Origin of the sequence: Bradyrhizobium sp. TM233 (assembly GCF_036247965.1) — a bacterium.
GTDB lineage: Bacteria > Pseudomonadota > Alphaproteobacteria > Rhizobiales > Xanthobacteraceae > Bradyrhizobium > Bradyrhizobium ottawaense.
In genome coordinates this window covers 54,407-282,422 of the sequence record NZ_BTIG01000008.1, presented here as the reverse complement: position 1 = coordinate 282,422, position 228,016 = coordinate 54,407, and the positions used below count along the sequence as shown (strand labels likewise).

213 protein-coding genes, 5 tRNA genes and 1 pseudogene (2 of these 219 cut by a window edge) are annotated in these 228,016 nt (G+C 64.4%); 78 read left to right on the top strand and 141 right to left on the bottom strand.

The genetic code is table 11. The annotated features are described in order from the left end of the window. From AABA86_RS19415 to AABA86_RS19400, 4 genes are all read left to right on the top strand, one after another. Window positions 1-434 carry the 3' portion of a sugar ABC transporter substrate-binding protein gene (locus tag AABA86_RS19415; RefSeq protein WP_018320172.1) on the top strand. Its footprint begins 589 nt before the window's first position, so 434 of the gene's 1,023 nt are visible here — the last part of the coding sequence; its start codon lies off the left edge, out of view; its stop codon occupies window positions 432-434. Window positions 435-440: 6 nt separating this feature from the next. After that, complete coding sequence (locus tag AABA86_RS19410; RefSeq protein WP_338307955.1) at window positions 441-1,943, top strand: sugar ABC transporter ATP-binding protein; 1,503 nt, start codon at window positions 441-443, stop codon at window positions 1,941-1,943. Between the two features lie 11 nt (window positions 1,944-1,954). Continuing rightward, on the top strand, window positions 1,955-2,980 hold the full coding sequence (locus tag AABA86_RS19405) for an ABC transporter permease (protein WP_212250873.1): 1,026 nt from the start codon (window positions 1,955-1,957) through the stop codon (window positions 2,978-2,980). A gap of 234 nt (window positions 2,981-3,214) precedes the next feature. Then, window positions 3,215-4,291 (top strand): serine hydrolase domain-containing protein, encoded by a 1,077-nt coding sequence (locus AABA86_RS19400; protein WP_338307954.1) that lies wholly within the window; start codon window positions 3,215-3,217, stop codon window positions 4,289-4,291. A 137-nt stretch (window positions 4,292-4,428) separates the two neighbouring features. Here AABA86_RS19400 and AABA86_RS19395 read toward each other — a convergent pair whose 3' ends face one another. The 5 genes from AABA86_RS19395 to AABA86_RS19375 are packed head-to-tail and all read right to left on the bottom strand — an operon-like array spanning window position 4,429 to window position 9,833. Then, the gene (locus AABA86_RS19395) at window positions 4,429-5,472 is read right to left on the bottom strand and encodes an ABC transporter ATP-binding protein (RefSeq protein ID WP_338307952.1); all 1,044 of its coding nucleotides are present in this window, start codon (window positions 5,470-5,472) and stop codon (window positions 4,429-4,431) included. Then, entirely contained in the window at window positions 5,465-6,445 is a 981-nt protein-coding gene (locus AABA86_RS19390) for an ABC transporter ATP-binding protein (protein ID WP_338307951.1), read from the bottom strand. The genes AABA86_RS19395 and AABA86_RS19390 overlap by 8 nt, the downstream gene beginning before the upstream one ends. Further along, entirely contained in the window at window positions 6,442-7,263 is an 822-nt protein-coding gene (locus tag AABA86_RS19385; RefSeq protein WP_338307950.1) for an ABC transporter permease, read from the bottom strand. Before AABA86_RS19385 ends, AABA86_RS19390 begins: the two co-directional genes overlap by 4 nt. After that, on the bottom strand, window positions 7,260-8,183 hold the full coding sequence (locus AABA86_RS19380; RefSeq protein ID WP_338308187.1) for an ABC transporter permease: 924 nt from the start codon (window positions 8,181-8,183) through the stop codon (window positions 7,260-7,262). Before AABA86_RS19380 ends, AABA86_RS19385 begins: the two co-directional genes overlap by 4 nt. Window positions 8,184-8,243: 60 nt before the next feature. After that, window positions 8,244-9,833 carry an ABC transporter substrate-binding protein gene (locus AABA86_RS19375; protein ID WP_212250868.1) on the bottom strand — a complete coding sequence of 530 codons (1,590 nt, stop codon included), beginning with the start codon at window positions 9,831-9,833 and terminating at the stop codon, window positions 8,244-8,246. Between the two features lie 553 nt (window positions 9,834-10,386). Here AABA86_RS19375 and AABA86_RS19370 point away from each other — a divergent pair. Beyond that, window positions 10,387-10,998 (top strand): hypothetical protein, encoded by a 612-nt coding sequence (locus AABA86_RS19370; protein ID WP_338307948.1) that lies wholly within the window; start codon window positions 10,387-10,389, stop codon window positions 10,996-10,998. Window positions 10,999-11,221: 223 nt separating this feature from the next. Here AABA86_RS19370 and mtnK read toward each other — a convergent pair whose 3' ends face one another. Then, on the bottom strand, window positions 11,222-12,511 hold the full coding sequence (gene mtnK, locus AABA86_RS19365) for an S-methyl-5-thioribose kinase (RefSeq protein ID WP_338307946.1): 1,290 nt from the start codon (window positions 12,509-12,511) through the stop codon (window positions 11,222-11,224). Window positions 12,512-12,787: 276 nt separating this feature from the next. On the opposite strand from mtnK, the gene AABA86_RS19360 reads away from it, so the two are divergent. Further along, window positions 12,788-13,237 carry a YidB family protein gene (locus tag AABA86_RS19360; protein ID WP_338307945.1) on the top strand — a complete coding sequence of 150 codons (450 nt, stop codon included), beginning with the start codon at window positions 12,788-12,790 and terminating at the stop codon, window positions 13,235-13,237. Window positions 13,238-13,270: 33 nt separating this feature from the next. Then, window positions 13,271-13,534, top strand: a complete 264-nt coding sequence (locus AABA86_RS19355; RefSeq protein ID WP_338307944.1) for a GlsB/YeaQ/YmgE family stress response membrane protein — start codon at window positions 13,271-13,273, stop codon at window positions 13,532-13,534. A 90-nt stretch (window positions 13,535-13,624) separates the two neighbouring features. On the opposite strand, the gene AABA86_RS19350 is transcribed toward AABA86_RS19355, so the two are convergent. The 23 genes from AABA86_RS19350 to AABA86_RS19240 all read right to left on the bottom strand — a co-directional run bounded on the left by AABA86_RS19350 (window position 13,625) and on the right by AABA86_RS19240 (window position 36,466). Next, the gene (locus tag AABA86_RS19350) at window positions 13,625-13,972 is read right to left on the bottom strand and encodes a hypothetical protein (protein WP_212250858.1); all 348 of its coding nucleotides are present in this window, start codon (window positions 13,970-13,972) and stop codon (window positions 13,625-13,627) included. A gap of 35 nt (window positions 13,973-14,007) precedes the next feature. Beyond that, window positions 14,008-14,283: a DUF1467 family protein gene (locus AABA86_RS19345; RefSeq protein ID WP_028141469.1), complete on the bottom strand. Its 276-nt coding sequence runs from the start codon at window positions 14,281-14,283 to the stop codon at window positions 14,008-14,010. A gap of 9 nt (window positions 14,284-14,292) precedes the next feature. Then, window positions 14,293-14,697 carry a methylmalonyl-CoA epimerase gene (gene mce, locus AABA86_RS19340; RefSeq protein ID WP_212089931.1) on the bottom strand — a complete coding sequence of 135 codons (405 nt, stop codon included), beginning with the start codon at window positions 14,695-14,697 and terminating at the stop codon, window positions 14,293-14,295. 88 nt (window positions 14,698-14,785) lie between these two features. Further along, window positions 14,786-16,456 (bottom strand): ribonuclease J, encoded by a 1,671-nt coding sequence (locus AABA86_RS19335; protein ID WP_338307941.1) that lies wholly within the window; start codon window positions 16,454-16,456, stop codon window positions 14,786-14,788. Further along, window positions 16,456-17,262, bottom strand: coding sequence for a biotin--[acetyl-CoA-carboxylase] ligase (locus AABA86_RS19330; protein WP_338307939.1), 807 nt, complete (start codon window positions 17,260-17,262; stop codon window positions 16,456-16,458). The genes AABA86_RS19335 and AABA86_RS19330 overlap by 1 nt, the downstream gene beginning before the upstream one ends. A gap of 1 nt (window position 17,263) precedes the next feature. Beyond that, window positions 17,264-18,700, bottom strand: coding sequence for an NADH-quinone oxidoreductase subunit NuoN (nuoN, locus tag AABA86_RS19325; RefSeq protein ID WP_212250852.1), 1,437 nt, complete (start codon window positions 18,698-18,700; stop codon window positions 17,264-17,266). Between the two features lie 22 nt (window positions 18,701-18,722). Continuing rightward, window positions 18,723-20,231: an NADH-quinone oxidoreductase subunit M gene (locus AABA86_RS19320; RefSeq protein WP_212250850.1), complete on the bottom strand. Its 1,509-nt coding sequence runs from the start codon at window positions 20,229-20,231 to the stop codon at window positions 18,723-18,725. After that, complete coding sequence (gene nuoL, locus AABA86_RS19315; protein ID WP_338307937.1) at window positions 20,232-22,310, bottom strand: NADH-quinone oxidoreductase subunit L; 2,079 nt, start codon at window positions 22,308-22,310, stop codon at window positions 20,232-20,234. Window positions 22,311-22,318: 8 nt separating this feature from the next. Next, a complete protein-coding gene (gene nuoK, locus AABA86_RS19310; RefSeq protein WP_008547737.1) occupies window positions 22,319-22,627 on the bottom strand; it encodes an NADH-quinone oxidoreductase subunit NuoK in 309 nt (102 codons plus the stop codon). Beyond that, window positions 22,624-23,262, bottom strand: coding sequence for an NADH-quinone oxidoreductase subunit J (locus AABA86_RS19305; RefSeq protein WP_338307936.1), 639 nt, complete (start codon window positions 23,260-23,262; stop codon window positions 22,624-22,626). The genes nuoK and AABA86_RS19305 overlap by 4 nt, the downstream gene beginning before the upstream one ends. Before the next feature lie 9 nt (window positions 23,263-23,271). Continuing rightward, window positions 23,272-23,766 carry an NADH-quinone oxidoreductase subunit NuoI gene (gene nuoI / locus AABA86_RS19300; RefSeq protein ID WP_191093171.1) on the bottom strand — a complete coding sequence of 165 codons (495 nt, stop codon included), beginning with the start codon at window positions 23,764-23,766 and terminating at the stop codon, window positions 23,272-23,274. An 8-nt stretch (window positions 23,767-23,774) separates the two neighbouring features. After that, a complete protein-coding gene (nuoH, locus tag AABA86_RS19295) occupies window positions 23,775-24,842 on the bottom strand; it encodes an NADH-quinone oxidoreductase subunit NuoH (protein ID WP_038948735.1) in 1,068 nt (355 codons plus the stop codon). A gap of 10 nt (window positions 24,843-24,852) precedes the next feature. Beyond that, on the bottom strand, window positions 24,853-26,928 hold the full coding sequence (nuoG, locus tag AABA86_RS19290) for an NADH-quinone oxidoreductase subunit NuoG (RefSeq protein ID WP_338307935.1): 2,076 nt from the start codon (window positions 26,926-26,928) through the stop codon (window positions 24,853-24,855). A gap of 5 nt (window positions 26,929-26,933) precedes the next feature. Then, window positions 26,934-28,259 (bottom strand): NADH-quinone oxidoreductase subunit NuoF, encoded by a 1,326-nt coding sequence (nuoF, locus tag AABA86_RS19285; RefSeq protein WP_063194770.1) that lies wholly within the window; start codon window positions 28,257-28,259, stop codon window positions 26,934-26,936. Between the two features lie 15 nt (window positions 28,260-28,274). After that, window positions 28,275-28,481 (bottom strand): hypothetical protein, encoded by a 207-nt coding sequence (locus AABA86_RS19280; protein WP_338307933.1) that lies wholly within the window; start codon window positions 28,479-28,481, stop codon window positions 28,275-28,277. After that, window positions 28,481-29,092 (bottom strand): NADH-quinone oxidoreductase subunit NuoE, encoded by a 612-nt coding sequence (gene nuoE, locus AABA86_RS19275; protein ID WP_018320144.1) that lies wholly within the window; start codon window positions 29,090-29,092, stop codon window positions 28,481-28,483. Before nuoE ends, AABA86_RS19280 begins: the two co-directional genes overlap by 1 nt. A 12-nt stretch (window positions 29,093-29,104) precedes the next feature. Continuing rightward, a complete protein-coding gene (locus tag AABA86_RS19270) occupies window positions 29,105-30,070 on the bottom strand; it encodes an FkbM family methyltransferase (RefSeq protein ID WP_212250836.1) in 966 nt (321 codons plus the stop codon). After that, on the bottom strand, window positions 30,070-31,266 hold the full coding sequence (locus AABA86_RS19265; protein WP_212250834.1) for an NADH-quinone oxidoreductase subunit D: 1,197 nt from the start codon (window positions 31,264-31,266) through the stop codon (window positions 30,070-30,072). Before AABA86_RS19265 ends, AABA86_RS19270 begins: the two co-directional genes overlap by 1 nt. 2 nt (window positions 31,267-31,268) lie before the next feature. Beyond that, complete coding sequence (locus tag AABA86_RS19260; RefSeq protein WP_028141456.1) at window positions 31,269-31,883, bottom strand: NADH-quinone oxidoreductase subunit C; 615 nt, start codon at window positions 31,881-31,883, stop codon at window positions 31,269-31,271. Window positions 31,884-31,894: 11 nt separating this feature from the next. Further along, on the bottom strand, window positions 31,895-32,482 hold the full coding sequence (locus tag AABA86_RS19255; RefSeq protein WP_212250832.1) for a NuoB/complex I 20 kDa subunit family protein: 588 nt from the start codon (window positions 32,480-32,482) through the stop codon (window positions 31,895-31,897). Next, window positions 32,473-32,838, bottom strand: coding sequence for an NADH-quinone oxidoreductase subunit A (locus AABA86_RS19250; protein WP_018320139.1), 366 nt, complete (start codon window positions 32,836-32,838; stop codon window positions 32,473-32,475). Before AABA86_RS19250 ends, AABA86_RS19255 begins: the two co-directional genes overlap by 10 nt. Window positions 32,839-33,520: 682 nt before the next feature. Continuing rightward, window positions 33,521-35,770: a TonB-dependent siderophore receptor gene (locus AABA86_RS19245; protein ID WP_338307932.1), complete on the bottom strand. Its 2,250-nt coding sequence runs from the start codon at window positions 35,768-35,770 to the stop codon at window positions 33,521-33,523. Between the two features lie 183 nt (window positions 35,771-35,953). Then, window positions 35,954-36,466 (bottom strand): MarR family winged helix-turn-helix transcriptional regulator, encoded by a 513-nt coding sequence (locus AABA86_RS19240; RefSeq protein WP_212250828.1) that lies wholly within the window; start codon window positions 36,464-36,466, stop codon window positions 35,954-35,956. Window positions 36,467-36,649: 183 nt separating this feature from the next. On the opposite strand from AABA86_RS19240, the gene AABA86_RS19235 reads away from it, so the two are divergent. The 6 genes from AABA86_RS19235 to pepT all read left to right on the top strand — a co-directional run bounded on the left by AABA86_RS19235 (window position 36,650) and on the right by pepT (window position 41,668). Further along, window positions 36,650-37,840, top strand: a complete 1,191-nt coding sequence (locus AABA86_RS19235; RefSeq protein WP_212250826.1) for an aromatic ring-hydroxylating dioxygenase subunit alpha — start codon at window positions 36,650-36,652, stop codon at window positions 37,838-37,840. 60 nt (window positions 37,841-37,900) lie between these two features. After that, on the top strand, window positions 37,901-39,196 hold the full coding sequence (locus tag AABA86_RS19230; protein WP_212250824.1) for a spinster family MFS transporter: 1,296 nt from the start codon (window positions 37,901-37,903) through the stop codon (window positions 39,194-39,196). A 142-nt stretch (window positions 39,197-39,338) separates the two neighbouring features. Further along, window positions 39,339-39,542 (top strand): hypothetical protein, encoded by a 204-nt coding sequence (locus AABA86_RS19225; protein ID WP_212250822.1) that lies wholly within the window; start codon window positions 39,339-39,341, stop codon window positions 39,540-39,542. 160 nt (window positions 39,543-39,702) lie between these two features. Continuing rightward, a tRNA-Asp gene (locus tag AABA86_RS19220) sits at window positions 39,703-39,779 on the top strand. Between the two features lie 206 nt (window positions 39,780-39,985). Then, the gene (locus AABA86_RS19215) at window positions 39,986-40,315 is read left to right on the top strand and encodes an HU family DNA-binding protein (protein WP_212250820.1); all 330 of its coding nucleotides are present in this window, start codon (window positions 39,986-39,988) and stop codon (window positions 40,313-40,315) included. Between the two features lie 102 nt (window positions 40,316-40,417). Then, window positions 40,418-41,668: a peptidase T gene (gene pepT / locus AABA86_RS19210; protein ID WP_212250818.1), complete on the top strand. Its 1,251-nt coding sequence runs from the start codon at window positions 40,418-40,420 to the stop codon at window positions 41,666-41,668. Window positions 41,669-41,725: 57 nt separating this feature from the next. Here the strand turns inward: pepT and AABA86_RS19205 are convergent, their stop codons facing one another. After that, entirely contained in the window at window positions 41,726-42,613 is an 888-nt protein-coding gene (locus tag AABA86_RS19205; RefSeq protein WP_338307930.1) for a hypothetical protein, read from the bottom strand. Window positions 42,614-42,964: 351 nt separating this feature from the next. Between AABA86_RS19205 and AABA86_RS19200 the strand changes: the two genes are divergently transcribed. The 6 genes from AABA86_RS19200 to AABA86_RS19175 all read left to right on the top strand — a co-directional run bounded on the left by AABA86_RS19200 (window position 42,965) and on the right by AABA86_RS19175 (window position 50,160). Beyond that, window positions 42,965-43,198, top strand: a complete 234-nt coding sequence (locus AABA86_RS19200) for a hypothetical protein (RefSeq protein WP_338307928.1) — start codon at window positions 42,965-42,967, stop codon at window positions 43,196-43,198. Between the two features lie 123 nt (window positions 43,199-43,321). After that, on the top strand, window positions 43,322-43,684 hold the full coding sequence (locus AABA86_RS19195) for a hypothetical protein (RefSeq protein WP_212250813.1): 363 nt from the start codon (window positions 43,322-43,324) through the stop codon (window positions 43,682-43,684). Window positions 43,685-43,738: 54 nt separating this feature from the next. Next, window positions 43,739-45,013 (top strand): divalent metal ion exporter subunit IhpA, encoded by a 1,275-nt coding sequence (gene ihpA, locus AABA86_RS19190; protein ID WP_338307927.1) that lies wholly within the window; start codon window positions 43,739-43,741, stop codon window positions 45,011-45,013. Continuing rightward, entirely contained in the window at window positions 45,010-45,984 is a 975-nt protein-coding gene (gene ihpB / locus AABA86_RS19185; protein WP_212250809.1) for a divalent metal ion exporter adaptor subunit IhpB, read from the top strand. Before ihpA ends, ihpB begins: the two co-directional genes overlap by 4 nt. Beyond that, window positions 45,977-49,195, top strand: coding sequence for an efflux RND transporter permease subunit (locus AABA86_RS19180; protein WP_338307925.1), 3,219 nt, complete (start codon window positions 45,977-45,979; stop codon window positions 49,193-49,195). Before ihpB ends, AABA86_RS19180 begins: the two co-directional genes overlap by 8 nt. Before the next feature lie 2 nt (window positions 49,196-49,197). After that, window positions 49,198-50,160: a cation diffusion facilitator family transporter gene (locus AABA86_RS19175; RefSeq protein WP_338307924.1), complete on the top strand. Its 963-nt coding sequence runs from the start codon at window positions 49,198-49,200 to the stop codon at window positions 50,158-50,160. A gap of 6 nt (window positions 50,161-50,166) precedes the next feature. Here the strand turns inward: AABA86_RS19175 and AABA86_RS19170 are convergent, their stop codons facing one another. The 9 genes from AABA86_RS19170 to AABA86_RS19130 all read right to left on the bottom strand — a co-directional run bounded on the left by AABA86_RS19170 (window position 50,167) and on the right by AABA86_RS19130 (window position 60,897). Continuing rightward, window positions 50,167-51,831, bottom strand: coding sequence for a hypothetical protein (locus tag AABA86_RS19170; RefSeq protein ID WP_338307923.1), 1,665 nt, complete (start codon window positions 51,829-51,831; stop codon window positions 50,167-50,169). A gap of 18 nt (window positions 51,832-51,849) precedes the next feature. Beyond that, window positions 51,850-52,710 carry a class I SAM-dependent methyltransferase gene (locus AABA86_RS19165; protein WP_338307922.1) on the bottom strand — a complete coding sequence of 287 codons (861 nt, stop codon included), beginning with the start codon at window positions 52,708-52,710 and terminating at the stop codon, window positions 51,850-51,852. A gap of 446 nt (window positions 52,711-53,156) precedes the next feature. Further along, a tRNA-Val gene (locus AABA86_RS19160) sits at window positions 53,157-53,233 on the bottom strand. A 63-nt stretch (window positions 53,234-53,296) separates the two neighbouring features. Next, entirely contained in the window at window positions 53,297-53,701 is a 405-nt protein-coding gene (locus AABA86_RS19155) for a GFA family protein (RefSeq protein ID WP_212250801.1), read from the bottom strand. A gap of 74 nt (window positions 53,702-53,775) precedes the next feature. Continuing rightward, window positions 53,776-56,199: an endopeptidase La gene (gene lon / locus AABA86_RS19150; RefSeq protein WP_212250800.1), complete on the bottom strand. Its 2,424-nt coding sequence runs from the start codon at window positions 56,197-56,199 to the stop codon at window positions 53,776-53,778. Window positions 56,200-56,523: 324 nt separating this feature from the next. Beyond that, the gene (clpX, locus tag AABA86_RS19145; protein ID WP_212250799.1) at window positions 56,524-57,795 is read right to left on the bottom strand and encodes an ATP-dependent Clp protease ATP-binding subunit ClpX; all 1,272 of its coding nucleotides are present in this window, start codon (window positions 57,793-57,795) and stop codon (window positions 56,524-56,526) included. 470 nt (window positions 57,796-58,265) lie between these two features. Continuing rightward, the gene (locus AABA86_RS19140) at window positions 58,266-58,898 is read right to left on the bottom strand and encodes an ATP-dependent Clp protease proteolytic subunit (RefSeq protein ID WP_097662542.1); all 633 of its coding nucleotides are present in this window, start codon (window positions 58,896-58,898) and stop codon (window positions 58,266-58,268) included. 379 nt (window positions 58,899-59,277) lie between these two features. After that, window positions 59,278-60,639 carry a trigger factor gene (tig, locus tag AABA86_RS19135; protein WP_338307920.1) on the bottom strand — a complete coding sequence of 454 codons (1,362 nt, stop codon included), beginning with the start codon at window positions 60,637-60,639 and terminating at the stop codon, window positions 59,278-59,280. A 173-nt stretch (window positions 60,640-60,812) separates the two neighbouring features. Then, window positions 60,813-60,897, bottom strand: a tRNA-Leu gene (locus AABA86_RS19130). Between the two features lie 154 nt (window positions 60,898-61,051). Between AABA86_RS19130 and AABA86_RS19125 the strand changes: the two genes are divergently transcribed. Then, window positions 61,052-62,380 (top strand): multicopper oxidase family protein, encoded by a 1,329-nt coding sequence (locus tag AABA86_RS19125; protein ID WP_338307919.1) that lies wholly within the window; start codon window positions 61,052-61,054, stop codon window positions 62,378-62,380. 87 nt (window positions 62,381-62,467) lie between these two features. Here AABA86_RS19125 and AABA86_RS19120 read toward each other — a convergent pair whose 3' ends face one another. Further along, window positions 62,468-63,385, bottom strand: a complete 918-nt coding sequence (locus AABA86_RS19120) for a hypothetical protein (RefSeq protein ID WP_338307918.1) — start codon at window positions 63,383-63,385, stop codon at window positions 62,468-62,470. A gap of 216 nt (window positions 63,386-63,601) precedes the next feature. Further along, window positions 63,602-65,101, bottom strand: coding sequence for an NAD(P)H-hydrate dehydratase (locus AABA86_RS19115; protein WP_338307917.1), 1,500 nt, complete (start codon window positions 65,099-65,101; stop codon window positions 63,602-63,604). A gap of 381 nt (window positions 65,102-65,482) precedes the next feature. Here AABA86_RS19115 and AABA86_RS19110 point away from each other — a divergent pair, with 381 nt between their 5' ends. Both AABA86_RS19110 and glnA read left to right on the top strand, forming a co-directional pair. Further along, entirely contained in the window at window positions 65,483-65,821 is a 339-nt protein-coding gene (locus tag AABA86_RS19110; protein WP_007603495.1) for a P-II family nitrogen regulator, read from the top strand. Between the two features lie 151 nt (window positions 65,822-65,972). Continuing rightward, window positions 65,973-67,382: a type I glutamate--ammonia ligase gene (gene glnA, locus AABA86_RS19105; RefSeq protein WP_018320110.1), complete on the top strand. Its 1,410-nt coding sequence runs from the start codon at window positions 65,973-65,975 to the stop codon at window positions 67,380-67,382. A gap of 84 nt (window positions 67,383-67,466) precedes the next feature. Here the strand turns inward: glnA and AABA86_RS19100 are convergent, their stop codons facing one another. The 4 genes from AABA86_RS19100 to AABA86_RS19085 all read right to left on the bottom strand — a co-directional run bounded on the left by AABA86_RS19100 (window position 67,467) and on the right by AABA86_RS19085 (window position 71,302). After that, window positions 67,467-68,603: a type II asparaginase gene (locus AABA86_RS19100; protein WP_212250793.1), complete on the bottom strand. Its 1,137-nt coding sequence runs from the start codon at window positions 68,601-68,603 to the stop codon at window positions 67,467-67,469. 75 nt (window positions 68,604-68,678) lie between these two features. Beyond that, a complete protein-coding gene (locus tag AABA86_RS19095) occupies window positions 68,679-69,446 on the bottom strand; it encodes a slipin family protein (RefSeq protein WP_212250791.1) in 768 nt (255 codons plus the stop codon). Then, on the bottom strand, window positions 69,443-70,861 hold the full coding sequence (locus AABA86_RS19090; RefSeq protein ID WP_212250789.1) for an NfeD family protein: 1,419 nt from the start codon (window positions 70,859-70,861) through the stop codon (window positions 69,443-69,445). The genes AABA86_RS19095 and AABA86_RS19090 overlap by 4 nt, the downstream gene beginning before the upstream one ends. Window positions 70,862-71,044: 183 nt before the next feature. Next, a complete protein-coding gene (locus tag AABA86_RS19085) occupies window positions 71,045-71,302 on the bottom strand; it encodes a tautomerase family protein (protein WP_212250787.1) in 258 nt (85 codons plus the stop codon). A gap of 153 nt (window positions 71,303-71,455) precedes the next feature. Between AABA86_RS19085 and AABA86_RS19080 the strand changes: the two genes are divergently transcribed. Further along, window positions 71,456-72,433: a GlxA family transcriptional regulator gene (locus AABA86_RS19080; RefSeq protein WP_212250785.1), complete on the top strand. Its 978-nt coding sequence runs from the start codon at window positions 71,456-71,458 to the stop codon at window positions 72,431-72,433. Window positions 72,434-72,637: 204 nt separating this feature from the next. Here AABA86_RS19080 and AABA86_RS19075 read toward each other — a convergent pair. The 7 genes and pseudogenes from AABA86_RS19075 to AABA86_RS19045 all read right to left on the bottom strand — a co-directional run bounded on the left by AABA86_RS19075 (window position 72,638) and on the right by AABA86_RS19045 (window position 79,247). Further along, window positions 72,638-73,028 (bottom strand): annotated as a pseudogene (locus AABA86_RS19075) (transposase). 72 nt (window positions 73,029-73,100) lie between these two features. Then, on the bottom strand, window positions 73,101-73,712 hold the full coding sequence (locus AABA86_RS19070) for a hypothetical protein (protein WP_338307914.1): 612 nt from the start codon (window positions 73,710-73,712) through the stop codon (window positions 73,101-73,103). 137 nt (window positions 73,713-73,849) lie between these two features. Next, window positions 73,850-75,454, bottom strand: coding sequence for a TRAP transporter large permease (locus AABA86_RS19065; RefSeq protein WP_212250779.1), 1,605 nt, complete (start codon window positions 75,452-75,454; stop codon window positions 73,850-73,852). After that, window positions 75,451-75,990 (bottom strand): TRAP transporter small permease subunit, encoded by a 540-nt coding sequence (locus AABA86_RS19060; RefSeq protein ID WP_338307911.1) that lies wholly within the window; start codon window positions 75,988-75,990, stop codon window positions 75,451-75,453. The genes AABA86_RS19065 and AABA86_RS19060 overlap by 4 nt, the downstream gene beginning before the upstream one ends. A 324-nt stretch (window positions 75,991-76,314) precedes the next feature. Beyond that, window positions 76,315-76,551, bottom strand: coding sequence for a hypothetical protein (locus tag AABA86_RS19055; RefSeq protein ID WP_338307909.1), 237 nt, complete (start codon window positions 76,549-76,551; stop codon window positions 76,315-76,317). 1,120 nt (window positions 76,552-77,671) lie between these two features. Beyond that, the gene (locus AABA86_RS19050) at window positions 77,672-78,445 is read right to left on the bottom strand and encodes a gamma-glutamyl-gamma-aminobutyrate hydrolase family protein (RefSeq protein WP_212244798.1); all 774 of its coding nucleotides are present in this window, start codon (window positions 78,443-78,445) and stop codon (window positions 77,672-77,674) included. A 91-nt stretch (window positions 78,446-78,536) separates the two neighbouring features. Next, the gene (locus tag AABA86_RS19045) at window positions 78,537-79,247 is read right to left on the bottom strand and encodes a hypothetical protein (RefSeq protein WP_338307907.1); all 711 of its coding nucleotides are present in this window, start codon (window positions 79,245-79,247) and stop codon (window positions 78,537-78,539) included. A 135-nt stretch (window positions 79,248-79,382) separates the two neighbouring features. Between AABA86_RS19045 and AABA86_RS19040 the strand changes: the two genes are divergently transcribed. Further along, window positions 79,383-80,522, top strand: coding sequence for an AI-2E family transporter (locus AABA86_RS19040; RefSeq protein ID WP_212244802.1), 1,140 nt, complete (start codon window positions 79,383-79,385; stop codon window positions 80,520-80,522). 3 nt (window positions 80,523-80,525) lie between these two features. Here the strand turns inward: AABA86_RS19040 and AABA86_RS19035 are convergent, their stop codons facing one another. From AABA86_RS19035 to AABA86_RS19010, 6 genes are all read right to left on the bottom strand, one after another. Then, window positions 80,526-80,822, bottom strand: coding sequence for an antibiotic biosynthesis monooxygenase family protein (locus tag AABA86_RS19035; protein WP_338307905.1), 297 nt, complete (start codon window positions 80,820-80,822; stop codon window positions 80,526-80,528). 101 nt (window positions 80,823-80,923) lie between these two features. Continuing rightward, window positions 80,924-81,163, bottom strand: coding sequence for a hypothetical protein (locus AABA86_RS19030; protein WP_338307904.1), 240 nt, complete (start codon window positions 81,161-81,163; stop codon window positions 80,924-80,926). 60 nt (window positions 81,164-81,223) lie between these two features. Then, window positions 81,224-82,444, bottom strand: a complete 1,221-nt coding sequence (locus AABA86_RS19025) for a GGDEF domain-containing protein (RefSeq protein WP_338307902.1) — start codon at window positions 82,442-82,444, stop codon at window positions 81,224-81,226. Window positions 82,445-82,673: 229 nt separating this feature from the next. Next, a complete protein-coding gene (gene rpsI / locus AABA86_RS19020) occupies window positions 82,674-83,153 on the bottom strand; it encodes a 30S ribosomal protein S9 (protein WP_018320095.1) in 480 nt (159 codons plus the stop codon). A 1-nt stretch (window position 83,154) separates the two neighbouring features. Next, window positions 83,155-83,619: a 50S ribosomal protein L13 gene (gene rplM, locus AABA86_RS19015; RefSeq protein ID WP_212244808.1), complete on the bottom strand. Its 465-nt coding sequence runs from the start codon at window positions 83,617-83,619 to the stop codon at window positions 83,155-83,157. A gap of 158 nt (window positions 83,620-83,777) precedes the next feature. Beyond that, the gene (locus AABA86_RS19010; protein WP_212244810.1) at window positions 83,778-84,206 is read right to left on the bottom strand and encodes a PaaI family thioesterase; all 429 of its coding nucleotides are present in this window, start codon (window positions 84,204-84,206) and stop codon (window positions 83,778-83,780) included. Window positions 84,207-84,291: 85 nt separating this feature from the next. Between AABA86_RS19010 and AABA86_RS19005 the strand changes: the two genes are divergently transcribed. The 4 genes from AABA86_RS19005 (at window position 84,292) to AABA86_RS18990 (ending at window position 87,747) form a co-directional block, all read left to right on the top strand. Next, window positions 84,292-85,116 carry an enoyl-CoA hydratase gene (locus AABA86_RS19005; protein ID WP_338307901.1) on the top strand — a complete coding sequence of 275 codons (825 nt, stop codon included), beginning with the start codon at window positions 84,292-84,294 and terminating at the stop codon, window positions 85,114-85,116. 75 nt (window positions 85,117-85,191) lie between these two features. Next, window positions 85,192-85,776 (top strand): CoA-binding protein, encoded by a 585-nt coding sequence (locus AABA86_RS19000; protein ID WP_338307899.1) that lies wholly within the window; start codon window positions 85,192-85,194, stop codon window positions 85,774-85,776. Window positions 85,777-85,925: 149 nt separating this feature from the next. Beyond that, window positions 85,926-87,206 carry an O-acetylhomoserine aminocarboxypropyltransferase gene (locus tag AABA86_RS18995; RefSeq protein ID WP_212244815.1) on the top strand — a complete coding sequence of 427 codons (1,281 nt, stop codon included), beginning with the start codon at window positions 85,926-85,928 and terminating at the stop codon, window positions 87,204-87,206. 196 nt (window positions 87,207-87,402) lie between these two features. Then, window positions 87,403-87,747 (top strand): hypothetical protein, encoded by a 345-nt coding sequence (locus AABA86_RS18990; protein WP_338307898.1) that lies wholly within the window; start codon window positions 87,403-87,405, stop codon window positions 87,745-87,747. Between the two features lie 5 nt (window positions 87,748-87,752). Here the strand turns inward: AABA86_RS18990 and AABA86_RS18985 are convergent, their stop codons facing one another. Next, on the bottom strand, window positions 87,753-88,835 hold the full coding sequence (locus tag AABA86_RS18985) for a COX15/CtaA family protein (RefSeq protein ID WP_338307897.1): 1,083 nt from the start codon (window positions 88,833-88,835) through the stop codon (window positions 87,753-87,755). A gap of 93 nt (window positions 88,836-88,928) precedes the next feature. Between AABA86_RS18985 and AABA86_RS18980 the strand changes: the two genes are divergently transcribed. Beyond that, window positions 88,929-89,150, top strand: coding sequence for a DUF2842 domain-containing protein (locus AABA86_RS18980; RefSeq protein ID WP_018320088.1), 222 nt, complete (start codon window positions 88,929-88,931; stop codon window positions 89,148-89,150). Here the strand turns inward: AABA86_RS18980 and AABA86_RS18975 are convergent. Further along, window positions 89,134-90,177, bottom strand: coding sequence for a polysaccharide deacetylase family protein (locus AABA86_RS18975; RefSeq protein ID WP_338307896.1), 1,044 nt, complete (start codon window positions 90,175-90,177; stop codon window positions 89,134-89,136). The genes AABA86_RS18980 and AABA86_RS18975 overlap by 17 nt on opposite strands. Before the next feature lie 130 nt (window positions 90,178-90,307). Here AABA86_RS18975 and AABA86_RS18970 point away from each other — a divergent pair, with 130 nt between their 5' ends. Next, window positions 90,308-91,489, top strand: a complete 1,182-nt coding sequence (locus AABA86_RS18970) for a GNAT family N-acetyltransferase (protein WP_338307894.1) — start codon at window positions 90,308-90,310, stop codon at window positions 91,487-91,489. Between the two features lie 148 nt (window positions 91,490-91,637). On the opposite strand, the gene AABA86_RS18965 is transcribed toward AABA86_RS18970, so the two are convergent. Beyond that, window positions 91,638-93,980, bottom strand: a complete 2,343-nt coding sequence (locus AABA86_RS18965; RefSeq protein ID WP_338307893.1) for a GumC family protein — start codon at window positions 93,978-93,980, stop codon at window positions 91,638-91,640. Window positions 93,981-94,185: 205 nt separating this feature from the next. Here AABA86_RS18965 and AABA86_RS18960 point away from each other — a divergent pair, with 205 nt between their 5' ends. The 3 genes from AABA86_RS18960 to AABA86_RS18950 all read left to right on the top strand — a co-directional run bounded on the left by AABA86_RS18960 (window position 94,186) and on the right by AABA86_RS18950 (window position 98,424). Then, window positions 94,186-95,319 (top strand): glycosyltransferase family 4 protein, encoded by a 1,134-nt coding sequence (locus AABA86_RS18960; protein WP_338307891.1) that lies wholly within the window; start codon window positions 94,186-94,188, stop codon window positions 95,317-95,319. Window positions 95,320-95,438: 119 nt separating this feature from the next. Then, complete coding sequence (locus AABA86_RS18955) at window positions 95,439-96,986, top strand: undecaprenyl-phosphate glucose phosphotransferase (RefSeq protein ID WP_212244827.1); 1,548 nt, start codon at window positions 95,439-95,441, stop codon at window positions 96,984-96,986. A 181-nt stretch (window positions 96,987-97,167) separates the two neighbouring features. After that, on the top strand, window positions 97,168-98,424 hold the full coding sequence (locus tag AABA86_RS18950; protein ID WP_212244829.1) for an O-antigen ligase family protein: 1,257 nt from the start codon (window positions 97,168-97,170) through the stop codon (window positions 98,422-98,424). Here the strand turns inward: AABA86_RS18950 and AABA86_RS18945 are convergent. Continuing rightward, the gene (locus tag AABA86_RS18945) at window positions 98,393-98,869 is read right to left on the bottom strand and encodes a MarR family transcriptional regulator (RefSeq protein ID WP_049801985.1); all 477 of its coding nucleotides are present in this window, start codon (window positions 98,867-98,869) and stop codon (window positions 98,393-98,395) included. The genes AABA86_RS18950 and AABA86_RS18945 overlap by 32 nt on opposite strands. A 147-nt stretch (window positions 98,870-99,016) precedes the next feature. Between AABA86_RS18945 and AABA86_RS18940 the strand changes: the two genes are divergently transcribed. Then, a complete protein-coding gene (locus tag AABA86_RS18940; RefSeq protein WP_338307889.1) occupies window positions 99,017-100,213 on the top strand; it encodes an FAD-dependent monooxygenase in 1,197 nt (398 codons plus the stop codon). A 110-nt stretch (window positions 100,214-100,323) separates the two neighbouring features. Here the strand turns inward: AABA86_RS18940 and AABA86_RS18935 are convergent, their stop codons facing one another. Genes AABA86_RS18935 through AABA86_RS18925 form a run of 3 tightly spaced genes read right to left on the bottom strand, consistent with a single transcriptional unit; the run spans window position 100,324 to window position 103,104 of the window. Then, window positions 100,324-101,502, bottom strand: coding sequence for a saccharopine dehydrogenase family protein (locus AABA86_RS18935; RefSeq protein WP_338307888.1), 1,179 nt, complete (start codon window positions 101,500-101,502; stop codon window positions 100,324-100,326). 9 nt (window positions 101,503-101,511) lie between these two features. Next, window positions 101,512-102,294, bottom strand: a complete 783-nt coding sequence (locus AABA86_RS18930; RefSeq protein WP_338307887.1) for a DUF169 domain-containing protein — start codon at window positions 102,292-102,294, stop codon at window positions 101,512-101,514. Between the two features lie 60 nt (window positions 102,295-102,354). Then, window positions 102,355-103,104: a YdcF family protein gene (locus tag AABA86_RS18925; protein WP_338307886.1), complete on the bottom strand. Its 750-nt coding sequence runs from the start codon at window positions 103,102-103,104 to the stop codon at window positions 102,355-102,357. A 185-nt stretch (window positions 103,105-103,289) separates the two neighbouring features. On the opposite strand from AABA86_RS18925, the gene AABA86_RS18920 reads away from it, so the two are divergent. From AABA86_RS18920 to AABA86_RS18910, 3 genes are all read left to right on the top strand, one after another. Then, entirely contained in the window at window positions 103,290-104,231 is a 942-nt protein-coding gene (locus tag AABA86_RS18920) for an acetamidase/formamidase family protein (protein ID WP_338307885.1), read from the top strand. Window positions 104,232-104,431: 200 nt separating this feature from the next. Then, a complete protein-coding gene (locus AABA86_RS18915) occupies window positions 104,432-104,629 on the top strand; it encodes a hypothetical protein (RefSeq protein WP_007603456.1) in 198 nt (65 codons plus the stop codon). Between the two features lie 71 nt (window positions 104,630-104,700). After that, window positions 104,701-105,243, top strand: a complete 543-nt coding sequence (locus AABA86_RS18910) for a GcrA family cell cycle regulator (RefSeq protein WP_338307884.1) — start codon at window positions 104,701-104,703, stop codon at window positions 105,241-105,243. A 320-nt stretch (window positions 105,244-105,563) separates the two neighbouring features. Here AABA86_RS18910 and AABA86_RS18905 read toward each other — a convergent pair whose 3' ends face one another. Beyond that, window positions 105,564-107,120 (bottom strand): porin, encoded by a 1,557-nt coding sequence (locus AABA86_RS18905; protein WP_212244843.1) that lies wholly within the window; start codon window positions 107,118-107,120, stop codon window positions 105,564-105,566. A gap of 403 nt (window positions 107,121-107,523) precedes the next feature. Between AABA86_RS18905 and AABA86_RS18900 the strand changes: the two genes are divergently transcribed. Further along, complete coding sequence (locus tag AABA86_RS18900; protein WP_212244845.1) at window positions 107,524-108,030, top strand: MarR family winged helix-turn-helix transcriptional regulator; 507 nt, start codon at window positions 107,524-107,526, stop codon at window positions 108,028-108,030. 110 nt (window positions 108,031-108,140) lie between these two features. Here the strand turns inward: AABA86_RS18900 and AABA86_RS18895 are convergent, their stop codons facing one another. Both AABA86_RS18895 and AABA86_RS18890 read right to left on the bottom strand, forming a co-directional pair. Beyond that, the gene (locus AABA86_RS18895) at window positions 108,141-109,256 is read right to left on the bottom strand and encodes an alpha/beta hydrolase family protein (RefSeq protein ID WP_212244847.1); all 1,116 of its coding nucleotides are present in this window, start codon (window positions 109,254-109,256) and stop codon (window positions 108,141-108,143) included. A 250-nt stretch (window positions 109,257-109,506) separates the two neighbouring features. After that, window positions 109,507-110,478, bottom strand: coding sequence for an SDR family NAD(P)-dependent oxidoreductase (locus AABA86_RS18890; protein ID WP_338308186.1), 972 nt, complete (start codon window positions 110,476-110,478; stop codon window positions 109,507-109,509). A gap of 417 nt (window positions 110,479-110,895) precedes the next feature. On the opposite strand from AABA86_RS18890, the gene AABA86_RS18885 reads away from it, so the two are divergent. Next, window positions 110,896-111,135 carry a hypothetical protein gene (locus AABA86_RS18885; protein WP_007611067.1) on the top strand — a complete coding sequence of 80 codons (240 nt, stop codon included), beginning with the start codon at window positions 110,896-110,898 and terminating at the stop codon, window positions 111,133-111,135. A gap of 135 nt (window positions 111,136-111,270) precedes the next feature. Here AABA86_RS18885 and AABA86_RS18880 read toward each other — a convergent pair whose 3' ends face one another. Beyond that, a complete protein-coding gene (locus tag AABA86_RS18880) occupies window positions 111,271-112,245 on the bottom strand; it encodes an alpha/beta hydrolase fold domain-containing protein (protein ID WP_338307880.1) in 975 nt (324 codons plus the stop codon). Window positions 112,246-112,365: 120 nt separating this feature from the next. Between AABA86_RS18880 and AABA86_RS18875 the strand changes: the two genes are divergently transcribed. Further along, the gene (locus AABA86_RS18875) at window positions 112,366-112,989 is read left to right on the top strand and encodes a TetR/AcrR family transcriptional regulator (protein ID WP_338307878.1); all 624 of its coding nucleotides are present in this window, start codon (window positions 112,366-112,368) and stop codon (window positions 112,987-112,989) included. Between the two features lie 852 nt (window positions 112,990-113,841). Here the strand turns inward: AABA86_RS18875 and AABA86_RS18870 are convergent. From AABA86_RS18870 to AABA86_RS18840, 7 genes are all read right to left on the bottom strand, one after another. Next, a tRNA-Pro gene (locus AABA86_RS18870) sits at window positions 113,842-113,919 on the bottom strand. A 111-nt stretch (window positions 113,920-114,030) separates the two neighbouring features. Further along, window positions 114,031-114,615 (bottom strand): MerR family transcriptional regulator, encoded by a 585-nt coding sequence (locus AABA86_RS18865; RefSeq protein WP_212244855.1) that lies wholly within the window; start codon window positions 114,613-114,615, stop codon window positions 114,031-114,033. A 26-nt stretch (window positions 114,616-114,641) separates the two neighbouring features. Beyond that, complete coding sequence (locus tag AABA86_RS18860) at window positions 114,642-114,983, bottom strand: integration host factor subunit alpha (RefSeq protein ID WP_212244857.1); 342 nt, start codon at window positions 114,981-114,983, stop codon at window positions 114,642-114,644. A 134-nt stretch (window positions 114,984-115,117) separates the two neighbouring features. Beyond that, window positions 115,118-116,098 (bottom strand): beta-ketoacyl-ACP synthase III, encoded by a 981-nt coding sequence (locus AABA86_RS18855; protein WP_212244859.1) that lies wholly within the window; start codon window positions 116,096-116,098, stop codon window positions 115,118-115,120. Beyond that, on the bottom strand, window positions 116,095-117,156 hold the full coding sequence (gene plsX / locus AABA86_RS18850) for a phosphate acyltransferase PlsX (protein WP_212244861.1): 1,062 nt from the start codon (window positions 117,154-117,156) through the stop codon (window positions 116,095-116,097). Before plsX ends, AABA86_RS18855 begins: the two co-directional genes overlap by 4 nt. 297 nt (window positions 117,157-117,453) lie before the next feature. Next, window positions 117,454-118,029, bottom strand: coding sequence for a YceD family protein (locus AABA86_RS18845; protein WP_338307877.1), 576 nt, complete (start codon window positions 118,027-118,029; stop codon window positions 117,454-117,456). After that, the gene (locus tag AABA86_RS18840; RefSeq protein ID WP_212244865.1) at window positions 118,026-118,589 is read right to left on the bottom strand and encodes a ubiquinol-cytochrome C chaperone family protein; all 564 of its coding nucleotides are present in this window, start codon (window positions 118,587-118,589) and stop codon (window positions 118,026-118,028) included. The genes AABA86_RS18845 and AABA86_RS18840 overlap by 4 nt, the downstream gene beginning before the upstream one ends. A 98-nt stretch (window positions 118,590-118,687) precedes the next feature. Here AABA86_RS18840 and AABA86_RS18835 point away from each other — a divergent pair, with 98 nt between their 5' ends. Both AABA86_RS18835 and AABA86_RS18830 read left to right on the top strand, forming a co-directional pair. Then, complete coding sequence (locus tag AABA86_RS18835; RefSeq protein WP_018320052.1) at window positions 118,688-119,173, top strand: outer membrane protein assembly factor BamE; 486 nt, start codon at window positions 118,688-118,690, stop codon at window positions 119,171-119,173. A 218-nt stretch (window positions 119,174-119,391) separates the two neighbouring features. Continuing rightward, entirely contained in the window at window positions 119,392-120,390 is a 999-nt protein-coding gene (locus AABA86_RS18830) for a Bug family tripartite tricarboxylate transporter substrate binding protein (protein WP_338307875.1), read from the top strand. 216 nt (window positions 120,391-120,606) lie between these two features. Here AABA86_RS18830 and AABA86_RS18825 read toward each other — a convergent pair whose 3' ends face one another. The 16 genes from AABA86_RS18825 to AABA86_RS18750 form a co-directional block, all read right to left on the bottom strand. Next, the gene (locus tag AABA86_RS18825) at window positions 120,607-121,863 is read right to left on the bottom strand and encodes an FIST N-terminal domain-containing protein (protein ID WP_338307873.1); all 1,257 of its coding nucleotides are present in this window, start codon (window positions 121,861-121,863) and stop codon (window positions 120,607-120,609) included. Window positions 121,864-122,037: 174 nt separating this feature from the next. Then, entirely contained in the window at window positions 122,038-123,093 is a 1,056-nt protein-coding gene (locus AABA86_RS18820; protein ID WP_338307871.1) for an alpha/beta fold hydrolase, read from the bottom strand. A 23-nt stretch (window positions 123,094-123,116) separates the two neighbouring features. Further along, window positions 123,117-124,766 carry a flavin-containing monooxygenase gene (locus tag AABA86_RS18815; RefSeq protein ID WP_338307870.1) on the bottom strand — a complete coding sequence of 550 codons (1,650 nt, stop codon included), beginning with the start codon at window positions 124,764-124,766 and terminating at the stop codon, window positions 123,117-123,119. Window positions 124,767-124,902: 136 nt separating this feature from the next. Further along, entirely contained in the window at window positions 124,903-125,790 is an 888-nt protein-coding gene (locus tag AABA86_RS18810; protein ID WP_338307869.1) for a helix-turn-helix domain-containing protein, read from the bottom strand. Window positions 125,791-126,280: 490 nt separating this feature from the next. Then, a complete protein-coding gene (locus tag AABA86_RS18805) occupies window positions 126,281-128,395 on the bottom strand; it encodes a sodium-translocating pyrophosphatase (RefSeq protein ID WP_212244873.1) in 2,115 nt (704 codons plus the stop codon). Between the two features lie 234 nt (window positions 128,396-128,629). Continuing rightward, a complete protein-coding gene (gene thiL, locus AABA86_RS18800; RefSeq protein WP_338307868.1) occupies window positions 128,630-129,628 on the bottom strand; it encodes a thiamine-phosphate kinase in 999 nt (332 codons plus the stop codon). A gap of 203 nt (window positions 129,629-129,831) precedes the next feature. After that, window positions 129,832-130,329: a transcription antitermination factor NusB gene (nusB, locus tag AABA86_RS18795; RefSeq protein WP_212244877.1), complete on the bottom strand. Its 498-nt coding sequence runs from the start codon at window positions 130,327-130,329 to the stop codon at window positions 129,832-129,834. A 4-nt stretch (window positions 130,330-130,333) separates the two neighbouring features. Continuing rightward, window positions 130,334-130,825: a 6,7-dimethyl-8-ribityllumazine synthase gene (gene ribH / locus AABA86_RS18790; RefSeq protein ID WP_338307867.1), complete on the bottom strand. Its 492-nt coding sequence runs from the start codon at window positions 130,823-130,825 to the stop codon at window positions 130,334-130,336. Between the two features lie 62 nt (window positions 130,826-130,887). Then, window positions 130,888-131,499 (bottom strand): riboflavin synthase, encoded by a 612-nt coding sequence (locus AABA86_RS18785; RefSeq protein WP_212244879.1) that lies wholly within the window; start codon window positions 131,497-131,499, stop codon window positions 130,888-130,890. After that, window positions 131,499-132,647: a bifunctional diaminohydroxyphosphoribosylaminopyrimidine deaminase/5-amino-6-(5-phosphoribosylamino)uracil reductase RibD gene (gene ribD / locus AABA86_RS18780; RefSeq protein WP_338307866.1), complete on the bottom strand. Its 1,149-nt coding sequence runs from the start codon at window positions 132,645-132,647 to the stop codon at window positions 131,499-131,501. Before ribD ends, AABA86_RS18785 begins: the two co-directional genes overlap by 1 nt. Next, window positions 132,644-133,126: a transcriptional regulator NrdR gene (gene nrdR / locus AABA86_RS18775; RefSeq protein WP_011087793.1), complete on the bottom strand. Its 483-nt coding sequence runs from the start codon at window positions 133,124-133,126 to the stop codon at window positions 132,644-132,646. Before nrdR ends, ribD begins: the two co-directional genes overlap by 4 nt. A gap of 15 nt (window positions 133,127-133,141) precedes the next feature. Then, window positions 133,142-134,452, bottom strand: coding sequence for a serine hydroxymethyltransferase (glyA, locus tag AABA86_RS18770; protein ID WP_097663235.1), 1,311 nt, complete (start codon window positions 134,450-134,452; stop codon window positions 133,142-133,144). Between the two features lie 259 nt (window positions 134,453-134,711). Then, window positions 134,712-134,933: a hypothetical protein gene (locus tag AABA86_RS18765; protein ID WP_028144414.1), complete on the bottom strand. Its 222-nt coding sequence runs from the start codon at window positions 134,931-134,933 to the stop codon at window positions 134,712-134,714. Window positions 134,934-134,970: 37 nt separating this feature from the next. Further along, window positions 134,971-135,207 carry a hypothetical protein gene (locus AABA86_RS18760; RefSeq protein ID WP_212244890.1) on the bottom strand — a complete coding sequence of 79 codons (237 nt, stop codon included), beginning with the start codon at window positions 135,205-135,207 and terminating at the stop codon, window positions 134,971-134,973. A gap of 198 nt (window positions 135,208-135,405) precedes the next feature. Further along, complete coding sequence (ldtR, locus tag AABA86_RS18755; protein WP_018320040.1) at window positions 135,406-135,924, bottom strand: transcriptional regulator LdtR; 519 nt, start codon at window positions 135,922-135,924, stop codon at window positions 135,406-135,408. Between the two features lie 516 nt (window positions 135,925-136,440). Then, window positions 136,441-136,941, bottom strand: coding sequence for a DUF6163 family protein (locus tag AABA86_RS18750; protein WP_212244892.1), 501 nt, complete (start codon window positions 136,939-136,941; stop codon window positions 136,441-136,443). A 123-nt stretch (window positions 136,942-137,064) separates the two neighbouring features. On the opposite strand from AABA86_RS18750, the gene hemB reads away from it, so the two are divergent. The 3 genes from hemB to AABA86_RS18735 all read left to right on the top strand — a co-directional run bounded on the left by hemB (window position 137,065) and on the right by AABA86_RS18735 (window position 139,893). Beyond that, the gene (hemB, locus tag AABA86_RS18745; protein WP_212244894.1) at window positions 137,065-138,126 is read left to right on the top strand and encodes a porphobilinogen synthase; all 1,062 of its coding nucleotides are present in this window, start codon (window positions 137,065-137,067) and stop codon (window positions 138,124-138,126) included. A 325-nt stretch (window positions 138,127-138,451) separates the two neighbouring features. Continuing rightward, entirely contained in the window at window positions 138,452-138,994 is a 543-nt protein-coding gene (locus AABA86_RS18740) for an RDD family protein (RefSeq protein WP_338307862.1), read from the top strand. A gap of 122 nt (window positions 138,995-139,116) precedes the next feature. Continuing rightward, window positions 139,117-139,893: an arginyltransferase gene (locus AABA86_RS18735; protein WP_063194860.1), complete on the top strand. Its 777-nt coding sequence runs from the start codon at window positions 139,117-139,119 to the stop codon at window positions 139,891-139,893. Window positions 139,894-139,929: 36 nt separating this feature from the next. Here the strand turns inward: AABA86_RS18735 and AABA86_RS18730 are convergent, their stop codons facing one another. From AABA86_RS18730 to AABA86_RS18710, 5 genes are all read right to left on the bottom strand, one after another. Continuing rightward, the gene (locus AABA86_RS18730; protein ID WP_338307860.1) at window positions 139,930-141,519 is read right to left on the bottom strand and encodes a Dyp-type peroxidase; all 1,590 of its coding nucleotides are present in this window, start codon (window positions 141,517-141,519) and stop codon (window positions 139,930-139,932) included. Further along, the gene (locus AABA86_RS18725) at window positions 141,408-143,207 is read right to left on the bottom strand and encodes a hypothetical protein (RefSeq protein WP_338307858.1); all 1,800 of its coding nucleotides are present in this window, start codon (window positions 143,205-143,207) and stop codon (window positions 141,408-141,410) included. Before AABA86_RS18725 ends, AABA86_RS18730 begins: the two co-directional genes overlap by 112 nt. A gap of 31 nt (window positions 143,208-143,238) precedes the next feature. Continuing rightward, entirely contained in the window at window positions 143,239-144,534 is a 1,296-nt protein-coding gene (locus AABA86_RS18720; protein WP_338307857.1) for a hypothetical protein, read from the bottom strand. Next, the gene (locus AABA86_RS18715) at window positions 144,519-147,542 is read right to left on the bottom strand and encodes an adenylate/guanylate cyclase domain-containing protein (RefSeq protein WP_338307856.1); all 3,024 of its coding nucleotides are present in this window, start codon (window positions 147,540-147,542) and stop codon (window positions 144,519-144,521) included. The genes AABA86_RS18720 and AABA86_RS18715 overlap by 16 nt, the downstream gene beginning before the upstream one ends. A gap of 666 nt (window positions 147,543-148,208) precedes the next feature. Then, on the bottom strand, window positions 148,209-149,561 hold the full coding sequence (locus tag AABA86_RS18710) for an Nramp family divalent metal transporter (RefSeq protein WP_212244906.1): 1,353 nt from the start codon (window positions 149,559-149,561) through the stop codon (window positions 148,209-148,211). A 166-nt stretch (window positions 149,562-149,727) separates the two neighbouring features. On the opposite strand from AABA86_RS18710, the gene AABA86_RS18705 reads away from it, so the two are divergent. From AABA86_RS18705 to AABA86_RS18690, 4 genes are all read left to right on the top strand, one after another. Continuing rightward, entirely contained in the window at window positions 149,728-150,972 is a 1,245-nt protein-coding gene (locus AABA86_RS18705; protein ID WP_338307853.1) for an MFS transporter, read from the top strand. Window positions 150,973-151,244: 272 nt separating this feature from the next. Further along, a complete protein-coding gene (locus AABA86_RS18700) occupies window positions 151,245-152,444 on the top strand; it encodes an ABC-three component system protein (RefSeq protein ID WP_338307852.1) in 1,200 nt (399 codons plus the stop codon). Next, window positions 152,441-152,929, top strand: a complete 489-nt coding sequence (locus AABA86_RS18695) for a three component ABC system middle component (RefSeq protein WP_338307851.1) — start codon at window positions 152,441-152,443, stop codon at window positions 152,927-152,929. Before AABA86_RS18700 ends, AABA86_RS18695 begins: the two co-directional genes overlap by 4 nt. Then, window positions 152,926-154,872, top strand: a complete 1,947-nt coding sequence (locus AABA86_RS18690) for a DUF3732 domain-containing protein (protein WP_338307849.1) — start codon at window positions 152,926-152,928, stop codon at window positions 154,870-154,872. Before AABA86_RS18695 ends, AABA86_RS18690 begins: the two co-directional genes overlap by 4 nt. An 85-nt stretch (window positions 154,873-154,957) precedes the next feature. On the opposite strand, the gene AABA86_RS18685 is transcribed toward AABA86_RS18690, so the two are convergent. Next, window positions 154,958-156,217, bottom strand: coding sequence for an adenylate/guanylate cyclase domain-containing protein (locus AABA86_RS18685; protein ID WP_338307848.1), 1,260 nt, complete (start codon window positions 156,215-156,217; stop codon window positions 154,958-154,960). 164 nt (window positions 156,218-156,381) lie between these two features. Between AABA86_RS18685 and AABA86_RS18680 the strand changes: the two genes are divergently transcribed. Then, window positions 156,382-157,539 carry an MFS transporter gene (locus AABA86_RS18680; RefSeq protein ID WP_338308184.1) on the top strand — a complete coding sequence of 386 codons (1,158 nt, stop codon included), beginning with the start codon at window positions 156,382-156,384 and terminating at the stop codon, window positions 157,537-157,539. Between the two features lie 31 nt (window positions 157,540-157,570). Continuing rightward, window positions 157,571-157,762 carry a hypothetical protein gene (locus AABA86_RS18675; RefSeq protein WP_212244913.1) on the top strand — a complete coding sequence of 64 codons (192 nt, stop codon included), beginning with the start codon at window positions 157,571-157,573 and terminating at the stop codon, window positions 157,760-157,762. A 6-nt stretch (window positions 157,763-157,768) separates the two neighbouring features. On the opposite strand, the gene AABA86_RS18670 is transcribed toward AABA86_RS18675, so the two are convergent. Then, on the bottom strand, window positions 157,769-158,599 hold the full coding sequence (locus AABA86_RS18670; RefSeq protein WP_338307846.1) for an N-acyl homoserine lactonase family protein: 831 nt from the start codon (window positions 158,597-158,599) through the stop codon (window positions 157,769-157,771). 82 nt (window positions 158,600-158,681) lie between these two features. Beyond that, window positions 158,682-159,644, bottom strand: coding sequence for a CDF family Co(II)/Ni(II) efflux transporter DmeF (dmeF, locus tag AABA86_RS18665; RefSeq protein WP_338307845.1), 963 nt, complete (start codon window positions 159,642-159,644; stop codon window positions 158,682-158,684). Between the two features lie 197 nt (window positions 159,645-159,841). Between dmeF and AABA86_RS18660 the strand changes: the two genes are divergently transcribed. Together AABA86_RS18660 and chrA are read left to right on the top strand one after the other, a co-directional pair. Then, complete coding sequence (locus AABA86_RS18660; protein WP_212244925.1) at window positions 159,842-160,660, top strand: chromate resistance protein ChrB domain-containing protein; 819 nt, start codon at window positions 159,842-159,844, stop codon at window positions 160,658-160,660. Next, the gene (gene chrA, locus AABA86_RS18655) at window positions 160,660-162,045 is read left to right on the top strand and encodes a chromate efflux transporter (RefSeq protein WP_338307843.1); all 1,386 of its coding nucleotides are present in this window, start codon (window positions 160,660-160,662) and stop codon (window positions 162,043-162,045) included. Before AABA86_RS18660 ends, chrA begins: the two co-directional genes overlap by 1 nt. 90 nt (window positions 162,046-162,135) lie before the next feature. On the opposite strand, the gene AABA86_RS18650 is transcribed toward chrA, so the two are convergent. Further along, window positions 162,136-162,336, bottom strand: a complete 201-nt coding sequence (locus AABA86_RS18650; RefSeq protein ID WP_338307840.1) for a hypothetical protein — start codon at window positions 162,334-162,336, stop codon at window positions 162,136-162,138. Between the two features lie 428 nt (window positions 162,337-162,764). Here AABA86_RS18650 and AABA86_RS18645 point away from each other — a divergent pair, with 428 nt between their 5' ends. The 3 genes from AABA86_RS18645 to AABA86_RS18635 all read left to right on the top strand — a co-directional run bounded on the left by AABA86_RS18645 (window position 162,765) and on the right by AABA86_RS18635 (window position 163,886). After that, a complete protein-coding gene (locus AABA86_RS18645; protein WP_028144260.1) occupies window positions 162,765-162,980 on the top strand; it encodes a dodecin family protein in 216 nt (71 codons plus the stop codon). A gap of 165 nt (window positions 162,981-163,145) precedes the next feature. Then, entirely contained in the window at window positions 163,146-163,457 is a 312-nt protein-coding gene (locus tag AABA86_RS18640; protein WP_338307839.1) for a hypothetical protein, read from the top strand. 210 nt (window positions 163,458-163,667) lie between these two features. Further along, window positions 163,668-163,886 (top strand): hypothetical protein, encoded by a 219-nt coding sequence (locus AABA86_RS18635; protein WP_338307837.1) that lies wholly within the window; start codon window positions 163,668-163,670, stop codon window positions 163,884-163,886. A 205-nt stretch (window positions 163,887-164,091) separates the two neighbouring features. Here the strand turns inward: AABA86_RS18635 and AABA86_RS18630 are convergent, their stop codons facing one another. Beyond that, on the bottom strand, window positions 164,092-165,645 hold the full coding sequence (locus AABA86_RS18630; protein WP_338307836.1) for a winged helix-turn-helix domain-containing protein: 1,554 nt from the start codon (window positions 165,643-165,645) through the stop codon (window positions 164,092-164,094). A 171-nt stretch (window positions 165,646-165,816) separates the two neighbouring features. Here AABA86_RS18630 and AABA86_RS18625 point away from each other — a divergent pair, with 171 nt between their 5' ends. From AABA86_RS18625 to AABA86_RS34640, 4 genes are all read left to right on the top strand, one after another. Next, window positions 165,817-166,536: a hypothetical protein gene (locus tag AABA86_RS18625; protein ID WP_338307835.1), complete on the top strand. Its 720-nt coding sequence runs from the start codon at window positions 165,817-165,819 to the stop codon at window positions 166,534-166,536. A 70-nt stretch (window positions 166,537-166,606) separates the two neighbouring features. Beyond that, window positions 166,607-166,957, top strand: coding sequence for a hypothetical protein (locus AABA86_RS18620; RefSeq protein ID WP_338307834.1), 351 nt, complete (start codon window positions 166,607-166,609; stop codon window positions 166,955-166,957). 238 nt (window positions 166,958-167,195) lie between these two features. Further along, entirely contained in the window at window positions 167,196-167,480 is a 285-nt protein-coding gene (locus tag AABA86_RS18615; protein ID WP_338307832.1) for a methyltransferase family protein, read from the top strand. Then, window positions 167,477-167,719 carry a DUF1127 domain-containing protein gene (locus AABA86_RS34640; RefSeq protein WP_445083470.1) on the top strand — a complete coding sequence of 81 codons (243 nt, stop codon included), beginning with the start codon at window positions 167,477-167,479 and terminating at the stop codon, window positions 167,717-167,719. The genes AABA86_RS18615 and AABA86_RS34640 overlap by 4 nt, the downstream gene beginning before the upstream one ends. A 671-nt stretch (window positions 167,720-168,390) precedes the next feature. Here AABA86_RS34640 and AABA86_RS18610 read toward each other — a convergent pair. Beyond that, entirely contained in the window at window positions 168,391-168,927 is a 537-nt protein-coding gene (locus AABA86_RS18610) for a hypothetical protein (protein WP_338307831.1), read from the bottom strand. 234 nt (window positions 168,928-169,161) lie between these two features. Here AABA86_RS18610 and AABA86_RS18605 point away from each other — a divergent pair, with 234 nt between their 5' ends. Beyond that, entirely contained in the window at window positions 169,162-169,824 is a 663-nt protein-coding gene (locus AABA86_RS18605; protein ID WP_338307830.1) for a hypothetical protein, read from the top strand. 999 nt (window positions 169,825-170,823) lie between these two features. Here AABA86_RS18605 and AABA86_RS18600 read toward each other — a convergent pair. The 12 genes from AABA86_RS18600 to rpoZ all read right to left on the bottom strand — a co-directional run bounded on the left by AABA86_RS18600 (window position 170,824) and on the right by rpoZ (window position 183,650). Beyond that, the gene (locus tag AABA86_RS18600; protein WP_338307829.1) at window positions 170,824-172,368 is read right to left on the bottom strand and encodes a GMC family oxidoreductase; all 1,545 of its coding nucleotides are present in this window, start codon (window positions 172,366-172,368) and stop codon (window positions 170,824-170,826) included. Window positions 172,369-172,762: 394 nt separating this feature from the next. After that, a complete protein-coding gene (gene parC, locus AABA86_RS18595; protein ID WP_212244960.1) occupies window positions 172,763-175,021 on the bottom strand; it encodes a DNA topoisomerase IV subunit A in 2,259 nt (752 codons plus the stop codon). A gap of 60 nt (window positions 175,022-175,081) precedes the next feature. Continuing rightward, window positions 175,082-175,357, bottom strand: a complete 276-nt coding sequence (locus AABA86_RS18590; RefSeq protein ID WP_212244961.1) for a hypothetical protein — start codon at window positions 175,355-175,357, stop codon at window positions 175,082-175,084. 103 nt (window positions 175,358-175,460) lie between these two features. Further along, window positions 175,461-176,213, bottom strand: a complete 753-nt coding sequence (gene recO / locus AABA86_RS18585) for a DNA repair protein RecO (RefSeq protein ID WP_212244963.1) — start codon at window positions 176,211-176,213, stop codon at window positions 175,461-175,463. A 147-nt stretch (window positions 176,214-176,360) separates the two neighbouring features. Further along, entirely contained in the window at window positions 176,361-176,741 is a 381-nt protein-coding gene (locus AABA86_RS18580) for a hypothetical protein (protein ID WP_338307828.1), read from the bottom strand. A 21-nt stretch (window positions 176,742-176,762) separates the two neighbouring features. Beyond that, entirely contained in the window at window positions 176,763-177,689 is a 927-nt protein-coding gene (gene era, locus AABA86_RS18575) for a GTPase Era (RefSeq protein WP_212244967.1), read from the bottom strand. After that, window positions 177,679-178,545 (bottom strand): ribonuclease III, encoded by an 867-nt coding sequence (rnc, locus tag AABA86_RS18570; protein ID WP_338307827.1) that lies wholly within the window; start codon window positions 178,543-178,545, stop codon window positions 177,679-177,681. The genes era and rnc overlap by 11 nt, the downstream gene beginning before the upstream one ends. Continuing rightward, on the bottom strand, window positions 178,542-179,306 hold the full coding sequence (lepB, locus tag AABA86_RS18565) for a signal peptidase I (protein ID WP_028144380.1): 765 nt from the start codon (window positions 179,304-179,306) through the stop codon (window positions 178,542-178,544). Before lepB ends, rnc begins: the two co-directional genes overlap by 4 nt. Window positions 179,307-179,552: 246 nt before the next feature. After that, window positions 179,553-179,972 carry a holo-ACP synthase gene (gene acpS, locus AABA86_RS18560; protein WP_338307826.1) on the bottom strand — a complete coding sequence of 140 codons (420 nt, stop codon included), beginning with the start codon at window positions 179,970-179,972 and terminating at the stop codon, window positions 179,553-179,555. Continuing rightward, window positions 179,969-180,721 carry a pyridoxine 5'-phosphate synthase gene (locus tag AABA86_RS18555; protein WP_338307825.1) on the bottom strand — a complete coding sequence of 251 codons (753 nt, stop codon included), beginning with the start codon at window positions 180,719-180,721 and terminating at the stop codon, window positions 179,969-179,971. The genes acpS and AABA86_RS18555 overlap by 4 nt, the downstream gene beginning before the upstream one ends. Window positions 180,722-180,766: 45 nt before the next feature. Continuing rightward, a complete protein-coding gene (locus AABA86_RS18550; RefSeq protein ID WP_212244980.1) occupies window positions 180,767-183,052 on the bottom strand; it encodes a RelA/SpoT family protein in 2,286 nt (761 codons plus the stop codon). 205 nt (window positions 183,053-183,257) lie between these two features. Then, window positions 183,258-183,650 (bottom strand): DNA-directed RNA polymerase subunit omega, encoded by a 393-nt coding sequence (gene rpoZ / locus AABA86_RS18545; RefSeq protein WP_008133017.1) that lies wholly within the window; start codon window positions 183,648-183,650, stop codon window positions 183,258-183,260. Window positions 183,651-183,979: 329 nt separating this feature from the next. On the opposite strand from rpoZ, the gene AABA86_RS18540 reads away from it, so the two are divergent. Both AABA86_RS18540 and AABA86_RS18535 read left to right on the top strand, forming a co-directional pair. Further along, window positions 183,980-184,624 (top strand): LabA-like NYN domain-containing protein, encoded by a 645-nt coding sequence (locus AABA86_RS18540; protein WP_018320007.1) that lies wholly within the window; start codon window positions 183,980-183,982, stop codon window positions 184,622-184,624. Then, window positions 184,605-185,279 (top strand): uracil-DNA glycosylase, encoded by a 675-nt coding sequence (locus AABA86_RS18535; RefSeq protein WP_212244982.1) that lies wholly within the window; start codon window positions 184,605-184,607, stop codon window positions 185,277-185,279. Before AABA86_RS18540 ends, AABA86_RS18535 begins: the two co-directional genes overlap by 20 nt. A gap of 9 nt (window positions 185,280-185,288) precedes the next feature. Here AABA86_RS18535 and AABA86_RS18530 read toward each other — a convergent pair whose 3' ends face one another. The 4 genes from AABA86_RS18530 to dapA are packed head-to-tail and all read right to left on the bottom strand — an operon-like array spanning window position 185,289 to window position 187,766. Further along, on the bottom strand, window positions 185,289-185,870 hold the full coding sequence (locus tag AABA86_RS18530) for a peroxiredoxin (protein WP_212244984.1): 582 nt from the start codon (window positions 185,868-185,870) through the stop codon (window positions 185,289-185,291). Between the two features lie 4 nt (window positions 185,871-185,874). Continuing rightward, window positions 185,875-186,348 carry an SsrA-binding protein SmpB gene (smpB, locus tag AABA86_RS18525; protein ID WP_018320004.1) on the bottom strand — a complete coding sequence of 158 codons (474 nt, stop codon included), beginning with the start codon at window positions 186,346-186,348 and terminating at the stop codon, window positions 185,875-185,877. Between the two features lie 59 nt (window positions 186,349-186,407). Beyond that, window positions 186,408-186,821: a large conductance mechanosensitive channel protein MscL gene (gene mscL, locus AABA86_RS18520; RefSeq protein ID WP_445083472.1), complete on the bottom strand. Its 414-nt coding sequence runs from the start codon at window positions 186,819-186,821 to the stop codon at window positions 186,408-186,410. A 54-nt stretch (window positions 186,822-186,875) separates the two neighbouring features. Beyond that, window positions 186,876-187,766 (bottom strand): 4-hydroxy-tetrahydrodipicolinate synthase, encoded by an 891-nt coding sequence (gene dapA / locus AABA86_RS18515; protein WP_018320002.1) that lies wholly within the window; start codon window positions 187,764-187,766, stop codon window positions 186,876-186,878. A gap of 280 nt (window positions 187,767-188,046) precedes the next feature. On the opposite strand from dapA, the gene AABA86_RS18510 reads away from it, so the two are divergent. After that, window positions 188,047-190,467: a lytic transglycosylase domain-containing protein gene (locus AABA86_RS18510; protein WP_338308183.1), complete on the top strand. Its 2,421-nt coding sequence runs from the start codon at window positions 188,047-188,049 to the stop codon at window positions 190,465-190,467. A 610-nt stretch (window positions 190,468-191,077) separates the two neighbouring features. On the opposite strand, the gene AABA86_RS18505 is transcribed toward AABA86_RS18510, so the two are convergent. Continuing rightward, window positions 191,078-192,649 (bottom strand): porin, encoded by a 1,572-nt coding sequence (locus AABA86_RS18505; protein ID WP_212244988.1) that lies wholly within the window; start codon window positions 192,647-192,649, stop codon window positions 191,078-191,080. A gap of 823 nt (window positions 192,650-193,472) precedes the next feature. Here AABA86_RS18505 and AABA86_RS18500 point away from each other — a divergent pair. Beyond that, a tRNA-Ser gene (locus AABA86_RS18500) sits at window positions 193,473-193,565 on the top strand. Between the two features lie 453 nt (window positions 193,566-194,018). Here AABA86_RS18500 and AABA86_RS18495 read toward each other — a convergent pair. The 9 genes from AABA86_RS18495 to AABA86_RS18455 form a co-directional block, all read right to left on the bottom strand. Then, window positions 194,019-194,285 carry a hypothetical protein gene (locus tag AABA86_RS18495; protein ID WP_018321086.1) on the bottom strand — a complete coding sequence of 89 codons (267 nt, stop codon included), beginning with the start codon at window positions 194,283-194,285 and terminating at the stop codon, window positions 194,019-194,021. Between the two features lie 1,016 nt (window positions 194,286-195,301). Then, complete coding sequence (locus tag AABA86_RS18490) at window positions 195,302-195,697, bottom strand: hypothetical protein (RefSeq protein WP_338307823.1); 396 nt, start codon at window positions 195,695-195,697, stop codon at window positions 195,302-195,304. Between the two features lie 108 nt (window positions 195,698-195,805). Next, window positions 195,806-197,284, bottom strand: coding sequence for an Asp-tRNA(Asn)/Glu-tRNA(Gln) amidotransferase subunit GatB (gene gatB, locus AABA86_RS18485; protein ID WP_338307822.1), 1,479 nt, complete (start codon window positions 197,282-197,284; stop codon window positions 195,806-195,808). Continuing rightward, the gene (locus AABA86_RS18480; RefSeq protein ID WP_338307821.1) at window positions 197,281-197,583 is read right to left on the bottom strand and encodes a hypothetical protein; all 303 of its coding nucleotides are present in this window, start codon (window positions 197,581-197,583) and stop codon (window positions 197,281-197,283) included. Before AABA86_RS18480 ends, gatB begins: the two co-directional genes overlap by 4 nt. Continuing rightward, on the bottom strand, window positions 197,574-199,049 hold the full coding sequence (gene gatA / locus AABA86_RS18475; protein ID WP_338307820.1) for an Asp-tRNA(Asn)/Glu-tRNA(Gln) amidotransferase subunit GatA: 1,476 nt from the start codon (window positions 199,047-199,049) through the stop codon (window positions 197,574-197,576). The genes AABA86_RS18480 and gatA overlap by 10 nt, the downstream gene beginning before the upstream one ends. Beyond that, a complete protein-coding gene (locus AABA86_RS18470; RefSeq protein WP_212245013.1) occupies window positions 199,046-199,258 on the bottom strand; it encodes a hypothetical protein in 213 nt (70 codons plus the stop codon). Before AABA86_RS18470 ends, gatA begins: the two co-directional genes overlap by 4 nt. An 83-nt stretch (window positions 199,259-199,341) precedes the next feature. Further along, window positions 199,342-199,629, bottom strand: a complete 288-nt coding sequence (gatC, locus tag AABA86_RS18465; RefSeq protein WP_128265297.1) for an Asp-tRNA(Asn)/Glu-tRNA(Gln) amidotransferase subunit GatC — start codon at window positions 199,627-199,629, stop codon at window positions 199,342-199,344. Window positions 199,630-199,705: 76 nt separating this feature from the next. Then, window positions 199,706-200,782 (bottom strand): NAD(P)H-dependent flavin oxidoreductase, encoded by a 1,077-nt coding sequence (locus AABA86_RS18460; RefSeq protein WP_338307819.1) that lies wholly within the window; start codon window positions 200,780-200,782, stop codon window positions 199,706-199,708. A 17-nt stretch (window positions 200,783-200,799) separates the two neighbouring features. Beyond that, window positions 200,800-201,777 (bottom strand): NAD(P)H-dependent flavin oxidoreductase, encoded by a 978-nt coding sequence (locus tag AABA86_RS18455; protein ID WP_212245024.1) that lies wholly within the window; start codon window positions 201,775-201,777, stop codon window positions 200,800-200,802. A gap of 95 nt (window positions 201,778-201,872) precedes the next feature. Here AABA86_RS18455 and AABA86_RS18450 point away from each other — a divergent pair, with 95 nt between their 5' ends. Next, a complete protein-coding gene (locus tag AABA86_RS18450; RefSeq protein ID WP_338307816.1) occupies window positions 201,873-202,763 on the top strand; it encodes a LysR family transcriptional regulator in 891 nt (296 codons plus the stop codon). A 30-nt stretch (window positions 202,764-202,793) separates the two neighbouring features. Here the strand turns inward: AABA86_RS18450 and AABA86_RS18445 are convergent, their stop codons facing one another. Together AABA86_RS18445 and AABA86_RS18440 are read right to left on the bottom strand one after the other, a co-directional pair. Further along, entirely contained in the window at window positions 202,794-205,016 is a 2,223-nt protein-coding gene (locus AABA86_RS18445; RefSeq protein WP_338307815.1) for a DNA/RNA non-specific endonuclease, read from the bottom strand. Between the two features lie 306 nt (window positions 205,017-205,322). Further along, the gene (locus tag AABA86_RS18440) at window positions 205,323-205,535 is read right to left on the bottom strand and encodes a hypothetical protein (RefSeq protein ID WP_338307814.1); all 213 of its coding nucleotides are present in this window, start codon (window positions 205,533-205,535) and stop codon (window positions 205,323-205,325) included. Window positions 205,536-205,581: 46 nt separating this feature from the next. On the opposite strand from AABA86_RS18440, the gene ruvX reads away from it, so the two are divergent. Beyond that, on the top strand, window positions 205,582-206,067 hold the full coding sequence (gene ruvX / locus AABA86_RS18435; RefSeq protein WP_338307813.1) for a Holliday junction resolvase RuvX: 486 nt from the start codon (window positions 205,582-205,584) through the stop codon (window positions 206,065-206,067). A gap of 3 nt (window positions 206,068-206,070) precedes the next feature. After that, window positions 206,071-206,994 (top strand): AEC family transporter, encoded by a 924-nt coding sequence (locus tag AABA86_RS18430; protein ID WP_338307811.1) that lies wholly within the window; start codon window positions 206,071-206,073, stop codon window positions 206,992-206,994. Here AABA86_RS18430 and AABA86_RS18425 read toward each other — a convergent pair. The 3 genes from AABA86_RS18425 to AABA86_RS18415 form a co-directional block, all read right to left on the bottom strand. After that, window positions 206,991-207,755 (bottom strand): CPBP family intramembrane glutamic endopeptidase, encoded by a 765-nt coding sequence (locus tag AABA86_RS18425; RefSeq protein WP_212245034.1) that lies wholly within the window; start codon window positions 207,753-207,755, stop codon window positions 206,991-206,993. The genes AABA86_RS18430 and AABA86_RS18425 overlap by 4 nt on opposite strands. Window positions 207,756-207,817: 62 nt before the next feature. Next, window positions 207,818-209,461, bottom strand: coding sequence for an isovaleryl-CoA dehydrogenase (locus AABA86_RS18420; RefSeq protein WP_338307809.1), 1,644 nt, complete (start codon window positions 209,459-209,461; stop codon window positions 207,818-207,820). Between the two features lie 21 nt (window positions 209,462-209,482). Continuing rightward, on the bottom strand, window positions 209,483-210,241 hold the full coding sequence (locus AABA86_RS18415; protein WP_212245038.1) for a M15 family metallopeptidase: 759 nt from the start codon (window positions 210,239-210,241) through the stop codon (window positions 209,483-209,485). A gap of 180 nt (window positions 210,242-210,421) precedes the next feature. Here AABA86_RS18415 and AABA86_RS18410 point away from each other — a divergent pair, with 180 nt between their 5' ends. From AABA86_RS18410 to AABA86_RS18395, 4 genes are all read left to right on the top strand, one after another. Then, window positions 210,422-211,369 carry an aspartate carbamoyltransferase catalytic subunit gene (locus AABA86_RS18410; protein WP_018321103.1) on the top strand — a complete coding sequence of 316 codons (948 nt, stop codon included), beginning with the start codon at window positions 210,422-210,424 and terminating at the stop codon, window positions 211,367-211,369. Window positions 211,370-211,374: 5 nt separating this feature from the next. Continuing rightward, complete coding sequence (locus tag AABA86_RS18405) at window positions 211,375-212,676, top strand: dihydroorotase (RefSeq protein WP_212245290.1); 1,302 nt, start codon at window positions 211,375-211,377, stop codon at window positions 212,674-212,676. Between the two features lie 29 nt (window positions 212,677-212,705). Then, complete coding sequence (gene plsY, locus AABA86_RS18400; RefSeq protein ID WP_028143933.1) at window positions 212,706-213,302, top strand: glycerol-3-phosphate 1-O-acyltransferase PlsY; 597 nt, start codon at window positions 212,706-212,708, stop codon at window positions 213,300-213,302. Window positions 213,303-213,474: 172 nt separating this feature from the next. Continuing rightward, a complete protein-coding gene (locus AABA86_RS18395) occupies window positions 213,475-214,665 on the top strand; it encodes a patatin-like phospholipase family protein (RefSeq protein ID WP_338307808.1) in 1,191 nt (396 codons plus the stop codon). A gap of 8 nt (window positions 214,666-214,673) precedes the next feature. On the opposite strand, the gene AABA86_RS18390 is transcribed toward AABA86_RS18395, so the two are convergent. The 3 genes from AABA86_RS18390 to AABA86_RS18380 form a co-directional block, all read right to left on the bottom strand. Further along, window positions 214,674-215,276 (bottom strand): cupin domain-containing protein, encoded by a 603-nt coding sequence (locus tag AABA86_RS18390; protein WP_338307807.1) that lies wholly within the window; start codon window positions 215,274-215,276, stop codon window positions 214,674-214,676. Between the two features lie 43 nt (window positions 215,277-215,319). Next, window positions 215,320-216,177, bottom strand: coding sequence for a helix-turn-helix domain-containing protein (locus AABA86_RS18385; RefSeq protein WP_338307805.1), 858 nt, complete (start codon window positions 216,175-216,177; stop codon window positions 215,320-215,322). A gap of 75 nt (window positions 216,178-216,252) precedes the next feature. Continuing rightward, entirely contained in the window at window positions 216,253-217,494 is a 1,242-nt protein-coding gene (locus AABA86_RS18380) for an amidase (RefSeq protein WP_338307803.1), read from the bottom strand. A 91-nt stretch (window positions 217,495-217,585) separates the two neighbouring features. Between AABA86_RS18380 and dprA the strand changes: the two genes are divergently transcribed. Continuing rightward, a complete protein-coding gene (gene dprA, locus AABA86_RS18375; protein WP_338307802.1) occupies window positions 217,586-218,728 on the top strand; it encodes a DNA-processing protein DprA in 1,143 nt (380 codons plus the stop codon). Here the strand turns inward: dprA and AABA86_RS18370 are convergent. Beyond that, entirely contained in the window at window positions 218,725-219,171 is a 447-nt protein-coding gene (locus tag AABA86_RS18370) for a winged helix-turn-helix transcriptional regulator (protein ID WP_338307800.1), read from the bottom strand. The two genes, dprA and AABA86_RS18370, sit on opposite strands and share 4 nt — an antisense overlap. An 83-nt stretch (window positions 219,172-219,254) precedes the next feature. On the opposite strand from AABA86_RS18370, the gene AABA86_RS18365 reads away from it, so the two are divergent. Beyond that, window positions 219,255-219,863 carry an FMN-dependent NADH-azoreductase gene (locus AABA86_RS18365; protein WP_212245056.1) on the top strand — a complete coding sequence of 203 codons (609 nt, stop codon included), beginning with the start codon at window positions 219,255-219,257 and terminating at the stop codon, window positions 219,861-219,863. 71 nt (window positions 219,864-219,934) lie between these two features. On the opposite strand, the gene AABA86_RS18360 is transcribed toward AABA86_RS18365, so the two are convergent. Both AABA86_RS18360 and AABA86_RS18355 read right to left on the bottom strand, forming a co-directional pair. Further along, window positions 219,935-220,117, bottom strand: a complete 183-nt coding sequence (locus AABA86_RS18360) for a hypothetical protein (protein WP_338307798.1) — start codon at window positions 220,115-220,117, stop codon at window positions 219,935-219,937. 175 nt (window positions 220,118-220,292) lie between these two features. Continuing rightward, window positions 220,293-221,066 (bottom strand): SDR family oxidoreductase, encoded by a 774-nt coding sequence (locus AABA86_RS18355; protein ID WP_212245066.1) that lies wholly within the window; start codon window positions 221,064-221,066, stop codon window positions 220,293-220,295. 122 nt (window positions 221,067-221,188) lie between these two features. On the opposite strand from AABA86_RS18355, the gene AABA86_RS18350 reads away from it, so the two are divergent. Together AABA86_RS18350 and AABA86_RS18345 are read left to right on the top strand one after the other, a co-directional pair. Next, the gene (locus AABA86_RS18350; protein WP_338307795.1) at window positions 221,189-221,653 is read left to right on the top strand and encodes a winged helix-turn-helix transcriptional regulator; all 465 of its coding nucleotides are present in this window, start codon (window positions 221,189-221,191) and stop codon (window positions 221,651-221,653) included. 166 nt (window positions 221,654-221,819) lie between these two features. After that, entirely contained in the window at window positions 221,820-222,413 is a 594-nt protein-coding gene (locus AABA86_RS18345; protein ID WP_212245070.1) for a flavodoxin family protein, read from the top strand. 133 nt (window positions 222,414-222,546) lie between these two features. Here AABA86_RS18345 and AABA86_RS18340 read toward each other — a convergent pair whose 3' ends face one another. Next, window positions 222,547-222,702, bottom strand: a complete 156-nt coding sequence (locus AABA86_RS18340) for a hypothetical protein (protein ID WP_246550001.1) — start codon at window positions 222,700-222,702, stop codon at window positions 222,547-222,549. A gap of 312 nt (window positions 222,703-223,014) precedes the next feature. On the opposite strand from AABA86_RS18340, the gene topA reads away from it, so the two are divergent. After that, entirely contained in the window at window positions 223,015-225,759 is a 2,745-nt protein-coding gene (gene topA / locus AABA86_RS18335) for a type I DNA topoisomerase (protein ID WP_338307793.1), read from the top strand. Window positions 225,760-225,778: 19 nt separating this feature from the next. Further along, window positions 225,779-228,016, top strand: the 5' portion of a protein-coding gene (rnr, locus tag AABA86_RS18330; RefSeq protein WP_338307791.1) for a ribonuclease R. 132 nt of this gene lie beyond the right edge of the window; only the first 2,238 of its 2,370 coding nucleotides appear in the window; its start codon is at window positions 225,779-225,781; the stop codon falls past the right edge of the window.

Sequence of the window (228,016 nt, the reverse complement as noted above, 5' to 3'; positions counted from 1 at the left end):
CAGTGAAGCAATTCCCCGGCATCGAGGTGCTCGACACCCAGCCCGCCGACTGGGACGTCTCCAAGACCGCGCGCCTCTGGGAAACATATCTGACCAAGTACCCGCAGATCGATGCGGCGTTCTTCCACAATGACGACATGGCGCTCGCGGCGGCCAACATCATGAAGGCGCGAGGCCGCACCAACATCCTGATCGGCGGCGTCGATGCCATGCCGCCGGCAATCCAGGCGGTGAGCGAAGGCCGCATGTTCGCGACCGTCCGCAATCCCTCCTGCCGCATCCATGGCGGCGCCATCATCGCGGGCGTCTCCGCCGTGGTCGGCGGCGAGAAGAGCGGCCAGGGCATTCCCAAGAACGTCGTCACCGACGGCCCGGTGGTGACCAAGGCCAATGCCGCCGGGATGCAGTGGATGCAGGATCACTTCCTGATCTGAACTTTCATGCCCGAGGTGCGTTCGCCCATCCTTGAACTGCAGGGCATCACGAAGAGCTTCGGCGGCGTCGAAGCGCTTCGTGGTGTCGACTTCGCGCTTCATCCCGGCGAGATCCATGGTCTGGTCGGCGAGAACGGCGCGGGAAAAAGCACGCTGATGAAGATCATCGCCGGCGTGCACACCGAGTTCTCCGGCCGCTTCCTGATCGACGGGGCGGAGACGCATTTCCGCTCGGCGCGCGATGCGCATGCAGCCGGCATCGCCATGGTGCATCAGGAGCTCAGCGTCGCGCCTGATCTCACGGTCGCCGAGAACGTGTTCCTGGGCAATCAGCCGACCAACGCCCTTGGCTTCGTGCAATGGCGGCGCATGGCGCGCGAGGCCGGCGAGCAGCTTGCCCGCTTCGGCATCGACGTCGATCCGATGTCGCGGCTCGGCGACCTGCCCATCGGACTGCAGCAGCTGATCGAGATCGCCCGCGTGCTGTTCTCCGGCGCCCGCATCGTCATCCTGGACGAGCCGACCTCCGCCCTCTCCCCGCCGGAGGTCGAGCGCCTGTTCGCAACGCTCCGCCGATTGCGCGAAGAAGGCACCAGCATCGTCTTCATCTCGCATTTCATCGAGGACATCCTGCTTGTGTCCGACACGGTGACCGTGTTCCGCAACGGGCGGAAAGTTGCCGAGACGGCAGCCTCGGCCACCACCAAGGGCGCGCTGATCGAGGCCATGATCGGCCGCGGCGGCGAAGCGCTCGAGCACAGCTACACCGACGACCTGATGCTGCCGCAGCCGAGCGACAGCTCGGTGGTCCTGAAGGTCGATCAGCTTTCGCTCGCGCGCAGCCTGAAGGACATCTCCTTCGAAGCCAGGGCCGGCGAGGTGCTCGGTATCTACGGCTTCATGGGCTGCGGCCAGCAGGAGCTGTCGCGCATCCTGTTCGGCAAGCTGAGGCCTGATGGCGGCACGCTTCTCGTCGAAGGCACGCCCAAGACCTTTGCCAGCACGGCGGCGGCGCGGCGCGCCGGCGTGGCGCTGGTGCCCGAGAGCCGGCGCGACATGCTGTTTCATCAGGAGCCGGTCTACAAGAACATCTCGATCAGCATTCTCGACCGCATCTCGGCGCTGCTGCTCAAGCCGGCACAGGAGCGCGACATCGCGCAGCGCCAGGTCGAGCAGTTGCAGATCCGGCCGCCGGTGGTCGGCCTCGACCTCGGCATGCTCTCCGGCGGCAACCAGCAGAAGGTGGCGCTGGCAAAATGGCTGACCTACCCGCCCAAGCTGCTGGTGCTGTGCGAGCCGACCCGCGGCATGGATGTCGGCGCCAAGAACGACGTCATCAACATCGTCCGCGACCTCCGCGCCAAGGGCCTTGCGATCATCGTGCTGTCGACCGAGCCCGAAACGGTGCTGTCGCTGGCCGATCGCATCCTCGTGCTCAAGCGCGGAGCACTGGTGCGGGAATTCAAGAACGAGCCGGTCAGCAAGGACCGCCTGCTGGAAGCGGCGTGACGGAGAAGCACATGAGCAGCGAAACGGCTTTGGCGGCGGGGCAGCGGGCGCGAGGCGTTGCGCCCTTCCTGCGCTCGCAGATGCGCAACATCGCCCCGTTCCTGACCCTGATCTTCCTGTCCGGCTTCTTCGCCTTCGCAAGCCCCTCCTTCGCGACGCTCGACAATCTCGGCAACATCCTCACGCAGGTGTCGGTCACGGGCATCATCGCGGTCGGCCTCACCTTCGTGATCCTCTGCGCCGAGATCGACCTCTCGATCGCCAGCATCGCCAACGTCACCGGCATCGCGGTCGCCTACTTCACGCTGCAGGAATCCTACGTCAACATCGCCAACATTCCGCTGCCCGGCGCGGTCGCGATCATCCTGTCGATCCTGCTCTGCGCCCTGCTCGGCCTCGTCAACGCGCTGGGGCTGACCGTGATCGGCATCCCCTCCTTCATCATGACGCTGGCGATGATGCAGATCGCCGCCGGCATCTCCGCGCTGCTGGTGCGCGGCCAGATCGCCTACAAGGTGCCCAGCCTGATCACCACGCTCGGCTCGGGCTCGATCGGCGGCATCCCCTGGCTCGTCATCATCGCCGCGCTGATGCTGCTCGGCGGCCATCTGGTGCTGACCTACACGCGCTTCGGCCGCTACGTCTACATGGTCGGGGGCAACCGCGAGGCGGCCGAATATGCCGGCCTCAACGTCAAGCTCATCCTGGGTGCGGTGATGGTGATCTCGGCGGTCTGCTCCGGCATCGGCGGCATGCTGGGCGTAGCCCATTTCGGCAGCGCACAGCAGAACGAGTTCGACACCTACCTGCTCGACTCCATCGCCGCCGTCGTCGTCGGCGGCACCAGCCTGTTCGGCGGCCGCGGCGGCATCGGCAACACCATCGTCGGGCTTTTCGTTCTCGGTGTTCTCAACAACGGCCTCGACCACGTCAACATCGACAGCTTCCTGAAGATCCTGATCCGCGGCCTGATCCTCTTGGCGGCGCTGGTCATCAACGTCTACGCGCAGCGCTTGAGGGAGAAGACGGCGGAGTAGACGGAGCTCGAAGTAAAAACTGCGAAAACAACCCCATGCACAGTAGAAACTGTGAGGAAGTTCAGCCGCTTACCAAACTGCAATTGCGTGAATGCCACCGCGCTGACGTTTGACACGTCGGGCAAAGCAGGAGCACAACTCCGTCATGGCACCGATCGCGTGCCCCGTGGAGCGAGCACCCGAATGGCTGTCATCGATCGTCGCGCTGCCCTAGCGGGTGCAGGAGCGCTTCTCTTGACGACAGGCCCGCTTGCCTCAGCGCCCTTCGCGTGGGGACCGATCCCCCCGTCCGATGCGGGCTTTGCGTCCGACCTCGATGAGCGGCTCGACAAGGCGATTGCGGACAAGCGCGCCTGGGGCCTGCATGGTGTCGTCGTCACGCGCATGGGCAAGCTCGTGCTCGAACGCTATTTCGCCGGCGAGGACGAAGTCTGGGGCACCCCTCTCGGCCGCGTTACATTCGGCCCCGACACGCTGCACGACCTGCGCTCGGTGACGAAGAGCATTCTCGGCCTGCTCTATGGGATCGCGCTCGATCAGGGCAAGGTGCCCGCGCCCGAGCAGAAGCTGATCGCGCAATTCCCCGAATGCGCCGACGCCGCGACCGATCCCCGTCTCCAGCGCCTGACCGTCGCGCACGCGCTCACCATGACGCTAGGGTTCGACTGGAACGAGGACATTCCCTACCAGGACCCGAACAACAGCGAAATTCAGATGGAGAAGTCGCCCGATCGCCTGCGCTACATCTTCAGCCGTCCCTTCATCTCCGATCCCGGCGCGCGCTGGATCTACGGCGCGGCGGGCACCGAACTGATCGGACAACTCCTGGTGAAAGGCACCGGCCAGTCGCTGCCGGATTTTGCACGCACGAACCTGTTCGATCCCCTCGGAATCGGTCCGACCGAATGGACCAAGGGATTCAACGGGCAGCCCGCGCCCGCATCCGGCCTGCGTATGACGCCGCGCGATCTCGCGCGCATCGGGCAATTGATCCTCAACCGCGGGCAATGGGACGGGCGTCAGATCGTCTCGACGGACTGGCTGGCGAAATCGTTCCAGCCCTACGTCCCCTGCGACGAGCAGCGCCGCTACGGCTATTTCTGGTACAGCGGCGATCTGCAGTACGGCCAGCCGCCGAACCGCCCGATCACGCATTGGGTCGGCGGCTTTGGCTATGGCGGCCAGCGGCTGTTCGCGATGCCCGACCTCGGCATCGTGGTCGCCATCACCTGCGGAAATTACGCCGACGAACGGCAATGGATGCCGCCGATCCGCGTGATCCGCGACGTCGTGTTGGCCGGGCTGAAGTGAAATGTCGTGCGAGGACCCGTCATCCTGAGGTGCGGAGCAGGCGATGCGAAAGCATCGCATGCGAGCCTCGAAGGATGAACGGCCGAGGTGGGCAGCCGGGCGGTCGCCCTTCGAGGGCCGCTGAAGGAGCGGCCACCTCAGGGTGACGGTGATAGGGCAAGGCTCGCTGCGCCGATCTCATCGGCCCGCCAGCAGCGCACTGCGTGCCCATCGGCGCGCATCTCCAGCACAGGCCCCGGCTCTTGCCGGCACACCGCCTCCGCATAACGGCATCTTGGGCTGAAGGCGCATCCGTTCGGCGGATTGAGCGGGTTGGGAAGGTCGCCGCCGGTGGTCGCCAGCGGGGCGTGGCGCAAGGGATCCGGGATGGCGGCGATCAGGGCCTGCGTATAGGGGTGCGCCGGCCGTTCGAAGATCTCGCGCCAGTGGCCGTTCTCGACGATGCGGCCGAGATACATCACGGCGACGCGGTCGCTCATGTGCTCGACGACGCCGAGATCGTGGCTGATCATGATGTAGGACAGGCCGAGCGTGTCCTTCAGTTCCAGCAGCAGGTTGATGATCTGGGCGCGGATCGAGACGTCGAGCGCCGAGACCGGCTCGTCGCAGATGACGATTTTGGGGTTGAGGATCAGGGCGCGGGCAATGCCGATGCGCTGGCGCTGGCCACCGGAGAATTCATGCGGGTAGCGACCCGCCTGCTCCGGCCGGAGGCCGACATGCCGCAGCATGGTCGCGACGCGGTCCTCGATCTCGCTTTTCGCGGTGACACCGTGCACCCGCAGGGGATCCTCTAACGTGCGACGCACGGTCTGGCGCGGATTGAGCGAGGCGTAAGGGTCCTGAAACACCATCTGCACGGTGCGGGCCAACGCCTTCCGATCGCCGGATTGCCTGCTCCTCACGACCTGCCCGTCCAGCACGATGCGGCCGCGCGTCGGCGTCAGCAGGCCAAGGATCGACAATGCGACCGTCGACTTGCCGGAGCCGGACTCGCCGACGAGGCCGAGGCATTCGCCGCGCTTCAGCGTGAGATCGACGCCATCGACGGCCCGGAGCATCCGCTTGCCGCGGCCCAGCAGGCCGCCACCGAGCGGAAAGTGAACCGCGAGATCCCTAACGCTGAGGATCAGGTCATCGTCCGGCCTCCGCTCACCCAGCATGTCTTGCGGCTCATGCATGGTGATGGCACCTGACCAGACCGCCGGCTTTCAGCCAGTCCGTCTGCGGCACGACTGTCCGGCAGATCTCGCTCGCTTGCACGCAACGCGGGTTGAACCGGCAGCCATCCGGGAAATTCGTGATGGCCGGGACGACGCCTGCGATCTCCTTGAGCCTGGTGCGGCCGAGTGCAGCGCGGCTGCCGAGCCTCGGCAGCGAGGCGACCAGGCCTTGCGTATAGGGATGCGACGGCGCGCGGAAGATGTCGGCTGAGCCGCGCTCCTCGACGATGCGGCCGGCATACATCACGGCGACGCGGCGGCAGACGTTTGCGACCAGGCCGAGATCGTGGCTGATCATCAGGATGGCCGTTCCACGCTCGGCGCACAAATTCCGCATCAGCTCGATGATCTCGGCCTGCACGGTGACGTCGAGCGCCGTGGTCGGCTCGTCGGCGATCAGGAGATCCGGACCGCAGGCGAGCGCAATCGCGATCATCACGCGCTGTCGCATGCCGCCGGAGAGCTGGTGCGGGTAATCGTGGACACGTCGCTCGGGCGCGGGGACGCGGACGCTCGCCAGAGCCTCGACCGCCAGCCGGCTCGCCTCCCGCCAGCTCTTGCCCTTGTGCAGCACGAACATCTCGGCGATCTGCCGGCCCACGGGCGAGACCGGGTTCAGCGCCGTCATCGGCTCCTGGAAGATCATGGCGATCCGATTGCCGCGCAGCTCCCGCTGTTTGGCCGCCGAAAGGTGCTGGATCTCCTGTCCCTCGAACCGGATGACGCCGCCGCCGATCGAGAGCGGCGGTCGCAACAGCCCGATCAAGGCGAGCGCCGTGATGCTCTTGCCGCAACCGGATTCGCCGACGAGGCCGAACGTCTCGCCGCGGTCGATGCGGAACGAAACGCCCTCGGCCGCCGCGACGCGCCTCGATCCGTCGTCGAGATCTATGCGCAAATCCTCGACTGCGATCAGCGGCGCGCCGGTCATGTCCGCCGGCTCCGCGATTGGGGATCGAGAATGTCGCGCAGGCCATCGCCGAGCAGGTTGAGGCCAAGCACCGTCAGGAAGATGGCAAGGCCCGGAAACACCGAGAGCCATGGCGCCGTCGTGATCTGCTCGCGGGCCTCCGACAGCATGCTGCCCCAGCTGGGAAACGGTGGACGGACGCCGAGGCCGAGGAACGACAATGCGGCTTCGGACAACACCGCGCTGCCCATGCCCAGCGTGCCGATGACGATGATGGGGCCCAGCATGTTCGGCAGCAGCTGCGTGGTCATGATACGCAAATCGCCGTAGCCGAGCACGGTCGCAGCCTGCACATAACCCTGGCTCCTCAGCGACAGCGCCGAGGCTCGCGCGATCCGGCACGTGAAGGACCAGTTGGTCAGCCCGAGCGCGATCAGCAGGCTGGTCAGGCCGGGGCCGAGCACCGCCATGATCGCCAGCGCGAAGATCAGCGAGGGGATCGCGAGCATGAGATTGGTCAGGGCGTTGACGACATCGTCCCACCAGCCGCCAAAATAGCCGGCGCTCAGCCCCAAGGCCACGCCGATGACGCTGTTGATGAGCTGCGAGATGATGCCGACCGTCAGCGAGACCCGCGCGCCGTACACGACGCGGGAATAGATGTCGCGGCCCTGGTCGTCGGTCCCGAACCACCAGGTCCAGCTCGGGGGCTCCTCCGCGTTCATGAGGTTGGCGTCGAGCACGGGGTCGGTGTGCGCCAGCCAGGGCGCGAGCAAGCCGACCAGGATCGCCAGCGCGAACAGCGCTCCGCCGATGACGAGATTGGCGCGGAGCTTCATGCGTAGCGGATCCTGGGATCGATCACGCCGTAGAGCACATCGATCAGCAGATTGATCGCGAGAAAGGCCAGCACCACCACGAGAATGGAGCCCTGGACCGCCGGAATGTCGCGCTGCAGGACACTGTCGACCAGCAATGAGCCGATGCCCGGCCACGAGAACAGCTTCTCGACCACGACCGCCTGCCCCATCAGCGCGCCGAATTGCAGGCCGACGGTGGTGAGAATGATGACGAGCGCGTTGCGCATGACATGCCACTTCACCAACCGCGTCTCGCTCATGCCCTTGGAGCGCGCGGTGCGGACGAAATCGGCGGTCATGATCTCGAGGACCGCGGCGCGCGTCGTCCGGGCAAACAGCGCCATCGGCGAGACGCCGAGGGTCACGGCCGGCAGCAATAGATATTTCAGTCCGCCGTCACCATAGCCGAAACTCGGCAGCCAGCCGAGCTTCAACGCGAACAGGTACATCAGAACAAGTCCGAGCCAGAATTTGGCGATGGAAAGGCCCGATACCGCGACGACCATGGCAAGCGTATCGACGATTCCGCCCGGTCGCAGCGCTGCGATGAAGCCAAGCGGCACACCGATCACGACCGAGAACGCCATGGCTGCGAAGATCAGTTGCAGCGTCGGCCAAGCCCGCTTGGCGATCATGGTCGTGACGGGCTCGCGGGTCCGGAACGAGGTGCCGAAATCACCGGTCGCGAGCTTGGCAATGTAGGCACCGAAACGCACGTAAATGGGATCGTCGAGGCCGAGCTGCTTCTTCATGCGCAGCTCGACCTGCGGATCGCTGTCGTCGCTCATGGAGGAGACGATGCTGCCGGGAACGACGCTGAACAGCACAAAGACCAGCAGCACGACGGCAAGCACGGTCGGAATGGTCTGCAGCAGGCGACGGAACAGGAAGGAGAGCATCGGCACTTTTCCTCTCTCCCTCCATCGTTCGCTACGACGGAGGGAGCGCGAGAGCGCATGTCACTTCGCGGGCGAGGTCTCGTCGACCCAGAGGTCTTCGACGTTCTGATGGGTCAGCTCCGTCGCGTTCAGCTGAATCCCCTTGAGCCACGGCTGCACCGCCATGACCGCCTTGTTGTAGTTGAAGAACCAGACCGGAGCCTCCTCGTAGAGCAGCGCATTGGCCTTTTGCAGAAGCTGGGTGCGCTTTGCAGCGTCGTCGGCCTGCCCGGCCTCGTCGACGATCCTGTCGAACTCGGCGTTCTTGTAGGTCATGTAGTTGCAGGCCGGCTGCGGCGTCGACGAGTGGAAGCATTTGAGGGCCGCCAGCGGATCCGGGCCGCTCGCCTGGGAATAGATGAAGGCCTGGTAGTCGCCGCTGCGAACCACCTCCGCCAGCACCGCGGTCTCGACCTGCTTGACCTTCGCCTTGATGCCGACCTTGTCCAGCATCGGGATCACCGCCGAGACGATCGGCAGGCCCCAGCTTTCATTCTGGCTGGTGGTCCATTCGAATTCGAAGCCGTTGGGATAGCCAGCGTCGTTGAGCAGCTGCTTGGCCTTGGCGGGATCGTAAGCGTACGGCTTCATCGCCTTATCGTAGGCGGGCGAGGTCAGCGGCAGCCAGCTGGTGGCGCGATAGGCCTTGCCCTTGACCAGCTTGTTGATGATCAGGTCGGTGTCGATCGCGTAGTTGATCGCCTGCCTGACGCGCTTGTCGGCAAACGGCTTGAATGAGGGATTCATCCCCATGTAGCGCGTGAAGACCTCGGCGACCTCGACGATGGTGCCCTTGAGATTGGCGTCGGATTGGTAGGCCACATATTGCGCGGGCCCGAGCACGGAGGTGTCGACCTCCTTGTTGCGGAAGGCGACGTCGCGCGCAGCGGCCTCGGCCATGATCGACACGACGATCTTGTCGGCATAGGGCTTGCCGGGCTTGTAGAACCGGTCCCACCGCTCCAGAACGATGCGCGATCCCGGCACATGCTCGACGAACTTGAAGGGCCCGAGACCGATCGGCTTCTGGATGAAGCTCTCCTTGGCGCCCTCGTCGGCGGGATAGATCGAGGTCAGCGCGGTGAAGAAGTAGAAGCCGGGATCGACGTTCTCGGTCAGCTTCATCTCAACGGTGAAGTCGTCGATCTTCTTCAGCCCGGAGATCTCCTTGGCCTGACCCTTCTCGACCGCGGCAGCGCCCTCGATCACGCGGACAAACCGCGCGCCTGGATAGGCCTTGGTGCCGTCCATGATGCGGGTGTAGGACCAGATGACGTCGTCGGCCGTCATCTTGCGGCCATTGTGGAAATAGGCGTCGTCGCGCAGCTTGAAGGTGTGAACGAGGCCCCCGCCCGAGACAACATCCTCCTTGGCAAGCTCCAGGACCGGTTTGCCCTCAGCGGAATTCCAGATGTAGAGCGAGCGATGCAGGGCCTTGGCGTAGATCTCGTCCTGGGCGCGCTGCGTGGTGTGAATGTCCAGGCTGGTGAAACTCGAGCCATAGGGCGCCGTCATGCGGATGGTTCCGCCCTTGCGCGGCGTCTGGGCCTCAGCTGATCCGGCGAGCGCCAGTCCCAAGCCCGCGACGATCGCCATCATCCTGAACATCATGTGTCCCCCACCAACGCAGGTATTCCGATCAGAGATTTGATCATTCGTAGCCCGTCGAACGCAAGCTTCGTTTTTGGTGGAGGCCGATGCCAGTTCCGAAAGGTGGCTCTTCGACGACGCCCTCGGGGCCGGTTGCATCCGCGTAGCAATGCAAGCTGCCGATTGACGCGGTGCGTCATCGAGTAACGGGAACAGTGAACATTTTTCGTGATCGACGCGACCAAGCTCAGGATCGTTATCTGAGCCTCAAGGATCGCGGAAAACAAGGATCGCGGAAAAAATGACCCGCCGAACGCTAGGTATCCTACTCGCCGGCAGTCTCGTCGCCGCGACAGCGGCGATGGCGATCCCCGTCACGCTGGACCCTGCCCGCGACGGCGCGACGAAAAACATTCAAATCAATTGGTCCCACACCAAGCGGTCAAACGGGTTTGTCGACGATACATGGTGGGCACTCAGGAGCCGTTGCGCCCCGGACTATCTTGGCGAGCGCCTGCTCTGCGGCACTATCGGGCTTCTGACACATGCCACGAGCCGGACATTCGAGGCCAAAATGTCCGACGACATGGGCCTGCCGCTGGTCGACCGTTGGGCCCTGATGACCGCGAAGAATTCGCCCTTCATGAGGTCGGCTCACGTCGAGACGCCGCTCGGTCTTGCGGCCGTGCTCGGCTTCTATCGCGCTGCACTCGAAAATCGCGGCTGGACCGAGAACGACGGTGCGGTCGTCGAGCCAGACAGGGCCGTTGTCGCCTTCACGACGTCAGATGGTCCGGCGCTGCTCCGGCTCGTCCGTCAGGACAACACAACGATCGCCGACCTTGCGCTGCGCAAGCCGTTGGCCGCCACGGCCAAAATCCGGCCGTCACCGGGACAAGTGATGTTCTTGCTCGGCAACGAGACGGATGAAGCGGCCGACATCACCGTCAATGAGCGAACCATCAGACTGGCGGCTCACGCCGGAGAGAACCTGATGGATTCCGATGCCGTCGCGGACAAATTGCCTGATAGCCAGAAAATTGATCTGCCGCCGGGCAAGTACAAGGTCACCCTCAAGCTCAAAGGCACCGCGGCGCAGAAGCGGGAGTTCGAGGTCGCGGCCAACGAGACCTGGGGTCTGCTGGTTGGACCGGACGGTGCCCCGCTTCCGATGCGGCTGTATTGAGGGCGCGCTGGCGTCTTGGACCGTCATCCTGAGGTGCGAAGCATGCGATGCGAACGCAGCGCGTGCTGAGCCTCGAAGGATGAACGGCCGCGATGCAGCCGGGCTGTCGCCCTTCGAGGCCCTCGCTACGCTCCGGCACCTCAGGGTGACGATGAAACAGCTGCGCCCGTTGCCCGGCATTGTCATTGTGAGCGCGGAGCGCGCTCCTCGCCACAAAGCCCTGTCAGTCCGTTAGCTCCGGCTGCCAGTCCCGCAGTTTTCGCGCAGCACCCGTAACGTCGGCGATCGTCCGAAACGTCCCCGCCTCCACCATCATCGCCCGTGCGAGCCGCACCGCGCGGGCCTCGCTGATGGCGCGCTTCTTCGCGTCCTCGATCAGCTCGAAATCGATGTTGTGGGCGAGACCGAAGATGCGGCGGATGGTTTTTGCGGCAGCGAAGCCGACGGTGTCGGCGAACAGGCGCTGCATGTAGGCCTGCCGCTCGCCCTCCAGGCGCGCCGCGCCCCGCTCGCCGGCGAAGAGTGAGACCGGATAGGCGTCGCCAGTGCCCTCCACCCGCCAGAGGTCGAGGAACTTTCGGGCGAACTCGTTCCAGACCGTTTCGACCGTGGCCAGCACCCAGGCCTCGAATGCGGCCCGCTCGCCCGGTGCACGCTCGTGCCCGGCGGAGGCGAAATAGGCCATCAAGAGGTTGGCGAGCACGGCGCCGACGTCGAACCCCATCGGACCATAGAACGCAAATTCCGGATCGATCACCCGCGTCTGGCGGTCCGTCACCATGATCGAGCCGGTGTGGAGGTCGCCATGGAGCAGCGCCTCGGGGCTTGCCATGAACTTCAGCTTCAGCCGGGAGATCGCAACATGCAGCTCCATGTCATCACGCAGGCTTGCAGCGAGCGCATCGAGATACGGCGCTGTCCAGCGGTTCTGTTCGGCGATGCGGTAGGGATCGGTGAAGATCAGATCCTCGGTGATCTTGCAGAGCGCATGGTTGCCGGCGAACGCGGCGATGCCCTCCTTCTTCTCGGCCGCGGACAGCGCGAGGTCGGAGGTGAAGAACAGCGTCCGCGCCATGAAGGTGGTGATGTCACCGACGAAGCCTGGATATTGCGTTCCCGCAACCAGCCCCTTGCGCATGATGATGTGGGGTTCGAGCAGCTCCATCACCGTCAGCGCCAGGGCCTCGTTGTGATGCAGCAAAGCCGGCACGAGGCCGGGCGCGAGCTGGGCCTGCCGGGACAGAGCCAGATATTCGTAATGGGCCCGCGACAGCGGCAGCGGCCAGCTTTCGCCGACGAGGCGCACATAAGGCAGCGCCTGCTTGACGGCGACGCCGCCGCTTGCGCCCTTCATGATGAAGACGAGATTGAGGTTGCCGTCGCCGACCTCGGTGATCTCCCAGGAGGCCGGCTCGCCGCCCAGGAGTGCGGCGATATCAGGAAGGCCTGCCAGATAATCCCGCAGCGCCGCTTCATGCAGAATTCGATAGTCCCCTGCCCGGTCCCCGGTCATGACGATCCCACCCATGCTTGGCCTGGCCTGATCGCAACTCCCGCTTCTGGGAAGCTTGAGCGATCCCGGCCATTCTTTTGATCGGATCGTAATCGCAATCAAGGCGGTCCGCCACCTGTGCGTCGCCGGCGCACGCCAGGAGCCGTTGCACGCAAAGTTCTCCGTGTCGGGCGACCAGGCCGGGCCGCGCGGTCGAGAGTCCGCGATTTGCCGATTTTTGGAACACAAGCGGGCTGAGACAGTTTTGCGTTTCTGAGATTTTGAAGGAGTTAGCCAATGAGCCGCGGGATGCCCTCCATGACTGCCCTTCTGGCGATGCTGGCGATGGCTGGCTATCAGAATCGCGACAAGTTGGCTGAGCTGCTGAAAGGTGCGACCGGCGGCTCGTCCCCGGGCGGCCAGCAGCCGCCTGGAGGAGTGCTCGGCAATCTGGGCGGCATGCTCGGCGCCGGCGGGATCGGGGGTCTGCTCAATGGAGGCATTGGCGAGCTCCTGGAGCGGTTCAACCAGAACGGCCAGGGTGAGGTCGCCGATTCATGGGTCAAGCCTGGACCCAACAAGGAAATTTCGTCGCCTGAGCTGAGGAATGCCATCGGCTCCGACGTGCTGGAGAAGCTCGAACAGCAGACGGGACTCTCGCAAGACGAGATCCTCACAAGGCTATCCCGGGAATTGCCCTCGGCGGTCGACAAGTACACGCCGGACGGACACCTGCCTGCCGCATAATCGCCGCCGCTTAACCTGGAAAGAGGTGTGGAAATGAGTGTTCTCTGGACAATCATGATCGGCTTCGTCGCCGGCGTGATCGCGAAGTTCATCATGCCTGGCGACAACGAGCCGTCCGGCTTCATCCTGACGACCATCCTCGGGATCATCGGCGCCTTCGTTGCGACTTACCTCGGGCAGGCGCTCGGCTGGTATCGTGCCGAAGAAGGCGCGGGACTGATCGGTGCGGTCGTGGGCGCGATCATCGTGCTGTTCGTCTACGGGCTCATCGCCGGCCGACAACGCCAAGCGATCTAGACCCCGCGCGGGAGCGGCTGATCGGGCGTGCGCGAACTCGCGCCGCATCGAGCAGGCGGCGGCGCGCTCATGCCTGCCAGCGCCGGATCGTTACTCCCGCTCCAAAAAGCTGGAGCCGATCTCGGCCTTTCTTTTGATCGGATCGTAATCACAATAGACGCTGTCCGCCACCAGCGTGTAGCTGGCGCTGACCGTGTATTTGTCCAGCTTGGCCGAGTTCAGGCCGATCACCGAGGTGCTCTTGCCCCCGTTCCATTTGAACGGCGTCGAGCTCTTGGCCTGCTCGCAGGCCATCACGGCTTCGTTGAAGACATAGCCCTCGACGAACGCCTTCAGGGTGCGCACCTGCGCAGCCATCCGCCATTCGAAATAGCCGATGGCACCGATGCCGGCGACGATCAGCACCAGAAGTGCAATGACGATCCTCTGAAAAGCCATTCCTTCCCCCCAAACAATATCGTCGGCAAAAACGTCTAGAACGGCATTCCCATCAATTTCGACAGGCGCTCGATCGAGAGGTAGCCGGCGTGATAGGCCGCGAGGCCGAGGCCGTAGATGATCGCCGAGATGATGGTGGTCCAGATCAGCTTGCGTCCCATCCGCGTCAGGATCGGCGCGCCGGGGTCGGTGCCGGGCGCACCGACGCCATCCTCGTGCTGGCTGCGCACGCCGAACGGCAGCGTCAGGAACAGCGCGACCCACCAGATGACGAAGTAGATTGCGATCGCGGTTGAGATCTGGATGGCCATGGTTCGGCCCTATGCCTGCTCGATCTCGACCAGCGCACCGGAGAAATCCTTCGGATGCAGGAACAGCACCGGCTTGCCATGGGCGCCGATCTTGGGCACGCCGTCGCCGAGCACCCGCGCGCCCTCCTTCACCAGCGTGTCGCGCGAGGCGATGATGTCGACGACCTCGTAGCAGACATGGTGGATGCCGCCGTCGGGGTTGCGCTCGACGAATTTTGCGATCGGCGAGGCCTCGCCGAGCGGCTCGATGAACTCGATCTTGGTGTTGGGCAGCGTCGCGAACACGGTGATGACGCCGTGCTCGGGCAGCGGTACGGCTTCCGAAATCTCAGCGCCGAACGCGGCGCCATAGATCCTGGCGGCCTTGACGGCGTCCTTGGTCGCGATCGCGACATGGTTGAGCCGGCCCAGCATGTGTCTTCTCCCCTAAGGCATGATCCGGACCCGAAGGGCCGCGTTAGCGCAAAGTGTGACGCGGTCTTCCGAAAAGATCATGCCCAAATTACACTGTCAGTACGTGTACCAGACAGGGGGGCTTTTTGCCCCAATGTTCGTTGATCACGGCCCGGACGGCGCGTCGCACCGACTCGCCCAATGCGTCGGGGTCGCGGCGGCGCACCTTCGGCAGGCCCTCGATGGTGGAGACCACGGCATCGAAGACGATGTCGTCAAAGGGCTCGCCTGCTCTGTTCTTCTCGGGAATGCCGACGAGATCGACCTCGGGATCGTCGGCCAGCTCGCCCTGCTCAGTCATGGCGATGGCGACGAAGGCACAGCCGGAAAACGCCATACGTCGCCGCTCGACCACGGCGCGGGACTTGGAGTCCTCCACGATCGTGCCGTCCTTGTAGAGGCGGCCGGAGGGCACTTCGCCGATGATGCCGGGATCGCCCGGGCCGAGCTTGATCAGGTCGCCGTTGCGGACGACCAGGACGCGGGGCACGCCGGCGGCGCGCGCCAGCTTGGCGTGCTCGTTCAGGTGCAGCGCCTCGCCGTGGACGGGGATCAGGAGTTGCGGCTTCACCCAGGCGATCATGTCGCGCAATTCGTCGCGGCGGGGATGGCCGGAGACGTGGACCAGATGATCGCGATCGGTGATGATCTCGACGCCCTGGAGCACCAGATTGTTGATGATCGAGCCGACCGCCTTCTCGTTGCCCGGGATGGTGCGCGAGGAGAAGATGACGCTGTCGCCGCGGTTGAGCGTGATCTCGGGATGGTCGTCATTGGCGATGCGCGCCAGCGCCGCGCGTGGCTCGCCCTGGCTGCCGGTGCACAGCGCCAGCACCTTGTCCTGCGGCAGATGGCCGTAGACCTCGGGCGAACGGAAATTCTGAACGCCGTCGAGATAGCCGCATTCGCGCGCGACCTGCACCACGCGCTCCATGGCGCGGCCGACCACGACGACCTCGCGGTCGGCAGCTTTCGCCGCCGCCGCGACGGCCTTGATGCGCGCGACGTTGGAGGCGAAGGTCGTCACCGCGACGCGGCCCTTGGCGGCCTTCACCAGATCGATGATGGTCCGGGCGACCTCGGCCTCGGACGGCGAGCGGCCGTCGCGCACCGCATTGGTGGAATCGCCGATCAGGGCGAGCACGCCCTCCTCGCCGAGTTCGCGCAGGCGCTTCTCGTCGGTCGGAGCTCCCAGGGTCGGGGTCGGGTCGATCTTCCAGTCGCCGGTGTGCAGCACCGTGCCGGCCGGGGTGTGGATCGCCAGCGCATGCGCTTCAGGAATGGAGTGCGCGACGGGGATGAACTCGACGTTGAACGGGCCGACATCGACGCGGCCGCCGGACGGCACCACCGTCACGGGGATCTTCGGCGCGTTGCGCTCGGCGGCGCATTTGGCCTCGAACAGCGCCGCGCTGAACTGCGTGGCATAGATCGGGCATTTCAGCTTCGGCCAGAGATCGATGATGGCGCCGAAATGATCCTCATGAGCGTGGGTCAGCACCAGGCCCATCAGGTTCTTGCGTTCCTTCTCCAGAAAGCTGATGTCGGGCATGATCAGGTCGATGCCCGGCAGGTGCTCCTCGTCGCCGAAGGAGACGCCGAGGTCGACCGCCATCCAGGCGCGCTGCTGGCGGCTGCCGAGGCCGTAGATCGACAGGTTCATGCCGATCTCGCCGACGCCGCCCAGCGGCGCAAATACCAGTTCTTCGGGCTTCGCCATCACGCAGCTCCTACGGACGCGGCCGAACCGAAGAACACCTCGCCCGCGGCCACCGGCACGCGGCGGCCCTCCGCGGTGCGGACGATCAGGCAGCCGGTGTCGTCGATCGTGTCAAAAATGCCTTCCAGCGTCATCGCTCCCGTGTGGATTGCGACCCGCTCGCCGAGCCCCGCGGCGCGCTCCAGCCACAGCTTGCGGATCTCGGCAAAGCCGCTTCCATTGTCCCAGATGCCGCGGAACTCGACCCAGGCGTCGGAGAGCGCCGAGAACAGCTCCTCCGCACTGATCTGCACCCCGAGCGCGGCCAGCGACACCGCGGGCGTCGGCGTGCCCTCGGGCGCTGCCACGACATTGGTGCCGATGCCGACGACGACGGCGAGGCGGTCGCCGATGGCTTCGGCTTCGAGCCCAATGCCGACGAGCTTCTTGCCACCGGCCAAAACGTCATTCGGCCATTTCAGGGCGTAGCGCGGACGATCAGGGCCGAGGCGGAGTGCGGCCTCCAGGCTGACCTTCTCCAGCGCGGTCTCCTCGGCCAGTCCCGCGGCAAAACCAAGGGTGGCGGCGACGGCGGGAGCAACGTCCATGACCTCGAGGATGCTGGCGGCGAGATTGCCGCGCGGCGCGATCCAGGCGCGCTGACGACGGCCGCGGCCCGCAGTCTGCTCCGACGTGACGAACCACATCGGACCGCCTTCGCCGCGCCTCGCGTGCTCGATCGCCTCGGTATTGGTCGAGCCGGTCCGTTCGAACGCCGCGAGCCTGTAGCCCGCGGATGATGCGCGAGGACCGAGCGCGAAACCCATCCTAGAACAGCGACTTTGCCGCGGCGGAGGCGACGCTCACCACGGGACCCGCGAACAACGCGAACAGGATGTTGAACAGGCCAAAGACCGCCAGCACCGTCTTCACCTCGACGCGTACCGGATCGACCTGGCCGGCCGGCTCGTCGAAATACATCGTCTTGACGATAGCGAGATAGTAGTAGGCGCCGACCACGCTGGTCAGCACGCCGACGACGGCGAGCGTGAACAAATTTGCCTTGATGGCGGCGACGAAGACGTACCATTTGGCGAAGAAGCCGGCGAGCGGCGGAATGCCCGCGAGCGAGAACAGCAGCATCGCGAACATGAAGGCGAGCAGCGGATTGGTCCGCGACAGGCCGGCGAAATCGCTGATCTGCTCGACCGCCTGGCCGTTGCGGCGCATGGCGAGGATGATCGAGAACGAGCCCAGCGTCATCGCGACATAGATCACGATGTACATCAGGACGCCCTGCGCGCCCTCGACCGTGCCGGAGGCAAGGCCGACCAGCGCGAAGCCCATGTGGCCGATCGAGGAATAGGCCATCAGGCGCTTGATGTTGCTCTGGCCGATCGCGGCGAAGGAGCCCAGCGCCATCGAGGCGATCGCCACGAACACCAGGATCTGCTGCCACTGCGAGACGATGCCCGGGAACGCGGTGAGCGTGACGCGGGTGAACACGGCAAGCGCAGCGACCTTCGGCGCCGAAGCGAAGAAGGCGGTGACCGGGGTCGGCGCGCCCTCGTAGACATCAGGCGTCCACATGTGGAACGGCACGGCCGAGACCTTGAAGCAGAGGCCGACGAGCAGGAAGACGAGGCCGAACACCAGGCCGACATTCGAGACCGTCGCGGCCGCGGCGATGCCGGTGAAGCTGACCGTGCCGGTGAAGCCGTAGATCAGCGAGGCGCCGTAGAGCAGCATGCCCGAGGACAGCGCGCCAAGCACGAAGTACTTCAGGCCGGCTTCGGTCGACTTGGCGTTGTCGCGGTTCGAGGCCGCCACGACGTAGAGTGCCAGCGACATCAATTCGAGGCCGAGATAGAGCGAGATCAGGTCGCCGGCCGAGATCAGCACCATCATGCCCAGCGTCGAGAGCAGCACCAGGATGGCGTATTCGAAGATGCGGCGCGACGGGTCGGACAGGAACTCGGTCGACAGCACCAGCGTCACTGCCGAGCCGATCAGGGCCAGGATCTTCATGAAGCGGGCGAAATCGTCGACGATGAAGCTGCCGCCGAAGGTCACCTGCTTGCCCGCAGGCAGCATGTATTCGAGCACGCCGACCACGACCAGGAGCACGACCGCCAGCGAGGTGACGGCACCGGTCGTCCCCTGCCCGCGATAGGCGCCCAGCATCAGCAGAGCCATGGCGCCGACCGCGAGCACGATCTCGGGCAGCACCGGCGCCAGTTGATAACCTGCAGTCTCAAAGCTCATGGCGATATCCTGACCTGCCCGATCACTGGAGCAGTGCGGCGGCCTTCACGGCCGTCACAGCGGTGTTGTAGTTGTTGACGAGTTGCTGGACCGAGGCGGCCGACATGTCGAGCACCGGCTTCGGATAGACGCCGAACAGGATCGTCAGCGCGATCATCGGGAACAGCGTCAGGCACTCCCGGAAGGTGAGATCCTTCATGCTCGCAAGCGACGGCTTGACCAGCGCCCCGAACACGACCTTGCGGTAGAGCCACAGCGCGTAGCACGCCGACAAGATCACGCCGAAGGTGGCGAAGAACGCGGTCGGGATCGAGACCTTGAAGGTGCCGAGCAGCGTCATGAACTCGCCGACGAAGCCTGATGTGCCGGGCAGACCGACATTGGCCATGGTGAAGATCATGAAGGTCAGCGCGTAGAGCGGCATCCGGTTGACGAGGCCGCCATAGGCCGCGATCTCGCGGGTGTGCAGGCGGTCGTAGACGACGCCGACGCAGAGGAACAGCGCGCCGGAGACGATGCCGTGCGAGATCATCTGGAACACGCCGCCGGCGACGCCCTGCATGGTGCCGGCGAAGATGCCCATGGTGACGAAGCCCATATGCGCAACTGAAGAGTACGCGATCAGCTTCTTCATGTCCTCCTGCATCAAGGCCACCAGCGAGGTGTAGATGATGGCGATGGCCGAGAGCGTGAAGATCAGCGGCGCGAAGTCGTGCGAGGCCAGCGGGAACATCGGCAGCGAGAAGCGCAGGAAGCCGTAGCCGCCCATCTTCAGCAGGATCGCGGCGAGGACCACGGAGCCGGCCGTCGGCGCCTCGACATGCGCGTCGGGAAGCCAGGTGTGCACCGGCCACATCGGCATCTTCACCGCGAACGAGGCGAAGAAGGCCAGCCAGGCCCAGGTCTGCAGCGACCGCGGCACGGCCGTGTGCATCAGGGTCGGAATGTCGGTGGTGCCGCCATTCCAGTACAGCGCCATGATGGCGAGCAGCATCAGGACCGAGCCGAGCAGCGTGTAAAGGAAGAACTTGAACGATGCGTAGACCCGGCGCGGACCGCCCCAGACGCCGATGATCAGGAACATCGGGATCAGGCCGCCTTCGAAGAACAGGTAGAACAGCACGAGATCGAGCGCCGAGAAGGTGCCGATCATCAGCGTTTCCAGGATCAGGAACGCCATCATGTATTCGCGGACGCGGTTGGTGATCGCCTTCCAGCTCGCGATGATGCAGAACGGCATCACGGCGGTGGTGAGGATCACCAGCGGCAGCGAAATGCCGTCGACGCCCATGTGGTAGGTGATGCCGGTGGCGAGCCAGTTCGCCTTCTCGACGAACTGGAAGTCGGGATTCGACGGGTCGAACCGCATGACCAGGATCACCGACACCGCGAAGGTGATCAGCGTGGTCCAGAGCGCGATCCAGCGCGAATTGCGCTTGGCCGCCTCGTCATCGCCGCGGCTGAGATAGACGATCAGCGCGCCGACCACCGGCAGGAACGTCGTGACCGATAGGATGGGCCAGGTTGTCATTTACTGGCCTCCAAAGCCGAACATGAACCAGGTGATCAGGCCGGCGGCGCCGATCAGCATGGCGAATGCGTAGTGATAGAGATAGCCGGTCTGGATCTTCACGACGTTGCGGGTGACGTCCAGGACACGGGCCGAGACGCCGTCGGGACCGAGGCCGTCGATGATGAAGCCGTCGCCCTTCTTCCAGAGCTGATAGCCGATCCACTTCGCCGGACGGACGAAGATGATGTCGTAGAGCTCGTCGAAGTACCATTTGTTGAGCAGGAACTGGTACAGCATCGGCTGCGTCTTCGCGAGCTCGACCGGCAGATAGGGCCGTCGGATGTAGAACAAATACGACACCAGGAAGCCCAGCACCATCATCACCGTCGGCAGGAAGGCGATGGTCTCGGGGATGTGGTGCATCTCCTCGATGATGTGCGGATTCATCTTCACGGATTCGCGGAAGAACTCCTCGATGCCGTGACCGGCGAACAGCTCCTTGAACGGGAAGCCGGCGACGATGGAGCCGACGGCGAGCACGCCGATCGGGATCAGCATCCAGATCGGAGCCTCGTGCGCGGCCTCGTAGTGATGCTCGTCATGCGGCTCGCCGTGGAAGGTCTTGAAGATCAGGCGCCAGGAGTAGAACGAGGTCAGGCCGGCGGCGACGATCGTCATCAGGAAGCCGTACACCGCGAACGGATTGTGCGAGGCGTACGCGGACTCGATGATCGCGTCCTTGGAGAAATAGCCGGCGGTGAGCGGGAATCCGGTCAGCGCGAGCGTGCCGACCACCATCACCGCATAGGTGTAGGGGATCTTCTTCCAGAGCCCGCCCATGTTGCGGATGTCCTGCTCGTGGTGCATCGCGTAGATCACCGAGCCGGAGCCCAAGAACAGCAGCGCCTTGAAGAAGGCGTGCGTGAACAGATGGAACATTCCGACCGAATAGGCCCCTGCCCCCATCGCCACGAACATATAGCCGAGCTGCGAACAGGTCGAATAGGCGACGATGCGCTTGATGTCGTTCTGGACGAGGCCGATGGTCGCGGCGAAGAACGCGGTGGTCGCGCCAAAGAACATCACGACGGCCTGCGCATTCGGGGCGAGCTCGAACAGCGGCGACAGGCGCGCCACCATGAAGACGCCCGCGGTGACCATGGTCGCGGCGTGGATCAGCGCCGACACCGGGGTCGGGCCTTCCATCGCGTCCGGCAACCAGGTGTGCAGCAGGAACTGCGCCGACTTGCCCATCGCGCCCATGAACAGGAGGAGACAGGTCAGGGTCAGCGCATCGGCATGCCAGCCGAGGAAGTTGATGGTCTTGCCGGTGAGGCCGGGCGCGGCATGGAAGATGGTCTCGAAATCGGTCGAGCTGGTCAGCATGAAGATCGCGAAGATGCCGAGCGCGAAACCAAAGTCGCCGACGCGGTTGACGACGAAGGCCTTGATGGCGGCCGCGTTCGCCGACGGCTTCTGGTACCAGAAGCCGATCAGCAGATAGCTCGCCAGACCCACGCCTTCCCAACCGAAGAACAGCTGCACGAGGTTGTCCGCCGTCACCAGCATCAGCATGGCGAAGGTGAACAGCGAGAGATAGCCGAAGAAGCGCGGCCGGTACGGATCCTCGTCCATGTAGCCGATGGAATAGAGGTGCACGAGCGAGGACACGGTCGTCACCACCACCAGCATCACGGCAGTGAGCGTGTCGACGCGAAGCGTCCACCAGACCTGGAGGTCGCCGGAAAAGATGAAAGGCAGCAGCTGGATGCGGGCGTCATGGTGCATGAAGCCGACGTCGACCAGCGTCATCCAGGACAATGCCGCCGATACGAACAGCAGACCCGTCGTGATCAGCTCGGCGCCGCGCGAGCCCGCCGCCGGCGGCTCGACCGGGCCGTGGCCGTGGTCGTCATGGGCGTGATCGTCGTGGCCATGGTCGTCATGGGCGGCCGCGGCATGGGCATCGCCATGACCGTGATCGCCGTGATGCTCGACCTCGTCACCCGAGGGGTTGCGGGCATGCGCGCCGGCCAGGGCGATGAGCCCGGCCAGAATGGCGCCCAGCAGAGGCAGGAATACGATTGCCTGAACCATGACTGAGCTCAGCCCTTCATCAGATTGACGTCCTCAACCGCGATCGAGCCGCGGTTGCGGAAATAGACCACCAGGATGGCGAGACCGATCGCGGCTTCAGCGGCAGCGACGGTGAGCACCAGAAGCGCGAAGACCTGGCCGACGATGTCGCCGAGGAAGGTCGAGAACGCGACGAGGTTGATGTTGACCGAGAGCAGGATCAGCTCGATCGACATCAGGATGACGATGATGTTCTTGCGGTTCAGGAAGATGCCGAGGATGCCGAGCGTGAACAGGATCGCGCCGACCGCCAGATAGTGTCCGAGCCCGATCGTCATTTCACCCACTCCGCCGCATCGGCATCCGAGAGCCCCTGCCCCGGCGCCACCTTGCGCATCGCCATCGCCATGTCGGGCGTGCGCGCGTTCTGAACGTTGATGTCCTGCCGCTTCACGCTCGCCTTGTGCCGCAGCGTCAGCACGATGGCGCCGATCATGGCGACCAGCAGCACCATGCCCGAGAGCTGGAAGTAGTGGATGTACTTCGTATAGAGCACCAGACCCAGCGCCTCGGTGTTCGAGACGTTGGTCGGGATCGCCGCCGTGATCGTCTTGGCGACACCGGGGTTGATGACCCAGAAGCCGACGGTGAGCAGCAACTCGAACAGGAAGATGCCGCCGATCACGAGGCCGACCGGCAGGTACTCGATGAAGCCCTCGCGCAGCTCGGTGAAGTCCACATCGAGCATCATGATCACGAACAGGAACAGCACCGCGACCGCGCCGACATAGACGACGATCAGGATCATCGCCAGGAACTCGGCACCCATCAGCACGAACAGGCCGGAGGCGTTGACGAAGGCCAGGATCAGGTACAGCACGGAGTGCACGGGATTGCGCGAGACAATCACCATCACGGCCGAGGCGACGCAGACGCCGGCGAAGAGATAGAAGAACAGCGCGGGAAGGATCATGCCCTCACCTCACCGGTACGGCGCGTCGAGCTCGATCGCTTTCGCGATCTCGCGTTCCCAGCGGTCGCCGTTGGCGAGCAGCTTGGCCTTGTCATAGAACAGTTCCTCGCGGGTCTCGGTCGCGAACTCGAAGTTCGGACCTTCGACGATGGCGTCGACCGGACAGGCCTCCTGGCAGAGGCCGCAATAGATGCACTTCACCATGTCGATGTCGTAGCGCACGGTGCGGCGGGTGCCGTCGTTGCGACGCGGGCCGGCCTCGATGGTGATGGCCTGCGCCGGGCAAACCGCCTCGCAGAGCTTGCAGGCGATGCAGCGCTCTTCGCCGTTCGGATAGCGGCGCAGCGCATGCTCGCCGCGGAAGCGCGGCGAGATCGGGCCCTTCTCGAACGGATAGTTCAGGGTCGGCTTCGGCTGGAAGAAATAGCGCATGGCGAGGAAGAACGCCGAGACGAATTCCGACAGCAGAAGCGAGCGTGCAGTGGCGTTGACGTTGATACCCATGACGGCCCTCACTTCGGCGCGATGCCGGCGAAATGCAGCACGCCGGCCACTACGACCACCATCGCCAGCGACAGCGGCAGGAACACCTTCCAGCCGAGGCGCATCAGTTGGTCGTAGCGGTAGCGCGGCACGATCGCCTTTGCCATCGCGAACAGGAAGAACATGAAGAAGACTTTGAGCGAGAACCAGATGATCCCCGGCACCCAGTTGAAGGGCGGCAGGTCGACCGGCGGCAGCCAGCCTCCGAGGAACAGGATCGTCGCCATCGCGCACATCGTGACGATCGCAACATACTCGCCGAGCATGAACAGCAGATACGGGGTCGAGCCGTACTCGACCATGAAGCCGGCGACGAGCTCGGATTCGGCTTCCACGAGGTCGAACGGCGGGCGGTTGGTTTCCGCCAGCGCCGAAACGTAGAAGATCACGAACATCGGGAACAGCGGCCAGACGTACCAGTTCAGGATCGTCAGCTGCGGCAATCCGATCAGGCTGGCGAGCCCGCGGACATGTTGGGCCTCGACCACGGCCGACAGGTTCAGCGTGCCGGCGCAGAGCAGCACCGTGATGATGACGAAGCCGATCGAGACTTCATAAGACACCATCTGCGCCGCCGAGCGCAGCGCGGCCAGGAACGGGTACTTCGAGTTCGACGACCAGCCGGCCATGATGATGCCGTAGATCGACAGCGACGAGATCGCGAAGATGAAGAGGATGCCGACATTGATGTCGGAGATCACCCAGCCGAGATTGGTCGGGATCACCGCCCAGGCCGCGAGCGCGAGCACGCAGGACACCAGCGGCGCCAGCAGGAAGACGCCCTTGTTGGCGCCGGCCGGGATGATCGGCTCCTTCAGCACGAACTTCAGAAGGTCGGCGAAAGACTGCAGCAGGCCCCAGGGACCGACCACGTTCGGGCCGCGCCGGATCTGCACCGCCGCCCAGATCTTGCGGTCGGCGAGCAGGATGTAGGCGATCGCGACCAGGAGGACGACGAGCACCAAGACGCTCTCCGCGACCATGATGATCAGCGGCCAGAGGAAACCGGTCCAGAATGCGCTTTCGAAGAATTCCATCAGATCACGCTCACTCCGCTGCGGTCAGCATGTGCCCGGAGGCGAGGCGCGAGCATTCCGCCATCACGGCGGACGCACGCGCGATTGGGTTGGTCAAATAGAAGTCCTCGACCAGCGGCTTGAACGGTGCCTTCTCGGGCGAACCGCCCTTCCCCGCGAGCTTCTTGATCTGGTCGGCCGAGCCGGCCTCGATCTGGTCGAGACGGATCAAATGCGGCACGGACTTGAAGATCGCCTGGCGCAGCGCCGAAAGCGAGTCATAGCCGAGCTTCTTGCCGAGCGCTTCCGACAGCGCGCGGACGATCGCCCAGTCCTCGCGGGCTTCGCCCGGCGGGAACGCGGCGCGGCCCGTCATCTGCACGCGGCCCTCGGTGTTGACGTAGATCGCCGACTTCTCGGTGTAGGCGGCCGCCGGCAGGATGACGTCGGCGCGGTGCGCGCCGCGGTCGCCATGGGTGCCGATATAGACGACGAAGGTACCGTCAGGCGCGTTGATCTCGTCGGCGCCGAGCAGGAACAGCAAATCGAGCGTGCCGAACGTCGTCATCTGCGCGGCGTTCAGGCCGCCGCCGGTTGCGGAGAAGCCGATATCGAGCGCACCGACGCGCGAGGCGCTCTCGTGCAGCACGCCAAAGCCGTTCCAGCCGTCCTTGACCGCACCGACGTCGAGCGCGAGCTTGGCGGCGCTGGCGAGAATGGCGGCGCCGTCGTGACGCGAAGCCGCGCCCGCGCCGACCAGGATGATCGGATTCTTGGCGTTCTTCAGCACGTCCATGAAGGAGTGCTTGCCGGCCGCGAGCTCACCGAGCGTCTCGGTGCCCGCGCCGAGGTGATCGTAGTCGTAGGTCAGATCGACCTTGGCCCCGATCACGCCGACCTTGAAGCCGCCGGCGCGCCAGCGCTTGCGGATGCGGGCGTTGAACACCGCCGCCTCTTTCCGCGGGTTGGCGCCGATGATGAGCAGCGCATCCGCCTGCTCCACACCCACCAGGGTCGGGTTGAAGATGTAGGAGCTGCGGCCGAGCGCGGGGTCGAAGGCGTCGCCACCCTGCACCGCCATATTGGTCGAGCCGAACTTGGCGAGCAGATCCTTCAGCGCGAACATCTCCTCGACGCCGGCGAGATCGCCCGCGATCGCGCCAATGCGCTTGCCGTCGGTGCGCGCCGCCTTGGCGGCGATCGCGGCAAAGGCTTCGGTCCAGCTCGCCGCGCGCAGCTTGCCGGCTTCACGGATATAGGGCCGGTCCAGGCGCTGGGTGCGCAGGCCGTCGACGACGTGGCGGGTCTTGTCGGAGATCCACTCCTCGTTCACGGCCTCGTTGATGCGCGGCAGCACGCGCATCACCTCACGGCCGCGGGTGTCGACGCGGATCGCCGAGCCGACGCCGTCCATGACGTCGATCGACTGCGTCTTGCCGAGCTCCCAAGGGCGCGCCGCGAAGGCGTAGGGCTTCGAGGTCAGCGCGCCGACCGGGCAGATGTCGACGAGATTGCCCTGCAATTCCGAGGTCAGCGCGTGCTGGAGGTAGGTCGTGATCTCCATGTCCTCGCCGCGCCCGGTGGCGCCCATCTCGGGCGCGCCGGCAACTTCCGCCGAGAAGCGGACGCAGCGCGTGCACTGGATGCAACGGTTCATCGAGGTCTTGACCAGCGCGCCGAGATATTTGTCCTCGACCGCGCGCTTGTTCTCGGCGAAGCGGCTGGTGTCGACACCATAGCCCATCGCCTGGTCCTGCAGGTCGCACTCGCCGCCCTGGTCGCAGATCGGGCAGTCCAGCGGGTGATTGATGAGAAGGAACTCCATCACGCCTTCGCGTGCCTTCTTCACCATCGGCGAACGCGTGGAGATTTCCGGCGGCTCGCCCTTCGGGCCCGGGCGGCAGTCGCGCACGCCCCAGGCGCAGCTCGCGACCGGCTTGGGGCCGCCCTTCACTTCGACGAGGCACATCCGGCAATTGCCGGCGATCGACAGCCGCTCGTGATAGCAGAAGCGCGGAATCTCGGCGCCGGCCGCCTCGCACGCCTGAAGCAGCGTGTACTCGGCGGGGACATCGATCTCTTTGCCGTCGATGATGAGCTTGGTCATGTCTCTTACTCCGCCGCGACCATGTTCACGGGATCGCGGACGCCGATATCGTCGATGTCGGACTTGTGCGAATATTCGTCGATGCGCGCTTCGATTTCATGACGGAAATGCGCGATCAGGCCCTGGATCGGCCATGCCGCCGCGTCGCCGAGCGCGCAGATGGTGTGGCCTTCGACCTGTTTCGTCACTTCGAGCAGCATGTCGATCTCGCGCTTATGCGCGCGGCCCTCGGCCATGCGGGTCAGCACGCGCCACATCCAGCCCGTGCCCTCGCGGCACGGCGTGCACTGGCCGCAGCTCTCGTGCTTGTAGAAATAGGAGATGCGGGCGATGGCGCGGATCAGATCGGTCGACTTGTCCATCACGATCACGGCCGCGGTGCCGAGGCCCGAGCGCAGCTTGCTCAGGCTGTCGAAATCCATCGGCGTGTCGATGATCTGCTCGGCCGGCACCATGCGCACCGACGAGCCGCCGGGGATCACGGCCTTGAGGTTGTCCCAGCCGCCGCGGATGCCGCCGCAATGCTTCTCGATCAGCTCACGGAACGGAATGCCCATGGCCTCTTCGACGTTGCAGGGCCGCTCGACATGGCCGGAGATGCAGAACAGTTTCGTGCCGACATTGTTCGGACGGCCGATGCCGGCGAACCACGCGGCGCCGCGGCGCAGGATGTCGGGCGCAACGGCGATGGACTCGACGTTGTTGACGGTGGTCGGGCAGCCGAACAGGCCGACATTGGCCGGGAACGGCGGCTTCAGGCGCGGCTGGCCCTTCTTGCCTTCGAGGCTTTCGAGCAGCGCGGTCTCTTCGCCGCAGATGTAAGCGCCGGCGCCGTGCGCGACGTAGATGTCGAACGGCCAGCCGTTGACGTTGTCCTTGCCGACCAGCTTGGCCTCATAGGCCTGGTCGATCGCGGCCTGGAGATGCTCGCGCTCGCGGATGAATTCACCGCGGACATAGATGTAGCAGGCATGCGCGTTCATCGCGCAGCTCGCGATCAGGCAGCCCTCGATCAGGAGATGCGGATCGTGCCGCATGATCTCGCGATCCTTGCAGGTGCCGGGCTCGGACTCGTCGGCGTTGACGACGAGATAGCTCGGCCGGCCGTCGGTCGATTCCTTCGGCATGAACGACCATTTCAGGCCGGTCGGGAAGCCGGCGCCGCCGCGGCCGCGCAGGCCCGACGCCTTCATCTCGTTGATGATCCAGTCGCGGCCCTTGTCGATGATGTTCTTGGTGCCATCCCAGGCGCCGCGGCGCCGCGCACCCTCGAGCCCCCAATCGTGGAGGCCGTAGAGGTTCTTGAAGATGCGGTCCTTGTCCTCGAGCATATCAGTGCTTTCCGATCAACGAATGGTCTGCTTGTAGGCAAGTCCGGCGGCGCAGACGGCGAAGGTCAGCGCCCAGAGCAAACTGGATTCCAGCGACGCGTTCAGGCTGAAACGCTGCAGCAGGAAAATGAAAGCGGCCGCCACGGCGGCGTGCAACGCGATGAAGCCCCACTTCTTCATGGCACCACTCTCCTGCACCGAAGGCTGCGAGAGACCACGCATCAGGTGCTCTCCTTCAGCGTGGTCGGCCCCGTGATCGGCGCCGAGAACTGGCGGCCGTTCTGCGGACCGGGCTTGGGCGGATTGCCCGAAGCGAAACCGTCGAGCACCTTGCCGAAGCTTTCCTTGGTCAGGTCCTCATAAGTGTCCTTGCCGATCAGCACCATCGGCGCGTTCACGCAGGCACCGAGGCACTCGACCTCTTCCCAGCTGAAATTGCCGTCCTTGGACAGGTGGAAGGGCTCGTGATGGATGCGGTGCTCGCAGACGTGGATCAGATCCTCGGCGCCGCGCAGCCGGCACGGCGTGGTGCCGCAGACCTGGACGTGGGCCTTCTTGCCGACGGGGGCGAGCTGGAACATCGTGTAGAAGGTCGCAACTTCCAGCACGCGGATATAGGGCATGTCGAGCATGTCGGCGATGACGCGGATCGCGGCTTCGGAGACCCAGCCGTCGTGCTGCTCCTGCGCGCGCCAGAGGATGGCGATGACGGCGGAGGCCTGGCGGCCGGCCGGATATTTCGCGATCTGCTGCTTGGCGAACGCGAGGTTCTCCTCCGTGAACGCAAAGCTCGCGGGCTGGACTTCCTTCGGTGCTAATCGGCGAACGGACATCTCTTCAATCTCTCACTGCATGCGGCGCGCTGTTTTCGCATTCAGGGCTTCGATCCTGTCCTGCCAAAATGCGCTTGCGGTGCCGAAAACGTTGTAGCCGACGTGGGTCGAGACCTTGATGCGGTCGAGGATCGACAGCTCGGTCACGGTCTCCATCCGGTTGCTGCGCGGATCGAACACGATCAGCTTCAGCGGGGTCTGCTCGAGGATGAAGCGCGACACCGCATGAGAGCGGTCGCTGCCGTGCTCCTCGCACATGATGACGCTGTCGGCCTGGAGCAGACGCGCGCCGCCCTTGATCGCCTCGATCTCGACGCCCTCGACGTCGAGCTTGATCAGGTACTTGCCGGCGCTTGCGACCTTGCCGTCCTCGATCAGATTGTCGAGAGCGATGACCGGCACCTCCTCACCGCCCGCGGAGGGATCGCCGGCGATGCTGAAGGCCTCGTGCTTGGTGCCTGACAGACGCGCGGTGCCGCGGCTGGCGCCGATCGCGCATTTCATGGTCTCGAAGCGATTGCCGTTGACGCGGGCATTGTTGGCGAGCTTCGGATAGTTCTGCCCCGACGGCTCGATCGCGATCGCCTTGTGCGAGCCGAACGGCCTGCTCGACACCAGCACCGACCAATAGCCGTAATTGGCGCCGCAATCGAGCAGCGTGTAGTCGACGTCGACGGAATCGGCGAACAGCAGCTCGAGTTCGTCCTCGTAATTGTACGAGCGGTTGAGCAGCTTGCTCCAATAGCCGTCGCCGTAAGGGAATTCGAACACGGCGTCGGGATTGAGCCTGATCGCGATGTTGCGCTCGGGCAGCGTCTTCCGCAGCAAATTCGCGCAGGCGATGTAGCCCATGTGCGAGAAGTGCGACGAGATCTTCGATCCCGTCACCAGCGCCAAGGCAGCCGTCCGCTCCCACAGGTTGGCCCCTTCAAGGGCCCCCGAAGCGCGGTCAAACTGGATTGGCGCCTGCTGCCCCATTACCGATCGACCTCTCCGAACACGATGTCGAGCGAGCCGAGGATCGCCGAGACGTCGGCGAGCAGATGGCCGCGGCAGATGTGATCCATCGCCTGCAGATGCGCAAAGCCCGGCGCGCGGATCTTGCACTTATAGGGCTTGTTGGTGCCGTCGGAGATCAGATAGACGCCGAACTCGCCCTTCGGCGCCTCGACCGCGGCATAGACTTCGCCGGCCGGCACGTGGACGCCTTCGGTGTAGAGCTTGAAGTGGTGGATCAGCGCTTCCATCGAGCGCTTCATCTCGCCACGGCGCGGCGGCGCGACCTTGTTGTCCTCGACGACGACCGGGCCCTTGCCTTCAGGGGTGTTCAGCTTCTGAATGCACTGCTTCATGATGCGGATGGACTGCCGCATCTCTTCCATGCGGATCAGATAGCGGTCGTAGCAGTCGCCGTTCTTGCCGATCGGAATGTCGAAATCCATCTCGGCGTAGCATTCATAGGGCTGCGACTTGCGCAGGTCCCAGGCCGCGCCCGAGCCGCGCACCATCACGCCGGAGAAGCCCCACTCCCAGGCTTCCTTCAGCGGCACCACGCCGATATCGACGTTGCGCTGCTTGAAGATGCGGTTGGCGGTGAGAAGACGGTCGAGGTCGTCCACGACCTTCAGGAACGGATCGCACCAGGCCTCGATGTCGTCGACCAGCTTCTGCGGCAGGTCCTGGTGCACGCCGCCGACGCGGAAGAAGGCCGCGTGCATACGGCTGCCCGAGGCGCGCTCGTAGAACACCATCAGCTTTTCACGCTCTTCGAAGCCCCACAGCGGCGGGGTCAGCGCGCCGACGTCCATCGCCTGCGTGGTGACGTTGAGCAGATGCGACAGGATCCGGCCGATCTCGCAATAGAGCACGCGGATGAGCTGGCCGCGGCGCGGCACCTCGATGCCGAGTAGCTTTTCAGCCGCCATGCAGAAGGCGTGCTCCTGGTTCATCGGCGCGACGTAGTCGAGCCGATCGAAATACGGGATCGCCTGGAGATAGGTCTTCTGCTCGATCAGTTTTTCGGTGCCGCGATGCAAGAGACCAATGTGGGGGTCGACGCGCGCTACCACCTCACCATCCAATTCGAGCACGAGGCGCAGCACGCCGTGCGCGGCCGGATGCTGCGGACCGAAATTGATGGTGAAATTGCGAAGCTGTTCGGGTTGCTCGTTCATGATCAGACCTTCGGTCCCGCTTTTTCGTCTCCCGGAAGGACCGGATAATCGGCTCCCTCCCACGGAGACAAAAAGTCGAACTTGCGGAATTCCTGGTTGAGCCGGACGGGCTCGTACACCACCCGCTTCTCCTGGTCGTCGTAACGAACCTCGACGAAACCGGTGGTCGGAAAGTCCTTGCGCAGCGGGTGGCCCTCGAAACCGTAATCGGTGAGGATGCGGCGCATGTCGGGATGGCCGACGAAGAACACGCCGTAGAGGTCGTAGGCCTCGCGCTCGAACCAGTCGGCGCCGGGGAACACCTCGATCAGCGACGGCACCTGCGTGGTCTCGTCGGCCTGGGCCTTGAGCCGGATCCGCGCGTTCAGGGTCGGGGACAGGAAGTGATAGATCACGTCGAAGCGCTTCTCGCGCGACGGGTAGTCCGCGGCCGTGATGTCGGTGAAGTTGATGAAGCGGCAGTTCGGGTCGTCGCGGAGGTACTTGACCACCTCGACGATCTTGCTGGCCTCGACATCAACCGTCAGCTGGTTGAAGGCCACCGAATGACCGATGGCGGCGCCCGGAAGCGCGCTAACGATCGTCTGCCCCAGGGCGTCGAGCTTGGCGTCGTCCATGACGTAAAACCTTAGCGTTCGATGGTGCCGGTGCGCCGGATCTTCTTCTGCAGCAGCAGCACGCCGTAAAGCAGCGCTTCCGCCGTGGGCGGGCAGCCCGGCACATAGATGTCGATCGGCACGATGCGGTCGCAGCCGCGCACGACCGAGTAGGAATAGTGATAATAGCCGCCGCCATTGGCGCAGGAGCCCATCGAGATGACGTAGCGCGGCTCGGGCATCTGGTCGTAGACCTTGCGCAAAGCCGGCGCCATCTTGTTGGTCAAGGTGCCTGCAACGATCATCACGTCGGACTGGCGCGGCGAGGCACGCGGCGCGAAGCCGAAGCGCTCGACGTCGTAGCGCGGCATCGACACCTGCATCATCTCGACCGCACAGCAGGCGAGACCGAAGGTCATCCACATCAGGGAGCCGGTACGGGCCCAGGTGATGAGGTCGTCGGTCGCGGCCACGAAGAAGCCCTTGTCGGACAGCTCGGAGTTGACCTCGAGGAAGAACGGATCATTGGCTCCGACCGGCTTGCCGGTCGACGGATCCAGGATGCCCTTGGGGGCCGGCGCGATAGCCGGACCTGTGGACGACACGGGGTTCAATCCCATTCGAGTGCTCCCTTCTTCCATTCATAGGCGAACCCGACCGTCAGCACGGCGAGGAACACCACCATGGACCAGAAGCCGGTCGCGCCAAGCTTGCCGAACGCCACCGCCCAGGGAAACAGAAACGCCACCTCGAGATCGAAGATGATGAAGAGGATGGCGACCAGATAAAAGCGGACGTCGAACTTCATGCGCGCGTCGTCGAAGGCGTTGAAACCGCACTCATACGCCGACAGCTTCTCCGGGTCCGGCTGCTGGAACGCCACGACGAAGGGCGCGATCAGCAGCACGAGGCCAATGAGGCCCGCTACCCCTATAAAGACGACGAGTGGAAGATAGTTCTGCAGAATGCCGCTCATTGGCGAGCCCTTTTTCCCGCAGCCTCGGGACAGCCACGGATTCGTCCGATTTGGAATTATTCTGAGCCTTAGCGCAGTGCACCAATGGGCGCAAGACACGCTCTTTTTAGGCCCTTTGCCGCCCCCAGAACGGTGAAAATCCCGGAATCACCCCGCGCTGGTATGGAGCAGATCGCAAGGCCCAGCAAGGGCGGCCACCGTTTTGCAAGGCCGTGGTTCTGAGATTGCCGGCGTACGGGCCAGAGCAGCTCTTTGCCGCGCATTGCCCGAGAAAAGCCGCCGGTTTTCTGGTGCGGCAGCGCACCCAAACCGAGGCGCGGCCGCCGTCAGCCGCCCCAGACTGTCACCCCGGCGACATATAGCCGACCGTTCCCCGGAACAGCGCGGCCGGAAGGCCGGTGATCGTCGCCGCCCGCGAGGCAGGACAGGTGCAGCAAAGATACCTATCCACAGGCGCAAGTGATCAGACGAGCCATGCATCGCGGCGGGACCGGGCCTGCCTGCTGCGAAGACAGCACCGACTTGCGATATATTGCAGCCCGACCGGTCGCGAGCGCGGCGAGCGGCGACGTGGAGGGCCGTCGCGCGCGCCGCGCTCCGATGAGTTTCGGGCTGGGGGGCATAGCCCGGGTGCTCATCTATCTCGTGGTGGAGGACCGGCGTCAGCCGCCCTCACCTGTCCTCACCATTTGTAGGAAACGCTAGCGGTGACGCGCCGGCGGTCGCCGTAGAAGCAGGACGTCGGGAACGAACAGCTCGCGACATAGATCTTGTCGGTCAGGTTGATCACGTTCAGCGCCGTCCGCCAGTTCTGCCATTCGTAATGGAGTGCGAGATCGCCGAGCACGACTGCGGGAACCTCGAGGGTGTTGGCCGGGTCAGCCCAGGATGAGCCGACGTAGCGCACGCCGCCGCCAAAACCGAAGCCTTCGAGCGGCCCGTCCTTGAAGGTGTAGTCCGCCCAGCCCGAGACCAGCAGCTGGGGCGTGTTGGTCGGCGTCTTGCCGACCAGCGACGGATCGAGGTCCCGGCTGTTGAAGAGATGATAGGCGGTGAAGGCGCCGATCAGTTTGAGTTCCCTGGTGGCATTGGCCACCGCTTCGAGCTCGATGCCGCGCGAGGTCACCTCGCCGGTCTGGTTCAGCAAAATCGGCGTCCCCGCTGTCGTCGCGACGTTCTGGCGCTTCAGGTCGAAAACCGAGGCCGTGAAATAGCCGTCGAATCCCTTCGGTGCGACCTTCACGCCGATCTCGGTCTGCTGCCCGGTCTCCGGCAGGAAGAGCTGGTTGCTGGCGTTGAGACCGATGACCGGATTGTAGCTCGTGGCATAGGAGACATAGGGCGCGATGCCGTTGTCGAAATTGTAGATCAGCCCGGCCCGCCCGCTGAACTTGCTGTCGTCGCGGCTGGCGACGCTGGCCCCGGTGTCGCGCGCTTCCTGCGTCGTCTCGACCCAATCGTTGCGGCCGCTCAGCACCAGCGTGAAGTTGCCGAGCTTCATCTGATCCTGGAGGTAGGTACCCGCCTGCTTCTGCGTGATCAGGAAGTTGCGGAACGGAGCGCCCGTCAGCGGAATGCTGAGGCCATAGACGGGATTGAAGACATTGACCGAAGGGACGGTGCCGAAGTTGAAGTTCTGGTAGTCGTCGATCTGGTAGCCCTTGAGATCGACGCCGAACAGCATCGTGTGCCTGACGGGACCGGTGTTGAAGCGATATTCCAGCTGGTTGTCGAGATTGGCCTGGTTGGCGGTGTTCTTCGCATACCAATTATAACGGCCCATCGTCGCCGTGTTGATGTTGTCCCAGCCGTTCCCGATGAAGCCGCGATAGGTCAGATCGATATGCGCGAACCGCGCATTCTGCCGGAACGTGAGGTCATCGGTGAGATTGCGCTCGAACTGGTAACCGAGCATCTCCTGCTCGCGCGTGAACTTGTCGACATTGGGATCGCCGACGAAGAAGCTGGTCGGGATCTTGCCGAACGGCGCGTTCGTCACCGTGCCCTGGTAGGGCAGGAAGTTGATGCCCCTCGTGTCCGTCTTCGAGGCCGATGCGAGAACCGTGAAGCTCGTGTCGGCATCCGGCTTCCACGTGAAGGACGGCGCGATGAAGTAGTTGTTGTCAGGCGTGAAGTCGACCTGCGTGCCGCCGTTCCTGATCTCGCCGACGACGCGATAGAACAGCTTGCCGTCCTGCGGCTGGGTCGCGATCGGCCCGCCGACATCGAAGCCGACATAAGCGTTGCCGAAATTGTTGACGCCGGTCTCGATGTAGCGGATCGGCTCGGCTGGCGGCATCTTGCTGATGACGTTGACGATGCCGCTCGGGCTCGATCCGCCGTAGAGCACCGCGGACGGACCGCGCAGCACCTCGACGCGCTCCATGTTGGACGGCGGCAGCCGCCAGCTCGCATAGGAGGTGTAGAACAGCTGCATGCCGTCGAGGAACAGTCCGATGTCGTCGGACTTGAAGCCGCGGATCAGCCACCAGTCGTTGCGCGTGTCGGCACCGAAGGTGCCGGCGCGCACTCCGGCGGTGTAGCGCAGCACTTCGTCGAGCTTGTTCGGCTTCTGGTCGCGGATCTGCTCGGCGCCGATCACGGACACCGATTGCGGCGTCTGCATGATCGGCGTGTTGGTCTTGGTGCCGGACGAACTGCGGCCCGCGACGTAGCCGTTCACCGGGCCGCGCGGCGTCTCGACGAAGCCGACATCGCGCTGCTGCGGCGGCCTGTTCCTGTTGGCGGTCTGCTCCGACGACCGCGGCGCACGGCGCTGAGGAGTCGTGGCGGCGCGGCGGCGCGTTTCCGGCGCGGTGACGGTCACCGACGGCAGGTTCGTTGCGCCACTCTGCGCGGACGATTGTGCAAGCGATGCCTGCGGCACCAAGACCAAAGCGGAAGCGGTCGCCAATACGGCCGACCGCAGCATTCCCAGACTGTTCAACGCGCCACCCCGAAGCTGCATGTTCGATGCGTCATGCCGCCTGTCCCCGGACGGCATGCGCTCAACGGCGACGCTTATGTGAGGGCGCGAAAATTCCCTAATTGAAAACTTCTTAGAAGGACTCTTAGAAGCGATCCAACATGTCGCGATCGAGAGAGCGCGGCGAGATCAGCGTGAGTTCTTCTCGCTCTCGAGCATCTCGGCTGCGATCGCCGTGAGCCGATCGACTTGACCCAGCAGCGTGTGGAACTCGGCTTCGCTCAGATCTTCCAGCAGGCGCCGGTTGCGCTCCTGCGCGCCGTCGACGATCGCATCATGCGCTGCAAGGCCCGCCGCCGTCAGAGAGATCAGCACTTCGCGGCTATCTTTCGGATTTGCCGATTTTGCGATCAGCTTGCGCGAGAGCAGATTGGCCAGCGCGCGGCTGATTTGTCCCTTGTCCTGACCGACGGCTTCGGCAAGCCGCGCCACGCTCATCGGCGGCCGGCGGCCGAGCGAGGCGACAAGACCGAACTCGACCGAGGACAATCCGGTGAGGCGCTTGTAGCGCAGGATCGCACCGCGCTTGAGCAGATTGGCAAGCACCATCAGTCGCGACGACAGCATCACGGTGATCGGGGCCGACGGTTCGCTCTCGTCTGCGGGCGACGTCGCCCCGCCCCTGCTCTCGATCTGGCTCATGATCCACCTCTGCCAAGAAAGTCCGAGCCTGCCAAGCCCGAGCCTGCCAAGCCCCGCCGGCCGCCTCATCCAATGCGACCAAGAGGCATTTGGAAGATCGTTGACATTGTCATCGAATTATCTTTCACTGGATCCAAGGCATCGAAAAGGCCCGGCCATCACGGCCAAAGCGGGAGGACCGGCATGACCATCACCCAGCGGGATCGTGATCTCGGCACGGCCTATGCGATGAAGCCGGCGCACACGCGCACCGAGCTCACCTCGGTCGTGCGCGGCACGCCGATGGGCGAGCTGCTGCGGCGCTACTGGCACCCGGTCGGGCTCATCAGTGACGCCACCGACACACCGAAGAAAGTGCGCGCACTGGGCGAGGATCTGGTGCTGTTCCGCGACAAGCATGGCCGCGCCGGCCTCTTGCACGCCCGCTGCTGCCACCGCGGCACCACGCTCTACTATGGCAAGGTCGAGGATGACGGCATCCGCTGCTGCTATCACGGCTGGAAGTTCGACACCGAGGGCCACTGCCTGGAGCAGCCCTGCGAGCTCGACGGCGGCCAGTTCAAGGACAAGGTGCGCCAGCCCTGGTATCCGGTCGAGGAACGCTACGGACTGATCTTCGCCTATATGGGCCCGGCCGAGAAACGCCCGGTGCTGCCGGCTTACGAATGCCTGGAGACAATGGACGACGGCGAGCTGGTCGAAGCCGATGATTCCTCGATCGGCGGCGGTGGCCCCGCCATCATCCCCTGCAACTGGCTGCAGCATTTCGAGAACGTGGTCGATCCCTATCACGTGCCGGTGCTGCACGGCTCGTTCTCGGGCCCGCAATTCACCAACATGATGGCGTCGATCCCGGAGGTGACGTTCGAGAAATCGCCGCGCGGCGTCCTCGTCCGCTCCGAGCGCAAGCAGGACGACGGCAAGGTGTTCTATCGCGTCAGCGAGGCCGCGCTGCCGACGCTGCGCGTCGTGCCGAACCCGCGCGTCGCGCAGTTCGCCCGCGTCGAGTCGATCGGCTGGGTGCTTCCGATCGACGATGGCTCCTTCCGGATCTATGTCGCCGGCCGCGTCAAGGCTCCCGGCGACATCAGCCGCATGCGCTCGAAATTCAACGGCAAGTTCTGGTGGGACATGACCGAGCAAGAGCACCAGCAATTCCCCGGCGATTACGAGGCCCAGGTCGGCCAGGGCGAGGTCACCGTTCATTCCGAGGAGCATTTCGGCCAGAGCGACCGCGGCATCCTGTTGATCCGGCGCATGCTGAGCGACCAGCTCGATGCGCTCGCCGCCGGCCGCGATCCGATCGGCGTCTCGTTCGATGCCGGCGCGCCTCCGGTCGCATTCGAAGCGGGGAATTACATCCGCGAAGGCTGATCTACCAGCTCCACGAAGGGCTGGACCGACAACGATAACAAAGACAAATTGGGGGAAGCGATGGTCGATGTGACGTCACAGATGTCGGTGCAAACGGCTGCCGCGGCCAAGCCCCCGGCGCGGCGCTATTACGTGCTGGGGCTGCTCACCATCATCTACGCGCTGAACTTCCTCGACCGCACGATCTTCAACGTGCTGATCGAGCCGATCAAAAAGGAGTTCGCCCTCAGCGACACCATGATGGGCCTGCTCGCGGGCTTCGGCTTCGCACTGTTCTATTCCCTGCTCGGCATTCCCATCGCGCGCATCGCCGACCGGCTCAACCGCCGCAACATCGTCGCTGTCGCCTTTGCGTTCTGGAGCGCGATGACTGCGCTGTGCGGCGCGGCCACCAGCGTAACCTCGCTGGCGCTGGCGCGCATCGGCGTCGGCGTCGGCGAATCCGCGGGCTCGCCGGCCTCGCAATCGATCGTCGCCGACCTCTTCGCCAAGAACGAGCGTCCACGCGCCCTCGGCATCTACGCTATCGGCACCTATCTCGGCGTCTTCCTCGGCTATTTCATCGGCGGCTACGTCAACCAGCACTATGGCTGGCGGATGGCCTTCTACGTCGCCGGCCTGCCCGGCATCCTGCTCGCACTGGTGCTGTGGCTGACGATCTCCGAGCCGAAGCGCGGCGCGATGCAGGAGAGTTTCGTGCCCGAGCCGCTCGGGCCGACGCTGCGCTTCCTCGTCTCGCAGCGAAGCTTCATCATCGTCCTGATCGGCTTCTGCCTCACCACCTACACCAACTACGCGACCGCGGCCTGGATTCCGCCGTTCCTCGCCCGCGTGCACCATCTGTCGAGCGCCGAGATCGGCACCTATGCTGGCACCTTCAAAGGCCTTGCCGGCATGGCCGGCACCCTGCTCGGCGGCTTCGTCGTGGCGCAAGTGAGCCGCCGCGACGACCGCTGGAAGCTGTGGGCGCCCGCGATCACCTCGGCCCTCGCTGGCCCCGTGTTCGCGCTCTGCATGCTGACGCAGGATTTCGCGATGATGGTTGCCATGCTGGCGCTGACCTCGTTCCTGGTCGGCTTCCATCTGGGGCCGATCTTCGCGATCGCGCAGACGGTGGCCAAGCCCAGCATGCGGGCGCTGGCCTCCGCGCTGATCGCGCTCACCGCGACCTGCTTCGGCCAGGGCGTCGGCCCGCTCGCGGTCGGCGTGGTCAACGACGCGCTGAAGGGCAGTTATGGCACTGAAGCCGTGCGCTATTCCCTGCTCTCGGCGGCGGTCACGACCACGCTCGGCGCCCTGCTCTTCATCTGGGCGGCGCGCTCGATCCGGGCCGATATCGACCGGGCGGCGGCCTGAGACCTTTTCCGGCCGTAAGCCCGGCGAAACCCAGCGGGCGTATTAATGAAACCATTTTGCGGAACCCGCGAAACCATCCGGAAACAGATGGTCCTTAAGACATGAGCCCATAGACGGCGGCAAAGCCCGTCGGGAGGCTCAGATGAACCACTCCATTCACTCTGCTGATCGTGCGACCCACCTGAAGATCGTGGTGGTGGCGCTGGTGGCCGGCATCGTGGTCGCCGGCTTCGGCATCGCGGCCCGCACCAATGCCGATTACAGCCAGACCGCCCAGTCCACCCACGTGATCAAGGCCGGCAAGCCGGTGGTGGTGACGAGCGCGGGCACGTCCGAGATTCGCTGATACGTCCTCTTCCGGGCTGACCGATGGCCGCCTCCGGGCGGCCTTTTTCGTTTTCCAGAGCAATGCTTAGCCGAGATACACCGTGCCAGCGCAACGTCCTTGACTTCACTCAGCCCCGCCTTTAAGTCCCCCCTCGTTCCGCGCGCGTTCAGCGAACCACGCGGGAGTAGCTCAGTTGGTTAGAGCGCCGGCCTGTCACGCCGGAGGTCGCGGGTTCGAGCCCCGTCTCTCGCGCCATTTTGGCAATCCCTTCATAGTCTTAGCTTGAACTCCTTCAGGGCCGTCGCAGCTGCGGCGAGCCGTGGACGACGTTCGTCCGGCCGGACCCGCGGCGGTGTCAGCCGCGCCCGAATCGTCTAGGTCTCAAAGGACTTAGAGGGATCCCCACGCATTCTCGGCTTTTCCAGGGAGGCCCTGTCATTGGACAACCGAGGAGGCCAGTCATGGCTAAGAAGGATTCGGCCAAGAAGGATTCGGCGAAGAAGGCAGCCGCTCCCGCCACCATCACGCTCAAGCAGCTCGCCGCCGATATCGCCGAGAGCCAGGATCTGTCGAAAAAGCGCGCCGAGGCGGTCCTGACCGACATGGTCGATTTGATCGCCAAGCACCTCAAGAAGGGCGACCGGGTCCGCATCGTCGGGCTCGGCATCCTCCAGGTCCGCAAGCGCGCCGCCCGCACCGGCCGCAATCCCGCCACCGGCGAGCCGATCCACATCAAGGCCAGCAAGAAGGTCACCTTCCGTCCGGTCAAGGAACTGAAAGAGGCGATCTGAGGCTACTCTTCGTTAAGCCTGATCCCACCTCCTTCCTGCCGCAACGCGGCCCGCTTTTCTGGTATACCGGCTGCTTCCCTGACCCCGGCGGTTTGACCAGAAATGTCCTCCCTCACCTTTTCGCATACCGTGACCGAGCGCTTCCTGCGCTACGTCACCATCGACACCCAGTCTGATCCGGACTCCCCTCACTCGCCCTCGACCGAGAAGCAGAAGGATCTCGGCCGCGTGCTCGCCGCCGAGCTGAAGGCCATGGGCGTCGCGGACGCGCATCTCGACGATTACGGCTACGTCTACGGAACGATCCCGGCCAACACCGACAAGAAGGTGCCGGTGATCTGCTTCTGCTCCCACATGGACACCTCGCCCGACGTCACCGGCAAGGACGTCAAGCCGCAAGTTCTGAAGAACTATCGCGGCGGTGACATCACCCTGCCGGGCGACACCAGCCAGGTGATCCGCTTCGCCGAGCACCCCGCGCTGAAGAACCAGATCGGCAACGACATCATCACCACCGACGGCACGACGCTGCTGGGTGCCGACAACAAGGCGGGCGTCGCCGAGATCATGGATGCCGCGCACTTCTTCATCAACAATCCCGATGTGAAGCACGGCACCATCAAGATCCTGTTCACGCCGGACGAAGAGATCGGCCGCGGCGTCGACAATGTCGACCTGAAGAAGCTCGGTGCCGATTTCGGCTACACCATGGACGGCGAAAGCGCCGGCTGCGTCGAGGACGAGACCTTCTCGGCCGACGGCGCCACCATCACCATCAACGGCGTCAGCGCCCATCCCGGCTACGCCAAGGGCAAGATGGAGCATGCGATCAAGATCGCGGCCGCCATCGTCGAGCGGCTGCCGAAGGAAGGCTGCTCGCCGGAGACGACCTCGGGCAAGCAGGGCTTTCTGCATCCAATCGGCATCGAGGGTGCGCTGGAACAGGCGACGCTCTCCTTCATCGTCCGCGACTTCACCGAGGAAGGGCTGAAGGAGAAGGAGGTCCTGCTCGAGACCATCGTCAAGGACGTGATGAAGGACTATCCGCGCTCGACCTACACGTTCGAGGTGCGGGAGCAGTACCGCAACATGAAGCAGGTGATCGACCGTCACCCGCACATCCTCGAATACGCCATCGAGGCGATCCGCCGCGCCGGCCTGCGGCCGATGCGCACCGCGATCCGCGGCGGCACCGACGGCTCCCGCCTGTCCTTCATGGGCCTGCCCTGCCCCAACATCTTTGCCGGCGAGCACGCGTTTCATTCGCGGCTCGAATGGGTCAGCCGGCAGGACATGGAAAAAGCCGTCCAGACTATCGTGCATCTGGCGATGATCTGGGAAGAGAAGGCCTGAAGCTTCGTGCAGGCGTCCGTTATGGCCGGGCTTGCGCCCGGCCATTTGTTTTGGAGCCTACGGCACCGGCATTGCGCGCGGATTGCGGTGGAAGCGATTTGAGCTCGCCATCCAGTTCGGCAACGGCTCTCCGTCACGATGCCGTCCGCCAGCGACAGCCGCAGCCCAAGCCACCGCGGCGCCGATCAGGGTCGCGGCTGCGACCGAGAAGGCCACGATGATCGCGTTGCGCCGCGCGCGATTGATGGCCGTCTTCGAGTCCGCGATCAGCACATCGACGCGCCGTTCGGCGTCAGGGGCCGCCAGTCCCGTTACTGCGGCAACCTGCTGCACGAGGTAGGTCCGGTCATCGGCGCTGACGCCGCTGTGGCTGGATGACGTCATGAGGACACGCCCCGCTTCGGCGCGGGCTTCCCTCAGATCCGTGTTTGGCGCGCGCCGTGGCGCGCGGAACAGCTTGTCGAGCTCATAGCTCAGCAGAGGCTCAGCCGCGGAGGTATTGCTCGCCGAACTGCGCATCGGCGAACGGTCGATCGCAGCAGCGCCAAGAAGCGCCAGCAGAGCTGCGCCAGCCAGCACGGCCAATGCCCAGGCGGTCAGGCCATGCAGCCCGTCGCGCCGCTCGCCATCGTCCTCGATCGTTGCAAGCGCAGGCGCCGGGCGGGTTGTCCGCCCAGCGATGTAGCCGCCGAAGCCGAAGCTGATGATCGCCTGGATGATCAGATAGAGCCCGGAGAGCAGCGCCAGCGCCGCCGAGGCATCGCGCCAGGTCGGCGAGGCCGAACTGACACCCAGACCGACCGCAACACCGAAGCCGACCAGAATGAACGACATTGCGCCGGCGGCGAGAGCACCCGCGAGCACCGAGCTCCACTGGATGGTCCGGCGGTCGTCGACAGCCGTCGCACCGCCCTCCATCATGTTGTCGCGTACGAGGGTTTCCATTGCCGTTCTCTCAGCGCAGGCCGAAGAACGACAGGATCGCCATGACCACGACGATCAAGCCGATGAGATAAATCAGTCCGTCCATAGTCCCGTCCTCCTCAGTTTCTCCTGCTCGCTAAATCGCGAGGTATGAGGAACGTTCCTAATTCGGCATCAATCGCGGAACGAACCGGCAAGACGGGCGTTGCCTGTTCGAGTCCCAAGGATGAAGATTGCGAGCACGAAGGCCTCAGCCGGTTAGCCCCGGGCTGGGGCCTTCCTTTTGCGCTTCCTGTCCCATGTTAGCGACGCCGGCTCTGCGATCCCAAAGGATGCGGACCGGGGTGGAAAGTCCGGACCGGGGAGAGCCGCGTGGATCGCAGAACGGCGTGCCTTCATCAGGCAGATGCATTTCGGGAAAAGGCGATCGCCGATCCCGAGCAGCACGACAGATGGATCGATGAAGCCATCAAATGGCTGGAGCAGGCGATGGAAGCCGGCCGGTGCGCAATCGCATCAGCCGACGCCGGCAACACCGGCGATGTTCCAGAGGTGGCATGCGAAGCGGCAGCCGACGCTCAACTGGGCCTGATCACGCGCCAATGAGGAGCGCGCTGGCGTCTGCGGCCAGCACTGCGGCAATTCTTCAAGGGACGTAACAATGTTGCGGGTCGACACTGTTCCCACCCCCATGCTAGGCCGGGCACAGACCGCAACCAGAGTGACGTCGTGCCCGCGAACCGCCAGCCCTCAGGAACTTGCCGCCGGCGCAACTGGCGCGGGCTGCTGTCTGTGCTGATCGCGGTCGTCTATCTGCTCGCGGGCGCGTTGCATGGCTCGCACGACATCGACGTCACCACGCCCGGCGGCGGCTCGGAGATCGCCGCTGTCCTTGACGGTCCCGCTGGCCACAGCGACCACAAGGCCATCGGCGGACATCATTGCCATGGCTGCTTCTCGCTGACGGTGACACAGCCGGCGCCGGCGGCCGTTTCGGTCGCGCTTGCATCCGCATCCAGCCCGCAGCCTGCACCCCGGCTCGCCGGCATCATCCCCGATACCGACTCCCCGCCTCCCAAACACATTGCCTGAACGGATTGGTCGGGCGTCCGCGCCCATTAGGTTCATCCTTCACGGGTCGGTTTCATGTTTCGCAGGGGAATGGCCGCGCGCCTGGCGTGCGCGGCAGCGTGTCTGATTGCAGGATTGGCGGTTGCGCCGTCTCACGCCCAGACTTTGACGATGCGGAGCGCGCTGTCGCGCGCGCTGGCCGCGAGCCCGCGCCTGACGGCGGCGGAGCGCGACGTCGGCATCGCCACGGGCCAGCGCATCCAGGCGGGCGCCCTGCTCAATCCGGAACTGTCGTACGAGCAGGACGATTCATTCGGCTCCGGCAAGTACCGCGGGACGCGATCGGCCGAGACCACGCTCCAGATCAGCCAGGCCTTCGAGCTGTTCGGCAAGCGCGACGCGCGGATCGCGGCCGGCGCGGCTGGCATCGAGGTCGCCGCGATCCAACACAAGGCGGTCAGGCTGGAGGTGCTGTCGGAAACCGCGATCGCCTTCCTCGGCGTGCTCGGCGCGCAGCGGCGCATCCAGATCCTCGACGAGCAGATTGCGGCGATCGACCGCTTGACGCCGCTGCTGCGCCGCCGCGTCGAGGCCGGCGCCTCCTCGCCGGCCGAGACCGGCCGCGCCGAGGTCGCCTCCGCCCTGGTGAAGGCCGACCGCGAGCGCTTCAAGGCGACGCTGGCCAGCGCCCGGCGCGAGCTTGCGGTGCTGATGGGCGATCCCGCGGCGAAATTCGGCGAGGTTTCCGGCCGCCTCGACACCATGGGCAAGCCGCCGACGTTCCAGTCGGTGGTGGCCGCCATCGACGCCAATCCGCAACTGGTGCGCTGGACCGCGGTCTTTGCCCAGCGCAATGCCGAGCTGCTGCTGGCGCGGCTCAAGCCGTATCCGGACGTGCGGATCGCGGCCGGCTGGCGCCACTTCAACGAGACCAATGACGATGCGGTGCGGCTCTCCCTTTCGGTGCCGATCCCCGTGTTCGACCAGAACCAGGGCAACATCCTCTCGGCGCAGGAAAGCCTCGCCAAGACCAAGGCCGAGCGCGAGGCCAACCGCAACACGTTGATCGTGATTGCCGGCCGCGCCTATGACTCGGTCCAGGGCTCGCTGCGCGAGCTCGCGGTGCTGCGCGAGACCGCCATCCCCAAGGCCGTCGAGGCGTCCGAGGCGATCTCGCAAGGCTACGGCCAGGGCCGCTTCACCCTGCTCGAGGTGCTCGACGCCCAGGCCAGCGTCACGCAAGCGCGGCTGCGCGAGCAGGAGGCGCTTCAGAATTTCCACGCGGGCGTTGCGACCATCGAAGGTCTCGTCGGCAATCCCTTCACGCTGGCGCGGGAGAGCGCACGATGAAGACGTCCTCCACCATTCTCGTCGCCATCGTTGCCGCCGCGCTCGGCGCCTACGGCTATTCCCTGCTCGCTCCGGCCACGCCCGCGCATACCGAGCACACCGAGCATTCCGAGAAGAAGCCGAACGACCATGTCGAGCAGGACGAGCACGGTGCCGACCGCATCCGCATCTCCGACGTCAAGCTGGCAGCCGCGGGCGTGACGCTGGCAGAAGCCGCGAGCGCCACCCTGACCGACACGCTCGCCTTCAACGGCATCCTGCGCGCCAACCAGGAAGCCGTGGTGCAGGTGACGCCGCGCTTTCCGGGCCTCGCCAAATCGATCCAGAAGCGCATCGGCGACAAGGTCGGCAAGGACGACCTGCTCGCCGCGATCGAGAGCAACCAGAGCCTCACCGTCTACGAGCTGAAGGCGCCCCTTGCCGGCACCGTCATCGAGCGGCAGATCTCGCTCGGCGAATACGCCTCCGAGCAGAAGCCGGCCTTCGTCGTCGCCGACCTCTCGACCATCTGGGTCGACCTGTCGATCTACCGGCAGGATCTCCGGCGCGTCCACCTCAACGACGAGGTGCTGATCGATCCCGACGATGGCCGCGGCGAGATCAAGGGCACGATCTCCTACATGGCGCCGATCGGCTCCAGCGAGACCCAGACCGCATTGGCACGCGTGGTGCTGCAAAATCCGGACGGCCGTCTGCGCCCCGGCCTGTTCGTCACGGCACGGCTGATCCTCGCCGCACGCAACGTCGCGGTCGCCGTGCGCAGGAGCGCGATCCAGACGCTGGAGAACCGGACCATCGTGTTCGTGCGCGAGGACGGCGACAAGATCGAGGCGCGGCCCGTAGAGCTCGGCGATTCCGATCCGCGCCATGTCGAGATCAAGGCGGGTCTTTCGGCCGGCGAGCACTACGTTGCCGAGAACAGCTTCGTCGTGAAGGCGGAGATGGGCAAGGGCGAGGCCGAACATGATTGAGCGCCTGATCGCCGTCTCGCTGCATCAGCGCTGGCTGGTCCTGCTGTTCGCGCTCGGCGCCGTCGCCTTCGGGGCCTGGAATTTCCAGCGCCTTCCGATCGACGCGGTGCCTGACATCACCAACGTCCAGGTCCAGATCAACACCCGCGCGCCCGGCTATTCGCCGCTCGAGACCGAGCAGCGCATCACCTTCCCCGTCGAGACCGCGATGGGCGGCCTGCCCAAGCTCGACTATACCCGCTCGCTGTCGCGCTACGGCCTCAGCCAGGTGACGGTCGTCTTCAAGGACGGCACCGACATCTTTTTCGCCCGCCAGCTCGTCGGCGAGCGCATTCAGCAGGTGAAGGACCAGCTCCCAGCTGGCGTCGAGGTCGCGATGGGTCCGGTCTCGACCGGGCTCGGCGAGATCTTCATGTACACCGTCGAAGCCAAGACGAACGCCAAGACGCAAGGCGGCCACGGCTATTCGCTGACCGATTTGCGCACCGTGCAGGACTGGATCATCAAGCCGCAGCTTCGCAACGTGCCTGGTGTGATCGAGGTCAACACCATCGGCGGCTTCGAGCGGCAATTCCACGTGCTGCCGGACCCCGGCAAGCTGATGGCCTACCGGCTCGGCTTTCGCGACGTCATGACGGCGCTCGCCGCCAACAACGCCAATGTCGGCGCCGGCTATATCGAGCGCAACGGCGAGCAATACCTTGTTCGCTCGCCGGGCCAGGTCGGCAATATCGGCGAAATCCAGGACGTCGTCATCGGCTCGCGCGGCGGCAATCCCGTCAGGATCAGGGACGTCGCCACCGTCACGGAAGGCCGCGATTTGCGCACGGGCGCCGCGACGCGCGATGGTGAGGAGACCGTGCTCGGCACCGCCATGCTGCTGATCGGCGAGAACAGCCGCACTGTGGCGCGCCGGGTCGCGGCCCGGCTCGAGGAGATTGCCAAATCGCTGCCCGATGGCGTCGTGACGCGAACTGTCTACGACCGCACCGATCTGGTCGAAGCCACCATCCGCACGGTCAGGAACAACCTCCTCGAAGGCGCCGCCCTGGTGGTGGCCGTGCTGTTCCTGATCCTCGGCAACATCCGCGCCGCCCTCGTTGTGGCCTGCGTCATTCCGCTGTCCATGGCGATGACGATCACCGGCATGGTCGAGACGAAAGTCAGCGCGAACCTGATGAGCCTGGGCGCGATCGACTTTGGCATCATCGTCGACGGCGCCGTGATCATCGTCGAGAATTGCCTGCGCATGCTGGCCGCGGCCCAGCGCGAGAAAGGCGGCCTGCTCACGACCTCCGAGCGGCTGCGCGCGATTCTGCGCGGGTCGGGCGAGGTGATCAAGCCGAGCCTGTTCGGAACGCTGATCATCGCGGTGGTCTATCTGCCCGTGCTGACGCTGACGGGGGTCGAGGGCAAGATGTTCACGCCGATGGCGCTGACCGTGCTGATGGCGCTGGGCGCAGCCGTGCTGTTCTCGATCACCTTCGTGCCGGCGGCCGTCGCCATCTTCGTCACCGGCAAGGTGTCCGAGCACGAAAACCTGTTCATGCGGATGGCCAAGCGCGCCTATCTCCCGCTGCTCCACTTTGCCATCGACAACCGCGGCGCGGTTGCCATCATGGCCGCATTCATCGTGGTCGCAAGCGGCATCGCCGCTTCGCGGATGGGCGGCGAATTCATTCCGAGCCTGGACGAAGGCGACGTCGCGCTGGCCTCGATCCGGATTCCCGGCACCAGTCTGACGCAATCGCTGGACCTGCAGAAGGCGTTGGAGAAGCGCATCACGCAGATTCCGGAGGTGAAGGAGTTCTTCACCCGCATCGGAACCGCCGAGATCGCCACCGACCCAATGTCGCCGGCGCAGACGGATGGCTACATCATGCTGAAGCCGCGCGCCGAATGGCCCGATCCGGGCAAATCGAAATCGGAGGTGATCGAAGCCATCGACAAGGCCGCCGACGACATTCCCGGCAGCGCCTATGAAATCTCCCAGCCGATCCAATTCCGCGTCAACGAGCTGATCTCGGGGGTGCGTAGCGACGTCGGCGTCAAGATCTTCGGCGATGACCTCGACATCCTGCAAGGCGCGGCAAGGCAGGTGGAGGCCGCGATCCGCGGCATCCGCGGCGCCAGCGACGTCAAGATCGAGCAGGTCGCAGGGCTTCCGATCCTCACCGTCCGCCTCGATCGCCAGGCGCTCGCCCGCTACGGCCTCAGCGTCAGTGAGGTGCAAGGCATCGTCGAGATCGCCGTCGGCGGCAAGTCGGCCGGCAAGCTGTTCGAGGGCGATCGCCGCTTCGAGATCGTGGTTCGGCTGCCGGAGCATCTGCGCGGCAATCTCGAGGCGATCCGCGCGATCCCGATCCCGCTGCCGCCCGGTGAGGACGCAGCAACCGGCACGGCCGTCCGCTCCGCGCTATCCGCCTCCCCGCTCACCCAGATGCGCTATGTGCCGCTGTCGTCGGTTGCAACCGTGGACGCCACGCCCGGCCCGAACCAGATCAGCCGCGAGAACGGCAAGCGGCGCATCGTCGTCACCGCCAATGTCCGCGCGCGCGACCTCGGCTCCTTCGTCACTGATGCCGAGGCGGCCGTCGCCGAGAAGGTCAAGCTGCCACCCGGCTACTGGATCGGCTGGGGCGGACAGTTCGAGCAGTTGGTCTCCGCCACCAAGCGGCTGATGATCGTGGTCCCGGTGGCGCTGCTGCTGGTGTTCCTGCTGCTGTTCATGGGCATGGGATCGGCGGCGGATGCGGCGCTGGTGTTCTCCGGCGTGCCGCTGGCGCTGACCGGCGGCGTCGCCGCGCTGCTGCTGCGCGGTATTCCGCTGTCCATCAGCGCCGGCGTCGGCTTCATCGCGCTCTCCGGCGTCGCCGTGCTCAACGGCCTCGTCATCATCGCCTTCATCGAACGGCTGCGCAGCGAGGGGCGGCCCGTCGCGGCCGCCGTGAGCGAGGGCGCGCTGACGCGGCTGCGCCCGGTGCTGATGACCGCCCTGGTCGCTTCGCTCGGCTTCGTGCCGATGGCGCTCGCGACCGGTGCCGGTGCCGAGGTGCAGCGGCCGCTGGCGACCGTGGTGATCGGCGGTATCATCTCCTCGACGGTGCTGACATTGCTGGTGCTGCCCGCGCTCTACGTGCTGTTCCGCCGTGACGTCGCAAACGAAACGCCTACAATGGCACCTGATTTGGCGACGTCCGGGGAGCGCTAGAATTGGGCAGCCACGACCATCACGGTCATCACCACCATGATCATGCCGACCATGGTCATGGTCACGACCACAGTCACGGCCATGTCCATGCCCCCGCGAAGTTCGGCAAGGCCTTCGCGATCGGCATTGCGCTCAACACCGCGCTGGTCGTGGCGGAGGCTGTCTACGGCTATCTCGGCAACTCCACCGCCCTGCTCGCGGATGCCGGCCATAACCTCAGCGACGTCCTCGGACTGGTCGTGGCCTGGGGCGCCTCGATCGCGGCGCGGCGGGCGCCGAGCGGCCGCTTCACCTACGGCTTTCGCGCCTCCACCATCCTGGCGGCATTGGCCAATGCGGTGTTCCTGCTGGTCGCAACCGGCGCGATCGGCTGGGAGGCGATCCTGCGGCTGCGCGAGCCGGAGCCGGTCGCGGGCGTCACGGTGATGGTGGTCGCCGGCATCGGCATCCTCATCAACGGCTTCACCGCCATGCTGTTCGCGAGCGGGCGCAAGGACGACATCAACATCGAAGGCGCCTACTTGCACATGGCCGCCGACGCTGCGGTCTCGCTCGGCGTCGTGGTCTCGGCGGCGCTGATCATCTGGACCGGCTGGCTCTGGCTCGACCCCCTCACCAGCCTCGTCATCTGCGCCACCATCCTGTGGAGCACGACCAGCCTGTTGCGCGGCTCCATCGACATGTCGATGGCAGCAGTACCCAAGGGCACCGACCTCGCCGCGATCAGAGCCTTCTTGCTGGCGCGTCCCGGCGTGTCGGCGATCCACGATCTCCATGTCTGGCCGATCTCGACCACCGAGACGGCGCTGACCTGCCACCTCGTCATGCCCGCCGGCACCGGCGATGCCTTCCTGATGGAGACGGCGCAGCTCCTGAAGACGACCCATCGCATCGGCCACACCACGCTTCAGGTCGAGACCCATCCGGACAATGGCTGCGCGCTGGCGCCGGATGACGTGGTGTAACCGCGCCTATGCTTCGCCGCGGTCGGCCTTGGCCCTTGCTCTGGCCCTGAGCCAGTCGAACAGCACACTCCCCAGGATCGCGCTCGAGCCGGCGAGGAAAGGTATGGCGTAATACGCGTAGCGATTGAGCCCATAAATGAGGAAGGTCGGAAACGCGGCGCTGACCATCGCCAGCAGGATCATCAAGGTGCCGCCGGCAACGAGGTGGCCGGTCGGCCACCGAACCAAACCCGCATGGCTCGCGGGGACGCCAATCAGGAGCAAGAGCGCAAGGCCGAGTGTCGCCGAGGACAGCCACCAGATCAGACCCGGGAAATCGTCGTATTCGGTCGAAACCTGCAACCCGCAGCACAGCGCGACCAGATCCGAGCTCGGCGCGTAGCCACGCGCAAAGAGACGGTTCAGGTTGAGCTGAAACTGATTCGCGGTCGGCAGCAGCCGCGACAGTGGCCCCCAGGGTTTGTAGTAGTCGTGAACCAACTGTCCGGACTTCAACCCGGTCGGGCTGCCAAAGAACGGGAACCTGTCGCGGTCCATGAAGAACTCATAGCCCTGCGGACTGGGCGTCCGCCGCGCAACCGAATTTGCGTCGAACAACAGGAAGTACATCTCCCGGAGAAAGTGTTTCGTGAGGTGTCGATAGAGCGTCGACGGCGTCGTCAGCGTCTCGATGAAGATGTCACGCACGACCCGCTCGAGATCCGTATCGCTGTCGCCGGTCTTCGCCAGCCGGTGCATCGCGCCGAACGGCCACTGGTAGACACCGATGTCGGGCCATCCCTGAGGGGTATCCGCGGCCCGCATCTGCTCGACATACCCCCGCGCCTGCGCCTTCCGGTCGAGATGAACGCCGTGCTCGAAATCGCCGGAATAGCCGACCACGAAGGCCATCACGGCCAGGGTCTCGTTGCCGGCCGGGCGTTTGCCGATCGCCAAGTTGATCGCCGCCGGCGTCAGATAGACGGCCGAGGCGAAAAAGCCTGCCAGGGCAAGCACGCCGAGCCGGCGCAGGAGTCGTCCGTCCAGCACCACCACCAGCCACAACAGAATGATTGCGGCCTGTCCGACCGCCGCCGACCGGCAGGTCATCACAGCGCCGAGCGTCAAGCCTACAGCCGCTGCGGCCGGCAAGGCCGGCCATTTCCTGAAGGTGGCGCCCGCGGCGATGAAGGCCGCAAGACTGACCAGGAAGTTGGAGATCGTCTCCGCACCGATCGTGTTGTCGTAGTGGACGATCCGGCCGTGCAACGCCGCAAGACAAAAGGCCAACAGCGCGAAGAAACGCGGCGCGCCGGCAAAACGCACGATCCCTGCAACCAAAAGCGCCGTGCCGATGCTCAACAGATGCTGCGCGACGACGAAGACGAGGATGTTCGGGCCGAACAGTTTTGACAGCAGCACGAGGAAGATGGCCAGGCCGTATGGCCGCTTCATCGTGTCCTCGATATACTGCCCTTTCAGGATGGATTCTGCCTGTATGAGATATGCCGCGCTGTCTTCATGAATGAAGTGATCAGGCCAGGCCACCAGGAAAGCCAGGTGGACCATCAAGGCCAGGCCGATCGCGCAGACCCAGATCCAGAACCAGGCGATGGAATGTGCCCACCGGGGCAAGGCGAACGAAAGACCCGTGCGCTGGTTCAGTGCTGGATTCATCTTCAATGCTCGCAACCGGAAATTCGGGGGCGACTACGTCGCCTTCGCGGTCACGATCCAGATCGCGCCTTGCAACGCCACGCTCTGCCCCTTCTGGAACGGCGCGAGCATCTCGCGGATCGAGGCTCTTGCGGCCGTGTACGTCTCCGGCGGGTGTCCCTGCAGCGCGCGGCTGGCGGGGCCGATCTGCAAGGCGCCATCAACCGCGGCATCGAGGCCGCCGCCGATCGCGACATCCATCGCCACATTGTGCGGCTCCATCGCCATGTCGACGAACCCCGCTCCCTTCAGGATGCGCATCACGCGCTCCTCCGAGGCGAAGGCGAACGGCCCCGGCTCCTCCGGCCCGACCGGCGGCATCTTCGGCACGTGCTTGTAGACCGCCATCAGCGGCGCCATCATCCACGGATTTTCCTTCGGCTCGCGCCAGCAGGCGAAGGCAAGCCGCCCGGTCGGCTTTAGCGCCCGGCGAAGATTGCTGAAGGACGCAATGGGATCGGCAAAGAACATCACACCGAAGCGTGAGGCCAAAAGATCAAAGCTCGCCGGCTCGAACGGATGCACCGTCGCATCCGCCAGCACGAAATCGAGCGGCAGGCCCTTTGGCGCAAACGCGCGCGCCTGCGACAGCATCGGTTCGGACACGTCGAGGCCGAGCGCGAACCCATCGGGTGCCACTGACTTGGCGAACGCGAACGTCGTCGCACCGGAGCCGCAGCCGACATCGAGGACGCGCTCACCGGGCCTCGGCTTGGCGCGTTCGATCAGCGCGTCGGCAATCGGTCCGAGCAGGCTCTCTTGCGCCGCATGGCGATCGGCCCAGCGCTGGCCGCTCGGGCCGTTCCAATAGGCGATCTGGTCGGCGTTTTGCTCGTGTCCGCTAGGCTGTTGCATGGTGTTCCCGGCCATTCCCATTCGTGATGCCCGTCCCGTTGCGGTTCTGCGACCGCACAGCGGCGATATCACGTCGAGATGTCCAGCGCACCCTTTCCGGGAGCCGAGGCTGGTTGGGGGCCGCTCGCCTTCGCGACGCGCCCAACTCCGGAATTACCAGATTGCGATGGCCGAACCGCCGTGATTCATGCGCCGCGCTTCGCGCAGGCACGCCCGGCAGCAATGGCGATAAATGAAATCCAGCAACGCGCACATTGGACCAACCCTCCGTTGTGACTTGCGGGTTGATATTGGCCCATTCCGGCGCGCGCGCCTGTGACAAGGATCACTAATGGCTTGGCCTTACCTGGCCGAAGCTCGCCGCCAAACGCCCGCCTTCGCTCGCTTCGCGCTAATGTTCGGCTGTACCGGCTTGCCAAGCCGTAGCTCGCGAAGCGAGCGAATGCTGGTGGGCGATCACGGATTCGAACCGCGGACCCTCTCGGTGTAAACGAGATGCTCTAACCAGCTGAGCTAATCGCCCTCGCCGCCTCTTTAGCCCTACGTGCCCCGACGGGGCAAGGCCCCAGCCCCAATGACTTGGGTGTCAATCCTGCGGCCTCCCCGGCAGCAGCGGCACGGCGTCGATCCACACCGCCGCCGACTGGCACCAGATCTGCCTGACGGGGCGCAGTTTGTCGCGCTGGCGGATAGAGCCCCAGCGGATGCCCCAATCGTCGGCCTGGTCGCCCTCGCCGCTGGTGAACAGCGGGGAACCGCAATCGGCGCAGAAGTGCTGGAAGCGCATCCGGCCGTTGTCGCCGCGTTTGCCGTAGATCTTGGGCGCACCGGCGGTCAGCTTGACGTCGGCCTTGGTGCAGATCGCGGTCACCCGGAACGGCGAGCCGGTCAGCGTCTGGCAATCGGTGCAGTGACAGACCGAGACCTCCTCCGGATCGACCTCGGCCTCGAAGGTGATCCTCCCGCAATGGCATTGCCCGTCGATCTGCATTGCCCTCGTCTCCTTGCCCGCCGAAAACAAAAACGGCGCCCGAAGGCGCCGTTTTATCATCTTTTCGCTGAAGCCTAGTGAGCGGTCAGGCCGCCGGCTGCTTCATCGCCGTCCGGCTTCACCGTCACCTTGGTGTCCTCTTCCCAGACGATCGGCACGGGCTTCTTCACCAGCGCCTTGGCGACGACGTCGTCGAGACGCGAGACCGGAATGATCTCCATGCCGCCCTTGATCGCATCGGAAATCTCCGTGAGATCCTTGGCGTTATCCTCGGGGATTAGCACCGTCTTGATGCCGCCGCGGGCCGCAGCCAGCAGCTTCTCCTTCAGGCCGCCGATTGGCAGCACACGGCCGCGCAGCGTGATCTCGCCGGTCATCGCGACATCGTGGCGGACCGGGATGCCGGTCATGACCGAGATGATCGCGGTGGCCATGGCGACGCCCGCGGACGGGCCGTCCTTCGGCGTCGCGCCCTCCGGCACGTGCACGTGGATGTCGCGCCGGTCGAACAGCGGCGGCTCGATGCCGTAGTTGATCGCGCGCGAGCGGACGTAGGACGCCGCCGCGGAGATCGACTCCTTCATCACGTCACGCAGATTGCCCGTGACCGTCATCTTGCCTTTGCCGGGCATCATGACGCCTTCGATCGTCAGCAGCTCGCCGCCGACGTCGGTCCAGGCAAGGCCTGTGACGATGCCGACCTGCGGCTCGCTCTCGATCTCGCCGAAGCGGAACTTCGGCACGCCGAGCAGCTCTTCCAGAGTCTTCTCGGTGACCTTGACCGACTTCTTCTTGGAGATCATCAGCTCCTTCACCGCCTTGCGGGCGAGTGTGGAGAGCTCACGTTCCAGGTTACGCACGCCCGCTTCGCGGGTGTAGCGGCGGATCAACAGCAGCAGCGCGTCGTCGTCGATCGAGAACTCCTTGGAGTCCAGGCCATGCTTGGACACCGCGTTCGGGATCAGGTGCTTGCGCGCGATCTCGACCTTCTCGTTCTCGGTGTAGCCCGCGATCCGGATGATCTCCATGCGGTCCATCAGCGGGCCCGGAATATTGAGCGTATTCGCGGTCGTGATGAACATCACGTTGGACAGATCGTAGTCGACCTCGAGATAATGGTCGTTGAAGGTTCCGTTCTGCTCGGGGTCGAGGACCTCGAGCAAAGCCGAGGACGGATCGCCGCGGAAATCGGCGCCCATCTTGTCGATCTCGTCCAGCAGGAACAGCGGATTGGACGACTTCGCCTTCCGCATCGACTGGATGATCTTGCCGGGCATCGAGCCGATATAGGTGCGGCGATGTCCGCGGATCTCGGCCTCGTCGCGCACGCCGCCGAGCGAGACGCGCACGAACTCGCGCCCCGTCGCCTTCGCGATCGACTTGCCGAGCGAGGTCTTGCCGACGCCGGGAGGACCGACGAGGCACAGGATCGGGCCCGTGAGCTTGTTGGCGCGCGACTGCACCGCGAGATACTCGACGATACGCTCCTTGACCTTCTCCAGCCCGTAGTGATCGGAGTCCAGGATGGCCTGCGCCGATTCCAGGTCCTTCTTCACCTTGGACTTCTTGTTCCACGGGATCGACAGCAGCCAATCCAGATAGTTGCGCACGACGGTCGCTTCCGCGGACATCGGCGACATCTGGCGCAGCTTCTTCAATTCATGCTGCGCCTTCTCGCGGGCTTCCTTGGAGAGCTTGGTCTTGGAGATCTTCTCTTCGAGATCGGCGAGCTCGTCGCGACCGTCGTCGTCGCCGAGCTCCTTCTGGATCGCCTTCATCTGCTCGTTGAGATAGTATTCGCGCTGGGTCTTCTCCATTTGTCGTTTGACACGAGAACGGATCCGCTTCTCGACCTGCAGCACCGAGATCTCGCTCTCCATCAGGCCCAGCACCTTCTCGAGGCGCGTGGTGACGGACAGCGTCTCCAGGATACCCTGGCGATCGGCGATCTTGACCGCGAGATGCGAGGCAACGGTGTCGGCGAGCTTGGCGAAATCGGTGATCGCCTGCACGACGCCGACGACCTCGGCCGAGATCTTCTTGTTGAGCTTCACATAGCTCTCGAAGTCGGACACGACCGAGCGCGACAGCGCCTCCGCCTCGACCGACTTCGCGTCGGTGTCGGCCAGCGCAATGGCGGTCGCTTCGTAATAGTCGGCGCGATCGGTGTATTTCTGCACGCGCGCACGCTCGAGCCCTTCGACCAGCACCTTCACGGTGCCGTCGGGAAGCTTCAAGAGCTGCAGCACGCTGGCAAGCGTACCGGTCTCGTAAATGGAGTCGGGCGCCGGATCATCGTCGGACGCGTTCTTCTGCGTCGCGAGCATGATCAGCGCGTCGTTCTTCATCACCTCTTCGAGCGCGCGGATCGACTTCTCGCGACCGACGAAGAGCGGAACGATCATGTGCGGGAAGACGACGATGTCGCGCAGCGGCAGCACGGGATAGGCGTGCGTTTCGCCATGAACGATGGTCGGCCGGGGTTTTGGATTAGTCATGGCCTTTTCCTTTTGCTTTGCCCCCTTGCACGCAGCCCGCCATGCTCATGCGCAACCGCCACAAAGTGCCGAGGTGATCCGCAAAACCGGTCGGTCCTTTGAAAAGTTGGACCGGCTCGCCGGATCGGAACTGAGGCGAATCTGGAAGAGAATTTTCACTCGCCGCCGACATTAGGTGGCTATCGACCCGGGGGGTGTCAAGTCATTGAAAAACGCGCGCCATCAGGCGCTTACGCACGCGGTAAGCGACGCCACACCGGCTGCGGAGATACACTTCCGCAGCCCACTTTGAGGATACAATTGGAGCGTTCCAGCGCCGAAAGATCAGGCGCTGGCGTTCTCGACGGCGCGATCGGACCGATCGGCGTAGATGTAGAGCGGACGCGCCGTTCCTTCCACGACTTCGCGCGAAATCACGACCTCTTCCACACCTTCCAGGCCCGGCAGATCGAACATGGTCTCGAGCAGGATCGCCTCGAGGATCGAACGCAGGCCCCGCGCACCGGTCTTGCGCTCGATCGCCTTGCGGGCAACCGCGCCAAGCGCCTCGTCGGCGAAGGTCAGCTCGATGTTCTCCATCTCGAACAGCCGCTGGTACTGTTTCACCAGCGCGTTCTTCGGCTCGGTGAGGATCTTCTTCAGCGAGGTCTCGTCGAGGTCCTCGAGCGTCGCCACGACCGGCAGACGGCCGACGAACTCGGGGATGAGGCCGTACTTGAGGAGGTCCTCAGGCTCGACGTGACGGAAGATCTCGCCGGTCCGGCGGTCTTCCGGCGCCATCACCTGGGCGGCGAAACCGATCGAGGTCGACCGTCCGCGCGCCGAAATGATCTTCTCGAGACCGGCGAAGGCCCCGCCGCAGATGAACAGGATGTTGGTGGTATCCACCTGCAGGAATTCCTGCTGCGGATGCTTGCGGCCGCCCTGCGGCGGGACCGAAGCCACCGTGCCTTCCATGATCTTGAGCAGCGCCTGCTGCACGCCCTCACCCGACACGTCGCGCGTGATCGAGGGATTGTCGGACTTGCGGCTGATCTTGTCGATTTCGTCGATATAGACGATGCCGCGCTGGGCGCGTTCGACATTGTAGTCGGCGGCCTGGAGCAGCTTCAGGATGATGTTCTCGACGTCCTCACCGACATAACCGGCCTCGGTCAGCGTCGTCGCATCCGCCATGGTGAACGGCACGTCCAGGATGCGGGCGAGCGTCTGCGCGAGCAGCGTCTTGCCCGAGCCGGTCGGACCGATCAGCAGGATGTTCGACTTCGCCAGCTCGACGTCGTTGTGCTTGGTCTGGTGGTTGAGGCGCTTGTAGTGGTTGTGCACCGCGACCGACAGGACCTTCTTCGCATGGTTCTGGCCGATCACGTAATCGTCCAGGACCTTGCAGATTTCCTTCGGCGTCGGAATGCCGTCGCGCGACTTGACCAGCGAGGATTTGTTCTCCTCGCGGATGATGTCCATGCAGAGCTCGACGCACTCGTCGCAGATGAAGACCGTGGGACCCGCGATCAGTTTGCGGACTTCGTGCTGGCTCTTGCCGCAGAACGAGCAATATAGCGTGTTCTTGGAGTCGCTCGTGCCGACCTTACTCATTCCTGTCTCCGTCCGCGGTTCGATCCCGTTCCGCTCGATCGCTCCATTCCGACACGATGGTCGGTATGAAGCTTAAGTAGAGCAAATTCCGTACCAAAAAAGACCCTACGCGTTACATCCCGTGCGAATCACGGTCACTCGATTCTCCGCGATCATAGCCGATCAATCGTAGCCAACCATGCTGTCACCCGACTATCAAGAATTCGCTAATCGGGGGTCGCCGGCTACCCGTGACAATACCGTGATTTCCGGTCTTGGCACGGGCGAAGTGATCGAAATCACCCCGGCGTTGCTGGATTGCCACGAAAAACAAGCACGAAAGCGGAACCTTCTGCCTGCCGCAGGGCGCAAAATACCGTTTTGCGACGCGCGCATGCGTCCTAAACGTGAACGCGGCCCCGATGGTGCCCGGCGATCCCTCAAGCATTTACCCGAGGGTCCAACAAGGGATCGCCGCAGCCCCAGTAGTGCTACGGGGTTTTCGCCGCCGGCTCCTCGGCGCGCTTGTCGATGACCCTGTCGACCAGGCCGAACTCCTTGGCGTCGTTCGCGGTCAGGAACTTGTCGCGTTCCAGCGCGTCCTCGATCGCCTTGTAGGTCTGGCCGGTGTGCTTCACGTAGATCTCGTTGAGCCGCTTCTTCAGGTTCAGGATTTCCTGCGCGTGCAGCATGATGTCGGTGGCCTGGCCCTGGAAGCCGCCGGAGGGCTGATGCACCATGATGCGCGAGTTCGGCAGCGAGAAGCGCATGTCCTTTTCGCCGGCGGCGAGCAGCAGCGAGCCCATCGAGGCCGCCTGCCCCGTGCACAGGGTCGAGACCGCCGGACGGATAAACTGCATGGTGTCGTAGATCGCAAGACCCGACGTCACCACGCCGCCCGGCGAGTTGATGTACATCGAGATTTCCTTCTTCGGATTATCCGCCTCAAGGAACAACAGCTGCGCGACGACCAGCGTCGACATGCCGTCCTCGACCGGACCGGTCACGAAGATGATGCGCTCCTTCAAGAGGCGCGAGAAGATGTCGTAGGCGCGCTCGCCACGGTTGGTCTGCTCGACCACCATGGGCACGAGGTTCATGTAGGTTTCAACCGGATCGCGCATGAGTCACCTAGGGTTTTTAAGAGGCGGACATCGCCAGTCTCGACTGCCAGTCTGGGCTGGATCTGCTGAAGGCCGATGGACGTCCCGTGATGCAGGAACTTGGTAGAGGTAGAAGGCATACCGACAGATATAGCCCAATTCGCGCCTGACAAGTGCGGAGAGAATTAAGGCTTAATCCGTAGGGGCAGTTGAAGCTGATTCCCACAAAGAGGCCCAGCCGGCCATCTGGCTAGCTGGGCCTCTTTGCTGATCATCCTTAATAGATAACTGTCTCACAGCCCTATTCCGATGAAATCGGAACGGGGCTCTGGAGTCTCGCTTTGACGCGTATTCTTGACGCGAACCGGTATCCACTTCGCTCGAAAACGCTCTAGGGCCCTCAGGCAGCGGTCTTTTCCGCCTCGTCGTCCTTGTAGAGGTCCTCGCGCGAGACCTTCTTCTCGGTCACGTTGGCGAGCTCGAGGATGAAGTCGACGACCTTGTCCTCATAGATCGGTGCACGGAGCTGGGCCAGCGCCTGGGCATTGCTACGGTAATAGTCCCAGACCTCCTTCTCGCGGCCGGGCATCGAGCGGGCGCGCTCGATCACGGCGCGGCCGACCTCGTCGTCGGTCACGGTGATCTTGTTCTTCTCGCCGATCTCGGAGAGCACGAGACCGAGCCGCACGCGGCGGTCGGCGATCTTGCGGTACTCCTCCTTGGCGGCGTCCTCAGTGGTGTCCTCGTCGGCAAAGGTCTTGCCGGCGGAGTCCATCTCGGCCTTGACCGAGTTCCACATCAGATTGAACTCCTCGTCGACCAGCGAGGGCGGCGCCTCGAAGCGATGGGCTTCGTCGAGGCGGTCGAGCAGCGCGCGCTTGACGCGCTGGCGCGTCGCGGCGGCGAACTCGACGTTCAGACGCTCGCGCGCGGCTTCCTTGAGCTTGTCGAGCGATTCCAGGCCAAGCGTCTTGGCGAACTCGTCGTCGATCGCGACGTCCTGCGGCGCCTCGATCGAGGTCGCGGTGGTCTCGAACTCGGCGGGCTGGCCGGCGAGCTTGTCGTTCATGTAGTTCTTCGGGAAAGACACCTTCAGCGTGCGGGTCTCGCCCGCGCCGATGCCGATCAGCTGCTCCTCGAAGCCGGGAATGAACGTGTTGGAGCCGATCACGACCTGGATGCCTTCGCCGGTGCCGCCCTCGAAGACTTCGCCGTTGATGCTGCCCTTAAAGTTGATGGTGACGCGGTCGCCGGATTCGGCCTTGGCGCCCTCGGCCTTCGCGGCATAGCCGCGGTTGGTATCGGCGATGCGCTTGATCGCCTCGTCGACGTCGGAATCGGTGACGTCGGCCACGGGCTTCTCGACCTGGAAGGTCTTGAAGTCGGCGAGCGCGATCGCCGGCACCACTTCGATCGCGACCGTGTAGGTCAGATCGGTCTTGCCGCTCAGGAGCTCCTCGACCTCGGCCTGCTCGCTCGGCATGGTGATCTTCGGCTCGGTGGCGAGACGGAAGCCGCGCTCGGAGAACAGCTGCGTGTTGGTGTCGCGGATGGTCTGGTCGATGGTCTCGGCCATCACCGAGCGGCCATAGACCTTCTTCAGGTGCGTGACCGGCACCTTGCCGGGGCGGAAGCCGTTGATGCGGACCTTGTCCTTGAGGTCAACGAGCTTGGCACCAGCCTTGGCGTCGAGATCAGACGCGGGAACGCTGATCTTGAACTCGTGCTTCAAACCTTCCGAGAGGGTTTCTGTGACCTGCATGGCGTCCAATCTTCTTCTCGTTCGGTCCCGGCGCGCATGCGTCGGGACGCTGTCATTAATCGATCCGGCGCGAGGCGAACGCCTCAACGCCGGTGCTTTATCGAACCGGCTCCCGGCGGACAAACATCCGCGCGAAAGCAGGTCACGTAATCCGTGCAAACGCGATAAGCGCTTGGTGCGGGCGGAGGGACTCGAACCCCCACAACTTTCGTCACTGGAACCTAAATCCAGCGCGTCTACCAGTTCCGCCACGCCCGCGTGAATTTGCATCAAGACCGGCCGCGATGCCGCGGGCGGCCGGGCTTATAGCATGTGCCTGACTGTTCGCAGCAAAAAAATGGCCCGATGGAGGCAGGCTTTACGTAGGCACGACGGCTGGACTTATCCAGCGCGGCGTGGTCCGGATCGGCCCATGAAACCGCGGATTCTCGCCCCTCATCGGCGCCAGGTTTTGGCAGGGCTTGGCGCCTCTCTTGGAGCCTCTCTTGGGGCCTCGGCGGCCGGGCTGGTCGCCAGCGGTGCCGCGCCGGCCCTGACCGCCCAGCTTTCCCTTCAGGCAAGACCGCAAACCCTCGCTCTCAGGCCGGGTCAGCCACCTACACCAATCTGGGAGCTGGCCGCCGTAAGCCACCTCGGGAACGTCCGTCTCAAGCGAGGCGACCGCTGCGAGGTGGTGTTTCGCAACGACCTGCCTGTCCCGCTTGCCCCAGCCTGGTACGGCCTCAATGGCCCGGCCGCCGCCGACCCGCTGCGCGGGCGCGCGTCCGCTCCGCCGGGCACGACCGAAACCTCAATGATTTCAGTACCAAGCGCGGGAACTCTGCTGGCGGACTTCCGCCTCTTCGAGGACGTCCTCACGCAGCCCGCGCGCCCGCTTCCGGTCATCGCGCAGGAGGCAAACGCTGGCGCCGTCGATCGCGACGAGGTCCTGCTGATCGAGGAGTGGCGGCTGCGGCCGGACGGCACCGCACTCCCCCCGGGACGTGCCCCAAAGGACGCGACGCCGCTCTATACGCTTAACGGACAGACTTCATTTGAACTCTCAGCTGCAGCCGGTGAGCGTTTGCGGCTGCGCTTCATCAACGGCTCCCAACGCACTGTTCTGGCGATCAAATTGGAAAACCACGACGTCCGGGTGATGGCCCTGGACGGACAACCGGCCGAACCGTTCCCGGCGCGCAACGGCGCTCTGGTCCTGGCCCCGGGCGGGCGGGCCGATGCCATTGTGGATGCGGCCAGCTCGGCCCCGATTCTGCTCCATGACGGCAAAGAGGCGTACCAGATCGGCTCGCTTGCGGTCTCCGGCAGACTGGAGCGCCGCGCGCCGCTGTTGCCGCCGCAGCCGCTCCCTTCCAACGACCTGCCCGACAAGCTCGATCTCAGAGGCGCCCTGCGGTTCGATGTCGCGCTCGGCGCAGCCGAGGCTGGATGGGCACGGTGTGCCGACTTCTCCAGATCCTCCGCCCCGGCCCTCCGCGCCAAGGCGGGCCGCACCGTCGTGCTCGCCCTCAAGAACACAGGCACGGTGACGACCGTCTTCCACCTCCACGGCCACCACTTCCGCCTGCTCGACAAGCTCGACGACGGCTGGAAGCCGTACTGGCTCGACACGCTCGCCATCGAGCCCGGCCAGACCCAGCGCATCGCCTTCGCGGCGACCTCCCCCGGTCAATGGCTGATCGAATCCGTCGCCACCGACTGGGCCGCGCCGCGGCTGGTGCGATGGTATGGGGTGGAGTGAGGTTCATGCACGGCGGGTGCCGTGGGTCGGAAGTTCAGCCGCAGTGCAGGTTGGGCGCTCGCCGCGCCCAACCTGCAACGCACCGCATCAATTCTTCGGTTTGGATTTCGGGCCATCCTGACTGAATTGGATACCCACACCGCCGCCGAAGTTCGCGTAATTCCTCGAGCCGTGATCGTCCTGGTTGGAATATCGCCCATCGCCTCCGACCTTTGCGAACACCCGGACATGCTCGCTCACCGGGAGCAACACCTTGACTTCAGCGCTGGGAAGCGCGTCCTGACGCCGCGGCAGCCCCTGTGGGGTCCGATCGGTCCATTCGCCGGCGATCACAGCACCGGTCACCTCGAGCGTCACCGGCCCCACATGCTCGGTGAGCGTCCCCTTGGCGACAAGGTTGACGCGGTTATTGAGGCCGGGACCGGCGCGGTATCCTGCTTCGGCGTGGACGGCGATGCCGCCGCCGTCCGGCAGCTTGTGCTTCGAGTCGACGGTCACCGCGACCTGCCCATAGCGATAGCCCGCGGGTAGGCCTTTTGCATCGTCCTCCTGCACGTGGAGAGCATTGCTTCCATAGAGCGTTCCCGCGACGCCGACCTGTACGGGACCGACCTGACGGGCGGCTTTCACGCTGCCCGAATATCCGATCGCCGACGCTCCAGCGAGCGTTGCCTCCCTGGCCTTGAATCCGGCAACCACGGACACGGTGTCATTGCCGCCCTTGTGCGCGACGCTCATGTTGACGCTTTGTGAAGCGACGATGCCCGGCTTGTGGTTCGCGGGCGTCAGGGCCTGCTCGGGATTCACGGGATGGGTGCCGGCTGCGAAATCAAGACCGCCGTCGAGGTGAAAGAACTCGGATGCCGAAACAGTCGCCGCGTCGCTGGCAGCAGACGGGGGAAGCGGGACCTCGGATGGAGCCGGGCACGCATGGACCACGCCGGCGCCAGCACCAATGCCGGCCGTCGGCGATTGCGCGGCAGGGTCTGCGGCCGGCGCTGACACGCCTGAACAATCACGACCTGCTATCGATGGCTGAACTGAGTCGATGGGCATATCCGCTGCCTTCCTTTGACGACAATGCCCGCTTCTACTAGTGCGGTTTTCAAGAGGCTGCTGTGCCGTAGCTTACAACCGGAGGTTTTTTGGACGACGAACGGCGCGGCCAGACACCAAGCGATACCCGATAGAGCCGCGCAGCCGTGCCGGTGTCGACGAGCACTAGTACTCCACCCCCAGCGCACCATAGATCCGCCGGTGCACGGCCGGCAGCGTCTCGGTCAGATCCTCCGCGATCAGGCCCGGCCCCGCCTCGCTTGCCGCCTCGCCATGCATCCAGACGCCGATGCTGGCGGCTTCGAACGCCGGCACGCCTTGCGCCAGCAGGCCGGCGATGATGCCGGAGAGCACGTCGCCGGCGCCCGCGGTGGCGAGCCAGGGCGGCGCATTGGCGGCGATGGTGGCGCGGCCGTCGGGGGCGGCGATGGTGGTGTCCGGGCCCTTCAGAAGCACCACCGCGCCGGAGCGTTCGGCGGCGTCGCGCACGCGCTCCAGCTTGGAGCGGCCCGGAAATTTGTTGCTGAGGTCGGAGAACAGGCGCGGAAACTCGCCCTCGTGCGGGGTCAGCACCACACCTTTGTCTTGCGACGACTTGATCGATTCGAACAGGCGCTCGGGGGTTGCGGCAAAGCTCGTCAGGGCATCGGCATCGAGCACCAGATGACGCTGCGCGCTCAGCGCGGTGTGAACGAGATCGCAGGTGCGCTCACCGATGCCCGCGCCGGGGCCGATGATGCAGGTGTTGTAGCGCTTGTCGCCGAGCAGCTCGCCGAACTCGACGACGGTGTCGACGGGGCGAACCATGACCGCCGTGAGCGCGGCCGCATTGATCGCGAGCGCATCGCGCGGGCTTGCCAGCGTCACCAGGCCCGCACCGGCCCGCAGCGCGCCGCGCGCGGCGAGCCGCGCAGCCCCGGTCGCCGCCGCATCGCCGGAGACCGCCAGCACATGCCCCCGCACGTATTTGTGGCCGTCGATGCGCGGCACCGGAAAGGCGGCGCCCCAGAAATCCGGATCGTTCTCGAAAGTCTGCGGCGCGATCTCGTCCAGCACCTGCGGCTCGATGCCGATGTCGGCGACGCGGACGTGGCCACAATGCATCCGGCCCGGCAGCAAGAGATGCGCCGGCTTCTTGCGGAAGAAGGTGACGGTCTCGGTGGCGTTCACCGCCGCGCCCATCACCGCCGCGCTGGTGCCGTTGATGCCGCTCGGCAGGTCGACCGCGAGCACCGGGGCGCCGTTGGCGTTGATCGCCTCGATCATCGCGCGCGCCTCGCCGTCGACGGGACGGCTGAGGCCGGCGCCGAACAGCGCATCGATGATCAGCGCGGGCCGTCCGATCGCCTGCGGATTGAACGGGAGCACCGGGTGCTTCCAGCCGCGCGCGGCGGAGGCCGCGTCGCCCTGGAGCTGGTCGCGCTCGCACATCAGGATGACCGAGACCTCGCGCCCCTGCGCGGCGAGCTCGGCGGCTGCGACAAAACCGTCACCGCCGTTGTTGCCAGGACCGGCCACGATCAGGATCGGCCCCTCCTCCACCAGCGCCTGGGCGGCATCGGTGACCGCCTGGCCCGCGCTCAGCATCAGCTTGAAACCGGGCGTGCCGGCCGCGATGGTGAGCTGGTCGGCGCGCTGCATTTCAGCGGTGGTCAGAACTTCCATGCCACTTCCCTGGTCCAAACGCCTTTTCAACAGGCACGTGCCGTGCCGCCCCACCCCGGGGAACATCGATCTGCACACTTATTGAACCGTTTGCCTATTTCGTAGTCTTCGCTATTTTGTGCAGGTCGGCACCACTACTCAGAGATGCTCGTTAAAAGGCTGATAACGCTCCAACAATCAGGACATGTGCAACTTGGCATAGACCCTGCTTTCGAGGAAGTCGCTTCGGTTTGTCGTGCTCACTGGCATTTATCAGGGTGTGGCCGGCCGTTGTTGCCGGACTGGTCAGGGTTTCAGGCATAGCGAAGACAAGATCGTGCGTTAAGAGAAGCGCATCCTGACGAAGACGTTGCTATTTGATCGAAGGCCGGGAGGCGCGCAGTGAAGAAAATCGAAGCCATCATCAAGCCATTCAAGCTCGACGAGGTGAAGGAAGCGCTTCAAGAGGTCGGCCTTCAGGGCATCACCGTCACCGAAGCCAAGGGTTTTGGCCGGCAGAAGGGGCACGCCGAGCTCTACCGCGGCGCCGAATACATCGTCGACTTCCTGCCCAAGGTGAAGATCGAGATCGTGATCGGCGACGATCTGGTCGAGCGCGCCATCGACGCGATCCGCCGCGCCGCGCAGACCGGGCGCATCGGCGACGGTAAGATTTTCGTCTCCAACATCGAAGAGGCGATCCGCATCCGAACCGGCGAATCCGGGCTGGACGCTATCTGAGCCGGGTGCTATCCCGAATCTTGCGACACTCCGACTAGAAAGAAGGCTGCTTCGGCGGCCTGATTTCGTTTGTGCGGTCGCGCAAAACTCGCCCGAGCGAGAATAATTTTGCTCATCTGGAAACCGACCCGCAGAGCCAAAAGGGGTATGCATGAAGACCGCCAAAGACGTCCTGAAATCGATCAAGGACAACGACGTCAAGTACGTCGACCTGCGCTTCACCGATCCGCGCGGCAAGTGGCAGCATGTGACGTTCGATGTCAGCATGATCGACGATGACATCTTCGCCGAAGGAACGATGTTCGACGGCTCCTCGATCGCCGGCTGGAAGGCGATCAACGAGTCCGACATGTGCCTGATGCCCGATCCGGTCACCGCGACGATCGACCCGTTCTTCGCCGAGACCACCATGGTCATCACCTGCGACGTGCTCGAGCCGACCACCGGCGAGCCCTACAACCGCGACCCCCGCGGCATCGCCAAGAAGGCCGAGGCCATGGTGAAGTCGATGGGCGTGGGCGACAGCGTGTTCGTCGGCCCCGAAGCCGAGTTCTTCGTGTTCGACGACGTGCGCTATTCGGCCGAGCCCTACAAGACCGGCTTCCGGCTCGACTCCTCGGAGCTGCCGACCAACTCCGACACCGAATATGAAGGCGGCAATCTCGGCCACCGCATCCGCACCAAGGGCGGCTACTTCCCGGTCCCGCCGCAGGACTCGGTGCAGGACATGCGCTCGGAAATGCTGGGCGCCATGGCCAAGATGGGCGTCAAGGTCGAGAAGCATCACCACGAGGTCGCCTCCGCCCAGCACGAGCTCGGCATGAAGTTCGACACGCTGACGCTGATGGCCGACCACATGCAGATCTACAAGTACTGCATCCACCAGGTCGCGCACATCTACGGCAAGACCGCCACCTTCATGCCGAAGCCGATCTTCGGCGACAACGGCTCGGGCATGCATGTGCACCAGTCGATCTGGAAGGACGGCAAGCCGGTGTTCGCCGGCAACAAATACGCCGACCTCTCGGAGACCTGCCTGCATTACATCGGCGGCATCATCAAGCACGCCAAGGCGATCAACGCCTTCACCAACCCCTCGACCAACTCCTACAAGCGTCTGGTCCCGGGCTATGAGGCCCCCGTGCTGCTCGCCTACTCCGCGCGCAACCGCTCGGCCTCCTGCCGCATCCCCTACACCGCTTCGCCGAAGGCCAAGCGCGTCGAGGTGCGCTTCCCCGATCCGATGGCCAATCCCTATCTCGGCTTCGCCGCGATGCTGATGGCCGGCCTCGACGGCATCAAGAACAAGATCGATCCGGGTCCGGCGATGGACAAGGACCTCTACGACCTGCCGAAGGAAGAGCTGAAGCAGATCCCGACCGTCTGCGGCAGCTTGCGCGAGGCGCTCGAAAACCTCGACAAGGACCGCGGCTTCCTCAAGGCCGGCGGCGTGTTCGACGACGACTTCATCGACGCTTACATCGAGCTGAAGATGACCGAAGTCGCCCGCTTCGAAATGACCCCGCACCCGGTCGAGTTCGAAATGTACTATTCGGGCTAAACGGCCCGGAAGGTATCCGATAAGCAAAAGGCGCTCCGCAAGGAGCGCCTTTTCGTTTGAATCGCAGGGTGTACGACCTGCCCGCTACCACGTCGCCGTAAAGGCCTTCTGCAGCTCTGCCGGCGCGGTCACGCCGCCCGCGATCAGCAACTGCGTGAGCACCCGCGCCTTCTGCGGATTGAGGTCCTCGGACACGACGAACCCGTTCTTGTCGTCGTCGACCTCGACGTTGCGCGTCACGAAGCCCGATCGAACCCGCGTCGAGCGAACCACGATGACGCCCTTCTTCGCCGCAGCTTCGAGCGCATCGAGCGCCGGCTTCGAGGTGTTGCCGTCGCCGACGCCGGCCAGCACGATGCCCTTGGCGCCGTGCGAGATGGCGTCCTCGATCGGAACGGCGTCCATGTTGGCGTGCGAGTACACGATCGCAACGCGCGGCAATTGCTCGCCGGCTGGAAGCTGATAGGTCGCGCGCTTGAGACCTTGAGCCTGCGCCATGAAGCGAATGCCGCCGGCGCTGTCGACATAGCCGACCGGCCCGTCATTGGCCGAACTGAACGTCTCGATGCTGGTGGTGTTGGTCTTGGTGACCGAGCGCGCGCCCTGAATCTTGTCGTTCAGCACCGCCAGCACGCCGCGGCCGCGCGACCGTGGGTCGGCCGCCACCTGCACGGCCTCGTAGAGATTGCCGGGGCCGTCGGCGCTGACGGCCGTCGCCGGCCGCATCGAGCCGACGATCACCACCGGCTTGTCGCCGCGCACCACGTTGTCGAGGAAGAACGCGGTCTCCTCCAGCGTATCGGTGCCGTGGGTGATGACGATTCCGTCGGCCTCGTTCTTGTCGAAGGCCTCCTGGATGCGGCGGGCCAGCGCAAACCAGACCTTGTCGTTCATGTCCTGGGATCCGATCGACGAGATCTGCTCGGCATTCAGCTTCGCGAGCTTGTCCAGTCCCGGCACCGATTGCATCAGCTGCTCGCCCGTGATCTGGCCGGATTTGTAGGCGCCGGTCGCACGCGCGTCGGCCTGGCCTGCGATGGTGCCGCCGGTCGCAAGAACGAGAATGCGCGGCAGGCCGGCAGCCATCGCGTCCTTGCCCGATTCCGCGGCCTGCGCCGCGGCGATCCCGCACGACCAAAGCGCGAGGGCGATCAGCGGAACGGCGAGGATCGATGACCGATTTCGGCGCTGGATTGCGGGTCTGGCGGCATGCTTCGGCATCGAATTCTCCTCCCGTTTAAGTTGGGATCGATATTCGACACGCCCAATGGGGCCGAAGATGGGTCATCCCGATGCTTATGGCTGAGGATTGTCGCGCCGCGGCAGAAAATGGTCGAGCAAACCCGTCGGCAGGGGAAAGACCACGGTCGAAGACCGTTCGCCCGCGATGTCGTGCAGGGCCGCGAAGTAACGGAGCTGCATCGCCTGCGGCTCCTGGGCGAGAATCCGGCCGGCCTCGACGAGCTTTTCGGCGGCCTGCTGCTCGCCCATCGCGTTGATCACCTTGGCGCGCCGCAACCGTTCCGCCTCGGCCTGCTTGGCGATCGCGCGCACCATGGTTTCGTTGAGATCGATGTCCTTGATCTCGATCCCGGTGACCTTGATGCCCCAGACGTCGGTCTGCTTGTCGAGGATCTCCTGGATGTCGGCGTTCAACCTGTCGCGTTCGGCAAGCATCTCGTCGAGCTCGTGCTTGCCGAGCACCGAGCGCAACGTGGTCTGCGCGAGCTGGCTGGTGGCGGCCATGTAATCGCCGACCTTGATGATGGCCCGCTCGGGATCGACGATGCGGAAGTACAGAACGGCGTTGACCTTGACGGAGACGTTGTCCCGCGAAATCACGTCCTGGGGCGGGACGACCTGCACCATCACCCGCAGATCGACCTTTACCAATTGCTGCACGACCGGAACGAGGATGATGAGGCCCGGGCCCTTCACGCCGGTGAAGCGACCGAGCGTAAAGACGACGCCACGCTCGTATTCGCGCAGGATTCGAATAGCCTGGGACAGGAACATGATGACAAGCAACGCGAGCGCCGCATAGGTCAGATATTCCAGCATCATGATGGATCTCCCTCGCCTGTTCGGGCAGGTGCGCGCCGTATCAGCAGCGTCAGGTCGACGACGCTGGCGACTTCGACCGTCTCTCCGGGCTTGAACGTTTCGGCGCCGCGCGCCTGCCAGCGCTCGCCATGGGCGAAGACATGGCCTTCGCTCCCACGCCAGTCGAGAACCTCGGCAGGCAAGCCCCGCATGGCCTGCGCGCCGACCCGTTCAGGAGCCCTGGCGGCACGCCGAAGCGAACCAAGCACGACGAGAGCAAAGCCGGTGAACACAGCCGCGGTGATGCCGATCACCCACCACGACAGGTGGTAGCCGGGCGCCTCGACCCTGAAGAGCATCAGCGCTCCCAGCACGAAGGCGATGATCCCTCCGAGACCGATCACCACCGTCGGATTGAAGGCTTCGACGGTGAGAAGCACTATGCCGACCAGCATCAGGGCGAGGCCGGCATAGTTGATCGGCAGCAAATTGAGCGCATAGAGGCCGATCAACAGGCAGATCGCGCCGACGACTCCCGGAGCGACGGCTCCGGGAGACATGAACTCGAAGATCAGGCCGTAGATGCCGACCATCAGGAGGATGAACGCCACATTCGGATCGGTGATGACCGCCAGGAAGCGGGATATCCATCCGGGGTCGATGGCTTCGACGACCGCATCCTTCGTCGCGAGGCGTTGCGTTTTGCCGCCTGCAACCTCCACCACGCGGCCATCGAGCTGCCTCAGCAATTCAGCCTGATCGCGCGCGACCAGATCGATGGCGTGGGCCTGCAGCGCGCCGTTGGCAGAGAGAGTGGCGGCCTCACGGACCGCTTTCTCCGCCCAGTCCACATTGCGGCCACGCAGCTCCGCAAGGCTGCGGATGAAAGCAACCGCATCATTGGTCACCTTTGCCGTCATCGCATCCTTGGGCTGGTCCTTGGTCTGATCCTTCTCGCCCTGCTGGTCACCGTCCTTCTTGTCCTTGCCGCCCTTGTCCGGTGTGCCGCCCGGCAGCCCCGGCAGCGGTCCGCCAATCTGCACCGGCGTTGCCGCACCGATATTGGTGCCCGGCGCCATCGCCGCGATGTGGGTCGCATAAAGGATATAGGTCCCCGCGCTCGCCGCGTGGGCGCCGGAGGGAGCGACGTAACCGACGACGGGGACGGGCGAGGCCAGCACATCCGCAATGATCTCGCGCATGCTGGTATTGAGACCGCCGGGCGTATTGATTCTCAGAAGCACGACCTCGGCGCGCCGTTCGCTTGCCTTGGCCAAGGCCTCCTTCACGTAACTGGCCGACGCAGGGCCGATGGCCCCGTCGATCGAAACGATCAGTGCAAGACGGCCGTTCTCCTCCGCTGAACTGGGAAGGAGGCAGCAGATCAAAGCCACGACGCCAATCGCCGCAACGAGGGCCGCCTTCATGGTCTGCACGGCAGGGCTCCCTTGCAGAGCATATGGTGTTCGTCTCTCGAACCTCAATGCAGCCGTGCGCAGCTCTTGTGGTGATTGTGCGATGCAATGGAAATTGCCCCGCAGATCGATTGAGCACGCGGTGGTGGGCGGACCACGCCTTGCGCTGATCCCTGGGCTGGTCCGCCCACACACTCTGCGCTGCTACGGCCGCGCGATCCGCACCCCATCGGCTCCGATCGGGCCGAACGTGCCGGCGATGATCTCCTGCGTCGGCTGCATGCCGCCGAGCGACCAGTGGGAAGGCTCCTGCTCCTCGATCCTGACCCAGACGTTGCGGCGGAAATCCGGGCTACCCTGCCCTTCGACCTCGACCAGGAGGTCGGTGACGCGTTCGAGCAGCGTCTTCTTCTGCGCGGCATCCAGAATGCCGCGGACGGTGGAAATGGTGACGTAAGGCATGTCTCTCTCCAATCATGTCGGTTGACGACGGCGGCAGATTGGACCGGGCGCTCTCCGCAAGGCAGTGGCGGATAAGACAGAGATCAGGCAATTTCCGCCACGCGCCCGCGTCCCGATCGGATAGGATCGCGGCATCAACCCCGGGGGGTTCTCATGAAGCTCGCAATTCTGGCACTGGAAGGCTGCATGCATTCGGCGATCGCCGGCGTCGCCGACATCCTGTCGCTCGCCAATCACGTCATGCAGCAGAGCGGCGCAAAATCCCGCTTCAGCTGGCAGACGCTTTCGCTCGACGGCAAACCCGTGCGCGCCGGCGGCGGCCGGACGGTCGTGGTCGATGGCGGGATCGGGCAACGCGCTCGCTTCGACGCGATCCTCGTCCCCGGTAACCTCGTCGATCACGTCACGGCCGAGCGCCTGCAACCGCAATATGCCCGGGCCGGCGCCTGGCTCCGGCAGCAGCATGCGAACGGCCGGCTGATCGGCGCGTTCTGCAGCGGCGTGTTCCTGCTGGCCGGTGCCGGCCTGCTCGACAACCGCCGCGCCACCATCACCTGGTGGCTGCAGGGCGAACTGCGGCAGCGTCATCCCACCATCGACCTCGCCGCCGACGCCGTCATCACGGTTGCGGACCGCATCGTCTGCGCAGCCGGCCCGATGTCGTGGGTCGACCTGCTGCTCAGATTGATCGAGCTGGTCGAGGGCAAGGAGACCGCAAAACTATGCGCGGACTACGTCGTCATCGATACCGCGCAGCGCACCCAGTCGATCTTCATGCCCGTCGGCTATCTGCTCTCGCAGGACCCGCTGCTGACCAGGGCCGACCTCCTGGTTCGCCGCACCGGCAAGGCTCCCATGACGGTCAGGCGGCTTGCCGGCGCGCTCGGCCTCAGCGAGCGCACGCTGAACCGGAAGTTTCAGGAGCTCACGCACGAGCCACCGCAGGCGTTCATCATGCGCCGCCGCGTCGAGCACGCGCGCACGCTGCTCGAGACGACGACGCAGCCGATCAAGGCGATCGCGCGCACGACCGGCTATGAGGACGAGAGCAGCTTTCGCAAGGCGTTCCGCAAGCTCACTTTGATGTCACCGCAGGCCTATCGCGCACGACGGATGGAGCGGACGATGTGAGACGCCTTCGAGCCGTCCGCTTTCGTTCCGCATCCGACTCCACTTCGTTCTCAAAGAACAAATCAGAGCCGCAAAAATCAGGGCGGACCAATTCCTACTGATTGGTTTATCCCGCCCGAAATTTGGAATGGACCTTGAGTGCATGGCGACAGTCCTCGTAGGGCAGATTAGCCGAAGGCGTAATCCGCCGACTGCTCGCAACGCTCACGCGCGTTCGCCAAAGTCACCGTCCGTGCTGCTATCTCCTGCCCAATCCTCAGGAAACAGGCCCGCCTCGACGTCTCGGTGAAATGACGAATGCGGCCAGTCCAACACGCGGGTCACATAACCATGCTTCACGGGATTGATGTAACAATACTCGACATGGCGTGCGTAGTCGGTTTCATCGCGGATGAGGTGCTCTCAGAATCGGTTCTGCCATATGCCACGCTCACGTCCTGCGATCTGTACCGCGGTCAAAGGCTCCGTCTTCGGCTGCAACAGCCGCGCGCAGCGCTGCGATGTGCTCGACGAGCAGCCTCTGCTTCCGGTCGAGAAGATTGACCGTGAAGAACCAGCAACCACCCGGAACAAATGCACGTCGATAGTTTGGCATTGAACTGCCCAATCAAGACAAGATGGCGGATTACGCCTTCGGCTAATCCGCCCTACACACCAGCGCGCGTGGTTACTTGTCCGGAAAATTCACGCCGATCGCGATCACCGCCGGCGCCCATTTCACCAGCGCCGCGTTATCGGAGGCCGCCTTCACGCCGTCGCCGGACAGCGACCTGGGCGCCCCGGTCTTGCCGCCGAAGCGGATCGTCACGGTGCAGCCGCCTTGCAGCGGCCGGCCGAGCGCCCCGCCCTTCCAGTCGGTGACGAAGCCGCCATAGTCCCATTCGAAGCCGCTGACGAGGAACGGCTTGCCGTTGGCCTTCTGCACGTCGGCAAGGCTGGATCCGATCGTGACGCCGGTAACGTTCCAGAGGCCGGTCTTGCCTGCGTCGCGCAAGGTCAGGCCGGAGGCGCGCCCGGCCTTGTCGTCGGTGAAGGCGACCTCGATGCGGCGGTCCCTCGCCTTCGGGAACAGCACGACGCCCTTGTAGCGTTCGCCCTCGGCGCCGGACAGCTCCTGCACCACGGCGTCCTTGCCGTAGCGCTGCTTCAGGCTCCGTTCGGTGTCGTCAGGTGCAACCGGCGCAGCGCAGCTGATCGGCCCCTCCTGCGGCGGCGCGCTTTGGGCGAATGCGGAGGACGCAAGCAGGAGAAGGCCCGTGACGGTGACGCTGCGTATCATCGCGAGGCAAATCCCATTTCAAGAACGAGCTGGCCCGCGCAACGGCGCAGCCGTCATCGCCGAGGGTGCTCGTCCTGCGACTATCGCAGGGCGAGCCTTGGAGGGTAACGACCCCGCTGCCGGGCCGAGATCTTTCCTCAATTCTTCGGCGGGCTGAAATCGAGTGGCGGCGGCAGCTCGATGTCCGGAATTTCGATCTTGATCTTGTCCAGATCCACCTTCCTCGGAGCGTCCAGCAGCCCGGTGACCGTGATCGGGAATGCGATGACGACCGCAACCATGATCGCCTGCAGGCCGATCCAGGGCATCGCGCCCCAATAGATGTCCGAGCTCTTGACCTCCTTCGGCGCCACGCCCCGCAGATAGAACAAGGCGAAGCCGAAGGGGGGATGCAGGAAGGAGGTCTGCATGTTGACGCAGAGCATGACACCGAACCAGATCAAGGCGGCATCCGCCCCCACCACAGGGGTGAGCAGCTTCTGCGCGATCGGCGCGATCATCGGGATGATGATGAAGGCGATCTCGAAGAAGTCGAGGAAGAAGGCGATGAAGAAGATGAACAGGTTCATGAAGATCAGGAATCCCCAGACCCCGCCCGGCAGCGATGTCAGCATGTGCTCCAGCCAGACACCACCGTTGCAACCGAGGAAGACGATCGAGAAGCAGGTCGATCCGATCAGGATGAACGTCACCATGCAGGTGATGCGCATCGTGGTCTCGTAGCCCTGCTTGACCAGGGTGCGCAGGTCCGGAATCCTGACCGCCTCGATGCAGACCCAGGCGACGGCGAGATAGGCAATCGCGAAGGCGATCTTGAACGCCAGATTCGGCGTGAAGTAGATGCCGATGATGGTGCCAACACCTGCCGCCGCAACGCCGACGAGCAATATCTTGCGGCCGGCCAAGCTGAAATCCTTGTGATGGATGACGGCAAGGACGATCGCGCCGACGGCGCCCATCGCGCCTGCTTCGGTCGGGGTGGCCAGGCCCAGCATCATCGTGCCGAGCACCACGAAGATCAGAACGGCGGACGGGATGATGCCCAAAAGGCATTTGCGCCAGAGCGCCCAGCCCTTGAGCGTCCTTGCTTCCTTGGGCACGGCCGGGACGTGGCCCGGCTTGATCACGCTCAGCGCAAACGTGTAGCCGGCGAACAGTGCGATCTGGAGGATCGAGGGGCCCCAGGCGCCCAGATACATATCGCCGACCGACTTCCCGAGCTGGTCCGCGAGCACGATCAGAACCAGCGAGGGAGGCACCAGCTGGGTAATGGTGCCGGAGGCTGCGAGCACGCCGGTGATGTAGCGCATATTGTAGCCGTACCGGATCATCACCGGCATCGAGATCAGCGCCATCGCGATGACCTGCGCCGCCACGGTGCCCGTGATGGCGCCGAGGATGAAGCCGACGATGATCACGGAATAGCCGAGGCCGCCGCGAATGGGGCCGAACAACTGCCCCATTGAATCCAGCATATCCTCGGCGAGGCCGCATCGTTCGAGGATCGAGCCCATGAACGTGAAGAAAGGAATTGCCAGCAGCAGCTCGTTGGCCAGAACGCTGCCGTAGATGCGCTCCGGGATGGCCTGGAGGAAGCTGAACCCGAAAAATCCCTCGTGGATCGCGAGAAATCCGAACGAAAGCCCGAGAGCGGCCAGCGTGAAGGCGACCGGAAATCCGATCAGCATGGCCAGGACCAACCCGCCGAACATCATCGGCGGCATCATTTCAATCGTGATCATTGGGTCGGCCGCTCGTATTTCGCATCGATCGTGACTTCACCACGCAAGGCCGCAATGCGTTTGATGGCCTCCGAGACACCTTGCAAAGCCAGCATGAAGAATCCCGCCGGCAGGACAAATTTGATCGGCCACCGGAGGAGGCCGCCGGCATTGTTGGACATTTCGCCGATGATGAACGAGTTGTGGAACATCGCCCATGAGAGGTAGCTGAGGAGCAGGCACGCCGGGACGAGGAAAACCAATGTCCCGATCAGGTCGAGCCACAGCTGGCCGCGTTCGGAAAGCATGAGGTACATGATTTCGACGCGGACATGCTCGTTACGCTTGAAAGTATAGGACGAGCCGAACATCACGACGACGGCGAACATATACCACTGCGTCTCGAGCCAGCTGTTGGAGCTGTAGCTGAAGGCATACCGGATCATCGCATTTGCAGCGCTGACCACGCAGGCTGCGAGCACCAGAATGTTGCAGACGTTGCCGACCTTTTCGTTCAGCCAGTCGATAGCTGTACTCACCGCCAACAATGGGCGCATCGATATCTTTTCCCCGCTCGCTGAGTGCTGCCCCCAAACGAGCAGGACCATGGTGCTGCGTCAGCAGCCTCCATTTCTGCGCGGGAGCTGGTTCACCCTCCTGATGCTTCCGCTCGTTCTTGTTGTCGGTTTTCGCCGAGACATGCTCCGGTCTCAGCGGCGCGTGAAGCAAGGCACCTTTACCGTCAGCAATTTCGGGGTCAACAAAAAAAATGGACAACTTGCCGCAGCGCCCTCAAAAATGGGGCGCTGGGTCCAATTTGGTCGCTCTACGCGGGGCAGCTAGCAATCCGGCTCTCGGACGGATTGCCCTTGACGAGGCGCTTAACCCTCGACGTCGTACTGCTTGCAGAGGTGATCGCCGATCTGGACGAGCATGGCGACGCATTCAGGGTAGCCGGGCCGATCCGAGGTGGCCCGATCCGCGCTGGCTCGAAACTCCCAGGAATCACCGTCGCGGAGGATCGAAATTGTCATTCCATCGGGACAGTCGGCGTGAACCTTCAATTCGGCCTTCGCCATGGCGATCAGTTCGCTTTCGGTCTTCGCAGGTTTGCTCATGAAGTCAGTCTCCGTCTCGGGATAGAACTTTAGTTGTATCTGCCAAACCCATCAAACAAGTCTTTCCGATAAACCGGCTCCCCGCATTGGGATAGCGCAATCCCTTCCGGTCCGCTTCCGTCAGCGACGGGGATCACTCCCGGAGAGGCGTCGGGCAAAACACCCGGTCAAGCCCTTGGCGCAAAAATATTCCACTTTCCCGAATTTCGGATTTGTGGCATACCCTCGCCCATCCCGGCCTCTGCCAAAGGGCGCTTCGCGATCGTCACGAGATGCGGGCCGGGTGGCGGTGGACGCGGTAGCGCCGGCGCGGATCAGCATGATGACAGGGCGGGCAACCGTGAGTCCTCAGGCGACGCGATACGACACGGCGCGGTCACAGCGGTTTCGTCGATGCCAGAGGGCGGGCACACGCAAGCCCTCGGGTATTCCGGCGGGATCGTCCGCGGACGGAGAAGTCGTGTGGTCCTGACGCCCGGGGTCTGTGCGTCAAGGCTTGCGGTGATGCGGCGGCCCGACCGGGCACGCGCATCAGCCATCCGCAAGGCGACGGGGGCAATAGTGCAACGCTCCCCGAGGAGAGCACGAAGGACACCGTTAAAACCATCCGCGCAGGGAAGGCCGGGCGACCGGCACACCTGTGGTCCACCCCGTGTGCATCTTCGTCGCGCACGGACTTGCGGGTGCCGCCGGCGCCCGGCCTTCCCTGCGCCCTTTGGTCTTCATGGGGTGCGAAACGACAGCATGCCTCGGGCGAACCGCGCCGCGAGAGCGCGAAGGCGTGTCTGCAAGTTGAGCTGAAAGCGGAGGATTCCGACGATGCACCTTGCGCTGTCATTGCGAAGAACTCTTGCGACGAAGCAATCCAGCAAGGCCGTAGGATGGGTAGAGCTCTTGCGAAACCCATCATGTATCGGCGCAAAACAGGGCACGATGGGTTTCGCTTTCGCTCTACCCATCCTACGAAGTCCCCTCTTGTGCCCCGGACGCGGCGCAGCGCCCCTTAGCGGTGCGCTGCAGAGCCGGGGCCCATGTCGCAGCGGTGCGCGGGGCGGCCCTGGGTCCCGGCTCTGCGCCGCAACGCATCCGCGTTGCAGCTTGTCCGGGACACGAGCGTGCCCTACGCCGCCGCGCGCTGCCGCGCGACCAGCGCTTCGCCAAAGGCCTCGAACAGCTTGCGGTTGACCGGATTGCGCTGGGGATCGTATTCGGCGTGCCATTGCACGCCGAGCGCGAAGGTCGGGGCTTCCGCGATCCGGATCGCCTCGATGGTGCCATCCTCGGCGACGCCCTCGATCAGCACGCGCTTGCCGGGATCGAGGATGCCCTGGCCGTGCAGCGAATTGACCCTGATCTTCTCGCAGCCGAGCAGTTTTGCGAACGCCCCGCCCGGCGTCAGCTCGACGTCGTGACGGTCGGCGAACACCACGGTCGGATCGGGGTGGATCTCGCCATTCTCGAGCCGGGGCATGCGATGGTTCATGCGGCCGGGAATCTCGCGGATCTCGGGGTGCAGCGAGCCGCCGAAGGCGACGTTCATCTCCTGGAGGCCGCGGCAGATGCCGAACAGCGGCACGCCGCGGGCGACGCAGGCCACCGAAAGCGCCAGCGCCACCTCGTCGCGATGGATATCGTACGGCTCGTGGCGCTCGCAGGGATCGACATTGAAGCGGGTCGGATGGACGTTGGCGCGGGCGCCGGTGAGCACGATGCCGTCGACCACGTCGAGCAGCGCGCCGATATCGGTGATATCAGGCGCACCCGCGAACATCATCGGCAGGCCACCGGAAACCTCGGCCACGGCGCGCAAATTGCGCTCGCCGACCATCTGGACCTGAAATCGATTTTCGACGCGATGGGCATTCCCGATCACGCCGACGACCGGCTTTCTCATCTGTCGTTCCGCGCCTCGCCGATAAGAAGATTCTCCAAACATGCCCTTGCGCTGGAACAAATTCAACAGAAGGGATCGCGGGACGGCAATGCTATTTTCGCGCAAATGCCTCCCGGGCCTCGCCCCCGGCGGGCAGGCCGGCGGCCTGCAATGCGGTTGCCGCCGGATCGCCCGGCGCGGCCAGCCAGGGCAGTTTCGCATCGATGCCGCGCGTCACGGGCTCTCCGAGCACCCCGCCGAAATCGATCGGCCAGAACCCGTTGGGCACGACCTCGACCGTGAGGCCACGGACCGCATAGCCCTGGCCCAGAACCGCCTCCGCATGGTCGCCGGCGACAAGGCGCGCCATGTTGGGATCGTGGGGATCGCCAAAGCTGACAAGCACCGGCACGAGGTCTGCCTGCACCGGGACAATCCCGGTCTGCCGGTGGATATCGTTGAACGAGACGCGGTTGCCGCGCGCGGCGCCATAGGCACGGAGCGCGACATAGTTGATGTCGTCGAAGTCCAGCTTGGCGTCCTGCCGGTGCGCCAGCAATGCCACCAGACTCTTGCCTTTGGCGCCGTCTTGGCCGAGATCGACGAACACCGCCTCCCCGCGCATCGTGGTGCGGCCGCCGCGGTTATAGTTGCGGTCCGGCACGACGGCCAGAACGCCGGATCCGGTCTTGATCCCGTCAGGCGTCGTGACCTCGACCGTGAGGCGGTATTTGTGCCCGGGCCGGTTGATCCGGATCTGGTCGCCGGCCACGAGCACGGCCAGAAGCCCGAGCAGACCGGCCCATTTGCTGATGAAGCTCAAACCGCCCCCATTGCACTTTGCTCATTGCTCTGCACCGTCGGCGCGCCGACGTCAAACCAGCGCGTTGACGCGGCCTTGATCCGAAGCGCGTTTGCCCGGAGAGTGCAGCGCGCATTGCGCTGAAAAGGACCCGATGTGACCATGTCTAGAGATGAACGCTCCCGGACCCGCGGCGACCTCGCCTGGGCGATCTCGGTCGGGGGTATCGGCGTCGTGCTGTTCACCGCGCTGCTCGCCTTCACCTGGTATTTCGCCGCCACCCTGCTGCTGATCTTCACCGGCATGCTGCTCGGTCTCGGCCTCAACGCGCTGACGGGCGCGCTCGGCCGCCGTGTGCCCCTGCCGCATCCGGTGCGGCTCGCGATCGTCTGCACCGCGCTCGCCCTGATGCTGGCCGGCATCGCCTATCTCGGCGGCGCCACCATCGCCGAACAGGCATCGCTGCTGAGCAAGACCATCAAGTCGCAGATCGGAAATGTGAAGTCCTTCCTGGACAGCCACGGTATCGACACCAGCTTCTTCGATTTCGGCAACGGCGCGACCGACTCCTCGGCCAATACGCCGTCGGAGGCGGCCCCCGCACCGGCTGCGCCCTCGCGCGGTCCCCTGCCCGGCGCGGGCGCGCTGGCCTCCAGCGGCGGGGCAATCGTGAGCCAGACCTTCAAGCTGCTGCTCGGCACCATCCACGGTGTGGGCAACATCTTCATCGTGCTGTTCCTGGGCTTCGCCTTCGCCGCCCAGCCCGCCGTCTATCACGACGGCCTGCTGTTCCTGGCGCCGGCGAGGCATCGCACCCGCGTCGCCCTCATCATCGATCGCACAGCTGAGACTCTGGAGCGCTGGCTGATCGCGCAGATCATCGTGATGCTCGCGGTCGGCGTGGTGACCTGGATCGGGCTTGCCATTATCGGCATCCCCAGCTCGTTCATCCTGGGAATTCAGGCCGGCCTGCTCGCCTTCATCCCGACCATCGGAGCCATCATCGCGGGCGTCGTCGTGGTGCTGGCGAGCCTCGCCTCGGGCTGGATCCCGGCGCTATCGGCCTTTCTGCTCTTCATGGGCGTGCACGCCATGGAGAGCTACGTGCTGACGCCGATCCTGCAGCGGCAGGCGCTGGACATCCCGCCGGCCACCCTGTTCGCGTTCCAGATCGTGCTCGGCGTCGTGTTCGGCATCTGGGGCCTCGCGCTAGCCCTGCCGCTGGTCGCCATCGCCAAGGTCATGATCGACCATTTCAAGACGTATGAGGCGCCGCCGCTGGCGGAGGCAGCGTGACTCTCAGGTCGTCAGCACGGTCTCGGTGTGCTCGACCTCCGGGGGCGAGGCGAAATACTGGCCGACGAGGCCGCGCCATTCGGTGAAATTCTCCGAGCCGCGGAAATCGACGGTGTGGTTCTCCAGCGTCGCCCATTTCACCATCAGCCGGTAGCGCTGCGGCTTCTCGATCGATTTGTGCAGCTCGAAGCCGTGAAAGCCCTTGGAACGGCCGAAGGCGGCCTTGGCCTTGGCGACAGCGGCCTCGAAGCCCTTCTCGCTGCCCGGCTTGACGTCGATTTGCGCGATCTCGGTGATCATCGGTTTCCACCCTTTTTGTTCGATGGGCGTGTCTAGCGCAGGCAGCAAAAAAGAAAAAGGCGCCGAAACGGCGCCCTGGTCGGCCAAAAAATGCAGATCTCTCAGATCAGCAGCAGAGCGGTGCCCGCCACGACCAGGGCGCAGCCGATGAACAGCGCGAGCGGCCAGTAGCTGCGGCGGCCTTGCGTGTAACGCCCCTGTGCGCGGCGCTCGGTGATCAGCGCGCTCTCGTATTCGTCCGCGGTCGAGAACAGACAGGCGAAACCGCTGCGTGCCGAGGCCGCAGCGGCTTCGAGCGACATCAGGGCAGCTTGCGGGTTCTGTCGACGGATCGATTCCATGACCGCAATGGTAGGGATCGAATGGTAAACAGGGGATTACCGCGGGTGCTGCCTCGCGTCTCAGGCGGTGGCCGGACGCGGCTGCGGCGCACTGATCCGCGCGGCGCTCTGGCGGCGCCAATTCTCCAGCGACAGCGGCAGCTCCTCCGCCGCCTCGACGCGGTTACGGCCGCCACGCTTGGCCTGGTAGAGTGCGGTGTCGGCCGAAGCCAGCAGCACCTCGAGCTCGGTGCCGGCGGGCCCGCCGGCGACGCCGATGCTGACGGTGGTGTCGACCGGGCCTTCATCGACCACGACGCCGGACGTCTCGAATGCCTCGCGCACACGCTCGGCGACCAGCACGCCCTCCTCCAGCGAACACGGCAGCAGCGCTGCGAACTCCTCGCCGCCGATACGGCCCGACATGTCGGTGATGCGCAGATTACTGACGACGACGGTCGAGAACAGCTTCAGCATCTCGTCGCCAGCGGGGTGGCCGAAGCGGTCGTTGATCGACTTGAAGTGATCGATGTCGAAAATCATCACGGTGACGGGACGTCCGGCCTTGGCCTCGCGCTCGATCACGCGGCCGCAGGCTTCCGAGAAGCCGCGGCGGTTGAGCATGCCGGTCAGGGGATCGGTCGACGCGGCGGTGCGGTGCGCGGTCACGGTGCGCTCCGACACCAGCATGAAGATCACGAACACGGTGCCGACGGCGTAGAGGATCAGCTCGACCGCGAACACGGTGACCCAGATGCTCGACGAGAAGCCGGCATCGTGCGGACGCAGGAAGCTGCCGATCAGGACCGGCAGCATCAACACGCAGCCATGCATCACTGGCATCACGAAGGCCGGCCAGCGCCGCTGCACGCTCTTGCGCCGTTCGGTCCAGAGCTCGCTGGCGGTCAGTGCCGCGTAAACCGAGACGATGCCGGCGCCGATGATCATCCGAAACATGGATGCCTCGGGGTCGAGCACCGTGACGGCGGCGACCCAGGCCAGCGCACCGAGCACGAGGCCGGGCCAGTTCGGCTTGCGGCCGTGGAAGACGCGCGCCGCATTCCACACCATGCCGCAGGCGACGAAGCCGACGGCATTTAACGCCAGATAGAGATGCGGGCCCAGCCGGTCGCCGGCCGCGGTCCACAGCGCGACGGAGGTGGCACCGAGCAGATAGGCGGTGCCCCACCATTTCAGGGCAGGACTGTTCTCCTGCCTGCCGAAGAATACCATCATGGCGCCGAGCAGTGCGGCAACCATGGTGGCAACCAAATAGAGCGTGATGCTATCGAGCGACATCATGTCGGCCCCCTCTTAGACATAGCAGTTACGCGATCGGCCCAGCCGACTTGCGCGCCCTTCCAGATGCGACGCTATGTCCCGCGAGTTCCATTCAGGTTTTCGCGCGAGCCCAAGTTTTCGGGAAACACGCCATCAATTTGCATACAAACGAACAACAAAAAGGGCACTGAAATCAGCGCCCTTTTGCATCTCATTGAAGCCGCTTTCGCGGCGAATGTGACGAAAGCGATTAACGCTTCGAGAACTGGAAGGACCGGCGGGCCTTGGCCTTGCCGTACTTCTTGCGCTCGACCACGCGGGAGTCGCGGGTCAGGAAGCCACCCTTCTTGAGCACGCTTCGCAGCTCCGGCTCGAAATAGGTCAGCGCCTTGGAGATGCCGTGACGGACCGCGCCGGCCTGGCCGGACAGGCCGCCGCCGGCAACCGTGCAGATCACGTCGTACTGGCCCGAACGCTGGGCCACGGAGAACGGCTGCTCGATCATCATGCGCAGCACGGGACGGGCGAAATAGACCTCGACCTCGCGCGAGTTGACGGTGACCTTGCCGGCGCCCGGCTTGATCCAGACGCGGGCGACCGCGTCCTTGCGCTTGCCGGTGGCATAGGCGCGGTTGAACTTGTCGACCTTCTTCTCGTGCTTGGGCGCATCGGGCGCCGCCGCCGTCTTGAGCTGCGAGAGCTGGTCGAGCGACTGGATGGATTCGGCCATGTTATGCGGCCCTCGTGTTCTTGCGGTTCAACTTGGCGATGTCGATCTTCTCGGGCTGCTGCGCCTCGTGCGGATGATCGGCCCCGCCGTAGACACGGAGGTTGCCCATCTGCACGCGACCGAGCGGGCCACGCGGGATCATGCGCTCGACGGCCTTCTCGAGCACGCGCTCGGGATGCTTGCCCTCGAGGATCTGGCGCGCGGTGCGCTCCTTGATGTGGCCGACATAGCCGGTGTGCTTGTAATAGGTCTTCTGCTCGCGCTTGCGGCCGGTGAGGACCGCATGCTGCGCATTGATGATGATGACGTTGTCGCCGCAATCAACGTGCGGGGTGTAGGTCGGGAGGTGCTTGCCGCGCAGGCGCATGGCGACGATGGTGGCGAGGCGGCCGACGACCAGACCCTTGGCGTCGATCAGCACCCACTTCTTCGTCACCTCAGCCGGCTTTGCCGAAAAGGTTTTCATGTCAGAGTTTCCGTGGACGGGGAGCATCGGCGCGAACACCGCGCCGGACTGCGCGGTTTTCTAGAGAAGAGACGCGCAACGGTCAATGCCCGAAGACGGAAATTAGCACCGCAATATCAATGGCTTAAAAATATGGTGCTATATTACCTGCAAAAAGCTCAAACATTTGGAATGGAATAGGTCGAGGTGACATGGGCGATCGGATCGGGCGAGGTGCCGGACAACAGTTTTACCTCCCCGACCGCCAGCCGCTTGCCGAGCTTGAGCAGCCGCGCCTCCGCCAGCACGTCCTGCCCGGGCCCGCCCTTGCGCAGGAAGTTGATGTTGAGATTGGTGGTCACGGCGAGCCCGACCGGCCCGATCGCAGACAGCAGCACCACGTACATCGCGAAATCGGCAAGTGCCATCAGCGTCGGCCCGGACACGGTTCCGCCCGGCCGCAGCATCCTTTCGCTGTAGCGCTGGCGCAAAAGGCAGGTCTGGCCGTCCGCGCTTTCGATCGTGATGTCGTCGCCGCTGAACGCCTGGGGAAACTCGTGGCGGAGGAACTGCTCCACCTCTGCCACGCTCATTTTCGCTAACGCCATGCTGTTCCCCACCCTCGCTTCACCTGCCCTGTTACATTAAGTTATCTGCGTCATTCAAATGCAATAATCCAACGGAAACGCTTCGATGTCCGCCCACGCTGCCCGCGCCCCCTCCCCGCAACCGCCGATCCTGCTGCGCGAGACCGTAGGCCCGATCGCCGTGCTGACGCTGAACCGGCCCGCCGCGCGCAACAGCCTGTCGGCGGCGATGATCGCCAGCCTGCATGCGGAGCTCAACGAGATCCGCGATGACAAGGCCGTCCGCGGCGTCGTGATCGCCGCCAACGGCCCCGCCTTCTCCGCCGGCCACGACATGAAGGAGCTGACCGCGCGCCGCACTGACCCCGATCGCGGCCGCGCCTTCTTCGCCGAGATGATGACCGCCTGCAGCGCGATGATGCAGGCCATCGTGCACCTGCCCAAGCCCGTGGTGGCGGCCGTCCAGGGCATCGCGACCGCGGCCGGCTGCCAGCTCGTGGCAAGCTGCGATCTCGCCATCGCCTCGGAGGACGCCAAGTTCGCCACGCCCGGCGTCGACATCGGCCTGTTCTGCTCGACGCCGATGGTGGCGCTGTCGCGCAACGTGCCGCGCAAGCAGGCCATGGAGATGCTGCTGACGGGCGAGCCTGTCACGGCCGCGCGCGCCCGCGAGATCGGCCTCATCAACCGCGTGGTCCCCGCCGGCACCGAACTCGGCGCCGCGATCGAGCTCGCGCAGCAGGTCGCGCTGAAATCCGCCTATACCGTCAAGCTCGGCAAGGAAGCCTTCTATCGTCAGGCCGAGATGAGCCTTGCGGAGGCCTATCGCTATGCGGCAGAGGTGATGACCGAGAACATGATGGCGCGCGACGCCGAGGAAGGCATCGGCGCCTTCATCGAGAAGCGCACGCCGACATGGCGGGATGAGTGAAACACCAGCATCGTCATTCCGGGGCGGCTCGCAGAGCCGAACTATGGTGCGCCCCGGAATGACGGAAAGAAAAAGATGAACCACGACGCCTATCCCGACAATTACATCCGCGCCATCCTCAATGGCGTGAAGTCGATCGCGATGGTCGGCGCCTCGCCGGTCAACGTGCGGCCGAGCTATTTCGCGTTCAAATATCTGGCGCAGCGCGGCTACGACATGATCCCGGTCAACCCCGGCCATGTCGGCAAGGAGCTGCTCGGAAAGCCGTTCGTTGCCTCGCTCTCCGACATCGGCCGTCCCGTCGACATGATCGACATCTTCCGCAATTCCAGCCACATCATGCCTGTCGTCGAGGAAGCGCTCACGCTCGATCCGCTGCCGAAGGTGATCTGGATGCAGCTTGGCGCACGTGACGACGTGGCGGCAGCGAAAGCCGAGTCGGTCGGTATCAAGGTGGTGATGAACCGCTGCCCCAAGATCGAATATGGCCGTCTGTCGTCCGAGATATCCTGGATGGGCGTGAATTCGCGCACGCTCAGCTCCAAGCGCCCTCCGGCACCGACGCAAGGCATGCGGCTATCTCTCAATCGGATGAGCGTCGGCGGCGGCGACACCGCAGCGTCCGATCGCGCGGCAAAAAACAAGAGCGAGCAAAGCTGACGCAATCGCGAGGGATTCGTTTCGCCTACGCGACAATGCGTAGCAAGATCATTCCCAAATGATCTTGATGTGAAGCGGCGCCTTGACGGGAAGCGCGGCGCCCATCAGCATGCCGCGCGATTTCAGACCAAGAGAACAGGACGCCCTCAATGAGCGATCGCCTTCCGGGATTTTCAACCCTCGCCGTGCATGCCGGTGCACAGCCCGACCCCACCACCGGTGCGCGCGCGACCCCGATTTATCAAACGACCTCATTCGTGTTCAACGATGCCGACCACGCCGCCTCGCTGTTCGGCCTGCAGGCGTTCGGCAACATCTATACGCGCATCGGCAATCCCACCAACGCGGTGCTGGAAGAGCGCGTCGCCGCGCTCGAAGGCGGCACGGCCGCGCTGGCGGTGGCCTCGGGCCATGCCGCGCAGGTCGTGGTATTGCAGCAATTGATGCAGCCCGGCGACGAGTTCATCGCGGCACGCAAGCTCTATGGCGGCTCGATCAACCAGTTCACGCACGCCTTCAAGAGCTTCGGCTGGAACGTGGTGTGGGCCGATCCCGACGACATCGCGAGCTTCGAGCGCGCGGTGACGCCGCGCACCAAAGCCATCTTCATCGAGTCCATCGCCAATCCGGCCGGCAGCATCACCGACATCGAGGCGATCTCGACGGTGGCGCGCAAGGCGGGCGTGCCGCTGATCGTCGACAACACGCTGGCCTCGCCTTACCTGATCCGCCCGATCGACCACGGCGCCGACATCGTCGTGCACTCGCTGACGAAGTTCCTGGGCGGCCACGGCAATTCGCTCGGCGGCATCATCGTCGATGCCGGTACGTTCGACTGGTCCACCGGCGGCAAATATCCGATGCTGTCGGAGCCGCGGCCGGAATATCACGGCATCCGCCTGCAGGAGACCTTCGGCAATTTCGCCTTCGCGATCGCCTGCCGCGTGCTCGGCCTGCGCGACCTCGGCCCTGCGCTGTCGCCGTTCAACGCCTTCATGATCCTGACCGGCATCGAGACCTTGCCGCTGCGCATGCAGAAGCAGTGCGACAATGCAAAGGCGGTCGCCGAATTCCTCGCCGGCCATCCGGCGGTGGCCTCGGTCAGCTATGCGGGCCTTGCGAGCGACAAGTATAACCAGCTCGCGCGCAAATACGCGCCGAGGGGCGCAGGCGCCGTGTTCACCTTCAGCCTGAAGGGCGGCTATGACGCCGGCGTCAACCTGGTGTCGAAGCTGCAGCTGTTCTCGCACCTGGCCAATGTCGGCGACACCCGCTCGCTGGTGATCCATCCGGCCTCCACCACGCACAGCCAGCTCGACGACGCCGCCAAGATCAAGTCCGGTGCCGGTCCCGACGTGGTGCGGCTCTCGATCGGCATCGAGGACAAGGAAGACCTGATCGCCGATCTGGAGCAGGCGCTGGGCACCTAGCATCAGCGTCATTCCGGGGCGCGCGAAGCGCGAACCCGCAATCTCGAAGTGAACAATGACCTCTGGATTCCGGGTTCGGTGCTTTGCACCGCCCCGGAATGACAGGGTGCTGTTTTGCTGCCCCCCGGTTAACAGTCATTAACCATATCTGCCGCATACATCATCCTTGGATCGCCCCTTTGATTCGGAGCTGACGATGCTGCGCTGGATGGTGCCTGCCCTTGCGGCGATGCTGACGGTTTCAAGCGCGCTCGCTGCGGACTTGCCGGCCACGCCGAAGCGGCGAGCCGCGGCTCCCCCACAGGAGCCGCCCAAGGTTTATGTCGAGACCGATCCGGATGCGCTGATCTCGCCGGCCTATGGTATCCGCAGCTACATCCGCAACCTGCCGGGCACGCCACTGCTGCCGGGGTCCCACACGCTGCCGGGCTATTACGGCCGTCCCTGGGATTACGACTATCAGGGCGCGTATTACGGCGGGAAGCAGGTCGACTATTTCTGGCGCCTGCCCTACGCGTGCGGCATCTACGGCTATTGCTGATCTGATCAGCTGGGCTGGCCAGCGGGAACCGCGCGCGGCTGCGCCTCTGCAGATTGCCGCGAAGCGAGCCGCTCCACCTGCATCACCGCGAGCATCAGCACGACGATCGCGACCGCCTGGTGCGACAGCGCGAGGTCGATCGGCACCTGGTTGAGCAGCGTGAGAATGCCGAGCACCGCCTGCAGGCTCACCGCCGCGAACAGCCAGAGCGCGCCGCTTGCCGCAGCACCCGCGCGTGAACGCACCGCGTCGATCGCATGCAGCGCGGCCAGTGCGAACAGCGCATAGGCGGTCGTGCGATGCTCGAACTGCACCGTCAGCACATTGTCGAACATGTTGCGCCACCAGGGCGTCTCGAACCACAGCCGCTCGGCCGAGGGAATGAACGCCCCGTCGATCTGCGGCCAAGTGTTGTAGGCGCGCCCCGCGCGCAGGCCCGCAACCAGCGCGCCGAAATAGATCTGCACGAACGTCACGACGAGCAGCAGCGCGCTCGTGAAGCGCAACCGCGCGGGCACCGCGATCTGCGGCCGCTCGGCAAGCCGCCGCACCGTCCAGACGATGCCCGCGAAGATCAGCAGCGCGAGCAGCAGATGCGTCGCCAACCGATATTGCGACACCTCGACCCGCTCGGTGAGACCCGAGGCGACCATCCACCAGCCGACCGCGCCCTGGAGCCCGCCGAGCGCGAACAGCAGCCACAGCCTGCGCTTCAATTCACCGGACAGGCCACCGCGCCACAGGAAGAACAGGAACGGCAAGAGATAGGCGACGCCAATGAAACGGCCGAGCAGCCGGTGGCTCCACTCCCACCAGAAAATCTGCTTGAACTCGGACAGGCTCATGCCCGCGTTGAGCTCGCGATATTGCGGGATCCTCTTGTAGGCCTCGAACGCCTCGGTCCACTGCGCCTCCGAGAGCGGCGGCACGCTGCCCGTCACCGGCTTCCATTCGACGATCGAGAGGCCGGATTCCGTCAGCCGCGTCGCGCCGCCGACCAGCACCATCAGCGCAATCAGCGCGGCGACGGCAATCAGCCACCAGCGCACGGCGCGATGCGGCTCGGACGGGGCGGAAATCGTCGTCATTCGGGGCAAAAACCAAGCTTGAACCGGACTGTGTGCCCCTTATAGTCCCCCGCTTCCGCAGCGCAAGTTACGCAAGAAAGCGCGACATCCGCCATGACGATCCGCACCCGCAAGTTCCTCGGCGCCATCCTGCTCCTGGTGCTGGCCACCGTCTGGGCCCTGCTCGGCATGGCGGCGGCGCAGATGCCATGGATCGCCGAATCCGGCTGGCGGCAGGCGATCTATTACGTCGTGGTCGGCATGGGCTGGGTGTTGCCGGCGATGCCGATCGTGAGCTGGATGCAGCGGCCCGATCGCGTCAAGTCTGGCTCGTAGCGGTCGGCTTCACCGGCGCAAAGGCGACGCCTGAGACCAGCACGCGCAGCATGCGCAGCGAGCGCACCCGGCCGTCCCAGGAAATCCGCGGCAGCGCGCGCAGATTGGTCCGCCCCCGTGCATCGACGATGCCCGGGATCGTCGACACCGCGCTGGCAAAGCCGGCCTCCTCCGCCATCATGACGTGGCTGCGCCGGAACGAGGTGCGATCGCCGAACGGAAAGGCGAAATGCCCGACATCGCGGCGGAAGGCGGCTTCGGCAACGGCCTTGCCCATCGTCATCTCGCGCGAGGCCGCCGTATCCTTCATATTGGCGAGAACGGGATAGTTCACGGTGGCGCTGCCGATCGTGACGAGCGGATCGGCGGCGAGCTTCGCCAGATCCTCCCAATCCATCGACGCTTCGCGCGAGAGCGCGGCGAGATCGATCCGGTAGCGCGTGCAGAGATCGGCGATGGCGACCGACAGTTCCGCCGGCGGCAGTGAACGCAGCCAGCTCTCGAGATGCGAGAACAGCGCCTGCTTCCCGGCATTGTCGGTGACGGTGAAACGCTGCTCCTTCTCGCCCATCATCAGGCTGATGCGGCTCTCGCGCGCGATCACCTGTTCAAGCCCGAGCCACCAGGCCTGTCCGACGCCGTCGGGAAATGCGGTGGGTACGTAGATCGTGAAGGGCACGGCGTGATGCGCCAGCACCGGATAGGCAAAGTCGATCAGATCCTTGTTCGCGCCGTCGAAAGTGAGCGCCACGAAACGCCGCTTCTCCGGCAGCGTCACCGCGCGCCGGCAGACCTCGTCCATGCCGAGAAAATCATAATTCCAGCGCTTCAAAGCGCGAATGGCGCGGTCGAGAAATTGCGGCGTGATCTCGTTCGCGCGCAGCGGCTGAAATCCGCCGCGCCGCCGTGGCCGCACCCGCGCAAAGCGCAGGATGGCGCCGGCACCGCGACTGCGCAGCGCGGCCTGGCCGGTGAACCAGGCCAGCTCGAGGCGCAGCCGTTCCAGCCATCTGTCGTCGGATGCCAATATCTTGCCCCTTCGCGCCCTCAAGGCGCCCGTTCCCTCTCTATTGTCCTTACCCTTTGTTGACATTTCTTTGCAAAGGTCGGCCACAGGCCGAATTACGTCTATTTTGATTTCTCGACAGGTTTCGCGAATGACCATGGCTGCGGCGATGCAAAGCCGGACGGCAGAAGCGCCAGCGCGGTCGAAAGCGAGCCGTATCGCGCGTGTCGATATCGTCACCGATCTCGGCGCCGCCGAGGCGGTCTGGCGCGCCTTCGAGGAGCCCGGCCATCTCTTCACGCCCTATCAGCGGTTTGATCTGCTGAGCCCCTGGCAGCGACTGGTCGGCGAGCGCGAGGGCGCGCGGCCCTTCATCGTGATCGGCCGCGACGCCGATCACACGCCACTGATGCTGCTGCCGCTCTCGCTGCGCCAAAGCCGCGGCGTGCGCACGGCGTGCTTCATGGGCGGCAAGCATACGACCTTCAACATGGGCCTGTGGAACGCCGAGTGCGCCGCACAGGCCGCCATCGCCGATATCGAGGTGCTGCTGGCGCCGCTCCGCGAGCACGTCGACGTGCTCGTGCTGACGCAGCAGCCGCTGCGCTGGCACGGCCAGGAGAACCCGTTTGCAGCTCTGCCGCGACAGAGCGCGATCAACGGCTGTCCGCAACTGGTGATGGAGCCGGGCGGGCCGCCGGCATCGCGGATCAGCAATTCCTTCCGCCGCCGCCTCAAGAGCAAGGAAAAGAAGCTCCAGGCGCTCGCCGGCTATCGTTATCACCTTGCCACGTCAGACGCGGACGTCACCCGCCTGCTCGACTGGTTCTTCCGCGTCAAGCCGGTGCGGATGGCAGAACAGAAGCTCCCGAACGTCTTCGCCGAGCCGGGCGTCGAACAGTTCGTCCGCAGCGCCTGCCTTGCGCCGCGTGGCGAAGGCCGCGTCATCGACATCCATGCGCTGGAATGCGACGACGAGGTGATCGCCATCTTCGCCGGCGTCGCCGACGGCGAGCGCTTCTCGATGATGTTCAATACCTACACGATGTCCGAGCACGCCCGCTACAGCCCCGGGCTGATCCTGATGCGCTACATCATCGATCGCTACGGCGAGCGCGGTTACCGCTCGCTCGACCTCGGCATCGGTTCGGACGACTACAAGCGGATGTTCTGCAAGGACGACGAGGACATCTTCGACAGCTTCGTTCCGCTGACCTCGCGCGGCAAGCTCGCGGCGATGGCGATGTCCTCGCTCAGCCACGGCAAGCGGCTGGTGAAGCAAAATCAGATGCTGTTCGACTTGGCCAGGCGGCTGCGGCAGGCGTTCGGGTGAAGCCTCTCCGCGAACGCCGATATCGTAGGGTCGGCAAAGCGAAGCGTGCCCACGTCTTCTGTTACTGTATCGAATAGGTGGTGGGCACGGCGCGAACGCGCCTTTGCCCGCCCTACGATTCCGAGTGCGCGGAGAGAGAAAGAAACGCCTACGCCGCCACCACGCGCGGCGCGTCGACCGCATCCGAAGCCTGCACCGGCTTGCTCAGCATCGTCACCTCGCTGAAGCCGACCGCCTTCAGCTGCTCGCACATGAGCGTGCGCGCATCGCTCGCCATCGACGCATCGGGCACCACGACGGCGCGGGCATGCGCCGTCAGCAGCTCGGCCGGAAGGTCGGAGGCGCTGCCGGCGTCGACCAGCACGTGATCATAGGCGCGCAGCAGCGCGTCGATCGCAAGCGTCACCCGCGGCGATTGCAGCACGCTGCGGTCGAAGCCGGGACGGCCGGCCATGACGAGATGCAGCCGCGACAGCTTGTCCCGGGTGATGATTTGCGCGAACGACGCCTCGCCCTGCATCAGCTCGGCAAGGCCGGGCGCCGAAGCATCGACGGACACCGCGGCAATCGTCGGCGAGGACGCGGCGAGATCGACCACGACGACGCGCGCCTCGCGCGCCAGATGCCGGGCGAGCGTCAGGGTCGACAGCGTGATGGCTTCGCCGGAAGCGGTGCCGAGCACCGTGACCTTCTTCGCGGCAGCGCCCGCGGCGTGCAGGCGGTCGGCCAGATTTTCGATCTCGGTGAATTCGGTGACGTCCACATCGCTGACCATCTCCGGCTGCAGCGGCGCGGGCTCTGCCAAGGCTGGAGCGCTGGCTGCAGCAATGGCTGGATCGATGTCCGGCTCGACGACCGACTGTACCCGCGGCTGGACCAGCGACTCCTGGCGCACCGTCGCCTGCGCCGGGCCGACCGCGGCCACAGCGCGCGGTGCGGTCTGGCGCAACAGCTCGCCGGTGACGACGACGCCGGACGAGAGCAGCAGCGTCGCGATGGTCGCGATCAGCACGATCGGCAGCTTCTTCGGATAGGCCGGCGTGTTCGAGACGATGGCGCGCGAGATGATGCGGCCGTCGGTCGGCGCCGTATCGATGGTCTCGCGGGTATTGGCCTCGCGGTACTTGGCGAGATAGCCTTCCAGCAGATCGCGCTGCGCCTTGGCCTCGCGGTCGAGTGCGCGGAGCTGGACGTCCTGGCCGTTGGTCGAGGTCGCCTGCTTCTTGAGTTGCTCGAGGCTCACGGTCAGGCCATCGACGCGGCCGCTGGCGATCCGCGCGTCGCTTTCGAGCGAGCGGGAAATCTTGGCCGCTTCGTCGCGGATCTGATTGTCGAGGTCGCCAAGCTGCGCCCTCAGCTCCTTGATGCGCGGGTGATTGCCGAGCAGCGTGGACGACTGCTCGGCGAGCTGCGCACGCAACGTCACCCTTTGCTCCGACAGCCGCCGCATCAATTCGGAGTTCACGACTTCGGATGCCTCGATCGGCTTGCCGCTCTGGAGCATCTCCTTGATCAGCCTAGCCTTGGATTCCGCATCCGCCTTCAGCGAGCGCGCATTGTTGAGCTGAGTGTTCACCTCGCCCATCTGCTGGTTCGACAGCGTGGTGTTGTTGGTGCCGATGAACAGGCTCGACTTGGAGCGGAAGTCCTCCACCTTGGCCTCGGCGTCGGAGACCTTCTTGCGCAAGCTCTCGATCTCGCCGGCGAGCCACTGGCTGGCATTCTTGGCCTGGTCCTGGCGCGCATTCTGCTGGAGAACCAGATAGCCGTCGGCGATCGAATTGGCGACGCGGGCGGCAAGATCCGGATCGGCGGACTGGAATTCGACGACGATGACGCGCGACTTGTCGACGGCGTAGGCTTGCAGGCGCTCGTAATAGGCATCGAGCACGCGCTCTTCCGGCGTCATCGAGAACGGATCACGGCCGATACCGATCATCGCGGCCAGCGACTTCAGCGGCGAGATGCCTTGCAGCACCGGATCGAATTCGGGGCGTTCGGCGAGCTTGTTCTTCTTGATGATCTCCCGCGCGAGATCGCGCGACAGCACCAGCTGCACCTGGCTGGTGACGGCCTCGGCGTCGAGCGCCTGCCGCTCCTCGGCGCGGTCGCTGCTCGGGCGCAGGAAAACGTTCTCGCGGCCGTCGATGAGGATGCGCGATTCGGACTTGTAGCGCGGCGTGACGAGATTGACGATCGCAAAGGACGCGACCAGCGCCAGCACCGTCGGCACGATGATCCAGCCGCGCTTGCGCGCCAATGCCGCGCCGAGCGCGTGCAGGTCGATATCGCCGGATTCGACTTGGGCCTGCTTCGTGACGATCGGTGCAGGCCTGACTTCGATCTTCTGCTCGATCTTCCGCTCGATCTTGGGCTCGACTTGGACGTCAGCCTTGACGTCAGCTTTGGGCGCGACTTCGGCCTTGGACTTTGCAACAGCCCGCGCAACCACCGCCTTGTCCTTGCCGGCACGCCAGAACGCTAAACGCATCGAACACTCCCGCAGGGGCAACGCCACTAAGATACCTCAACCCCGGCGATTACACTCCATTAAGGTTGCCGCTGGGTTAATCGCGGCATGCGGCGACTTGCGCAGGCGCACGCGTCACCGTTTGTTAACCACGAGGCCCCTTAATCCGTCTCGATATTTTCCTAGGAATTGTTCGGCATTCGCCGTCGAGCGCTGGTTTTGATTCATGCCCCCCTCTCCTGACCGGCCGCTTCGCATCCTGCACGCCGTGCGTGCTCCGGTCGGCGGCATCTTCCGCCACATCCTCGACGTCGCCAACGGCCAGGTCGATCGCGGCCATCATGTCGGCATCCTCGCCGATAGCCTCACCGGCGGCGAGCGTGCCGCCAAGGCCCTCGCCGAGCTCGCGCCGCGGCTGAAGCTCGGCGTGCACCGGATGGCGATCCGCCGCGAGCCCTCGCCGGACGACGTCCTGGTGTGGCTTCGCATGCGGCGCCTGATTGCCACGCTGAAGCCCGACGTCATGCACGGCCACGGTGCCAAGGCTGGCGCCTTCATCCGCATGCGGCGACGCTCCGACGACACCATCCGCATCTACACGCCGCACGGCGGTTCGCTGCATTATCCCCTCAACACCTTCAAGGGCGAGTTTTACGCGCGACTCGAGCGCTCGCTGATGGATTCGACCGACCTGTTCCTGTTCGAAAGCGCGTTTGCCCGCGACACCTATCAACGCATCGTCGGCACGCCCAAGGGCGTGGTCCATTGCGTCTTCAACGGCGTGACGCCGGAAGAATTTGAGCCTGTTATCACCGCCGAGGATGCGACCGATCTCTGCTATGTCGGCGAGTTCAGGCACATCAAGGGCGCCGATCTCCTGGTCGATGCCGTGGCGCGCCTGCACGAGGGCGGCAAGAAGGTCACGCTGACGCTCGGCGGCGACGGCGAGGAAACGGCGGCGTTGAAGGCGCAGGTCGAGAAGCTCGGTTTGTCCGGCGCCATCCGCTTTATCGGTCACGTCAAGGCGCGCTACGGCTTCTCCAAGGGGCGGCTGCTGGTCGTCCCCTCGCGCGGCGATTCCATGCCCTATGTCGTGATCGAGGCCGGCGCTGCCGGCATTCCCATGATCGCATCGCGCATCGGCGGCATTCCCGAGATCTTCGGCTCCGAGAGTCCGGCCCTGTTCGCGCCGAGCAATTCCGAGGCCATGGCCGAGGCGATCGCGGCCGCACTCGACGATCCCGCAGCAACGGCGCAGCGCGCCGTGTCCTTGCGTGAACGCATCTCGGCGCATTTCTCGCAGGCCGCCATGGTCGACGGCGTGATCGCCGGCTATCGCGATGCATTTGCCAATCATTAACCATCCTTAAGCCCGCTTTAGAAAATCTTCCGATTTGTTCGATAATCGAAGGACCGGGGGATGCCGCCCGGGCGCCAACGCTATTGGCCCGCGGGTGCTTGAAATGGACGTGGACGCCCGTGGAACCGCTCAACGCACGCTCGATGCTCGATGCCGCGACCAGCGCCGCGGCGAAACCCGCTGACCAACCCTTCGTGGAGCGTCGTCGCCGGCTCTCGCCCGCCGCGCTCGAGGTCGTCAACCAGAAGGTCGCGCGCGCCTATTCGCCGATCGTGATCGCCGGCTTCGTGCGCGTGGCCGACTTCGCGCTGCTGAGCCTCGTCGGTATCGCGCTCTATGTCGGCTACGTCATGCCGCTCTCCGGCTTCAGCTGGGTCTATCCCGCCGAGGTCATCGCCGTATCGATCGCCGCCGTGATCTGCTTCCAGGCCGCCGACATCTACCAGGTGCAGCTGTTCCGCGGACAGCTCCGGCAGATGACACGGATGATCTCGTCCTGGTCGTTCGTCTTCCTGCTGTTCATCGGCATCTCCTTCTTCGCCAAATACGGCAGCGAAATCTCGCGGCTGTGGCTTGCCGCCTTCTACTTCCTCGGGCTCGCCGCGCTGCTCGCCGAGCGCCTTGTGCTGCGCTCGCTGGTGCGCGGCTGGGCGCGCCAGGGGCGGCTCGACCGCCGCACCATCATCGTCGGCGCCGACAGCAACGGCGAGCAGCTGGTCGAAGCGCTGAAGGCGCAGGAGGATTCCGACATCCACGTGCTCGGCGTGTTCGACGACCGCAACGACAGCCGCGCGCTCGACACCTGCGCCGGCGCGCGCAAGCTCGGCAAGGTCGACGACATCGTCGAATTCGCCCGCCGCACCCGCGTCGATCTCGTGCTGTTCGCGCTGCCGATCTCGGCGGAGACGCGCATCCTGGAGATGCTGAAGAAGCTCTGGGTGCTGCCGGTCGACATCCGCCTCTCCGCGCACACCAACAAGCTGCGCTTCCGGCCCCGCTCCTATTCCTATCTCGGCGAGGTGCCCACGCTCGACGTGTTCGAGGCGCCGATCACCGACTGGGATCTGGTGATGAAATGGCTGTTCGACCGCGTCGTCGGCAGCCTCGCGCTGCTCGCGGCCCTGCCGGTGATGGGGCTGGTGGCGCTGGCGGTGAAGCTCGACAGCCCCGGCCCGGCGCTGTTCCGCCAGAAGCGCTTCGGCTTCAACAACGAGCGCATCGACGTCTACAAGTTCCGCTCGATGTACCACCATCAGGCGGATCCCACGGCCTCCAAGGTCGTGACCAAGAACGATCCGCGCGTCACCCGTGTCGGCCGCTTCATCCGCAAGACCAGCCTCGACGAGCTGCCGCAGCTCTTCAACGTGGTCTTCTCCGGCAACCTCTCTTTGGTCGGGCCGCGCCCGCATGCGGTGCAGGGCAAGCTGCAGAGCCGGCTGTTCGACGAAGCCGTCGACGGCTATTTCGCCCGCCACCGCGTCAAGCCCGGCATCACCGGCTGGGCCCAGATCAACGGCTGGCGCGGCGAGATCGACAACGAAGAGAAGATCCAGAAGCGCGTCGAGTTCGACCTCTATTACATCGAGAACTGGTCGGTGCTGTTCGACCTCTACATTCTCCTGAAGACGCCGATCTCGCTGCTGACCAAGAACGAGAACGCGTATTGAGTTGAGTTTCTCCGTCATGCCCCGCCTTGTGCGCGCTTGCGCACTGGAGCGGGGCATCCAGTACGCCACGGCGCCGGCCGTCTTCTCCAATGGCCGCCACGGAGTACTGGATCGCCCGGTCAAGCCGGGCGATGACAGCGGTGTTTGTGACGTGTGAGTAGCGTAAGCGTATGAGCATGTGATGGCGTATGCGGCGACAGCCGGTGGAGTGAACATAGCCGTACCGGCTGCGCCCGGCGTGCTGGCGCTGCAGCGCGCGCTGGTGTGGCTGGTCGGCGCCTCCGGCGCGGTCGTCTTCATCGAGCCGAGCCCCTACGAGATCATGACGCTGCTCGCGGCCGTCGCGTTCTTCGCGACCGGCCTGCGGCTGCGGCTCGCGCTGATGCCGCTGGTGTTGATGCTGGTCCTGCTCAATATCGGCTACACCATCAGCGCGATTCCGCTGTTCGAGCAGTCCGAGGTGGTGAGCTGGATCGCGACCTCCTGGTACATGGCGGTGACCGTAGTGTTCTTCGCCATGGTCACGTCCGAGGACACCGCGGCCCGGCTCGACATGCTCCGCCGCGGCCTCGTGGTCGGCGCGATGATCGCCGCACTGCTGGCGGTCGCCGGCTATTTCCACCTGGTTCCCGGCGGCAACGATCTGCTCACGCTCTACGGCCGTGCGCGCGGCACGTTCAAGGACCCGAACGTGCTCGGCGCCTTCCTGATCCTGCCCGCGCTGTTTGCGCTGCAGAGCGTGGTTTCGGACAAGCTGGCGAAGGCCTTCCGCAACGTCATCGCCTTCGGCATCATGTCGCTCGCGATCCTGCTCGCCTTCTCGCGTGCCGCCTGGGGCGGCCTCGTGCTGACCTCCGCCTTCATGCTGGCGCTGATGGTGCTGACCAGCCGCACCAACGCGCAGCGCTCGCGCATCATCATCATGGCGATCGTCGCCGCGGTGCTGGGGCTCGCGCTGATCGCGGTGCTGCTGTCGTTCGATTCCACCGCCGAGATGTTCAAGCAGCGCGCCAGCTTCGACCAGAGCTACGACGAGGGCCGCTTCGGCCGGTTCGGCCGCCACATCCTGGGCGCGGAGATGGCGCTCGACCTGCCGTTCGGCATCGGCCCCCTGCAATTCCACCGCTTCTTCCCCGAGGACACCCACAACTCCTATCTCAACGCCTTCATGTCCGGCGGCTGGCTGTCCGGCGTTTGCTATCCCGCGCTGGTCTTCACCACCGTCATCATGGGCTTCAGGCACATCTTCGTCCCGGTGCCCTGGCAGCGCGCTTATCTCGCAATGTTCTCCGCCTTCGTCGGCACCGTCGGCGAAAGCTTCGTGATCGACACCGACCACTGGCGGCACTTCTGGATGATGCTGGGCGCGATGTGGGGCATGATCGCGGCTGCGCAGATCTACAAGATCAGGGCTGGCGAGGACGCGTCTTCAACTTGAGAGCCGGACGTTTTTCCGGCGGCGTGTCGAGCAGGCTCTTCAGCGCCTCGGTCGCCGCGAGCACGCCCTTGTAGCCCTCGTTGGCGAAACGCAGCAGCAGCCGCAATTCCTCATCGGAATAGCCGCCGAACACCTTCTCCATCGCCTGCTGCATCGGCACGTAGAACTGGCCGATCTTCATCGCCGCGTCCGGCACGACGGCGATGAAGACCTTGCGGCGGTCTTTCTCATCGCGTTCACGGCGCACCAGCCCCGCCTTCTCGAGCCGGTCGACCACGCCGGTGATCGCACCGGTCGTGAGGCCCGTAACCTCGGCGAGCCTCCCTGCAGTGACGCGACCCTCGAGATACAGGATGTCCATGCATTCGAGGTCGGAATTGGCAATTCCGGCAACGTTGGCAACGGTTTGCCCATAGAGCACGCCCTGCGCGGACGACCGGCGCATGGCGTCCTCGAGCTCCTGCAGCAGCGCGTTGCGCGCCTTCGTCCTTGACAAGGCCGACCTCATATCTTAGGCGATATATATCTTAGTAACTAAGAGATTTAGCAACCGTAATTCCTCCTAGCACCACGGAAACGTCGGGAGCAAGCCATGTCCTATCGACCCCGCAAGGCCCTGATCATCGGCGCCGGCATTGCCGGCCCCGTGGCCGCGATCCTGCTGCGCCGCGCCGGCATCGAGTCCGCGATCTACGAGGCCTGGCCCTATTCGAAGGGCATCGGCGGCGGCCTTCAGATCGCGCCGAACGGCATGCATGTGATGGACGAGATCGGGCTGGCGAACGAGTTGATCAGCCGCGGCTCGGTCGCGGAGGCGTTCGACTTCTATTCGCAGGGCGGCGCGAGGCTCGGCTCGATCAATCGCGACATGGAACGGCGCTTCGGCCAGCCTGCGGTGAACGTCTGCCGTGCCGCGCTGAACGAGATGCTTGTCGACAAGGCCTGGTGCGCCTGCGTTTCGCTCTATTTCGAGAAGCGCCTGATCAAGGTCGAGGACCGCGGCGACCAGCCGATCATTGCCTATTTCGCCGACGGCACCACCGCCGAAGGCGACTTCCTGATCGGCGCCGACGGCGTGCACTCGATCACGCGTCGACAGGTGGTGCCGGACGGACCGCAGCCGTTCAACACCGGCCTGATCGGCTTCGGCGGCTTCGTGCCGCACGCCGTGCTCGACGGCAGATCGATCGGCCGGCACGTCGAAACCACGTTCGGCCAGAGCGGCTTCTTCGGTTACGGCTATTGTAGCCCCGATCCGAACGACGGCGTGATGTGGTGGAGCACGCAGCCCGCGCACGGCATGGACGCCGCGATGTTCCGCGCGCTCGACCCGTCGACGCTGAAGCAGCATCTGCGCGGCTTCCACCGCGGCTGGCACGATCCGATCCCCGACATCATCGAGGCCGCCGAGAACATCGTGGTCACCGACACGCTCGACGTCGCGACCCTGCCGACCTGGTCGCGCAAGCGCTCGCTGCTGATTGGGGACGCCGCGCATGCGACCAGCCCCCATGCCGGCCAGGGCGCCTCGCTGGCGCTCGAGGATGCGATGCGGCTTGCCCGCCTGATGCAGGAAGGCCAGGAGCTCGGCGCCACCTTCCAGGCCTTCGAGGCCGAACGCCGCCCGCGCACCGAGAAGATCGTCGCGATGGCGCGCCGCAACGGCAACAGCAAGCGCGAGTTCAGCGCCACCGGCGCGTGGGTCCGCAATCAGATGCTGAAATGGCTGCTGCCGCTGGGATCGAAAAGCATGGAGTTCATGTACGCGTATGATGCGCGGGCGGTGTAACAGAGACGGTGCCGCAGGGTGGGCAAAGCGCAGCGTGCCCACCATCTCTCTCCAATCGGGACAATGGTGGGCACGGCGCGTTGCGCCTTTGCCCACTCTACGGCACCGAGCTAGCCCTCCACCCTGAACGTCAGCCCCGCATTGTCCTGCAGCCGCTTGATCAGCTTGTGCTGCATCGCTGCGCCCGGGGTCCAGAAGCCGGCCGGAACGTCCGCGGCGTCGCGCAGCAGGCAGATCGCGCATTCGGAGATCATCTTCGAGGTCGAGCCGTAGCCGGGATCGCGGTCGCCGGTGACGCCGGCGCGGACCATGCGGCCGTCGGGCGCGATCGCGACATAGAGCAGGTTGAACAGACCGTTCTCGCGCTCTTCCTTCGACGGCCCCTCGCCCGGCTTCGGCGCATTCGGGCCGGTCTTCTCGGCATTGACCGCCATCACGCGCTTCGCGTTGGCCTCGCCCTTTTCGCCGGGGCCGGTCAGAACCATCTCGTCGTAGACGAACTCGCGGCCGTAGGGAAAGCCCATCAGCATGTTGGAGCGATGGACGTTGCGCGTGTTGATCAGCGCCATCATGAACGGCGCGGCCCAGGATTGCAGATCCTCCTCGTAAGCCGCTCTGTTGCCTTTCGGCTGCTTCGGACCGGTAAATCCGGGCGTCAGCGCAAAATGGTCGTTGAGGATGGCGACGAGGCTGAGATCCTTGGCAACCGCGTCGAAAGTCGCTTTCGCACTCGCCGCGGTACCGCCTGACAGCGTGCCGCGCATGTCGCGCACGCGGCCCTTGACGCGCGCAGCCGGCGCACCGAACACGCGCCTGGCCTCTTCCTGCACGAAGAACGTGCCAAGCTCGAACGGCACGGAATCGTAGCCGCAGGAAAACACGATGCGCGCGCCGCTCGCCTTGGCCGCCGCATCGTACTTGTCGATCATCTGGCGCATCCAGACCGGCTCGCCGCACAGATCGAAATAGTCTGTGCCCGCAGCGATACAGGCCGCGAGCAAATCCTCGCCATAGAATTGGTACGGACCGACCGTCGTGATCACCGATCTGGTCTGCGCCACCATCGCCTTCAGCGAGGCCGCGTCCGACGCATCTGCCACGATCAGCGGCGTATCCGCGGGCGCTCCGATCGCATCACGCACCGATTTGAGCTTGTCGAGGCTACGGCCCGCCATCGCCCATGTCAGCGCCTTGTCGTCCCTGTAATGCGTCGCCAGATACTCGGCGACGAGCTGGCCGGTGAAACCGGTGGCGCCGTAGACGACGATGTCGAATTTCGCAGAGCTCATGATCGGCCTTTACTTCTTCGCGTAACTCACGCCCATGCCGGCACGGACGTCGCTTTGAATGCCATAGGGCGGGATCGGATAGCGCAGCCCGTTCCTGGCCAGCGCCTTCATGCCTTCAACTGCCTTGGCGAGATGCGAAGGCTTCAAGGCCATCAGCATCTCCTCGTCCGGCACGCCGCCATAGCGCCGTTCGGCATAGCATGGCAAGGACAGGCTGGGCTCCCCGGTCTTGAGCGCCCGCCCCCAGGAATCCGCGCAGGCGGTCTCTCCGACCACGCCCCATTCGAACTTCTTGTAGCCGGTATATTGCAGCCCGTTGATCAGGATGATCATCTGCCCCGGCGTCGCATAGACTAGGCAGATGTCGGGCGGATTGAGCCGGCCGCTGGCGAGCGGACTGACGGCGAGCGCCTGATAGTGTCCGAACGGAACCACGTCCAGCGCCTCCTGGCGCTTGCGCGCGTCCTCCGCCGTGCCGTGCCAGACCCCAACATAATTTTCCCCGGCGAGCCATTTCTCGTCCTGTGGCGCGAGCCCGATCACCGCGCGGCATTGCGCGCCGACGAGGTCATCGGCCGTGATGCCGACGGTCCAGCCCAGCCGTGCGGCCATGCTGACGATCTGGTCGGTGGTATGGATCGCATTCGGCCGCCGGATTTTCGGGATCGCCTCCATCTCTGCCGCTTGCGCGAACAACTTCATGCCGATCACATTGGTCTTCAGCCGCAGCAGGCTGTTGAGATCGGCGACGAGGCCGCCAAGATCGATGCTGTCTGCACTCTGCTGTTGCATGGCTTCCTCCGGGCCGGCGATCGTGCGCCGGCGCTGTGTTCTTATTCTGCAGCTCTCGTTCTAGTCCTTGCCCGGTCCCGGAAGCAACTCGCCGGTCCTGCCCATCAGACGGTAGGCCACCAGCCCGATCCACTCGCGCACCGCGACTTCGGTTCGGCCCAGCCCGTCCGCGCCCATGTTGGTGAAGGCGAAGAGATCGTCACGCCCGCCCATCCGCCAGTCCACGGGATAGGCCTCGACGTCAAATCCGGCCTTGCGGAAGATTCCCATCGAGCGCGGCATGTGGAAGGCCGATGTCACCAGAAGCCAGCGCTCGCCCGGCTTCGGCGTCACCAGCTGTTTCGTGAAGATCGCATTCTCCCAGGTGTTGCGGGAGCTGCGTTCCAGGACGAGGCGCTCTTTCGAGATGCCCAGATTTTCGAGGATCGGCGCCGAGTAATCCGCTTCCCTGGCATCAGTGGAGACCAGGTTCGCCGTCCCCCCGGTAAACACGATGCGCGCATTCGGATAGCGGCGCGCGAGCTCGGCCGGCGCAAACAGACGATCGGCGGCGTGCGCGACCACCGGCGTGCGATGCGCCGCCGACAGATCGGTGTCGACCGAGCCGCCGAGCACGATGATGCCGTCGGGCGCGCCGCGCGCGGGGTCCCACGCCGGAAAGCGCGACTCCAGCGGATAGATCAGGAGATTGCCGAGCGGCGAGAACGCCGCCAGCGCCAGCAGCACCAGCGTGGTCACGGCAAGCTTGCGGCCGAGCGCGGCAAAGCGCGTCGCCATCAGCACCAGCGACAGGATGCCGAGCTCGACCATGAAGTTGATCGGCAGCAGCGCAGTGCCAATTGTCTTGGACAGGACGAAAAACAGGGGAGCCTCGCTGGAATGAACTGGCCGGTCCGCGCGGGGCTTGACCTGCCCGGCGATCTTCAGAAATCTTCTTGAAAGAGGATCGATCGCCGGGTCAAGCCCGGCCTGATGAAAGCGACCGGACGCGGCACATGACCCATCACCACCTGCATTCCAGCCCCAAAACCTGCCATTGGGGCTTCTTCGAAGCCGCGCTCAAGCCCGTGCTGACGATCCAAAGCGGCGACGAGGTGACGGTCGACACCATCAGCGGCGGCCCCGACATGCTGCCCGACCGCGACAAGTTTCACGTTCCCCCCGAGATGTTCGAGGTTCACGCCAACAACGAGCGCATGCTGCCCGGCCACATCCTGACCGGCCCGATCGCGGTCGAAGGCGCCGAGCCCGGCGACGTGCTCGCGGTCGAGATCCTCGACGTCCAGCTCCGGCAGGACTGGGGCTGGAACATGATCAAGCCGCTGTCCGGCACCCTGCCCGACGATTTCCACGAGACCCGCATCCTCAACATCCCGCTCGACCGGACGCGGATGACCGGCCGCATGCCGTGGGGCCTCGACCTCGCGCTCAAGCCGTTCTTCGGCGTGATGGGCGTCTCGCCGCCGCCGGCCTGGGGCCGCATCTCCTCGCTGATCCCGCGCGCGATGGGCGGCAATCTCGACAACAAGGAGCTCGGCGCCGGCGCGACGCTCTATTTGCCGGTGTTCGTGCCGGGCGCGATGTTCTCCTGCGGCGACGGCCATGGCGTGCAGGGCGACGGCGAGGTCTGCGTCACCGCAATCGAGACCGCGCTGCAGGGCCGCTTTCGCCTGACGCTGCGCAAGGACCTCAAGTTCGACTATCCCCGCGCCGAGACGGCGACCCACTACATGACTATGGCGATGGACCCCGACCTCGACCAATGCGTCGTGCGCGCGCTGCGGGACATGATCGCGCTGCTCGGCGAGCGGCGAAACCTGTCGCGCGAGGACGCCTACACGTTGTGCAGCCTGGCCGCCGATCTCAGGGTGACCCAGACCGTCAACGGCGCCAAGGGCATCCATTGCATGATCGAAAAGGCGATCGTGCACGGCTGAGCCGGCCCGCACCTCCTGACCTGTCGACGCCACGCCGCCGCCCGATGCTTCGCGCGGCGCGCCGAGCCGCGGCTATTTTCCCGTGCGATTCCAACACGCTAAGCGTCAGGCCCAAGCTGCATTTGACTTCCACCCCCGAACCTAAATAGAGTCTTAATCGTTACTTTTATGTACCCGAGTAAGAGGCTAGCGTTCGGGCCATGGCCACCGAAAAAGCCGAGACTGACCGTATTCCCGTAACCTTGGCGCTCTCGACCATCACCTACCTGGAGAAGCTGGTGAGACAGGGCACCCACGGCACCAGCGTTCCCGGCGTCGCACGTACCTTGATCGAGGAAGGCATCCGTCTCGCCATCAAGGACGGGCTTTTGTCGATTCGCGACAACGGCAGAACGTGAGCGCGCGCCGGACGTGAACGGACGGATCTCGGAAGGCGGATGGCCACATCTGCAACCTGGGACCGCGACACATGCCTGTTCTCTCACCAACCTCTTCACCGACCTGTTCTGCGCCGACGTCTTCCTCGACGACCTATTCCGCGAGGACTTATTCCTCAAGAACTTGGACCGACGAGCGCATCGAACTTCTGAAGCAGCATTTCGAGGCCGGCCTCTCCTGCCGCGAGATCGCCGCCGACATCGGCGTCAGCCGCAACGCGGTGATCGGCAAGCTGTCCCGCCTCAATCTCACGCGCGGCCGCACCCTCGACGAGCGCAAGGTTCAGGACAGGCCGGCGCGGGCGCCGAGAGCGGTGCCGCGGCTGCAATATGAGATGCTCGCCACGATCTATGGCGACACTGACGCACCCGTGGCCACAGGTCCGATCGACGACGCCAATCGCTGCTCGCTGATGGAGCTTGCCGAGAACCGCTGCCGCTGGCCGATCTCAACACCGGGCGCCGAGGATTTCTGCTTCTGCGGCAACGCCGCACCCGACGGTCAGCCCTATTGCGCCGGCCACAGCCGCCTCGCCTACCGGCCGAATTCACGCGCCCGAATGATGCGCGGTTAGCATCCGTCTGACGCGCTTTCTTGACGCGAACCGGTATCCCCTTCGCTTGAAAACGCTATGCCTCCCAAAAACGAAAAACCTCCGGCGGGGCATCGCCGGAGGTTTCTGGAGGCTTAGCGTGAAGCTAAGAGCCGCAACTTTCGTATTTGGCTGAGAGATATATAGCTTAGTAACTCATGTAAGTAAATAAATCGGGGCCGACGGAATCGCATAGCTCGTCTTCGCCTTCCGCACGGGCTATTCGGATTTCCGAAGGCCCTGCAAAAAAGGCCCCGGCGGTGTCCCGCCGGGGCCGTGTCGGATCGCAATAGACCTTGGGCTCACCAGTTGCGCTGGGCGCGCAGCAGCATGCTGTAGGTGTCCTGATCCTTCAGCTCGTAGGTCGCCGCCGGCTTGGCGACGCCCGTCAGTGCTCCGGTCGTGATCACGCCCGAATACTTCTGGTCGAGGTGGCTGTAGGTGAAGTCAGCCGAGAAGGTCAGGTTCTTCACCGGCGTCCAGCGGGTAATGACACCGACCTGGCCGATGTTGAAGTCCGGGTTGCAGGTGCCGGTCAGGGTGGCGAACGCCGCGCTGCCGCAGATCAGGCCCTTCGCGGTACCGCTGTAGTTGACCGCAGCCCACGCGCCGTACAGCGCCGTGTTCCAGTACGGGCTCCAGTTGTGGGTGTAGGCACCCCGGAAGCCGTAGGTCTTGGTCAGCTCGAGCTGGCCGCCCGGAGCGAACACCGCGTCAGACACGCCGGCAAAGCCGATGCTCTGATAAGCGGCGTTCGAGCTGCCGAACATCGAGTAGCTGGTCGCAGCCAGCTCCTGGAAGTTGTAGCGGCTCGCGCCCTCGGTGTAGACGCCCGAGATGTTGATCACGTCGCCTGCGCCGGTCGGGATGTTCTTGATGCCCAAGGCGAGCTGAACGGCCCAGCCCCACTTGTCTTCGGGATGACCCGTGGCTTCAGAGGCGCCGTAATAGGCGACATGGTTGTCGTGCGCAGCGACCGACGCCTGGAACAGACCCCAGGCCTGATCGACGCGAACCATCGCGACGAGGTCGGGCGAGCGGCTGCCGCCGATGTCGTTCGAGCCGTAGGCACCGCCGAGCACGCCGGTGGTCGACATGCCGGCCGTGTTCCAGAGGCTGGTCTGGTAGACCTGCGTCTGGTCCTGCGCCGAGAACGCCGCCGTGACGCCCTGGCCGAAATCGGCCGTGTAGGTGAACTGCGCCACACCGTTGGTGCTGCCGCTGCCGCCGACGAGCTGGTCGAAATTGTTGCCGGGATAGTTGATCCAGGGCGCGTCGAACTGCGACACCGCCTTACCCATGGTGAAGCCGGCGAACTGGATGAAGGCGTAGTAGACGCCGAGCGCGCCGCCCGAGAGGTTGCCGTCGGTGCCGTTGATGTTGCCGCCGCTCGAGCCGGTGAGGCCGGTGCCGGCCGCGTTGAGGCCGATCGTGCCGCTGTACTGGGTCGCACCGGTGGCCGAACCCGTTCCGCCATAGCTGCCGGTCGTCCAGGTGAAGACCGCGTCGAAATAGGTGCGGACCACGCCGTATTCGGTCGAGGTGCGCGTGTCGATGTTGAGATCTTCACGAGCGCGCATCGAGTAGTAGTTGTTCAGGCGGTTGTTGCCCGCGAACACGCCGTTGTACTGGGCGCTGTAGTTACCGCCGGCGTTGAGCGCCACTTCGGCACGCACATAGCCGCCGAGCTTGATGCAGGTGTCGGTGCCCGGGATGTAGTAGTAGCCCGCGCCGTACAGCGAGCAGATCTTGACGTACTCGACTGCCTTGGCCTTGACCGGAAGATCGGCCGCCTGGGCTCCCCCGACGGCGATCAAACCCGCCGCAGTGCCGAGCAAAAGGCTCTTCACCACTTTCATCTTAAAACCTCCAAGTTGCTCATTTTACGGAGACCGGACCGTGAGGCCCCCCAAGATCCCCGTCTCTATCAATCCGCTCGGCCGCTTTCGGACACCCCCCGCTTTCGACGCGAGAAACGTGAGCGAACCACCTGCAACGGGACGATCGAGTACCCCCCACCGTCACGGGCCAATATGCCCGCGTCGTTCGCTAATCAAAATACTTTATTAAGTCAGGTTTCCGATTTCCACCGAGCCTGTGCCCCGCGCGCAACACCGCGGGCCGGACGAATCGCTGAGCTGATCATCTTTGTAGTTTTCGTGACAAAATTAGCCTGCTCTGCACTTGCGTCAGAGCAGGCTTGCGTGGACTATGGCCCTCCACGAACACCGGCCTGAACAATCGGTTCACGGGAGTGACGCTGTGTCCGCGACGAGGAAAGAAGGAGCGCGCCTGCGCTCGATCGGCAACCTGGATATCATCAGGCGCTTCACCTGGGAGATATCGTCGATCAACATGTATCTGGAGGAGCTGCGTCAGTTCTGGGCGAAGACGCTCGGCATCAGCGGCCCGCAATGGCTGATCCTGATGGCCATCTCCGACCTCGACAAGGACGACGGCATTCCGGTCAACGTGGTCTCCAAGCTCCTCCACGTCGATCCGTCCTTCGTCACCACCCAGTCCAAGCTGCTGGAAAAGAAGGGCCTGCTCCGCCGTCGCCCCTCGCCGACCGACGCCAGGGTGGTCCGGCTGTCCCTGACCGACAAGACCCAGAAGCACATCGCGAGCCTCAACGAGCAGTACAAGACGATCCGCGAATTCGTCTTCCAGGAGTTCGACGAGAACGAGCTGACGGAATTCACCGCAAAGCTCGCGACGCTGAAGAACCGCCTCCAGAAAGCCTGCGTCCGGATCTCGCTCGACTTCTAAAGCGCGATGCGATCAGGATGAATCGTCATCGCGCTTTGGGTTGTCGTTTAAGCATGACCTTTTCGGAAAACCGCTGCGCACTTTTCCGGATCATGCCTTAGGGCCTGGGCTCAGATCCGCCGAGCGGCGGCGCCGAGCCGCGATTCGAGCCAGTCGAAGATGTATTCGTTGGCAAGGCTCGGATTGTCCGCATGGGACTGCGCCGCGCCGGTCTCCGCCGCGGTGAACACCTTCAGCATGACATCCGAGCTGGCGAGCCGGGAGCTCTCGACGATCTGGCGCGCCCGGTCGGCCTTGAGCCAGCCGTCCTCACCGAGCGTGATCAGCACCGGACAGTCGGCGCTGGAGGCCATGAGCGGTGCATGCGGCACCGGCACGATGCTGACGTCGCTCATCGCGAACCGGCTGGCAAAGAAGGCCCGCTCGTGCAGGTCCCATAGACCGCCATCGCAGACGGCGGCGGCAAGCCGCGGCTCCTGCAACACCGCGCGCGCCACGAAGGACGAGCCCCAGCCGTCGGCAATGATCCCGACCCGGGCGAAATCGATATCGCCGCGCGTCTCCAGATAGTCCATGACGCCGGGAATCGCGCTCTCGAGATCCCGGCGCCGGAGCAGCACGTCGAGATAGTCGTCGCGCTGGTCGCCAAGCAGGTCGAGCGCCAGCATCGAGAATCCTCGCTCGCGCGCATGCGGCACGAGCTTGAACAGGAATTCCTCCTTGCGATGGCCGGGCTCGCCGATGCAGATCACGGTCGGAGCCCGCCCGCTTCCCGACGGCGCGGGAAGGAAATAGCCCTGCAACGCGTGTCCGTCGAGCCAGGGGATGGTGACGACCTCGCCGGCGGGACCGCGCGCCGAAAGGTAGCGGCGGGCGCATTCCTGCATCGCGAGCACCGCAACCCAGCGGCGCTCGTCGGCCGGGTCGAGCGGCATCGCCGCCGCACCATAGTAGTTCATGGCGCGCAGCCAGTTGCGCTGCGCGCTCGCCATGTGGCCTTCGGCGAACGCGGCCTCGGCGCGCTGCCGATTGGCCTGCGCCAGCCTCTTCCACTCGCGATGCCAGGACTTGTCGTCGCCCCGCTTCAGCTGCCGCGCGATCATCAGGCATTCGGCGATCGTGGCGCCACCCTCCTGGGCCGCGGTCAAGAGCCGGGTAAATTCAGCGGAGATGTCCTCCCGCTCCGGGCAGAGGATCCAGTCGTCGGAGAGGCATGCGGGTATCATCGGAGCTACGCTCTGTCATCGCGTTACCCCCAATTGAGTAAACTATTTCGGTTTACCGACCAAGCAGCGGTGCACCGAATGAGAGCCGTTCGAGATCACCATCGCTTGAACGAAACGGCCCCCTCGCATGCGTGACATTCCAATTCGTCATAAGGCGATGATCGTTGGCAGGAGGTGGCACGTACAAATACCTGCACGCCTCTTGCCATGATGATGATCATACCTATATCGGCGCGCCCTGGAGGCGATCTCAACCGAGCCGCCAGCCGACCTCCTGCGTAAAACTTTCGTAGAAGGCGCGATCATAGGCCTGCTCCGGCGTGGCACGCACGCGTTCGTCGAGTCGCTTGGCGTCCTCGCCGACGAGGATGCGCCAGCGCTCCGCCTTGACCCCGTCGAGAATGATCTTCGCGGCCTGTGCCGCCGTGGTTGGTGCATCCTCGAGGAAGCTGCGGGCGCGCTCGGCGAACACCGCCTGGATGTCGTCGTCCGACATCTTGTCGGCATCCGGCACGCCGGCCGCGACCATGCGCTTGCGGGTCAGCGCGACCTCGTCGGCATTGAGCCGCTCCGATCCATCGGCGCTCTGCACCTTGCGCGAATTGGAGACGATCGAGGTGCCGATGTGGCCGGGCATCACCACCGAGCATTTGACGTGCGGCGCATGCAGGCGGAGGTCGTTGATCAGCGCTTCGGTAAATCCCTTCACCGCGAACTTGGCCGAGCTGTAGGCGGTGTGCGCCTGGCCCATCCCGATCGAGGCCCAGAAGCCGTTGACGCTCGCGGTGTTGACGATGTGGGCCTCGTCCGCGGCGACCAGCATCGGCAGGAAGGTGCGCACGCCGAGATAGACGCCGCCCCAGCAGATGTTGAAGGTGCGCTCCCACTGCTCGCGCGTGTTGGTGAACAGGCTGCCGCCGCCACCGATGCCGGCATTGTTGAACAAGAGATGGATCCTGTCCGTCTTCTGCTGCTCGGCGAGCTCGTCGCGAAAGCGCTTCAGATGATCCTCGATCGAGACGTCGGCGACATGCGTCGTGACGCGCAGGCCTTGCGGCAGCTTCTCGACCTCGCAGAGCCGCTTGGTCTCGGCCATCGCGGCCTCGGAGACGTCGCACATCGCGACATTGCAGCCCTCGGCCACGAGCTGCCGCGCGAGCTCCCGCCCCATTCCCGTGCCGCCGCCGGTGATGACTGCGATCTTTCCTGCGAAATCCTTCATGGGACTTTCGGCCCCTCCCTTGTCGGTATGTTTCTTCGTCATCGCGCACTCACTGGCGCGCGCACGACATGTAGCAGCGCCGCATCCGCAGGTAAAAGCGGCGCGCAGCCATGTTCGACATCGGTTATTTCGGCGGATGGACTATTCCGCCGCTTTGACGCGCGGCCGGCTTCGTCTGACGGCAACGCCCGCGAATCGCCGCCGCGCAGCGCCAGGCCATTACCGGGGCTTTACGGGCCCGGTTCCCGTATTTGTCCGGCTTCGGTTTATGGGCAATTTTTTTACAATCCGAATCACCAAATGGACTCCGGACGCTGGGTCGAGTCGGCCAGGCCAGCGTGTTGTTTGCGTGTCACAGGCTCTGGCACTCCGCTTGCATCCTCTTCGTGGTCTGAAACTACCGATGAGGTGACAGGAATGTTCGTGACCGTCGTTGCCGTGCTCTGCCGGCTGAGTGCAGCCAGCTCAGGCAGTTGCATCGAGGAAATCGTGACCGACAGCAACATGACGCCCGAGATGTCGATGATGCAATGTGCGATCGGCGCACAGGCGCCGCTCGCGAAATGGATGGGCGAGCATCCGATCTATCACGCCAATTGGCGCCTGGATCGGTACAAATGCGTGCCCGGCCATTACGAGATCAAGGGCCACGCCTAAGGTCCGGCAAGACGACTGATCCGAAGACGACGGATACGAGGAAACGCCCGGGGGCCGCTTGTCCCTCCGCGGGCCGCTAGCGCCAGCCCCAGCGAGGCGGCGCCGCCCTGTGACCACGGTCACACGCCTCTCCAATCACGCCACCGCCCGCAAGATGATCGCTCGCGCGCGCCGCCCCTCCGGCGTCGGCATCAGCGCGTAATTGTGCGGCTGCTCGCGCAGCAGATGCAGATCGACAGGCACCCCCACCGCCCTCGCCCGCGCCGCCAGATCAACGCTGTCAGGGTAAAGCAGATCGCGCGTGCCGGAGAAGATCGTCATCGGCGCCAGGAAGCGGAAGGCTCCGTTGAGCGGACTGACGAAGGGATGGCCGACATCGAGTTCGCCGGCATAGAGGCGCCCCGCCTCGACGATTCCCGGAATGTCCTGGATCGGATCGCGCGCGGCGATCTCGGTTTGCTCGGGACGGCTGACCGACGCATCGGCCGCGGGCGAGATCAGCACCAGCCGCGCCGGCTGCCGGTGACCGCGATCGCGCAGCCACTGGCACGCGGCGAGCGCGAGGCCAGCGCCGGCCGAATTGCCGACCACCGTGACCTTTGCGGATCCGGCGTCTTCCAGCAGCATCCGCAGCAGCTCGCCCGTCGCCGGCACGACGTCCTTGGCAGTCGCGCGCGGCGCCAGCGGATAGATCGGCACAACGCACGACACGCGCGCCTTGCGCGTCATCTCGCCGACGAAGCGCCAATGCGCCGGCACGATCTCGTTGATGAAGCCGCCGCCGTGCAGGAACATGACGTAGTTGCAGTCCTCGAAGCCCGAGGACGGCGCGGTGTAATAGACCGGCCAGCCGCCCATCTTGGTCAGCGTCGCCTCGACGTCACGACCAAGCCCCGTCGGCTCGAACGAGGCCGGCTGCAAGGCGAGCTTCTGCACATGCGCCTGCACGGCTTCGATTGATGCCAGCTGCTGCTTGTAGGGAAGCAGCCGCAGCAGCATGTTGAAGGCGCGGCTTTGCAGGCTTGGGGCGGGATCGCGCCGGGCCGGTGGACCGAACACGCAACCGCCCGGGCAGAACTGCAAGGCCGACACTAGTCTGGCAACGCTCATGGCCACATCCCCATCTGGCTCTTTCGAAACGGCGACAAGGGGCTTGCCGACCCGCCGCCACCCGCCGATATAATGCGAGCATTCGCTCGCTTTTCCTACTCGCATTCGGATCACAAGATCGTGGCTCGCCAACCGCCGACAAAACCCCGGAAAAATGCCTCGCAGGCGCGATCGCGCGCCACCATCGACGCTCTGGTCGAGGCGACCGCTCGCATTCTGGTCCGCGAAGGTTTTGAGAAGGCCAGCACCAACCGCATCGCCGAAATCGCCGGCGTCAGCGTCGGCTCGCTCTACCAATACTTCCCGAGCAAGGAAGCGCTCGTCGCCGCCGTGATCGACCGACACAACGAGGAGATCATGGGCATCGTCCGCACCGCGCTCGCGGAAGTCGCCGACCTGCCGATCGACAAGGCCGTGCGAAAACTCGTCACCGTCGCGATCGACGCCCACCGCATCAACCCGAAACTACACCGCGTGCTCGCCGAGCAGATCCCGCGCACCGGCCAGCTCAAAGACGTCGAAGCTTACAACCGAGAGATCCAGACCCTGGTGCGCGCCTATCTCGAAAGCCGCCGCAAGGAGATGCGCAAGGTCGACCTCGATGTCGCGACCTTCATCTGCGTCAGCACGATCGAGGCAATCGCGCACAACATGGTGCTGCACGGGGCCGAGATGCTGTCGGAGAAGACGGTGCGGACGCTGGTGGACGAGACGACAAGGATGGTGGTGGGGTATTTGAGGTGAGTGTCGTGGACCATGGAGTACCGTCCAACAGGCACGCCATCATTGGCATTAACATCGTGATGGAAGCAGCCATCCGCTATTTCGTCGTGCACGCGAGACAGGCCGGCGCGCAGTTCCGCCGCGAGCCAATATGAAGTTCGCAAATTCGAGGGAAAGCGGTAAGAAATTGCCGCGCGATTTGAACGACTTTGAGTTCACCTGTCGATGGAGCCATATTCGTCAGATTGGTTCGCTGGAGTATGGCTTAAGAAAGCCGGTCATGACCCGGAATCTACGCCACACCATATCTAGCATCTCATCGTGCGCCCATAGGAAACCAGGCACGACAGAATAAAGCACGTTACGGATTTGGGCTTCTTTATCAAAGTCCCCCACGAACCATGTCAGTTCATCGGGCGTCCAAATCGCTGTGTGCTGTACAATGGATGTCAGACTCCCGGCACTCGCAATATACTCGCCCCACACTTCGTCGACAGCCGCTATCTCTTGATTGGATTGATGCGCACGGTCTGAAGTCGAGCATCTTTGCTACCATGCCGGTCAGGGACGCATCTTCCGAGCCGTCCTCTATCTCTTGATACGCAGCTTAAGAGCGTCCAGAGACGCTCGCCGCCTTGCCTCCGAAGCTTAGGCGGCACAATCACACCGCCCTGCTTCGCCAGACGTGCCGCAAATCACTTCGGAAAAACGACATTCCATCAATGGCATCGCTACTGTGCATGGGGTTGTTTTCGGGTATTTTGGTTTGCCGACTGCCGGAGCAGCCACCCGCTGCCGACCGTCGCGCACGCGTCCCCGACCAGCGCGAGCCTTACGCCCCGGTCAATCCGCCCGACGAATGCTTTGAAAAATTGGTCGGAGCGAGAGGATTTGAACCTCCGACCCCTAGTCTCCCAGACTAGTGCGCTAACCGGGCTGCGCCACGCTCCGAACGTCGTTCCATTAGCTAGGATCGGCGCGATGCGCAAGGCGAGGCCGCACCATTTTGGTGTCACGGCCCACAGCTCCCGGAACCGCCCGCAAAGCCGGCCCAACGCCGCCTTAGGCGTCCTTCAGCGCCTGATCCAGCATCTCGCGGCAGGCGACGAGGTCGGCGAGGACGCGGCCTAGCCGTTCCCGGTCCAGCGCACTGGGGCCGGCCGGGGCTGCGGCAGTCGTGCCGCCCTTGCGGAAGGTAGTAAGGATGTCCTCGTCGTCGACCTCGGTGAAGCGGAAGTCGATGCCTTCCTCTTCGTCACCCTGGTAGTCGTCCTCGTCGCTGTCGGTGACGCCCTTGATCGGCGCCTCCTCGTCCTCGGGCTCCATCAGGCTGGCGCCGATGGCGTCCTCGATGGCGCCGAACGAAACCGCGGCGGCGGTGTCGGCGAGGCCCTGCACCGATTTGACGCCGTGCTCTTTGAGGATCCGCTGCACCCCGCGGATGGTGTAGCCCTCCCCGTAGAGCAGCCGGCGGATGCCCTTGAGCAGGTCGACGTCGTCGGGGCGGTAATAGCGGCGGCCGCCGCTGCGCTTCATCGGCTTGATCTGGGAGAACCGGGTCTCCCAGAACCGCAGCACGTGCTGCGGAATGTCGAGTTCCTGCGCTACTTCGCTGATGGTTCGGAACGCATCCGGCGCCTTGTCCAAATGCCAAATCCTTTGCGCGGGGCGACTTACGCCTCGGGTTGAGCCTTGCTGTCGTCGCCATTGGCGCGGTGCTGGCCGTTGATCCGCTGCTTCAGGATCGCCGACGGCTTGAACACCATGACGCGGCGCGGCGAGATCGGCACCTCGGTGCCGGTCTTCGGGTTGCGGCCGATGCGCTGGCCCTTCTTGCGGACCATGAAAGAGCCGAACGAGGACAGCTTCACCGTCTCGCCCTTTTCAAGGCAGTCGGTGATCTCCTTCAGCACGAGTTCCACGAACGCAGACGATTCCGTCCGCGACAGGCCCACCTTCTGGTAGACGGCTTCGCACAGATCGACACGCGTTACGGTTTTACTTTGATCGGTCATCGCCCTGCCCCACATCACGGCGAACAATTGTTGTCTGAAATTATGAGCTTACGTTACGGCGGTCAACAGCGCTCATCAATGCAGACGCATCGATAATCCGTACTGATTCCGGCAAAATTTTATCGACTGTGGCTCTACCAGCGCACGAGCGCCGAGCCCCAGGTGAAGCCGCCGCCCATGGCCTCCAGCAGGACCATGTCGCCCTTCTTGATGCGGCCGTCCCTGCGGGCCACGGACAGCGCCAGCGGAATCGAGGCCGCCGAGGTGTTGCCGTGACGGTCCACCGTCAGCACCACCTTCTCCGGCGCGATGTGGAGCTTGTGGGCGGAGGCGTCGATGATTCGCTTGTTGGCCTGGTGCGGCACGAACCAGTCGATGCTGTCGGCATTGAGCCCGGTCGCCTCGAAGGCATCGACGATCACGTCGGTGATCATGCCGACCGCATGCTTGAAGACCTCGCGGCCCTCCATGCGCAGATGGCCGACGGTCTGGGTCGAGGACGGCCCGCCGTCGACGAACAGCTTTGCCTTGTGGCGGCCGTCGGAACGCAGATGCGTGGTGACGATGCCGCGGTCGGTCGCGGCCTTGCCCGGCTGTTCCTGCGCCTCGAGCACGACCGCGCCGGCGCCGTCGCCGAACAGCACGCAGGTGCCGCGGTCGTTCCAGTCGAGGATGCGCGAGAAGGTCTCGGCGCCAATCACCAGCGCGCGCTTGAAGGCGCCGGTGCGCAGGAAATTGTCGGCGGTGGCGAGCGCGAACACGAAGCCCGAGCATACCGCCTGGAGGTCGAAGGCCGCGCCGTGGTTGATGCCGAGCCCGTGCTGCACGGCAACCGCCGTCGCGGGGAAGGTGTTGTCAGGCGTCGAGGTCGCCAGAATGATCAGGTCGATCGACTGCGCGTCCATGCCGGCATCGGTCAGCGCGGCCTGCGCCGCCCTGATCGCCAGATGCGAGGTGAACTCGCCCTCGGCCGCAATGTGCCGCTCGCGAATGCCGGTGCGCTGCACGATCCACTCGTCGGAGGTGTCGATACGCGCCGCCAATTGGGCGTTGGTCACCACCTGCTCCGGCAGATAAGAGCCGCAGCCGAGCACGACCGAACGAATTTGAGTCACGAAACAGCCTCCTGCGCGGCCTGCACGGAATTGAGTGCACCGCCCTCGCGGTTGAGCATCTGATTGATCTTGTTCAGGAGATCGAATTTAACCATCTCATAGCCAACATCGATCGCAGAGGCAAAGCCTTCGGCGCTGATTCCGCCATGGCTCTTGACCACCAGTCCGTTCAGCCCGAGGAACACGCCCCCGTTGGACTTGTTCGGGTCCATCTTGTTGCGCAGCGCCTGAAAGGCGTCGCGCGCGAAGAGGTAGCCGAGCTTGGACATCCAGCTCCGCTGCATCCCTTCGCGGAGCAATTCCGCCATCTGCCGCGCGGTTCCCTCGGCGGCCTTGAGCGCGATATTGCCGCTGTAACCTTCGGTCACGATGACGTCGGCGTGCCCCTTGCCGATGCCGTCGCCCTCGACGAAACCGATATAATCGAGTTCCGGCAGGTTCCTGGCGCGCAGAATTTCACCGGCTTCACGGATCTCCTCGTGCCCCTTGATCTCCTCGACCCCGATATTGAGCAGCCCGACCGTGGGGCGCTTCTTGTCGAACAGCACGCTCGCCATCGCCGCGCCCATCACCGCGAGCGACACCAGGTGGTGGGCATCGCCGCCGATGGTGGCGCCGAGGTCGAGCACGATGGAATCGCCGCGCTTGGTCGGCCAAACCCCCGTGATTGCCGGCCGGTCGATCCCCTTCAGCGTGCGCAGATGGAAGCGGGACATCGCCATCAGCGCGCCGGTATTGCCGGCGGAGACCGCGACATCCGCCTCGCCCTTCTTCACGGCGTCGATGGCCAGCCACATCGAGGAGGTCTTGCGGCCGCGCCGCAGCGCCTGGCTCGGCTTGTCCGAGCCGCTGACGGCCACGTCGGTGTGGATGATCCTCGAAGCGGCCTTGAGGGCCGGATGCTTCTCGAGCTCGGGCTCGATCCTGGCGCGGTCCCCGACCAGCAGGAACTCGGTCCCGCGATGCCTCTGAAGCGAGATGGCGGCACCGGGAATGACCACGGCGGCGCCGGCGTCGCCCCCCATGGCGTCCAGCGCGATGCGAACCTTGCTTGGCATAAAAGTCCTGGAAACCTGATCTGGTGCGGTCTTGAGCTAGCAGAGCCGCGAAATGGGTTCGCCACGGACATGGCGACCGGCCAAGCGCCACGCCGCACCCGGGCCGGGGCGCGACAATAGCGTTTTGTTACCCCGAAACAACCTCTTGCCCCCAGCCTTTTGCATCCGGGGCGATCTGGCCGCGAACCCGAAAATCCAAGGGAAATACATCAAAATCAGATAGATAAGAGAACCTCTCAAACCATCCCGGCAAGCACCTCGCACCGCCCCGCAAGGCGTTCTTAGGGGAATGCCCGGCTATTTGTCTTTCTTCTTATCCTGCTTCTTGTCCTGGAGCGCCTTCAAGACCGCAAACGGATGGTCCTCCGGATCGACGGCGGTGACCTCGGCCTCGAACACAGCCCCTTCCTTGCGCGGATAAGGATCAATCGCCAGGAACAGCGCGTCGGTCGCAATCCGGCCGAGGTCGATGATTCCATTGGCGATCGCCTCCGGCGGATCGACCACCTCGGGAGGCTCCGCGTCGTCCTGCCCCTCCTCGATCAGGTCGGCCATCTTCCGAACCTCGGCCTCGGGGGCGAACACCAGGTCCACCTCCTCCTCGATCTCGCTTTCGATCGGATCGAGCGTGACCACACAGGTCTGGCCGATTCGGGCCCGGACGCTGCCGGTGACCTGGACCCGGCCGCCGCTCCTGGGCACCACGTCGAAATCGGCCTGGGCGGAGACGACCTCACGGAGGCCAGCGACCTCCGCCATGGCCTGCCGCTCGGCGGCCGAGGCCTCGAGCTTGCGGTGCAGGCCGGTGTCGGGAATTTGCGCGACGATGATTGGGACCCGCCAGGGATCTGGCTCGGTATTTGGTCGGCTCATGGTGTGTCGCCCTCGGGACGCGCTGGAGGAAACCTGAAGGAGGCGCGCAGCAGCGCGGTCTCGTCGGCCCGGCCGAGATCGGCCTCGGTGGCCCTGGCATAGGCCGCGAGCCGCTTCGCCTGGTCCAGGCCGGTCCCATTCAAGATATTCTTGCAGATCGCCTCTGCCAGGGCCTCGCCGCCGGCCTCCACGGCCTGGTCATAGGCCTGGACACGACCGTAAAAGGCCTCGCCGAACGCCCGCATCCGCTTCGGCACGGTCTGGTCGCCGACCCCCATCTCGCGCAGATTGTCGTCCATGTCCTCGCAGAAGCGGTCGAACAGCGCCTGCGACAGCTCCGAGGCTCCTGCGGTGGCGCCCTGGACCGTGCGCAGGCGCCGCAGCAGCAGCCACAGATGCAGCAGCAACAGGTCGAAACGTCCGTTAACCGTATCGGGCACGCCCAAGTCGCGGTAAAATATGGGTTCTCGCGCCTGCGTCACGATCATGCCATAGATGGCTTCAATGGTGCCCGACGGGGTTAGCCGGGGTTTCCTGAAGTGATTGAACGGCCAAAGCATTGTGGTTTCCGCAAGCGGGCGCGCGCGAGTTGCATTCAGAGCCTCCGCCCGGTACTTCAGCGCCTCGCGCGACGCAAGGGGACGGAATCAGTTCCGCTATGACGACAACGAACCAGATCAGCCTGCGCGCGGACAAGCGGCGCGGCCTTCATGCACGCTGGCGCGGCTTGCGCATGCTCGCCGCCGTCGCCCTGGTCGGCGCCGCGCTCACGGGCTGTACCGGCGAGCAATTCCAGAAGGGTTACATCCTGCCGCCCGGCGCGCTGGAGCAGATTCCGATCGGCGCCAGCCAGGACCAGGTGCTGATCGTGATGGGCACGCCCTCCACGGTGGCGACCCTCGACGGCGAAGTGTTCTACTACATCTCGCAGCGCTCGGAGCGCATGGTCGCCTTCATGAACCAGAAGGTGGTCGACCAGCGCGTCATCGCGATCTATTTCGACAAGAACCGGCGCGTGCGGCGCCTCGCGAATTACGGCCTGCAGGACGGCAAGATCTTCGACTTCATCAGCCGCACCACGCCGACGTCGGGCCAGGAGATGAGCTACCTCACGCCGCTGTTCAAGCTGCTCAGCTTCAACTGAGTCCCGGAGCGTTTTCGGGCGAAGCCGGGGACCGGCTCGCATCACGAAAACGCTTCAAGACAAGCATCCAGAACCCCTTCCAATTCCGCCGGAAGGTATATGGCTCTCGCCTGCGGCGTCGTGCCGCCGTCCGCGCGGCACTGATCGTCGCGCGCGACTTGCCGTCGCACCTGCGGTTTCCTACGCTCCCTGCAAAGAAAGAAGCAGGGAGTGGATTCGTGCCCAAGACTTTGTCCCGACGTCGCGTGCTTACCGGAGTGGCTGGTCTCTCGGCCGCGGCGATCCTGCCGCGATCGAGCCTTGCCGACTGGAAGCCGACCGAAACGGTCCGCCTCGTCGTGCCGGCCGCGGCGGGCGGCTCAACCGACGTGATGGGCCGGCTCCTGGCCGCGCATCTGCAAACCGCCTGGGGCCAGTCGGCCGTCGTGGAAAATCGCTCGGGCGGCGGCGGCACCATCGGCACCGCCGAGGTGGTTCGTGCCAAGCCTGACGGCCACACCATCCTGGTCGGCAATCCCGGTCCGAACGCGATCGCCTACAGCATCTTCAAGAACCTCACCTACAAGCCCGACCAGCTCCAGCCGGTCTCCAACATGATCCGGATCCCGAACATCGTGTCGGCGCATCCCAAGACCGGCATCAAGTCGGTCGCCGAGCTGATCGCCTATCTCAAGGCCAATCCGGACAAGCTCAGCTACGCCTCCTCCGGCGTCGGCCAGAGCCCTCACCTCACCGGCGCCTGGTTCCTCCAGCTCACCGGCCTCAAGATGACGCACATCCCGTTCCGCGGCGCCGGCCCCGCACTCCAGGCCGCGCTCGCCGGCGACATCCAGATCCTGTTCGACAATCTCTATCCGAGCCTGCCGCAGGTGCAGAACGGCACGCTCACAGGCCTCTGCGTCACCACCACCGAGCGCAGCGACCTCGCGAAGGACCTGCCGACCATGCGCGAGAGCGCGCCGGAGCTGGCGAACTTCGACGTCTCGTCGTGGTTCTCGGTCTTCCTGCCGAAGGGCGTCTCGCCCGAGGTGCTGAGCGCGCTCAATTTCCAGGTCAAGGCGATGCTGGAGCGCGACGACATCAAGAAGCAGATCGCCGCCATGGGCGCCCGCGCCGACTACGGCACGCCGGAGCAGTTCGCCGCCTTCGTGGATTCCGAGACGAAGAAGTTCGCTGGCATCATCCAGAAGGAAGGGCTGCAGATGGACGTGCAGTGACGCGGTCTTCGTCATTCCGAGGAGCTCGCGACAAGCGCTGATCGGGAAGAGATGGGTTTCGCGAGGGCTCGACCCATCCTAGGGGCTATGGGCTGGAGCAGCGGCGTGGCGCTGACGGTCGGTTGGAGATCGATTTCTGGCGGCCGGGGCCGGCTACCTAAAATGACGCTCACGCAACACTCGTCCACGGAATCGCTGGTCTGCGTAGTAGCCCACCTATTTCGCACGGGGCGTGCCGATCGCCACACCGGTGAGCGTCCCGTTTATGTGCATCGGACCATACAGTTCACCATAGGTATTGCACCCAAACACACGATGGGTCCGATACAGTTCCGACATGTCGCGGTCGCATCGATGCTCGAGGCCCATACGCCTCTGAACGGACTCGAATCCGATATAGAGTGAGACCTCCCCGATTTCTTCCTGGATCTGGGCGAAAAGATCACTGGTTGGGTCGACCGGGTCACGCAGTGTGGCCATCGTAAACACGAGGCCTTGGTCAATGGCGGAGGCAAAATGGAGCGTGCCGTCCGCATCGACCCGGCGTACCCAGCGTGCGTAATACGCATCGCCGATCCGTACGAGTACAGGATGGGATGCAAACGCAGTCACATCGAGTACGCCGCCGGCGATGCCGGCCATGCGTGAATACTCGGCTGCTGCCGGCTCGGCATTCAATTCGCTGATAGTTCGCCGATCTGGATCAGCCTCCGTCACTACCATTTTTTCCGTGCCAGGCTCGCAAGTGTCGCAAGAAAAGATGAGGAACGGCACCGACGTCTTGAACACAAGGAGCACCGCCGCATCGGTATGGGCGCGGCCCTCGAAGTAGACCCAGCTGCGCTCAAATCGCAAACCATCTGCGGCCGAACCGCCGACCAGCGGAATATGACCAAGCGAGGCATGAATCGCGGCCAATACGACCTCTTCCCGTTGGCACATGCCATCGATGAGCAGCAGCCCGAAACAGCGCTCGCCATCGGCATTGCCGCCTTGCCGGAAGACGCGATGCCGAATATCTGCGCCAATAGTGCGATCGTCTTCGATGCGAAAATCCGAGAGTCCCAGGATGGGGAGAGCAGCCACGTCGAAGTCGGCAGCGCTGAAGGCGAGCGCGACAACGCTGTTTTCATCCCATCCGTTGAACGCAATCTCGCCAGCGGTCGTGCAACCGAAGACGGGCGTGCCCCTGAAGCGGGTTGTCATTTCGGCCGCAAACCGATGCGGATCGTAACGCGGCGAAACAAACATCAGCACCGCCGCAAGCCCGCTGGCTGGGAGAACACTTGCCAGCTCCGCCGCCGCACCGGCGGGGGTAGACGCTTTCGTCTCGACGGCCACAACACCGGACGGGCAGCGATTGAGCATCCGCGTCAGAAACCCGCTTGCTGAAGCGCGATGAATTCCGATTGAATCGTCATCGCGCTTCAGCTCTTTGATTGAGCTTGATCCTTTCGGAAAGCCGCTGCACACTTTTCCGGATCATGCACTAGGGTGCTCTCGCTCGAACAGTCTTGTGATCGGCCCGCCCGGCATTCGGCCAACACAAGCACGGCGCGTCAGGTGGAAACGGGATGAAATCCCTTGGTCCTGGCGAACGATGAGCCCGCTTCCGAGGCCACGACCTCGTTGTCGGAATGCGGCCGTTCAGGTTACGCGTGTGGCGAGCAACTCGTGCAGGTTAGCGTCGAGTTGTGCGAGCATCTGCGGATCGGTGCCGAACAGACCCAGGTGCCCATCGATGCTGGCCAGCGGGCGGAACTCGCTTCCCGGAATGAGCCGTTGCTCCGCCTCGCAATCGGCCGGGGGGAAGAACATGTCGTGACTGATCGGCATCACAAATGTCTTCGCCTTGATACGCCCGAGAGCAGCAGCAAGGTCGCCGTCGGCGTTGCGACTGACGTCGCCGCGCTGCCACTTCCACGCCATGGACAGCAGATTGTTCGGGTCCATCGGCGCGAAGTAACCGGTCATAAAGGTGTCGACGAAGGCCTGCACGGATTCGAAACCCAGCGCCTTGTGCCTGTTGGCACGGAAGAAGTCGGTGCTCCAACCCATCACGGTCCAGAGCTTCGCCTGTCGCTTGAGGCCCGCGGCGACGTCGGCCGGCGAACCGTAGCGCCCTTCGCGGAAGCCCGGATCGGTCGTGATTGCCTCATTCAGCGTCTCCGCGAAGAGGAAGTCGTGCTCGGTATTCTTCGCCGTACCGGCGATCGGCGCCGCGCGCTTGACGAAATCCGGATAGCGCACGGCCCACTCGTAGGTCTGCTGCGCGCCCATCGAGCCCCCGACCACGAGTGCCAGGCTCTTGAGCCCGAAGTTTTCGGTCACCAGCCGATGCTGGGCGCGAACGTCGTCGCCGATGCGGACCTTTGGGAAATTTGGTCCGGCCATCGCCCCACCGGCGTTGTGCGGCGATGTCGACAATCCACTGCCGATCTGGTTGACCACGATGATGAAGTATTTCGCAGGATCGAGCGCCCGGCCCGCGCCGATATAGGCCTGCTCCATGATCTTGCTCGTGCCCGAATACCAGGTGGGAACGAGAATGGCGTTGTCCTTCGCAGCGTTGAGCGCGCCGTGTGTGGCGACGGCGAGCTTGCAGCCGGGAATGGTGCCGCCATCCTCGAGCGGCAGGTCGCCGATGTCGATCATCTCGTAGGGGCCGTGACCCTCAGGCCCGTAATAGGGATTGTTGCTCATTTGGATTTTCCTTCGGACCGGAGTCAGTTCATCGCGAGGCCGGGATAGCCGCTGGCGGCCAGCTCGTCGCATTGTCGATTGTAGTTGCCGACGCCTCCGATATAGGACAACAGCCGGCGCGGCTTGCCGTCGACGTTGGAGCCCATGTACCAAGAGTCGGTTTTGACCACGAGCGTCGCCGCAGCGGTGTCGTCATGGTGCTTCACCCAATTGTCCTCGAACTCCCGGGTGGCCTCGATCGTTTGCTTGCCTCGCGTCCGCGCGTAGCCGATGCAGTCGGTGATCCAGTCAACTTGCTGCTGAAGACAGGTGGTCATGTTGCAGAGTGCGGCCGAAGGTGCGAGCGGCGCGCCGGTCGTAAACAGGTTCGGATAGCCATGGACCTGGAGGCCCATCGCGGTACGAATCTCCTGCTTCCATTGTTCTTTCAGCGAACGGCCGTCGCGGCCGCGGAAGTCGATCCGGCTCAGCGCGCCGGAGCCGGCGTCGAATCCGACCGCGAGGATAATGACGTCGACCTCATGCACCTTGCCGTCGGAGGTTTGGATGCCCTCGGGGACGATGCGCTCGATCGGCGTGGACCGGCAGTCGATTGCTTCGACGTTGTTCTGCAGATAGACCTCGAGATAGCCGTTCTCGAGCGGCACGCGGTGCGTGCCGAAGCCATAATCAGAAGGGATCAGGAGGTTGCACAGTTTCGGATCGTTGCGCAGGCGCTCACGCATCTTGCCTCGTACGAAATCGGACACGACGGCGCTGACCGATTCGTCGAAGAACATCTCCGGGAAGGTCGCCAGCCACATCGATAGCGAGCCTTCTTTCCAGAATTTTTCCAGCACTTCCGTGCGCTCTCCGGGCGTCAGCTCCGCCCATGGACGGTTCTCGAAGTCATAATGGAAGCCGGCGAAGGTCGAACGGACGCGCATCTTCAGGTCGTGGAATTGACTGGCCCAGACGTCCCATTCGGCCTGGCTGTATCGCGGATTCTTCATCGGCACCACGTATTGCGGCGTCCGCACGAAGATCTTCATTTCGGCCACGTCGGGGGCGATGGTCTGGATGACCTGGATGCCGGTCGCGCCGGTGCCGACCACCGCGACGCGCTTACCTTTGAGATCGACGCCGGTCTTCGGCCATCGTCCGGTATGGTGGATCTCACCTCGGAACGTCGACTGACCGGGAAAGCGGTCGACGAGCGGGGCCGACAGCATGCCGCAGCAGGCGAGGACGTACTGCGTGTCGATCTTCTCGCCGGCGTCCGTCGTTACCGTCCAGCGGCCGTCCTTCTCGCGATAGTGGGCCGAGGCGATGGGGCTGTTGAATTGAATGTCCTTCTTCAGATCGAGGTGATCCGCGACGAAGTTCAGCCAGCGTTCGGTCTCCGGCTGCGCGGGAAATCGTTCGCTCGGCTTCCAGGCCTTGTACAGATCTTCGGAGAACCAATACTGGTAGACCTCGACCTGGGAGTCGAAGCGCGCACCCGGATAGCGATTCCAGTACCAGGTGCCTCCCACCCCCGATGCCGTGTCGTAGGCGCGGACGTTCAGTCCCATCTCGCGCAGGCGATACAACTGATAGAGACCAGCGATCCCGGCGCCGATGACCAGCGCGTCCAACCGTGTCGTCGGTGCATCCGCCCGCGACGCATGTGTCGGCTCCAACAAGGTGCCCATAGCGTTTCCCCTCTTTTTGTACCGGCCGCTTGAGCGACCGAGTGGCCATTCGGCCGTGGGGAGGAACGTTAGAAGCGACGTGCAGCGTCGTCTTGAATGAACCAGTGAGTTTGTTGAAGGATCAGGTGAAGGAGCGCTAGCGAGAGCTGTCGTCCCTCAGGGCGGCCGGTGTCCGCCCCAGCCGTGCGCGCATGACGCGCGTTAAATGGGCCTGATCGGCGAAGCCGCATTCCGACGCGATCGCCTTCACCGGCAGGCGACCAAGCGCCAGCATTTGCTGCGCTTTTTCGAGCCGACGGTCGACGACGTACTGGTGGGGGCTGGTCTGAAACGAGGCGCGAAAGCGCTTCCCGAAAGTCCAAACGCCCATCGAGGCGACTTCGGCGAGTTCCTCGAGCGAGAGCGGCTGATCGATCCGTGCTTCGACGTAGTCGACAATGCGCTTGCGTATTGCCGGCGGCAGCTCGCCCCTTCCGGACTTGTCGACAAACTGGACCGATGCAAAGTTGCGAAGCAGATTGACGACGAGCTGTGTGCTCAACGCGTCGACGTATAACGCACCGCCGATGCCGTTGCCGCTGGCTTCGCGAGATATGGCCTCGACGGCCCCGGTCACGATCGGGCTTTGCGTGCGCAATATATCGTGCAGCCGCACCGCAGCGATCGGTCGCTCGAGGACGTCGGCGGCCACGCGGGAAACCAAGGCGTCCGAGAGATAGACATGCGAGACCTCGATCTGCTCGGTCCAGTGCCAGTGCGAGGCCTGCGAGCGGGTCAAGAGCGAAACATCCCCCGGATGACATTCGGTCCGGGTCCAGCGTCCCTCGAAACGCCGCTCCATCATGGTGCTGCCGCGCTTGTAGGAGACGATCATGAAATCGGCCATCGCGGGCACTGGGACGTCGAGACCGCAATAGCGGTAGGTCCGCAGCTCAACGCCCTTCCAGCCTTGACCGGCACTGCAGCGCAGCAACTCTCCCGGTACCCAGCGCAGCAGTTCTTCTGGTCGAATGAGCAGTGCCATGGGGTTTTTCCAACGTCGCGGACTGACGGCACCTGTGCGAACCATTGTCAACAGCAGGTTTGTAGGTGTCAAGCCGACCCTGAATGGTCGTGGCGCGCGCTCGCTCTATCCTCGGCACCGGGCGAGCCGACTTCAACGGCACGTGCACAAGCAGTTGCGGCAGATCCTTGCGGCTTCGGAAAGCAGCACAATAGGCAAGAAACCTGCGGGCCTGAAAACGCGACGAGGATATTACGGTGAGAGTGCTGGACTGCGCCGTAATTGCGTAATTCCGGCATCATCCAGAAGGAAGGGCTGCAGATGGACGTGCAGTCGGTCTCGCTCCCGTCATTGCGAGCGCAGCGAAGCAATCCAGAATCCCTCGACGGAAAGACCCTGGATTGCTTCGTCGCAAAAGCTCGTCGCAATGACGAGGTGAGAGCATCCAACCCATCAAACAAAAACCCCGCGGCTCGCGCCGCGGGGTTTTGTCTTGTCTCGTCTCCGCCGCTCAGTGCGCCAGGATCGCCAGCAGCAGCAGGGCCACGATGTTGGTGATCTTGATCATCGGGTTCACCGCCGGACCCGCCGTATCCTTGTAGGGATCGCCGACGGTATCGCCGGTCACCGCCGACTTGTGGGCATCAGAGCCCTTGCCGCCGAAATGACCGTCCTCGATGTACTTCTTGGCGTTGTCCCAAGCGCCGCCGCCCGAGGTCATGGAGATCGCGACGAACAGACCCGTCACGATGACGCCGAGCAGCATGGCACCGACGGCGGAGAACGCCGCCGACTTGCCGGCCGCGCCGCCGCCCGCGATCGCGTAGATCAGGAAGTAGACGACGATCGGTGACAGCACCGGGAGCAGCGAGGGGATGATCATCTCCTTGATCGCCGCCTTTGTGAGCAGGTCGACCGCCCTACCGTAATCCGGCTTGTCGGTGCCCTGCATGATGCCCGGCTTCTCGCGGAACTGGCGCCGGACCTCCTCGACGATCGCGCCCGCGGCACGCCCCACCGCGGTCATGCCCATCGCGCCGAACAGGTACGGCAGCAGGCCGCCGAACAGCAGGCCCACCACGACGTAGGGGTTGTTGAGCGAGAAGTCCGGAGCGACGCCGACGAAGTACGGGGTCTTGTTCGCGACGAAGAACTTGAGGTCTTCGTTGTAGGCCGCGAACAGCACGAGGGCACCGAGACCGGCGGAGCCGATCGCGTAGCCCTTCGTTACCGCCTTGGTGGTGTTGCCGACCGCGTCGAGCGCGTCGGTCGACTTGCGCACCTCCTTCGGCAGGCCCGCCATCTCGGCGATGCCGCCGGCGTTGTCCGTCACCGGACCGAAGGCGTCGAGCGCGACGATCATGCCGGCCAGCGCCAGCATGGTGGCGGTCGCGATCGCGATGCCGAACAGGCCGGCGAGGCTGTAGGTGACCAGGATGCCGGCGATGATCACGATCGCGGGCAGCGCGGTCGCTTCCATCGAGACGGCGAGGCCCTGGATCACGTTGGTGCCGTGACCGGTCACCGAGGCCTGGGCAATCGACTTCACCGGCCGATAGTCGGTGCCGGTGTAGTATTCGGTGATCCAGATGATCAGCGCGGTGACGATGAGGCCGACCACGCCGCATTCGAACAGCGCCATGCCGGTATAGTTGACGCCGTCGAGCTTGCCGAAGCCGATCAGGCTGTAGATCACGCCGGCGATGCCGATCAGCGACAGGATGCCGGTTGCGATCAGGCCCTTGTAGAGCGCGCCCATGATCGACTGGCTCGGCCCGAGCTTGACGAAGAAGGTGCCGATGATCGAGGTGATGATGCAGATGCCGCCGATCGCGAGCGGCAGCGTCATCATGTTGGCGAGGATCGGCGTCTTGGCGAAGAAGATCGCAGCCAGCACCATGGTGGCGACCGCGGTCACCGCATAGGTCTCGAACAAGTCGGCGGCCATGCCGGCGCAGTCGCCGACATTGTCGCCGACGTTGTCGGCGATGGTGGCGGGGTTGCGCGGATCGTCCTCGGGGATGCCGGCTTCGACCTTGCCGACGAGGTCGCCGCCGACGTCCGCACCCTTGGTGAAGATGCCGCCGCCGAGACGGGCGAAGATCGAGATCAGCGAGGCGCCGAAGCCGAGCGCCACCATGGCGTCGATGACGGTACGGCTGTCAGGCGCAAGCTTCAGCGAATGCACCAGGAAGCCGAAGTAGAGCGTCACGCCGAGCAGTGCGAGACCTGCCACCAGCATGCCGGTGATCGCGCCGGCCTTGAAGGCGAGCTCGAGGCCGCCGGCGAGCGACGTCGTCGCGGCTTGCGCGGTGCGCACATTGGCGCGGACCGAGACGTTCATGCCGATGAAGCCGGCTGCCCCCGACAGGACGGCGCCGATCAGAAAGCCGATGGCGACGTAGATACCGAGGAAATAGACGAGCAAGAGGAAGATGACCACGCCGACGATGCCGATCGTCGTGTACTGGCGCCGCAGATACGCCTGTGCACCCTCAGCGACCGCTCCCGCGATCTCCTGCATGCGCGGCGACCCCGCATCCGCGCTTAACACCGAAGACGTCGCCCAAATCGCGTAGACGACGGAAAGCACTCCGCAGAGCACAATCAACCATAATGCTGTCATGTGATTTTTGCCTCAGATCCTTGATGTACCCCCGGCGCCTTTTGTTGTCCGTCGAGCGGTGCAGCGCCTTGATTTCGAACAAAGCCGCCCCTTGCCCAAAAGGGGCGGCCTTAGTCGGTCGCGAGCTTGCCAAAATCAAATTGAGGGTGCAACGCCGGATAAGGCCGAAAACGCCGATCTCGGCAGGTATTTAGGCCAAGTGCTGAGAACTAAGATGCCGGTTTGGAGCAATTCCTAGAAGTGGCTGTAGGATAGCCGCCTCAAGACCAATTCCTGGCCCTGCCCGTCCAGGAAGCGCGGCCCCTGCTTGCCCGCGACAATCGTGCCGATCGCGGTGATGGCAAGGCCGGCCGCCCGCCCCGCGGCAATCAGCGCATCGCCCTGCGCCGGCGGGACGGTGCACAGCACCTCGTAATCGTCGCCCCCCGCAAGCAGCGTCTCGACGCAAACGACCTTGCGGGCGACCAGGCTTGCGGCCGCGGCCGAGAGCGGCAGACTCGCCACGTCGACCGTGGCCGAGACCCCGGACGCTGCGCAGAGCTTGGTCAGATCGCCGGCGAGCCCGTCGGAGACGTCCATCGCTGCGGTCGCATGATCGCGCACGGCTTGCGCCAGCACGTTGCGCGGCTGCGGCACGCGATAGCGTGAGACCAGGGCTTCCCTTGCAGCGGAATCGGTCGCGAGCGCTGCCGCGGCGGCACCGCCCGTGAGCACGTCGAGGCCGAGCGCAGCGTCGCCGATCGTGCCGGTCACCAGGATGCGATCGCCTGGCCTTGCGCCGGTACGGCCGACCATCCGCCCCTGCGGCACCCGGCCAAAGGCGGTGATCGAGATCATCTGCGGGCCCGGCGTCGAGACCGTGTCGCCGCCGAGCAGCGGACAGGCGAATTCCCTTGCGTCCTCGCCCAGCGCGTCCGCAAAGGGCCGCAGCCAGCCATCCTCCCTGCTGCGCAGCGCCAGCGTCAGCACGAATCCGGCCGGTACCGCGCCCTTGGCGGCGAGATCGGACAGGTTCACCCGCAGCGCCTTGCGCGCGATGGTGTCAGGGGGATCGGTGGCAAGATAGTGCACGCCCTCGACCACGGCGTCAGTGGTGACGACGATGTCGTCGCCCGACGACGACAGCACCGCCGCGTCATCGACCAGCCCGAACGCGCCGGGATCGGTCGCCAGCGGCTTGAAATAGCGCGCGATGAGGGCGTCTTCGGGGGAAGTTTCCGGTGCGTTCGTCATCGGCACTAGCCCCAAACTCCACTGGATCGCCCGGCTTGCCGCCTTCGCTAAAGCTTCGGCGCGCCTGGGACTGTAGGCCTCGTCGAAGCCTTGGCGTAGACGGGACCGGGCGATCCAGTACGCCGAGACCTCTGATATCAATAACCGCTGCCGCGGCGTACTGGATCACCCGCTTTCGCGGGTGATGACAGCGGAGTGTAGGTCTACCCCCGCCCGAACTCGTCGCCGCGAAACTGGCGGCCGATCTGGTCGAGCACGGCGTTGACCATGCCGGTCTCCTCGCGGTCGACGAAGGCGTTGGCGACGTCGACATATTCGGAGATGACGACGCGGCCCGGCACGTCCTTGCGGTGCTCCAGTTCATAGGCCCCTGCCCGCAGCACCGCGCGCAGGATGGCTTCGATCCGCTTCAACGGCCAGCCCTTCGACAGCGCCTCGTCGATCAGGGGATCGAGCTTCTTCTGGTCGCGCACGACGCCCGAGACGACGTCGCGGAAGAACGCCGCTTCCGCCGGCAGGTAGGTGTCGCCCTCGACCTCGTTGCCCAGCCAATGGCTCTCGAACTCGGCAAAGATGTCGTTGATGCCGGCGCCGGCGATATCCATCTGATACAGCGCCTGGACGGCCGCGAGCCGCGCGGCACCGCGCCGGTTTGCCTTCTTCTCGTTAAGCCCTGCCGGCTTCTTGGTGGGATCAGCCATGGCTTCAGGCCCGCGCCATGCGGCGTTTGATGCGCAGCATCGCAAGCGCCGCACGCGCGGCATCGCCGCCCTTGTTGAGCTCGCTGGCGCGCGCCCGCGCCCAGGCCTGCGCCTCATTGTTGACGGTGAGGATGCCGTTGCCGAGCGGCAGCTTTCGCGCCACGGCAAGATCCATCAACGCGCGCGAGGATTCCTGCGACACGATCTCGAAATGGAGGGTGTCGCCGCGGATCACGCAGCCGAGGGCGATCACCGCGTCATAGGGCTTGCCGTTCGCCGCCGCCGCGTCGATCGCGATGGCCACCGCCGCCGGAATCTCCAGCGCGCCGGGAACCGTGATGACGTCATGGGTCAGGCCCGCCGCCTTCAGCTCGGCGATGGCGCCGTCCAGAAGCGCGTCCTGGAGATCGTCATAGAACCGCGCCTCGACAATCAGCGCGCGTGCGCCGGAAATGTCGGTCTGGTCCTTCAGGGGTGCGCGCCGCGCGTCTGCCATCGTTAAGATCCGTTCTAGAGGTTGGCGCGTTATGTAGTCGCCGCAGGCGGGTAAGCCAAGTTTTAAACTGCCATTTCCGTCAGCCGCGCCGCGTAGCGGGCCATCAGGTCGACCTCGATATTGACCTCGTCCCCCGCCTTCCAGCCGCCGATCGTCGTGACCGAGAGCGTGTGCGGGATGATCAGCACCGAAAAGGTCACGTCCCTGACCGTATTGACCGTGAGCGAGACGCCGTCGAGCGTGATCGAGCCCTTGGTGGCGATGAACCGCGCCAGCTCCCGCGTGGTCGAGAGCTCGAACCGCGCCATGTCAGGCAGATCCTCGCGGCTGACGAGGGTGGCAATACCGTCGGCATGACCGGCGACGATGTGCCCGCCGAGCTCGTCGCCGATCTTGAGCGCGCGCTCGAGGTTGAGCTTCGTTCCGAGCTTCCAGTGCTTTGCCGTGGTCAGCGCCAGCGTCTCGGCCGCCGCATCGACGTCATACCAGGTTTTGCCGCCTGCGACGCCGGAGGCAACCACGGTCAGGCAGACGCCGTTGCTGGCGATCGAGGCGCCGTCGGCGATGGTGGTCTGATCATAGCGGCAAGCGATGCGCAGCCGGTGCAATTGCCCTTGCGCCACAGGCGTGAAGCTGACGATCTCGCCGATATCGGTGACAATGCCGGTGAACATTACGCGCGCTCGTAGATGGTGAGAGTATCCTTGTCGAATATTTCGCTAGCATGAACCTTATAGGCCTGCGACTGCGTGATTTTCGACAGGGGCAATGCATCGAGCGCATCGACGCCGCCACTGCCGACCGCTTCCGCGCCGCGGAACAGCCAGATCTCGTCGGCGAGGTCGGCCGCGACGAACGAGGACGCAACCCGGCTGCCGCCCTCGACCATCAGGCGGGTGATCCCCCTCCCGGCCAGCGCATGCAGCACGGCCGGCAAATCGAGCCCGGAGGCACTTGCCGGCGGGATGCGGATCACCTGCGCGCCGGTCGCACCGAGACGTGTTGCCGCCGCGGCTTCCGCAAGCTCGGAGCCCAGCACCCAGAGCGGCGTCTCGCGCGCGGAGCCTATGAGCTTGCTTCCCCCGGGAATGCGCAGGCTCTGGTCGAGCACCACGCGCACCGGCGAGCGCGCCCCCATGCCCGGCAGGCGGCAAGTGAGAAGCGGATCGTCCGCCAGCACCGTTCCGATGCCCACCAGGATCGCATCGCTCTGCGCGCGGAGCAGATGCACGCGACTGCGCGCCGCCTCTCCCGTGATCGCGACCGGCTTGCCGCCGGCGGCGCCGATCTTGCCGTCGGGCGAGACCGCCAGCTTCAGGATCACGTGCGGACGCTTGTCCCGGATGCGACGGAAATGCCCGGCATGGTCGAATGCGGCCTCCGCCGCGCAAAGGCCCACGTCCACATTGATGCCGGCAGCGCGCAGGCGCGCATGGCCCTGCCCCGCGACCTCCGGATTGGGATCCTCGATCGCCGCCACCACCCGCTTGATGCCGGCCGCGATCACGGCGTCGGCGCAAGGCGGCGACTTGCCGAAATGCGAGCAAGGTTCGAGCGTGACGTAGAGCGTGGCGCCGCGTGCGGCTTCGCCTGCCCGCCGCAGGGCTTCGGGCTCGGCATGTGGACGCCCGCCGGCCTGGGTCCAGCCGCGGCCGACGATGACACCGTCCTTGACGACGACGGCACCGACCGCCGGGTTCGGCCAGGTGCGCCCCTGCCCGCGGCGTCCGAGCGCCAGCGCAAGCTCCATGAAATGGCGATCGGCGTCCTTGGCCTCGCGGGCCTTATGCGCGAACTGATCCTCCAGGATACGGAAGATCATTTGCGGATCGCGGCGAGCCGCGCTTCCTCCTCACCGGAGAGCTCGCCGAGCACGTCGGCGAAATCCTTGGCCTCGCGGAAATTACGGTAGACCGAGGCGAAGCGCACATAGGCGACGTCGTCGAGCGTGCGCAGATGCTCCATCACGGTCTCGCCGATCACCTCGGAGGAGATCTCGGCCTCGCCTCCGGTCTCGAGCTCGCGCACGATGGTGGAGACCATCTTCTCCACCCGCTCCGGCTCGACCTGCCGCTTGCGCAAAGAGATCTGCACCGAGCGCATCAGCTTGTCGCGGTCGAACGGCACCCGGCGGCCGTTGCGCTTGATCACGGTGAGCTCGCGCAGCTGCACGCGCTCGAAGGTGGTGAAGCGGAAATTGCAGGCGACGCACACGCGCCGCCTGCGGATCACGGAAGAGTCCTCGGTCGGACGCGAGTCCTTTACCTGCGTATCGAGACTGTTGCAGTTCGGGCAGCGCATCCGTTGAACCCAGCCTTACTGATAGATCGGGAACCGATCGGTGAGCGCCTTGACCCGCTCCTTGATCGCGGCCTCGACCAGCGGCGCCTTGCCGTCGGAGGACTGCGCGATCGCGTTGAGGACCTCGGCGATCATGCCGCCGACCTGCTGGAATTCGGCGACGCCGAAGCCGCGGGTGGTCGCCGCCGGCGTGCCCAGACGAATACCGGAGGTGACGAACGGCGACTCGGGGTCGAACGGAATGCCGTTCTTGTTGCAGGTGATGGCGGCGCGAACCAGCGCCTTCTCCGAGGCGTTGCCCTTCAGGCCCTTCGGCCTGAGGTCGACCAGCATCAGATGGTTGTCGGTGCCGCCGGAGACGATGTCGAAGCCGTGGCTCTTCATCGCCTCGGCCAGCGCCTTGGCGTTCTCGACGACGTTCTTGGCGTAGACCTTGAAGTCCGGACGCAGCGCCTCGCCGAAGGCGACCGCCTTGGCCGCGATCACGTGCATCAGAGGGCCGCCCTGCAGCCCCGGGAAGATCGCCGAGTTGAACTTCTTGGTCAGCGCCTCGTCATTCCACAGCATCAGGCCGCCGCGCGGACCGCGCAGCGATTTGTGCGTCGTCGTCGTGGTGATGTGGGCATGCGGCACCGGCGAGGCATGCACGCCGCCGGCGACGAGGCCCGCGAAGTGCGCCATGTCGACCAGCAGATACGCGCCGACGCTGTCCGCGATCTCGCGGAAGCGCTTGAAGTCCCAGGCACGCGAATAGGCCGAGCCGCCCGCGACGATCAGCTTCGGCTTGACCTCTTCGGCCTGCTTGGCGACCGCGTCCATGTCGATGATCTGGTCCTCGCGGCGCACGGTGTAGTGCGCGGCCTTGAACCACTTGCCGCTCATGTTGACGGGCGAGCCGTGGGTGAGATGGCCGCCGGCCGCAAGGTCGAGGCCCATGAAGGTGTCGCCGGGCTGCAGCAGCGCCAGGAACACCGCCTGGTTCATCTGGCTGCCGGAGTTCGGCTGCACGTTGGCGAATTTGGCGCCGAACAGCTTCTTGGCGCGGTCGATCGCGAGGTTCTCGGCGACGTCGACCCACTCACAACCGCCATAGTAGCGCGCGCCCGGATAACCCTCTGCATACTTGTTGGTCATCACCGAACCCTGCGCTTCCAGCACGGCCCGGCTGACGATGTTCTCGGAGGCAATCAGCTCGACCTCATGGCGCTGCCGGCCGAGCTCGCCCTTGATGGCGGCTGCGATTTCCGGGTCGGCCTGCTCGAGCGAGGCGGTGAAAAACGAATCGGGCGCGGAGGCGGACGCTGTAGAGTTCTTGGCTGAGGTCATCTTGCGAATATCTCCACCGCCGCAGCCTTTTGGCGGGCTACGGGCGGGTCTGGTGTGGCGATCGGAAGCACGCGCGATCTACCACATCGCCCGCAACAGGCCAAGGGTTTGCGGGTCGGGCCTGATATTTATGCAAGATATGGTGGAGGGGGAGATTTTCGGCGATTGGGCCGGTTCGAGAGAAACGCCCCTCCGCCTCCCATTCGGTATAGGACCGCTTTGGACCTAACTCCTCATGCCGGCTGCAACAGGCGTCCCATCACAGCCCGGTATACCCCGCCTTCACAGGGTCCACGCTGCCGTCGAGCTGACGCAGATAGGTCAGGCCGCAGACCGTCAACCTGTGCGGGTCCTTCTCGCCCGCTTCCATCAGGGTGGTGAGGTAGTTCGTGACCTTGGCCCGTGCCTCCTCGCTGGCCGCGGCGGTGCGGTTGGCGAGCAGGTCATAGGTCTGCATGATGCGGTCGATGGCGGCTTCCATGGCACCCTCTGGTTCTTCCAAGTTTCGGGAGTCTTGATCAGGCAACCGCGCGGGCCTCGGCCTGCGCCTGGAACCGGGCGATCGCCTTGTTGGCGAGCCTGATCTTGTTGAATTCGCCCTGCTGGAGCAGCTTGATGATGATCCCAAGCAGGCGTTCGTCGGTCACGAGCGTATCGGCAATCGCGCCGGACCGGCGAAGGTAGTTCGCGGCGATGGCGTAGGCCTCGCTCACGAGTTCCACGTTCATCGCCTGCAGCCCGCGCTCGACCAGCATCGCCCTGTCTCCGATCCGAAGGAGATAAGCGCCAAGCCCGGAACTTGTTCCTCGGGTCACAAAATTTTCTTCGCATGTGCAAAATGCAAAACGCACCGGTCCGGGGCAACTCCGGGCCGGCGCGCTGGGGAAGTTGAGGCACGTTCGGGCGGCTTGCCGGTCTTGTTGCGGGCCGGCTTGGCCTTATCCCTTGGAAACTCAGAGCCGATACAGGATCTGGTCGGTCCAGAACCGCTCGAGGCGGTGCAGCGACTTGTTGAGGGTCGAGAATTCCTCGCCCGAGATGCCGCCGACCTGCTCCACCGTCTTGACGTGCTTCTGGTAGAGCGCATCGACGATGCGGCGAACTTCCTGGCCCTGCGGGGTCAGGCGGATGCGCACCGAGCGGCGATCGACGCGCGAGCGCTGATGATCGAGGAAGCCGAGCTCGACGAGCTTCTTCAGATTGTAGGAGACGTTGGAGCCGAGATAATAACCCCGCGTGCGCAGCTCGCCCGCGGTCAGCTCCTTGTCGCCGATGTTGTAGAGCAGGAGAGCCTGCACCGAGTTGATGTCCGCGCGGCCGCGGCGATCGAATTCGTCCTTGATCACGTCGAGGAGCCGGCGATGCAGCCGCTCCACCAGAGTCAAAGCTTCCAGATAGAGCGACTGCACCGAACCCTGCTGGCCGGAGACGCGCTCTGCGGTATCTGCCGCAGTTGCGACGGCTTTCATCATGACACTTCCCCTGTTGTCGTTTTTATCGACACTTATTCGACGAAACTTGTGTCCCGTCTGATAGGTGCAACTTAAGGGGCTCGTTTGAAGATCGGCTTAAATAAGAGAATAAAGAGATCATGAATTTAAGACAGTGAATTGCGGATTAAGCCTGTGCCACAAGCACTTTTCGCAACGCTCTGTTGACCTTCGCAAGGTCCTGTTCACCCTCCGTCCGCCCCGGTTGTCGCATTCCAGAACAGGCCCGCTCCGTTTCGAAACGGGCGCGTAACGGCTGTGGCAGAACCGGCTGGTCAACGAAAACTTACCGCAAATTTTAGGCAACCAGCGGTCAACCAAACCGGCACAACTCCGCGCGCTCCGATCGCGTGTCCCGGACAAGCGGAGCGCAGAGCCGGGACCCAGAAAGCGGCAGACGAGATCGCGGTGAAATGGGCCCCGGCTCTGCAGCGCACCGCTGAAGTAGCGCTGCGCTGCGTCCGGGGCACGAGCGCATCCATGTATCGAAGGTGTCGCCTACGGCGGCCGCTCGCGCGCGGCCATCCAGGCGAGCGCGAGATAGGCCGCGAGCATGAAGGCTTCGACGCCGACGACGATCAGGCTGCCGCCGTAGATTCCCGGGAACATCAGCTCGATCACCGCCATCGAGACCACGGTCGTGAGCCACACCACGGCGCCCCAGGGCGTCGCCAGCCACAGGCCGACCGCGGCGACGAGCTCGATCACCGCGAAGTAGACGGTCGCGGCCTGCCAGGCCATCGACTGGTTCTCGAACGCCTCGTCCTCGCCGCCGACGAAGCCCGTCACCTGCGCCCAGTGATAGAGCCCCTTCAGGATCGAGAGCAGTGCCATCACCCGCAGGAACAGCACGAGGCGGCGCGTCCAGACATTGTCGTCGGACTCCGGGCGCTCCGACGAGATCGCGGCCACCGACATCGCACTGTCTCTGGCGCTGTCTCTGACGGCGTCCCTGGGGCTGCCGTCACGGGCCGCATCGCGGGTGGAGATCTCGGACATGGCCCCTTCTGGCTGCTTCGGCCCGCAAAATCAATCGGCTGCCATCACGTTGCGGCAGGTCAAGCCGCGGTGACGGGAACCATGCGAGCTGGTATAAGAATAATTCCAGCCGGAGGAAGAGTGATGGCGATCAAATACGGACGTCCGATCGAACTGCGCGAGGTTTCGCGCCGTGAGGGAGCGGCGGTGCCCCATGCCCTCGATCTGACCGTGCGCCCGCGCCGCAATCGCAAGGCCGAATGGGCCCGGCGGATGGTGCGCGAGAACGTGCTCACCACCGACGATCTGATCTGGCCGCTGTTCCTGATCGACGGCGACAACAAGCGCGAGCAGGTCGCCTCGATGCCCGGCGTCGAGCGCCTCAGTGTCGACCAGGCCGTGCGCGAGGCCGAGCGCGCCATGAAGCTCACCATTCCCTGCCTCGCGCTGTTTCCCTACACCGAGCCGTCCTTGCGCGACGAGGAAGGCTCGGAAGCCACCAATCCGAACAATCTGGTCTGCCAGGCGGTGCGCGCGATCAAGAAGGAGTTTCCGGAGATCGGCATCCTCTGCGACGTCGCGCTCGACCCCTTCACCAGCCACGGCCATGACGGCCTGATCTCGGACGGCAGGATCCTCAACGACGAGACGGTGGCCGTGCTGGTGCGTCAGGCGCTGGTGCAGGCCGAAGCCGGCTGCGACATCATCGCGCCCTCCGACATGATGGACGGCCGCGTCGCCGCGATCCGCGAAGGTCTGGACCGCACCGGCCTGCTCGACGTGCAGATCATGGCCTATGCGGCCAAATACGCCTCCGCCTTCTACGGCCCGTTCCGCGACGCCATCGGTTCGGCCAAGACGCTGACCGGCGACAAGCGCACCTATCAGATGGACAGCGCCAACACCGACGAGGCGCTGCGCGAGGTCGAGCTCGACATCACTGAGGGCGCCGACATGGTGATGGTGAAGCCCGGCATGCCCTATCTCGACGTGGTCCGCCGCGTGAAGGATACGTTCGCGATGCCGACCTTCGCCTACCAGGTCTCGGGCGAATACGCGATGATCGCGGCCGCCGCGAACAACGGCTGGCTCGACGGCGAGCGCGCGATGATGGAAAGCCTGCTCGCCTTCAAGCGCGCCGGCGCCGACGGCGTGCTGAGCTACTTTGCGCCGAAGGCGGCGGAGAAGCTGCGGTCGCAGGGGTAAGCTGGCGGGGCACCTTCACTGTCGTCCCTGCGTACGCAGGGACCCATACCGCGTGATCTAACTGTGATCCGCGGTATTCGTACCGGCGAAATCAACTAACGGTCTTCGCCAAACTCCTCCCTGTGGTTATGGATCCCGGATCTGCGCTTCGCTTGTCCGGGACGACACCGGTGTTTGCGGCGCCAACATCGTGCCCTCCCCCGCCCCCGAATCGCCGGAATATTTCGGCTTGTTAATGCGCCTGCGCCCTTGGCAGGGGGAAAGCCTGTTCCCATGTCCTGCCTCGAGGGTTTTTCCCCTCTGTTTCCCCCTTGGGAGGACGGACATGTCGTACGAGACGGGCAATTCAGGCGCCTGGCGCAATGACGGCGGGGCGCAGCCGCACGCCTACGACCCCTATCTGCACCCGGAGTTGTTCCGTGGCGTTGCGACGCGGCGCGTGTTCGCCTTCCTGATCGACATGGTCGTGATCTCGGTGCCGGTGATCCTCGGCTACCTCTTCATCGCAGTGTTCGGCGTGGTCACGCTCGGCATCGGCTGGGCGCTGTTCTGGCTGGCCTGGCCGGCCTCCGTGATCTGGGCCATCGTCTATTACGGCGCCTGCATCGGTGGCCCCTCCTCCGCGACGATCGGCATGCGCCTGATGGATCTGGAGCTGCGCACCTGGTACGGCGCACCCGGCTATTTCGTGCTCGGCGCCACCCATGCCGTGCTGTTCTGGGTGACGGTCTCGTTCCTGTCGCCCTTCGTGGTGCTGCTCGGCCTGTTCAACGGCCGCCGGCGCCTGCTGCAGGATTTCGTGCTGGGAACGGTCGTGATCAACAATTCCGTCCGCGCGCCGGTGCCGCAGACGGCAAGGACGTGGTGATCAATGTCCTACTAACCGGAGTCCACTAAGCTGACTGCTGATCTGACTTGCCAAGCTGACCAATTGACCGGGGGCTTCCGTAGCGCGATGCTGATACTCACTTCGGAGGCCCACGACGTCCCTTGACCCAGCACTCGCGCGACACCCCCCAATTTTACCTTACGGCGCCGTCCCCCTGCCCGTATCTGCCGGGTCGGCATGAGCGCAAGGTGTTCACGCACCTCGTGGGGGAGCGTGCCGGTGACCTCAACGACCTCCTGACCCATGGCGGCTTCCGCCGCAGCCAGTCGATCGCCTATCGCCCGGCCTGCGACCAGTGCCGCGCCTGCGTCTCGGTCCGGGTGGTCGCCAACGAGTTCCGCCCCTCCCGCAACTTCCGCAAGGTGATGGCGCGCAATGCCGACATCATCGGCGAGCAGCGCAGCGCGGTGCCCACCTCCGAGCAATATTCGGTGTTCCGCGCCTATCTCGACGCCCGCCATCGCCATGGCGGCATGGCCGACATGACCGTGCTCGACTACGCCATGATGGTCGAGGACAGCCATGTCGAGACCCGCATCATCGAATACCGCAAGCGCGGCCCCGACAGCGGCATCACCGGCCGCGGCGAAGAGTTGATCGCGGTCGCACTCACCGACGTGCTCAGCGACGGACTGTCGATGGTCTATTCGTTCTTCGAGCCGGGCCAGGTCAGCCGCTCGATGGGCACCTTCATGATCCTCGACCACATCGCCCGCGCCCGCCGGCAAGGGTTGCCCTACGTCTATCTCGGCTACTGGATCGAGGGCTCGAAGAAGATGGACTACAAGGCCCGCTTCCTGCCGCAGCAGCGCCTCGCCCCCTCCGGCTGGCTGCGCATCGACGCGCAGGGCGACGCGGCCTCCGAGCCGCAGGATTGACCCTCAGGATGGACCGTTCCGGCCCTGCGTCGGCTTTCAGCGCGCCAAGGCTTCGACTGTTTCTGAGCCGACCGCTTTGGAGATTCCGTCGCGCCCGAGGATGAATTTGAGCGCGGAGATTCCGGGAAGGAAGAAATAGCCTCCCCCCAGCGTCTGCGTAAAAGCAGCCAGGGACACTTCCTCGCCGCTTGCCAATCCCGGCATGGAGAAGCTCCTGGTGGCAGCGGGCTTGCCGACGAGAGGGTCGTCCTGGTCGTTGAGGCAGACGAACCGGGGATTTCGCAACCAGCGCTGGTAGATGAACTCGAACTGCCGCTCGAGATCCGCGTTGCACGCGATGAAGAAGATGCCCTTGCGCGGCTTATCGTTCGCAACCTCCTCGCGATACGGCCGCCCCCGGCGCAGCAGCCGGTGCAGCTTGACCGACTTGATGCTCGCTTGCACGTCGATGCCCAGCGTATCCCTCGGATTGACCCGGCGGATATGGGCGCCCTTCGGACAGCCAAAGCCGTTCGCGTCGTCGACACGAAAGCGAAATGCATCGGCTTCCGAATCCGAAATCGGAACGCCGGGACTGCCTTGCCACGACAATGGCTTTCCATTCCTTCGACGGCCCATCATCTTCTCGCAGACAGCCTGGCCGTATACCGCTTCAAATTTCGCGAACGCGTCGACATCCTGCTCGATCTGGCGAACCGCGAGATAGGTCCCGTTCAGCGCGAAACGGCCGCTCGTATACGTGGCGTCGCCCGGCCATCGCTTGACGTTGGGGCAATAGGTCAGCTCGTCATATTCGTTGCGATAGCCCAGAATGAACTCGCCCGGAGCGACGACGCGATCCTCATACAGGATGCCGGCATCCAGCCTGACCTGCCTGCGCTCGGCGCCGCGCTCTTCCCTGAGCTCGCTGATCACGGGCTGCGCGAGGCCATCGCGAAAGCCGAAGGACTCGTACAATCTTTCTTCCTCGTCGCCCTCCTTTTGCTGGAAGGCGCAGGGATCGTTGTCGATCCTGACGACATCGAACACGTCAGGATCAGGATCCAGTTCGGCTGACTTCTCCGGCGCGCTCGCCATCTCGGCAGCGCTCCGTCGCTTTCTCCATTCGGCCACCAGGACATGCACGGGGCCGCCGGCACCGCCTTCAACATCGGACCAGCGCCAATCCCGCGGGCTGTCCCTCAACAGCAACGCGCGCAGGTCGCAGCCCATGCCGCTGCTGAACGGGGATGGGAACGGATGCGCAGCGGTCTCCTCGCATCCGAGCTTTGCCAGTCCCAAATAGCTGAAAGCGATCGCGACGGCATCGTCGACGGGGTGCTTCCTCGATTTCCTGACATCGGCGGCACTGACGACCAGTTTCTTGTCGACGAGCTCCGCGAGCCATGCCCGGGCATCGTCCTCGCGGCCCTCCTTGATCGTCAGCAGCCAGAAGCGGCTGGTCTTCAACCAGCCATAGCCGCTTCCGAGCATTCCCTGAATGTCCGCGAGCTGTTCGGAGAGATGCGAGGCCTTCATGTTTCGATCGCCCTCATGATGAAGTCGTCGTTCCTGTCGTTGCGCTCGCCGAACAGGGCGTCGCGCAGCCCGGTCGCGAGGTCGATCTCCTCGATCGTCGCGTTGCACGCGTCGAAGCGATACATGTGCGGAAGCATGCTGTCGCGGGCGTAGGACTTGAATTTCAACTCGCACTTCACACCGCGAAAAAGAACGAAACGCGTCGGCGGAAAATCGCGCGGCGCCTTGATGTCCGGTTGCCCGACCGCCGCCGATCCTCGCGGCCTCAGCGTCGTCCATCGCCAGGCCAACGTGGTCCCGATCGTCGCGCCGTTGATGAAATCGTCGAGGTAACCGCCGAAATTGCCGTCATAGTTCGAGCAGAATAGAAAGCGCCGACCGTCTTCGATAATGTGCCAGTGGCCAAAATGGATACCCGGTGCATCACCGAGCCGCCCCTCGGTGAAGAACACCCGCCCAAAGAACGTCACGACGCGCAGGGACACGCGGATCCACCAGGCGCTCCAGCCGTTCGGGCTGCGGATATCGGTCAGGCTGACCATGTGCGCGGTCCCACCGGCCAACAGCGCTTCGCACTGGTCGATTGACGGATGAACTTGCTGGGCCCGGGCGACATCGTCTTCGTAGGGATGAAAGAACCACTTGCTCAAGGTCGCAAACCGGCGATTGATCCAGGAGAAAAAGGTCCCGATGCAGAGCAGCGCCGCGATCGCGAGCACGCCGAAGAGGGCGAGCTCCCACCCCGGAACCCGCGCAGTCAAAGCCTCGATCCCTTCCATGATCGGCTTCGGATAGAAGACGAAGACCACCGCGCACACCAAAATGGCGAGGAGCAACGGCACGACCACGATCCAGCCGACAACACGGGTGGAGAATGACGACCACGTCTCGGTCGGCCGTTCGAGTTCGCGGCGGACGCTGTCCACCCAGCGCCGCCAGGGCGCGAACAGGGCCGGCAGCGCGACCAGGAGCAGCCATCCCAGCAACAGGAGCCCGACAAAGGCGAGCAGTGCCCTGATGCTCGCCCACACGATCCACATGCTCACACTGCTGATGACGTCCACCACGGACTGTACCGGGGGATAGGATGCGCCGACGAACCAGGTGATGGCGCGGAACAACCCGCTCGGCAGTGCGCCCAGGAGCCAGACCAGGGCCAGCCACAAGCCGAAGACCACGAGCCCATAGCCGACCTTTGCGGAGAGGCTCGCACCCTTCCCGCGCCAATAGGACCGCGGTGCAGGCTGCATCGCCCAGTCGAAGCGCGGGTCCTGAAATGCCCGCTGCGCCAGCGCAAGCGCGAACGATGCACGATCATCGCCGTACATGGCTCTCAACTTGCGTCCCTCGTCCCGGGTCCACATCAGGAGATCGCGCTCCTTCCTGATCTGCCGGGCCGTTCTGTCGCGAGGACCGACGAAGCCGCCATCGGCGAGACTGAGCCACCCGACCAGCTTGTCGAACAATTGCCCGTTGCGCGCGCTCACCAGCGGAGGCCCGCCGCCGGGCCAGTAGGAGTTGAAGAGCGACCACATCGCGCCGCTGGGATGATGGACCAGCCTGTACAGCATGTCCTTGGGATCGATGCCTTCCTCGACGGCAAGCTCGAGCATCAGCGACGGCGCCTGCTCCTCTGCGTCCGTGCGCGCCGGCAACAGCGCGATGGACGCGAACTGAATGACCGCAACATCCTGAAGAAGTGCATTCAGCGCGGACTGCATGTCTCCCGAGTCCGAAAAATCCACCGCGCCGCGCCAGCCTGGCGCAATGATGCAGATCATCTGCTGCCGGACCATTTCGAGCATGGACTGTCCTTCCCCCGATCCGTCAGACGAAGTTCACGCGCATGCGGGACATCAGTGGGCCGTCGTAGGCGATGGCCTTGCCCTCGCCCCGCGTCAGTCGCAGCTCGGGCAGGATCAGCAGACCGATCAGCGCGCTGGTCAGGATCTCGACCGCGTAATCCTTGGCGGGACATTGGCGGGTGCCGTATCCGAACATCAGCCAGCGCAAATCCTGGTGCGGCCCCCAATTGCGGGCGGGACAGAACTGACCGCTCTTTTTGACCACCCTGGAATCGAACAGGGCGGCGATCGACCAGATCGCCATCTTGCCGCCGGCGGAGCACGGCGCATTGTGCCGCGCGCCGGTCTCGAATTCCGTATCGCGCGGCACGTCGCGCGCGAGCAGCGGAAAGATCGGCCGAAAGCGCATGAGCTCGAGCATGTGCTCGCGCACCAGATCGCGGAACTTGACGTCCTGCCAAACGCCGGCCGGCCCGAGCCGCTGGGCTTCCGCCCGCAGGGTCCGGTGAACCTTGGAGCGCCTGAGCAACTCCTGCACGGCCAGCGCCCCCGACTGCACCGTGACCGGATGCGAAATCCAGGCAAGACCGGCGGCATTCCGCGTGATGGCGCTGGCAGAACTCTGGACACCCCAAGCCTGTTCGATGTCGCGGCCCACGGCGGCGATACGTGCACGCAACGCATCCGAGCAGAGCTCTGCCCGTCGCTGCACCCTCAGCGTCGCAGTGCTTCCGGCAAGGAGCTGGCCTGCGACATACCTGATTTCCAGGAGATATTGCCGTTGCAGCCCGGGGTCGTTGACGTTGCCATGCGCGCCCGCCACCACCTTGCCCGTTGCCGCCCCGAACAGCGGATCCATCGCTCGAAACACGATCCACATCAGGTAGTCGTCAATGAGGTCGAACGACTTGTTCGTCCCGAGCTGCGCAAGCTGCTGGACGCGTCGCTGAACCTCCTGATCGGCCGCAGCCGGCAGGCTTGCAGCCAGCAAAGCCAGCCGGGCATCGAGCAGACGCCTGTCGTCGTGGTAGGTGGGACCCGGATCCATGCCAATCATGTAATCGCCGGCGGCCAGATTGGCCGCATGGGCAGAGTTCGAGAAACTCTGCGGCCTGGTCAGCACACCCTTGACCGCGCTGGCGCGTGCCGCCATGCCGAACCAGCCGCCCACGAACGGCCAAAGCCGAAACACGGCACCAAGGGCGCGCAATGCCCCCGGATGGCGATTGGCCCAACAGAAGATCCCATAGGAGAGGCTGCGGAGCCCCGGCGGCATTGCATCAGGAGTGCCAGCTGAGATTTTCATGCTGCGTGCCAATCCTTACGCCGATCTGCAAGGGCCGCGGCGGCCCGTTTCCGGTAGTGAGGCATGCCCAGACGCTCCGCCGCCTCGGCGGTTCGCTTGAAATGCGCTTCGGCCCCGGCCTGATCACCGGCATGCCGCAACGTTTCGGCGAGCTCGTACAGGGCTTCGGTCTGGTGTCCGTATTCTTCAGCGGCCTGCTCGACCGCCTTGCGTCCGACAGCAACCGCATCGTCCAGTCGTCCGAGCTTGCGATAGGCGACACCCAGGCTCACACGCATGAACGTCCTGCCATAGGGGCCGGCCGCCTCGTAGATGCGATCGGCGAACCCCTTCTCCAGCATGGGCACTGCTTCGGCAGCCTTGCCGTTGCGCGCCAGCGCGCTGCCGAGAACGCCGGTGCACACGGAGAGCATGGTCGGCACGTTGTGCGTCATGCATTGCTGCACACCCGTGCGCATCAAGGCCTCGGCACGGTCGAGCTCCTCGCGTTCGACCCAGATCTGCGATTGGACGGTGTCGATCAACAGACGGGAATATGGATGATCGATGTTCGATAGAATCTCATAGCTCTTGGCGCAGAAATCGTCCGCGGCGCCGCCATCCCCGAGGCGCCACAGCGTGCTGGCATGAAATGCGTACAGGTTGATGATCGGAATCGCGGCCCAGCCGGGCTGGACATAGTGCGCCGACAATTCCGGTTCGTAGTCCGACAGCAGGATGCGACCTTCGGCCGCCGCGTCCGCGTACCGCCCGAGCGCATGCAGATGCATGAGGCGGGTCTGATGCGCCGCCATCATCATGTGACGACGCTGTGCGAGGCGAGCCGCTTCCAGTCCCTGCGAAGCGTAGCGCAGACCTTGCTCGAAACGTCCGCGCATCCACAGAAACACGGCCGTCTCGGTCGAAACCGCCGCCCTTGCGCGCTGATCGTTCAGTTGCACGGCGATGGCTTCAGCCCGCTCCATGTTGTCGAAGATCTCGTCGATCTGCCCGAGAGCCAGCATTGCGCCAATGGCCTCCAGCCGAAGCGCGAGCTCCAGGGTCTGGGCGGTCGTCGCGCCCTCCACGCGCCGTGCCGCCTGGATGCCCTTCTCCAGCAGTTGGACGGCCTCCTGATTGGCCGAGCGCGAGATGGCACGAGCCATCGACTTGACGGCGAATCTTGCCGCCTGCTCCCATTCCTCGCCCCCGAAGGCATGATGCGCCAGTGCCGGCGCGGCGTCGACATCCGTGGCCCCGGGCTGGGCGTGCAGCGCCAGGAAGGCCTGGCGATGCAGCGCCTTGAGCCTGGCGCGCGTGAGCACGCCGAGCACGACGTCACGGACCAGCGCATGGCGGAATGCGAAGGCATGCGACTCGTGCGAGCCCCTCGCCTGATCCGGACTCGTCAGCAATCCAGACGCGACACAAAGACCCAGCAATTCCTCGGCGCGTTCGAGGTCCACGGCCTGCATCGCGGCAACCAAATCGCGCGTGATGGGATCCCCAAGGATGGCCGCAGCCTCGAGCGCCGACTTTGCCGCCTCGGGCAGCCTGTCGACCCGCGCCCCGATCACCGCCGCGATGGAGCCCGGCACGCGCAGCTCTCCGAAAGGCCTCTGCAAACGGTAGGCGCCCGGGGTCCCTTCCAGCGACCCGTCATCGATCAGCGTGAAGACCAGTTGCTCCAGGAAGAAGGGATTGCCGTCGGCGCGCGCGACCAGTTCGGTCGTGATGCCCAGCACGGACGGATCATCGCCGAGACAGGCGCGCGCGAGCCGGAGCATTTCTCCATCGCCCAGTGGCTCGATGAAGCGCTCCGCGAACCAGGACGCCCGTCGCCACTGATGCTCGAAATCCGGACGATAGGTGACGCAAATCAGGACCGGCAGCGCCTGAAGTTTGGGAAGCAGGCCCTCGAACAGCCGCCGGCTCTCGCGATCGGCCAGGAAGACGTCCTCGAGCACGAGCACGAAGGCGCCGGACCGCACGCGCCTGCGCACGAGCCAGAGCAATGCCTCGCCGATCCGGCGTCGTCGTTGCGCCGGGTTCAGCGCCAGCCAGGCCTCATCCGGCGCCGCAAGTCCCAAGAGATCATTGACCGCCGCCAGATGCTCGGTGCCGTCATCGGGCCATTCCGCAATCAGCGCCTGCTTGGCGGAATGCCGAATGTCTGCCGCACTGGTTTGCGGAAGCCCGACCAAACTTGCGGTCAGATCGGTGGCGGTGCTGTAGGCACGCGTGCTCGCATACCCTCTCGCCTGTGAAAAGCAGACTTCCGTCCCCTCTCGTGCGAGGCTGTCCATCCAGTCGACGATCAGGCGCGACTTGCCGATCCCGGCATCGCCGCACAACCCGATCGTTCGCATTCCGGCCTTTTGAACGGTCTCCAGGGTCCCTTCCAGGATTCTCAACGTGTCTTCGCGTCCGATCAGAGGTGCCCAGCGCGGCTTCCGCGTCAACGGCGCGGCCGCCGAACTCTCGGTCTCGACCACGACTTCATGCACTTCGATCGGATCATCCAGTCCGCGCACGATCCGCACGCCGGCCGTACGCGTGTCGATCTGCTGCGCGACCAGCCGCTGCGTCGCGGCGCTGATCAGGATGCCGCCGGGCGGCGCCATCTTTTCAAGCCGCGAGGCGAGATGGATTGTCTTTCCGTCCGCGCCGTAATGGGACCACCGGTACTGCCCGACGATACCGACCAGCACCTCGCCCGAATTGATACCGATGCGCAGCGTCGGGCTGACAACGCCTCCCACGTCATGGCCTGGGATTGATGCTCTCTGCATCTTGAGGGCGGCAAGGCACGCCCGCAGGGCGTGGTCTTCCTGCGCCACGGGCGCGCCGAACAAGGCGACGAGGCCATCGCCGAGCAACTGGCTCACCGTGCCGCCATAGGTCTCGACCGCCTCAGCCAACCGGTCCAGTGCCCTGCCGAGATAGGCGCGGGCTTCCTCGGGGTCAACATGCTGCAACAGGGAGGTCGAATTGCAGACATCGACGAACAGCACGCTGACCTGCTTGTTTTCAGTCAGCATCTGCGAGCGAACGGGAAGATGATGGTGCAGCTGGACGACGTGCGCGTCGCGGTCCGGGGCGCCCGGCTCGTCCGCGTTACGATTGAGACTCGCGCCACATTGAGAGCAGAAGCGATGCTCGCGGGAAATACGGGCTGAACAAGCGGGGCACCTGGTCACGGCAGCACACACTCATCAATGACTTGAACGAAATTACCAACGCGTTCTGGCTTGAACATCGCCCCTTCGAGGCGTGAACCCGCTCAGCAGAAAAACAAGCTGTCGATCAATCCAAACGATCAAACCAAAAATTTCGTGCGCCAACCATATTCGCGCACAACCGATAGATGAGCCCGGAGAATTGCAGTGGCCGCTCTTGGTCCGGCGCAGGACCCGCCGATCATCCCGCCGGAAGCAAAATCAATGCTGAAACAGGGCTTATTATTGTACGCCCGGTCAGCAATTGCAACTAGTATACGCGCGCCGCACAAATTGAAAAGTGACAGTTTGCCAAATCGAGTTCCGACGCCAGGCTTTGCAACCCCTGCGCGCGAAACGGAAGCAACGTCGCCAGCCAACACATCTAACCGGGCAGACGCTCGCTTTCGCAAAGGTCATGCTCGCTGCCTGATCGGGGGCCGTCCGAGCAGGGCCCACTTGAACGGGCCGGACAGATCGCCGCCGCCCTCACCCGAACAGCGTATCCACCAGCAGCTTCACGTTCAAAATCACGATGATGCCCGCGACGATCCACGCGATCGCCGCGACATATCCCGGAATCGCGAACTGGCCCATCTTGCGGCGGTCGGAGACGAAGCGGACCAGCGGGATCACCGCGAAGGGCAGCTGCATCGACAGCACGACCTGGCTGAACACCAACAGATCCGCCGTGCCGCGCTCGCCATAGATCGCCGTAACAACGATCACCGGAACGATGGCGATGCCGCGCGTGAGCAGGCGGCGCGCCCAGCTCGGCAGGCGCAGATCGAGAAAGCCCTCCATCACGATCTGGCCGGCGAGCGTCGCCGTCACCGTCGAATTGAGGCCGGAGGCGAGCAGCGCCACCGCGAACAGCGTCGAGGCGATGCCGAGGCCGAGCAGCGGCGACAGCAGCTCGAAGGCCTGGCCGATCTCGGCAACGTCGGAGTGGCCGCTCTTGTGGAAGGTTGCGGCTGCGACCACCAGGATCGCGGCATTGATGAACAGCGCCAGCATCAGGGCGATGGTCGAGTCCGTCGTCGCCCATTTGATCGCCTCGCGCCGGCCGGTGTCGTTGCGCTCATAGGCGCGCGTCTGCACGATCGAGGAATGCAAATAGAGATTATGCGGCATCACCGTCGCGCCAATGATGCCGATCGCGATGTAGAGCATCTCGGGGTTGGTGAAGATCTCGCTCTTCGGCATGAAGCCGTGCAGGACCTCCGCCACCGGCGGCGCCGCAGCCACGATCTGGACCCCGAAGCAGACCGCGATCACCGCCAGCAGCGCGATGACGAAGGCTTCGAGGAAACGGAAGCCGCGGTTCATCAGGAGCAGCAGCAGGAAGGCGTCGAGCGCTGCGAGCAGCGCGCCGCCGATCAGGGGAATGCCGAACAGGAGTTTGAGCGCGATCGCCGTGCCGATGACCTCAGCGAGATCGCAGGCGATGATCGCCGCCTCGCAGGCCAGCCAGAGCAGGAAATTCACCGCCGGCGAATAGGTGGCGCGGCAGGCCTGCGCAAGGTCGCGGTCGGTGACGATGCCGAGCCGTGCCGCCAGCGACTGCAGCAGGATCGCCATCAAATTCGAAAGCAGGATGACGGACAGCAGCGTGTAGCCGAACTTCGAGCCACCGGCGAGGTCGGTCGCCCAATTGCCGGGGTCCATGTAGCCGACTGAGACCAGATAGCCTGGGCCGACGAAAGCGAGCAGCCGGCGCCACCAGCGGCCAGCGACCGGAACGGCGACCGTGGCGTTGACCTCGGCGAGACTCTTGGTGACGGGCGCATCAGCGCGCCAGCCGGCGGCGTCGGGACTCAAATCAGGCGATCGGGCATCCATGGAACGAGAATACCGAAATCGAACCTTATTGCAACTCATTTGCAACTGCATCTAGCGGCATGGGTTCCCGTTCTTGCCGTTTTTCCCGCCGTGTCGGGAAGCGGGTGGGTTTGGCGGCCCTCGGAGCCGGATACTGGCGCCAAGCCGACTTTGCAGGAAATGAGCCATGTCAAACCCGCCTCGCCTTCCCGACACCTTTAGCCGCCTCGCCTGGTCCAACCTCGCGGCGCAGTCGGCCGAGCAGATCGCATTGGCCGCCGCTCCCATCGTCGCCGTGCTCACGCTCGGGGTCGCGGAAGGCCAGACCGGCCTGTTGCAGACCGCGCTGACCCTGCCCTTCGTGCTGTTCGCGATTCCTGCCGGCCTGCTCGCCGACCGGATCTCACGCCGCTCGCTGATGGCCGGGGCCGAGGCGCTGCGGGCCGCGGCCCTCGGCACAATCGTGCTGCTGCTCGCGCTCGGCGCCCTCAATCTGCCGCTGCTGGCCCTGCTCGGCTTCGCAGCCGTGTGCGGCACCGTCGTCTATAGCGTGGCCGCGCCGGCACTGGTGCCCTCCTTGGTCAGCTCCGACCTCCTGCCGGCGGCGAATGCCCGCATCGAGCTGGCGCGTACCGTCGCCTTTGCCAGCGGACCCGCCCTCGGCGGCGCGCTGGTGGGATGGTGGGGCGCCAGCCCGGCCTTCGGCTTTGCCGCGGCGCTCTCGGCCATAGCCGTCGTGCTGCTCTCGGGCATCTTTGAACCCGCGCGCGCCCCCGCCCCGCGGCGCCATCCGCTCCAGGACATCCGCGAAGGCGCGGCGTTCGTATTCCATCATCCGCTGCTGCGGCCGGTGTTCATCACCCAGTTCATCTTCAACACCGGCTGGTTCCTGCAGATCGCGGTGTTCGTGCCCTATGCCGTGCGCCATCTCGGCCTCACCGCCGCCGGAATCGGCACGGTGCTGACCATGTACGGCGTCGGCATGGTGATCGGCGCCCTGTTCGCAACACGCGTGATGCAGCGCGTCGCGTTCGGCACCGTCGTCGGCCTCGGCCCGGTCACGGGTTTCGTTGCAGCTGTGGTGATGGCGCTGACGGTGCTGGTCCCCTCGCCCTGGCTCGCGGCGTTGAGCTTCTTCCTGCTCGGCGTCGGGCCGATCCTGTGGGTGATCTCGACCACGACGCTACGCCAGTCGGTGACGCCGCCGCGCCTCTTGGGCCGCGTCTCCGCCATCAACATCATGAGCTACGGCGCCCGCCCGCTCGGCTCGGCGCTGGGCGCGATCGTCGGCGGCCTCTGGAGCGCGGAAGCCTGCCTCTATCTCGCGGCCGCCGTGTTCGGCGTGCAGGCGCTGGTGATCTGGCTGTCGCCGGCCGTGGCACTGGAGCGGCAGCCGGACATGGTGGGGGATGAAGTGGCAGTGCGGTGCTAGCCGTCGGACCGCCGACCGAGAATCCCTAGTGTTCCGAACATCCCCCTGAGATGTAACGCGCCATCGCCACTTTCTCACAGCCAGCCGTGCTATCTGGAGGCGCATACTGCTTCTACCATTCCATGCCAGGCGACTGTGAATTAGGCTAAAGGCTGGTTGCGTCATCGCAAAAGTGCAATCATGATTGACCCGGGCGCCGTGTTTTGCTGCACGTGCGAGGGGGAAATGCCTGCCAAATCAAACCAGATGGCTTGTGCGAGAACGTATCGATAATGGATGCGTCGCGCTCACCATTCTCTGCAGCCGAGCAGGGCCTGGGCTATATTTATCAGGCGCGCTTTGCGCTTCTCAAAATACTTGAGATGCCTGAAGGGAGCGCCGTTCTCATCGAAAAAAACGATGATGTCGAGTTCGTCTCGGCCGGCGGAGGCAGGTCACTGGGGTCTCTGAAGCACAAGGCGACAGGAGACAAGCTTACGAATTTGTCGCCGGATTTCTGGAAGTCCGTTCGAATATGGCTTGACTACTATCTGCAGAATGGTCGGATTTCGTCGGATTGCCGATTTTTCCTGTTCTCGACTGCGACTGTTACGCCAGGGTCTCTGCTAGCACTGTTTGTCGATGACGCTTCGCTAGGCGAACAACGTGCAAGAGAAGCGCTTGCCACGATCGCGCAGAGCGAGTCTCAGTTGATCAGCGCGATCAGATCGGAGCTCGGGCAGCTTTGCGAAGAAGAAGCCAGGGACTTCTACGCTCGAATCACCATCGTCGACGCGACGCCTCGGATTACGGATATACCGGCGCTCATCGAGCAGAAGCACCTTCGGATCATCCGACGGGAGTCACGGGCCGCGCTTTGTGAGCGTCTTGAGGGATGGTGGATGGACTTGGTCATCAAGATCCTCGCTGGCGAACGAACAGAGCCTGTTCACGGGTATGAAGTGTCGGACAAACTGTCTGCCATGGCGGAAGAATACCGGATCGACAATCTTCCCATTACGTTTCGTAACAGCCTTCCTAGTGGCAAGATCGACGTTGCGAACGATCCTCGTATTTTCGTTGAACAGTTGCGAGCGCTCGAGCTTTCGACGGCTCGCATTCAAAATGCGATAGTCGATTACTACCGCGCTTTCGAACAGCGATCGAGTTGGGCCCGTGAGAGCCTGTTGGTCTCCGGAGAGATCGAGGAATATGAGGATCGCCTAGTCGATGAATGGTCGCGTTACCGGGAAATCGTTTTTGAGAACCTAGATGAGGCCAGCGCAGATGAGGCGTGTCTCACTGCTGGCAAAGAACTCTATCGTTGGGTGGAAATGGAGACATCGACGCTGCGTATCCGTGAGCGCGTGACGGAACCCTACGTCGTGCGCGGAGCTTTCCATATCCTCGCCAATTCCCGACCGAGACCGCGCGTTTACTGGCACCCCCGCTTTCTCCAGCGTTTGGAGCAACTTCTCGGAGTTACAGCGTGAAGCGGTGGGATGAAAGACCTGTCGAGATCCGCAATCTATTCAATCCGGCGTTCTGCGGTATGGTCCTCTTTCGTGCATTCTGCGGCTATGAGGAGGAAGACCAGCGAGGGATGCCATTCTCCCTAGCCCTGCTGATCCTGCCGTTGTGTCTGCACAAAAACTCTCGCGAAATTTTTCTACAAGGCACTCGCAGTTATTTTTTGAAAGTAGTCTCCAATCATCCAGAACTATTGATCAACTTTGGTAGCCGAGCAACTGATCTATTGCCGTTCACTTTCGAAGCATTAGGCTTTCTCATGCAGCTAGGGGCATTCGAAGTTGTCGCAACCGGCCAGCTAAAGGCGATCCAGAATGGGGTCCGCAAGACGCCATCCGGCACGGTAGAGTCCGTTGCCTGTCAGCGAGTGGCTCGCTTTCTTGGGAAAGAATTTGCCCGCGTCAGCGACCGCGGTACCATCTATACGACCTTGGGCGTGCGGCCATGAAGATCGCCTCGATCCACATTTATAGTCACGATGGCCGACGACGGGATCTGCCATTCCACGATGGACTCAATGTCATCACTGGGCGCTCATCGACGGGTAAGTCCGCCCTATCAGACATCATCGAATATTGCATGGGGCGCTCGACATTCAATATTCCGGAAGGGGTCATCCGGGATCGGGTCGCTTGGTTTGCGGTAATCTACCAGTTCAAGAGCGATCAAGTCCTAGTCGCCAAGCCTTCACCTGGCCCGGGACGAAGCAGTTGCAGTACCGCTATGGTACGTCGTGGTGCAACAATTCAAGCGCCAGCATTTGAAGAGGTTGCGGTCAATGACGATGACGACGGGGTTGAAAGACTTCTGTCGCAGCTGCTTGGTATCCCCGAAAACACGACAGATGTGCCGGTCGAGAGTAGCAGGGAAAGCTACGATGCCAATATCAAGCACACGTACTACTATTTGTTTCAGAAGCAAACGATCGTTGCCAACAAGGACCAGTTATTTTACCGGCAGAACGAACCGTTCCAGCCCCAGGCAATTAAGGACACTTTGCCGATCCTGCTGGGCGTCTCTTCTCGGGAAAGGTTTCAGCTCGAATCCTTGCTGCGCGCGGCACAGCGCGAGTTGAGGCTGAATGCGAAACTTCTTGAGCATGCCAGAGATGCGATTGATAACTCGGAAGAGCGTGCGATAGGTCTTCTGTCAGAGGCGCGGGCCGTCGGAATTGTCCCGACCGAGGGTGTTGCTGAGGAAACTGTAATTGGGCTGTTGCGACATGCGCTGGCATGGAAGCCGGCACCGGTGCCCGAGGACGATGGGCAACGGGTTACGACGATCGAAAACGAGTTGATCGGGCTGCGCGAGCAGCGCCGCGAGGCTCAAAGACGGATAGACGCGGCGCAGCAGTATGCAAAGCGCGCAGAAGGCTTCCAGACGGAGGCGAGCGAACAGCGTGATCGGCTAACGTCAATCAAAGCGCTACCCTACAAGAAAGCAACCGGCGAATGGCAATGGCCGTTTGCCGCCGCGAATCTGTCGTTAGAGGGACCAATAGCAGACGTGTTACTTGCCGAGCTCGAATCGCTCGATCGCGAGATGACAGCCGTGGTGGGAGAGCGCCCCGCACTTGATGCTTACCTCGACGATCAGCGCCGAGAAGCACTTCGGATCGGCGATCAAATTCGAAATAAGGAAGTCGAACTGTCGAGCGCGATTGCGGCCAGCGAGGTGATCGCTGAAATGGGCAATCGGAATAATGCTGCTTCGCGTGTGGTCGGACGCATTAGCTTATTTCTCGAAAATTTGATTCCGAATACTGAACTAACGCGCCTTGAGGCTGAAGAGCGCCGGCTGAAGAGCAAGGTCGAGGATCTCGAGAAGAGGATTGGCGACAATGATGCGGACGAGCGCTTAGCTTCCACCCTGAACAACATCTCAATGCATATGTCCGGGTACATTGGAGACCTCGGAGGTGAGTTTGGCCAATTCCCGGCGCGGCTCGATCTCCATCATCTTACGGTTGTCATAGATCGTCCTAGCCGCCCGATCTACATGAACAGGACGGGCGGCGGTGAGAATCATCTTGCCTATCACCTCTCGGCTCTCCTGGCCTTACATCGGTTTGCAACCAACAATGGCCAATCGCTGCCCAACTTCCTACTGATCGATCAGCCAACTCAGGTGTATTTCCCATCCGAGGCGGTCTACGCCGAGGCCGCAGGGTCGATTGAGCGAACCGAAAGGGATGCGGATTTAGAGGCGGTCCGGCGATTGTTCGAACTCCTACTCCGTTTTGTGCAGAAGGATGCCCCGGGCTTCCAGGTGATCGTGACCGAACATGCCAACTTGCGAGACGACTGGTTTCAGAAGTCGTTGGTTGAAGAGCCGTGGGCGAAACCGCCGGCTCTGGTTCCCGACGATTGGCCGGATGAACAAACGTCCTGATGGTTTTCAGCCTGATGGCTTGGACGCTCGTCAAGCTGCCATCGCGTGCCGAAGCGGCATCAAGCAAGCTATTGCGGCAGCCGACCTAACCCGCCAGATATCGCTCGTAGCTCCCCGTCACAGGCTCGCTGGCGTCAACCTCGGGATCGAGCGTGTAGAGATCCTGCGCGCGGCCGATGCCGCGCAGCGCGTAGCGGCCGGTGGAGACGAGATAGCGGCGCCCGGTGGCATCGAGGCCCTTGTAGAACTCCGCCGATGCCAGCAGCTCGCGGTCGACCGAGCGGCTCATCGAGGCGATGCGGCTGACTTCGTTGACGGTCGGCCCGACCACGGTGAAGTCGAGCCGGTCCTCGCTGCCGATATTGCCGTAGAAGACCTCGCCGACATGCAGGCCGATATAGGCCGACGTCGTCGGGCGGCCATCGGCCTCCCGCCGCGTGTTCAGCGCCGCGACGTTCTTGCGGAACAGATGCTCGGCGCGGAGCGCAGCGCGCCGCGCATCCGCCATGTCCTCACCCCAGAACATCGCGAGCACGCCGTCGCCGATCAGCTTGAGCACGTCGCCTCCGGCGTCGTGGATCGCGTCGATCACGGCCTGCGCATAGTCGTTGAGGAACGGGATGATCTCGTCGGGGCCGATGCTCTCGCTGATTCCGGTCGAGCCACGCAGATCGGAGTACCAGAGCACGGCGTTGATGCGCTCGGTGACGCCGCGCGAGATGCGCCCGCGCAGCACCTGTGCGGAGGCGTCGCGGCCGAGATAGACGCGCCCGAGCGTGCGCGCGATGTCGACCTGCTGCGCCGATTTGATCGCGAGGCCCAGCACCGGCACGAGATCGCGCAGCGCTTCCAGCTCGCCGTCGCTGAAGCCGCTGTCGCGGCGCGTGGTCCAGCAGGAATAGAGGCAGTCCATCAGACCCAGCGCGCCGTTCTCGCCGAAGCGGTGCACGAAGGCGAGATAGTGCTTGTGGCCTTTTTCGGCGAGCTCGCCGATCTGCGAGAAATCCATCGACGGCGCATCGGCGAGATCGATCACCATCTCGTCGTCGCCATTCTCGAGCATGTGGAAGAACACCGAGCGGCGCCAGCTCGCGGCGGCGTCGCCGTCGGCGGTCGAGCCGTATTCGAACGCGTCGCTCTCGTTGCTGGGGCGGTCGCTCCAGCGGAAGCCGCGGCCCTCGTAGATCGGATGCAGCGTGTCGATCACGACGAGCCCGCGCGACAGCTCCAGCCCTTCGGCGCAGCAGCGCTCGCAGAAGCCGCGGAGCAGGTCGATTTCGGGAAGGCCCGTGAGCCCCTGGCCGGTCAGCCAGTTCATCAGCGCAAGGCGCGAGGTCAATTGCATGCGCCATTATGGCGTGCATTCGTGACGAGCGGAAGGCCGCGCGAACGCTGCGCAACCAAGGCTCCCGTCCGCAGCAGGTCGAATATGCCGCAGCCGCGGTTGACGCGCTGTCGTTGCCGGCTGCAAATGGAACCGATGACACCGCCGACCAGAAATACGGGAATATGAGCCAGCGCCAGCTTCCGATCATCCTGGCGCTCGGCACCACGCAGACCCTGGCCTGGGCGTCCAGCTATTATCTGCCGGCGCTGATCGCCGATCCCATGGCGCGCGACCTCGGCGTCTCCTCCAACTGGATCTTTGGCGCGTTCTCGGCCTCGCTGGTGATCTCGGCGATGCTCGGCCCGCGCATCGGGCGGCAGATCGATCTCGTCGGCGGCCGGCAGGTGCTGTCGGCCTCGAACCTGACCATTGCCGCCGGCCTCGCGCTGCTCGGCTTCGCACACTCCGTTCCGGTGATGGTGTTCGCCTGGCTCGTGCTCGGTATCGGCATGGCGATGGGGCTCTACGACGCCGCCTTCGCCGCGCTGGGGCGCATCTACGGCACCGAGGCGCGCAGGCCCATCACGGGCATCACGCTGATGGCGGGCTTCGCCTCCACCGTCGGCTGGCCCCTCACCGCCTGGGGCCTGTCGCATATCGGCTGGCGCGAGACCTGCTTTGCCTGGGCGGCCGCCAACATCCTGATCGGCCTGCCGCTCAACTTCTTCATGCTCCCGACCATCAAGGGCGCCAGGCAGGCGGCGGCGACGGCGGAAAAGCCGCATCTGCCGCTCGACCGCACCATGATCCTGCTCGCTTTCATCTTCGCGGCGGTGTGGACCGTCACCGGCGCCATGGCCGCGCATTTCCCGCGAATCCTCGAGACCACCGGGGCAACGCCGGTCGAGGCGATCGCGGCCGGCGCGCTGATCGGCCCGGCGCAAGTCGGCGCACGCATCCTGGAAGCCGGCTTCCTCAGCCGCTTCCATCCGCTGTGGTCGACCCGGCTCGCCTGCCTCACCCATCCGATCGGCGCGGTGATCGTTGCGATCTTCGGCGGCGCCGCGGCGAGCGCGTTCGCGCTGTTCCACGGCTCGGGCAACGGCATCTTGACGATCGCGCGCGGCACGCTGCCGCTGTCGATCTTCGGCCCGAAGGATTTCGGCTACCGTCTCGGCATCATCGGCGCCCCGGCACGCATGGCGCAGGCGGTGGCGCCGCTGGCCTTCGGCCTGCTGATCGACGTCATGGGCGCCAAGGTGCTGATCGTCTCGTCCGCGCTCAGCCTGTCGGCACTGGCGGCGTTGTTCCTGATCCGCACCAGGCCGCGGCCGGATTGACCGTACAGCCGCTTTCGCGCACAAGCGGCCCATGAGCGAAGAGACCCGCCCGCCCCGCACGTTCAAAGGCCTGCTGCGCTGGGCAACCACCCCGCCGCAGGCCTGGGGCGTTTATCTCCTCGCCGTTCTCTTGATCTGGCTGGTCTCGTTCTATGCCGGCACGCTGAAGCCGAAGAAGACGCCGGAGGCGAGCCCGCCCGCAGTGACGGCACCGAAAGGCTGATCCGCCTCAGTCGTAAAACTCCGGCGCCAGCTTCTGGCTGTCGCGCTGGGCCTTGTCGTGGTTGATCCAGAGCTGCGCCTTCTCCTTGGCGAGCGTGTCGGCGATCTTCTGCATCGAGGCCGCGGTCTGGTCCTTGTCGACGTTCATGCTGGGGACGCGGCGGTTGTCCCAATTATCCCTGAAATGGACGGCATCACCCGACAGCACCACCGCGCCGGTCTTCGGCAATTTCACCAGCAGCGACTGATGCCCCGGCGTGTGGCCGGGCGTCGACAGGATGGTCACGCCGCCGTCGCCGAAGACGTCCTTGTCGCCCGTGAGCAGCTCGACCGGGTGCGAGGGCTTGAAGCGCGGCGCGTTGTTGGCACCCGGCCAGTCATATTCGGCCTTCTGCACGTAGAGCGACGCCTGCGGGAACAGCTCGACATTGCCGGTGTGGTCCGGGTGCGTGTGCGAGACCGCCATCGCCTTGACGTCGTCCGGTTTGACGCCGAGCTGTTCGAGCTGGGCGGCAAGCGTCTTCGGCCGGCGCCAGGTCACGGCCTTGGGATCGGCGGGCACAAGACCATTCGGCATGCTTGCGACGGAATCTGCGATCCCGGTGTCCCACAGGAACCAGCCCTTGCTGTGCTTGACGAGATAGCAGCTGTCGACGAAGTCCATCGTCTTGCCTTCGTTCAGGCCGGGCGTCCAGCGCGAGATATCACCTGCGGTGCCCTCGCCGCAGTTGAGCACGTAGAGCTTCTCGACGCCGGGCTTTTCCGATTGCGCCAGTGCCGCGGGGCTGGACAGAGCAAGTGCAGCGATGACGACGGCGAAGGCAATCCTGGGCATCATTGTTCCTCCCGTACAGCCATGCGAGCTGCGACCGAGGATCAACCCCGGCCGCGTCGCAGAATTCCGCTCGCGGCGGCTCACGTCAATGCGGGCAGGTCTCCACCTCGATCGTGACGTGACTAAGGCCCTTCAATCCGGCAAGCCGCCGCTTGTAGACGGCCGGCTGCTTCGGCTTGTCCGACACCACCGAGAGCAGCACGGCGCAATGGCCGGGGCCGACCTGCCACAGATGCAGATCGGTGACGCGATCCTCACCAACCTCCATGCGCGCCCGGATCACCCGCTCCAGCTTCTCGTCGGCGCGCACGTCGAGCAGCACCGCGCCTGATGACTTGATCAGGCCGAGCGCCCAGCTGGCGATGACCACGCTGCCGATCAGGCCGACCGCCGGATCGGCCCAGACCCAGCCCGCATACATGGCGACGGCAAGAGCCGCGATCGCCAGCACCGAGGTCGCGGCATCGGCCATGACATGGACATAGGCCGCGCGAAGATTGTTGTCGTGATGGCGATGGCCGTGATGATCATGGTCGTGGTCATCATGCGCATGGCTATGGCCGTGATCATGGCCGTGATGGTGATGATCGTGGCTGTCGCGCAGCAGCCATGCGCTGGCGAGATTGACGCCCAGACCGAGGGCTGCCACCGCGATCGCCTCGCCATAGACGATCGGCACCGGATTGATCAACCGCAGCACGCTCTCATAGGCAATCTCGACCGCGATCAGGCCGAGGATGATTGCGCTGGCGAAGGCGGCAAGATCGCCGAACTTGCCGGTGCCGAAGGTGAAATGCGCATTCCCCAGGTGCCGGCGCGCGAAGCGATAGGCGAAGGCGGCAATGCCGAGCGCGGCGGCATGCGTGCCCATGTGCCAGCCGTCGGCCAAGAGCGCCATCGAGCCGAACAGCGAGCCCGCCACGATTTCCCCGACCATCATGACCAGCGTCAGCACGACCACGAACCAGGTGCGCCGCTCGTTCTCGTCGTGCTTCTCGCCGAGGAAGGCGTGGTCGTGGGTCCATTGCTCGATGGAATGGGAATGCATCGGTTCAGATCTCCGGAATCTGCAAGGCCCCAATATAGGCTCCCGCAGCATATCTTTCTAACGTGAATTACCGGCCAAACCGGCGGTTGACAGGCTGACGCGGTTTCGCTGTAATCCGGGCCATGGGGATTTGAGCGATCTCCCCACGAGGCGACATGCCCAAGTATCGCGTCCCCCGATTTTTGCGAGGACGCATCATGTCTACGTTCACGACCATATCATCTGACAAATTGGCACGGCTGATCGGCACGGCGAACGGCCCTGCCCTGATCGATGTGCGCACCGACGAGGATTTTGCCGCCGACCGGCGGCTGATCCCCGGCTCCATCAAGCTCAGCCACGACAATGTGACGGACTGGGGCGGCGACTTCGCCGGCCGCAGGGCCGTCGTCTCGTGCTTCCGCGGTGAGAAGCTCGCGCAGGGCACGGCGGCCTGGCTCCGCCAGCTCGGCGTGGAGGCCGAGACGCTGGAGGGCGGCTTCGAGGGCTGGAAGGCAGCCAAGCTGCCGCTGGTCGACGCTCGCAAGCTGCCGCCACGCGACGCCAAGGGGCGCACCGTCTGGGTGACGCGGGCGCGACCGAAGGTCGACCGCATCGCCTGCCCCTGGCTGATCCGCCGCTTCGTCGATCCCAATGCGGTGTTCCTGTATGTGACGCCGTCCGAGGTGGTCGCCGTCGGCGAGCGATTCAATGCGGCCCCCTTCGACATCGAGAACGTGTTCTGGAGCCACCGCGGCGAGCTCTGCACCTTCGACGTGATGATCGAGGAGTTCGGCATCGCGACGCCGCCTTTGCTGCGGCTGGCCACGCTGGTGCGCGGCGCCGACACCGCGCGGCCCGACCTCGCGCCGGAGGCGCCCGGCCTGCTCGCGGCCTCGCTCGGGCTGTCGCGGATGTATGACGACGACCTCGCACAGCTCGAGGCCGGCATGACGCTCTATGATGCCTTCTACCGCTGGTGCCGCGATGCCACGGCCGAGACCCACAACTGGCCGACCAACAAGGTGAAGGCTTGATGGACACCCGTATCGTTCAAGCTGGAGCTGATGCCGGTCACGGCATCAGCTTCGGTGAAGCCTTTCGCGTCTGGCTTCGCGTCGCCTGCCTGAGTTTCGGCGGGCCCGCGGGCCAGATCGCGGTGATGCATCGCATCCTGGTCGAGGAGAAGAACTGGATCTCCGAAGGCCGTTTCCTGCATGCGCTGAACTACTGCATGCTGCTGCCGGGACCGGAGGCCCAGCAGCTTGCCACTTATGTCGGCTGGCTGATGCATCGCACGGCCGGCGGGCTGATGGCGGGTGGGCTGTTCATCCTGCCCGGCATCATCGCCATCATGGGCCTCAGCTACGTCTACGCGATTTTCGGCAATGTCAGCTTCGTCGAGGCGCTGTTCTTCGGGCTCAAGGCCGCGGTACTCGCCATCGTCGTCGAGGCCGTGGTTCGCGTCGGCAAGCGCGCGCTGAAGAACCGCATCATGATCGCGCTCGCGGCCATCGCCTTCGTCGCGATCTTCTTCTTCGCCGTCCCCTTCCCGATCATCATCATCGCCGCCGGCCTCATCGGCTATGCCGGCGCGCGGAGCGGCCGTCCGGAATTCGCCCCGGCCGGTCACGGCCATGGCGGCAGCACGGCATTGATCGACAGCATGCTCGGCGAAGCCGTCCCCGAGCACGTGCGCCCCAACACCGCGCGCGCCATTCGCACCGGCGCGTTGTGGCTGGCGCTCTGGCTGGTGCCGGTGATCGTGTTGCTGCTCGCGCTCGGGCAAGGCAACGTGTTCAGCCAGATCGCGCTGTTCTTCTCGAAAATGTCGCTCGTCACCTTCGGTGGCGCCTACGCCGTGCTGGCCTATGTCGCCCAGCAAGCGGTCGAGCATTATCACTGGCTGAAGCCGCACGAGATGCTCGACGGCCTCGGCATGGCCGAGACCACGCCGGGCCCGCTGATCATGGTGCTGCAGTTCGTGGGCTTCATGGCCGCCTATCGCGATCCCGGCGGCCTGTCGCCCTTGCTCGCGGCGACGTATGGCGGCTTGCTCGCGACCTGGGTCACCTTCACGCCCTGCTTCCTCTGGATCTTCGTCGGCGCCCCCTACATCGAACGCCTGCGCGGCAATACGGGCCTCGCCGGGGCGCTCGGCGCGATCACGGCCGCCGTCGTCGGCGTCATCCTCAACCTCTCGATCTGGTTCGCGCTGCACACCTTGTTCCGCGAGACCGTTCCGGTGCACGCGTTCCCGCTGGATTTCGACAGGCCGGTGCTGACGAGCGTCGATCTCCCCGCACTGGTGCTGGCAATCGCGGCGGCAACCGCGATCTTCCGGTTCAAGCTGGGGATGCTGACCGTGCTGGCGGGCTCATGCGCGGCCGGGGTGGCGCTGCGGATGGCGGGAGTGATTTGAGACACGTACTCGTCGGTTCGTTGTGTCCGGTTTGCGGTTGGAAGGCGACATCGAAGCCGACGGAGCTCAGGCTACCTCCAAGCATCCCGCTTAGCCTTCGTCCGGCTCGCGCACGACCGGCGATTCGTCGGCTTGGTTCTCCTCCTCGTCTTGCTCTTCGTCCTCACCCTCTTCGTCTTCGTCGTCATCTTCTTCGTCGTCATCAGGATCTCGAGGCGGCATCGTGTTGCTCATAACCGCGAAGACATGCCAGTCGATCCTGGCGGGAACCAGCTCGGGGAGTAGGGTCATGTTGTTGCTCCTCGGATGTGAGCCCTGGGGCACTTTACCCCTTTTTCGGCGAGGCAGGTGACCGAGATGGTTCGCGTGCGAGCCAGAGCTTCCTTCCAGAGCTCCCTTCCAGAGCTTCCTTGGGGCGTCTTTCTCGCGCTCGGCACGACCCATAGCCGTTTTGTTTGAGCGTGAGCTTGCGCGCCAACCGGATCGTGCTGCCTTCCGGTCCGGGGCAGACTGAAAAGAGACAGCCAATCGGACGCTTTCCCGTCGATCCGCCATGAGCGGACACGATCGCGCAGGTCCGGCAGTTCATTCGGAGCCAAGAGCCGCCCTTCCGCCAGATGCAGTTTGTCCCTTCTCGGCTCCGGGGGCATCCCCGAAACGGTATCAGCGTCGAGATCCTGATGCTAGATTTCCCGGGTCATACCGAACAGGAGGACGACATGCCTGATAGCGTCTACAAGGTCATAGAACTGGTCGGTACCAGCAGCGACTCGTGGGAGAAGGCGGCCGCCAATGCGGTCGAGCAAGCTGCGAAATCTCTCCGGGATCTTCGCGTTGCAGAGGTCATCAAGCTCGATATGCAACTGGATGAGAACGGAAAAGTTGAGGCCTATCGCGCCAAGCTCAACGTGTCGTTCAAGTTCGAGGGCTCCTGAGCCTCAGCACCTCGGCCCCCACTTGCGGGGCGAGGCTGGCTCATTGGAAAAGGCGCGTTGCGCGGTCCGCCCAACCGGGCGGTGTGAGCCATCCCGGAGTAGGCCCTAGTCCGACTGGGGCCGATGTGCTTTGATGCGTGGGGGCGTGTGGCCTGTGGTGGCCCCATGTACATGGTCATTCGCAAGTACGCCAAGGTTCGCTCGGTAGCGGACGCTGCTCGCCGCGCCAAGAGCGGCGTCGGCGAGATCCTGAGGCAATCGCACGGATTCAAATCTTACTATGTGCTGGATGCGGGCGACGGTGCTGGTATCGCTGTGATGATATTTGACGACCGCGAAAGCGCCAATGCAGCAAATGCCAAGATACTGGCGTTTGTTCAGGCAAGTCTACCTGACCTCGATCTTGGAGTTCCCGAAATCACAACCGGCGAGGTTTTGGTGCACATAGAGCCTAATGGGTCCTCGGGCATAAAGTAGCCGTCAACGCCGCCAGTTGCGTCGGAGGGCCTCCCTCTTGCTGATGTCGTCGAATTTCGGACTCGCGCCTTGTAGCGAACCGAGTGCGTCTCATTCATCCGCCCATGGTCATCGCACAGGGTGATCCCATGGGCGGTCCAATCGCGTACCGTCAGATTCTCAAGTGCGCTACCTGGTTGGGTAGCAGAATGGCCGCAGGAGAAGCCGATCATGACTGACGATCAGGTCAATCTCGTCGTTCAGCACCTTTGCGAGCAATTGCACCTTGCGCTCCGATTGAAGAACAGCGAGGCACATCCACCAAATGCCAAGGATATTGGATTTGATGCTGCCTCTGTCAGAACGGTATTGCTGACCGGGTTGCGTTCGGCGGATGTCACGATCCGCCACGATGCAGCCGGGACGAGCGAAGAGCCGCCGTGGTCCTGAACGCAAAACGAGGGACAGAAGCCCAGCGCCAATGTCTCAGTTGGAGGCAAAACTCGGGGGGAGCAGATCCAGCCCGCTATGCTTCACGGAGCGGACGTCAATCCGAGAGGGCTTCACTTCGCTGATGGGCCAACAGCGGAACTCGGAGAGTTCGGGAAATTGGCCGCGCGCCCACACATCTTTAACGGGGGCAATAGAGCGAAACCTATTCGGGCAGCCCCGCCTTAGCCATTGCTTGGAAGAGTTCGGCTCTAAGTTTCGGCGAAAGGTGCGGGGCGGCGAAGGTTGACTGCCGTGAGCCGGGAGACAGGCGGAGGCCTGCTGCCATTAGTCTTCGAGCATCTTCCAATCGTTCAGCGCCGTTGTAGCAGAGGATGGCCTGAGCTATCCCTGCATAGAACGCCGGAGGAAACGCGCGAACGGCCTTGTCCGTCCATTCACCCGCTTTTGCATGCCTACCGGCATTATGATGAGCCAGAGCAAGCCCCAGCATCGCCTGATAACTAGCTGGGTCGCGCGGACTAAGACGCATTGCTAATTCAAGGTCCGCAATGGCAGCATCGCATTCCCCCTGCCAGCCTCGAATCAGGCCCCTATAGAGAAGCGCCCGTGATGGATTGGTTCCAATCGCGCGCTCTATGATGTCAATTCCACCGTCGAAGTCGAGCGCGAACCAGAACAGAAGAAAACCCACGAGGGCATCGTTTGTTCGAAGCTCTTTCAAACGCTCGGCGAATCCTAATACCCGCGCGTTGTCTCCGGCGACATCTCCAGGCCAATTGTTAGCGCGCCGCCAACCGATACAAGCTGCAGCGCCGCCATATGCGGGCGTAAAACTTGGATCAAGAGCAATTGCTTGCTCAAAACACCTCGCAGCAGTCTCGTTGTTCTCTGGAGTGGTAGGATAAATAACCAGAGGCAAGCCACGATAATAGGCCGTCACCGCGTCTATTTTGCCGATCCGTTTTCCGATTGCTCGTTCGATCTCGGCCCGGTCCATTTCTGGCGCAATGGCGCCCACAACCTGTTGCGCGAGCCTGTTCTGCAGATCGAAAATGTCTCCCAGCGCGCCGTCAAATCGATCAGCCCAAAGGTGTGCGCCAGTTGCGACTTCTATCAACTGTGCGTTGATCCTCAGCTGACTGCCTGCTTTTCGGACACTGCCTTCGAGCACGTAGCGCACTCCAAGCTCGCGTCCAACTTGCCTGATATCGACCGCTTTTCCCTTGTACGTGAACGAGGAATTGCGAGCGATAACGAAGAATGCTCTGAAGCGTGACAGTGCGGTAATGATATCGTCCACTAATCCATCGGCGAAATACGCCTGCTCTGGATCTGCCGACATGTTTTCGAACGGCATCACGGCAATCGCGGCTTTGTCGGACAGTCCAGTAGCTGGTGTCGTAGGCTGAACTACGTCATTTGAGGAGACAGCCTCATTCAGCTCAGTCGCCTCACGCACCGCTCCGACAAACCGAAAACCCTTCCGCGGTAATGTTTTGATGAAGCGCTGTTCCTCGCCGGAATCGCCGATTGCAGCCCGGGCGGAATTTAGGCGGGTTGTCAGGGCCGCGTCGGATACGCTGCGCCCATTCCAAACTGCTCTGATGAGGTCGTCCTTGCTGACAACCCGCTCTCTGTTGCGGATCAGGTAATCGAGTAGGTCAAAAACCTGCGGTGTGACCCACACTGCATCGGTCCCCCGATGCAGTTCGCGCCGGTCGGTATCGAATACGTACTCCTCGAACAGATAGCGCAAGCTGCCATCCTCGGGTTGTCTGTCCTGGGGCTTAAGCCCGACAAAGATGCCCTTCCGCCACTCGGAATGCGAAAGGATAAGCCGCCGATAAGGAAAATGTAAGCCGCTTGTAAAGCGCATCGGACCGGGATTCGGCACTCTAGCCGGGTGAGAGGAAGCCCGGAGGCCCCGATGAGCGCCACTTACGACGAAGACGGAATAGGATCGGCAGCGCCATCTGCAAAACGCGCGGTCCTACTTCTCTGCAGTACGCTTATTCTCGTAGCGGTAGACGAGGCCAAGGCCCAATGCACCGCGCGGGATGTCCTGCGCAATCACCTGGCGCTTAAGGCAGCTGCGCCGGCTGCCGCCTCCCCGATTTCAGTTAGCTCCGCCGCTGATATTCAACTTTGGAAGAAGATTGCGATAGGGACCTTCACGGATTTGGCCGCTCTTCGCAGCACGATGGGTGCACTTGGCTGCAGCGTTGGAAGCTTGGCCGATGAGATTATCGCGCGGCCGGCCTTTACCCTCAGTGGCGAAAAAACCGAAGTGCAGCTTGTTGCCATATCGGCCGCCGAGCTTGGCTTCGAGGGCGAAATGGCAACGCTGGGGAACATCTATGCGCACGCGCAACTGCTGGGTCTTCGACTTGCTCCCGCCGAAGTCGCGCCGCAGCTAAGGCTTCAGTATCTGGACCAGCCAATCGGCGAATTTCTGATTATCGCCATGGACCCGATCAGGACATCGGCTGGTGAACCGGTCATCTTAACAGTGGCCAATGGTGGAGCAGGCCTTATCCTGATCGGTCAGAACGGCCAAGACGATTTGGAGGTGCCGGCGAGGTCGCGTTTTGTATTCGTGCGGCCCGGTACATTCGGCCCGGCCCTGCCTGCAGCATTCGGTCGATAGCCCGTTAACGCCGAATTTTTCGCACTTTCGATTCCCCGGAGGCGGCTTGCAACAGCGTAGAGAGGGCGGAATGTTCGCGAGAATACATGCAGCGTTGATGCTAGGCCTGACTGCGCTGGCGACACCGGTGTTCGCTCGAGATGACGGGCGCTACGCCAATTCGCTGCTGAAGCCTTGGTTCGAAAGCCTGCAGAGCGAGTTTGGGCACTGCTGTACGAATGCCGACGGATACATAGTCCTTGACCCGGACTGGGAATCTGATCGCGGGCATTATCGCGTCCGCATCGAAGGCGAATGGGTCGTGGTTCCTGACGGGGCAGTTGTAAGGGAGCCCAACCGCGCCGGACCGACTATGGTTTGGAAGCACTACATCGACGGCCATCCGCGCGTCCGCTGCTTCCTGCCCGGAAGCATGACCTGAGGACCACCAACTGGCTCACACCCGGCTAAGAGCGAGTTAGGCGATGATCGTGATGTGTTGAGGGCGAGCGGCATCGCGTTCTTCGCTGCGGCGACCTCTGACCACGCGCAACGCTCATTTTGAGCGGCTACTTGCGGGACCGTTACATGCAGGAGCGCTGCCAGTAGTCGGACAGATGGGTGATTATGCGGAAAACATAGAGAGATCGAGTAGCTACGCATCAACAGGAGGCAATCACATGAGCCGGCCGGCATCCGTGTTCGACCTCGCACGGTCACACCGAATCACTTCAGTGATCTATGCGGCGTCAAAGCTCAATCGGGCCAAGGTTATCGCCGACGAGGCAAAATCGGTCGCAGAACTATCTGAGCTGCTATCCGGAGACGAAAGTGCGCTGCGCAGGCTGCTCGTTGGCCTGACCACACACCGCCTCCGCAGACCGGACGATCATCATCGGTTCGCCATGACCCATGTCGGCCGGCAGCTTGTCTGGGCAGACAGGCACTCGAGGTTGTTTCAATGAGCACGATTTATCAAACAACCGACTTGGTCCGAACGACCGAACCGCAGCGACGCAATGTTAGCGCTTTGAAGAATTGTTGGATCGCCTTTCAGGAGTGGCGGAAATGGGAGCGACTCCGGCGCGATCTTTGCAAACTGAGTGATCGGGAGCTGATGGATATCGGTATTGGGTATGGCGAGATCGACTACGTGACCTCAAACCGAAAAACTGACCCGCGAGGCATACGATCGGCCGAATGATGTCGAACGCAGGCAGGGATGGATGGCTCGGAAATGACGTACGCGCGTCCCTTGTGACTTCCGGTATGGGCCTTGGCGAATGGCATCCACCGGGCGTTTATCGCCCACGTTGGGTCATCATCCCGACAAGCTAACGTCAGCTGTAGGCCCTGGGCGATCAAGATTGGGGGCTTCAGAAAAGGGGACAACGGGACGACACGTAAGCTCCCAATGGATGTTATCGCCGACGTTCTCGTACATCCAATCGATTTCGACACTCTTGGTAAGCCGATCAATCCGGCCGGCGATGGTCGGCCTCCCATTCGCGTACTGGCTGCTGAACCCGACAAGTAAAGGGGTAGTCCTCGTGATCGGTACGACGTTATCAAGGAACGACACTGTTTGGCTGCCCGCGCTTACAACGATGCGGAGATTGGTGACGGGCTCCAATTTCAACTCTGCTTCGGATGTAGTCATCAACTTCCTTGTTCCGTTGCAAGCCAAAGTGATCGTCGAGCTTTGCTGCTGCGCACCTACGGACTGCATCAAGGCAAGCAGTAGAACCACCCACATTAACCTCATCGACGACAGACCCTCGTTGCTGTGTCAGATGTTATCTTCATCGGTTGACATCATAGCTGCCGAGACCGCCAGCGGCAAAGCCGGCTCTGGGCCACAAGCGAGCTCACGAGCTAGTTGCAAAATCCGCGCTTCGGTCGCTCGCCCTGATATGCGAGCCCTTCCGTAGAAACTTCGTCGTATAGAGTCTTGCTGATCTGGAACGAAGCTAGCCGCCGAAAGCCATCATCTGTGGTGTAGATTACCACCGTGTACTCACGGCACCATTGACGTGGCGAGCCAGGGACAGCGATGTGCTCTCGGTGTTCACTGCGCTTGCCTAAGAAGACATCAAGCACTTGGCCCACTCCGGCTTGGCCCCTGAGAGCCTCAGTGATTTTCAGACGGGCGAAAAAAATATCGTTGGTGCAACCTTCGCAGTGACGACCACCCATCCATATTACGGGTTGCTGCAAGCGAACTTTCGCAACGACGACATCCCTAGCGTCAGGAGGCAAATTGTTCATCGCCTCTACGAGATTGTCTGGCGCGCCTTCGGAAAAATACGCAATGGGCGCGCTATTCTCCATTGCCGAGGAACGCGGCGGACCGACAATGATTGCGCTCATCATCACAGCGACAACAGCTAGGCTTCGCTTGGCCGATTTCATCTACAGAACTGCGCACCGAATGGTTGTAGTGGCACTTTAATCCAATTTTGAGAAGCTGAACAGATGAGGTCTGCTCCGGGTCATTCCTGTCGATCGGTTATGACCGCGACCACGTCCGGTCTACCCCAAAAAGCCGACGCCAAGGCGAGGGTTGAGGTTCGACGCTAAGGGCCAAAAGCAGAAGTGCGGATGAAATTTACCGAAGGTTAGTATGCGCTAAGGCACAACCAATGGATGTTGTTTCTTCTGAAGCTCACTATGGCCAGCCCACCATTGCAGCGGCTTCTGGTTTCGCTTTCTGTAGCCATCTATTGTGGGGTAGCGTCGAGCACTTCGGTGCTTGCCGCATCGATTGAGTCTCCAACGCAAGCGGCGCAATCGAGGTTGTTAGAGCTCCGGTTTGGGGCAACGAGCATCGCGTTTGAACGAGGCGAAATCGCGTGGGTCAGCGGCCACGGGAAACCTGATAGAAATACAAACTCGACGTTGACCATAGCGCGGAATACGTCTGTCTTTCTTAAGCCCCCGTTTAATATCCCAACGTGCTTGGAAATTGGACAGGTAATCTTAACCACCCAGACCATCGAGCCAATCCTGCGGCAGCGGCTCTTCCAAGACTATAAACCGACGGGCACAGAGTTTCGTGGCATTTCCCGACTCCAGCCGCCATCAGGGCGACCTATACTGGACCTGTACCAATTTGAAGCCAGCGACCTGAAAGACTTTTGGGGCGAGCAGATAACTTTCTATCGCCAGCCTCCGATGACACGACTCAACATACAATTGACCCGGGATGTTGAGATGCGTGTTGCAGCAACGGTTGAACGCTGCTTCTTTGAGCATGGCGAGGCGATCATCAGGCAATTCATTTCATTCTTAAACGGCAAGGTTAAGTAACAAGCCCGAGCCGGCTTAGTCGCTCGCGACTCGCCGACTCCGAGTCCGCAATGGGTCACAAGCCGTCAATGGCGACAAGCGGAACGAGTTCCGCTTTATCCTTGGAAGCTGCCATTCGGCGAATACCCGTCCTCAAAAAAAAAGCTCGTCGCAGCGCGCCCGTCGGGCAAAACAGCCGACCAATTCCACTACGTCGCCTGTCAAGCCCCGCTTCGCAAAATATTCCACTTTACCGAAATTCGGATTTGTCGTACACACGAAACACCCTGGCCCGAGACGAGGGGCGGATCGCGATCGTCACGAACCGCGGGCTGGGCAGCGATGGACGCGACGGCGTCGGGCGCGATGGGCGTTGCAGGGCGGGACACCGTGAGCAATGGCTCTCGCGCAAACGACACGGCGCTGACAGCGTCTTCGCATGGCTTCGGGGGCGAGCACACGCCACCCCTCGGATTCCCAGCGAGGACGTGCGCGGACGGAGAAGTCGTGTGGTCCTGACGCCCGGGGTCTGTGCGTCAAGTCTTGCGGTGATGTGGCGGCCGACCGGCGCGCGCATCGATCATCCGCAAGGCGACGGGGGCAATAGTGCATCGCTCCCCGAGGAGAGCACGAAGGACACCGTTAAAACCATTCGCGCAGGGAAGGCCGGGCGACCGGCATCACCTGTGGTCCACCCCGTGTGCATTTCTGTCGCGCACGGATCTCGGGTGCCGCCGGCGCCCGGCCTTCCCTGCGCCCTCGTCTCTTCGAGGGCGCCGCGAGAGACAAAACTCGGGCGGGACGCGCCGCGAGAAGGCGAACGTACGTCTGCTGTTGGAAATGTCCATTGACGTGACGGTGGCCTGACCTCACCCGCGGTGTCGTCGCCCGGCTTGACCGGGCGACCCAGTATCCCAGAGGCAATCGTGACGGATAAAAGAAGCCGCGGCGTACCGGATGCCCCGGTCAAGCCGGGGCATGACACCGGTGTTGTGACGCCCTGCGCCTCCCTCAACTCCGCTACCGCATCATCATCCGCGCGATCGCTTCGCCGATCACCACCGTGGTGAAATGCGTGTTGGCGCGGCAGTCGGACGGCATGATCGAGGCGTCGGCGACACGCAAGCCGGAGATGCCCTTCACCCCACCATCAGGATTGACCACGCCGTCGGCGTCATTGACGCCGCTCATGCGGCAGCTGCCGGCGGCGTGCTGGATGTCGCCGGTCTCACGGCGCAGCACGGCGTCGAGCTCATGATCCGGCAGGCTGGCTGCCTGCGGCAGCGTCAGGTCGGTGTCGGCGAGCCGGATCCAGTCGGCGATGCCTGACAGCGCCGGCTGGGACGTGATCACCGCGAGCCGCTTCACCGCGTCCATCATGCGCAGCATGTCGCGGGGATCGGCCAGCATGTTCTCCTCGACGATTGGATCGATCGCGGGATCGGTCGAGGCCAATTTGAGCGTGCCACGGGAGTACGCGTTGAAGAGGCCCGCGCCGATCGCCCCTGATACCCCGATGCCGCGGTGATTGAAGGCGATCAGGACCATGTCGCGCTTGCCGCCATCGGCGAGGCCCGAGGAATAGGTCACGCAGCAATTGGTGTGACGGGTGTCGGGATCGGTCGGCCGCAGATTTTCGCGGAGCTGGATCGTGGCGCGAAACAGCGGATGGTCGAAGAAGTGGCGGCCGACCGGCAAATCGCGCGCGACCGCAATTCCCATCGCCTTCAACTCGTCGGCGGGGCCAATGCCCGAGCGCAGCAGGATCGCCGGACTGTGGATGGCGCCGGCGCACAGCACGATCTGGCGGGCGCTGATCTCGTGGGTGCCCTGCCCCTCGACATGAACACGGACGCCGGTGGCGCGGCCGTCACTGATCAGGACGCGGTCGACCAGCACATGGCCGCGAATCTCCAGATTGGCACGGCTGCGCGCGGGCTCCAGATAACCCTCATTCGTGCTGATGCGGCGGCTGTCACGGCTGTTGATGGGATAGCAGGCAACGCCCTCGCCATCGGGACCGTTGAGGTCGGCACACCAGGGATAGCCGCTCGCGAGCGCCGCATCGCGCAAGCCGCGGTCAATCGGGCCCCATGTCTCTGATGGAGCGCGATAGACCGGCAGCGGTCCGCCGCGGCCATGGCCTGCAGCGTCGCCAAACTCGAGATCGTCCTCGATCACCGAGAAGAGCGGCATCACTTCCTTCGCCGACCAGCCGGTGCAGCCATTGGCGGCCCATTCGTCGAACGCGTCGGCAACGCCGCGGATGGCGATCTGGCCGTTCATCGTCGATGAGCCGCCGAGCCCCTTGCCGCGCCAGTAGAAGCGCGGCTCCTGCCCCGCCACCCGGCGGGACAAGAGATCGGGCCATTGCCATTTCTCCTGGTACTCGCGCTTGTGGATGATCGGGATCGGGTTCGGCGTCCGCACTTCCCAGGGCGCCTCATCGGCGCGCCAGTCGCGCCCCGCCTCCAGCAGCAGGACGCGCCGCGCAGGATCCTCTGACAGCCGGGCCGCAACCGCCGCGCCGGCGGAACCGCCGCCGACAACAATGACATCGTACATCGCGTTAGGTCTCAACGGAGAATACCGGGATGGCTGATGATATCAGCAGGATGGCATTTGGACAGTGGCGCTTTCGCCGCGCGTCATTGCGAGGAGCGAAGCGACGAAGCAATCCAGACTGCCGCGGAGAGATTCTGGATTGCTTCCGCCGCCTTCGCCAAAGGCTTCGGCGGACAAGTCGCTTCGCTCGCAATGACGAAGGGGAGACAGGTGCTCGCTGCACACCTTCTCGTGCCCCGGACGCAGCGCAGCGCCCCCGGCGATGCGAAGCATCGTCCGGTGCGGTGCGCTGCAGAGCCGGGGCCCATGTCTCCGAGCAATCCGTGCAGCATGGGTCCCGGCTCTGCGCAGCAACGCCAAGAGCGTTGCAGCGCGTCCGGGACACGGGACCGCCCTACCCGATCACCCGGCCGAACTTGTTCGACTTCGGGAAACCCTTCGGCGGCAGGCGGCCGGCATCGGCGCGGGTGCCTTTCCACTCCGCCAGCTCCTTCATGGTCGCCGAAAACTCGCGGCCGGCAGAATCCTTCCAGGTCAGGCCTGCCTTGGCCTCGAACACGGCAACGTCCGAGAGACCGCCATCCTTGTACTTCTGCAGGCGGACGCCGCGGCCGCGGGCCATCTCCGGCACCTGGTCGAGCGGGAAGACCAGCATCTTGCGGTTCTCGCCGATGACCGCGACGGTATCGCCCAGTACTTCGGTAACCGTGCGCGCCTCGTTCGGCATGTCGACGTTGAGGACCTGCTTGCCCTTCTTGGTGGTGCCGACGCAATCGTCCTCGTTGACCACAAAACCCTGGCCCTCGTGGCTGGCGACCAGGAATTTGCGACCGCCCTTGTTGACGAACAGCGCGACGGGCGCCGCCTCCTGCTCGAGGTCGATGAACAGGCGGATCGGCTCGCCGTGGCCACGGCCGCCGGGAAGCTTGGCGACATCGAGCGAGTAGAACTTGCCGTTGGTGGCGAACAGCAGCAGCTTCGAAGTGGTTTCGGCGAAGAAGGCGAAGCCGAGCTTGTCGTCCTGCTTGAAGGCCAGCCCCGAGAGATCCTCGACATGGCCCTTCATGGTGCGGATCCAGCCCTTGTCGGAGACGACGACCGTCACCGGCTCGCGTTCGACGAAGGCCTCCTCGATCGCGGCAAGATCGTGCTCGGGCGCGTCGGCGAAGGTGGTGCGGCGCTTGCCGAGCGGCGTCTTCGGCCCGAACATGTCGCGGACCTTTCCGACCTGCTCGCCAACCTTCTTCCACTGCTCGGCTTCCGAAGCCAGCACCGCGTTGATGCCCTTGAGCTCGGCGCGGAGGTTCTTGTCCTCGGTGCGGATCTCCATTTCCTCGAGCTTGCGCAAGCTACGCAGGCGCATGTTGAGGATGGCTTCGGCCTGCACCTCGGTGAGCTTGAACGCTTTCATCAACGCCGGCTTCGGCTCATCCTGAGTGCGGATGATCCTGATCACCTCGTCGATGTTCAGATAGGCGATCAGGAGGCCGCCGAGGACTTCCAGCCGATGCTCGATCTGGGCCTTGCGGTAGTTGCTGCGGCGGATCAGGACGTCGCGCAGATGGTCGAGCCATTCGCGCAAGCACTCCGCCAGCCCCACCACCTTGGGCACGCGGCCCTTGATCAGCACGTTGAGGTTCAGCGGGATCTTGTTTTCGAGCTCGGTGAGACGGAACAGCGATTCCATCATCAGCGCCGGATCGACGTTCTTCGATTTCGGCTCGATCACGATGCGGACGTCTTCGGCCGATTCGTCCCTGATGTCGCCGACCAGCGGCAGCTTCTTCTGGTCGAGCAGCTCGGCGACCTTCTCGATCAGCCGCGACTTCTGCACCAGGAAGGGAATCTCGGTGACGACGACGACCCAGGCGCCTCGCGCGCCCTCCTCCTGCTCCCACCGCGCGCGAACGCGGAACGAGCCGCGGCCGGTCGTGTAGGCTTCGGCGATGGCCTGCTTGGAATCGACGCAGATGCCGCCGGTCGGGAAATCGGGACCCTTGACCCACCTCATCAGCGCCTTGGACTTGGCGTCGGGCTTCTCGATCAGATGCAGCGCGGCTTCGCAAAGCTCGGCCGCATTGTGCGGCGGGATCGAGGTCGCCATGCCGACCGCGATGCCCTGCGCACCGTTGGCGAGCAGGTTCGGGAAGCCGCCGGGCAGCACGACCGGCTCCTTCGACTGGCCGTCGTAATTGGCGCGGAACTCGACGCCGTCCTCGTCGATGCCTTCGAGCAGAAGCCGCGCGACGTCGGTCATGCGCGCTTCGGTGTAGCGGTAGGCGGCCGGGTTATCGCCGTCGATGTTGCCGAAATTGCCCTGGCCGTCGACCAGCGGATAGCGCGAGGAGAAGTCCTGCGCGAGGCGGACCATGGCGTCGTAGATGGCCTGGTCGCCGTGCGGATGGAACGAGCCCATCACGTCGCCGACGATCTTGGCGGATTTCTTGAAGGCCGTGCCGGGGTCGAGCCTGAGCAGGCGCATGCCGTAGAGGATGCGCCGGTGAACCGGCTTCAGGCCGTCGCGCGCGTCGGGCAGCGCGCGGTGCATGATGGTGGAGAGCGCATAGGCGAGATAGCGCTCCTCGAGCGCTTCACGCAGCGGCACTTCGTGGATTTCGGCCGGCTCTTGCGGCGGAATCAATCGTTTTCCCATGCCGCCCGGTTAAACCGTGGAAGCGAATCGGGCAAGGATGGATTGGTTCCCTGTGGGCGGCTACTGCCCGGCCCAGCCGGCTGTCACAGTCGGGGTCTTGGTCTGGGCAGGCGCCGGCGTATTGGCCACACAACGGCGGGCCGCCTCGATCTCGGCCTCGGTCGCGCCGTGGGACCGCGCCCATGTCTCTGCGGCTGCAGCGGAATATTTGGCCACATAGTACCGGACGACCGTGCAGGAGGCGCGCCGAAACACGCCCGGCTGCGGCTCGCCCGCCATCGCGTCCGGCGCAAATGTGAACAGCGCTGCCGACAGCGCAAATCCCCTGATCAACATTTAGGCTGTCCCCGTTATGGAACCTGGGGAGGCCAACGCGACCGGCCCGATTCCGTTCCGGGGGAACTCCATGTTCAAAGGGGGGGGCAGAGTCCCGCTCGGCTCATGGCGCAGGAATCGCCACCTTCGCCTGCTGCCGTATCAAGGCGTTGATGAAGCCGGCACGTGCGTCGGAATGGCCCAGTCCACGCGGCTCCAGCACATGGCGCAGCAGGAACAGGCCGGTCAGTCGAAAGCCGTCCTGGAGATCCTGCTCGGTAAGGTCGGTTGCGGCTTCGCCCCGGCGCAGGAACGGCGGCAGGCGCAACAGGCGGTCACGCCACGGCTCGCCGGCGCCGCGCGACACCGCGCCGCCGGACTTCGGCGAGACATAGATCAGGTCCGTGGTCTCGCCGGTGACCGCACAGTTTTCCAGGGCCAGCCCGAAGCCGAGCTCGGCGAGCATCGCCAGCTCGAAATGGATCACGTGCACGGCGGCGCCGCCGATGTCGTCGAAATCGTCGAGCGAATGCTCGAGCAGCGCAAAGATCTCCTCATGTGGATCGCGCTCCGGCAAGAGGCGCGCAATCGAGGCGAGATGGGTGACGCCGTAGACGCCGTGGGAAGATCCCAGAAGCGTCGCCGCGCGCAGCTTCAATCCCTCGATGGCGTAGGTGCCGAGATGCTCGTCGAGCCGCGCCCGCCACACCGCGCTGACGCTATTGCCCGGCTGCAGCAAGGGCCGCATCCGCGAGCCGGCGCCGCCGCGGACGAGGCCGAGATGCCGACCGTGCCCGCGGGTCAGGAGCTCGACGATGGCGCTGGATTCGCCATGCCGCCGCACGCCCAGCACGATGCCTTCGTCGGTCCATTCCATGGGAGGAATCTTACCGCATTTCGAGCTGTCGTAGGGTGGGCAAAGCGAAGCGTGCCCACCAATTTGATCCACCCGATGCCAATTGATTGTGGTGGGCACGGCGCGCAAGGGCGCGCCTTTGCCCATCCTACGGCACCGCGCAAAACCTCACGCGTTGAACCAGCCCTGCGCATCGCCGCTAAAGGAGAAATACAGGCCCATCGTCGTCAGCGCGCAGGAGACGATCTCGATCGCGCTGTCGAGCTCCATGCCCTTCTCCCCGATGATCTGGCCGAGCGAGATCACCGACAGCACGAGGGCCGCCGCCAGCACCCAGCGCGGCCAGTTCTTGCGCCAATGCGCAGCGAGCCAGACGAAGTAGACCAGGAGCAGGATCATGCCGCCGGCGAGCAAGGTCCCCGTCATGATCATCTGCTCGGTCACCTCGGCATTGGGCGTGCGGTCCTGCACCGCAACCGACAGGGCGTCCAGCATCAACGATGCATAGAGCAGCGCTTCGAAGCGCCGGACGTTGGTGGGCACGCTCATCGGATACCGATCTTTTCTTGGTTATTCTCTCGGAAAGTCCAGGCCCATCTCGCGGTAGCGATCGGGATCATCGCCCCAGTTCTCGCGCACCTTGACGAACAGGAACAGATGCACCGGCACGTCCAGGATCTGCATCAGCTCCTTGCGCGAGTCCGCGCCGATCGACTTGATGGTGGCGCCGCCCTTGCCGAGCACGATCTTGCGCTGGCTCTCGCGCTCGACGAAGATCGTCTGCTCGATCCGCACCGACTTGTCCTTGCGCTCCTCCCACTTGTCGGTCTCGACCGTGGACTGGTAGGGCAATTCCTGGTGCAGCTTCTGATAGATTTTCTCGCGCGTGATCTCGGCCGCCAGCTGCCGCATCGGCGCGTCCGACATCTGGTCCTCAGGGTAGAGGAACGGACCCGGCGGCACCATCTCGGACAACGTCTTGCGGATGTCGTCGACGCCGTCGCCCGAGATCGCCGCGATCATGAAGGTCTTTGCGAAGGCCATGCGCTCGTTGGCGGCCTGCGCCAACGCCAAGAGCTTCTCGCGCTGGACCAGATCGACCTTGTTGATCACCAGAATCTTCTCGTGCTTCACGCTGGCGACCTTGGTGAGGATCGCTTCGGCCTCCTCGTCGATCCCGGCCTTGGCGTCGAGCAGCACGCAGACGAGGTCGGCGTCATGCGCCCCGCTCCAGGCGGTCGAGACCATGGCGCGGTCGAGCCGGCGCTTGGGCAGGAAGATGCCGGGCGTGTCGACCAGGATGATCTGCGCGTTGTTCTCGATCACGATGCCGCGGATCAGCGCGCGCGTGGTCTGCACCTTGCGCGAGACGATCGTGACCTTGGCCCCGACCAGCGCATTGACCAGCGTGGACTTGCCGACATTCGGCGCGCCAATCAGCGCAACGAAACCGCAGCGTGTCGCAGTGGGCGTCTCGCCGCTTGCTTCAGCCGTCATTGCCGCCGCCAACACCTTCGCGTTCGATCATCACTGAAGCTGCCACCTTCTCTGCCGCGCGCTTGCTGCCGCCGATACCTTCAGCCGGCGCGAGCCCCGGCAGGTCCACCGCGACGCGGAATTGCGGATCGTGGTGCGGGCCGGTGCGCTCGACCTCGCGGTAAACCGGCGTCGGCAGCCCTTTGCCCTGCGCCCATTCCTGCAGCACGGTCTTGGGATCGCGCAAGGGACGGCGCGGCTTGTGCATGCGCTCGGTCCAGTTGCGCTTGACGAACTCGGCCGCCGCCGCGTAGCCGCCGTCGAGGAAGACGGCGCCGATCACGGCCTCGCAGATGTCGCCGAGGATGGACTTGCGCAGGCGCGCGTCGGCGCTGGAGCCGACCGAGCCCAGCTTGATGTCGTCGAGCAGTCCGAGCGACTTGGCGACGTCGGCGCAGCTTTCCTTGCGCACGAGCTCGGCAAGACGCTTGGACAGCTCGCCCTCATCGGCGTTCGGGAAGGCGTGATAGAGCATGTCGGAGACGACGAGCCCGAGCACGTGGTCGCCGAGGAATTCCAGGCGCTGATAGCTGTCGCCGCGCTTGCGCCCGGACTTCAGCGCCGAGACATGCGTGATCGCCTGCATCAGCATATTCGGGTCAGCGAAGCTGTGGCCGATGCGCGCCTCGAGCGCCGCGTTGGCATCGGTGCCCTTGGCCTTGCTGCTCCGCGTCCGCTTCTTCTTCGCGGGCGCCTTGCCGTCGGGCGTCTTGATTTCAGGAGTCTTGGTCGCAAGGCTCTTGGTCGCAGCTTCGCCGTCGAGGCCCGCTTGTGCCTCGATCGGTTCGGTCGCGATGTCCTTGGCTTCGTCTTTCATCGGACGATTTTGAAGAAGCGATTCCAGCGCACCGCCCACGGCCAGCGCCAGAACATCCAGGCATGCTCGCCTTCGGCGATGGAGAAGAAGATCATCTGGGCGCGGCCGATCAGATTCTCCTGCGGCACATAGCCGACCTGGCCGAGGAAGCGGCTGTCGGTGGAATTGTCGCGGTTGTCGCCCATCATGAAGAAATGGCCTGATGGCACCGTGTAGACGTTGGTGTTGTCCACGTAGCCGTTGTCGGCGCAATCGAGCGTCTCATAGGACACCCCGTTCGGCAGCGTTTCCTTCCAGCGCTTCACGCGGGAGATGCCGCCACCTTCCGAGCCGCAGGGCTCCTCGCCGACATATTCGCTCATCCGCTGCCGCTCGACCGGCGTGTCGTTGATGTAGAGCAGCCCGTCGCGCATCTGGATGCGATCGCCGGGAAGGCCGATCACGCGCTTGATGTAATCGGTGGAATCGTCCTTCGGCAGGCGAAACACGACGATGTCGCCGCGGTTCGGGTCCGAGCCCCAGATCCGCCCGGAGAACAGCGGCGGCGAGAACGGGATCGAATAGTGGCTGTAGCCGTAGGAATATTTCGACACGAACAGATAGTCGCCGACCAGCAGCGTCGCCTTCATCGAGCCGGACGGGATGTTGAAGGGCTGGAACAGGAAGGTGCGGATCACCAGCGCGATCAGGAGAGCGTGGATCACGACCCGGATCGTTTCACCGACGCCGCTCTCAGTTTTCGTTCCTGAAGTCACGCTCATTGCTCTCTCAATTCCGGCCGGCGATCACAGAGCGCCCTCCTCCCGCGAACGGCCCACCGGTTCGCGGCGCAAGGAGATTGTCCTGATTCTGATAGTGAGGGCCAATTCCGGCGTAAAGCCGAATTTACCCAAGCTGATTTTGTGTCCGCGGACTTTTAGACGGTTGTCGGAGGTCACGCAATCAAGGATCGCATCAAAACTGAATAAGATATTGATTTATAACACAAATCATAAAACCGCCGCCCCTCAGGGTTTCGGCAGCGGGACGGCGGAAATGATGACGAAGGCCTGCGCCAGCGGCCAGTCATCGGTGATCGACAGGTCGATCCGCGCCTCGAACCCCTCCGGGGTCAGGGCCTGGAGCCGGGCCAGCGCCCCGCCGGTCAGCTGCATGGTCGGCCGCCCGCCCGGCAGGTTGACCACCCCCATGTCGCGCCACCAGACGCCACGCCGGATCCCGGTGCCGAGCGCCTTGGAGCAGGCCTCCTTGGCGGCAAAGCGCTTGGCGTAGGTCGCCACCACCATCTTCTCGTTCTTGGCCCGCCGCTCCGCCTTGGCCCGCTCCGCCGCGGTGAAGATGCGGTCGAGGAAGCGCTCGCCATGGCGCTCGATCACCTTGCCGACGCGGGTGATGTCGATCAGGTCGGAGCCGACGCCGATGATCATGCCCGGCTCCGGCCGCGGTCCATCGCTGCGCGCATGCAGCGCACCGTCTCGGCAAGACCCACGAACAGCGCTTCGCCGATCATGTAGTAGCCGATGTTGAGCTCCATGATGTCAGGCAGCGCGGCGATCGTCTCCGCCGTCGCATAGTCGAGCCCGTGGCCGGCATGAACCTCGAGCCCGGCCGCCTTCGCCAGCTTCACGCCCGCCACGATCCGTTGCCATTCGGCCGCGGCCTTTTCGGTGTGGCCGTCGACGACGGCATCGCACCAGGCGCCGGTGTGAATTTCAATCACGGGCGCGCGCAGCCGCGCCGCCATCTCGATCTGGGCGGGATCGGCGGCGATGAACAGGGAGACCCGAATGCCGGCATCGTTCAGCCGCGCGATATAGGGCGCGAGCGCATTGTGCTGGCCGACCACATCCAGCCCGCCTTCGGTGGTCACTTCCTGCCGGCGCTCCGGCACCAGGCACACCGCGTGCGGCCTGGTGGCGAGCGAGATGCGCATCATGTCGTCGGTTGCCGCCATCTCGAAATTGAGCGGCTTGGAGATCTCGGCCTTCAGCCGCGCCATGTCCTCGTCGCGAATGTGGCGGCGGTCCTCGCGCAAATGGGCGGTGATGCCATCGGCGCCGGCTTCGATCGCGAGCAGCGCCGCGCGCACCGGATCGGGATGGCGGCCACCGCGCGCGTTACGCACGGTTGCGACGTGATCGATATTGACGCCGAGGCGGAGCGGAGTTGCGGGCATTTCAGGACTCACGAAATCGGAGGGATAGACGCATGCAGGATGCGTCTACCCATTAACACGTTCGACTTTGGCGACGACCGCCTTCGCGCGCAGCTGGGCCAGGATCGCGCTCAGATGCTTCAGATCGTAGACTTCGAGGTCGATCGTCGTCTCCGTGAAATCGGGCGAGCGGCGCTGCATGCTGATGTTGTCGATGTTACCGTCGTGCTCGGCGATCACGGTCGCGATCTGCGCGAGCGCCCCGGGCTCGTTGACGTTCTCGACCCTGATGCGGGCCGGGAAACGCTGCGGCGCGGAGTCCTCGATGTCCCAGCGGACGTCGAGCCAGCGCTCCGGCTCCTCCTCGAAGTCCTTCAGCGCCGGCGCCTGGATCGGGTAGATCGTGATGCCCTCACCCGGCGTCACGATACCGACGATGCGATCGCCCGGCACGGCGCCGCCGTTCGGCGCGAACTTGATCGGCAGGTCCGAATTGATGCCGCGGATCGGGATCGCAACCGGGCTGCGCGGCGGCTCCGACGACTTCTCCTTGAGCTTGGCGGCAAGCCCTTTCTTGACGCCATAGCGCGCGATGCGCTCCTCCTTGTAGTCGGGGTACATCGCCCGCGCGACGTGAGAGGCCTTGATCTCGCCGCGGCCCACAGCCGCCATCACGTCCTCGATCGAGGTTCGCGCCAGCCGCGGCAGCGCGCCCTTGAGCTTGTCGTCGGCGTATTCGATCTTGGCGCGCTCGAACAGGCGCTCGACGATGCGCCGGCCGAGGCCGGCATATTGATCGCGCACCGCGGTGCGCGTGGCGCGGCGGATCGCGGCGCGCGCCTTGCCGGTGACCGCGAGCGTTTCCCAGGCCGAGGGCGGCGCCGATTGCGCTTCCGAGGTCAGCACCTCGACCTCGTCGCCGTTCTGCAGCTCCGAGGACAGCGGCGCGAACTGGCCGTTGATCTTGCAGCCCACCGCGCTGTTGCCGACGTCGGTATGCACGGCATAGGCGAAGTCGATCACGTTGGCATGGCGCGGCAGCGCGATCAGCTTGCCCTTCGGGGTGAAGCAGAACACCTGGTCGTGGAACAGCTCGAGCTTGGTGTGCTCGAGGAATTCCTCGGGGTTGGCACTCTCCGAGAGGATGCCGATGGTGTGGCGCAGCCAGGCGAACGCGTTGGATTCGCGCTTGAGGAATTCGGTCGGCGAGCCGACGCCTTCCTTGTAGAAGACGTGCGCGGCGATGCCGCGCTCGGCGATCTGGTCCATCGCCTCGGTGCGGATCTGCAGCTCGACGCGCTGGTTGCCGGGGCCGATCACCGTGGTGTGGATCGAGCGGTAGTCGTTCTGCTTCGGCGTCGAGATGTAGTCCTTGAAGCGACCCGGCACGACCGGCCAGGTGGTGTGGACGATGCCGAGCGCGCGATAGCAGGCCTCGATGTCGTTGACGACGAGACGGAAGCCGAAGATGTCGGACAATTGCTCGAAGCCGACCGACTTGCGCTCCATCTTGGTCCAGATCGAGAACGGCTTCTTGCGGCGGCCATAGACCCGCGCGCCCAGGCCCCGGTGGCGCAGGTTGTTGGAGAGCTGATCCTCGATCTCGCCGATCAGATTGCGGTTGCGTTCGGCGAGCGCGTCGAGGCGCTGCATCACCACCGAATAGGCTTCGGGATCGAGGGTGCGGAAGGACAGATCCTCCAGCTCCTCGCGCATTTCCTGCATGCCCATGCGGCCCGCCAGCGGCGCATAGATGTCGAGCGTCTCCTCGGCAATGCGCCGGCGCGATTCCGTCGGCACGAAATCCAGCGTGCGCATGTTGTGCAGGCGGTCGGCGAGCTTGACCAGGAGCACGCGGACATCGTCGGCAATGGCCAGCAACAATTTGCGCAGATTCTCGGCCTGCTTGGCCTCGCGTGACACCAGCTCGAGTCGCTTCAGCTTGGTCAGGCCCTCGACCAGCGCACCGATCTCCGGCCCGAAGATCTGGTCGATCTCGGCCCGCGTCGCTTCGGTGTCCTCGATGGTGTCGTGGAGCAGCGCGGCCACGATGGTGGCGTCGTCGAGCTTGAGGTCGGTGAGAATCGCTGCCACTTCGAGCGGGTGCGAGAAATACGGGTCGCCCGAGGCGCGGGTCTGCGAGCCGTGCGCCTTCATGGCGTAGACATAGGCGCGGTTCAGCAGGTCTTCGTTGGTGTTGGGATTGTAGGACCTGACGCGTTCGACGAGGTCATATTGACGCATCATCCGCGCACGGGGCTTGGCCGGGCGCGCGACCGGCGCAGTCGGGGCCACGGCAACCGATTCGGTTGCGGCCTGCATCTGCGTGGATCTGCGGCGCCGATATACCATCCCGTCCTGCCTTCAAACGAGCCCGAGCCGGCCCGCTGTATACATCTTAGCTCCGATCGCGCTTGTGTCCGATCAATTCAGTGACAGGACGCATCGCCAACGACAACGCTATGGTAACCACGAAAACGTCAACAAAAGCAAAGGCCCGAACAACGGTTCGGGCCTTTGATAAAACCACAAGACATCGACGATCGCGACGGACGATTTACTCGTCTTCCTCGGGCTGCTCCTCGGGCGGCGCGAGGCCTTCGAGACCCTTCAGGAGCTCCTCCTCGGTCATGCGCTCGACGGCGACTTCGGTATCGTCCGCATCGACGCTCGCGCCCGCGGAACCGATCAGCGGCACCGTATCCGGCTCGGGCTCGTCGACCTCGACGAACTTCTGGAGCGAGTGCACCAGCTCCTCGCGCAGGTCCTCGGGCGAAATGGTCGTGTCGGCAATTTCGCGCAAAGACACAACAGGGTTCTTGTCGTTATCGCGGTCAACCGTTAGTTGTGAACCGGACGAAATCATGCGGGCACGGTGGGCGGCCAGCAGGACCAGGTCAAACCGGTTGTCGACCTTGTCGATACAATCTTCTACGGTGACGCGAGCCATGGACTGTCGCTCCGTTGTGGGTGGGACGAAATATGTGGATGATTGGGGCTAGTTATAGGGGCTGGGGCGGTTTCGCAAGGCCAATTTGTGATTTGGCCTCGCCAAACGGCTCTGCTACCCCCACATTGGGGCTGGGATGGGTGGTTTACCGGGCTGCCATCGATGGCGGCGCCGGGTGTATGAAAGTCCGCCATAACTATACCTTGTTTGCCCCGACTTCTCCGGATTTGCGGTTTCGACGGGTTTTAGCGGCACTCTAGAATTGCGCGGCCTCCTGCCGCCGCGCCAACAATAAACGATCAATCACGAACACTACGCGAGCAAACTGAATGTCACCTTCCTCTACCGACAAGATCGCGCTCTTCATCGACGGAGCCAATCTCTACGCGACGGCGAAAACTCTGGGCTTCGACATCGACTACAAGCGCCTGCTGAAGGAGTTTCAGAGCCGCGGCACGCTGCTTCGGGCGTTCTACTACACCGCCATCATCGAGGATCAGGAATACTCCTCGATCCGCCCGCTGATCGACTGGCTGGATTACAACGGCTACACCGTCGTGACCAAGGCGACCAAGGAGTTCATCGACGCCTCCGGCCGCCGCAAGGTCAAGGGCAACATGGACATCGAGCTCGCCGTGGACGCCATGGAGCTTGCCGAGCACATCGACCAGATGGTGCTGTTCTCCGGTGACGGCGACTTCCGCTCGCTGGTCGAGGCCGTGCAGCGCCGCGGCGTGCGGGTCACGGTGATCTCCACCATCGCCAGCCAGCCGCCGATGATCGCCGACGAGCTGCGCCGCCAGGCCGACGTCTTCACCGATCTCGTCGAGCTGCAATCCAAGCTCGGCCGCGATCCGTCCGAACGCCCCGCACCGCGCGACCGCGGCGATCGCGAGGCCCGCCACCACGCCCCGCAATTCCTCCAGCGCGCAACCACGATGGCGCCGAGGGGCGATGACGACTTCGAGGAGTGAGGCGGCCCGGTCAAGCCGCCAGCCTCCCACCGTCGTTCCCGACCGCGATTGTCCGCTCTGTCCGCGCCTGGTCGCCTTTCGTGAGGCGAACCGGGCGCGTGAGCCGTCGTGGCACAATGCACCGGTTGCGCCCTTCGGCGACGTCAAGGCCCGCCTGTTGATCGTCGGCCTCGCGCCGGGGATGCAGGGCGCCAACCGCACGGGACGGCCGTTCACCGGCGATTACGCCGGTGACCTGCTCTACGCCACGCTGCTCGAATATGGCTTTGCCAAGGGCACCTATCAGGCGCGTCCCGATGACGGCCTGAAGCTGGTCGACTGCCGGATCGCCAATGCCGTGCATTGCGTTCCGCCGCAGAACAAGCCGCTGCCGGTGGAGATCAACACCTGCCGGCAGTTTCTGGTCGCGAATCTCGAGACGATGCCGAAGCTGCGCGCGATCATCGCGCTCGGGCGAATTGCGCACGACAGCGTGCTCAAGCCGCTGAAGCTCAAGGCCTCCCAGGCCCCCTTCGGCCACGGCGCCGTGCATCAGGCCGGCGCGTTCAGGCTCTACGACAGCTATCACTGCTCGCGCTACAACACGAACACCGGCGTGCTGACGCCGGACATGTTCCGCTCGGTGTTCGCGAAGGTGAAGGCTGATCTCGATTAGCGCCCTGGTTCAGGCTTGGGCCGGATTGGCTTTCAGCCAGTCCAGCACATCGCCGGCGTTCCGGTCGGGCGGAAACACCGGATAGAACACGTGCGTGATGCGGGCGTCGTCGACGATCAGCGCAAGGCGCTTGATCAGCGTCAGGTCCGCGACCTCCATCGTCGGCAGATTGAGGGCGCTCGTCAGCGCCAGCTTCTCGTCCGACAGCACGGGGAACGGCAGATGCAGCCGTGACGCCATCTCGGTCTGGTATTCGTTGCTCTGGGTCGAGAGGCCGAACACGGAGGAGGCGCCGGCGCCCTTCAGCTCGGCGAACAGATCGCGAAATGCGCAAGTCTGCGGCGTGCAACCGCGCGCACCCGGGATCATGTCCCAATCGTCGACCAACGAAATCTTGCCGGGCTCGCCCGTGCGGGGATAAGCGAACACCACGGTCCGGCCGCGCAGCGCCGACAGCGTCACCGAGGTGTCGTCGGTCGCGAGCAGGCCGATCGGCGGCAACGTCATGCCGGTCAGATGCGCGGCGGCGCCGTCGTCTTCGGGTGCGGGAATCTGGCTCCAATCGACCTCGAGCAGGTTCCGTTGGTTCATCTCGCTATCCCCTCGCCCGCATCAGGCGGCCCTTCTCACGGCTCCAGTCGCGCTTCTTCTCGGTCTCGCGCTTGTCGTGGAGCTTCTTGCCCTTTGCAACCGCCAGCTGCAATTTGGCGCGACCACGCTCGTTGAAATAGAGCTTGAGCGGGATCAGCGTCATGCCCTCGCGGTCGACGGCGCCCATCAGTTTGTTGATCTGCCGGCGATGCAGCAGCAGCTTTCGCGGCCGCTTAGGCTCGTGGTTGAAGCGGTTGCCTTGCAGATATTCGGGAATGGTGGCGTTGATCAGCCAGATCTCGCCGTCCTTGGAATCGGCATAGGACTCCGCGATCGTGCTCTTGCCGTTGCGGATCGACTTGACCTCGGTGCCGGTCAGCGCAATCCCCGCCTCGATCGTATCCTCGATCGCATAGTTGAAGCGGGCCTTGCGATTTTCCGCCATGACCTTGATCGGACGTTCGTTCTTTTCAGCCATGGCGACGAAACCTGAGCGCGATGCGCAGCGATGCTAACAGTTTGGATGAAGCGCGCGCGTCACTTCTTGAGGAGATCGCGGATCTCGGTCAGCAGCACGACCTCCGCCGACGGCTTCGGCGGCTCCGCGGGCTTGGCCTCTTCCTTCCGCTTCAGCGTGTTGATGGCGCGGATCACCAGGAACAGCACGAAGGCGACGATGATGAAGTTGATCGTCAGCGTCAGGAAGTTACCGTAAGCAAGTACGGCGCCTTGCTTTTTCGCATCCGCTAAGTTGGTGGCGGTCACCGCCTTCGACAAGGGGGCGAAGTAGTTCGAGAAGTCGAGGCCGCCCGTCGCTGCACCGATGATCGGCATGATGATGTCACCGACCAGCGAGGTGACGATGGCGCCGAAGGCCGCACCGATGATGACGCCGACCGCGAGATCGACGACGTTGCCCTTCATGGCGAATTCGCGGAACTCCGTGAGCATCCGCCTGCCCTTCTCGTCGACGCTCATGAACGGCCTCCCCGATTGGTCAACCCATCAGTTGATCAACCCAGCATGAACCATCGCACTGCGCACGGCAACGCGGGTCGGCTCGGAAACCGGCACCATCGGCAGCCGTAACGTCTCGTCGAGCTTGCCGAGCAGCGACATCGCGTACTTGATCGGCGCCGGGTTGCTCTCGATGAAGAGATTGTTGTGCAGCGGCATCAGCTTGTCGTGAATCTTCAGCGCGGTGGCATGGTCACCCTTCGCCCAGGCGGCCTGGAACTCCGAGCACAGGCGCGGCGCGACGTTCGAGGTCACCGAGATGCAGCCGTGGCCGCCATGCGCCATGTAGCCGATGATGGTCGCGTCCTCGCCAGAGAGCTGGTTGAAATCCTCGCCCATCGCCGCACGCTGCTGCGACACGCGCACCATGCTGGCGGTGGCGTCCTTGACCCCGGCGATGTTCTTCAGCTCCCACAGCCGCTTCATGGTGTCGACCGACATGTCGATCACCGAGCGCGGCGGGATGTTGTAGATGATGATCGGAATGCCGATTGCGTCGTTGATCGCCTTGAAGTGCTGGTACATGCCTTCCTGGGTCGGCTTGTTGTAGTAAGGCGTCACCACCAGCACGGCATCCGCGCCCGCCTTCTCGGCGTGCTGGGCGAGCTCGATCGCCTCCTTGGTCGAGTTGGAGCCTGCACCGGCGATCACAGGCACGCGGCCCTTGGCTTCAGCGATGCACCATTCGACGACCTTCTTGTGCTCGTCATGGCTGAGCGTCGGGCTCTCGCCGGTGGTGCCGACCGGGACCAGGCCGTTGGTGCCCTCCGAAATCTGCCAGTTGACCAGGGATCGGAATGCTGCCTCGTCCAGCGAGCCGTTCTTGAACGGCGTGACCAAGGCGGTGAACGACCCCCGGAATTTCGTCTTGGCTGCCATGGACTTCCTCCGTACGCGGCTATCTCTCGAGCAAGCCCCTTTCATATCGGGTCTATCCCGCCGGTAAAAGGCCCGCTTCCGTGTGACGCACTGTTTAGGCCGCGATTTTGCCGCGGTGGTGGTGCAAACCGGCCCGAAGTAAGCGGCTGTTGGTATTTTGTCCGCATATTCAATCAAATACAGCTAGATCTTGAGCCACTTGACTGATTCGGGGCGACGAAACGCCGTGACCTCATTCCCTCGTGCCGTTTGGCGATCCACCCGTCTGATCATGTGCCTGATGGCGGGGCTGTCGGTCGGCTGCACCGCCCTGGCCAAGTCCAATGAGACACCTGCGGAGGCCGGCAAGGGCGCCGCGAAGCCTGCCGCCAAGGACACCGCGAAGGGCTCGTCCAAGGGAACCGGCAAGGAAACTTCGAAAGACGCGGCCAAAGGAGCAAGCCAGGGAGCAAGCAAGGGCGCCGCTGGCGCTCCGGCCAAGGACGCCGCGAAGAAACCGGCCAAGGAGATGGGCAAGGACGGCGGCAAGAGCGCCGGAAAAGAGCCCGCGAAGGACAAGCCCAAGCCTGCAGCAACGCCTGCCGCAAAGCCTGCCGCAGCGGCACCTGCGCCGAAATCGCCTCCGGCCGCCAGCGGTTCGCCGCCGAAAACCGCACCTGCGCCGGCCGCGACGGCCACCGTCAGACCTTCCGCCCCCGCCGCCAGGCCGGCCGCAGCGCCCGTGCTGGCTCCGGCGACCCGCCAGCATGCCGCGCCGCGCAAGCCGGTCATCCCGGCCGCGGTCGCTGCGACGTCCTCGACGCCTCAGGGTGACAAGGACGCCCTGGAGAACGTCATCGAGCTCGTGCGCAAGCGCAAGGCGGGTGACGCCAGCAACGTCGCAGCGGGCATCTCGGATCCGGTCGCGCGAAAACTCGCGGAATGGATCATCCTGCGCAGCGAGGACAATGGCGCGACCGTGGAGCGCTACCGCGCCTTCCTTTCCGCCAATCCGAGCTGGCCGTCGCAGACCTTCCTGCGCCGGCGCCTCGAGGCCGCGATGTGGGACGACAGGCGCGACGACTCCGTCGCGTGGTCGTGGTTCGAGAACGAATCTCCTGTGTCCGCCAAGGGCCGCTTCACGCTCGCCAAGACGATGCTGGCCCGCGGCGACCGCGCCAATGCCGAACGGCTGGTGCGCGAGGCCTGGCGCAGCGATCCGATGTCCGAGGACACCGAGAACAACGCGCTCGATCAGTTCGGCGCCCTGCTGACGCCGGGCGACCAGAAGGCGCGGATGGACACCCTGCTCTACGGCAGCGAGAACGAGGCCGCGCTGCGCGCCGCAAAGCGCCTGGGCGCCGGTTATGTCGCACTCGCCAAGGCCCGCATCGCCGCCGTCAAGAAGGCGCCGAATGCGCGCGCGCTGCTCGACGCCGTGCCCCGCGAGCTGCACAACGATCCCGGCTTCACATTCAGCAAGATCCAGCTGCTGCGCCGCGAGGAGAAGTTCGCCGAGGCTGCCCAGCTCATGTTGTCGGCGCCGAAGGATCCGAACCGGCTCCACAATCTCGACGAATGGTGGATCGAGCGGCGTCTTTTGGCGCGCAAGATGATCGACACCGAGGAATTCCGCAGCGCCTATCTGATCGCGCGCGACGCCGCACTGCCCTCGCGCGACATCTACAAGACCGAGCAGGAATTCACGGCCGGGTGGATCGCGCTGCGCTTTCTCAACGACCCCGCGGCCGCCACCCAGCATTTCGCCCGCATCGGCGTCGGCAGCGTCAATCCGACCGCGCTGGCGCGGGCCGGCTATTGGCAGGGCCGCGCCGCGGAAGCGGCGGGGCGCCAGCAGGAGGCCCGCAACGCCTATGCCCGCGCGGCCGAACAATCGACCAGCTATTACGGCCAGCTCGCCCGGGCCAAGCTCGGCCTGCCGCAGATCGAGCTCAACAGCCAGCCGCGCGGCCGCGGCGCCGAACGGCTGGAGATCGTGCGCGCCGCGCAACTGCTCTACGAGCTCGACGAGCGCGAGATGGCGATCCCGCTGCTGGCCGACATGGGCGAGAACGGCGATCCCGAAGCGCTCGCCGGCCTCGGCGAGCTGACCCAGCGCTACAACGATGCGCGCGGCATGCTGCTGCTCGGCAAGGCCGCGCTCAATCGCGGCCTTCCGTTCGACTTCTATGCCTACCCCGTCAACGGCATCCCGCAGTTCACCCCGATCGGTCCCGACGTCGAGCGCAGCATCGTCTATGCGATCGCGCGGCAGGAGAGCGCATTCAATCCGTCCGTGGTCTCGCCGGCGCAGGCCTACGGCCTGATGCAGGTGACGCCCGATGCCGCGCGCTATGTCTGCAAGCGCCACGGCGCGACTTACGATCTGGGGCGGCTGAAGAACGATTCGGTCTACAACGCCACGCTCGGCTCGGCCGAGCTCGGCGGACTGCTCGAGGATTATCGCGGCTCCTACATCATGACCTTTGCCGCCTACAATGCCGGCCGCGGCAGCGTGAAGAAGTGGGTCGAGCGCTACGGCGATCCGCGCGACCCCAAGGTCGACGCGGTCGACTGGGTCGAGCTGATTCCGTTCTCCGAGACGCGCAACTACGTGCAGCGGATCATGGAGAACCTGCAAGTCTACCGTGCCCGCTTCGGCGGCGGCACGCGGCTGCAGATCGAAGCCGATCTGCGCCGCGGCGCCGGCAGCGTGGAATAGCGATCCACGCTCGCGCGTGGAAGCGCGCCCTCCTCCGATCACCAGACATTCCGGGATTGAATGCGACGCTCAACGCGCGCTCTGGCAGTATTGCCCGGGGATCTGAATCTGCCGTCCCAAGCAACAAGAAAAGGGGAAAGCCATGAAGACGTTGGCCATGTCCGCTCTTGCTCTTGTCTCCCTGTCGATCGTGCCGTCGAGCGCCGCCCCCATTAAAGTCGCAGCCCAAACAAGCAACGGTCCAGGCAACGCTCCATGGGCCGGATGCTCCCTGTCCGGTGCCGCAGTCCAGAACTGCAGAAACGTTCTTGGCTTCAAGTCCTTCTTCGAGTGCCAAAGCAACAGGATGGAGCGGGGCTGGACCAGCGTCGAGAGCTCCTATTACTGCCGGGCCCTGGACCTGAAGTAAGGGACAGCTGCGGCTCAGAACGCGAGAGGCCGCCTTCGATTGGCGGCCTCTTTCGCATCAGGAGCCGGCACCGGGGCGGTCTTGGCGACCATTGCTCGGCGACCACCCCTCGCCCGCTGACAACCGACAAGAAGCGATCGCCCAAAAAAAGAACCCCGGCGGTTTCCCGCCGGGGCTCTCTGTCAGGTCGTTAGACCGAACTTACCAGTTGCGCTGAGCGCGGAGGAGCAGGGTGATGGTGTCCTGATCCTTCAGCTCGTACACGGCGGCCGGCTTGGCCGTCGTGCCGGAACCGGCGTAACCAACCGTGCCAGAGTACTTCTGGTCGAGATGGGTCCAGTTCAGGTCAGCCGAGAACGTGAGGTTCTTGACCGGGGTCCAGCGGGTGATGATACCGACCTGGCCGATGGCGAAGTCAGGATTACAACCCGTGACACCGGCGAGACCGCCGAACACGCCGCCTGCACCGCCAGCGCCGCAAAGCGTGGTCTTGGCGAGCGAGCCGAACTGCGCCTGAGCGTAGGCACCGTACAGCGCGGTGTTCCAGTAGGGATCCCAGTTGTGGGTGTAGGCACCACGGAAGCCCCAGGTCTTGACGGTTTCCTGCGACGAGCCGGTCACGAACACGGTGTCCGGAGCGATGGCGAAGCCGACGCTCTGGTAGGCAACGCCCGAGCTGCCGAACATCGAGTAGCTGCCGCCCGCGAGGTTCTGGAAGTTGTAGCGGGACGCGCCGTCGGTGTAGACGCCCGAAATGTTGATCACGTCACCCGCACCAGTCGGGATGTTCTTGATCGACAGAGCGAGCTGAACAGCCCAACCCCACTTGTCGTCGGGGTGGCCAGTCGGCTCGGTGGCGCCGTAGTAGGCAACGTGGTTGTCATGCGCAGCGACCGACGCCTGGAACAGACCCCAAGCCTGGTCGACACGAACCATACCGACGAGGTTCGGCGAACGCGAACCGCCGATGGCGTTCGAGCCATACGAACCGCCGATCATGCCAGTCGCCGAAGCGCCGGTCATGTTGAGGTTGCCGGCCTGGTAGTAAGCCGTCGCGTCTTCCGCCGAGAACGACGCCGTCACGCCCTGACCGAAGTCAGCGGTGTAGGTGAACTGGTTGACACCAGTGACCGTGCCGGAACCGCCGACGAGGCTGTCGAAGTTGTTGCCGGGATAGTTGGTCCAGGGCGCGTCGAACTGCGACACGGCCTTACCCATGGTGAAGCCGGCGAACTGGATGAAGGCGTAGTACACGCCGAGCGAACCGCCCGAGGTGTTGCCGTCGGTGCCGTTGATCGACGAACCAACGAGCGCCGGGGTCGCGCCGGAGGTGTTGAGAGCCAGCGTGCCGCTGTAGGCGGTCGCGCCGGTCGCGCTGCCGGTGCCGGCGTAGTTGCCGGTGGTCCAGGAGAACACGCCGTCGAAGAAGGTACGGACGACGCCGTACTCGGTCGCGGTGCGCGTGTCGATGTTGAGATCTTCACGAGCGCGCATGGTGTAGTAGTTCGTCAGACGGTTGCGCGCGCCGTTGTTCGACGTGAGCTGGCCGCTGAAGTCCGAGTTGGTGTTCAGCGCGACTTCAGCGCGCAGATAACCACCCAGCTTGATGCAGGTGTCGGTGCCCGGGATGTAGTAGAAGCCCGCGCCGTACAGCGAGCAGATCTTCACGTATTCGACCGCCTTGGCCTTCACGGGCAGATCGGCTGCTTGAGCTCCGCCCACGGCGATCAGACCCGCCGCTGAGCCGAGCAAAAGGCTCTTAACCAACTTCATGTTAAACCTCCAAGTTGCTCTTCAGGGAAGGTCACTGACCGGACGGCCAATTCCCCAACCCCCTCTAAATCACCGCTCCGGGCTCCTTCGCGTCTTCGGACACACCCGCATGAACGCGAGGGACTTAAGCGAAATGACCTAAACGGGACGACCTCGGGATGCCCCCCTCCGTCGCTCAGTCACAATTACCGAACGTCCTTGCACACACAACAAGAGAACGCTTCGAAACGGGCCCATGAAGCTTGTTTTCCGACGGGTGTTGCACAAATAACACGCAGATGTGATCGGACCGCCCTCGCAATACATTGTTTATATTGACGTTTTCGAGACGGTTCCTTTCGCCATCAAAGTTCCCCACTTAAGGCAGAGCAGGCGAGATCTCGGCCTCGAGAGGCTTTGACGCGCTCGAATCGTAGAATCGGAGGGAGACTCAAGGAGAAGGCATCGAGTTGCTCCGCGCCTCCGGGCCTGATGCAGGCAAGGCCTTCAGGGCCTTAAGGTGCGCGAGGAGCACTCTTTGTGAATAGCGGGGGTATTGGGCCGGCTGGCGAAGATGGCGCGATTCGAACTTTCGACAGGCCCGCTCCCCGCCCCATTGAATCGTCCAGTAAATTCAGTCTCTTACGCGAGCAAAGAGGTTTTCATCGGCGAAACCAGCCTTCGACATGTGCCAGACGTTCCAGCTCGGCGCCCATTCTCGCAACGTTACGGTCACGCCCCGAGGGCAAACTGCTTTGCTGCGAAAATCGCTGGGAATATTCGAGCGAAAACACACGCTTCCAAATTGACCGGCCCGAGTAATTAGATGCATAAGGCTCGCACCGGAGAGGTGGCCGAGTGGCTGAAGGCAACGCTTTGCTAAAGCGTCATACGGTCTCAAGCTGTATCGAGGGTTCGAATCCCTCCCTCTCCGCCACCCAGCGGCAGAATCAATCAAGGTCTGGGCGTCTTTTCACCTGAAAGCGCTCGTGGGGCCGCGAAAGCCTGGCGCAAGGTTCGGCGCGGCAAGCTCGGCTCGATTCGCATCACTCTCTATATGTGTCGGTATATGTGTCAGTCCGCGTCTAGCGATGGAACCGCCAAATCCGCCAATGCGAGGGCGAAATTAGCACCGCCTCGCCGGCCCAGACATTGTACCAGACGCCGGACCTGCGCCGGCACGGAAACGACCAGGGCAGAATTCCCGTCTTGTGCGGACGCCCGAGTTCCAGATCGCACTCATCGGGAGCGATCTGAATTGGCAGCCATCGTCCATTCGTGTCGAGGTCGCTCATGCCGCTCGGGTCTTATGTGGCGGCACGACGAAGAAACTTGATTCAGCGCAACCAGGCCCGCCCGTGCGAACACGGGTGTGGATGCGATGCTCGGTTCAGTGCGTGGAGACCCACGCCCTCGCCTCGCGCTGCGCGGCCGAGATCTCGGCATCCGACATCTGCCCGGCGACTTCCTGGCGCAGCGTCACGGCGTCCTTGCGGCCCTTCAGGGCGGCGAGGTTGAACCATTTGTGCGCGGCGACGAGATCGACGAGCCCGGAACGGCCGCTCGCCCAATAGATCCCACGTTCGAACAGCACGTCCGACAGCGCGGTCGCGTCGATCGGCGTTGCCGTCTCCAGATCGAAAGTACCCTGAAACATAACGCATCCCCTTTTTTCTTGTGCCTTGCTCCCCCGAGCGCGGCTCCCGTCCAACTCTGATGTGCATGCCCCTTGCCGGGATCCTGCACTGTTCAACTCATCCCCTAGTCTTCTTGCCTTACTCTTTTTACCCAACGCCGTTTGCCGGCTTGTTGGAGGCGATGATGGCGGGCAAATTTGAATGGCAGTTTAAGTATCGCGATGAAGCAGACGTAAACGCGAGCGCGCGGCGCCGGCGCACAGAATTCAAGAAGTCTCTGATTTGCAGGCACTTCCGCGATTCGTCAGATTTGGTTTACCCTGGGATTTTGGGACATCGATAACCATCGCGCGCGGTGGGGCGCCGCCGCCGCCCCGTCATTCCCCGCGCAGGCGGGGAATCCAGTACGCCGCAGCCCATCGATTCAACCACTGCCGTCTCGGCGTGCTGGATCGCCCGGTCGGAGCCGGGCGATGACACCGCGAATGGCGAAGCGTGGCGCAAACAGCGCAATCGGGCCTCAGCCCTTGCCTGCCCCAAGGCAGCACGACAAGCGCGGCGCGGACGCGCTGTGGTCAGATCAGCAATGTGGGGAAAAGGAATGCCGGCAATACCCCGGCCTCAGGAGAACGAGGGCGTCGGCGAACACGTCAGGACCAGATTCCACTTTGACCGCGAGGCCACTCGTGAAATTGCAGAACCGGAGAACCGGCCCCGCACCGAACGAAGAAAACTTGTTTCTTCTGCCGGACCGCGAAGAGAGCGATCCGACCGTTGACCTGATGTCTCGCCGACACCCTCTATCGTCGACCAGAACCTCTAGGAGGCGCTGATGACGTGCCGGCTCTCGAGGAGCCGGCAACTTCAGAAGCGAAGTTACTTCTTCTTGGCGACCTTGCGGGTCTTCTTCGCAGTCTTCTTCACTGCGCTCTTCGCCTTCTTCGCCTTCTTTGCCTTCTTAGCTTTCTTGGCCATGTTGCCCTCCGATGTGTGAGATGGCTTAATCGCTGCATGCATTCGGGGATCGAGTGCACACTCATCCCGAATACACCAACACAACGAAAAAAACAGCGTCTCGCTTAAAGAAGTGTTGACGGCGCAAGGCGCGTGCGCTTGGCGAGCGCGATGCAAGCACGCTGCATGACGTGTTTGCACGATCGCGCAGAGTGCCCGCATCGTCGATGTCCGCGACAGATGCGATTGCAAAAAACTCTATGCAGCAAGTATTTTCCTGCACGCGCGCATCGCGCACGATCGACCCGACGGTGCGCATCGTGACGGTCGAGATCACCTTGCAAAGGCGTTTCGCGGACTCTGAGTCGCGATTTTTGGCAACGAAAATATTTTCATGATTAATGACGCGAGCGCTCGTCGGAGCGTGTGCGAGCCGCCGTTTTACGCGAATCGCGTGACGGCGATTCGGCCGTCGCATCGCGTCTGGTCGGGATGAAGTTTACCGCCGAGGATGCGCGCGAGCGTCGCATCACGAACCGAAAGCGAGGTGACGAAGCGTGTCGTCACCTCGTCCGAACGCGTGACTTCAGACGCCGAGCTTGGACTTGAGCAGGTCGTTGACGCTCTGCGGGTTGGCCTTGCCGCCGGACGCCTTCATCACCTGACCGACGAACCAGCCGAGCGACTGCGGCTTGTCCTTGACCTGCGCGGCCTTGTCGGGATTGGCCGCGATGATGTCGTCGACAACCTTTTCGATGGCCGAAAGATCCGTGACCTGCTTCATGCCGCGGCTTTCCACCAGCGCGCGGGGATCGCCGCCCTCCTGCCAGACGATCTCGAACAGATCCTTGGCGATCTTGCCCGAGATCGTGCCCTCGCCGATCAGGTCGATGATCCCCGAGAGCTGCTCGGCGCTGACCGGAGAGCCCGTAATATCCCGGCCTTCCTTGTTGAGACGGCCGAACAGCTCGTTGATCACCCAATTCGCCGCCATCTTGCCGTCGCGCGCGCGGTTGCCGAGCTTGTCGAGCACGGTCTCATAGAACACCGCGCTCTCGCGCTCGGCGACCAGCACGCTCGCGTCATAGGCAGACAGGCCGAGATCGGCGACGAAGCGCGTCTTCTTCTGGTCAGGCAGCTCCGGCAGCTTCGCCCTCAGCTCGTCGACGAATTGCTGGCTGAACTCGAGCGGCAGCAGGTCGGGATCGGGGAAGTAGCGATAGTCGTGCGCCTCTTCCTTGGACCGCATCGAGCGCGTCTCGCCCTTGTTGGGATCGAACCGGCGCGTCTCCTGCTCGATCTGACCGCCGTCCTCCAGGATCTCGATCTGGCGCCGCGCTTCATACTCGATCGCCTGGCCGATGAAGGTGATCGAGTTCATGTTCTTGATTTCGCAGCGGGTGCCGAGCGGCGCGCCGGGCTTGCGCACGGACACATTGACGTCGGCGCGCAGGCTTCCCTTCTCCATGTCGCCGTCGCAGGTGCCGAGGTAGCGCATGATCGAGCGCAGCTTGGTCACATAGGCCTTGGCCTGCTCGGCGTCGCGGATGTCCGGTTTCGAGACAATCTCCATCAGCGCCACGCCACAGCGGTTGAAATCGATGTAGGACAGCGACGGCGACCGGTCGTGCAGCATTTTGCCCGGATCCTGCTCCAGATGCAGCCGCTCGATGCCGATGGAGACACTGCGGCCGCCGTCGAGATCGACGATCACCTCGCCCTCGCCCACCACCGGCGACTTGTACTGGCTGATCTGGTAGCCCTGCGGCAGGTCCGGATAGAAATAGTTCTTCCGGTCGAACACCGAGCGCAGGTTGATCTGCGCGTTGAGACCGAGCCCGGTCCGGACAGCCTGCCTGACGCATTCCTCGTTGATGACGGGCAGCATGCCCGGCATCGCGGCATCGACCAGCGAGACATGCGTGTTCGGCTCGCCGCCGAACGCGGTCGAGGCGCCCGAGAACAGCTTCGAGTTCGAGGTCACCTGGGCGTGGATCTCCATGCCGATGACAACCTCCCAGTCACCGGTGGCGCCCTTGAGAAGCTTGTGTGTGGCCGTGCTCATGTCGTGCTCCCGAGCAGCGTGGCAGCGATCCGCTCCCACTCCGCTTCCAATGAATCCTTAGCAGCGGGCTGGCTGGCCTGGCGGTACCAGTAGCCGGCGTTGCCGAGATCGCCTTCGACGCGGTGCAGGTAGGCATGCACCCAGGCCGCGTCGCGGCTGCTCTCGTCCTGGACGATCTTGTGCGCGCGGTCCCAATCGCCCTTGGCGGCCCACCAGGGTCCGGCGAGCGGCGCGCTCAGGTGTGGCGCGGGCGCCGCGCCGTCGAGGCTCGCGATGAACGCGGCGGCATTCACCACCACCTCGCGGGCGTGAAGCGGCCGGCCGCCTGCTCGATCACCTCGCCGAGCGAAAACAGCGTCTCCTCCTCGAACGGACGGCCGATCAATTGCAGGCCGAGCGGCAGTCCCTGCGCGTCCTTGCCGGCGGGCACCGCGATGCCGGGCAGGCCCGCCATGTTCACGGTCACCGTGAAGATGTCGTTGAGATACATCTCGACCGGATCGGCGCCGCCCTTCTCGCCGATGCCGAAGGCCGCCGACGGCGTCGCCGGCGTCAGGATTGCGTCGACGCCGCGCGCGAAGCAATCCTCGAAATCCTTCTTGATCAGCGTGCGCACCTTCTGGGCGCGCAAATAGTAGGCGTCGTAATAGCCGGCCGAGAGCACATAGGTGCCGATCATGACGCGGCGGCGGACCTCCGCACCAAAACCTTCGGCGCGGGTGTTCTCGTAGAGCTCGGTGATGTTCTTGGCCTGCTCGCGCAGGCCGTAGCGGACGCCGTCATAGCGCGCGAGGTTCGAGGACGCTTCCGCCGGCGCCACGATGTAATAGGCCGGCAGTGCGTATCTGGTGTGCGGCAGCGACACCTCGACCAGCTCGGCGCCGGCCGCCTTCAGCCACGCCGCGCCCTCGCTCCAGAGTTTTTCGATCTCGGCCGGCATGCCGTCGAGACGGTACTCCTTGGGGATGCCGATCTTCATGCCCTTCACGGACCTGCCGATCGCCGCCTCGTAATCGGGCACGGGAATGTCGACCGAGGTCGTGTCCTTCGGGTCGTGGCCGGCCATCGAGCGCAGCAGCATCGCAGCATCGCGCACGCTGCGCGCAATGGGACCTGCCTGGTCGAGCGAGGAGGCAAAGGCGACGATGCCCCAGCGCGAGCAGCGGCCATAGGTCGGCTTGATACCGACGGTCGCGGTGAACGCCGCCGGCTGGCGGATCGAACCGCCGGTGTCGGTCGCGGTCGCGCCCATGCAGAGCAGCGCCGCCACGGCCGAGGCCGAGCCGCCGGACGAGCCGCCCGGCACCAGCGTTGTGTTGCTTCCTTCGCGCCGCCAGGGATTGCCGACGGGGCCGAAGCACGAGGTCTCGTTGGCCGAGCCCATCGCGAACTCGTCATTGTTGAGCTTGCCGAGCATCACGGCACCGTCGCGCCAGAGCTGCGAGGTGATGGTGGACTCGTAGGTCGGCACGAAATTGCCGAGGATCTTCGAGCACGCCGTGGTGCGCACGCCCTTGGTCGCGAACAAATCCTTGATGCCGAGCGGGATGCCCGCGAGCGGGCCGCCCTCACCCTTGGCGATCTTCTCGTCCACGGCTTTCGCCATGTCGCGCGCCTGCTCCGGCGTCTCCATCACGAAGGCGTTGAGCACGCGCGCCGCCTCGATCGCGCTCAGATGCGCGTCGGTCAGCTCGAGGGACGTGAAAGTCTTGTCGGCGAGACCCTTGCGGGCCTCGGCGAGCGTCAACGATGTCAAATCGGTCATTTATTGATCGGGCTGCAGAAGAACGGAGACAGGGTCTTGTCGTTGGCCGGGTCGTCTTTTTTGGCGGCCGCATTCGCTGCGGCCTCGATCTCGTCGAGCACGGCATTGACGGCGACGTTGGGATCGGCAGCCTTGCCCTGCCGTTCCATCTTGTCGAGATAGTTCATGTAGGCCTGATAGGCCTTCTCATCGTCGCAAAGCATGCACATCGGGCGGCGTCCTGAGACTCTTTAGTTTGACGCGTTCTCTTTACGCGAACCGGCTTCCACTTCGCTCGAAAACGCTATGCAGGTTACTCGACGACCTTCGGCACAAGAAAGAAGTGTCCTTCGGTCGCGGGCGCGTTGGCAACGATATCGTCGGCGATCTCGCCGTCATCGACCACGTCCTGCCGCTTCTTCATCTGCATCGGGGTGACCGAGGTCATGGGCTCCACGCCCTCGACATTGACCTCCGAGAGTTGCTCGACAAAGGCGAGCATGGCGTTGAGCTCGCCTTGAAGATGCGGAACCTCGTCCTCGGAAACCGCAATGCGCGCCAGATGCGCGATGCGGCGGACGGTAGCGGCGTCGACGGACATTATATAAGGCCTCTCACGGCAAAACCTATGTGCCGTATAGCAGAGGCCGGTTTTGCGCCGCAACCGGGGCCAGCACTTAGCCGGCCAGCGCTTTCAGCCGGGCGAGCGCCGATTTGGCGAGATCCTGGGTCAATTCCGCGGCGGGGAGGTCCCGGCCCATGGCGATCGCCTGCCCCGCCCAGAGATTGGTGAAGTCCGCGCGGCCCTGCTTCTCCGCCGCCGCCTTCAACGGCACCAGCGCCGTTGCCGCATGGGGAAATGGCGGCGCATCCGGGCAGATTGGACCGGCTTCGCGCATCAGCCTGTTCTGGACGCCGCGGGCCGGCCGCCCGGTCATGACGTTGGTGATGACGGTGGAATCATCGCGTCCTTCGGCCAGTGCCGCGCGCCCCGCCGCGGTCACCTTGGATTCGGGACAGCGCAGGTAAGCGCTTCCGATCTGCACACCGGAGGCGCCCAGCGCGAAAGCCGCCGCGATGCCGCGCCCGTCCCCAATGCCGCCGGCAACGATGACCGGCACCTTCACGGCATCGACAATCTGCGGCACCAGCGCAAGATTGCCGGGCTGCTCGCTTATCTTCTCGGTCAGGAACATGCCGCGATGGCCGCCGGCCTCCGCACCTTGCGCGATCACCGCGTCGACACCGCGCTGGTCGAGCCAGACGGCTTCCTTCACGGTGGTCGCCGAGGCGATCACGAGACACCCGGCCGCCCTGATGCGGTCGAGGAAGGCCTGCTCCGGGAGGCCGAAATGAAAGCTCACGACCTCCGGCTTCAGCTCCTCCACGAGCGCGCAGGTCGCCGCATCGAACGGGGCCCGGTTGGCGGCATTGACCGGCGCCGCCGGATCGAGGCCATGTTCCCTGTAATAGCCCGCGAGGCGCTGCTTCCAGCGCGCCTCGGCCTCCGCCGTGAGCTCGACCGGCGTGTGGCAGAAGAAGTTCAGATTGACCGGCGCTGTGACGCCCTCGCGGATGATCTTGACCTGCTCGCGTATCTTGTCCGGCGACAGCATCGCGCACGGCAGCGACCCCAGCGCTCCGCCTTGCGCCGCGGCGATCACCAGCTCCGCATCCATCACACCGGCCATCGGCGCCAGCACGATCGGAAATTCGGTCTTGAAGAGGTCGATCAGTCGACGGTCAGGCCACATGGTTGTTCTCTCTGGGTTCAGGCGACTGACGCAATGGAGTTGCGCCGTCCGGCAAGGAGCTGCTCGGCTTCAATCGCAATCCGCTCGACGATCTCGGCTGCGGGCGGAATATCATGAATCAGACCGACCGCCTCGCCGGCAAAGACCGCGGCGACCTCGAAATCGCCCACAGCCTTCGCCGCAGCATACTCGACGGCGACCTCGCTCGCGCGCTGCATGAGCTCGATCTCGCGGCCGGTCCAGCGCCTGATGTGATCGTTGACCAGGGTTCGCGCGGTGAACGGGGCCGGCCAGAACAGGCTGCGCGACCAGTCGGCGATGACGCCGCGCACGGTGTCATTGCCGTCGGCTCTGCGAATACGCTCCTTGGCCCCCTCCGCCCCGTTGGCCTCCGCGCTCGCATAGAAACGGGTGCCGATCAGCACGCCGGCTGCGCCCAGCATCATCATTGCGGCGAGGCCCCGGCCGTCGGCGATCCCGCCGGCCGCGACGACCGGCACACGTCCGGCCGCAAGATCGACGATCGCCGGCACGATGTCGACGGTGGTGCGCGATGCGCCGTGGCCGCCCGCCTCCGTCCCCTGCGCAATCAGAATCTCCGCGCCGGCATCGAGCGCCTGCCTGGCCATGTCCTCGCTCTGCACCTGGCAGATCAGTCGCACGCCGCACGCCTTGATGCGCGGCGCGAATGGCGCGGGATCGCCGAACGACAGCATCACGGCCTGCGGACGAGCGTCGAGCGCAATGTCGAGAAGTTCGGGCTGTCTTGCCAGGCTCCAGGTGATGAAGCCTATGCCGAACGGCGCAAAGCCCTTCAGCTCTGCGGCCTCCGTCTGAAGTCGGACACGGTCACCGTATCCACCACCCAGGATGCCGAATCCGCCGGCCTCGCTGACGGCGCGCGTCAGCCGGCTGCCCGCGACTGTATCCATGGGAGCCGACAAGATCGGATGCCTGATCCCCAGCAACTCCGTCAGCGGCGTGGCAATCGGCATGAGTCCTCCCACTCTGGACAGGAAGATTAGGCGCGAATATCATTCTTCAAAATTGAATTCTACAGAACGCTGCCATCTCAAAAGAGAAACGGGCCATGGAACTCAGCGATCTCAACACCTTTGCAGCAGTCGCCCGCACCGGCGGCATCACTCGCGCCGCGGAAGAGCTGAACACCGTGCAATCCAACGTCACCCAGCGCGTCAAGGCGCTGGAGGCGGAGATCGGCACGCCGCTGTTCGAACGCCACAGCCGGGGCATGACGCTGACCGGCGCCGGCAGGCGCCTCCTGCCCTACGCGCAACGGATGGCCGCACTCTCGCGTGAAGCCGTGCTGGCCGCGCGCGACGATGGCGCGCCAAAGGGACCGCTTGCGATCGGCTCGATGGAGACGACCGCAGCGGTGCGGCTGCCGCCGCTGCTCGCCGATTTCCACCGCCGCTTCCCGGCCGTGCGCCTTTCCTTGCGTACCGCGCCAACCGCCGACCTCGTCGCGAGCGTGCTCGAAGGCGCGCTCGATGGCGCCTTCGTCGCAGGTCCGATCGCGCATGACGACCTCGCTGCGACGAGCGCCTTCCGCGAGGAGCTGGTGCTGGTCAGCGCGCGTCGCTGGGCCTCGCTTGCCGAGCTGCGCGCCGGCACGCCGGAGTCCGGCCCGACCGCGCTGGTGTTCCGCACCGGCTGCACCTACCGCCAGCGGCTGGAGCAGATCTTCGTCGAGTTCGGCTGGCCTTCAGCCGCACGCTTCGAGCTCGGCACACTCGACGGCATGATCGGCTGCGTCGCCGCCGACATGGGCGTGACGTTGCTGCCGCGCGCGGTCGTCGAACGTAGCGCAATGAATGGCACCGTCTCGATCCACACCCTGAGCGCCTCGCATGCGCGGGTCGAGACACTCTTCATCCAGCGTCGCGCCGGCCATCAAACCAGCGCGCTGAGCGGCTTTGCCGCCTGCCTGAAGACCGACGAGGACGTCATCGCAGCCTGACGCGGTGACGCCGCGTCAGGCCGCGCTGTTCTAGAGCCGAATGTCCTCATAGGACTCGATCCGCCGCGGGCCGACCGAGGTCGCCTCGTGCGAATCCGAGTCGGCGAGATTGCCGAAGTCGAGCTTGGTCAGTTTCGCCAGGTCCGCGATCGAGACCTGGAAGACGCTGACGTCCTCCTCCGACATCTTTTCGCGCAGATCCACCTCCTGGATGCGATCGATTTCCATGACCAGCTTTCGCTGGCTCATCAGGAAGGCCGCCGCCTTGAGCGCGTCGTCATCCTCGTTGCGCCGGATCAGGATCTTCCAGAAATATTTCGGGATTTGAACGCCGCCGAAGCTCGGGTCCTTGTGCGGCCGCCCGGCCGGATTGGGCAGATCGGATCCGTCGGCATCCGGCCCGTCGAACACCGGACCGTTCATGACGATGCCCTTCTCCTCCCCTTCGAGCAGGACATCGCGCGTATAATCCTCCAGTCCCGCCCAGAGCTGCTTGCCCTGGTTGAACGAGAAGAACTGCGGCGAGCAATTGGTGAAGTGGAAGGAATCGTCGCCATGCTGCTTGGCCGCGGCGACGGTGTCGCCCCAGGTCGCATCGAGGCGGCGCACGAGATGACCGCGATCGAACGGGTTCTTGCTGCGGTCCGCTTCGAAGGTGGCCTGCTTGCGGTAGAACTCGTCGCCGATCTGGGCATCGTCGTCGATGCGCGGATCGCGCAGCCAGGAATCGCCTTCACGCTTGCCGACGTCCTGCTGCTGGCCCCCGTCGATATTGACACAGCTGAAGAAGGCGAGCCGGCGCTCCTTGTTCATGACGACGCTGTAGTTGAAATATTTCAGCTCGGACTGCTTGGCGCTGCCCTTGAGCGTCGCGATCCGGGACTTGAGGGCGGCCGGAATCTTCGGCAGGGACACCGAGAATTTGCCGGTGCCGAGGAAACTCGCCTTGTAGCCGGGACGCGATTTCAGCGTGCTCTGATCGATATGCACGGCTTCCATGGGCAGGCCGTTGTTCGCACTGATGTGCGGCAGCAGGCCGGCCGGCGGCGGGATCAACGGCGTGCCGCCGTTCTGCATGCCGCCGTTCGGCGCTCCTCCGTTGCCCCCCGCCGGGCCCGGCACGGGTGCCAACGGCGCGAACGGGATTTCCTTCCTGAACATCGGCAGCGGCACCCGGATCGGGACCACCAGCGCGGCGCCGTCGAGCGACTGCTCGACCCAGATGTTGGCGCCGTAAGCGGGCGCGGCGACCGGCGCGCGGACCTTCTCGTTCTCCTGCCGGTTCGGCGGCTCCTCCTCGTCCAGCACCGGCTTGATCAGGGGATGGGAGCCGACGGCGACCTTGAGATCGGCGACGATGGCGCTGATGCGGATGCCTTCATTGGCGACCCAGTCGATCAGGGATTCGTCCATCGACGACTTCCACACCTTGCCGTCCTTGGTCAGGGTGCGGCCCTGCCCATCCTTCCGGGGAACGCCGCTGTGGTGCAGCGCGACCACTTGCCAGAAGCGATTGAATGCCGGCGAGCCCGATGATCCCGCCGTCGTATCGGTGTTGTACCAGAGGAAGTCGCCGACATATTTGAGCAGCTTGTTCTCGCGGACGCAGACCTGCTTCATCTGCCCGCTGGGATGCTGGACGATGGTGAGGTACTCGCCGGGGTCCGCCTTGCCGGGCGCGCCGCTGAGCGGCAGCCATCCCCAATCCTCGAGCTCCTCCCCGCCTGACAGCGAGGTCGGCGCCACCGCGACGATCGAAAAATCCAGCCTGTCATTGGTGTAGAAGAATTTGCCCGGCTCGAAGCCGAACCGCACCGGCACGCGCTCCTGTCCGGAGACATCGAGCTCATAGTTGAAATCGGCGATCGAATTGGCGGCCTCGGCCGGCTTGCCGAAGACATGATGGTTGGTCAGCAGCAGGCCCGGCCCGATCAGAAAGCCCGAGCCGTAGCCGAGCAGATTCGACTTGAGATCCCTGAGCTGAATGCGGCAGACCGAGCGCGAGGCCGCGGTCCCCTTGGCGAGGTAATTGATGCTGTCGAGATCATTGCCCTGGATGATCCGCTCCAGGCCGATCTCGGCCTTCTCCACATCCTGCGTCTCGGCCAGCAGCTGGCGCTGGCGCAGGCGCATCTTCTCGACCGTCATCTCGATCGGACCGTCGCCCAGTTTCCGGTTCAGGGCGTCGGGTGAGAACTCGGCTTGCTTGAATCGCCTTTCTGAGCCCGCGATCAGGCTTGGCTTGATGAGCATCGTGACCTCTCAAATGATTGGGCGAATATGGGACGTGGTCGGGGCGCATTAAAAATTTGCGCCAAGGTTGCAGCACGGGCGGGACTGCCGGTCGCTGCCGATCGTTCTGGAAATCGGGGCACGCGCCCCACACTACTTTAGACCTATATATCTACATCGCCGCAACCAGAGCGTCAATCGATGCGCGCAGCCGGAGACGCGACATCATGCCATGGTCGGCGGCGTCCGACGTGTGAGATTTGCCACAAATGATCGACGCACTTTGTGCATCACGATTGCGCGCGCATGTTGCCGCCGCCGGATAATCTACGGCTTCAGCTGCCACCGCCGTAGCGCCACGACGGCCCAGATCGCTTCCACCAGCCCGAACGGCCAGGCGCCCTGGAGAAAGCCGTAAGCCGAGCCGAGCGCGCAGGATGCGGCGAACAACAGCACGAACCAATGGCTGCGATCTTCCAGGGCGTAACTGACCAGCGTCGCCGTGACGGCGAACAGACCGAATAATGTCAGCGCATCCATTGTTCCGGGTTCACTCCGCGGCGCAACGCGTGATATGCGCTACGCCATGCCGGCTCTTATCCTGCCTCTCGTCGATGCTGCAACCCACTGGCCCGCCCGCGGCGCGCTGGTCGGGCTCGACCTCGGCACCAAGACCATCGGCGTTGCCGTATCCGATCCGGACCGGCGGCTTGCGACCGGCGTCGAGACGGTCCAGCGCAAGCAGTTCAAGCAGGACGCCGCCCGGCTGCTCGCGATTGCGGCCGAGCGCAGGGTGGTCGGCTTCGTGCTCGGCCTGCCCATCAACATGGACGGCAGCGAGGGTCCGCGCGCGCAATCCACCCGCGCCTTCGCCCGCAATTTCGCCGGCCTGACCGCCCTGCCCATCGGCCTGTGGGACGAGCGGCTCTCGACCGCGGCCGTCGAGCGCGAACTGATCGGCATGGATGTCAGCCGCGCCAAGCGCGCCGAGGTCATCGACGAGCACGCCGCGATCTTCATCCTGCAAGGCGCGCTCGACCGCCTCGCCAATCTCCGTTCAGGGACCACCTGACCGATGGCCGTCGTGATTGCGGCGCTGCTGCCGGTCTTCATCCTCATCGTGCTCGGTGTCGTCTTGAAGCGCAGCCTGATGCGGCTGGACACGCAGTGGCACGGGCTGGAGCGGCTGACCTATTTCGTGCTGTTTCCGATGCTGCTGATCCAGACGCTGGTGAAGGCCGACCTCTCGAAGGTGCCGGTCGCCGGCGTCGGCGGCGCGCTGCTGCTGTCGGCGCTGGCGATGTCGCTGCTCTGCCTCGCGCTCCGCCCCACCCTAGCCCGGCTCGATATCGACGGGCCCGCCTTCACCTCGATCTTCCAGGGCGCGACACGCTGGCAGACCTTCGTGGGGCTGTCGGTGGCCGCCAACATGTTTGGCGATGTCGGGCTGGCGCTCGCCTCTGTCGCGATGGTCGCGATCATTCCCCTCGTCAACGTGTTGAGCGTCGTGGTGCTCGCCCATTACGCCGCGCCGGAGAAGCAGTCAGCGCGGACCATCGTCATGACGGTGATCCGCAATCCCCTGATCTGGGCCTGCGCGATCGGGCTCTTCGTCAATGTCACCCATCTGCCGCTGCCAAAACTCTGGCACGAGGTGGCGGACGCGCTCGGCCGCTCCTCGCTCGCGATCGGCCTGCTCGTCACCGGCGCCGGCCTGCATCTCGAAGGCCTCTTGCGTCCAAGCCTGGCCGCGGCCATCGGCGTCGTCTTCAAGCTCGCGCTGATGCCTGCGCTGGCGCTGGCGCTGGCCGTCTGGTTCGGACTGTCGGGCGACAGCCGCGCCATCGTGGCGATCTGCGCGGCGGTGCCGACCTCGTCCAGCGCCTATGTGATGGCGCGCCAGATGGGCGGCGATGCCCCGCTGCTGGCGCAGATCATCACGCTGCAGACGATCTTGGCGGCGATCACGATGCCGATCGTGATCGCGCTGGCGGCCTAGCTCCCCAGCCACATCGTCAGCACCACCGCGGTCAGATTGTTCAGTGCGTGCAGCACGATGGTGAGCCAGAGAGAATTCGCGCGATAGCGCATGTAGCCGAACCACAGGCCGATGGTGAAGACTTCGGCGAGGAAGTACATGTCGTATTGCAGGTGCACGACCGTCCAGACCAGCGACGACAAAAGTATCGCGCCGGGCACGCGCAAAAAGCTCCCCGACCAGCCGCGAAAGAGGAAGCCGCGCGCCAGGATCTCCTCCGACATCGGCGCAGCGACGCTGAAGGCGAACAGCAGCAGCAGCGCCGCGCCCTTGTCGCGACCCGATTTCAGCAGATCCGTCATGAAGCCCGGCGTCGCCTCGCGGCCGAGCGCGCGCGACATCGTCTCCCAGACCAGCACCAGCAGGATGAGGCCGGCCGCGCCGAACAGGAGCTGCCTCCAGGACGGCCAATGCAGCGCGAGATAGTCGACGAAGGAGGCTTTCTTGATGGCAATGGCGAGCCACACCGCCAAGACCGTCGCCGGCAGGCCCATGATGACCGAGAGCGCGAGGGCCTGCGGATCGTGGCCGACCGCCTGGATCGAGGCGAAGTCCATGGGAAGGCCGCGCTGCGCCACCAGCAGGACGACGGCGCCGATCTGCCCGACGAACATCGCCACGAAGATGAAGAGGCCCCACAACGCGGTGCCCCAGAACATCCAGACGCGCGGCGGCGCAGGCGTCACGGTCAGCGGCGGATGGTCGGGATTGAGGGAGTCCATCAGGAGGCTTTCGTTGGGTTCAACCCGTCATTCCGGGGCGCCCGGAATGACGGAATAAATGATCACGGCAGCGCCCGCTCCAGCAGCGCGCGCATCTCGCCGCTCTCCAGCTCGACCGCGCCATACATGCTGGCGTGGGTCGCTGCGAGGCGCGTGGCGGCAAACAGTTCGGCGTGGCGCGGCGACACGCCGTTGAGCGCCGCGGCGGCGGCAAGCAGTGCCAGCTTCTCGACCGCAAGCCGCGCCACGCGCTCGCCATCGGCGCGGCGGAAGGTCTGACCGATGAACGCAATCGCTTCGCCTGCTCCGGGCAGGCCCTTCGTCTCGGCCGCAAGCGATTGCAGCACCGCCATTGCGGCCTCCGGCTCGCGCGAGAGCGCGCGGAGCACGTCGAGGCACATCACGTTGCCCGAACCTTCCCAGATCGCGTTGACCGGCGACTCCCGATAGTGCCGCGCCAGAATGCCGTCCTCGACATAGCCGTTGCCGCCCAGGCACTCCATGGCCTCATAGAGGAACGGCGGCGCACTCTTGCAGGTCCAGTATTTGATCGCAGGAGTCAGGAGCCGCATATAGGCGGCCTCCGCCGCATCGTGCGGCATGCGGTCGAAGGCGCGGCACAGCCGGATCACCAGCGCCGTGCTCGCCTCCACATGCAGCGCCATGTCCGACAGCACCGCCCGCATCAGGGGCTGATCGGCCAGATGCTTCTGGAACACGCTGCGGTGACGAGCGTGATGCAGCGCATGCGCCAGCCCCGAGCGCATCAGGCCGACGGAGGCGATCGCGCAATCCTGGCGCGTCAGCTGCACCATCTGGATGATGGTGCGGATGCCCTTGCCCTCCTCGCCGACCCGTTCGGCGTAAGCACCGACGAACTCGACTTCGGACGAGGCATTGGAGCGATTGCCGAGCTTGTCCTTCAGCCGCTGGAACTGGATCGCATTCACCGAACCATCCGGCGCAAAGCGCGGCATGAAGAAACAGGTCAGCCCGCTGTCCGCCTGCGCCAGCACCAGGAACGCATCGCACATCGGCGCCGACATGAACCATTTGTGGCCGGTGATGCGATAGGCATCGCCGTCGGGCACGGCACGCGTCATGTTGGCACGCACGTCGGTGCCGCCCTGCTTCTCGGTCATGCCCATGCCGAGGGTCATGCCGCGCTTCTGCCACCACGGCGCAAAGCTCGGGTCGTAGCTCCGGGTCGACAGCACCGGCATCACCTTGCCGAGCAGATCCGGCTGCATCGCCAGCGCACCGACGGAGGCGCGCGTCATCGTGATCGGACAGAGGTGGCCGGTCTCGACTTGCGCGGCCATGTAGAATTTTGCGGCGCGGATAACTTCGGCGGCATCGCCCGCAGGTCTGCCGTTCGCGGTCCAGGTCGAATTGTGGACGCCGGCATGAGCGCTGTGCGCCATCAGCTCGTGATAGGCCGGGTGAAACTCCACCTGGTCGCGGCGATTGCCTTTTGCGTCGAAGGTGCGCAGCTTCGGCGTGCTCTCGTTCGCGACGCGCCCGCGATCGGCCATCGCGGCCGAGCCCCACTGCCTGCCGAACTCGGACAGCTCGCGTTCCGCCGCCGCGCCGCCATTGGCCTTCACCGCATCGATCAGCGGCCGATCCACGGCGAACAGGTCGATATCCTCGAACGGCGGCGACTGGTTGAAGACCTCGTGGGTCGCGAAGCTCGGCTGGGTCATCAGGTTTCCTCGGCGCGGACTTTAGTTCCGGCGCGGCTGAATCGGGAAATCATAGGCTGCCCCGCCGGCCCCCGGCAGGGAAAAATGCCACCACTCCTTCGAATAGTTCACAAAGCCTTGCCTGGCCATCGCAGCCACCAGCCGCTTGCGCCAGGCGCGCTGCTCCGGTGTGATCGACGGTGCCGCAGTATGGCCCCTCGTGTCGGTGCAATCGTAGCCGGTGCCCATGTCGACGCTGCCTTCGGGCGCGCGCGCTTCGACCGGCGCCGTGCAGTCGGCATAGGTCTTTGCCGCATCATATTTGGCGGCGTTGTCGGCTTTGAGATCGACCAAGGTCAGATCGAGGGCGGCACCCGTCGAATGCTGCGAGCGGCTCGCGATGTAGCCGAGGCGGAACAGCTCGGTCTTGGGGATCTTGGGATTGTAGCGCCGCTCGGCGACCGTCTCGTGTCCGTTCTGCGACCACTTCACCATGTCGAGCGAGGCCCGCGCCGGCCGGTAGCAGTCGAACATCTTCAGCGAGAGGTTTTGCGCCGCGAGCTCCTGCTGCACCGCCTTCAGCCGCAGCCCGACCTCGCGCTTCACCACACATTCGCCGGCGCCGTAGCCGGCGAGCGGACGGCCGACGAAATTGTTCGAGGTGGCATAGCGGATGTCCTGGATGATGCCGGGATCGATCTCGCGCAGATAGACGAAGCCGCCGGGGAGCGATTGGGCCAACGCGGATGAGATGGAGGCGATTGTTAAAAGTACGATCAAAATCGATTTGATGGAGCGCATCTAAACTTCCCTGTCATTCCGGGGCGATGCGAAGCATCGAACCCGGAATCTCGAGATTCCGGGTCTGGCGCTTGCGCGCCATCCCGGAATGACCGTGTACCAGACTCCTCAGGGGATAACTCCCCGCCCCGGCATTGGCCCTTGCCCCCTCATGCATCCGCGCCTATAGCTCTCGTTTTAATGACATCGAAATCGACCTTCGTCCTCGGCCACCGGCATTTGCTGGGCATCGAGGGCCTTTCCGCGGCCGACATCACCGGCCTCCTCGACCTGTCCGAAGAATATGTCGAGCTCAACCGCCAGGTTGACAAGAAGCGCACCGTCCTGCGGGGACGGACGCAGGTGAACCTCTTCTTCGAGGCTTCCACCCGGACCCAATCCTCGTTCGAGCTCGCCGGCAAGCGCCTGGGCGCCGACGTCATGAACATGTCGGTGTCCTCCTCGTCCATGAAGAAGGGCGAGACGCTGATCGACACCGCGATGACGCTGAACGCGATGCACCCGGACATCCTGGTGATGCGCCATCATGCCTCCGGCGCGGTGGAACTGCTGGCGCGCAAGGTTGACGGTTCCGTGATCAATGCCGGCGACGGCGCCCATGAGCATCCGACCCAGGCCCTGCTCGACGCGCTCACCATCCGCCGCAACAAGGGCCGGATCGAAGGGCTCGTGGTCGCGATCTGCGGCGACGTGCTGCATTCGCGGGTCGCCCGCTCCAACATCATCCTGCTCAACACGATGGGCGCCCGCGTCCGCGTGGTCGGCCCCACCACGCTGCTGCCGCCGGGCATCGAGCGGATGGGCGTCGAGGTCGCGCGCGACATGCGCGAGGGGCTCAACGGCGCCGACATCGTCATGATGCTGCGGCTGCAGCGCGAGCGCATGAACGGCTCCTTCGTGCCGTCGTCCTCCGAATATTTCAACTATTTCGGGCTCGACCAGAAGAAGCTCGCCTACGCCAAGCCCGACGCACTCGTGATGCATCCGGGCCCCATGAACCGCGGCGTCGAGATCGACTCGATCGTGGCCGACGGCGCGCAGTCCCTGATCCGCGAACAGGTGGAGATGGGGGTGGCCGTGCGCATGGCGGTGCTGGAAGCGCTCGCCCGTAACCTGCCGAACGCGTGATGCCGATGTTGACCGATCGCCGCCCCATCCTGCTCGCCAACGCCCGCGTCGTCGATCCCTCCAGGGATTTCGACGGTGTCGGCGACGTCCTCATCGCCGACGGCGCCATCCGCGAGACCCGCCGCGGCATCGGCGCGGCCGGCGTCCCCGAAGGCACCGACATCGTCAACTGCACCGGCAAGATCGTGGCGCCCGGCCTGGTCGACATGCGCGCCTTCGTCGGCGAACCCGGCTTCAGCCATCGCGAGACCTTTGCCACCGCGAGCCAGGCCGCCGCGACCGGCGGCATCACCACCATCATCTGCCAGCCCGACACGTCTCCGGTGATCGATAATTCGGCGACCGTCGACTTCGTGATGCGTCGCGCCCGCGACACCGCGATCGTCAACATCCAGCCGATGGCGGCCCTCACCAAGGGCATGCACGGCGATGAGATGACCGAATTCGGTCTGCTCAAGGCCGCGGGCGCCATCGCCTTCAGCGACGGCGTCAGAAGCGTGACCAATGCGCAGGTGATGCGGCGCGCGCTGACCTACGCGCGGGATTTCGACGCGCTGATCGTGCACTACACCGAGGACCCCGATCTCGTCGGCGAAGGCGTGATGAACGAGGGCGAGTTCGCCTCGCGTCTCGGCCTGATGGGCATCCCGAATGCCGCCGAGGCCGTGATCCTCGAACGCGACATGCGCCTCGTGGCATTGACCGGCGGCCGCTATCACGCGGCCTCGCTGACCTGCATCGACTCGCTCGAGATCCTCCAGCGCGCGCGCGACGCCGGGCTCGCCGTCAGCGCCTCGGTCTCGATCAACCATCTTGCGCTGAACGAGAACGACATCGGCCCCTACCGCTCGTTCCTGAAACTGTCGCCGCCTTTGCGGACCGAGGACGACCGCCGCGCGCTGGTGGCCGCAATCGCCTCCGGCCTCCTCGACGTCATCATGTCAGACCACAATCCGCAGGACGTCGAGGTCAAGCGCCTGCCGTTCGCCGAAGCCGCTCCCGGCGCCGTTGGTCTCGAAACCATGCTGCCCGCTGGCCTCCGCCTCGTGCACAATGGCGAGCTGGAACTGAAGACGCTGATCCGCGCGATGTCGACCCGGCCGGCCGAAATCCTGGGGCTACCGGGCGGAACCCTGCGTGCAGGCAGCCCGGCCGACGTCATCGTGATCGACCCCGATGTGCCCTGGGTGGTCGATCCCGCCGATCTCAAATCGCCCTGCAAGAACACCCCGTTCGACGAGGCCCGCTTTACAGGCCGCGTGGTGCGCACCATTGTCGGCGGACGCACGGTCTACGAGCATGTCTGACGTGAAATCCAGCCTTTGGAGCTGCCGCCATGGGGCTTGAAGCATTTCTGCCGGTGGCCTTCGTCATCGGCTACCTCCTCGGCTCGATCCCGTTCGGGCTGGTCCTGACCAGGCTCGCCGGCACCCAGGATATCCGCTCGATCGGCTCCGGCAGCATCGGCGCCACCAATGTGCTGCGCACGGGACGCAAGAGCCTTGCGGCGGGCACCCTGCTGTTCGACGCGCTCAAGGGCACCGTGGCGGTGGTGATCGCCGGCTACATCGCAGGACCCAATGCCGCCATGGTGGCCGGGCTCGGCGCCTTCCTCGGCCACCTCTTCCCGGTCTGGCTCAAGTTCAAGGGCGGCAAGGGCGTGGCCGTCTATATCGGCATCCTGCTCGGACTGTTCTGGCCCGGCGCCGTCGTGTTCTGCCTGATCTGGCTGGCGACCGCCTTCACCACCCGCTACTCCTCGCTCTCCGCGCTGGTGGCGGCGTTCGTCACGCCAATGTTCCTGTGGTGGTTCGGGCACCTCGCGCTCGCAGCCTTGTTCGCGGTGCTTACGCTGCTCTTGTTCTACGCGCATCGCGAGAACATCAAGCGATTGCAAGCCGGCAAAGAAAGCCGGATCGGCGAGAAGGCGTAGTCGCTTCGAGGTCGGCGTCTAAAGCCGGGACATCTACGGATACCGAAGCCCCCTCTCCGCATTATATGTCAAATCCTGTTCGCAACTGCCGGCGCTTTCGCGGCAGGCAGTAGCGAATGTGTTCCATGCCTGTCATCCTGACAGTCGAGATGGCGTTACGCGGTTGCTCAGAATGAGCGAGAAGATGGTCGGCGCGCATGACGGGGTCGGTTCGCGAGGTGCGTTGCGCACCGCGGCAAGCCGGCTGCTCTCGACCACCGACATCTGGTCCGATGCGCCCTCGCCGCCTCCCGCGCCTCCCGTCTTGCCGCCAGCGCCGCAGCCTGATCCGATCGCGCAAGCGCCTGTGACGGCCGAGATAGTGACCACGACCGCGCCCGTTGCGCCAGCGCAGCTGCCCGCCGGCCAATGGCCGCCGCGAAAGCTATCGCTGGCGCTGCAGGGCGGCGGCACCTTTGCCGCCTTCACCTGGGGCGTGCTCGAGCGGCTGCTGGAAGAGCCGATCGAGATCGACGCCATCAGCGGCGCCAGTGCCGGCGCCATCAATGCGCTCCTGCTCGCCTCCGGCCTTGCCGAAGGCGGCCGCGAAGCTGCCCGGGCGCGGCTGGGCCGGTTCTGGCTCCGCCTCATGCACGAGGCCTCGTTCCGCTCGCTGATGCTGGTCGGCGGATTTTCGCCGGCGGGAAGCTCGGTCGCGTTCGGTCCGACGCTGCGCTCCGGCCAGTTCGATCCGTTCGATCTCGATCCGCTGCGGCAGGCGCTGACGCGCGACATCGATTTCGCCGCCCTGCTCACTCCGGGGTGCCCGAAGCTCTTGATCGCGGCGACACGGATCCGCGACGGCCAGCAGCAGATCTTCCGCAACGATGCCATCACCGCCGACGTCGCGCTGGCCTCGACCTGTCCCCCGCTGGTTCATTGCGCCGTCGAGATCGAGGGCGAAGCCTATTGGGACGGCGGCTTTGGCGGCAACCCGCCGCTGCTGCGGCTGGCGCAGGAGACGACGACGTCTGACGTCCTGCTCGTCCAGGTCACGCCGGCGCGTGACACCTACGTGCCGATCACGCTCGCCGCGATCGACCGCCGGCTCGACCAGATCGCGGCCAACGCCGCCCTCAATGCCGAGATCGCCGCGATCGCCTGGGCGCAGGCGCATGCCGCGCCGTCGCTGCGCCTCACCAGGATCGCGGCGGAAGACTCGGTCGACGGCCTGGCGCAGCGTTCGTCCACCGATCTCGGCCACGGCTTCATTCGCCTGCTGCACCGGAGCGGTCGCGCAGCCGCCGAGCGCTGGCTCGGGCAAGATGCGGCCGGGACCGAGGCCCCAAGCGTCTTGTCCGCCGCCGAGCCGGCGCTGCTCTGATTTGCGCCTCAGGCGTTCGAACCAGACCCGGCCCCGGCTAGCGCCTCGCTGAGCGGCTCGATTGCCATCCGGTAGCCGACGAGGCGCGCCACGGGCGCAAGCATCGCGAACAGCAGCTTCTGAAGCCAGATCGGCACGCCCGCGAGATAGAGGTGATCGCGATAGGTGTGCAGCACCAGTGCAATCAGGAGAAAGTTCGGATCGCCCGCTCTAGAGAACCACGCAGGTTGCTTCACCGTGAGCGTCGCGAAATTGGCGAAGAAGCGCAGATGCTGCTGCGCTGGCGTGAACGAGACCTCGAGCTCGGCGTTACCGTCGCCGGCATTGGCGAAATAATGCGGCCTGCCACGTGGCACGGTCACGCTGCCGCCGGCGTCCACCAACTGCTCACGCCCGTCGACGACAAACTTGATGCGTCCACTCTTCACTGCAAAGTGCTCGTCCGCGCCGGGATGCAGGTGCACGAGCGCGTTGCCGCCGCCCGAGCCGTCCTTTTCGAGGGTCACACCGAAACGTGCGACGTCACGGTTGTCGAGCAGTCCGGAGAAGACAAACGTCTCCTTGTTGAAGGCATTGTGAAGCCGAGTGCCGCGGGCGAACTCTGTCGACATGTTTGCGTCTCCTTGCGAAGTCTGGAGACGCGCTGGTAGCGGCCTAGCTGACGAACGTATTGTAAAAATCCGACGACGCAAGTTCGTCATTCCACCCCTGCACTCCGTCGGGCGCGACACGCCGGCAGAACACCTCCGGCGAGCTTCCCGCGAAAGTGCGAAAGTCGCGGATCAGATGCGCCTGGTCTGTGAATCCGCACGCATGCGCGACATCGGCCCAATCGGCGCCGGACCGGCGCGCCGCGATCGCCTGCAGCATCCGCTCGATCCGTGCGAACCGCTTCGCGCTCGCCCCGGTCTCGGTCTTGAAGCGGCGCTGAAGGCTGCGTTCGCCAATGTCGAGGCAATCGGCGAGCCCGCGCATCGAGATCGCCGGATTCCGCCTGATCGCCCGCATAGCCCGTGCAACCAGCGGATCGAGGCGTGACGGCCTCCGCCTCTGCTCGAGAAAGCCCTGCATGCAAGTCACGCGCGCAGCCGCGCTGCCAGCCCCGGCGAGCCGCTTTTCAAGCCATGCGGCAACGTTGTCGCCGAAGATGTCGGAGATTTCGACGCTGGCATCGAGCAGGTCGGCAGGCCTGACCCCGAGCACGCGATCCGCCGCCTCAGGCTTCAACCGCACCAGCACGACACCGACCGGGCCACTCGGCTTCAGCGCCGCCGCGCGCGTGTGCATGCCGTTGACGGTGCCCTTGTAGACTCCGCGGTGCGAGGCCATTGGCGATCGATAATGAACGATCAGAACCGGCGACGTCGTCGGCAGCACCTTGATCGTTCGCGCGCAGGCGGTCGCGGCATCCGCGAGATCGACATCACAAAACGCCTCGACGATCTCGCCGAGACTTTCGTTCGCGGCGAAGAATTGTGGGCCGTGCGGACCCTGTCGGTGCGGGAGAGTCATGAATTCAATTGGTCGGCCGAGGAGCGGCGCAGTTGCCTCCGCCGCGTTTACATAAAGTTGAGGTAAGGCGCACGCTCACGCCCGCGCGAGCGCCTGCTCCAGGAACCACGCCGTCGCGAGCGCGCGCGCGTCGTTGCCGAAGCGCGCGATCACCTGCACGCCGATCGGCAGGCCACCCACCTTCAGCACGGGAACGTTGACGCAAGGATTGCCCATCAAGGTCCACAGCCGGTTGTAGCGGGGATCGCCTGTCGTCGCGAGCGCCTTGGCCGGCGCTGGGCCGGGCGCCGAATAGGTCAGGAGCACGTCGACGCCTTCGAACACTTCGCCGAGCTCGCGGCGGCCGCGACGGCTGATCCGGCGCGCCTCGTCATATTCCTTCGGCGTCAGATGGGCCGTCGCATCGAGGCTCGCCCGCAGCATCGGCGCGATCTCGTCGTGACGCTCGGAAAACTCCCAGGCCAGCGCGCGATGCGCCTCGAAATCCTGGACGATGGGATGGATGCGCCAGGCCTCCTGCACCGCCTCGGGCAGATCGATCGTCTGCACGCTGGCACCGGCGCGCTCCGCCGCCTTCACCGCGGCCAGCAGGCCCTCTTCGGCCGCCGGCTCCACGGCGCCGGCGAACTCCTGCCTGACCACGCCGATGCGCGGCGCCTTCGCCGGGACGATGCCGGAAAATTCGCTGCGGCCGGTCATCGCCAGCAATCCGCACGCGAGATCCTCGGCGCGGGCGCCGAACAGGCCGACCGTGTCGAGCGCCCACGAATAGCATTTCACGCCGACCGTCGGCAGCATCCGGAACGACGGCTTGATCGCAGCAGTCCCGCAATAGGCGGCGGGCCGGATCACCGAGCCGCCGGTCTGGGTGCCGAGCGCGAGCGGGATCATGCCGGCGCCGACGGCCGCCGCCGAACCCGCGGACGAGCCGCCCGGCGAGTGGCCGAAATTATGCGGATTGAGCGTCGGGGTCGGATCGCGCGAAGCAAACGCCGTGGTCGTGGTCTTGCCGATGATGGTGGCGCCTGCCCGCTTCAGCATCATCACGACAGGCGCATCCGCGCGCGGCTGCCAGCCGCGATAGATCTGTGAGCCCATCTCGGTCGGCATGTCAGCGGTATCGATGATGTCCTTGATGCCGACGGCGATACCGCGCAGCGGGCCGGTGCCTTGCGCCTTCGCAGCCTTGTCGTGACGGACGAAGGCGTGGACGTCCTTCTCCCTGGCCTCGATCGCCGCATGCGACTGGGCGATGGCGGCATCGGGCGAAAGCTCGCCCGCTTCGATGCGGCGCTGGAGGTCGGCGAGTGAGATCATGGCAAAACCCTTCTTATTGGCATCGCTTTTAGCATCGGGGCGAGGTCGCGCAAGCGCACGTCGCTGTTGCGCAACGCCCTCAGGTTGTTCCATGCTGCGGCTACAAGGAGACGCCGTGGACGCCATCAATCCGAGCGTGGAGCTGACCGAGGCTGAGCGGATCGACCGTCTGCGGCTGATCCGCTCCGACAATGTGGGCCCGCGCACCTTCCGCTCGCTGGTCGATCATTTCGGCAGCCCGCGCGCCGCGCTGGAGCGGCTGCCGGATCTGGCGCGCCGCGGCGGTGCGCAGCGATCGGGGCGCATCTGCAGCGCGGATGAGGCCAAGGCCGAGCTCGCCGCAGGCCGCAAATTCGGCATCGCCTGGCGCACGCCCGGCGAGGACGGCTATCCGACCCGGCTGGCGATGATCGACGATGCGCCGCCGCTGCTCGCCGTGCGCGGCGATGCCAAAACCCTGATGCGGCCGATGATCGCGATCGTCGGCTCGCGCAACGCCTCCGGCGCCGGGCTGAAATTCGCAGGCCTGCTGGCGCGCGAGCTTGGCGAGGCCGGCTTCGTCGTCATCTCCGGGCTCGCGCGCGGCGTCGACCAGGCCGCGCATCGCACCAGCGTCGAGAGCGGCACGGTTGCGGTGCTCGCCGGCGGCCATGATTGCATCTATCCGCCCGAGCATGGCGACCTGCTCGCCGCGATCCTCGACCACGCAGGCGCTGCGATCTCCGAGATGCCGCTCGGCCACGAGCCGCGCGCCCGCGATTTCCCCCGCCGCAACCGCCTGATCTCGGGCGCTTCGCTCGGCGTCGTCGTGGTGGAGGCGGCGCACCGCTCGGGCTCGCTGATCACCGCGCGCATGGCGGCCGAACAGGGCCGCGAGGTGTTCGCGGTGCCCGGCTCGCCGCTCGATCCCCGCGCTGCCGGCACCAACGACCTGATCAAGCAGGGCGCGACGCTCGTCACCGAAGCTGCCGACATCGTCAATGCGGTCGCACCGATCATGGAGCGGCCGCTGATGATCCCTGCGAGCGAGCCCGACAGCGAGCCGTTCGAGAGCGATCCGAAAGGCCACGACCGCGACCAGATCACCGGCCTGCTCGGCCCCACCCCCATCTCGATCGACGATCTCGTGCGGATGTCCGGCGCCTCGCCTGCGATCGTGCGCACCGTGCTGCTGGAGCTCGAGCTTGCCGGAAAGCTCGAACGTCACGGCGGCGGGTTGGTGTCTCTGATCTAGCGATCGTTGCGCCGATCGAACTTCGTGCGCGCCGCCTCGATCTGCACCAGATGGTCGATCGCCCACTGCCCGAGCGCTTTCACCGGCTGTTGCAGCCCGCGGCCGAGATCGGTCAGCTCATAGTCCACGCGCGGCGGAATGGTCGGAAAGATCGTGCGCGTGACAAGGCCGTCGCGCTCCAGCCCGCGCAGCGTCAAGGTCAGCATCCGCTGCGAGATGCCGTTGATCATGCGCTTCAGCTCATTGAAGCGTTTCGGCCCGTCGCCGAGCATCATGATCACGAACACGCTCCATTTGTCGCCGACGCGCGACAGCACGGAGGCCACGCCGCGGCAATCCGCATGGTTGGGGTCCGGGATTGGATCTGGCCTCGCATCTGACCTCGCAGTTGGCCTCGGCGGAGCAGGCAAATCGGTGTTCTCAGGTTTCAAAGATGTGCCCATGGCTCAAAAAAGTGCGTTCTTGCGGGGATTTCTATGGTCACTCATGTAGCGCTGGTTACAAACTTATACCAGGGTGACCCCACATGAAACTGCTCCATATCGACTCCAGCGTGCTCGGCCCCCACTCCGTGTCCAGGCAGGTCTCCGCGGCCATCGTCGACCGGCTCCGGCAGGCGACGCCCGCGCTGGACATCACCTATCGCGACCTGACCCAGACCCCGCTCGCGCACCTCTCGGGCTCGCACCTCGCCGCCGCGCAGGGCGCGCCCGCGCCGGCGGAACTCGGTCCTGATCTTGCTGCGAGCGCGGCCGTGCTGAACGAATTTTTGGCCGCCGACACCGTCGTCATCGGCGCGCCCATGTACAATTTCACGCTTCCGAGCCAGCTCAAGGCTTGGATCGACCGCATCATGGTGGCGGGGAAGACTTTCAAATACGGCGCGGCCGGCCCCGAGGGGCTCGCCGGCGGCAAGCGCGTGATCGTGGCGATCTCGCGCGGCGGCTATTACGGCGCGGGCTCGCCGGCTTCAGCGCTGGAGCACCTCGAAAGCTATCTGCGCGGCGTGTTCGGCTTCATGGGCATCCATGATCCCGAATTCATCATTGCCGACGGCATCCAGGTCGGGCCGGACCACCGCGAAAAATCGCTGGCCGGCGCGCTTCAGGCGGCAACCAGCCTGCGCGCGGCCTGAAGCCGTAGCGAAGCATCAGCCGCCGCGGGAATCGCTGCGGCGGCTGATGGACGGCGGCGCGATATGCGAAGCTAAAACCAGACGCCCTGCATGCCCAGGATCACGGCGATGAGCGAGATGAACAGGCCAATGCCCGCGAACAGCACTACTCCGATGAGTTCGGAGGTATCGGAGCGTCTGGCCGGAACGGCGGAATTTTCGGTGTAAATGCGCGGCGCTGAAATCGATGAAAAAATGCGGGCTGCTTTTGGCATATCGGGCTCCCTTGAAATGAGTCTTGTGACCCCTGCCCGTAAAAATGTCTTGGCAGCTTGCGCGAAGGTTCAACGCTTCACGCAAGGTTCAGGGAAATACAGCTCGCGAGGTGCAGAGACCCGTCGGCGCAACCGCAACGATCGCGCCGACTGATTCAATTTTCACTTCACTTGATCAACCGCGATAGATCGGCGCGCCGCTCGGCGAGGCCACCGCGCCGCCGTCGACAAAGATCTCCTGGCCCTGCACATGCGCGGAATCATCGGAGGCGAGGAACAGCACCGTCTTGGCAACGTGATCGGTTTCGCCGATGCGCCCCAGAGGCGTCGACAGTGCGATCCGCTTCTCGAAGGCCTTCTCGGCTTCCGGTGTTGCGGTTGCAGGTCCCCAGATCGGCGTGCGGATCGCGCCGGGCGCCACCACGTTGACGCGGATGCCGCGCGGCGACAGCTCCGAGGCCATGATCCGCGCCATCGCGCGCACGCCGGCCTTCGCGGCACCGTAGGCGGAGTAACCGGGAATGCCGAGCACCGAGATCACCGAGCCGTTGAGGATGATCGAGGCATTGTCGTTGAGATAAGGCAGTGCCGCCTGCACCGTGAAGAACACGCCCGTCAGATTGGTGCTGATGACCTTCTCGAACACTTCGAGGGTGGCCGAGCCGAGCGGCGTTCCGCCGGCGATCCCGGCATTGGCGAACACGATGTCGAACTTGCCGAACTTCTCGGCCCCCTGCTTGATCGCGGCTTCCGTCGCGGCGATGTCGGTGGCGTCCGCAGCGAGCGCAAGTGCATTCGGCCCGAGCTCTTTCGCGGCCGCCTCCAGCGTCTGTTTGTTGCGTCCGGTGATCACCACCTTGGCGCCTTCGGCCACGAACAGCTTGGCCGTTGCCAGCCCGATGCCGCTGTTGCCGCCGGTGATCAGGGCCGTCTTGTTCGTCAATCTCACGTTCGCCTCCAGTAGTTGCATTATGAAACTAGATTGCCATCTAGGGCATATGGTTTTATGATGCAACCACACAAGCGCGTGATCGGCTCGGCAATCGTGCGAACGCGAAAGGACAGACGACGATGGTGAAACGAACGAGCTTCGAGGGCGATGCCTGTCCGATCGCGCGGTCACTGGACGCGCTCGGCGATTGGTGGTCGCTGCTGATCATCCGCGAGGCGCTGTTCGGCCTGCGCCGCTTCGGCGAATTCCAGGGCAAGCTCGGCATGGCCAAGAACATCTTGTCAGTCCGGCTGCGCGCGCTGGTCGACCACGGCATCCTGGCGACCGCGCCCGCCTCCGACGGCAGCGCCTATCAGGAATATGTGCTGACACCGAAGGGCCGCGGCACCTTCCCCATTCTGGTCGCGCTGCGGCAATGGAGCGAGGAGTTCGACGACGCGCCTGAGGAGATCGCGACCGTGTTGGTGGATCGCGCCAAGCACCGCCCGGTGAAGAAGCTCGAAATGCGTGCGGAGGACGGACGGCTGCTTACGCCCGCCGACACCATGTTGAAGCCGCGGCCGCCGCGGCGGCGGTCGGCGTAATGACGCACGGTTGCCACCACACCGTCATTGAGCGCAGCGAAGCCATCCAGATTGCCACCGCGGAGAGACTCTGGATTGCTTCGCTGCGCTCGCAATGACGGCTTGAAAGGACTTGTACAAAATACAGACGGCGTCGAAGATGCTCAAATAGCCGAAAGTGGCACCCATGCCCCTGCTCGCCATCGTCTATTTTTCCATCTCCGGCACCACTGAGTCGCTGGCGCATGCAGTGGCGCGCGGAGCGGATGGCATAGCGCACGTCGCGCTTTGTCGCATCACAGGCGACGATATCGCGTCGGGCCGCTTCCAGAATGAGAGCTTATTGGAAACGATCGACCGCGCCAGCGCGGTCGCATTTGGCAGCCCGACCTACATGGGCGGAGCAGCGGCGCAATTCAAAGCCTTCGCGGACGCCTCAAGCGACCGGTGGACCCAGCAGCGATGGGCCAACAAGTTCGCAGCCGGATTCACCACGGGCGCTCTCGCGGGGGGCGATCAACTCCACACGCTGACCTACTTTACGATCCTGGCTGCTCAGCACGGCATGCTCTGGTGCGGACTGGATGTCCCGGGAGGAGAGGACCCGGGCGGCCGCAATCGTCTGGGCAGCCAGCTTGGACTGGCGACAAACATCATCGACGGTGCGTTGCCGCACAGCGACTTGACCACGGCCGAATATCTCGGCCAGCGATTGGCCAAAATAGCAAGCCGCAATGACGAGGTTGAGGCAGCGCGCTCATATCGATCACCGTCACCCTGAGGTGGCCGCTTCTTCAGCGGCCCTCGAAGGGCGACGGCCCGGCTACATCTCGGCCGCTCATCCTTCGAGGCTCCTGGCGCGATGCTGCGCATCGCGCCACTCGCGCCTCAGGATGGCGGGTTGGGTAGTGCCCTCACGACAGCTTGCGCTTGCTCCGCAGCCTCAAATGCTCGTCGGCTTCCAGCTTGGTCATGCCCAGGAGATAATGCAGCACGTCGAGCTTGTGGCGCTCGGCGAGCTTGCGCAAGGGCCCGATCTGCTCGGCGATGAAGGCGACCGCCTCGTCCACGCCGCCCTCTCCCGGTTCCTCGTGGCGCGAGCCTCCCGGCGCACCTGATCCGGCGCGCGCCCGTTTCTTTCCTGGCTTAGTCACCAGACCCCACCCCGAATCCATGCCCCGCGGAAACATTACGCCGATAGCGATCGCAACTCCAAGGTGGTATTTTGCAACTTTCTCGATATGAAACTTTTCCCATCCGGGCGGCGTTCAACAGCCTCCGATTTGACAGCGAGGGCCTCACCACCCATGTTCGGGTCGAAACGGCCGACCCGAGTCCTTTCGTTTTCGGCCCCATATTTTCCCGTAAGTTACTGGAACTACATGAATATCGTCATTGTGGAGTCGCCGGCGAAAGCCAAGACGATCAACAAATATTTGGGCTCGTCCTATGAGGTTCTGGCCTCGTTCGGCCATGTCCGCGACCTGCCCGCGAAGAACGGCTCCGTCGATCCTGACGCCAATTTCAAGATGATCTGGGAGGTCGACCCCAAGGCGGCCGGCCGGCTCAATGACATCGCCAAGTCCCTGAAGAACGCCGACCGCCTGATTCTCGCCACCGACCCTGATCGCGAGGGCGAGGCCATCTCCTGGCACGTGCTGGAGGTGCTGAAGGAAAAGCGCGCGCTGAAGGACCACAAGATCGAGCGCGTGGTGTTCAACGCCATCACCAAGCAGGCGGTCACGGACGCGATGAAGCATCCGCGCCAGATCGACGGCGCGCTGGTCGACGCCTATATGGCGCGCCGCGCGCTGGACTATCTGGTCGGCTTCACCCTCTCCCCCGTGCTGTGGCGCAAGCTGCCGGGCGCCCGCTCCGCCGGCCGCGTGCAGTCGGTGGCGCTGCGCCTCGTCTGCGACCGCGAGCTCGAGATCGAGAAGTTCGTCGCGCGTGAATATTGGTCGCTGATCGCGACCCTGCTCACCCCGCGCGGCGATGCCTTCGAGGCCCGTCTCGTCGGCGCCGACGGCAAGAAAATCCAGCGCCTCGACATTGGAACCGGCGCGGAAGCCGAAGACTTCAAGAAGGCGCTGGAGACGGCCGCCTACGCTGTGACCTCGGTCGATGCGAAGCCCGCCCGGCGCAATCCGCAGGCGCCCTTCACCACCTCGACGCTGCAGCAGGAAGCCAGCCGCAAATACGGCTTTGCGCCGGCGCACACCATGCGTATCGCCCAGCGCCTCTATGAAGGCATCGACATCGGCGGCGAGACCACCGGACTCATTACTTATATGCGTACCGACGGCGTGCAGATCGATCCGTCTGCGATCACCCAGGCCCGCAAGGTGATCGGCGAGGATTACGGCAACGCCTACGTGCCGGACGCGCCGCGCCAGTACCAGGCCAAGGCCAAGAACGCCCAGGAAGCGCACGAAGCGATCCGCCCGACCGACATGTCCCGCCGCCCCGACAGCATGAGCCGCAAGCTCGATGCCGACCAGGCGCGGCTTTACGAGCTGATCTGGAAGCGCACCATCGCAAGCCAGATGGAATCGGCCGAGCTCGAGCGCACCACCGTCGACATCACCGCGAAGGCAGGCTCCAGCACGCTGGAGCTGCGCGCCACCGGCCAGGTCGTCAAGTTCGACGGTTTTCTGGCGCTCTATCAGGAAGGCCGCGACGACGAGGAGGACGAGGATTCCCGCCGCCTGCCCGCGATGAGCCCGAACGACGCGCTCAAGCGGCAGTCGCTGTCCGTTACGCAGCATTTCACCGAGCCGCCGCCGCGCTTCTCCGAGGCCTCGCTGGTCAAGCGCATGGAAGAGCTCGGCATCGGCCGGCCCTCGACCTATGCCTCGATCCTCCAGGTGCTGAAGGACCGCGGCTACGTCAAGCTGGAGAAGAAGCGCCTGCACGGCGAGGACAAGGGCCGCGTCGTGGTCGCGTTCCTGGAAAGCTTCTTTGCCCGCTACGTCGAATACGACTTCACCGCTGGGCTGGAAGAGCAGCTCGACCGCATCTCGAACAACGAGATCTCCTGGCAGCAGGTGCTGAAGGATTTCTGGACCGGCTTCATCGGCGCCGTCGACGACATCAAGGATCTGCGCGTCGCGCAGGTGCTCGACGTGCTCGACGAGATGCTCGGGCCGCACATCTATCCGCCCCGTGCCGACGGCGGCGACGTCAGGCAGTGCCCGAACTGCGGCACCGGCCGGCTCAACCTGAAGGCCGGCAAGTTCGGCGCCTTCGTCGGCTGCTCGAACTATCCGGAGTGCCGCTACACCCGTCAGCTCGCCGCCGACGGCGAGGCCAGCGCGGACCGTTCGCTCGGCCAGGATCCTGATACGGGTCGCGATGTCTGGGTCAAGGCCGGCCGCTTCGGCCCCTACATCCAGCTCGGCGAGCAGAAGGATTATGAGGAAGGCGAGAAGCCTAAGCGCGCGGGCATCCCCAAGGGCACCTCGCCGGGCGATGTCGAGCTCGAGCTTGCGTTGAAGCTATTGTCGCTGCCGCGCGAAATCGGAAAACATCCGGAAACCGGCCAGCCGATCACCGCAGGCCTCGGCCGCTTCGGGCCGTTCGTCAAGCATGAGAAGACCTACGCCAGCCTGGAGGCCGGCGACGAAGTGTTCGACATCGGCCTCAACCGGGCGGTGACGCTGATCGCGGAAAAGGTCGCCAAGGGCCCGAGCCGCCGCTTCGGCGCCGATCCCGGCAAGGCGATCGGCGATCATCCCTCGCTCGGCACCGTCACCGTGAAGAGCGGCCGCTACGGCGCCTATGTCACCGCGGGCGGCGTCAACGCGACGATCCCTGCCGAGTTCGAAAAGGACACCGTCACGCTGGCACAGGCGATCGCGCTGATCGACGAGCGCGCGGCCAAGGGCGGCGGCAAGAAGCCGAAGAAGGCGGCGAAGCCGGCCAAGGCCAAGAAGACCGCGACGAAGGCTGCGGACGGCGATGATGCCGCGCCGAAACCGAAAAAGACGGCCGCGAAGAAGGCGGCCAAGACCAAATCCGAATCCACCAGCAAGGCGCGCGCAGCCTTGTCGTCGACCGCAAAAACGTCGCCGACCAAGGCCGCCGCCACCAAGGCTCCGGCCAAGAAGAGTGCCGGCAAGACCTAGATCAAGAATTAGAGGTTAAGTGAAACGCAAGAATGACCATGGCTTTCCCGACAGGAGCGCCATCGTCGCCTTCATCAAGGCAAATCAAGGAAACGTCGGCACCCGCGAAATTGCGCGCGAGTTCGGCCTGAAGAACGCCGATCGCGTCGAGCTCAAGCGCATATTGCGCGAGCTCGCCGACGACGGCACCATCAAGAAGAAACGCCACAAGGTGTCCGAGCCGGACGCGCTCCCGTCGACGCTGGTCGCCGACATCACGGGGCGCGACGCCGACGGCGAATTGATCGCCTCGCCTACCGAATGGGACGAGGTCGAAAGCGGCGAGCCCCCTAAAATCCGTATCCAGATGCCGCGCCGGCCAAAGCCGGGCACCGTCGCCGGCGTCCGCGATCGCGTGCTGCTGCGCGTCGAGCCGACGTCCGAGACCGAAGGCCCCGCCTATCGCGGCCACATCATCAAGGTCTTCGACAAGGCCAAGAGCCGCATCCTCGGCGTGTTCCGCGCGCTTCCCGAAGGCGGCGGGCGGCTCGTCCCCGTCGACAAGAAGGCCGCCGACCGCGAGCTGAACATCGCCGCGGCCGACACACACGGCGCGCAGGACGGCGATCTCGTCAGCGTCGACATCGTCCGCACGCGCAGCTTTGGGCTGGCGTCCGGCCGCGTGAAAGAGAAGCTCGGCTCGGTCAAGTCGGAGAAGGCGATCAGCCTGATCGCGATCTACGCCCACGACATCCCCTTGCAATTCTCGCCCGCCGCGATGCGCGACGCGGAAGCGGCGGAGCCCGCGAACCTGAAGGGCCGCGAGGATTGGCGCGACGTTCCGCTCGTTACCATCGATCCGCCTGATGCCAAGGATCACGACGACGCGGTACACGCGCAGCCCGACGAGGATCCGAACAACAAGGGCGGCTTCATCGTCAACGTCGCCATTGCCGATGTGAGCTTCTACGTGCGGCCGGGCACCGCGCTCGACCGCGACGCGCTCGACCGCGGCAATTCGGTCTATTTCCCCGACCGCGTCGTGCCGATGCTGCCCGAGCGCATCTCCAACGATCTCTGCTCGCTGGTGCCGGGCGAGCCGCGCGGCGCCCTCGCGGTGCGAATGGTGCTCGGCCCCGATGGCCGCAAGCGCTCGCACAGTTTTCATCGCATCCTGATGCGGTCGGCGGCCAAGCTGAGCTATGCGCAGGCGCAGGCCGCGATCGACGGCCGGCCGGACGACACCACCGGCCCCCTGCTCGATCCGATATTGAAACCGCTCTACGCCGCCTATGCCTGCGCCAAGCGCGCGCGCGACGAGCGCGATCCGCTCAATCTCGACCTGCCCGAGCGCAAGATCCTCCTGAAGAGCGACGGCACGGTCGATCGCGTCGTCGTGCCCGAGCGCCTCGACGCGCATAAGCTGATCGAGGAGTTCATGATCCTCGCCAACGTCGCAGCCGCGGAAATGCTGGAGAAGAAATCGCTCCCGCTGATCTACCGCGTGCACGACGAGCCGACGCTGGAGAAGGTCCACGCACTCGCGGAATTTCTGGAGACGCTCGACGTTCCCTTCGCCAAATCGGGCGCTCTGCGTCCCACCACGTTCAACCGCGTGCTGGCCCAGCTCGAAGGCCATGATTATTACCCGCTGGTGAGCGAGGTGGTGCTACGCGCTCAGGCACAGGCGGAATATTCCTCCGAGAATTACGGACACTTCGGCCTGAATTTGCGCCGCTACGCGCATTTCACCTCGCCGATCCGCCGCTATGCCGACCTCGTAGTGCATCGCGCGCTGGTCCGCGCGCTCGGTCTCGGCGAAGGCGCGCTGCCCGACAGCGAGACGCCGGAAAGCCTCGGCGAGGTCGCAGCCCACATCTCGGTGACCGAGCGGCGCGCGATGAAGGCGGAGCGCGAGACCGTCGACCGGCTGATCGCCCATCACCTCGCCGACCGCATCGGCGCCAGCTTCCAGGGCCGCGTCTCCGGCGTCACCCGCGCCGGCCTGTTCGTCAAGCTCGCCGATACCGGCGCCGACGGCCTGATCCCGATCCGATCCCTCGGCACGGAATATTTCAACTATGACGAGAGCCGGCACGCCCTCGTCGGCACGCGCAGCCGCACCATGTATCAGCTCGGCGACGTCGTCGACGTCCGCCTGATCGAAGCCGCTCCGATCGCAGGCGCACTGCGTTTCGAGCTGCTGTCGTCATCCAGCGAGACCGCGCCGCGCGACCGCAGGCAACCGGGTCCGCAACGCCGCCCTTCGCTCAAGGCG

Coding starts and splice junctions, on each gene's coding strand:
- AABA86_RS19030 (WP_338307904.1), bottom strand. CDS start 81,163: ATGGAATCGATCCGTCGACAGAACCCGCAAGCTGCCCTGATGTCGCTC.
- AABA86_RS19060 (WP_338307911.1), bottom strand. CDS start 75,990: ATGCGCCCATTGTTGGCGGTGAGTACAGCTATCGACTGGCTGAACGAA.
- AABA86_RS19320 (WP_212250850.1), bottom strand. CDS start 20,231: ATGACAACCTGGCCCATCCTATCGGTCACGACGTTCCTGCCGGTGGTC.
- AABA86_RS18505 (WP_212244988.1), bottom strand. CDS start 192,649: ATGAAGTTGGTTAAGAGCCTTTTGCTCGGCTCAGCGGCGGGTCTGATC.
- acpS (WP_338307826.1), bottom strand. CDS start 179,972: ATGATCATCGGCGTCGGCTCCGACCTGATCGACATCACCCGCGTCGGC.
- AABA86_RS18370 (WP_338307800.1), bottom strand. CDS start 219,171: ATGGGCACATCTTTGAAACCTGAGAACACCGATTTGCCTGCTCCGCCG.
- AABA86_RS18635 (WP_338307837.1), top strand. CDS start 163,668: ATGACTGACGATCAGGTCAATCTCGTCGTTCAGCACCTTTGCGAGCAA.
- AABA86_RS18415 (WP_212245038.1), bottom strand. CDS start 210,241: ATGCGCTCCATCAAATCGATTTTGATCGTACTTTTAACAATCGCCTCC.
- AABA86_RS19305 (WP_338307936.1), bottom strand. CDS start 23,262: ATGATCCTTCCCGCGCTGTTCTTCTATCTCTTCGCCGGCGTCTGCGTC.
- AABA86_RS18835 (WP_018320052.1), top strand. CDS start 118,688: ATGACGACAACGAACCAGATCAGCCTGCGCGCGGACAAGCGGCGCGGC.
- AABA86_RS18715 (WP_338307856.1), bottom strand. CDS start 147,542: ATGCTGACTGAAAACAAGCAGGTCAGCGTGCTGTTCGTCGATGTCTGC.
- AABA86_RS18580 (WP_338307828.1), bottom strand. CDS start 176,741: ATGAGCGTGCCCACCAACGTCCGGCGCTTCGAAGCGCTGCTCTATGCA.
- AABA86_RS18660 (WP_212244925.1), top strand. CDS start 159,842: ATGTCTACGTTCACGACCATATCATCTGACAAATTGGCACGGCTGATC.
- AABA86_RS18750 (WP_212244892.1), bottom strand. CDS start 136,941: ATGTCCGAGATCTCCACCCGCGATGCGGCCCGTGACGGCAGCCCCAGG.
- AABA86_RS19165 (WP_338307922.1), bottom strand. CDS start 52,710: ATGCAACAGCCTAGCGGACACGAGCAAAACGCCGACCAGATCGCCTAT.
- lepB (WP_028144380.1), bottom strand. CDS start 179,306: ATGAGCGTGACTTCAGGAACGAAAACTGAGAGCGGCGTCGGTGAAACG.
- AABA86_RS18670 (WP_338307846.1), bottom strand. CDS start 158,599: ATGATGCCCAGGATTGCCTTCGCCGTCGTCATCGCTGCACTTGCTCTG.
- AABA86_RS19250 (WP_018320139.1), bottom strand. CDS start 32,838: ATGAGCGGCATTCTGCAGAACTATCTTCCACTCGTCGTCTTTATAGGG.
- AABA86_RS18380 (WP_338307803.1), bottom strand. CDS start 217,494: ATGATCTCACTCGCCGACCTCCAGCGCCGCATCGAAGCGGGCGAGCTT.
- AABA86_RS18905 (WP_212244843.1), bottom strand. CDS start 107,120: ATGAAAGTGGTGAAGAGCCTTTTGCTCGGCACTGCGGCGGGTTTGATC.
- mscL (WP_445083472.1), bottom strand. CDS start 186,821: ATGCTCACGGAGTTCCGCGAATTCGCCATGAAGGGCAACGTCGTCGAT.
- AABA86_RS19125 (WP_338307919.1), top strand. CDS start 61,052: ATGAAACCGCGGATTCTCGCCCCTCATCGGCGCCAGGTTTTGGCAGGG.
- AABA86_RS19095 (WP_212250791.1), bottom strand. CDS start 69,446: ATGATGCTGGAATATCTGACCTATGCGGCGCTCGCGTTGCTTGTCATC.
- AABA86_RS18710 (WP_212244906.1), bottom strand. CDS start 149,561: ATGGATGCCCGATCGCCTGATTTGAGTCCCGACGCCGCCGGCTGGCGC.
- nrdR (WP_011087793.1), bottom strand. CDS start 133,126: ATGCGCTGCCCGAACTGCAACAGTCTCGATACGCAGGTAAAGGACTCG.
- AABA86_RS18700 (WP_338307852.1), top strand. CDS start 151,245: ATGGATGCGTCGCGCTCACCATTCTCTGCAGCCGAGCAGGGCCTGGGC.
- AABA86_RS18810 (WP_338307869.1), bottom strand. CDS start 125,790: ATGGCACTGCTCATTCGACCAGAAGAACTGCTGCGCTGGGTACCGGGA.
- AABA86_RS19355 (WP_338307944.1), top strand. CDS start 13,271: ATGAGTGTTCTCTGGACAATCATGATCGGCTTCGTCGCCGGCGTGATC.
- AABA86_RS19390 (WP_338307951.1), bottom strand. CDS start 6,445: ATGACCGGCGCGCCGCTGATCGCAGTCGAGGATTTGCGCATAGATCTC.
- AABA86_RS19035 (WP_338307905.1), bottom strand. CDS start 80,822: ATGATCACCGAGATCGCGCAAATCGACGTCAAGCCGGGCAGCGAGAAG.
- AABA86_RS18705 (WP_338307853.1), top strand. CDS start 149,728: ATGTCAAACCCGCCTCGCCTTCCCGACACCTTTAGCCGCCTCGCCTGG.
- AABA86_RS18920 (WP_338307885.1), top strand. CDS start 103,290: ATGACCCATCACCACCTGCATTCCAGCCCCAAAACCTGCCATTGGGGC.
- AABA86_RS18690 (WP_338307849.1), top strand. CDS start 152,926: ATGAAGATCGCCTCGATCCACATTTATAGTCACGATGGCCGACGACGG.
- chrA (WP_338307843.1), top strand. CDS start 160,660: ATGGACACCCGTATCGTTCAAGCTGGAGCTGATGCCGGTCACGGCATC.
- AABA86_RS19410 (WP_338307955.1), top strand. CDS start 441: ATGCCCGAGGTGCGTTCGCCCATCCTTGAACTGCAGGGCATCACGAAG.
- AABA86_RS18605 (WP_338307830.1), top strand. CDS start 169,162: ATGTTGTTTCTTCTGAAGCTCACTATGGCCAGCCCACCATTGCAGCGG.
- AABA86_RS18725 (WP_338307858.1), bottom strand. CDS start 143,207: ATGGTCCGGCAGCAGATGATCTGCATCATTGCGCCAGGCTGGCGCGGC.
- AABA86_RS19005 (WP_338307901.1), top strand. CDS start 84,292: ATGTCCGCCCACGCTGCCCGCGCCCCCTCCCCGCAACCGCCGATCCTG.
- AABA86_RS19370 (WP_338307948.1), top strand. CDS start 10,387: ATGTCCGACGACATGGGCCTGCCGCTGGTCGACCGTTGGGCCCTGATG.
- ihpB (WP_212250809.1), top strand. CDS start 45,010: ATGAAGACGTCCTCCACCATTCTCGTCGCCATCGTTGCCGCCGCGCTC.
- nuoN (WP_212250852.1), bottom strand. CDS start 18,700: ATGAGCTTTGAGACTGCAGGTTATCAACTGGCGCCGGTGCTGCCCGAG.
- AABA86_RS19225 (WP_212250822.1), top strand. CDS start 39,339: ATGAACCACTCCATTCACTCTGCTGATCGTGCGACCCACCTGAAGATC.
- rpoZ (WP_008133017.1), bottom strand. CDS start 183,650: ATGGCTCGCGTCACCGTAGAAGATTGTATCGACAAGGTCGACAACCGG.
- AABA86_RS18950 (WP_212244829.1), top strand. CDS start 97,168: ATGGCGTATGCGGCGACAGCCGGTGGAGTGAACATAGCCGTACCGGCT.
- tig (WP_338307920.1), bottom strand. CDS start 60,639: ATGCAGGTCACAGAAACCCTCTCGGAAGGTTTGAAGCACGAGTTCAAG.
- ldtR (WP_018320040.1), bottom strand. CDS start 135,924: ATGATGAAAGCCGTCGCAACTGCGGCAGATACCGCAGAGCGCGTCTCC.
- AABA86_RS19405 (WP_212250873.1), top strand. CDS start 1,955: ATGAGCAGCGAAACGGCTTTGGCGGCGGGGCAGCGGGCGCGAGGCGTT.
- AABA86_RS19050 (WP_212244798.1), bottom strand. CDS start 78,445: ATGAGAAAGCCGGTCGTCGGCGTGATCGGGAATGCCCATCGCGTCGAA.
- ruvX (WP_338307813.1), top strand. CDS start 205,582: ATGCCGGCTCTTATCCTGCCTCTCGTCGATGCTGCAACCCACTGGCCC.
- dapA (WP_018320002.1), bottom strand. CDS start 187,766: ATGGCAGCCAAGACGAAATTCCGGGGGTCGTTCACCGCCTTGGTCACG.
- AABA86_RS18930 (WP_338307887.1), bottom strand. CDS start 102,294: ATGCAACAGCAGAGTGCAGACAGCATCGATCTTGGCGGCCTCGTCGCC.
- AABA86_RS18425 (WP_212245034.1), bottom strand. CDS start 207,755: ATGGACTCCCTCAATCCCGACCATCCGCCGCTGACCGTGACGCCTGCG.
- mtnK (WP_338307946.1), bottom strand. CDS start 12,511: ATGACCGGGGACCGGGCAGGGGACTATCGAATTCTGCATGAAGCGGCG.
- AABA86_RS18535 (WP_212244982.1), top strand. CDS start 184,605: ATGACGACTTCGAGGAGTGAGGCGGCCCGGTCAAGCCGCCAGCCTCCC.
- AABA86_RS18925 (WP_338307886.1), bottom strand. CDS start 103,104: ATGGTCGAGCTCGGCATCCTGTCGCTGGTGCTGATGGCGACGCGCTTT.
- AABA86_RS18365 (WP_212245056.1), top strand. CDS start 219,255: ATGAAACTGCTCCATATCGACTCCAGCGTGCTCGGCCCCCACTCCGTG.
- AABA86_RS19180 (WP_338307925.1), top strand. CDS start 45,977: ATGATTGAGCGCCTGATCGCCGTCTCGCTGCATCAGCGCTGGCTGGTC.
- AABA86_RS18555 (WP_338307825.1), bottom strand. CDS start 180,721: ATGCCCGCAACTCCGCTCCGCCTCGGCGTCAATATCGATCACGTCGCA.
- AABA86_RS18450 (WP_338307816.1), top strand. CDS start 201,873: ATGGAACTCAGCGATCTCAACACCTTTGCAGCAGTCGCCCGCACCGGC.
- AABA86_RS19270 (WP_212250836.1), bottom strand. CDS start 30,070: ATGGGGCAGCAGGCGCCAATCCAGTTTGACCGCGCTTCGGGGGCCCTT.
- AABA86_RS18685 (WP_338307848.1), bottom strand. CDS start 156,217: ATGCAATTGACCTCGCGCCTTGCGCTGATGAACTGGCTGACCGGCCAG.
- AABA86_RS18885 (WP_007611067.1), top strand. CDS start 110,896: ATGTTCGTGACCGTCGTTGCCGTGCTCTGCCGGCTGAGTGCAGCCAGC.
- AABA86_RS18760 (WP_212244890.1), bottom strand. CDS start 135,207: ATGCTGGTCGAGCGCGGGCTGCAGGCGATGAACGTGGAACTCGTGAGC.
- AABA86_RS18675 (WP_212244913.1), top strand. CDS start 157,571: ATGAGCGAAGAGACCCGCCCGCCCCGCACGTTCAAAGGCCTGCTGCGC.
- AABA86_RS18650 (WP_338307840.1), bottom strand. CDS start 162,336: ATGACCCTACTCCCCGAGCTGGTTCCCGCCAGGATCGACTGGCATGTC.
- rplM (WP_212244808.1), bottom strand. CDS start 83,619: ATGAAAACCTTTTCGGCAAAGCCGGCTGAGGTGACGAAGAAGTGGGTG.
- AABA86_RS19245 (WP_338307932.1), bottom strand. CDS start 35,770: ATGCTGCGGTCGGCCGTATTGGCGACCGCTTCCGCTTTGGTCTTGGTG.
- nuoI (WP_191093171.1), bottom strand. CDS start 23,766: ATGGGTATCAACGTCAACGCCACTGCACGCTCGCTTCTGCTGTCGGAA.
- nusB (WP_212244877.1), bottom strand. CDS start 130,329: ATGGCTGATCCCACCAAGAAGCCGGCAGGGCTTAACGAGAAGAAGGCA.
- nuoF (WP_063194770.1), bottom strand. CDS start 28,259: ATGCTCGAGGACAAGGACCGCATCTTCAAGAACCTCTACGGCCTCCAC.
- AABA86_RS18940 (WP_338307889.1), top strand. CDS start 99,017: ATGTCCTATCGACCCCGCAAGGCCCTGATCATCGGCGCCGGCATTGCC.
- AABA86_RS19025 (WP_338307902.1), bottom strand. CDS start 82,444: ATGATGTCGCTCGATAGCATCACGCTCTATTTGGTTGCCACCATGGTT.
- AABA86_RS19205 (WP_338307930.1), bottom strand. CDS start 42,613: ATGGAAACCCTCGTACGCGACAACATGATGGAGGGCGGTGCGACGGCT.
- AABA86_RS18640 (WP_338307839.1), top strand. CDS start 163,146: ATGTACATGGTCATTCGCAAGTACGCCAAGGTTCGCTCGGTAGCGGAC.
- AABA86_RS19070 (WP_338307914.1), bottom strand. CDS start 73,712: ATGATACGCAGCGTCACCGTCACGGGCCTTCTCCTGCTTGCGTCCTCC.
- AABA86_RS19240 (WP_212250828.1), bottom strand. CDS start 36,466: ATGAGCCAGATCGAGAGCAGGGGCGGGGCGACGTCGCCCGCAGACGAG.
- pepT (WP_212250818.1), top strand. CDS start 40,418: ATGTCCTCCCTCACCTTTTCGCATACCGTGACCGAGCGCTTCCTGCGC.
- AABA86_RS18440 (WP_338307814.1), bottom strand. CDS start 205,535: ATGGATGCGCTGACATTATTCGGTCTGTTCGCCGTCACGGCGACGCTG.
- recO (WP_212244963.1), bottom strand. CDS start 176,213: ATGGAATGGACCGACGAAGGCATCGTGCTGGGCGTGCGGCGGCATGGC.
- glyA (WP_097663235.1), bottom strand. CDS start 134,452: ATGACCTCAGCCAAGAACTCTACAGCGTCCGCCTCCGCGCCCGATTCG.
- AABA86_RS18540 (WP_018320007.1), top strand. CDS start 183,980: ATGTCACCTTCCTCTACCGACAAGATCGCGCTCTTCATCGACGGAGCC.
- AABA86_RS19385 (WP_338307950.1), bottom strand. CDS start 7,263: ATGAAGCTCCGCGCCAATCTCGTCATCGGCGGAGCGCTGTTCGCGCTG.
- AABA86_RS18785 (WP_212244879.1), bottom strand. CDS start 131,499: ATGTTCACCGGCATTGTCACCGATATCGGCGAGATCGTCAGCTTCACG.
- dmeF (WP_338307845.1), bottom strand. CDS start 159,644: ATGCATTCCCATTCCATCGAGCAATGGACCCACGACCACGCCTTCCTC.
- ribD (WP_338307866.1), bottom strand. CDS start 132,647: ATGATCTTCCGTATCCTGGAGGATCAGTTCGCGCATAAGGCCCGCGAG.
- AABA86_RS19380 (WP_338308187.1), bottom strand. CDS start 8,183: ATGCTCTCCTTCCTGTTCCGTCGCCTGCTGCAGACCATTCCGACCGTG.
- gatA (WP_338307820.1), bottom strand. CDS start 199,049: ATGACCGATTTGACATCGTTGACGCTCGCCGAGGCCCGCAAGGGTCTC.
- AABA86_RS18495 (WP_018321086.1), bottom strand. CDS start 194,285: ATGTTTCAGGGTACTTTCGATCTGGAGACGGCAACGCCGATCGACGCG.
- AABA86_RS19230 (WP_212250824.1), top strand. CDS start 37,901: ATGGTCGATGTGACGTCACAGATGTCGGTGCAAACGGCTGCCGCGGCC.
- AABA86_RS18345 (WP_212245070.1), top strand. CDS start 221,820: ATGCCCCTGCTCGCCATCGTCTATTTTTCCATCTCCGGCACCACTGAG.
- AABA86_RS18915 (WP_007603456.1), top strand. CDS start 104,432: ATGGCCACCGAAAAAGCCGAGACTGACCGTATTCCCGTAACCTTGGCG.
- AABA86_RS18845 (WP_338307877.1), bottom strand. CDS start 118,029: ATGAGCCGACCAAATACCGAGCCAGATCCCTGGCGGGTCCCAATCATC.
- AABA86_RS18805 (WP_212244873.1), bottom strand. CDS start 128,395: ATGACAGCATTATGGTTGATTGTGCTCTGCGGAGTGCTTTCCGTCGTC.
- gatB (WP_338307822.1), bottom strand. CDS start 197,284: ATGAGCACGGCCACACACAAGCTTCTCAAGGGCGCCACCGGTGACTGG.
- AABA86_RS19265 (WP_212250834.1), bottom strand. CDS start 31,266: ATGAACGAGCAACCCGAACAGCTTCGCAATTTCACCATCAATTTCGGT.
- AABA86_RS19140 (WP_097662542.1), bottom strand. CDS start 58,898: ATGCGCGATCCGGTTGAAACCTACATGAACCTCGTGCCCATGGTGGTC.
- AABA86_RS18960 (WP_338307891.1), top strand. CDS start 94,186: ATGCCCCCCTCTCCTGACCGGCCGCTTCGCATCCTGCACGCCGTGCGT.
- mce (WP_212089931.1), bottom strand. CDS start 14,697: ATGCTGGGCCGGCTCAACCATGTCGCGATCGCGACCAAGGACGCCGTC.
- AABA86_RS18680 (WP_338308184.1), top strand. CDS start 156,382: ATGAGCCAGCGCCAGCTTCCGATCATCCTGGCGCTCGGCACCACGCAG.
- rnc (WP_338307827.1), bottom strand. CDS start 178,545: ATGAAAGACGAAGCCAAGGACATCGCGACCGAACCGATCGAGGCACAA.
- topA (WP_338307793.1), top strand. CDS start 223,015: ATGAATATCGTCATTGTGGAGTCGCCGGCGAAAGCCAAGACGATCAAC.
- AABA86_RS19360 (WP_338307945.1), top strand. CDS start 12,788: ATGAGCCGCGGGATGCCCTCCATGACTGCCCTTCTGGCGATGCTGGCG.
- ribH (WP_338307867.1), bottom strand. CDS start 130,825: ATGGCAGACGCGCGGCGCGCACCCCTGAAGGACCAGACCGACATTTCC.
- AABA86_RS19350 (WP_212250858.1), bottom strand. CDS start 13,972: ATGGCTTTTCAGAGGATCGTCATTGCACTTCTGGTGCTGATCGTCGCC.
- plsY (WP_028143933.1), top strand. CDS start 212,706: ATGGGGCTTGAAGCATTTCTGCCGGTGGCCTTCGTCATCGGCTACCTC.
- AABA86_RS19345 (WP_028141469.1), bottom strand. CDS start 14,283: ATGGCCATCCAGATCTCAACCGCGATCGCAATCTACTTCGTCATCTGG.
- AABA86_RS19260 (WP_028141456.1), bottom strand. CDS start 31,883: ATGGACGACGCCAAGCTCGACGCCCTGGGGCAGACGATCGTTAGCGCG.
- AABA86_RS18965 (WP_338307893.1), bottom strand. CDS start 93,980: ATGCGTTTAGCGTTCTGGCGTGCCGGCAAGGACAAGGCGGTGGTTGCG.
- AABA86_RS19335 (WP_338307941.1), bottom strand. CDS start 16,456: ATGGCGAAGCCCGAAGAACTGGTATTTGCGCCGCTGGGCGGCGTCGGC.
- AABA86_RS18895 (WP_212244847.1), bottom strand. CDS start 109,256: ATGATACCCGCATGCCTCTCCGACGACTGGATCCTCTGCCCGGAGCGG.
- AABA86_RS18590 (WP_212244961.1), bottom strand. CDS start 175,357: ATGTTGATCAGGGGATTTGCGCTGTCGGCAGCGCTGTTCACATTTGCG.
- plsX (WP_212244861.1), bottom strand. CDS start 117,156: ATGCCAAGCAAGGTTCGCATCGCGCTGGACGCCATGGGGGGCGACGCC.
- AABA86_RS18405 (WP_212245290.1), top strand. CDS start 211,375: ATGTTGACCGATCGCCGCCCCATCCTGCTCGCCAACGCCCGCGTCGTC.
- AABA86_RS19100 (WP_212250793.1), bottom strand. CDS start 68,603: ATGCCGAAGCATGCCGCCAGACCCGCAATCCAGCGCCGAAATCGGTCA.
- AABA86_RS19055 (WP_338307909.1), bottom strand. CDS start 76,551: ATGAGCAAACCTGCGAAGACCGAAAGCGAACTGATCGCCATGGCGAAG.
- nuoE (WP_018320144.1), bottom strand. CDS start 29,092: ATGTCCGTTCGCCGATTAGCACCGAAGGAAGTCCAGCCCGCGAGCTTT.
- AABA86_RS19215 (WP_212250820.1), top strand. CDS start 39,986: ATGGCTAAGAAGGATTCGGCCAAGAAGGATTCGGCGAAGAAGGCAGCC.
- AABA86_RS19065 (WP_212250779.1), bottom strand. CDS start 75,454: ATGATCACGATTGAAATGATGCCGCCGATGATGTTCGGCGGGTTGGTC.
- AABA86_RS19085 (WP_212250787.1), bottom strand. CDS start 71,302: ATGCCTTACGTCACCATTTCCACCGTCCGCGGCATTCTGGATGCCGCG.
- AABA86_RS18860 (WP_212244857.1), bottom strand. CDS start 114,983: ATGACCGATCAAAGTAAAACCGTAACGCGTGTCGATCTGTGCGAAGCC.
- hemB (WP_212244894.1), top strand. CDS start 137,065: ATGGCGATCAAATACGGACGTCCGATCGAACTGCGCGAGGTTTCGCGC.
- AABA86_RS18910 (WP_338307884.1), top strand. CDS start 104,701: ATGCCTGTTCTCTCACCAACCTCTTCACCGACCTGTTCTGCGCCGACG.
- AABA86_RS18600 (WP_338307829.1), bottom strand. CDS start 172,368: ATGTACGATGTCATTGTTGTCGGCGGCGGTTCCGCCGGCGCGGCGGTT.
- AABA86_RS18980 (WP_018320088.1), top strand. CDS start 88,929: ATGACGATCCGCACCCGCAAGTTCCTCGGCGCCATCCTGCTCCTGGTG.
- glnA (WP_018320110.1), top strand. CDS start 65,973: ATGAAGACCGCCAAAGACGTCCTGAAATCGATCAAGGACAACGACGTC.
- AABA86_RS19115 (WP_338307917.1), bottom strand. CDS start 65,101: ATGGAAGTTCTGACCACCGCTGAAATGCAGCGCGCCGACCAGCTCACC.
- AABA86_RS19255 (WP_212250832.1), bottom strand. CDS start 32,482: ATGGGATTGAACCCCGTGTCGTCCACAGGTCCGGCTATCGCGCCGGCC.
- AABA86_RS18350 (WP_338307795.1), top strand. CDS start 221,189: ATGGTGAAACGAACGAGCTTCGAGGGCGATGCCTGTCCGATCGCGCGG.
- AABA86_RS18470 (WP_212245013.1), bottom strand. CDS start 199,258: ATGTGCATGCTTTGCGACGATGAGAAGGCCTATCAGGCCTACATGAAC.
- gatC (WP_128265297.1), bottom strand. CDS start 199,629: ATGTCCGTCGACGCCGCTACCGTCCGCCGCATCGCGCATCTGGCGCGC.
- AABA86_RS18890 (WP_338308186.1), bottom strand. CDS start 110,478: ATGAAGGATTTCGCAGGAAAGATCGCAGTCATCACCGGCGGCGGCACG.
- AABA86_RS34640 (WP_445083470.1), top strand. CDS start 167,477: ATGAGCACGATTTATCAAACAACCGACTTGGTCCGAACGACCGAACCG.
- AABA86_RS19000 (WP_338307899.1), top strand. CDS start 85,192: ATGAACCACGACGCCTATCCCGACAATTACATCCGCGCCATCCTCAAT.
- parC (WP_212244960.1), bottom strand. CDS start 175,021: ATGGGAAAACGATTGATTCCGCCGCAAGAGCCGGCCGAAATCCACGAA.
- AABA86_RS18620 (WP_338307834.1), top strand. CDS start 166,607: ATGTTCGCGAGAATACATGCAGCGTTGATGCTAGGCCTGACTGCGCTG.
- AABA86_RS18550 (WP_212244980.1), bottom strand. CDS start 183,052: ATGGTATATCGGCGCCGCAGATCCACGCAGATGCAGGCCGCAACCGAA.
- AABA86_RS18645 (WP_028144260.1), top strand. CDS start 162,765: ATGCCTGATAGCGTCTACAAGGTCATAGAACTGGTCGGTACCAGCAGC.
- AABA86_RS18530 (WP_212244984.1), bottom strand. CDS start 185,870: ATGAACCAACGGAACCTGCTCGAGGTCGATTGGAGCCAGATTCCCGCA.
- AABA86_RS18610 (WP_338307831.1), bottom strand. CDS start 168,927: ATGAAATCGGCCAAGCGAAGCCTAGCTGTTGTCGCTGTGATGATGAGC.
- rpsI (WP_018320095.1), bottom strand. CDS start 83,153: ATGGCCGAATCCATCCAGTCGCTCGACCAGCTCTCGCAGCTCAAGACG.
- AABA86_RS18995 (WP_212244815.1), top strand. CDS start 85,926: ATGAGCGATCGCCTTCCGGGATTTTCAACCCTCGCCGTGCATGCCGGT.
- AABA86_RS19330 (WP_338307939.1), bottom strand. CDS start 17,262: ATGGGTTTCGCGCTCGGTCCTCGCGCATCATCCGCGGGCTACAGGCTC.
- AABA86_RS18820 (WP_338307871.1), bottom strand. CDS start 123,093: ATGAGCAACAATCCCTATTACGGGCCTGAGGGTCACGGCCCCTACGAG.
- AABA86_RS19080 (WP_212250785.1), top strand. CDS start 71,456: ATGAAGCTCGCAATTCTGGCACTGGAAGGCTGCATGCATTCGGCGATC.
- AABA86_RS18740 (WP_338307862.1), top strand. CDS start 138,452: ATGTCGTACGAGACGGGCAATTCAGGCGCCTGGCGCAATGACGGCGGG.
- AABA86_RS18935 (WP_338307888.1), bottom strand. CDS start 101,502: ATGAGCTCTGCGAAATTCGACATCGTCGTCTACGGCGCCACCGGTTTC.
- AABA86_RS19155 (WP_212250801.1), bottom strand. CDS start 53,701: ATGCAGATCGACGGGCAATGCCATTGCGGGAGGATCACCTTCGAGGCC.
- AABA86_RS18455 (WP_212245024.1), bottom strand. CDS start 201,777: ATGCCGATTGCCACGCCGCTGACGGAGTTGCTGGGGATCAGGCATCCG.
- AABA86_RS19280 (WP_338307933.1), bottom strand. CDS start 28,481: ATGCGTGGTCTCTCGCAGCCTTCGGTGCAGGAGAGTGGTGCCATGAAG.
- AABA86_RS18445 (WP_338307815.1), bottom strand. CDS start 205,016: ATGCTCATCAAGCCAAGCCTGATCGCGGGCTCAGAAAGGCGATTCAAG.
- AABA86_RS18420 (WP_338307809.1), bottom strand. CDS start 209,461: ATGACCCAGCCGAGCTTCGCGACCCACGAGGTCTTCAACCAGTCGCCG.
- nuoK (WP_008547737.1), bottom strand. CDS start 22,627: ATGACGATCGGGCTCGGACACTATCTGGCGGTCGGCGCGATCCTGTTC.
- AABA86_RS18815 (WP_338307870.1), bottom strand. CDS start 124,766: ATGGGCACCTTGTTGGAGCCGACACATGCGTCGCGGGCGGATGCACCG.
- lon (WP_212250800.1), bottom strand. CDS start 56,199: ATGACTAATCCAAAACCCCGGCCGACCATCGTTCATGGCGAAACGCAC.
- AABA86_RS18490 (WP_338307823.1), bottom strand. CDS start 195,697: ATGCGACGGCCGAATCGCCGTCACGCGATTCGCGTAAAACGGCGGCTC.
- clpX (WP_212250799.1), bottom strand. CDS start 57,795: ATGAGTAAGGTCGGCACGAGCGACTCCAAGAACACGCTATATTGCTCG.
- AABA86_RS18395 (WP_338307808.1), top strand. CDS start 213,475: ATGAGCGAGAAGATGGTCGGCGCGCATGACGGGGTCGGTTCGCGAGGT.
- AABA86_RS18840 (WP_212244865.1), bottom strand. CDS start 118,589: ATGCTTTGGCCGTTCAATCACTTCAGGAAACCCCGGCTAACCCCGTCG.
- AABA86_RS18990 (WP_338307898.1), top strand. CDS start 87,403: ATGCTGCGCTGGATGGTGCCTGCCCTTGCGGCGATGCTGACGGTTTCA.
- AABA86_RS18385 (WP_338307805.1), bottom strand. CDS start 216,177: ATGACTCTCCCGCACCGACAGGGTCCGCACGGCCCACAATTCTTCGCC.
- AABA86_RS18880 (WP_338307880.1), bottom strand. CDS start 112,245: ATGAGCGTTGCCAGACTAGTGTCGGCCTTGCAGTTCTGCCCGGGCGGT.
- AABA86_RS18510 (WP_338308183.1), top strand. CDS start 188,047: ATGGCGGGGCTGTCGGTCGGCTGCACCGCCCTGGCCAAGTCCAATGAG.
- dprA (WP_338307802.1), top strand. CDS start 217,586: ATGCTGCGGCTACAAGGAGACGCCGTGGACGCCATCAATCCGAGCGTG.
- era (WP_212244967.1), bottom strand. CDS start 177,689: ATGACGGCTGAAGCAAGCGGCGAGACGCCCACTGCGACACGCTGCGGT.
- AABA86_RS19375 (WP_212250868.1), bottom strand. CDS start 9,833: ATGATGTTCAGGATGATGGCGATCGTCGCGGGCTTGGGACTGGCGCTC.
- AABA86_RS18615 (WP_338307832.1), top strand. CDS start 167,196: ATGAGCCGGCCGGCATCCGTGTTCGACCTCGCACGGTCACACCGAATC.
- thiL (WP_338307868.1), bottom strand. CDS start 129,628: ATGACGAACGCACCGGAAACTTCCCCCGAAGACGCCCTCATCGCGCGC.
- AABA86_RS18625 (WP_338307835.1), top strand. CDS start 165,817: ATGAGCGCCACTTACGACGAAGACGGAATAGGATCGGCAGCGCCATCT.
- smpB (WP_018320004.1), bottom strand. CDS start 186,348: ATGGCTGAAAAGAACGAACGTCCGATCAAGGTCATGGCGGAAAATCGC.
- AABA86_RS18985 (WP_338307897.1), bottom strand. CDS start 88,835: ATGACGACGATTTCCGCCCCGTCCGAGCCGCATCGCGCCGTGCGCTGG.
- nuoG (WP_338307935.1), bottom strand. CDS start 26,928: ATGACCAAGCTCATCATCGACGGCAAAGAGATCGATGTCCCCGCCGAG.
- AABA86_RS18430 (WP_338307811.1), top strand. CDS start 206,071: ATGGCCGTCGTGATTGCGGCGCTGCTGCCGGTCTTCATCCTCATCGTG.
- AABA86_RS18945 (WP_049801985.1), bottom strand. CDS start 98,869: ATGCGCCGGTCGTCCGCGCAGGGCGTGCTCTATGGGCAAACCGTTGCC.
- AABA86_RS19010 (WP_212244810.1), bottom strand. CDS start 84,206: ATGGCGTTAGCGAAAATGAGCGTGGCAGAGGTGGAGCAGTTCCTCCGC.
- nuoL (WP_338307937.1), bottom strand. CDS start 22,310: ATGGTTCAGGCAATCGTATTCCTGCCTCTGCTGGGCGCCATTCTGGCC.
- AABA86_RS19395 (WP_338307952.1), bottom strand. CDS start 5,472: ATGCATGAGCCGCAAGACATGCTGGGTGAGCGGAGGCCGGACGATGAC.
- AABA86_RS18410 (WP_018321103.1), top strand. CDS start 210,422: ATGACATCGAAATCGACCTTCGTCCTCGGCCACCGGCATTTGCTGGGC.
- AABA86_RS18390 (WP_338307807.1), bottom strand. CDS start 215,276: ATGTCGACAGAGTTCGCCCGCGGCACTCGGCTTCACAATGCCTTCAAC.
- AABA86_RS18970 (WP_338307894.1), top strand. CDS start 90,308: ATGACCATGGCTGCGGCGATGCAAAGCCGGACGGCAGAAGCGCCAGCG.
- AABA86_RS19235 (WP_212250826.1), top strand. CDS start 36,650: ATGACCATCACCCAGCGGGATCGTGATCTCGGCACGGCCTATGCGATG.
- AABA86_RS18360 (WP_338307798.1), bottom strand. CDS start 220,117: ATGCCAAAAGCAGCCCGCATTTTTTCATCGATTTCAGCGCCGCGCATT.
- nuoH (WP_038948735.1), bottom strand. CDS start 24,842: ATGGAATTCTTCGAAAGCGCATTCTGGACCGGTTTCCTCTGGCCGCTG.
- AABA86_RS18460 (WP_338307819.1), bottom strand. CDS start 200,782: ATGTGGCCTGACCGTCGACTGATCGACCTCTTCAAGACCGAATTTCCG.
- ihpA (WP_338307927.1), top strand. CDS start 43,739: ATGTTTCGCAGGGGAATGGCCGCGCGCCTGGCGTGCGCGGCAGCGTGT.
- AABA86_RS18765 (WP_028144414.1), bottom strand. CDS start 134,933: ATGGAAGCCGCCATCGACCGCATCATGCAGACCTATGACCTGCTCGCC.